Below are 230,686 nucleotides of genomic sequence, written 5' to 3' on the forward strand. Positions count from 1 at the left end.
CAAGGAGCCGATTTATGAACAAATTACCAATCAGATCAAATCTTCAATCTTAGCCGGTGACATGGATGAGGGTAAGGCTTTACCGTCCATTCGTCAGTTGGCCAAAGATTTACAGATTAGTGTAATTACGACAAAGCGTGCGTATGAAGAGTTGGAGAAGGCAGGTTTCATCTACTCCATCGTAGGTAAAGGATCATTTGTTGCCGAACAGAATTTAGACGTCATTAGAGAAAGAAAAATCAAGGCTCTGGAAGATCAGTTAAGTGCGGTCATAGCCAATAGTCGGGAATTAGGTCTCACACTTGATGATCTACAGCAATTGTTAACTACCTTATATGAGGAGTGAAATCATGGAGAATGTGGTGGAATTAAAAAACGCGACTAATAAGTTTGTGAGCTTATGCTTTTCAGGGTTTGTAGCTGAGAATGTGCACGGGGTGGATATAGAAACGCTCGAGGATCATCGGGGCAATAAATTAGGTCAGATAGCAGCTCATCGTTTCGTGAAAGAATGCGTAAGAAAAGGCATGATTCCATATTGGGACTGCGAGGAGACCAATAAACCATCGAATGCCATTGCTGAAAATATTGGATTGGAGAAATCCTTTGAATATATGGTCTACATCTCTCCTGTCGAATAGAGTGGAAGTGGCAAAATGAAAGCGCACGGTTTATATTCTAATGATGAATTGACTGAGTAGATACATAAGAAGCAGGATCCCAATTCCTAACAAGCTTTACCCCAAACGTTTTCGTTCCGATAAAGGCTCCCCTTTGATTGCCTTCCAATCAGGATAAAAAAAGCAGATCACTCGGACAGCTATGATTCCGAGGGCCACTAAAACAACAGCGAATACTTTCATGAGATGGACTCCTTTTTATAAAGGGCATTTCCTTCCACTCGCTAAATGAAACAAAAAGAATCATGATAGATGGATGAAACAGCAGGCAGAATTGAATAGAAAACATGAAAAGGAGAGGGAGAAATTGGATGCCAAAATTCAGGAAATCGTTAAGAAAGAAGGATTTTCAGGTTCAGTAATTGTGACACAAGGGGAGGATCTCGTTTACTCGAAAGGATTTGGGTACAGAAACCTCGCTGAAAGTCTTCCCAACCAAATGGACACCCGCTTCGGAATAGCCTCTGGAAGCAAATTGTTCACAGCGGTAGCGATCGCTCAGCTCGTGGAACAGAATCTATTTGATTACGACACACCCGTCCACCAGCTTCTGTATCAAAGTCTTGCTTGTATAGATGAACGTGTCACCATTCATCATTTGTTGACACACACATCCGGAATCCCTGATTACTTTGATGAATCGGTCATGGATGACTTTTCAGAACTGTGGGAAGAGAAACCGATGTACAAAATGGAGAAGCTTGAGGACTTTGTGCCGATGTTCAAAGATAAAGAGAAGGTGTTCGAGCCTGGAGAGAAATTTCACTACAACAATGCAGGGTTCATCGTTTTAGGGTTGGTGGTGGAAGCCGTTTCGAACACAACTTTTACAGACTATGTTGCAGAGAACATCTTCAAACCTGCAGGCATGTACAATAGCGGGTATGATCGTTTGGATCAGCTGCCTGGAAACACCGCTCTTGGATACGTAGAAAAGGCCGGGGCTCTAACGACGAATATGTATGCTGTTCCGGTGATTGGTGGAGCTGATGGGGGAGCGTTCGTGACCGGGCCGGATATGAATGGTTTTTGGGATGTATTTTTGGGTGGAAAGCTTGTGGGGGAAAGCCACGTAGAGCGATTAATAACGAAACACATAAAAGTGAAAGAAGGCATTTCCTACGGGTATGGGATTTGGCTGGACGATGTTAATGAAGAGATAGTTTACCATGCCATGGGCTATGACCCTGGTGTCAGTTTCCATTCATGTGTCTATCCAAAAGGTCATTGGAAAGTAACGGTACTTTCCAATCATGGTTCAGGTGCTTTTCCAATCGTCAAAGCTGTCGAGGAACTTTTCATGAAATAAATAAAAGGGGAGGGAGCCCTCCCTTTTATTCTTCTGTATTGAAGTTCTGGGTTCCGAAATCTGTGATTTCCGTCGTCACTTCCACGTTGAAGTTCATATCAGGAAATATCTCATTCCATTCTTTTTCGTGTTCTTTCCAATACTTCGGTTCGTGGATTTGGATCCATTTGGAGATGTCGAGAAAATCAATCCTATATTCTTGTTGGGCAATCTTTAATACTCGTTCTACTTTCCCTTGAATGACATTGTTCGATGCTTCTTCGATCTCTTTTTTCCACCCCGCTTTATAAACGTCTCTTCCTGTCCCCCAGTCTTCCGCTAATACAGTGGAAGTGGCGATCTGGAGCGTCATTTCCGGTTCATCTCCGGTCACTTTTGTCTGGAATTTCGTTTTTGACCCTTTGATTTCCAGGATGATCGGTCCTTCCTGAACCATTTCTTCATCCAGATAGATAAAACCGCCTTGTACCGTATTGTGTATATACCGCACGCCTTCCATATCCTCCACATCGATCCACCCTACATAATTTGAACTCTCCGCTTCGATGATCCCTGCACCAGAAGATTTGATGTTCCCTTCATTCAGCGTAATACCGGGAATGAGAAAGCTTTTGTCCTCAGAAATCAGCTGCGACATATCACCGATCGATAAATTTGTCGGGTTTTGGTTGTTTTTTTGGAAGTTTTCACTAAGAGATTTGATTTGAATAGACGGAAAAAGTTCCTTTGCCGGTTCCGTATTGAGTATGTCCAGAACGGGACCTCTCGTTAGATATACAGGCGTTGTCCTTCTGAACTCATGGTCACGGATAAATAAATCAATCACCTGGTCGGCTCGTTCTTTTTCAAACAATGCCGTAGAAGCCAGGATGGACTTCAGATGCGTGTAATTGGGTGGTCGGTTGCTTTCCAAAGAGTTGTTCCGGATAATCTCAAAAAATGTTTTTCCAGATTGGGAAATGTTTTGGTAAGGGTCACTTTGGTGCTGGGAACTGCTTTGTTGTGTGGGAATTCTCGCGGGAACCACATACTGGTTGATCATCGTCAGTTCATCCGTTTCTTCATTGAAATCCAGCCCCATGCCCGTGACAATTCCGACATCCTCAATTTCTTTAATATCCCAGCATCCGGTCAACACAAAGAGCAAGATCCAACTTGTGAAAAACACTTTACGTGGCATATGTGTTCCCCCTGACCAAGGATACAATCAATAGAAGAGCGGGTAAGATGACGATCGCAGCAACGGAAATCAACTGAATGTAAGTCGAGTAATGGAAAACTTCCGTCAGGCCTTCAGGATATAAGGTCAATGCCAAAATCAATATCCCTGCGACCGGTAGGAACCACCGGGTTGGTGTGAACATATTTTTGAGCCCCAAAGTCAATGTGTACATATAAGCGGTGAAGGATGTGAAGGCCGTCGTCAACCATCCGAATAAAAAGATCAACTCAAACCGCTCGAAAAAGAAGCCTTGAAATTCAATGCTTTTTGCCATTTCAATCGTCGGAAAAGTGATTTCCTTCAATTCTTCTACTCCAAGGACTCCTATAGAGATGATATGGAAGACGACATAGATGAGGGCGGTTAGACCGATACTTGTCCACATCGTAATCAGAAGATTTTTAGCTTTCTTCTTTTTGATCAACTTGGAGAAAATCAGTAAAAATTCCATGCCTAAAAAAGAGAAGAAGGTGATTTGTGCTCCGCTGATGGTCACCCATATATTATTTTGAAAAACAGGTCGGACGTTGTTGAAATCAAGGTTTTTAATGCTCAATAAACATAGCACAATAAACATCACCATCATAATCGGAAAATAAAGTTGGAAAAAACGGACGATGTCACCCGCTCCGTTATAGATTAAATACATGCTGACGAGCATAAAAGAACCGACGACGATATAAAGCGGTGTCGTATCAAGCAGGTAGTTTTTTATGATTCCTCCGGTCACCCTCAATATATAAGCAGCAACGATGAGGCTGTAAACAACGAAGAAGAAGTTGAAAAGAAAGCCGACAAACCTCCCCATGATCGCTGAAGTCATTTCAAAAAAAGTGAGGCCTGGATAACGCACAGCGAGCGCTACGTAAATACAGGAAACAACGCTGACGGCTAGCGCACCGAAAATGATACTCAGCCATAAGTCCTGAGAATCAACGGTATTAGCCAGATCCCGCGGCATGAGAATAATGCCGATCCCGATCATCGAAGATATGAATACGATGATCAGCTGAAGCATCGTCAGTTGTTTCAAGTCACTCAATGCGTCCGCCTCCTTTCTTCAATTTGAACCGGATTAAGGAATCTTTCCAGCGTTTCACGTAAAAAGGTGTGAATGGCTCTAAATAAGGAACTGAAAAACTTTGCAGGTGAACGAGGTGAATGCTGACAATAAAGACAGCCAGGATCAATCCATATATTCCCAGGAATGCGGCGGCAAAAAGCATGACGAAACTGATGGTCCTGAGCGCGAGACTTAATGCGTAATCAGCAATAGTGAAGGAACAAATCGCGGCAAACGAAACGACAATCACCATCAAAGGACTGACAATCCCAGCTGTTACCGCCGCTTCGCCAAGCACGATCGCGCCTACAATACTGACGGCCGGCCCGATCGGTTTTGGCAGCCGGATCCCAGCTTCCCTCAGTGTTTCAATGGTCAGTTGCATAATCAAGGCTTCCATGAACGATGGGATTGGAACGCCTTCACGAGTTTTTGCAATCGAAATGGCAAGATCGGTCGGGATCAACCCATGGTGATAAGAGATCAACGATATATAAACCGATGGAAGCATGACCGAAAAAAAAGCAGCCATGAACCGCATCAAGCGGATGAGAGAAGCCGGAATCCACTTGAAGTTGTAGTCATCCGCCTGTTGAAAAAGACTGTTCAACGTTGTCGGTGCAAGCAACACAGAAGGGGATCCTTCTACGAAGATCGCTACTTTCCCTTCAACAAGGGCGCTGGATACTTTCGTTGGTCTTTCTGTTTCCTGGATTTCAGGGAAAAGGGAATAGTTGTTTTTTTCGATCAATTGCTCCATCACCCCGCCATCTGGGATGTAATCTTCCTGGACGGCATTGATCCTGTCCCGAACGTCCTTCAACAGGTCCTCATTGACCGTCCGATCGATATAAGCAATGGAAACATTCGTGAAAGACCGGGTGCCGATAGTGAATTCTTCAAATTTCAAGTCCGTCGAACGCAGGTGCACACGCAAAAGGGCGACGTTTTGTTCGAGTGATTCGATAAAACCATCCCGGGAACCTCGCAGGGTCATCTCCGATACAGGCTCCTGGATGGAACGGTAGGCGAACTGCGCGGTGTCTATGGCGTAAACCGTATCTTGTTCGATCAACAGCGTGAAACCATCGAGGAGATAGCGATCGACATCGTTTTTCTTCTCTAATTGCAGCAAAGGTTCTGCAGAAAAGGCATGAGGAAGAGGACTTTCTTTGTGCTTCCATTCTTGTAGTGGAAGCAGGATCGCGTCCTGGACTTGTTTCGTATCCGTAATCGCAGGTATGTAGATGACATGGACGGGGTGGCTTTCAAGCTCCAGCTTCTTCATGGTCACATGGTGGTTTTTCTCTTTCTCACGAAGGATTTGTCCGATGTCCAACATTTGATCCATGTCCTCACCCCCGAATCCCAGCAGTTTTTTTTAGTATGTACCATTGGCTCTTTTTTACACAAACGTCAGATTGTTCATTCCATGCCTATGTGTTCTACTTCTGAGTGGGCTATTCGATCGGTTATTGTGGTTGTTATTTCATTACATGGATTTGCAGAAAACTTCACAAAATAGAGGAGAAGGGAGGTCTTCAGACATGGGTAAGAAAGCGAAAAACAAAAGCAAAAAAGACCTGAATGCACTTCGTCGTGAAAAAGGGGAGAAGAACGGCACAGGCAAACAGGATCCATATCGTTAACGCATGGAAAAACGCCTGCTTCCATTGGGAAGCAGGCGTTTCTTTTTACTATACCGTTTGTGGTGGTTGTTCAATGGTAGCGTTCAGTTTCCTGAACTTATTCTTCATCACGGACGTATCTGCGAATAGATCATGGATTCCCTGATGTCGCTTTGTGAAGGCCACAACCAGATAGGGGATTCCGAGGATCGCCATACTGATATAACGGCCGATACACTCACGGAAAATGATTTGACCGTTCGATAACGTTTCCCCTTTTAGTGAAACGACGGACAATCCTAAAATCATTTTTCCCAGCGTAGCCCGGAAAAATTTCGTCATCAGGATAAAATAAGCAAAAAAGATGATCGAAGTCGTAATGTTTGCCGCACTGAACATGGGGACCCAAGCTTGAGCGTCTTCCAGGTTCACAAGCCGCAGCAATGGACGGGTCACAATGGTATTGACGCTCCAAATGACGATCAAGTCGATGATGTAAGCTAGGAATCGCGAGCCGAATCCTGCATACAGCAGTTTTTGGAGGTCGTTTTTCTGATGATGGATCAACGAGGATAGCTGCCCATCGTTTTCGTTATGATTGGTGTAATCCATACCGTTCCCTCCTTAATCTGTGTACATATACATCATGCGTGGTCCTTGACGCTTGCTCATCAATTCTTCGATGTAGCGAAGTTCACTGTTCGGCATCAAGCTTTCGGCAAGCGGAAGGTTGAAGAAAGATCCCATGGTATTTTTGTACTGGAATACCTGCGGGTCGCCACCGATTTCTTTTTTCAATGCTTTCAACGTGTCTTCACGGAAGCCGATGTCGTCGACCAGTCCGTTTTCAACCGCCTGCTTCCCGGAGTAGATCCGTCCGTCGGCCAATTCTTTCACTCGGCTTTCCGGCATATCCCGACCTTCCACGATGACATCGACGAACTGCTGATAAGATTCATCGACAAGCGTTTGAAGAATCTCTCTGTCTGCTTCGGTCATTTCCTTCGTCGGGCTCATGATATCTTTGAACTCACCGCTCTTGATGGTATTGAATTTCACACCATATTCATTGGCCAGTTCCTGATAATTGATGCTTTCCATGATGACACCAAGGGAACCGGTGAACGTATCATTACTTGCAAAAATACGATCAGCAGGAGCGGAAACGTAATATCCGCCGGATGCGGCCATGTTGCCCATGGAGACATAGATCGTTTTTTCAGCTTCTTTAATTTCAAGTAGTTTGTCATGGATTTCAGCACTTTCATAAACGCCGCCACCTGGTGAATTGACATACAGGTGAACACCTTTGATGGAGGCATCTTCTTTGATCGCTTCTAATTTTTTCATAAAGCGATCGTGCTGATAGCCGCCGCCCCCGAAAGGATTCGGGTTCGTACTCGGGTTGTCGATGATGGCCCCTTCCAGGTTTAATTCTACAATCCGTTTGCTTCCACTTCCTCGGTCAACGACTTTTTCCTCTAAATTCTCACTGCCTGCGAAAAGTCCCATCGTTTCATTCTCTGCTTCTTCACCAGTGAAGACCGTTCCGATCAGCTGAACGACGAGAGCGAGAACCAAAATCGTGGCTGCAATGATACTGGCTGTTATTCTTTTGCTCATATGTAGACTCCTTTCCATCTGTTGTTCAGAATTCAACCATACCATAAGAATCAATCTAAATGATATGAAATGAACCTTCATGTATTTCTGAACACCTCTTCTACGAATGAAGGTTTGGAAGGTTTCATATTTGGTTGATTTTTTCTGTTCGCTTCCTTGTTTTGTGCTTGCCTGATGGGACCAGGGAAATCCCGGCTTAATGACCTAGTGAAACGGGTAGAGAAGGGGAGGAGGGATGGAACGTTGAGTCAAAATAAATTAAGAATCATCATCATTACAATCATCATTGTATTTTTAATTGGCCTTGTCGGGTTATCGATTCGAATGGCCCTGCAGCCGAAGGCACAAGAGGATAAAAGGACGGAAGAGATCTCCGTCCTTCAATCCGGGTTCACGTGCACCAGTTGGAATCTCTCGCAAACAAGATCCATGTCTTCGCTGTAATCATAACCGATCTCTTCCGATTCCTTCTTGAAGAACTTCTTATGGAACTCTAACCATTTGTGGTAGGAAAGGTCTCCTTCTCCTTCCGCACGAGCGAATTCTTCGGTTACTTCATTAAAGGGGACGACTTCCACTTCTGTTGTTCGGATAATAGCAGCAGGTTCATCTTCTCCATTTAATATGATGTTATATTCTCCGACTTCGGGAAGCGCTTCTTTCTCAACCTCATATGCTTGACGCGCTGAGCAGGTGGCTGTCTTGACCCCGTCCATGACTAGTCTTGCCATACGATCAGGGGCGGTGCCGAAAGACCACGCCTTCACGCTCTCCGGTTTTTCTTTTCCTTTCCAATAAGAATCCCAGTACGCTTTGGCCTGTTCGTTCATGTATAAACACTCCTTTTCCAAAAATGGGTGGATGTTTCATTTACTTACATTATGGGATGTTCTAATGGATTCCATGCACTTTTCCATATTCATAAGGGAGGATTTCCATGTATGAGGCGAGCTCACCGCGTTGGGTTGTAGCTTTCTTCGTCCCGTTTTTGATATCAGACCTGCTGGGGCAGGAAATCAGTATATTCACGTTTGGGACTTTTTTATTGTTGTGCTTGTCCTTGGTCTTTCGTATCAGTTAAAGGTCGACCAGATGATCGAGTACCGTGTATGCTTTTTCAATTTGAAAGAATCAGAACAAAGGTTACAACCTGCAGACATACATAAGATCGTTTTCAAGGATGCCGGCTGGGGCAGGCCTGCAGGATCGGTGATAAAAAAGAAAGGATTCCCTCTTCGTGTGGTGAAATTCGACTCGGTTAAAGCCTTAGCCGACCTTGAAAGCTTTGCTGAGCGTTACCATATCAAAATAGTGGAAAAGAAGTACTACCGAACGGTTTACGAGAGGAAAAAGAGTAAAGAAAAGAAACGCGCTTCATAATGAGTATAGAGGGGATGCTCATAAAGAAATCCCTGATAGCGGCATACGGAGGAGCTTAAGCTTACCTTGATTTTTTTGAGAGTGTAAAGCTGATTTCCATATTATTGCCGGGAATATTAAGATTCATTTACATCTCTTGGACAATCCCCCTCTACTCGTGTATTTTCCATTAAAATAGGGCATGCAACACGTAACACACATCAAAGGAGATACCGACGATGAACGTTGAACAGATCATAAAACTACTTAACCAACAAACGAAAAAGAATATAGAAGCTGATTCGCTCATCACCGGTGTCACAGACGACTCGCGGGATGTTGAGGAAGGATATGTCTTCGTAGCGGTAAGAGGCTACCAAGTTGACGGACATGATTTTATCGAAGAAGCCATCCAAAAAGGGGCCGCTGTCGTTGTCACCGAAGATGAGGTGGAGCACGAAGGAGCGGTATGCCTGCAAACGGAAAACAGCAGGAAAGCGCTGGGGCAGATTGCGGCTGCTTTTTATGGCCATCCTTCTGAAGATAAAATCGTGATTGGTGTGACAGGAACGAACGGGAAAACGACTACATCCCACATGATTAAACACTTATGTGAAAAGAATGGTTATTCCTGCGGGATGTTCGGGACCATCGATTATGTAGTGAATGACAAAGTCGTACCCGGCATTCAGACGACACCGAGTGCTCCTTTGCTGCAAAAGCTTCTCTATGAAAGCAAGGATGATGTGGTCGTGATGGAGGTCTCTTCTCATGGCCTGGCTCAGTACCGCCTTGAAGGAGTAACGTTCGACTATGCGGTATTTACCAATTTATATAAAGATCACCTGGATTATCATGACTCGATGGAATCGTATTTCGAAGCAAAATCAAAACTGTTCCATATGTTGAAACCCGGCGGCAAATCTGTCATAAACACAGATGATTCCTGGGGTGAAAAACTTGCACACCTTTTGGAAGAAAAGGGCACGTCCGTATGTAAGGTCGGCCACCATTTGGATCATGAGATCGTTCTGAAGGATATCGATACCGATGATTTTACTGCCTGTATTCATTACGACGGAGAAGACAGGAAAGTAACTTCCCCGCTCAAAGGTACTCACAACGTCTACAACACCTTGGAGGCGTTCGCTGTAGGTCTTCAGCTCGGAATTTCATTTTCTGACATGGAAAAGGCGATGACTTCCTTGCCTGGTATCCGCGGCCGTTTCGAGCTCATTGAATTTGAAGATGGACCTACCGTCGTCGTCGATTATGCTCATACCGCCGACAGCATTGAACATGTGCTGGATACAGCTAGACAACAAGGGGCCGCGTCCCTCACGCATGTCTTCGGTTTTCGCGGGGACAGGGATATTTCAAAAAGGGGAGAAATGATCGGCGCTTCCGCTATAAGAGCGGACCATTATATCCTCACGCTTGATGACTTGAATACGGCTACGTTTGATGGAATGGTATCTACGCTTGAAGACTTGCAGAAAGAATTCGGCGACTCCTCGGGGAGAATTATCCCGGACCGGACGCTCGCGATCGAAGAGGCGATCATGAACAGTGGAACAGAGGATTGGGTGGTCATCACTGGTAAAGGCCACGAGAGCTATCAGCAGAAGTACCATTATCCTGTGAATTCGGACAAGGAAATGGTAGAAGATATGAAACAGAAGTTGAAATCAGTGAAAAAAGACATGATGGCATGAACCTGCTTTTAAAGGCAGGTTCTTTTTTTGCTTTCCTGAAAGAACATGAACACTGAAATGGTCTGTCCTCAGTCATTGTTGAGACGAATGTTTATCATCCCTACATTCCATGCAGGAACTCTGGACTCTATTAGAGAAAGGTAGGAGAGACAATGAAAAAGGATGTGGGCGAATGGGGAAAGAAGTATTGATCGTCATTGATGTGCAAAAGGCTGTCATGGAAAACGCGTATCGGTGTGAAGAGAAGATCACCAATATGAATCGAGCGATCCACCGGGCGAGAGAAAAACAGATTCCAGTGGTCTACGTTCAACATGAATATCCGGAAGGTCCAATGAAACGAGGAGAAGATGGCTGGCAGCTGCACCCTGACCTGGAGAGGCCGTTGGAGCAGGATGCCGTCATTTTCAAAACGGTTCCCAATGCATTTGTGAATACTTTCCTTAAGAAGACCCTGGATAAAGTAGATGCGGATTATCTCTTCATCTGTGGGGCGCAGACGGATTATTGTGTCGACTCTACTTCCCGGGGGGCCTTTGATCATGGGTACCGTGTTACTCTGATATCGGATGCTCATACGACTTGTGCGAACGAGCATTTGACAGCGGCTCAGATCATTGAACACACGCAATATACGTTGACGAACTTTTGGAGTGAAACGGCAACGATTGATTTGAAGACTTCCCATGAGCTTGGGTGGGAGAAAGTGAAAGAAAGATGAAAAACAGTCATGATTTCCAACGATGACTGTTTTTTATCGCTTTGTGACGATAGGTGCAAAAGTGGTTCAAGGGTAGAATTCTACTTTGGAAAGGAGTTACATCCATGTGCAAGCGTCATTCAGTCTGTGATCAGCTGAACATTGATTACCCGGTCATTCCGGCCGGCATGGCCGGGGGAGTGACCACACCGGCGCTCGTCTCAGCGGTTTCGAATGCGGGAGGATTAGGGAATTTGGGGGCAGGTTATATGTCTCCCGAAGCTATGGTACATACAATCAAGGAAATCAAAAAATCCACAAGTCGAACGTTTGGTGTAAACGTTTTTGTCCCTCAATATCCTCAGGCGACAGACGAAGAAATAGCCTATGCCAACAAGTGGTTGGAACCTTACCGCTCCGAGCTAGGAATCGAATTAACACCCACACCGAAGCAGGACACTTCTATTTTTGACAAACAAGTCGAAGCACTGATGAGGGAACAAGTCCCCGTTATCAGTTTCACATTCGGGGTGCCTCCGCGTGAAATGATCAATGATTTGAAAAAAACTGGAGTGGTTGTGATCGGAACGGCTACCACGGTAGAAGAAGCGATCATCAATGAAGAACAAGGAATGGATATGGTTGTTGCACAAGGGAGTGAAGCGGGCGGTCATAGAGGAACATTTTCCGGTTCCTTCAATCAAGCTATGATCGGAACGATGTCGCTCGTGCCTCAGGTGACTGATCATGTGGATATCCCGGTCATCGCTGCCGGAGGTATTATGGATGGCCGAGGAGTTAAAGCGGCTCTCGCCTTAGGGGCTCAAGCCGCACAGTTGGGGACGGCCTTTGTCACTTGTCTGGAGAGTGGCGCGAAAGCTCAACATAAAGATGCGATTTTGAAAACAAAGGAAACGGACACCGTTGTTACCTCTGTTTTCAGCGGTAAACCAGCAAGAGGCATTCGGAATACTTTTATCGAGGAAATGGAAAAAGGGGCAGGACATAATCTTTTAGCTTATCCTCTACAAAATATGCTGACGAAAGAGATACGTAAGGAAGCAGCCAGCCAAAACCGCCCCGGATATATGTCACTTTGGTCAGGGCAAAGCCCCAGGTTGAGCACCAGGCAATCCGCTTCCTCTATTGTGGAGTCGATTGTTTCGTATGTAGATAGTAAATAGTAAAGCGTCTTGAAAATGACTCCATCCACATTCGTTTGAAACGTGAACGGTGTAGTAATAAGTAGAGGCAGCAATTGAATCTCCTTCATACATGAAAATCATGGAAAACTAGAAAGGGGAAATGGTTGGATAAGAATTCCGAATGGCGGAGGGACGACATGCTTGAAACATTTGACGTTTATATGACGGCGTTCAAAGAAAAGAGAAAGATAAGCGTTTACCTGCCAAAGCGATACAAACCTGATGATCAAAAACGCTACCCGGTCATCTATATGCATGATGGTCAGAACGTTTTTCGGGACTCTGAGGCGATCGGGGGCCATTCATTATCACTTGAAGAATATTTAGATAAGAATCATATAGAGGTGATTGTTGTTGCGATCGATCAGAACTCTGAAGAAAGAGTGAATGAATACTGTCCTTGGGTGAATGGGGATTACAGTGAACAGATGCTGGGCTATCCATGCGATTTAGGAGGCAGGGGTGACCTGTATATTGATTTTGTTACAAAAGAACTGAAACCTCAAATTGATCGTCGATACAAGACCATAAAAGAAAACACATCAATGGTTGGTATATCTTTAGGTGGGCTGATTTCTGTTTATGCCGCCTGCAAATATCCACATATTTATAAAAATGTCATAGGTTTATCTTCAGCTTTTTGGCGCAACCAAGAACAAATCGAAGAGCTTATCAGAGATTCTGACCTTTCATCGATTCATAACCTATATTTGGACTGGGGAGACCAAGAGGTAGAAGATGAAGAGATGAACAGGAAATTTCACCGTTCGAATGAGAGAGTCGTCCGTTTATTGAAAGAAAAGGTACCCTACATGACATGTTCAGTAATCGCAGGCGGTAGACACCATTATACGTCGTTTAAAAGCAGGGTACCTCAAATATTCTCTTGTATTAGCCTATAAAGAGTGATCGAATAGGAGTCTTCAGGAAGCGTAACGGTTGTTCAGTAGGAGCTATCGCTACTTATAAAACAGGGAAAATCAATCTTCCCGCTTTTTCCACTTCCACCCATTCGTAATGACTCCGACCAAGCCGGTAATCGTAAGTATGTAGGCTGCAAAAAGTGGTACATCCTGAAGTTCTGCCGTAAATAATCGGAATATGCCGACCATGAATATTAAAAAGCTGCTGATCAATGCAATCCCTATTTTCATCTCTTGATTCATGGATTTCCTCCCTTTCTTTCCATACTAGATTAACATATTTACTTGTCAGGGTTCATGCTATAGTAGAGGTGGTTGATTTTTCTGATAGAAAGGGGTGCTGGTTGATGAAAGAAGAAAGTCTATTTCAACAGATGCGTTTTGTAAGGAAAAGGAGTCTGGCATCGCTTGATGCGACGACAGAAGAGGTAGCGGATGCGAAACCGGAGGGTTTTCTGAATAACATCCGTTGGAACTTCGGTCATATTTTCGTTTCCCAGGAAAACCTGCTCGCCAGGTTTACAGGGGAAGAAGCCCATATGCCAGAAGGGTATATCCAACTATTCCATGGAGGTACCTCACCAGACGAATGGCCGGAAGAAGTCCCTCGTTTGGCTGACCTTCGAAAAGAACTGGAGTCTCAAACCGAGCGTTTGATCCAAACGTATGGGGGACGCTTATCAGAAGAAGGGGAAAAGCCATTCGACCTCGGCGGGGGAATCGTTTTTCGGACGTTGGATGAAGTGTTGAATTTCACAATCTGGCACGAAGGGCTGCATCAAGGGACGATATCCGCCTTAAAAAGGTCCCAAGGTGTCGAAAACTTATTTTAAATACATAACAAAAACATCCCCTGAAAAGCCGATGGAACCTTCCATCGGCTTTTCCTATCCCACCCTGCAGCCCGATCCACCTCATACAAACATCTCGAAACGGAGTACTCCACAATCCTGCCATATGGCTGAATCCGTTTACAATGAAAGTTTCCTATCTTTCTTAAAGGAATGAATAAAATGAGGTGGGCTCTAGTACCCTCTAATAGAAGGTTGAAGGGGGTACGTTATGTATAAATGGAAGAGTCGTTCACCACTTGGTCAACTGCCGGCATTCAAAAAAGATCCACTGGCATTCCTTATGGAAATGGAAGAGACACAGAAGCCGGTGACAAGATTCAGGTTTGCTCATCGATCGGTTTTCATGTTGATGCATCCCGCTCTGATTCAAGAAGTACTTGTGAGAAAAGCGGACTCCTTTTACAAATCCAAACCTTTTCAGGAGTTGGAACCACTCCTTGGAAAAGGTCTGTTGTTGAGTGAAGGCAAACTTCATAAACAACAGCGTCGCAAACTACAGCCTTTCTTTACTCCGAAACATATTCAGCGCTATTGTGACACGATGGGGAGAGTCGTTACGGATCATACCACTCTCTGGAAGGAAGGAGAACGCTTGATTTCTGAAGATATCAGAAGTCTTACGCTCCAGATCATCACAGAGACGATGTTCGGTACAGAAGTGAGAGCAGACCATGACCAAGTGGGACAACAACTCGATACCGCCATGGAAATCGCCACGGAGAGGATCCGTAGTGTGTTTAAATCGCCCCGCTCTTGGAAGACGGTTCGTAACAAGTTGTTCGATGATGCGGTCGAAAAACTGGATGAGGTGGTCTATGCCATCATTGATCAGGATCAGGGAAATCAAGAGCACCTTCTCGGGGTCTTAAAGGACGCTGAAGATGCTCATGGGAATAAAATGAATGCCAGGCAACTCCGTGATGAAGTGATGACTGTGTTTCTGGCCGGACATGAAACGACAGCGTCGGCGGTTACATGGACGTTCCACTTGCTCATGGAGCACCCCGATTGTTACAAAAAAGTGGAGAGTGAAATCGACCACATCCTTTCAAGCGATACTCCTTCCGTGGAGGAAACGGGAAATCTGTTGTACACAAAAAAAGTAATCCTCGAAAGCATGCGCTTGTATCCTCCGGCATGGATGTTTGGCAGACGTGCCAAAGAAGATGTGAATATTGGATCCACGTTCATTAAAAAAGGGGCCACGGTGATGATCAGTCCTTATTTGATGCATCGGCACCGGAGGTATATCGATTATCCAGAGGAATTCCTCCCTGAACGCTTTGAGGATGGACGTCTGCTTGGCGGCCCTGACTATTTGTATCTGCCATTCGGTGGTGGAGCCCGTGTGTGTATTGGTCAGCACTTTGCGATGCTTGAGATGCTCGTCATTCTCTCGTCCCTCATCAAGGCGTTCGAGTTCGCTCCTTCTTCTGAAGCTTTCCCTGTCAAGCCTGAGCCATTAGTCACGCTTAGAATGAAGCATGGCCTGAAACTTCACCTATCCAAAAAAGGGTGAAGGATGGCTGAGTCTTTATTTTCTGTACCCTGTCTCTTCGTTCATGTACAATAACAACAGATGAAATGACAGGGATTGAAGGTGTGACTATGAAAACAATCATTATTGGAGCAGGAATCGTAGGGGCGTCGACGGCGTACCATCTGGCGAAAAAAGGGGAAGAAGTGATCGTCATCGACCGGAACGATCCGGAACAGGCGACGCGTAATGCCGCTGGGATCGTGTGCCCATGGCTGACGAACCGAAGCAATAAAGTGTGGTATCCTCTCGTCACTGGCGGCGCTAAATATTACCCTGCTTTAATGGAGGAGCTTGCTGAAGCCGGCGAAACACAAACCGGATATAAACGAGTGGGAGCCATCAATATCTTCGATACGGAAGAAAAATTAGAGAAGAAACGTCGGGTAGCTCTCGAAAGAAAAGAGCAGGCTCCGGAAATGGGGGAGATCTCCTGCCTTTCCCCTGAAGAGACGAAGGAGATGTTCCCGCCTGTAGCAGAACATTACCGGGCCCTTCATATCTCAGGGGGAGCGCGAGTGAACGGGGCGGAAGTGACCTCATCCTTATTAAGGGCAGCGAAAAAAAGCGGAGCGACATTTATTAACGGAGATGCTTCTTTTTATTATGAAGACAAGCGAATAAAAGGTGTCTACGTAAATGGGGAGAACATCTTTTCTGATCGGGTTGTTGTTGCGAACGGGGCATGGACGAAGCCGTTGTTTGAACCGATCGGCATGAGACCGAATGTCACTTTTGAAAAAGCGCAAATCGTTCATGTAGATATGGAGGACTACGATACGGAAAATTGGCCTGTGATGCTGCCCCCGTTCAACCACTATATTCTCACTTTCGGAAAAGGCCGGATCGTCATCGGCGCAACGAAAGAGAAAACGGCGGACTCAAGAGTCACGGCAGGTTCTGTCCACCAGTTGATGGATAAAGCTCTTCGCGTAGCTCCTGGTCTTGTGGAGGCCACTTATGTCAAAACGAACGTCGGATTCCGGCCTTTCACCCCGGGATCAACACCCGTCATTGGAAAAGTACCTGGTCAAGAAAACGTCGTGGTCGCTAATGGTTTAGGTGCATCTGGACTGACAAGCGGTCCTTATATTGGATCTGAGCTTGCCAAGTATTTGTTGGATGAAGAGACCGAACTCGATTTTACCAACTATACGGCGGATCATTTATTCGAATAAACACAAAAAAGGTTCCCTCTTCGGATGAGGGAACCTTTTTTGTTCTGCTTCACGCGCACGACGTGCTAGTAGTTTTCTGCTTTTTGATCGTCGAATGTTGTTTCAGGTTCACTGACTTGCTCTTCATCAGGCGGATAGGTGCGCTTGACGAAGAGAGCGAGAACAAGACCGGCAAGGGACAATGCTGTGACGATGAAGAAGGCGATATTCACTCCATAAATCGAAGGGTGATCGATGGATGGATTGCTCTCGGCAGATTGAGCGGTTGTCGTCATTACCGTAACAAGAATCGCTGTTCCGACGGAGGCGGCTACCATCCGCATTGTATTGCTCATCGCAGCCCCGTGGGGGATGAGTTTCTTAGGCAATTGATTCAGTCCTGCCGTGGTCACTGGCATCATGACCATGGATAACCCAAACATGCGGATGGCATATAAAACAGTGATCGCCGTGAAGGTGGTCTCGATATTCAAAAATGAAAAGGCGAGGGATGCGCCTGTGATAATTGTGAGTCCGACAACAGCGAGCAGACGTGCTCCGATTTTATCAAATATACGGCCGGTGATCGGGGACATGAATGCTGTGATGACCGCTCCCGGGAGCAAGGCGAGACCGGACTCGAAAGCGGAAAAATCACGCATATCCTGCATGTATAAAGGAATCAACGTTTCTGCACCAATCAATCCTAAGAAGGTAATCATGGCGATGACGGTCGTGATCGCAAAGACCGGATACTTGAAGACACGAAACTCAAGCATCGGGTGGTGCATCCGTAACTGCCTTGTAATGAACAACGTCAAAGTTACGACACCAATGAGTAGGACGGTTACTGTGTCAATGCTTGTCCATCCCTGGTTTCCAGCAAGAGTGAAACCATATAAAAGCCCTCCGAAACCGATGGACGAAAGGATGATAGAAACCGGATCGACCTTAGGGTAGGATAGCTCGGTTACATTTTTCAGTATGAAGTAGGCGAGAATAATAATTAAAATGGCTAAGGGTAAAATCATCCAGAATAAATACCTCCACGTGTAGGCCGAGGTAATGTAACCGCTGAGCGCAGGTCCGATTGCTGGTGCAAATGAAATGACAAGTCCGATGTATCCCATGGCGGCCCCTCGTTTATGGACGGGGAAAATCATGAGAAAGACGGTTTGCATCAAAGGAAGCATCACACCTGCTCCAGCAGACTGGACGACTCTACCTAAAAGGAGGAGGGGAAAATTTAATGCCAGCCCGCCAAGGATCGTACCGAAAGCGAAGACACTCATAGCCGAGATGAAAAGCTGTCTCGTTGTAAATCGTTCAATAAGAAAAGCACTGACCGGGATCATCACACCGTTCACGAGCATGAAAACAGTGGTCAGCCACTGAGCTGAGTTCGCCGTCACATTCATCTCATCCATGATGGGAGGAATGGCTGTAATCATCAGGGTTTGATTTAATATCGTGATAAAGGAACCAGCGAGTAACAGGGCTGCCATCAGCACTTTATTGGTGCCTTTGGATGTTGTCATAATGTCGTCCTCCTATGAATCAACTAATATATCATTATACTCCTCGCTATGTTGGAAGGACAACTCATCCAACTCAGTTTACTAGTCCATTATTATGTAAACTATAATGCTGTTTTTCGAGAGGATATCACAGACAGGCTTACTTTTCTTGGAAAAAGCAAGTACGGTACAAACGAAAACTGGGGAACATCCATGACATGACACATTCATGGATGTTCCCCAGTTTTTGTTACGATGAACTACAAGCTTTTTTTCTATTCCAGTCCCTTATACGGCTTGCGTCCAATGGAATGGTACTCGATGTTTCTTCCTTGAAAGGCCTCCTGTGCATAACAATTACGTCCATCAAATAGGACAGGTTCTTTCATGGTATTCTCGTACACTTCTAAAGGTAAGTCACTGATGGACGGCCAATCTGTGCAGATCATGGCAAAGTCAGCACCTGTTAACACTTCATGGATGGTATCACTGACGGGACAGAGGGGGAGGGTTTTCACGACCGGGTCATAGCCAATTGGATCGGCCTCAAGCTCATGAAGTCGCTTGATCAGTGAAAGAGCAGGAGATTGACGGATATCGTCGGTATTCGGTTTGAAAGCAAGTCCAAGTACCGCTACTCGTTTCCCTCTCAAGCATCCAAAGCGTTTCAAGGCTTTCTCTATCAAAAGATTCTTTTGCCTTTCATTGACATCGATGACCGCTGACAAGAGTCTGAAGGGGTGACCCGCTTCCTTTGCCACCTCTATCAAAGCCTTCGTATCCTTCGGAAAACAAGATCCTCCAAATCCGATTCCTGCCCGTAGGAATTGTTCCCCTATGCGTCTGTCCATTCCCATTCCCTGAGCCACCTGTTCGATATCAGCGCCTAACTTTTCGGTAAGGGAAGAGATTTCATTGATGAAGCTGATCTTTGTCGCCAAAAAAGCATTGGAAGCATATTTGATCATTTCCGCACTTAATGGGTCCGTCTGCAATATGGGTGTTTTCATTTTGCTGTAGATCTCTACAAGAATTTGTCCTGCTTCCGCGTCTGAATGGCCAATGACAATACGGTCACCATAAAAGAAATCATGAAGAGCGGACCCTTCCCTAAGAAATTCCGGATTTGACACGACTTGGAATGTTCGTCCGGAAATGGCCTGCATCCATGAACGGACGGCTTGGTTGGTTCCTGGTGGGACTGTACTTTTGATGATGACTAACGTTCCATCGTTCATATAGGGGGATAGATTTTCAACAGCGTTCTTTACATAGGAAAGATCCGCCGACCCATCCTCGTTTTCCGGTGTTCCGACGGCGATGAAAATGGCTTCTGCCCGTTCAACGGCTTCTCGCAGGACGGTAGTGAAATGGAGTCGTTTTTCAAGAATGTTGGATTGCATCAATGGAGAGAGGCCAGGCTCATGGAGAGGACAATGTCCATCTTGTAAGGAAGATATTCTTTTTTCATCCTTATCCATGCAAGTGACTTCATGACCGAGACTTGCAAGACAGGTTCCAGTGACCAGACCGACGTAACCAGTACCGATGACCGCAATTTTTCTCATATTCATCTTCTCCTGTCCCTAGGCGAAGGAGGCGAGCTTAAGATCGCCGATCGCTTCTTTATAATCGTTGAGCAGTTGTTCGAAAATTTCATCCCATGATCTCCTGAGGGCCTCCTGCCGCGCCAGACCCTCCATGGAAGCCAGTTTATGCGGATCAGAAAGGAGATCTACAATTCCCTGAGTAAAAGAGAGAGGGTCATGCGGTGTACATAACAAGCCTGTCTTTTCATGGCTGACAATCTCTTTTACACCACCGGCGTTCGCCGCAACTACAGGTGTTCCTGAGGATAGGGATTCAAGGACGACGTTCCCGAATGTTTCTGTCGCTGAAGGAAAAACGAATAACGTAGAAGAGGCGTAAATACGAGCAAGCCTTTCTCCTTCCTGATAGCCTGTGAACGTCATGTTCTTCGGGGCTTTCGCTTGAAGATCATCCCGTAAAGGACCATCGCCTACGATGAGCCAGTGAATGTTTTTATTCATGTCCTCGGGGAGGGTTTTGGCCACGTTCATGAGGGTGTCAAGCCCCTTTTCCGGCGCTAGTCGTCCGACATAGGTTAATAGAATGGGGGCAACGATTTCAAAATGATTTCTCACGGTGTCATCATCATGTGCGGGGGAAAAAAGCTGATGGTCCACACCTCTCTGCCATAGGGTGATGTTAGGGAAACCGTGCTGCTCTAATTCACTTTTGGTATGAAGGGAAGGGACGAATGTTTTTTTGAAGGGCTGGTGAAACCATTGCATGTATTTCCAGACAAAAGGGGAGAGGAATGACAATTTATAATAGTCTAAATATTGATCGAAGTGCGTATGATAAGAACCCACGAGTGGAATGCCCATCTTCTTTCCGTAATGCAGCCCCGCGAGTCCGATGTTGAAAGGAGTGGCGATATGAATCAGGTCGGGCTGGAACGCGTCAAGGTCCCTTTTAATTTTCATTACATTCGGAAGGGCCAGCCGGCATTCCGGGTATAACCAGAAAGGGACGCTGTTAAATCTATGGATATGATTCACGTACTCCTCATTGCTCCGCACGTCAGGAGCATACACCCTGTAGGAGATGTGTTTCTTTTCGAGATATTCGGTCCACCGTTTCAACGTTCGAGCGACTCCATTGACCTGCGATACATACGTATCTGTGAAGATCGCCACTTTCATGTTCCATTCCCCCTTTTTAACCGAAGAGTGTTCCAGCCTTGTCCTTCGGTACTTATCTATTCGCTCAAAAAAGGGTTTATGCAGGAGGGAGACGAATGGAACACAACTTTACATAAAGTTGACAAAAGGAGGGAACGACAAAAAAACCTGCCTATGCAGGTTTTTGTCAGAAGAATATGGAGGCTGTTTCCGGGTTGGGTTTGAGAGTATGGCGATGGTTAGAAGAGAGATTCGTGGAAGGCTGTGTATAATTACGCTGATTTTTTTGTAAGAGAGTGTTGGCTTACGGCTTTTAAAAGGGTCATCTTGTCTTGGTTTGTCAACTTGTTCCAAATGCCCACTTTAATGTTCATCGTATGTTCCTCCTCAAAATTTAATGGGGCTAGCAAATGTTTGACGAACAGACCTCACCGCTTTGTTCATACTTAGCATATACCGTCATTTAATCAAGATTAAACAACAAAAATATCTACAAAATTCGAGTCTCTCAACGATTTGAAGAAGGTTCATTCATGAAAGTGTCGAATATGTATAAAGAGCCTGTAAAAAAACAAAGAAATCGGGCTCAAAATCTGAGAAATTGTAAAAAAGAAGAGGAGGAAGTTTTCATGATTTCTTATCAAGTTCAATCAGAAAAAGGTTTTTCTGAGAAAATCGGGGAACTCGTTTGTATGCTTGAACACGCACGTGCGGTGACGATCCAGGAAGTCGCGGATCTCACGCAGGATGAACTTGATGAGTGCGAAACCGGTGGAAACTCCATTGGTATGCTTCTCTCCCACATGGCAGCGATTGAGTTTGTCCATCAGATCATCAGTTTTGACGAGAGGGATTTAACGCCAGAGGAACAGGATGAATGGGGAGCGGCACTTGAACTGGGGGACAAGGCACGTGCGAAGTTCCGTGATATACCTGTGGACGACTATTTGGATCTTCTTGAGACGACGAGAGATACGACGCTTGAATACTTGAAAGAAAAGGACGATGATTGGCTGTTTGAGGAACGCTCCTGGCCGAACGGAGTAAAGTATAACCCTTACTACTTATGGTTCCACGTCATGGAAGATGAAATCAGCCACCGTGGACAGATCCGTGCCATGATCCGGTCGAAGAAACAGCGGAAAATCAGTAGTTTCTAACATAAAAAAGTAGTTTTATAAGAACATACTAAAATAGAACTTCCTTAACATAGGAAGTTCTATTTTTTAGGATGGAATCATGCATGTTCATACTCGTTCCCTCAATTCGAATCCTGCCCGATACCCTTTCCGCCTCTTGTTTGTAAGGTTTTTACTCTTTCCATTCCCGTTATGATTGGTTTTGCGCGACGAATTAACGTTTGGGTAGTTTCAAGAGTCAGAGAAGCTTGATGAGCCTCTTCGCTCTTCCACACTTCATAAACATAAACAGCATTTGGTTCACTTTCAGAAACATTGACGAGATAGATCTCGCATTCCTCAAGGTTTTTCATGGATTCAGCTGCTTCCAACAAAAGATTGACCATTGGATCACGTTCGCCTTCTTGAACAGTAAACTTACCGAACAAACTGAATTTGCTCATAATCGCCCTCCTTTTTTTATGACTTGTTCCATGTTCTACAACCGTACTCCAATCCCCTTTTATTTCCACAACTCTTACTAATAAAGGGACTACATACCATGAAAGAAAGAAACAGCCCCCTACCATTCGTAGCGGAGCCGCTTCTTTTTAACTCTCCAGTCTATTACGGGTAGAGTATTAGTTTTATGTTATATCGTTTTCTGTTCTCTTGAGGTAATCCTCAATGGCATCCTCCAAGGGGCGGAATGCCTCGTTCCAGAACGACTGCGTACTTAGGTCCTGACCGAGAAAAGCTGCGCACAGTTCATCCATCGGCAGATCTCCGGAACGACTCAACAAGTCATCGTACTTTTCAGGGAATGATGCAGGATGTTCTTTGTAGTGTGAGTACATGCCATTACTGAACAGATAACCGATGGTGTAAGGAATGTTATAAAAAGCTTTTTCGGTATCATAGAAATGAGGAATGCTCATCCAATTATAAGCATTCACCTGTTCCAGCTGGTTTCCGAACCAGTCCCGTTCTTTTGCTTCCATCAAATCGATCATCTCTGAAGAGGAGAGCTTTCCTTGTTTCCGTTTTTCATAAAAATCCTTTTCAAATTCAAATTTAGCTGGAATGAACGTAGTGTATTTCAGTCCGTTGATGATTTTCATTTCTAAGAGGGAGAGGGCGTCTTCTTCTGTTTTTGCATGATCAATCGCCGCGTCCAATACAAGGTTCTCTGCGAATGTGGATGCTGTTTCTGCAAGCCCTGTTCCTGCATGCTGGGCAAATCCGGGTTGTTCATGAAGCAACGTATTGTGATAAGCATGTCCAAGCTCGTGCGCCAAAGTCACGACATCCTGATACGTTCCGTGGAAAGAAAGGAGCACCCGGCTTTCTTTCGCATGCGGGAACGAGGCGCAAAAGGCACCGTGTCGCTTGTTTTCATATGGCTCCGCATCGATCCATCCGTCATGGAAAGCCTGCTTGGCAAAGTCTCCGAGTTTCTCACTATATCGAGAGAACTGTTTGATCACAATTTCCGTTGCCTCTTCATATGTAAGTGTTGTCTTAGCTGTGAAAGAAGGTGCATATAAATCATACCAGTCCGGTTTTGCAATGTGATCGATCTGGGCTTTTCTTTTCAGGAATTGATAGAAAAGATGCTTATGGTCGTGCAGTGCTTTCATCATGCTGTTGACAGAGGCTTCTGTAATTCTGTTCTGCTCATACATTTCTTTCAGGGGATTCGTCCAGCCTCTGAGCTCGTATAAATCATTTCTGAAACCGGCGAAGTGGTTAAAAATAAGAGCGAAACGGTCCTGATTTTGTTTGCAAACCTCAATGATGGACGCTGCAATGGAAGAGCGGACGGAACGATCCTCGGATAACATCGCCTTCATGAACGCCATATCAAACGACATTTCCGTTCGCTCACCATCTTCTTCCACAGGTACACGAAGGCGGGCGAATTCCTGCTCGTAAAGGTCTTCCCATCCTTCGAATCCATTCATGGACAATGTGTGGATGGCCTGTTCCAATTCGGGGGCTAATCGCTCTTTCATCTGTTTCCTCCGCTCCATTAAAGAAGTACGGATCCCGGCCAGTTCCTCTGCTTGGATCCATTCATGCCAGGAAGATTCATGGATGGCAGCGATATATTGGTCGAAGGTCAATAACAGAGTTTCCATTTTTGCTTTTAACCTTTGACTTTGATCCATAGAGTAGTGGCCGTTCCGATCCTGAACGTCTTCAGAGGATAGGCAGATGGCATATTCATCGATCGCAAAAACGTCAGAGTAAAGCTTTTGTACTTCTTCTACAATCAGTAGAAAATCCTTGAAGACTTCAGGGGTATTTGAGTTCTTTATCTGGTCATGTAGAGCTTCCATCTGTTCATTCTTCAGTTGCAGTTCATGCTCGAGTCCATCAGGAAAAAGACGCTCCAAGTCCCATTTTTTCATTACCGTATTCTTCATATCATTCCTCCTAAGGTTTTGATAGTATTAGTGTAATCGAATTTGGAAGAATCTTCATCATCCTCAAGACGGACTCCCGCTCCCATTCCTTATGCAGGAACGCTCTCAATGAATACTTGTCAAATCCATATATATTATTCGTAATTTAAGAGTAAGGCAGGATTGTGTAAGGGCTATATTGAGATAAACGAGGTTCGTTACCAATTATGTGAGTGTGGGGTGGTTGGAAAGCTGGTTATTCCCCGTAGCCCCCATCCACCCAGCAAAAGTTTCGGAATTGCGTCTTCCACAACCTTTATGGAGCAAAATGATGATTTTTAAGGAGGAGAAATAGATGAAAATGCCGTTCATAGATGGACATAATGATACGATGATGAACTATGAAAATGGGGTGAAGCCCTTTTTTACAGGAACGAAAGAAGGGCACATAGATTGGCCACGCGGCAACCGCTCGGGGCTTGCTGCGGGATTCTACGCCGTTTTCTGCCCGAACCCGGAAACCGATCCACTCCCTGTCGCCTACAAAACGGAAAAGGGTTATGAAAAACCGTTTCCACGAGAGTTGTCTTATGCCTATGCGTGTGCGTACACCTACAAGATGGTTGCACGCTTTTTAAAAATGGAAGCACAATCAGGTGGGAAATTCAAAGCAGCGCGGACAGTTGACGATCTAGAAAAGGCGATCGCGGGAGAATACATGGCAGGAATCCTACATATTGAAGGAGCCGAGGGCATTGATGAAGATTTGCATGCGCTTTCCGTCTTGTATGAAGCCGGATTGCGATCCGTTGGTCCCGTCTGGAGCAGGGCCAATGCATTCGGAGAGGGAGTTCCATACCGATTCCCTTCTTCTCCTGATACGGGACCAGGTCTTACAGAATATGGGAAAAATCTCGTGCGTGAGTGTAACCGATTAGGAATCATGATCGACCTTTCTCATTTGAATGAAAAAGGATTTTGGGATGTCGCCTCGATCAGTGATGCTCCGCTTGTAGCTACCCACTCCAATGCGCATCAAATCTGTCCGGTTACCAGAAACCTTACAGATCAACAAATCGATGCCATCGGAAAGTCGAACGGTCTGATCGGGGTCACCTACAGTATCAATCCCAATATGGTGACAGAAGATGGGGCGAATAACGAAGGGGCCTCTCTATCTGATATTACAAAACACATCCATTACATGATCGATCGTATTGGAATCGATCATGTCGCTTTAGGGTCGGATTTTGATGGCACCCGGGTACCGTCCGCTCTTAAAGATGTGACCGGTGTGCCGAAAGTACTTGAGCTGTTGAAAAAAGAAGGATTGGGCCGGGAAGATATCGAGAAGATCGCCTATAAAAATTGGCTTCGTGTACTAAAGGAAACATGGAAAGACGACCGTTGATCCCCGTTTCCTATAGAAAAAGACGAGAATGACCCTGGGGCAGGGAGTTCTCGTCTTTTGGTTTGTACTGCATGATTAGGCTCTATGTTTTTGATAGGTGATTCCTCTTGTTAAATCCTGCATTTTCTTGAAAGTCTGGTCCGTCAATGGAGGGGACTCAAGGTAGCGCAAGTTGTCGTTCAGCTGTTCCACAGAGCTTGCTCCGAAGACAGCGGTCGCGACGGCTGGATTTTGCAGGACATATTGAAGCGCGAGCGTTTCTGCTGTACTCTCGTTCGTGGTGAAGGATTGCCATTGCTTTGCGATTTCCAATACTTCATCCTGGCTGTACTCTAAAAATCCATTCTCTGCTTTTTCCCGGGCCTTTTCTTGACCTTTCGAAGATAACATCCCTTTTGCCAGCGGGCCCCTTGCCAGGACACTGATTTCATTGTCTGCAAGCAGATTGAGAATTTCCTCTTCCGGGCGGCGGTCAAGGGCATTGTACTGCATCATCACACTGACGATATTGGATTTTTCTACATACTCTTTGATGACATTCGGGCGGATGGAAGAGATGCCGTACTCTCTGATCAGTCCCTCTTGTTTAAGCTCTTCGAAAGCTTCAATGCTTTCCTCAATCGGGTCTTCAATGGTCCCGCCGTGCAGTTGATAAAGGTCGATATAATCGATACCCAGTCGTTTCAGGCTGTCTTTCACACCTTCTTTAATGTGTTCTTTGGAGGGGTCCCAGTGCCAGTCCTTTTCATCACGATTAAAGTTGTTGCCGACTTTCGTTCCGATTAATAATTCGTCCCTTTTTCCTTTGACCGCTTCTCCTACGATTTTTTCGTTTTCTCCAAAATCGTATAAATCGGCCGTATCTAAGTAATTGATGCCGGCATCGACGGCGCGGTCGATGATGTCTTTCGCTTTGTTATGATCCGTCCCGAGCGACATGCACCCAAGGCTGATTTCGGATACATATAAATCGGAAGATCCTAATTGACGTTTGTTCATGTCATCATCCTTTCCAAGTTAAGTGTAGCGGATTATTCCGGTTCCATGCCACTCCTGTGATAAAATAACGATAGGAACAAGAGAGGATGAATGTTTTGAAAAAATTCGAAGAAAAAACATATGAAACAGAAACGATTTATAAAGGGAAAATTGTTCAATTGGATATCGACAGTGTTACTTTACCCGATGGGAATACATCTAAACGGGAACTGATTCGTCATCCAGGTGCTGTCGCCGTCATTGCGATCACGGAAGAAGGAAAGCTCGTTTGTGTGGAACAGTACAGAAAACCGATGGAGAAAAGCATCATCGAAATCCCTGCAGGCAAGCTTGAGCCAGGAGAAGACCCGAAAACATGTGCGCTCAGGGAACTGGAAGAGGAAACAGGGTACACGTCCGATGACCTTGAATTCATTACTTCTTTCTACACCTCTCCTGGGTTCGCTGATGAGATCGTACATTTATACTTCACGGACCGGATTCAACCGATGGAGGAGCAGCCGGACGGAGATGAGGACGAGTTCGTCGAACAAATCGAACTGACAGTGGAGGAAGCAGAAGCTCTGGAAAAAGAAGAGCGGATCCATGATGCGAAAACCGCCTATGCCATCCTTTACATGAAATTGAGAAATGCGAGATGATGGATACGTTTTTCGTCGATCTACATATTCATATCGGGAGGGATTGGAACGGAAAGCCTGTCAAAATTACCGGATCCAAATCGCTGACACTCTCGAATATCCTTGAAGAAGCGACGAATCGAAAAGGGCTCGATATGGTTGGAGTCATTGATGCTCAGGCTCCTTCTGTACAGGAAGAAATGTTGGATCTTATTGATCGCGGGAAAGCAGTGGAATTAAAGGGAGGGGGTATCCGTTATCAAGATACGGTCCTCCTTTTAGGTTCTGAAATTGAAGTGTATGATGCGGCTTGTTCCGGTCCCATCCATGTGCTCTGTTATTTTCCGACGGTGAATCGGATGAGAGCGTTCACCGCCTGGCTTTCTCATAAGATGAAAAATGTGAATTTAAGCTCTCAGCGTTTTTATGGCACCGCTCGCGAGCTCCAGCAGTATGTGAAAGATCATGAGGGGATTTTCATTCCTGCTCATGTCTTCACACCTTTTAAAAGCCTTTATGGAAAAGGGGTGAAGGAGACATTAAGGGAGGTTCTTGATCCTGACAAAATTGATGCTGTGGAACTTGGCTTGAGCGCGGATACAGGGATGGCCGATCTGATTGGAGAGCTCGAACCGTACACCTATGTGACCAACTCTGATGCTCATTCCTTAGGGAAGCTTGCCCGGGAGTATCAGCAAATGACATTGAAGGCGCTGAATTTTGAGGAATTGCAGATGGCCCTTCATAACCAGCAGGGAAGGAAAGTCCTCACCAATTATGGGATGAGCCCTGCCATGGGGAAATACCATCAGACCGTTTGTGCGAAATGTCTCGCGCCAGCTGAACTTTCTGCTTCTCACTGCGAAGCCTGTGGATCGAGAAAGATCGTCAAAGGGGTAAACGACCGTGTGCAGGAGTTGAAATCTAGTACACAAAAGAAAGAAAGGCCACCGTATGTCTATCAAGTGCCTCTATCATCTCTCCCGGGAGTAGGAACGCGTACCTACGAGAAACTTATTAAAGCTTTTGGAACGGAGATGGCTGTCATCCATGAGGTTTCACGCGAACAATTGACAGCAGTCATTCCTGAACAGGTGGTTGAACGGATCATCGCGATGAGAAAAGGCACACTCACCATACAAGCGGGTGGAGGCGGACGGTATGGAAGAATTCAATAGAAACTGAGCTGGATTTGGTCTACTTTTTCCATCTCTCTCATAGATTGGTCATAGACCGGTGAAGAGAAAGGTGGATAAAAGATGCAGCAGGGAATGCGAATGGTTAAAAACGACGTTCAAACCCATATGAATATTTTTGTTTTCATTTTCGTTCTTTTTATCATGGGGATGATTTTCGGAGCAGTGATCGTAAACAGTATGAACTTTGTCCAAAAGCAGGATCTCTTCTTCTATCTGAAACAATTTTTCGAGCAGCAGACGATGATCGGAGGAACAGGAAAGGCTACGTTGTGGAAAGACAGTGTTCTTTACCATCTTAAATATATGCTTCTCTTATTTTTGTTAGGGATCTCTGTCATCGGGATGCCGATCATCACGGTTTTACTTTTCCTCAAAGGATTGGTGCTCGGGTTTTCCGTCGGTTTTCTAGTCAATCAGATGGGTTGGTATGGATTGTTGATTTCATCCGTTTCCATCGCCCCTCAAAATGTCATTATTATTCCTGTATATTTGATAGCAGGATCTCTTGCTTTGATTTTTTCACTGACTTTATGCAAACAGCTTTTCATTCGTCGCGTTCATCAGCCGATCATGAAGGGCTTTGTAAGATATAGTGCTCTGTTCGGTGCGTTGATTGCCATTCTGATGGTTTCTTCCGTTGTGGAAGTTTTTCTCAGCAACACTTTTTTGGAATATGTATTGAAATGGATTTACAAGTAAAATGTATTAGATAATAATGATTATCGTTAACAGATTAAAATAATTATAATTTGACACTCGTTCTGTCTCTGATTATAATGAAGTTGGTATTACGAGGGAGGGACGAACGATATGGAACATCGTATAGATAAAATAAAAAAGCAGCTGCATTCCCAGAGTTATAAGCTGACCCCGCAGCGTGAAGCTACAGTACGTGTACTTTTGGAAAATGAAGAAGACCACTTAAGTGCGGAAGATGTTTACCTCCTCGTAAAAGAGAAAGCACCAGAAATTGGTCTAGCAACCGTCTATCGAACATTGGAATTACTATCAGAACTAAAAGTTGTCGATAAAATCAATTTTGGAGATGGCGTCTCCCGATATGACTTGAGAAAAGAAGGTGCCGAACACTTTCACCATCACCTTGTATGCATAGAGTGTGGATCTGTGGAAGAAATCGATGAAGATCTTTTAGGGGATGTAGAAAAAATCGTTGAAACTCAGTGGGGTTTTGAAGTGAAAGATCACCGCTTGACGTTCCATGGCATATGCCGTGTGTGCCAGAAGCAGGCCGTGACGACATCATCTGCCAAATCAAATGAAGAATAAAAAAGACCGCCGCTATGAAGGACATAGTGGCTTTTATTTTGTCTTTCTACATAAGCTCGAGGGCAGTGAATGAACTTTCGTGTATCCGTTTTTTAAAATCTCTGACTCTTGTATTTTTATTTACAAATGAGTGAAAATCGTGTAGGTTAAAAGCTAGATGGGACTTATACTGTTCATAAGCGGATCCATTCTGTGATTCTCTCATCATTCTACGTATATTTGTAAGGAATTTAGGCATATCCTTTACAAAAAGGTACGGAAGTGAGGGGAGTATCATGACCCGTTTAAAGAGCAGTTTCAGAGATTTGGTTAAAGTCCTGATTGTATTTACTGTTTGTACTTGCGTTTTCTATATGGCTTTACGAATGGTGCATGAAGAATATGAGCGCCAACATCGATACGATCCACCAGGAGGTACAGCAGTCAAAGTCTATCAACCTGTGGACCAGCCATGGACGGATCGGCTGTCGATATTTTTTCGGTTAGGAGAGTAGATGGACGATGCAGCATGCGCTGGAAGATTTTTTTCATTATTTGACCGTAGAGCGCGGTTTATCACCTAACACGATTCAATCTTACAAGCGGGACCTGACACAGTACGATCGCTTTTTACAGCAGGAATTAGGAGTGAAAAGCTGGGATGAAATGACCCGCTCCCATATTATGAAGTATTTGCATCACCTCAACGACGAGGGGCGCTCGTCAGCAACCATCGCACGGTTGTTGTCATCCATTCGTCTTTTTCACCAGTTCCTGATCCGGGAGAAGGTGACAGAACAGGATCCGAGCTTACATATAGAGACACCGAAGAAAGAAAGGAAGCTTCCAAAAGTGCTCTCATCAGACGATGTGGACAAGCTCTTGAACATCCACGCGAAAGACCCGCTTTCAGCGAGGAATAAAGCGATGTTTGAAATGCTGTATGCCACTGGACTGAGGGTCACGGAGCTTGTTTCTCTTAAAGTGACGGATCTGCATTTGACGATGGGGTTTGTCCGTTGTCTTGGAAAGGGATCGAAAGAGAGGATTATTCCTCTCGGTGACATGGCCAAAGATGCAGTTGAAAATTATTTGCAAGTCGGTCGCGATGCACTCGTGAAGCATAAACAGACAGAAGAACTGTTTGTCAATCATCACGGGAACGCCTTATCCCGACAAGGGTTTTGGAAGATATTGAAAGCGGTTGCTAGGGATATGGGCGTCAATAAAGAATTGACCCCCCATACGCTGCGCCATTCATTTGCTACACACCTTCTGGAAAATGGCGCCGACCTTAGGGCCGTTCAGGAAATGCTTGGCCACGCAGACATCTCAACAACACAAATCTATACTCATGTCTCCAAGACAAGGTTAAAAGATGTTTATCGCTCGTATCATCCACGGGCATAAACTCTTTTGCATTTTTAGTTGTCTGACATCCTACATCTTAAGAATGTGGGTAGTTTTTCACGAATTTGGGAAATTAAACATTAGGAGGGATCTTTGATGAATTCATTCAAACGTGTATTTTTAGTAGTTATGGACTCTGTAGGGATAGGAGAAGCTCCGGACGCAGAAAAATTCGATGATAAAGGAGCTCACACCCTGGGGCATATCGCAGAACATATGAACGGGTTGGACATGCCGCATATGGGATCGCTCGGCCTCAGCAATATCAGACAGATCCAGGGAATAGACAAGGCAGATAAGCCGAAAGCGCATTACACAACGATGGTGGAAGCCTCGAACGGTAAAGATACGATGACGGGCCACTGGGAAATCATGGGGCTTTATATCGACCAGCCTTTCCGTACATTCCCGGACGGCTTTCCAGATGAGCTGCTCGATCAGATCAAAGAAAAAACCGGTCGTGGCATTGTTGGAAATAAACCGGCCTCAGGGACGGAGATCCTTAAGGAATTAGGGGAGCATCATATGGAAACGGGAGATTTGATCATTTACACGTCTGCCGATTCTGTCTTGCAGATTGCTGCCCATGAAGATGTCATTCCACCGGAAGAGCTTTATGAAATTTGTGAGTTCTGCCGTGAAATCACGAAAGATGAGAAATACATGGTCGGACGCGTCATCGCCCGCCCGTTCATCGGGGAACCAGGAGCCTTTGAACGTACATCCAATCGTCATGACTATGCCTTGAAGCCATTCGGACGCACAGTCATGAATGAGATGGCAGATGAAGGACTCGATGTTGTCGCTATCGGTAAAATCTCCGATATTTATGACGGAGAAGGTGTAACAGAAGCGATCCGCACGAAAGACAATATGGATGGGATGGATCAGCTGGTGAAGACACTGGATAAAGATTTCACCGGTATGAGCTTTTTGAATCTGGTCGATTTCGATGCCAAATATGGCCACCGTCGTGATCCTCAAGGGTACGGGGAAGCGCTGCAGGAATATGATGCGCGCCTGCCTGAAGTGCTGGAAAAAATGAACGATGATGATTTATTGATCATCACGGCAGACCACGGCAATGATCCTGTACATCATGGCACAGACCACACACGTGAACTTGTTCCATTGATTGTCTATCACAACGGCATCAAAGAAGGGCAAGAACTCGACCAGCGCCAAACGTTTGCGGATATTGGCGCCACCGTTTCTGAAAACTTCTCAATCCAAATGCCTGAACATGGCAAGAGCTTTTTGAAAGATATTTAATAAGGGAGGAGAAACAATATGAACCAAACACAAGTAAAAGAAGCAGCTCAATTTATCCAAGGGAAATTGACTCATGAACCAAGTGTCGGACTGATTCTAGGATCAGGCCTGGGTGTACTTGCCGAGGAAATTCAAAATCCGACCACCATTCCCTATACAGAAATCCCGCACTTTCCTGAATCCACGGTTTCCGGACATAAAGGGCAGCTGGTTGTTGGTGAATTAGAAGGGCGACAAGTGATCGCGATGCAGGGGCGTTTCCACTATTATGAAGGTTACGATATGAAACAGGTGACTTTCCCTGTCCGTGTCATGAAAGCACTTGGTGTGGAAACACTCTTCGTGACCAACGCTGCGGGCGGCATCAATGAAACGTTCAAACCGGGCAACTTGATGATCATTACCGACCATATAAACAATATGGGAGACAGCCCGCTGATCGGACCGAATGATGAAGATCTTGGCCCTCGTTTCCCAGATATGTCTGAAGCGTATGATCGTGCCTTGATCGATCACGCGAAGCAGTCAGCGGAGCGTTTGAACCTTCAGGTACAGCAAGGGGTTTATGTAGGAAACACAGGACCTGCTTATGAGACAGGTGCAGAAGTACGTATGCTGCGTACACTCGGCGGAGATGCTGTCGGAATGTCCACGGTGCCAGAAGTGATGGTGGCGAACCACGCAGGCATTCGGGTGCTAGGGATCTCTTGTATTTCCAATATGGCTGCCGGAATCTTAGATCAGCCGCTTACCCATGATGAAGTCATCGAAACGACGGCTCAAGTGCGTGAGGATTTCCTAGGATTCGTAAAAGAACTTTTAAAAACATTACCAGCATAAAAAAAGAAAGCGTCCCTAAGAGACGCTTTCTCACTTAAATTTTAAGTAAAGGGTGATCGAGATGAGAATGTACGACATTATTGTAAAAAAACGTGATGGCGGGGAATTGACAAAAGAAGAGATTGAATTCTTCGTTGAAGGTTATACCAAAGGTGAAATCCCTGATTATCAAGCTTCAGCCTTCACAATGGCGATTTACTTCCAAGGCATGACCGCCGAAGAAACAGCCACATTGACGCAAGCGATGGTAGACTCTGGAGAAACCATTGACCTTTCTGCGATTGAAGGGAAAAAAGTGGATAAGCACTCTACAGGTGGTGTAGGTGATAAAGTAACATTCATCGTAGGACCATTAGTCGCTTCTGTCGGCATCCCCGTTGCAAAAATGTCCGGGCGTGGACTTGGACATACAGGTGGAACGCTTGATAAATTAGAGTCCATCAAAGGCCTTGAAATCGAAATGACGAAAGAAAAATTCATCGAGAATGTGAATACCCACAAGCTTGCGGTTGCAGGTCAAACCGGAAACCTTGCCCCTGCAGACAAAAAGCTTTATGCACTGAGAGACGTGACAGGTACCGTAAACTCCTTGCCATTGATCGCTGGTTCCATCATGAGTAAAAAAATCGCATCAGGAGCAGACAGCATTGTGCTTGATGTGAAAACAGGTTCTGGAGCCTTCATGAAAACGCTTAAAGACTCTGAAGCCCTTGCTCGTGAGATGGTGAATATCGGAAATAACCTCGGACGTAACACGGTAGCTGTCATTAGTGATATGAATCAGCCCCTAGGGTATGAAGTAGGAAATGCGAACGAAATCAAAGAAGCAGCAGAAATTCTACAAGGGAAGAATGTAGAAGACTTGCGTTTGCTTTCCCTTGAAATCGCTTCCCATATGGCTGTGCTTGCTGAGAAATTCTCTACTTATGAAGAAGCTTACAAAGCAATCGAAGCCAATATCGAGAACGGGAAAGCCTTCCAGTCCCTGCGCACATTGATTGAAGCCCAAGGTGGAGACGTTTCTATGATTGATGATCTTGATCGTCTGCCTAGAGCGGCTCATGAAATCGAAGTCGCGGCAGATCAGGATGGCTACGTATCTGCTATTGATGCAGAATCGATCGGTATAGCTGCTATGTATCTCGGAGCCGGCCGTGCAACGAAAGAAGATGAAATCAATCACGGCGTCGGAATCAGCCTTAAGAAGAAAATCGGCGATCCAGTCAAAGCCGGCGAAGCGCTTGTCGTCTTGATCAGTGATGATGAGCAGCCGGATGATTCTATCCAGAAAGTGAAGGAAGCCTACACGATTTCTGGTGAAAAAGTCGAAAAACCGACTTTAATTCACAACATCATTAAATAAGTTCTCAAACTTAACCAGAAAGCGAACCGTCTACCCTCTTAGACTGGTTCGCTTTTTCTTTGCCTATCCAAGCCTGCTTTTTGTAGAGAATAATAATCGGAGGCGAAGAGATATTGGATATTCATAAACGGGGAGGTTCATGATATTATTCTTGTAGAAGGGGGAAAAGGATGTTCCGGATTTTAGAGGTGATGGTCGCGTCAGTTGCTCTTATCCTTTTATTGTCCCATTGGATTTTCTCTTTTAACGTTAGCATTGAACTCATAGCATTTGTATCGGCTTTTTTGTATGTATTCTTAGGCGTTCGTTATTTGAAGGAGGATCGCGTCATCAGAGGAACGATCATTCTTGTGATTTCCTCCATGATGGCTTTTATCCTCATTGAAAGTTTCATACCGATTACATAGGGAGGGGAAGACATGGATCCATGCATCTTATGCTCACTAGAGGCGGATGAAGAGCAGAAAATCATTTTCGAGAACGACTCCTGCTACTTTGTTCAAAAAGACCAACGGATTTTAAAAGGATCAGGCTTGATCGTTCCAAAATCACATCGAACCACGGTGTTCGACCTTTCCAGAGAGGAATGGATGGATACGCAGGAAATGATTCAACAGGTCAAAGAATGGCTGGATGAAACCCTTCAACCAGATGGCTACAACATTGGTTACAATTGTTACGAAACCGGTGGACAGCATATATTCCACGCTCACATGCACATCATCCCCCGCTTCCAAGACGAACCCCACGCAGGTAAAGGCATCCGTCACTGGCTCAAACAAGAAGAAAACAAACGCCACATCTAAAACGCGACCTACACAGGTCGTGTTTTTTTGTCGTATCTACAACATACTGATAAAAGCAGCAAAATCACTGATAAATGCAAAGATCCCTACCGATAAAATAATCGAACTCACCGATAAACGCCCTAAAGTCACTGATAAAATCCCGGATCCCACTGATAAGAATCTTCTTGCACACACACGACAACATTCCGACGAGCATCCGTCTCATGACCTTGAATTATGTATAGAAGAAGATGGTAAGGGAATGCTAGGGTCACTTAAAGCAATGGGAGGTTTTGGTTATGAAAAAAATGATGGGTGTGTGTCTCGCTCTTTGTTTAGTTGTCTCACTTTTTCCAGTAAACATGACTTTTGCAGAAGAAAGGGAGTCAACAGAAATCGTCAATTCGGCGAAGTCTGCGATATTGATGGAAAAGAACAGCGGGATGACGCTTTATGATAAGGATTCCAATAAAAAGCTGCCCCCTGCGAGTATGACGAAGGTCATGACGCTGTTGTTGATCATGGAAGAACTCGACAAAGGCGGCATTAAGCTGGATGAGAAGGTCCGCATCAGTGAACATGCGGCGTCCATGGGAGGATCTCAAATCTTCCTTGAGGCCGGTGAAGAGATGACGGTCGAAGATTTACTAAAAGGGATTGCGGTAGCTTCGGGCAATGATGCGAGTGTCGCTATGGCTGAACGTATCGCCGGGAGTGAAAAAGAGTTTGTCGCTCAGATGAACCAAAAGGCGAAAGACTTGGGTTTGAAAAATACACAATTCCAAAACCCGACCGGTCTTCCGGCTGAAGATCATTATAGTACGGCTCATGACATGGCTGTGATGGCAAGGGAGTTATTGCTCCATGATGAAGTGACGAACTATACAAAGATTTACGACGATTATTTGCGTAAGGGACAGGAAAATGAATTTTGGCTAGTCAACACAAACAAGCTGATCAAAAACTACCCCGGAATGGACGGATTGAAAACGGGTTATACGAACGAAGCAAAATATTGCCTTACCGCTTCAGCCAAGCGTGATGATATGCATATGATTGCCGTAGTCATGGGTGCAGAAAATCCGAAAATGAGGAATTCAGATGTGACGAGCTTACTGGATTACGGATTCAGTCAATATGAAGGGGTCAAACTTTATTCGAAGGACGACACGATGAAAACAATGAAAATCACAAGAGGGAAGCCTCTGGAGTTGAACCTTTCTCCGGAAAAAGATGTCGTTGTTTTGAAGAAGAAAAATGACAAGAAGAGCAAATATGAGACAGAACTGAAAGTAGCGGAAAAGTCAGACCTTCCATTGGAAAAAGGCGCTCATATGGGATGGGTGATCGTGAAGAATGGAGATCAGGAAGTAGCTAAAGTCCGTTTGGAAACATCCGAAAATGTGGAGAAAGCAGGATTCCCTGCTCTATGGCAGCGGTCTTGGAAGAATTTGACGAGCTTTCAGAGGTTTTAGCATTTTCCCACTAGTTATGTTTTCGAGCAGGAAATGACAGCGAAAAGTACGAAAAGACATAGTGACTCTTATAAAGTCAGAGGAGGTAATTCACTTGAGTCTTCAAGTTAATTTTGCTGTCAGAGAGAATGTTTTGCTCGTCCGATTAAATGGGGAGCTGGATCACCATGAAGCTACAACGCTTCGAGAAGCTTGGCAGAAGGAGCTCGCGAACAACGGTGTCGAACATGTGATTGTCAATTTACAAAAATTGTCCTTCATGGATAGTTCAGGCCTTGGTGTGATGCTCGGTCGTTATAAAGAGGTACAAGCAAAAGGAAATGAAATGGTGCTTTGTTCGATTTCGCCTGAGGTTCGGAGATTGTTTGATATGTCGGGAATGTTCAAAATCATGAAGCTCGTGGATGATGAGGCATCCGCGCTTGAGATGTTGGGGGTGGCATCATGCGAAATGAAATGACGCTGGAATTTACGAGTGTGAGTGAAAATGAATCACTGGCCCGTGTATCTGTTGCCGCTTTTGTCAGTCAAATCAATCCGACGATGGAGGAGTTGACGGATATTAAGACCGTCGTCTCTGAAGCCGTCACCAATGCCATCATTCATGGCTACGAAGAGAAAGACGATGAGAAAGTCATGCTTACTTGTGCCATTGATGACGGAGAAATCGAACTGATCATCCAGGATCGCGGTCAGGGGATTGAGAATATCGAGATTGCCAAAGAACCGCTCTACACGTCGAAACCGGAATGGGAACGCTCGGGAATGGGTTTTACCATCATGGAGAATTTCATGGATCGCGTAGATATTACTTCAGAGCCCGGGGTCGGAACGACAATCCGAATGACGAAGCAGTTGACGTCAACCCGCGCTTTGTGTAATTGAGGCGCCGCCTATGAGCGATACGACAAAAGAACGTCTGTCCGACAAAGATGTCAAAGAACTGATTAAAAAGAGTCAGGCGGGCGATCAAGAGGCGAGGGACTTTTTAGTAGAAAAAAATACCCGTCTCGTATGGTCGGTCGTCCAGCGATATCTCAGACGTGGATACGATCAGGATGATCTGTATCAAATCGGCTGTATCGGCCTGCTCAAATCGATCGATAAATTTGATTTGAGTTATGATGTACGCTTTTCTACGTATGCCGTACCCATGATCATTGGTGAAATCCAGCGTTTTATTCGTGATGATGGCAGTGTGAAAGTAAGCCGCAGCTTAAAAGAACTGAATCATAAGGTCCGTGCCAAGAAAGAAGAGCTGTTAAAGGAATATGGACGCTCGCCGACAGTTAATGAGCTGGCCGATGCGCTCGGGCTGACGAGGGAGGAAATCGTCCAGGCGGAGGAAGTTGGACGCACGCCTCAGTCCATATATGAAACGGTTTATGAGAACGAAGGCGACCCGATCACACTCGTTGACCAGATTGCCGAAGAAGAAAGTAATTGGTTCGATCACCTGACCCTCCAGGATGTCATGAGCAAACTGGACAAAAGGGAGCGGCTGATCATTTATCTGCGTTATTACAAAGATCAAACACAGACGGAAGTGGCCGAGCGTTTAGGCATTTCGCAAGTTCAAGTATCACGGTTGGAAAAGAAGATTCTCGCCGACATGAAGGAAACAATGAACGATACAAGCTGAGGGCTGTACCTAAAAGGGTACAGCTTTTTTTATTTTTCAAAAAGCCACTAAGATCATCAGCATTCACACTCAAGGACTCTTCGTATGATTTTTCTTTTCTCACACATAATAAGTCTAAGAAAAATTTACGCAGGGGAGGCGGTAGGATTGGCGACTCCTGTCTATATACGTACAAAACAATCGATCTATGTTCCACCCTTGGCGAAGATACGGCTGCAGGATGTGGCGCGTGTTACGGGGCAAAAGCGTCATAAACCTGTCTTGGAACAGATGGTCCTGCATCAAGTCACGGAAGAGGATCAAAACATTGTCGTCATCGACTCTTTCATGATCATTGAGCAAGTCATTGAGAAATTCCCAGAACTTGAAGTCGAGCTGATCGGTCCGAATCAATGTGTGGTTCATGTGGAGAAACACCAGAAACAGCCATCCCCCTTACTGATCAGTGCGATATGGGTCCTGCTTTTTATCGGAGCAGCGATGGCGATCATGAACTTCCATTATGATGTGAGCATGCAGGCCGTGCAACAGAAATTACACTTTATGTTGACCGGGGAGAAAGTAGAGCATCCATTATGGATTCAAGTGCCGTATTCTATTGGTCTTGGCATTGGGATGATTTTATTTTTTAACCACTGGTTCCAAAAACGTTTCAATGAAGAGCCGAGTCCGATGGAGGTTGAGATCTTCAACTATCAGGAAGACCTCGATCATTACGTGGCCATAAAAGAGAATAAGGTGGAAAAACAGGATGTGGATCGTTGAAGTACTCATTGGACTTGCTGCAGGCATTGCAGTCGGAACCGGCTTTGTCGCTTTTTTAACAGTCCTTGGCATCGTCCCGAGACTCATGCAGTTGAGCCACTCGGAATCAAAACTCCGCAGTTATGAAATGGCTGTGATTCTTGGAGTTTTTGCTGGGATTTACCTCTCCTTTGGCGATGGACCTGTGAAAATGACTGTGATCGGACTTGTCATATGGGGGCTGTTCCATGGGATTTTTGTCGGGATGCTGGCCGCTGCTCTCACAGAGGTCCTCAACGTCTTTCCTCTTTTATTCAAAAGAATCGGAGTGGATGGCTTCCTTTTCACTCTTTTAATGGCACTCGTTCTTGGGAAAATCGCGGGTTCTTTATTTCAATGGATTATTTTTGTCAGGTGAACGATTTGTGATGAGGAGGAAGCAGTGTGGATAAACAACCGCTGAATGAGAAAAATTTTGATAAGGCGAGAAAATCATACCAGCCAAAACCGCCTTATGTAATGAATTGTATCAAAGCTTTTATTGTAGGTGGATTGATATGCGTGTTTGGTGAACTCCTAACTCAAATGTATATCCACTGGTTCGATTATAGTGAAAAAAATGCCATCAATCCGACGGTAGCAACTCTGATTCTTTTGTCTGCTCTCGCTACAGGTTTTGGTGTGTACGATAAGCTCGGTCAGTTTGCTGGTGCTGGTTCAGCGGTTCCTGTCACTGGATTTGCGAACTCGATTACCTCAGCGGCACTGGAGCACAAATCCGAGGGCCTTGTACTAGGGGTGGCCACCAACTTATTCAAGTTAGCAGGCTCAGTCATTGTATTCGGTGTCGTTGCTGCTTATGTACTAGGAATCATTCGATACGTGTGGTCGCTTATTTTTTAGGAGGAAATGCATATGGCAAAAACGGGAACACAATCATGGACATTTACAGAACCTGTGTACTTACAATCCACGGGCACAGCTGTAGGACCGATGGAAGGAGAAGGTCCACTGAAAGATACGTTTGACGTCATACATGAAGAACTTCATTGCGGTGAATCCAACTGGGAGCTTGCCGAACGCAAATTGATGACCGATGCGGTCAACACATGCTTGCAAAAAGCAGGGGTGGACCAGTCCAATATTGATTTATTTTTAGCGGGGGATCTGTTGAACCAAAACGTCACAGGGAACTATGTGGCGAGACACCTAGGCATTCCCGTACTCGGCATGTTCGGGGCATGTTCGACGAGTATGGAAACCCTTGCGACAGGAGCGGCACTCGTCTCATCAGGATACGCTAAACAAGCATTAGTAGCCGTTAGCTCACACAACTGTACAGCTGAGCGTCAGTTCCGTTACCCGACAGAGTATGGAGGACAAAAGCCAAAAACCGCTACGTTCACTGTGACAGGAAGCGGGGCCGCCCTTCTTTCGAAAACCCCATCACAGATCAAGGTAGAAGCTGCAACCATCGGAAAAGTTATGGATTACAATGTCAAAGATCCGTTTGATATGGGTTCAGCGATGGCACCTGCTGCCTGGGATACGATTAAAACACACCTGCAGGATATGGGACGGGTTCCCGGTGATTATGATGTGATTGCGACAGGGGACTTGTCTGCTGTCGGGACCCCTATATTGAAGGACCTGATGAAACAGGACGGTTTTGATATCAGTGATGTTCACAAAGATTGTGGGCTGCTGGTCTTTCACAGCGATCAACCTGTGTTTGCCGGAGGAAGCGGATGTGCGTGCTCAGCTGTTGTCACCTACGGAAAAATTGTACAGGATCTGATCAGTGGAAAATACAACCGGGTGTTAATTGTAGCGACAGGTGCCCTCATGAGTCCAATGATGCTTCAGCAGAAAGAATCAATTCCAGGAATTGCTCATGCTGTCGTCCTCACAAGAGGGGAGGGGCAGTCATGACGTTTTTATGGGCGTTCATCGTCGGGGGGAGCATCTGCGTAATCGGACAGATTTTATTGGATGTATTTAAATTGACTCCTGCCCATGTGATGTCTTCCTTCGTTGTCGCTGGGGCGGTTCTGGATGCGTTCGATCTTTATGATAACCTTATTGAATTTGCCGGTGCAGGAGCGACTGTGCCGATCACAAGCTTCGGGCATTCTCTTTTGCATGGGGCCATGGAACAGGCGGATGAACATGGTTTTATCGGAGTTGCCGTCGGGATCTTCGAATTGACATCTGCAGGTATTGCATCTGCGATATTGTTTGGATTTATCGTTGCTGTCATTTTCAAGCCAAAAGGATAAATGAATTTCAAGGAGTGGAGGTTTATGCCTGAGAAGAAAAAAGAAACGCCCATCGTCATGAAGCTTGATCAAAACCGAAAGACGATGAATGAACGAATTGGCGTAGACCAATCATTTGATGCCGGTTTCCGTACATTGACCCTGCTCGGTGTTGAAGTGAATTTTTATTATGTCACCGGGTTAGTCGAGACTCCAATTGTTGTTGAAGTGATGCGTCAATTGATGGAAATGAATGATACGGAAGACCATGTCGACTCTGTATTTAAATCCATAAAAGAGGAAATCCCTCATCAGCAAGTAGAAACAACCTCAGACATCGATAAGTGTATCACGCAGATGCTTTCCGGTCTGATGGTCATTTTCGTCGATGGCGAAACAGAGGCGTTCATCGTCGATGTGCGGACATATCCGGGAAGGACTCCAGAGGAACCGGATACGGAGAAGGTCATCCGTGGTTCAAGAGACGGGTACACGGAAAACATCATAGAAAATACAGCTCTTACACGTCGTCGCATCAGAGATGAACGTTTGAGAAATGAAATCATGCAGGTCGGAAATCGTTCGAAAACAGATGTCTGTATCACATACATCAAAGACGTAGCCGATCCAGGTCTCGTGCAGTTATTAAAGGATGAAATTCAAAAAATCGATATCGACGGCTTGTCGATGGCTGATAAAAGTCTTGAAGAGTATATTGTGAACCAGGGAAGGAACCCGTTTCCGCTCGTAAGATATACGGAGCGTCCGGATGTCGTCGCCTCCCATTTGTTTGAAGGCCACGTGGTCATCATGACCGACACATCCCCAAGTACGATCATTACTCCCACCACGTACTTTCACCATGTGCAGCATGCAGAGGAATTCCGGCAGTCTCCTCCTGTAGGGACTTTTGTACGATGGGTGCGTTTCTTTGGGATCTTTGCCTCAGTATTTGTTCTGCCATTATGGATGCTGTTCGTCATGCAGCCGGATCTGCTTCCCGAACCGTTTGCTTTTATCGGCCCCAATGAGGAGAGCTCGATCCCTATCATCTATCAAATTTTAATTGCCGATTTAGGCTTGGAGATGTTAAGGATCGCGGCCATTCATACACCGACGCCTTTATCGACGGCTATGGGACTTATTGCCGCTGTTCTTATAGGACAAATCGCCATTGACGTAGGAATGTTTGTACCCGAAGTCATCCTTTACGTCGCCGTATCAGCCATCGGATCTTATTCAACGCCGAGTTATGAATTATCTGTAGCCAATAAAATGGCACGTATCCTATTTGTGATTTTAGTCGCTTTATTCGGAATCAAAGGGCTTATGTGTGGATTTTTGGCTTATGTTCTGCTTTTAGCAAATACAAAGTCATTGAACACTCCATATTTGTGGCCATTTCTACCGTTCAACGGAAAAGCGGCGGTCCAGATCATTCTCCGCCTCAGCATGCCATCGTTGAAAGTGAGGCCGAGTGTGGTTCACCCTCAGAACAATCATCGTCAAAAATAATCGTATTGCCCGTTCTTTAGCAATGTGATAAATTAAAATAAATCTTGATGTCCTTTGTTTTCAAGGGGCATTTTCTTTTTATCATTTCTCCGTAAGTAGAAAAGGTGGGTTACGATGAAGCATGATGTGAATGAAAAAGGGCAATTGTTGATCGGACAGGTCCCAGCTGCGGACCTTGCTGAACAATATGGCACCCCTCTTTATGTATATGATGTAGGTGAAATTAGAAAAAAGGCGCGGGCCTTCGTACAGACGTTCAAAGAAAATCAGGTAGCGGCGCAAGTCGCCTATGCGAGTAAAGCTTTTTCTTCTGTCGCTATGCTCCAGGTTGCGAACCAGGAAGGACTCAGTTTGGACGTCGTTTCTGAAGGAGAACTACATACGGCCCTTGAAGCAGGCTTCCCGGTAGAAAAGATCCACATGCACGGAAACAATAAGAGTATCCGTGAGTTGGAGATGGCGGTAGAACATGGGATCGGATGTATCGTCGTCGATAACTTTTATGAAATCGAACTCCTTCATTCCATCCTCGAAGAGCAGAACAAACAGATGGATGTCTTATTGAGGGTGACACCAGGGATCGAAGCCCATACCCATGATTATATTTTGACAGGGCAGGAAGACTCAAAATTCGGCTTCGATTTGAGTAGTGGCCAGGCTGAGGAGGCATTCATGAAAGTCAAGGAGAATGCCAATATCCGTTTAGTCGGACTTCACTGCCACATCGGTTCCCAAATCTTCGAGACTAGTGGTTTCGAAATGGCAACAAGAAAACTCTTCACTACCTTGAAAGAGTGGCGTGACCACTACGGATATGAAGCGACTGTACTGAATTTAGGTGGCGGCTTCGGTATTCAATATACGAAAGAGGACGAACCTCTGGAGCTGGATCAATATGCCCATGCTCTCATTCGCGAAGTGAAAAATCTCTCTTCCCAGTACGATTATCCTATGCCGGAAATCTGGATCGAGCCAGGGCGAGCAATCGTCGGGGAAGCGGGTACAACGATCTATACCGTCGGTTCCACGAAGGAAGTCCCTGAGGTGAGGACCTATGTTTCTGTCGACGGTGGAATGACTGATAATATTCGTCCAGCCCTTTACCAGGCGAAATATGAAGCGGCGCTTGTAGAAAAAATGGATCAAAAGCCGGAAAAAGAGTATTCCATAGCTGGGAAGTGCTGTGAATCTGGAGATATGCTAATATGGGATGTGGCGCTTCCGCCAGTTGAACATGGAGATAGACTTGCAGTTTTCAGCACGGGAGCGTATGGTTATGCTATGGCTAACAATTATAACCGCTTTCAAAAAGCGGCCGTCGTGTTTGTCGAAGACGGAAAGCATCAGCTTGTCGTCAGAAGAGAGAGCTATCAAGAGATGACACGACTCGATTTAAGTTATGAAAAATGAGAGGGGTATGAGAAATGAAACAAGCAACAATTGAATTTGAAAATGGAGAAAAAATGCAGATTGAACTATACGAGGAAGCAGCACCGAATACGGTTGCAAATTTTGAGAAGCTTGCCAATGATGAATTTTACGATGGATTGACTTTCCACCGTGTCATCCCTGACTTCGTCATTCAGGGTGGGTGCCCGAATGGGACAGGAACAGGTGGCCCAGGTTATACGATCAAATGCGAAACGGAAGGCAATCCTCACAAGCATGAGCGAGGAACCCTTTCCATGGCCCATGCTGGAAAAGATACAGGAGGAAGCCAATTCTTCGTCTGTCACTCTCCTCAGCCACATCTAGACGGACGTCATACAGTTTTCGGTAAAGTGGTCGAAGGCGTGGACACGGTCGATCGTGTTCGTGTCGGAGATGTGATGCAGAAGGTCCGTGTCGAGGACAAATAATCACCGAATGAGCCCTTCATGATTGTTACACTATTCTTATTGATTTTTATGGTGGCACCTTTAAGCCTGTTTATCCATGAGCTTGGTCACCTTTTCCCCGGCCTGTACTTTCGGGCAGACCAGAGTGTTCTTCACCTTGGTCGGGGAAAAGTGATTGGTCAATGGGAAAAAAACAGGATAAAGGTGTACATCCACCTTTTTTTCTTCCAGGGAGCTTACTCGGTGAATGAACGGAAGACTCCGTTCAAAGATTCCGAAAAAGCTTGGATCAGCATGGGTGGTCCATTATTTAATGCTATAACGGCTTTCGTATTATTTTTATGGTTTAAGGAAGAGGGGGGCGCGCTCCTTCGGATCTCTTTCCTTTTCAATACTTATCTTGCTCTGATGAATCTCATTCCATTTTCTGTAAAAGGGAAAGGTTCTGACGGGTATCGGCTCTGGTCGGTCGTGAAACGCCGGTTTTTGGACAGGCTTGAATAATTAGGGGCTATGCTATATTCTATGTACCGGGGCAAATCACAAAAAACCGGGGGAAACGTATAATGAAAATGAAAAATTGGATGCTGTTTACGTTTCTATCGTTGTTCAGCATCGGCTGGGGTTTATACTACTGGTTCGTCATCGTCATGTGAGCTTGACATATAGGAAGAATTAGACAATGATTGAAAGTAACCAATTTCTTAATTCGATCCATCGGTTGATCATCTGGAACTCTAGGAAAGTTATTTTCATAATTGAGGGGTTAATATGTTAATTCGATATAAAAAATCATTTGAAAAGATTGCGATGGGTTTGCTTTCTTTCATGCCTGAAGTTTCAGACGTAAAGACACTTCAGGAAATTATAAAGGAATACGATTCCAATCCTGATTGGAATCTATTTTTGTGGAAAGAGGAAGATATCCTCGGTGCGGTCGGCGTGCGTTTAGAAGATGGCAAAGCTGTCATTCAGCACGTATCCGTCAACCCTTCCCATCGTAACACTGGGATTGGAAGACAGATGATCCACCGTGTCCGTGATCACTTCAAAAATGAGTGTGACGTATGTGCTGATGTAGCTACAGAATCATTCATTGAGAAATGTGATGAAGAAAGTGCCTCGTCACAGCTATAAAGAACAAGGAGGTGTCGATTCACGACACCTCCTTTGTTTCGTTTCACTGATTTCTCATTTTATGCTTGTCCACAAGAAACTCATCGGTCATGTTACTTGGAGAGCCGTAGGCAGCGCCCCATTGTTGGCATAAAAGGTGTACGTCTTTTAGAAGCTTCATATCAATGATGGGCATATTCCAGCTGCGGTAGGGGACTTCTGCGTCTAAACGGGCTTTAAATTCTTGCAGCTGTTTTTCCAGGCGTTCCCCGTCCAGACCAAGGAGTGGGAGTTCCTTTTCGTGCTCTGGTTTCTTCCGTAAACACCGTTGCACCAGAGTCCTGGCACCTTTTTGGTTCCCTCTGCGATCATGGTACATGGCTACGGCAATTTGGATGAGCCAAACCCAGATGGAAGATTGATTCCTTGGATCTACTTCTTTCCAGTATTCTTCAAGGATTTCATGACACTCGAAATAATCTCTCGTACCGTGGAAATGAGCGAGGAATTCGATATAAGCTCTCGGATACATATCATTCATCCATTCCTTTGATCCAACCATTGGAAGTTTGGTTGTTGATTTAGCAGACATTGTAAGTATATCTATAGTATAACTCAACGGAAGACGTAAGACGAAAGACTTGCTTAGCCATGAAATACATACTGTCCCAGCAGGATATTTTTTGATACCATTAATAAAAAGAACCTTGGACCGTAAAGGAAGAATGATATGAAAAAAAGCTACCAAGTGAAAGTGGAAGGTTTTGAAGGACCTCTTGATCTTCTTTTACACCTGATCAATCGATACGAAATCGATATTTATAACATACCTGTTTCCAAAATTACCGATCAGTACATGAACTATATCCATACGATGCAGGAGCTTGAGTTGGATCTCGCGAGCGAATATCTCGTTATGGCTGCTACTTTACTGGCGATGAAAAGTCAGATGCTTCTTCCTAATCAGACCGTGGAAGATGAATTCGAAGAGGGGGAGCTTGAAGATGACCCTCGTGAAGATTTGATGCGGCGTTTGATTGAATACCGTAAATATAAACAAGCGGCAGAGGAACTGAAGGAAAAAGAACTCGATGCCAACCGCATCTATACCCGGCCTCCTTTGAATATGGAAGGTTGGGAAGAAGAGATGCCGGAAGTACGCCCTGGTGAAGCTTCTGTTTACGATATGATTCAGGCGATGGGTAATCTATTAAAGCGTGCCAAAACGGAAAAACCGCAGGAAGCGAAAGTTCGAAGAGATGAAATCCCCATTCAAATGAGAATGGAAGAAATTCTTGGGAAAATTGATGTTCAAGCAGGTGGCACTCCTTTTCATCAGTTATTTGAAAAACGAACACGACCGCATATCGTCGTTACCTTCATCGCTTTACTTGAATTGATGAAGAGCAACGATATCGTGTGTGTCCAACAACAACATTTTGATGAACTAATCGTATATAAGATGGAGGATGCACCATGGAGTTAGAAGACTACAAAGCGATCACCGAAGGTCTGCTCTTTGCGGCCGGAGAAGAAGGAATCACAAAAAAGAAATTGACCAATCTACTGGAATTGGATGCGAAGACGTTCAAATCATTATTGGAAGAAATGATGAAAGACTATCAATCAAAGAACAGGGGTCTTACCATCATGGACTCACAAGGGACGTTACATTTGACCACGAAGCCGGAGCATGCTTCGTACTACAAGCGTCTTTTGGATTCACCAGGATCGACAAGACTTTCTCAAGCGGCTCTTGAAACGCTCGCGATCATTGCCTATCAACAACCGATTACAAGAATCGAAGTCGATGACTTAAGAGGAGTCAAAAGTGACCGGGCCATCCAGACACTGGTCAATCGCAGTTTGATTGAAGAAAAAGGCAGGAAAGATGCGATAGGGCGCCCCATTCTATATGGAACGACAAAAGATTTTCTGATCTATTTCGGATTGACGTCTATTGAAGAGCTTCCGCCTCTTTCTGAACTCAAGCAAGGCGAAGGTGACGAAGAAGGCGACGCCGACCTGTTCTTCGAAAAATTCAGCGAAGACCCCTTCGCCGACGACTAAAAAGCTGTTCCTACCAGGAACAGCTTTTTTCTATATAAGCTTCCGATTGTGGGAGGCTATGTTTCGAGATAATGCGGACTTCGTTTACCATATTGGGCGACAAAGGTGATTGGAAGCGATTAGAAGCGAACCCCTTTCTTTCAATTTAGTGTCTTCCACCCTTCTTCCTACAATAAAGAGCTCTGTACCTGGTTTAATAGAGCACGTACATTCATTAGTATTGGTAAGCTGCGCTATTAATTAAAGTTGTTTCGATAACTTCTATGGCAAGGGGCGGCGGGGATGGGGAGACTCCTGTGGGAGAAAAGTGCTTGGTGAGACCCCGCAGGACGCAGTCCAAGGAGGCTCACCGCACGCCCACGGAAAGCGAGTGCATCCCCGCCGCCCCGAATCCGCTCACACAAACATTTCGAAACTTAATCTTCCGTAGTTCTTCTATGGATGGATTTTTCTATTAATCATAAGCTTGTACGCTTTTGCATAAGTTGAAGCAAATGATGTGAATAGGAGGAAGTCCTCTTGAGAAGGTTCTTTTATGTAGCTGTGGCAATGACTTTACTACTTCCAACCTTTATGGTGGATCAGGTACAAGCGAATCCTAATATATCGGTTTCTGCCGAGCGGGCCGTTTTGATGGATGCGGAATCGGGCCGGGTTTTATATGAAAAGAATGCCTATGATCCAACATTGATTGCCAGCACCACCAAAATCATGACCGCAATCATAGCCATTGAATCAGGAATGATGGAAGAAAAAGTGAAAGTAAGTAAAAGGGCCGTTTATACAGAAGGGTCCTCCATTTATTTGACAGAGAAAGAAAAAATCCCTTTGAAAGATCTAGTATATGGGCTGATGCTGAGGTCCGGAAATGATTCCGCTGTAGCGATTGCCGAACATGTGGGCGGGAGCGTCGAAGGTTTTGTGCAGATGATGAATGAAAAAGCGGCTTGGCTTGGAATGAATAACAGCCATTTTGAAAATCCGCATGGCCTGGATGGAGAAACCCATTATTCAAGTGCCTATGATTTGGGGCTGCTCATGGCCTATTCCATGAAGAATGATACGTTCCGTGAAGTGACGGGCAGCGAAATGTATCGTTCTGAAAATCGTGAATACTCATGGAAAAATAAAAATAAACTGCTGACCCAATATTATGAACCGACGAATGGTGGGAAAACAGGATTTACTAAAGCCGCTGGGCGAACGTTGGTGACAAGTGCCCAAAAGGATGGCATGGAACTGATCGCTGTAACTTTAAATGCTCCTGATGACTGGCAGGACCATACACGGATGTTCGAGTGGGGATTCGATCATTTTGAAACGGTCAAACTTCAAAGTGAAGGTACCGTGGAAGTGAACGGTCAATCTTTATATATCCCAAGGGACATCTATTACCCTCTTACTTTATCTGAGAAAGAGGATCTTCAAGCAACATTCTATCGATATGATCAGCAAGGGGATTCGAATTTAGCGGGTGTCACATACTTCATGATCGGACAGACCCCGATCGTTGAAGCGCCTGTGTGGAATGAACGCCCTTCTCAATCCTTCTTTTCAGAAGTGAAAAACTTCTTGAACAGGATGGTGGGGGTTGCGCCATGGTCAACTTAATTTGGGCATTCCTTGCGGTTACAGGTATTATCTATGCGGCTTTCAATGGTACGATGGAGGACGTGAATAAAGCAATTTTTTCGACATTGGATGAGGCAATCATGATTACGTTGAGCCTTGCAGGTGTTCTCATTTTTTGGCTGGGACTAATGAAAATTGCCGAAGAAGCAGGGCTCCTTGCCGGCCTGGCAAAAATCTTCCGTCCTCTTGTCACACGTCTTTTCCCTGAAATACCTAAAGACCATCCCGCGCTTGGCTACATCCTTTCCAATATGACAGCGAATATGTTCGGTCTTGGAAATGCGGCGACCCCGATGGGATTGAAAGCGATGAAGGAACTAAAAAAATTGTCAGGTTCGGATAAAGCGAGTCGGTCTATGATTACACTCCTTGCCATCAACACTTCTTCCCTGACGCTGGTTCCAACAACTGTTATTGCGATTCGGATGAAATATGATTCCCAGGATCCGACTTCCATCGTAGGGGCTACGATTTTGGCAACCATCATTTCCACCATTGCCGCTTTATTGATCGACCGTTATTTTCATTATAAAAGGGAGAGGGCGATGCGCTTATGATCAGCATATGGCTTATCCCATCCATTATTCTGCTTGTGCTGGTCACAGCTACCATCAAGAAGGTGCCGTCTTACGAGGTATTCGTGGAAGGAAGTAAAGAGGGGATCCAAATTGCCATCAGCTTACTTCCTTTTTTATTGGGGATGATGGTCTCGATCGCTGTGTTTCAGGCATCTGGTGCAATGGGAGCCATCGTAAAACTGTTCGAACCACTTATGTCTTTGGTCGGCGCGCCAGCTGAAATTCTCCCTTTGGCATTCATACGTCCTATATCAGGAACGGCCGCACTCAGTATGACGACGGAGCTGATCCGCACGTTTGGTCCTGACTCGTTCATCGGCCATCTCGCCTCTGTAATGCAGGGAAGTACCGATACGACTCTCTATATCATCACGGTTTATTTCGGTGCCGTTGGGATCAAAAGAATGGGAGATGCTTTGAAAGTTGGACTGATGGCCGATTTAGTTGGTATAATAGCATCAATTGTCATTGTAATCATCCTATTTGGTTAATAGGGTGATTTTTTGTTCAAAACTTTATAGAATGTGTATAATGTAGAGGAACGGACAAGCCGCGCTTTGTGAGCGTGGCTTCGTTTCATGAAAAAAAGTGATTTCAAAGAAGGTTGGTGACGGTCGTATGGCAGATATGGAACGACTACAAAAGGTGATCGCCCACGCAGGTGTCGCATCACGAAGAAAAGCAGAAAAGTTGATTGTTGACGGTAAGGTGACAGTCAATGGCAAAGTTGTAACAGAATTAGGAACCAAGGTTGGTAAAAACGACGATGTTGAAGTAGAAGGCGTACCGATTGATAAAGAAGAGCCTGTCTACTATTTGTTATATAAACCGCGCGGTGTGATTTCGAGTGTCAGTGATGATAAAGGACGTAAAGTAGTCACAGACTTTTTGCCGGAAGTTCAGGAGCGGATTTTCCCGATTGGCAGGCTCGATTACGATACGTCAGGATTGATTTTGTTAACGAACGATGGGGAATTTGCTAATTTACTTATGCACCCAAGTCATGAAGTGGACAAAGTGTATATCGCAAAAACCAAAGGCATTCCTACTAAAGAGCAACTGAAGCAGTTGAAGAAAGGAATGACTGTGGACGGGGAATATTTGAAAGCCGTCCATGCTAAAATTAACTCGACGGATTCGAAGAAGAATACGGCCATCGTGCAAATCATTCTTCATGAAGGGAAAAACCGTCAAGTTCGTCGGATGTTCGAATCACTAGGATATCCTCTCGACAAATTGAAGCGCGAACGGTATGGAACGCTGGACCTGCATGGGATGAACGCAGGAGATTACCGGCCATTAAAACCATTTGAAGTGAAGCAGCTTCGTGCACTGGCAGAAAAAACTGTTGAATAACGTTCAAATTTACAGCCTTCGATCAATGTTATAATGGTTTGGGAGTGAGTCATAATGAAGGAAGAAACCATTAGGAAAAAAAGAAAGCGCCTCATCTTTAGAACAGCTATGCTTGCCGTGATGGTCGGACTCGTCGTGTTCGCTCTCGTCGCGAACGGCAAGGATGAACAGTCAGTGATTGCCAAAGGGGAGAAAGCCCCTGATTTTCAATTGAAAAAATTCGGTACAGACGAGACGGTTCAATTAAGTGACCTTAGAGGAAAAGGCGTGATGGTCAACTTCTGGGCAACGTATTGTAAGCCATGTAAAGATGAAATGCCTTATATGGAAGAGTTGTATCCGGAGTACAAAGAGAAAGGTGTCGAAATTCTAGCTGTCAATCTCGATTCGACTGAACTTGTTGTGGAGAATTTTGTGAACGAATACAACCTGACCTTTCCTATTCTGCAAGACAAAAATGGAGAAGTGATGGATCTTTATAACATCGGTCCCATTCCTTCTACGCTATTCATCAATCCTGAAGGTGAAATTGAAGAGCAAGTCATCGGCCCACTGACGCTAGACAAACTTGAAGGCCACTTGCAAGATATTGCACCGGAGGAATAGAGTCTACTTGACATTGTGAGGTTTTACTATGAAAGAGATTACCTGTGAATGTGGTCATGTGAATCCTGAGGGCACGGTGCTTTGTGAAGCTTGCGGGAAACCTGTGGAGCAGAACCAGCACATCGACGGTAATGAAGACAAAAAGCTGCTTAACATGCGCTACGATGGAAGTGCCCGTCGTTCTCAAACCTATAATCGTACGATCATTGATAAAATATGGAACTTTTTCTCCTCCGTAAAGGTAGGGGTCACCCTGATTTTTATCACCGTTGTGGCATCTGCCATCGGAACGATATTTCCTCAATCTGTGTTTATAGGCGGGGCAGATCCTGCAACCCACTATAAGGATCAATACGGGATAGCCGGACAGATTTATTATCAACTCGGATTTCATGACCTTTTCAGCTCGTGGTGGTATATGCTTTTAATTGCCATGATCGGCATATCCATCGTCATTGCATCCATTGATCGTTTCTTCCCGCTTTATAAAACATTGAAAAAGCAGAAACCGAAGCGTCATGAACTTTTCATGAAAAAGCAGCGGGTATTCGGGGAGACGAAATCGGATTCTATCGATTATGAAACATTCAAAGCCAACTTGAAAAAAAGACGCTTCAAGGTTTATGAACAAGATGGGCATATCCTGGCAGAGAAGAACCGCTTTGCAAGGTGGGGGCCTTATGTCAATCATATCGGTCTTATTATTTTCCTATTAGGCGCAATACTCCGGTTCATTCCTGCTTTTTATGTCGATGAACATGTTTGGGTGAGAGAAGGGGAAACCACATTGATCCCTGGGACGCAAGGCGAGTACTATATTAAGAATGAGTCCTTTACTCTAGAAACCTATGATAAAGACAACCCGGATGATGCAAAATTTAAAGAAGCCATTGAAAATCAGGATGGACCGATTCCGAAAACGTTCCGGACAGACGCTGTTATTTATGAGCGGACGAATCAGGGAGTCGCTGGAGCTGATCCAGATCTTGACGTAATCAAAGAAGGTTCAGCCACGTTAAACAATCCATTGAAGTTTGATGACTTTGCCCTCTATCAGGCGAGTTATCAATTGGACGAGTTCAGTGAAATGTCTTTCAAAATCCATGATCAGGATGATGAAGATACCAACTATGGTGAGTTTACAGTCGATTTGACGGACCCTCAATCTACATATGAGCTGGACGGCGGGTTCCGAATAGAGGTCGTGAATTATTTCCCAGAGTATGAAATGCAGGATGGTCAGCCTGCTTCCGTATCCAAGTATCCGAAGAACCCAGCTTTCGTATTCAATTTGTACCCACCTGGTGAAGAAACACCGGAAACTAGTTTTCTAGGTATAGGAGCGAACATCGGCGCTGGAGAAAATAACCAATATAAACTTGGTCTTACAGGTTTCGATACGCGGGATGTCACAGGCTTAACCGTGAAAAAGGATCATACATTAGGAATCATTTCCCTGGGAGGCGCAATCTTCATGATCGGTGTGATCCAGGGGATGTATTGGAACCACCGCCGAATCTGGCTGCAGCCAAGGTTAGATGGAGCCTGGATTGCTGGACATACGAATAAAAACTGGTACGCCTTGAGAATGGAAATTGAAAAATCAATTGAAGGCACTCACATCGAGGCCCCTCAGGACCAGTATGAAATGAAATCATAGAGTCAGGAGGATGAAATAATGGGAGATTGGACAGCCATAAGCGGCAATCTGCTATACGCTGCTTTTTTCATCTATTTAATAGCGACTTTCTTCTTCGCGGGCACCATCCGTGACAAAAAGAAAGGAAAGAGCCGTATAGCCGGAAACATCGGAATTACGCTTGCGATCATCGGTTTTATCACACAAATCGGTTACTTTATTACTAGGTGGATTGCAAGTGGTCATGCCCCCATCAGTAACTTGTTTGAGTACACGACGTTTTTCGGAATGATGCTTGTATTTGCATTCATCGTTCTCTACTTTATTTACAGAGTGGATCTCTTAGGATTATTTGCTTTACCGATTGCCCTCTTACTGATTGCATTCGCAAGCATGTTCCCGACAGAGATTTCACCCCTGGTGCCATCGTTGCAGTCACACTGGTTATACATCCACGTAACAACGGCATCTCTTGGTCAAGGGATTTTATCCGTTAGTTTTGTGGCAGGTTTGATTTTCCTAATCAGCCAGGTGGACCAGAGCAAACGTTCCAAACATACGATTTGGCTCGAAGTTGTCATTTATATTATTGCCGTAACTCTTGCTTTCATTATCGTTTCATCTTCATTCAGTGCCACGAATTATGAAGCGACCTTTGAGGCGCCGATTGAAGGGCAGCAGGCAGAGATTACGTACAATATGCCAGCCATTACAGGGCCTTATAATGGAGAATTGATCAGTGAAGATGCTATGTCTCCGTTGTTCCAGGCGCCGGAATGGATGCGCGGAGAGGATGCGGCTAAGAAATTCAATACCTTCCTGTGGGCACTTCTTGGTGGAGTGGTCTTATACTGGGGGACGAGGCTGATCTTAAGAAAGCGGATCGCAGCAGCTATTCAACCACTCTTAAACAAAAAAGTGAATCCTGAACTTGTTGATGAAGTAAGCTACCGCGCCGTGGCTATCGGGTTCCCTGTATTTACACTGGGAGCACTCATCTTCGCCATGATATGGGCTCAACAAGCCTGGGATCGGTTCTGGGGATGGGACCCGAAAGAAGTCTGGGCCCTGATTACTTTCTTCTTCTATGCGGCCTACCTTCATTTGCGCCTGTCCAGAGGATGGCAGGGAATGAAGTCCGCATGGCTCGCAGTCGGTGGGTTTGGAATCATTATGTTCAATTTGATTGCGGTCAACCTAATTATTTCAGGCTTACATTCTTATGCATAAAACAAAAGGCAGGCGAGATTTTTATAAACTCCGCCTGCCCTTTGTGTAAAGGATAAAGATCATGGCACCATAGAAGTACCATTTCTACGATTTGGAGGTTTTTATATGGATCAAGAAGCGAAAGTGTTAGTAGTGGATGATGAAGAACGAATCCGACGTCTGATTCGCATGTACCTTGAAAGAGAAGATTATGTCATAGATGAAGCGGAAGACGGGGAAGAAGCCCTGCAAAAAGCCCTTCAGAATGAATATGATGTGATCTTGCTCGACTTGATGCTTCCTGGTAAAGATGGGATTGAAGTGTGTAAAGAGCTGCGTGAAAAGAAAGCGACTCCTGTCATCATGCTTACGGCAAAAGGAGAAGAGGCCAATCGCGTGCAAGGTTTTGAAGTCGGGACAGACGACTACATCGTTAAACCATTCAGTCCAAGAGAAGTCGTTCTACGAGTGAAGGCACTCCTGCGCCGTTCTTCTTCAACGAAGTTCTTAGAGACGGAAACATCCGCCCGCAATGTGCTTGTTTTCCCTCATATGACCATTGATAATGACGCCCATCGTGTGAAGGCTGATGGGAAGGAAGTGGCTTTGACACCGAAAGAGTACGAACTTCTTCACTACATGGCGCAGTCTCCGGATAAAGTTTTTGACAGGGAACAATTGCTGAAAGAAGTATGGCAGTATGAATTCTTCGGTGATCTTCGGACGGTGGATACACATGTCAAACGTCTCCGTGAAAAATTAAGCAAAGTCTCTGCAGAAGCAGCCGGGATGATTGTTACGGTTTGGGGAATCGGCTATAAGTTTGAGGTATCTGGTGACTGATGTTCTGGCGTAGTGTAGTCGGAAAATTATGGTTCACCATCTTACTGTTGGTTTGTTTTGTCTTATTCATTTTAACTGTTCTTCTCCTCGAGTTCTTTCAAAACTATCATGTTGTTGAAGCAGAAAGGCATTTGCTGCAAACGGCTGATCGAATTTCAGATGTGGTGGATCGCTATGAACAAGAGGAAGACCTCTTACTTTCAACAACCGCCCTAGTTAAAGACCCGGCGAGTCGTGCGGTTATTGTAACGGGAGAGGGGGAGCAGCTGGTTTCGGAAGGTGATTCCGATTCTCTTCCCGTGCTTGACTTTGCATGGTTTGAAAATGACGAAGACACAGCAACCGTTCTGAAAGAAGGCGCAGATGTAAAAAAAGTTGCGGATCTAGGAAATGGGGAAACGGGAGTCATGGTTGTCGGAACGCCGCTCAATAACAAGGATGGAGCTGTCTTTGTCTATCAATCCTTGGATACGATTGAAGAAACATCCGAGCAGACGACAAAAATCATATTCCTGGGTGCTGGCATTGCTATTGTATTAACGACCATCTTCGCTTTTTTCCTATCGACGCGTATCACAGCTCCTTTAATTAAAATGAGAGAAGGAGCACTCGAACTCGCTAAAGGCGAATTCAACACGAAAATCCCTATACGTACCCATGACGAGATCGGTGAATTAGCGATGGCCTTTAACCGGATGGGGCGGGAGTTGAAGTTTCATATCAATGCTTTAAATCAAGAAAAAGAACAGCTTTCAGGAATTTTGAGGTCGATGGCAGATGGCGTCATTACATTTAACCGTGAAGGGGATGTGCTCATTTCCAATCCTCCTGCGCAGCAATATTTAGAAGCCTACGAGTTCGAAAGGGACGCTGCATCGACCAACGCTGATCAAAAAACATCCCTTCCGGAACCATTGAGGGATTTGTTCAATGATGTCATTACAGATGAGAATGAATCCATGATCGAGATGACGTTACAGGGCAGGTCCTGGGTGATCATCATGACCCCATTGTATGACAAAGAAAAAGTACGTGGAGCTGTTGCGGTTCTTCGGGACATGACAGAAGAAAGACGACTGAACAAGCTCCGCAAAGACTTTATCGCAAATGTATCTCATGAATTGCGAACGCCGATATCCATGCTTCAAGGTTACAGTGAAGCCATCGTGGATGACATTGCGGAATCAAAAGAAGACAAAAATGAGCTCGCACAAATCATTCATGATGAATCGTTGAGAATCGGTCGTCTCGTAAACGAGCTCCTGGATATAGCGCGTATGGAAGCGGGGCATATTCAGTTGAATGAAGAATCCGTGGAAATCGAGCCTTTTCTCAACAAAATCATACGTAAATTCAGCGGAATCGCCAAAGAAAAAGCCGTAGACCTGCAGTTGAAGGTAGATGGAGACTTCGGGTTCCTCAATTTTGACCCTGATCGTATTGAACAAGTGTTCACAAACTTGATTGATAATGCGATCCGACATTCCGACCCAGGCAGTGAGGTCCAGGTGATTCTTGAAAAAGATGAGAATGAATGGGTTGCGAGTGTCAAAGACGCGGGGTACGGAATTGCGGAAGAAGATCTTCCATTTGTATTCGAGCGTTTCTATAAAGCAGATAAATCGAGAAAACGTGAAAATAAGAACTACAAAAAAGGCACGGGACTCGGGCTTGCCATTGCGAAAAACATTGTAGAAGCCCATGAAGGGACCATTAGTGTCCATAGTAAATTGAAAGAAGGGACAACCTTCACATTTAAGATTCCTTTTTACCATAAGGAAAAATAATGTTGCTATATTCGGAAAATTGTTGTAATCTTGTCTATGGAAACTTCATATGAAGAGGATTCAGGTGTCTGAAAAGACTTGATAGGGAATCTGGTGCAAAACCAGAACTGTCCTCGCAACTGTAAGTGTAGACGAAAAGGAATTTCCACTGTGCTGTCTGGCATGGGAAGGGTCCTGATTAGGATGACGCACAAGTCAGTAGACCTGCCTGATCCAATGTTTCAAAGCTTCGGGGATTGAGCATTTGAGACAACCGATCGGTATGACGTGTAACTTAGATCTTATCCTTTCGCTTGTCTTAAGCTTACCCTTGTAGAAGGGTAAGCTTTTTTTATGGAAGGAAAGCACTTTCCGCTTGCTACATACATGTCACTTGGTTGTCTTCACTCTTCTCTCCTCCTGGCCGTGAAATACAATTAAAAAGGGAGAGATTGTCATGAAAAAATGGAACACTGTTTTAACAGCCATGATTTTAGCTGTTGCCGTACTAGCTGGATGTGGAACACAAGAGGAAAAAGAAACATCCGCCACACAGGAAGAACAAGTACAGGAAGTTACGGTACAAGTTCAGCTATCTAAAAACGATGGCGAAGAAATGATGGCAGAAGATGAAATTACAGTAGAAGAAGGAACCACCCTTATGGAAGTCATGGAAGATAACTATGAAGTGGAACAATCCGAAGGGTTTATCAACAGCATCGAAGGGGTTGCTGGTAATCAAGAAGAAAAAATGGCTTGGATGTATACGATTAACGGTGAAGAAGCCATGGTTGGAGCTAATGAGTACGAAGTAGAGGATGGAGACGAAATCGTTTTTGATTATCAATCCTGGGAATGATGAATCATGAATACCTATAAACTCACATTGATTGCTATGCTCGCATCCTTAGCCATTGCAGGAAGGATGGCCTTAGCTCATTTGCCAAACATCCAGCCGGTGACCGCGATCATCATTATCGCTGGTTTCTGGCTCGGACCTAGTGCGGGAATCCTCATTGCTCTCCTTACGACCTTCGTATCCAATGTGTTGCTGGGCATGGGAATATGGACGATTTGGCAGATCATCGCCTGGTCGCTCATAGGAATCTTTGCTGGACTACTAGGGAAATATTGGTCGAAATTGCCGTCCTGGGGCCTTTCCATCTATGGCTTTATCAGCGGACTTTTCTATGGCGTTGTCCTTTCCCTGACGATGCGGGCAGCCGGGCAGCCATTTTGGGCGTATTATTTAGCCGGCCTCCCGATGGATCTCAATCATGCCATATCGAATACTGTATTCATATTGGCCTTATCCCCGATACTTGGAACACTCTTCCAACGCTATGAAAAAAGAAACGCCATATCGAAAGTATCTTAGCTACCCAAACAAGGGGTAGCTTTTTTGCTATCTTAACCCTGTCATTTATTATAGTTAATGGGAGGATTCTTGAAGACTCAGTTTTGAGATGTTTCCGGGGTTCGTTGCCTTGTCGGGCGTCAGGGGTGGCTGGTAAGCTACTCGCTTTCCTGCGGAGATGACGGCATGCCTCCTAATGCTTTCGCACTGTGGGGTCTTGCCAGTCGATCCATTCCCGCGGGAGTCTCGTAGCTTTCCAACCACCCCTTTCGATGGAAGTGAGAAACGAACCCCTGTACGAAGTTAGAGGCTCCCACTATCCAACTGTTAGAGGTGCAAAGCCTTTGAATCAAGCATTTAAGTACTGTGGGAGTGTTCTAATCATCCACTTCCCTCAAACATACGAGCCGATTTTTTAGAAGGGGTTTCGAGAATCCCCCATGGCAAAGGGGCGGAGGGAAACGGTGAGACTCCTATGGGACGTGTGGGACAGGTGAGACCCCGGAAGGCGTAGCCTGAGGAGGCTCACCGCCCGCCCCATGGAAAGCGAACTGTTTCCCGGACCCTCGAAACTCACACAACCATCTCGAAACTGAGTCCTCAAGTAAGGGAGCTATAGTTGAAGTTGGGATAGAGAGGGAGGCCGGTGATTTTCTTAGGGAAACGCGGTTCCTTTTTCTTTTTTTGCATATTAAGATAGATAGTGTAACTTTTTCATACATAAAACGACTACTAAAGTGACCCAGGAGGTACCACCATTGCGAACGTTCTTTGATGAACTATATGAAAACTACCACCATGACCTGTTTCAGTTTCTGATCTATATGGTCAAGGACAGAAGTCTTGCCGAGGACCTGGTTCAGGATGTTTATGTAAGGGTCATGAAATCATACGATTCATTTAATGGCAAGAGCTCTGAGAAAACATGGTTGTTTTCCATAGCCAGACACGTAGCCATAGATTATTTCCGTAAACAACAAAGAAAGAGGAACCGCTTCATGGAGTTCTTTGACTGGACGGAGAAAGGCGAGCAGATTAAAGATCAAAATAAAATTCCTGAAGAGATTGCTGTTCAAAATGATGAAATTCAACAAGTCTATCAAGCGCTGGACAAATGTACGGTCGATCAGCGAAGTGTGTTGATTTTTCGGTTCATTCAGGGCCTGTCCATAATGGAAACAGCAGAAATCTTAAGCTGGAGTGAGAGTAAAGTGAAGACGACTCAACATCGCGCCATGAAAGCTCTGAAGACAATACTAGAAGAAATGGAAGAAGGGAGGGGAGATCGTGAAGAAGCGTAGTGATGAAGATATAAAAGAAGCATTAGGTAACCTCCCTTCTATGGAAGACCGCCAATCGAAAGACTTGCTCTATCAAAAGGTTTCCTCACGCGTAAATAAGCCTAAAAGAAAGGCAGCTCCATGGCTGTTTCCAGGATTAGCTACCATTGCAGTTTTGCTGGTGCTCGCTGTATTCATTCCTGTCTTTTTCAGTAACAATGGAATGCTTACGGTAGAAGAGTCTGCTGATCGTACGAATGAAAATGCAGAATCTTCAACAGCAAATGAAGAAACGACTCCTTCTTTTGATTCTCCCCCTTCAGAAAATGGAGAAGAAAATGCTGAAATCAAGGAAACCGAACCTTCAAGTGAGGAAAAAAATCTCCCGTCCGAAAAAAATGATGAAAATCAGACCCAAGAGAACGCATCAAAACTTGAAGAAAAACAAGGAGAGCCTGACACAGAGCTTGACTCACTTGTTTTAAGTAAAGATGAAGATGGATATACTACACGTTCGTATCCAGGGAAAAATGGGGAAGTCATCCTTCCCATTCCTCAAAAGCAAGAGGCGTCATTTACACCAGAAAGGTACGGTTTAGCTGAGAGAGCTGTTGGAGAACTGGAATATCAGGTCGATGAAACAGAAGGTTCGGCTGTCGTTACGTTTCCTGATGGTTTTAACGTTAGTGGCTCTGCATGGGCGAGCGCGATCGTTGAAAGCATTCGTTGGGATTTGGAAAACTTCAATTTGGATGAAATCATCGTTCAAACCGAGTCTGGGAATCCTGTTTCACTAGGAAGTTACGGAGAAATATCTGAAGTTCCTGTCATTCAACAAGGAGAGTACATCTTTCAATTGTATCAATACGAAGATTCCCCTGAACGTTTGCTGGCTCCAATATCGGTGGATGGTTCTCCGACGTTTCAGGATGCTCTTTCTATGATGAAGGAAAGAGGAAGAGGTCTCTATGTAAGCCCGGCTGTCCCAGAGCATGTTCAGTTCAATACAGTGACAGCAGATGAAGGAGTAGTCAGTATTAATCTTCAACATGAATCATGGGCGGGTGAGCAGCAGCTCTTGACTATGGTTGAAGCCATCCTTGCAACAGCAGGACAATTCGGTTTTGAAAAAGTGAAGTTCAATGGGGTGAATGTAAGCAAGTTTTCCACCTATGATCTTGAGGAGCCCATCGATGTCCCGCAAGGAATCAACCCTGTTGCCGAATAAGGACCTGAAACCCTCTGCAGATTTTGTGGAGGGTTCTTTTTTACCCGCTTAGAAAATCATTACTTATTTCCTAGAGATATAAGCTATGGAAGGAAAAACCATTCCCATTAAATCTATAAAAGTCTCTATACCGATTCCAACGGTCAACGAGGCTTTGTTCTGGGAATGCCTCTCATGCTCATGTTAAAATAAAGGAACGTAGAAAAGGGGACGATAGGTTATGGATAAACACGTAGTGAGGAAACAGGTTTCCGAGAAGATTAAATTGATTCGTGTCGAACATGGATATACGCAGGACAGGATGGCAGAAATCCTTGGGTTATCAAAAAAAACCCTTGTTCAAATTGAGAAGCAAAGGACAATGGCAGGGTGGACAACCGTTGTCGCCGTTTGTGCGCTTTTTCAAGAGAGCGATGTATTAAAAGGTATATTAGGTGATGCCCCTGTAGAAATCGTGGAAACCATTGCTCATGAGCAAGTGGAACCACAGGGGAAGAAGACGCTTGGAGGGAAAGTATGGTGGCAGACGATTGCTGAAGGAGAGAACTATATTCTTCAGCAGAATTTGATCAGTCACCATTATAGAATCATTGATTCAGAAGATTTTCGTATGTTCTCTACGATTGACCGGACCGAAGCGGAAATCCGTTTTGAAGAATTAGTCAAATGAAAAAGCCCCTTACGAAAGGGGCTTTTAATAAACAAGTACATCACTCTTCGTATTTTAAAGGGTCCCCGTGAAATGGAGCAGAAGAAATTTTTATGGAATCTGTGGGACACCCTTCCAGTGCATCTTCCATATCCTCTTCGTACAGCTCAGGAACCTCTTCCGTTCCCTCATTATCATCAAGGACCACATAAGCGATTCCTTCATCATCGTAATCATATAGATCAGGGGCAGCAGCACCGCACGCCCCGCATGCAATGCAGGTTTCCTTATCTACGATTGTATATTTGGCCATAAAACGACCTCCTTCATGAGACATTCTGTATGATCGAGGCATTGATTACATAAGTACAACGTTTATTGTAAAGCGCTAGTGAATGGTTTTCAACTATACAAGGTTGGACAAGTTGGAAAAAAGGGGGGAGAATATGTTCGAGCATTTGGTTTTGACATGTGTGGATCGATTCAGAGGGGAGCGGACCGTCTCTGGGATTTTTCATTTATTGAACGGAAAACGGTCATCACAGACATTACAGGATGCCAAAGGGTATGAACTGGACAGACTTTTTGGGATCTATCCATCGCTAAAGCGCGAGCAATTGGAAAGTCACGTCCAATCACTGAAGGATGAGGGGCTTATCCAAATCAATGAACAATCCTTCCCATCTATGACACAAAAAGGGGTTCAGCGGCTGGCTTCTGTCCCGGTTCAAGAGATGAAATATTTTGATGGTATGGTCTGGCATGATGTGATTCCTACATTCGTCAAAAGAGTCCATCTTTTATTACAGATGATGGCGAACTCCAAGGCAGGCATTCACCATTATGTCCCCATTGTTGATGACTTTGGCACACAGCAATGGGTGCGGACGGTCTATCATCAATTCCAGGATAAACTACCGAAGATGGTGGGATCCATGTACGAAGAAATCCAACACCTATTAAAAAAGCATCCCTCGATTCAAGCGGATCTGTTCGTCTATCGTCTCACAGGGGGAGGCGTCATTGGAATGACAATGGATCAGCTTAAGCGGGAGTTCGAATTGAATGTAGAAGATGTCGAGGTTATGCTGCAGCACACTTACTATTATTTGTTCCTTGAATCGAAAAAGAGTAAAGAGCACTATCCTGTGCTGCACCTTTGTACAAAAGGTCTGGATGCCACCCACCTGATCACTAGGTCGGCAAGAAAGACGTATCAATATATTCAACAAGGGTTAAGCATGCAGGAAATCATAAAGAAAAGAAGATTGAAAAAAAGCACGATCCAAGACCACATTGTAGAATCAGCCTTAATCATTCCTGATTTTTCAATCACCTCTTTCTTGAATGAGGAAGACGTACGGGAGATAAATAAAATAGAGAGTCAATTGAATACAAAAAAGCTGAAGCAAATTTATGAAGCTCTCGATGGAAAGTATGATTATTTCGAATTGCGCCTCGCATTAGCGAAAGGACAGCACGCAATAAAGGAAGGTATGACGCAGGATGAGGCATGATCTGAGTACGATATTGAAAGAGAATTTCGGTTTTGACGAATTCCGGGAAGGACAGAGGGAAGTGATTACAGATGTCCTTGAAGGCAAAGATGTATTAGGCATCCTACCTACCGGAACAGGAAAATCACTATGCTATCAACTTCCTGCTAAGGTTCTTGGTGGAACAACGCTTGTCGTATCTCCACTCATATCCTTGATGGTGGATCAGGTGAAGCAATTGAAAGCATCCGGGTATAAGGCAGTCACAGCTGTAAACAGCTTTATGGATCAGCCTGAAAGAAATACTGTATTAAAAAACCTTCATAAATACTCTCTCGTATATATTTCTCCAGAAATGTTGCAGAACGACTGGCTGCAGCAACGGTTTAAGCGCATGCGCGTCAATCTCTTTGTTATAGACGAAGCCCATTGCATATCTCAATGGGGACATGAGTTCAGAACGGATTATCTTAAACTTCATCAGGTCATCGAATACCTGGGACATCCAACCGTGATGGCCTTGAGTGCAACAGCAACTCCTGATGTGCAGCAAGACATTATGGAAAAGTTGAAGATTCCCCACATGAAAAAGAGAATCTATCCGATGGATAAACAAAATATCAGTTTCGCTGTGGAAGAATGCAATAGTCCAGAAGAAAAAACAGATCGGATTGTTGAAATCCTCAAGAAAAACCAAGCCCCGACGATGATCTATTTTTCCAGCCGGCAGTGGGCAGAAAAAGTCAGTTTTGAACTGCGGGATCGGTTGAAGCAGAGAGTCGCTTTTTATCATGGGGGCATGGAACAAACGGACCGAATGCTAGTGCAGCAGCAATTCATGAACAATCAATTGGATGTCATCTGTTGTACAAGTGCCTTTGGGATGGGGGTAGACAAAAAAGACATAAGAATCGTTATACACTTTCATCTGCCCCCTCAACTGGAGTCATTTATTCAGGAGGTTGGCCGGGCGGGAAGAGACGGTGGAGCGGCTGTCAGTCTACTGCTCTTCACACGTCAGGATCATTATCTTCCCCAGCGGCTCATTCAGAGTGAATTACCAGAAAAAAATGACCTTCAACGCGTATTTTCCTTTTTAAAGAGAAAGGAGGGGAGGGAAGTACCGGAAGATGATGTCATGATCGAACAATTTGAATTATCGGAGTCACAATGGAATTTTATCAAGTTTCAATTAGAGGAAGAAGGGGCGTTACAAGAAGGGGAATTAGTAGGTGTGACGCCTGAACTCATTCAGGAAATTGATCGCTTCCTAGAGGAGCGATGGATGTATAAACACAACAAACTGAATGAAATGTTGAAGTGGATTCATGTATCTTCATGTCGTAGAGAGGCGTTGTATAAACCGTTTCAGGACATGGTAAGAAAGCCGACCGTCCCGTGTTGTGATGGATGTGATTTTCGAATGGAGGATTTATCTTTCCAAGAGGAGAGTCAAACCTATGATACATTCAGCTGGGAAGATCGGTTAAAGCTGATTTTTAAACAAGGAGACGGTGTATGAAACGAAAGAGTCAATCCGAATTGATCATGGAAATGAACGATAGGGAAATTACATTACAATTAATTCTTACTCAGTTAAGTATTCTGGTCCTCGCTCTCATTGGCAGCGCATTTTTATTTGATGCCTTTTGGGCCGATTGGAGCAGTCAATTTGATTTTCACACGACCGAACTGCTGGTTTATGGGATCATACCAGGACTTATGGTGCTTCTCATCGATCTTTTTCTCGTGTATCGTTTACCTCAAAGGATGTACGATGATGGCGGGATTAATGTTAAAGTATTTAAGAACCGTTCCAGTATAAGTATCATCGCAATTACTTTGTTGGTAGCGGTTAGTGAAGAAATGTTATTCCGGGGGGTCCTCCACGCAGAGTTTGGCTATGTCGTGGCAAGCGTGCTTTTTGCTGTCATGCACATTCGTTATTTAACGAAAATCGTGTTACTTGTTTCGGTATTATTCGTTAGTTTCTTTATTGGTTATATGTATGAGGTTACGGGTAATTTACTGGTGACCATAGTGGCACATTTCCTTATTGATGTTGTATTAGCCTTTTGGATACGTTTCGGAAAATGGGGGGAAGCCGATGAGTGAGCAGCATTCATCAGAAGATCAAACAGTAAATCTCAGGGAACATACAGAAGAGGGTGGATTTGAAAAAGAAGAATTGGACATCCTTGATCTGCCACCAAGAAAGGATGTCCACGAAGGCAAGAAAGAGAAGACGAGATGGAGGATCAATGCGTTATGGATGCGCTTCCTTTTAGTCATTCTTCTAGTCTTGATCATTGTGATTCTGTCCTATCCATACTGGGATGAATGGTTCGGACAACCATTTCCCGAACAGTCTATCATAGAAGAATCGCCCTACCATGAACGAATCACGGTAGAGCGGTAACGGTTAGAAAAACTGTTTTCGATCCTTTTCGAACTTAAGTATTTCGACTGCTTCTCTGAACCTTTGAGAATGAACCACTTCTCGTTCGCGTAAAAATTTCAAACTGTCATTCAAGCATGGGTCATCCGACATGTTGATGATCCACTGATAGGTAGCCCTGGCTTTCTCCTCAGCAGCAATATCTTCATAAAGGTCCGCAATTGGATCCCCTTTCGCCTGGATGTAAGTGGCTGTCCATGCGCTTCCTGCCGCGTTATTGTAATACAAGGCATGATCGTGGTTTGCATAATGGGCACCAAGACCAGCCGCTTTCATTTGTTCCGGTGTTGCATCTTTCGTAAGTTTATAGATCATCGTCGCAATCATTTCCAAATGGGCAAATTCCTCTGTCCCAATGTCTGTCAAAAGTCCAATCACTTTATCTGGTATACTATACCGCTGGTTCAAGTAACGAAGGGCTGCGGATAATTCGCCGTCCGCTCCTCCATACTGTTCGATTAAATATTTTGCAAGCCTCGGGTTGCATTCCGTTACTTTGACAGGATATTGCAACTTTTTTTCATAATACCACATATGCGCCCTCCTATTTCCTTCATAAATGAAGGGTTATAACTGCCATGGCCACGGGCTGTCTCCCCAGTTCCAAGGATATCCTGAAAAGCTGCCTCCATATTGTCTTAACGGGCCGAAACGCTGCTCATAGGCAGATTTAAGATCCCTGCTCTCTACGGCGAGCTGATTGAACTGCTGGATCGCCTGAGTGTCTTGTGGATGTGTGTCCAGGTAAAGAGTAAGTTCCACTAAAGCGAAATCCACCATCTGAATTTTTTCCATTAAAGCATACCGCTCTTTAGCAGGATCGGTCGCTTGTTTCATCTTTTTGCTCCCTTCTCTAAAGGTGTAGGGTATGGGTCGTACAATGCCGGCCAAAGTGTTCCTTTATACAAGGCTTCTTGAATTGGAAATTGCTGCAAATTTGGAGGTTGAAAACCCAGGTAAAGGTTAGGTGGTGTCTGGTAACAAACCGTCCCTCTTGATGGACAAGGATCAAAAGGGCCGTGGTATGGCTGATAGCATTTGATTGGTGTGTACATCCAAAATCACATCCTTTTCCTTGGAATTTTATGTGCTCCTTTCTTGTCCTATTCGACTTAGGGAGGATATTCCCACTCTCGTGGCGAAATGATTACCGTGCAAATCAAAAGAAGAGGTGAGTGTATGTTTGTTAAAGGAATTATGAAACCCGCCCACAAATCTGTCACGGCTGAATCATCCGCTTCACTTTCAGAGATTTTGAAAGTACTTGATGAGAAAGATATTGAGGCCATGCCTGTGTTGACATCTGGTCAATTTATAGGAATGATTTCTAAAGAAATTATTTTCCGGGCCTACTTTAATTCAGAAGATGGAATGGATCGCAGAACGTTTCTTAGTGAGACCACTGCAGGTGATGTTGCCATGCATGAAGATTATTATATTCACGATGAAGAGGTTTTTGAACGTACACTTCCTATGTTCAAAGGTTTTGCCGTACTGGCTGTCGTCACCCCATCTAAGAAGTTTCTCGGTCTCGTCACAAGGTTTGATGTCATCGAACAGTTCGAAAGCGCGTTCGGGGTCAATAAAAAAGGGGTAAGGATTGCCTTCACTTCCGAGGAATCATCAGGCAGGATCGAAAGACTCGGGGATATTATTAAAAGTTACCATGAAAACGTGATTTCACTTGCCACTTTTGATGAAACCGATAAGCTCGCCAGAAGAATTGTCTTAAAGATTGAAGATAATGATAATATTGATGCGTTTACGAGGAAACTGGAAAAGACAGGCTTTAGAATTTTGAGCGTGAAGAACGTATGAGTGAGTACGATTCTTACGTGGGAATTTTAAGCGAGACATAAGAATGGATCAAAACCGCTCTCGATGTGTCATGTGGAGCGGTTTTCTTATATCCAATATTCAGCCAGCATCCATACCTTACTTCTTGTTACAAAGGCATTTCTTGTAGGGGGGTGTAAGATATCTAATGTTTAGATTTTATTAGACTCTGTCGTTTATGATAATATAAAAGTTCTAAAACTATGGTGAGGGGGTGTCCCTATGCTGGAGGTGCTGTTTTTTGTCCTCATAGGTGGAGTCATACTTTTGGTTTATATGTATCTTTTGGCAGAACACGATCATTTGCGAGAAAATCGACTGCCCTGTAGAGGGTTGAGTGCTCACCAAAAGGTTCAACTATTATTCATTAGTGATATACATAACCGTAGATTATCAAAAGAGACATTCAAAAAAATACAATCCGTCGATCTCGTTATGATCGGGGGAGATTTTGTGGATAATAGGACATCTTACGAACGCTTTATGTACAACCTATCAATATTAAAGAAATGGGGGGCGCCTGTTTATTTCGTTCCTGGTAATAATGATCATGAGTGGAAGTTTGGATCATTTTTGGATGAATTAATGAAACAAGGTGTCGTTCCCCTCTCCAATGAGGATGAGCGTGTGGAGTTGTCAAATGGAACACCAGTGGTATTAAGTGCTCTGGATCCATACTTTATGAAACCGAATCGAAATGCTTCCTACTTAGAGGATGAAGAGTGCCTGCAGATCCTTTGTGTCCATGATCCGTATGTTTTCAAACGGATCCATCAGGACGCCAAGGGAAGGTTTGATCTTGTTTTAAGTGGACACACACATGGTGGACAAATCCGGCTGCTTGGTTTCGGACCTTATGAACGGGGCGGCTGGAAGGTCGATGAAGCCCAGCCTTTCCTTGTCAGTGAAGGATATGGAACATCATTGCTGCCTCTGCGTCTGGGGACGAGAGCGGAATGCCATTGGATCGAATTAACTCCCGAAAATTAGACCTACTTTCAAAGCATATAGGAGAATATTGAAATTTTACACACATTCTTGACTTCCTATATAATAGAAGAAAATGGACAGGTGGAGGCAGACTTATGGCGACAACAAAAGCAAAATATAATATCAAAGCTGTGTCACAGTTATTAGGAATTCAGCCGGGTACGCTCCGTGCCTGGGAAAGAAGATATAAAATGATCCGCCCATCAAGAAATGAGGCTGGCCATCGTCTGTACACCGATGATCATGTCCGAATTTTAAAATGGCTGATGGAAAAAGTGAACAAAGGGTTCACCATATCACAAGCCGTTTCCTTATTAGAAAGTAATGAAGAAGCGGTATCGAGTTCAAATCATCATTCTGAGCATAAATCAGAGTTGGATAAAATAGGGGACGAGCTGTTGAACAGCCTTCTCTCCTTTAATGAAAACGATGCACAGCGTCACCTGGATCATGCGTTTAGTTTATTTACGCCAGAAACGGTTGCCATCGATATCATCGGTCCTATTCTTGTGAAGGTCGGTGACTTGTGGGAAGAGAACCGGATTACGAGTGCTCATGAGCATTTCGCCAGCCAGTTCATCCGTTCAAGGGTGGGCATGATGCTTCTGTCTATTCCCGTAGATGGAATGCTGCCGAAAGCGCTGCTCGTGTGTGGTCCTAATGAACGTCATGAATTAGGGTTGCTCATCTTTGCCCTGTTCTTGAAACGAAAAGGATATGATGTCATCTATCTCGGTCAAAGTATTGCGGGCGGAGATATTGATATTGTCATTGATGAGATTGAACCCACATATATGTTCATGTCGTGTACCCTTAAAAAGAATATCCCTATCACAGTAAGGCTTGCAGAATCATTACAAAAACAATATCCAGATTTGAAAATTGGTCTTGGTGGATATGCTTATGACCGCCTTTCTGAGCTTGACAAAAAACGCATCCAGCCATTTATTGTAGGAAACTCCAAAAAGGCGTGGGAACGTTGGTTGCAGGCCACTTAACGCTTAAATTTACATTGAAAGTACATGGATCTTTGATAATGGAACGGAACCTTATTAAAAGAGGGACCGTTCCATTTTAAATTTGAAGAGTGTTCGCGCCTATAAGCCTATGTTAGGTGATCGGGCAGGAGTAGGGTGGTTGAATAGATGAGCTGTCCATCGATGATCAAAACATTTCTGAGAGAATGGTTCTTTTACATATCCCCTTCTGTGGGGTTGGAAAATGTTTGCCCCTGCCCAAATCGTTAGATATAATTTGAAAAAAGGTGCCATAATCGCATCAGTCATCATAAGATATAGATAACACATCGTGACAGGGGGGCGATCATGTGCGAGTGGAAAGAATGACAAACGAGAAATTTAAAATTTTCCTTACGTTTGATGATCTAATGGACAGAGGGTTGTCTCGTGAGGAGCTTTGGAGCGATTTACCTAGGGTGCATCGTATTTTCAGCGATATGATGTATGATGCAGGAATTGAACTAGGTGTCGAACTGTCAGGTGTCCTGTTGGTGCAGGTGTATCTCCTGCAAGCCCAGGGTATGTTAGTGGTCGTAACGAAAACAGAGCCCGCCGATATAGAAGACGATGAAGATTACATTGAAATGAAAGTCACTTTGGATGAAAGTAAAGAAATGATGTTCTCCTTTGAAGACTTCGAACATGTCATCCGGGCAGGGCAACAGCTGTATCAGCTTGATGTAACCGGAGGCAGTGTTTTCTTTTATCATGACTCCTATTATATGCTTCTTGAAGATGAGGAGATCTTCCATTTGGATCAGGATCAAGTGATCGCATTAATGTCTGAATATGCTTCCGCTACAGCAGCGACTTCGCACCGCTTGATTGAATATGGAAAACAAATCATGGACAAAGATGCATGCCGAACCATCTATAAACATTTTTCATAAACTGCAAGAGCGACGCTTCATAAGAGTCGTTCTTTTTTTATGACATAACAATGTAACGGGCACGTTTTTCCGCTATTGAAAGCCGAGACGTTTTCCAGGTTCGTTGCTAAAGTTAGCGGAAGGGATGATTGGGTAGCTACTCGCTTTCTTGTGGAGGGAATGCCGAGGAGGCTCAGCGCCCGCCCTATGGAAACTAGATCTATTGGAGCAAATGTTGGAGTTGGAGGTTTAGGAATATAAAATAGTGCAGTGCTTTATTTTTAAATAGATGCTTGAAAGGGAACATGTTAAGATAAGAGTTGGTGTAAGTTAATTATTATTTAGTGGTCTATGAAATGGAGTGTAACAAATGAAGATTGCGGTTTTATATGGTGGTACGTCAGGGGAACGAGAAGTTTCTCTCTCAACTGGAAAGGGAATCATAAAAGCATTGGAGAACAAGGGACACGGTGTTACGCCGATCGACTTTTCTCCTGAGAAAATGGAAGAAGTCCTGAATTTAGACGTGGACCTCGTTTTCATCGGGTTGCATGGACGGTTCGGGGAAGACGGAAAGATCCAAGGTCTTTTAGACATGCTCGGCATTCCTTATGTCGGCTCAGGCGTTTTAGCTTCAGCTCTGGCCATGGACAAAGCAAAATCCAAACAAATATTCTCCTTGAATGGTTTACACACAGCGAAAAGTGAAGTGTTTGATGTTACAGATCCACATGAATTCTCAAACATCGAGGATGAAATCAAGCGAACGTTCACTCTCCCATTCGTCATAAAACCGAATCAAGAAGGTTCTACTCTAGGTTTAACCATCGTGAAGAATGAAGAGGATATACAGCAAGCGATTGAAACGGCTGCACATTCGGATTCTATGATTCTAGTCGAAGATTATGTAAAAGGAAGAGAAGTGACCGTACCTGTTATGGGTTACAAAGGGAAAGAACAGGCACTTCCTGTGATTGAGATCATTCCTAAGAATGATTATTATGATTTTGATTCAAAATATAAACCTGGAGGCAGTGAACATATTGTACCTGCTAAAGTGAGTGACAATTTGACTGCAAGATTGCAGCAAGATGCGGTGCTGGCACATCAGCTGCTTGGGTGTGACGTTTACTCACGTGTCGACTTCATCATCAATGAAAAGGAAGAGCCGGTCATATTAGAAGTCAATACACTGCCAGGCATGACACCGACAAGCCTTTTCCCTGATTCTGCTCAGGCAATCGGGTTAAGCTATGACGACCTAATCCAAAAATTCGTAGAGCTATCGTAATAAAATAAAACCACACAAGTGTAAACGTTTACAATTTTTCTTTGAAAACGGTTAGAAAAAGCCGCATTCAGCTTTCCTAATTAGTAGTGAACGTGTATACTAATCACTGAAGAACGAGCCCTAATCGAATGGATTGATATAGGAGGTAAATGGATGGTAGCCGATAAGCCAACAGATTCTACAAACCAAAATAATGACAAACTCGATGTGTTGAAATCCACACAAACGGTGGTAAAAAAAGCACTTGATAAATTAGGTTATCCCAATGAAGTATATGAGTTGATGAAAGAACCTGTAAGAATGATGACGGTAAGAATTCCTGTCCGTATGGATAATGATCAGATCAAGATCTTCACAGGCTATCGTGCCCAGCATAATGACGCGGTTGGTCCAACAAAAGGGGGCGTCCGCTTTCACCCAAACGTATCTGAAAAAGAAGTCAAAGCACTTTCAATTTGGATGAGTTTGAAAGCAGGAATTGTTGACCTTCCTTACGGTGGAGGTAAAGGTGGAATCGTGTGTGATCCTCGCGAAATGTCCTTCCGTGAACTTGAAGGAGTCAGCCGTGGATACGTGCGTGCCATCAGTCAAATTGTAGGTCCTACAAAAGATATTCCTGCACCAGATGTATTTACGAATTCTCAAATCATGGCCTGGATGATGGATGAGTACAGCCGAATTGATGAATTTAATAATCCTGGATTTATTACAGGTAAGCCTCTGGTTCTTGGCGGTTCACATGGGCGTGAAACGGCTACGGCCAAGGGTGTGACCATATGTATTGAAGAAGCTGCGAAGAAAAAAGGGATCAATGTAGAAGGCGCCAGAGTCGTAGTCCAGGGCTTTGGTAATGCAGGAAGTTTCCTAGCGAAATTCATGCATGATCGCGGAGCGAAAGTAATTGGTATTTCAGACGCCTACGGTGGGCTTCACGATCCAGATGGACTCGATATTGACTACTTACTAGATCGCCGTGATAGTTTTGGTACAGTCACGAATTTATTCAAGAATACCATTACAAATGAGCAGTTATTGGAGCTTGATTGTGACATTCTTGTACCTGCAGCGATTGAGAATCAGATCACGGAAGATAATGCCCATAACATAAAAGCAAGCATCGTTGTTGAAGCAGCCAATGGACCGACGACATTGGATGCTACAAGAATCCTATCTGAACGTGGAATTCTGCTTGTACCAGATGTTTTAGCTTCCTCAGGTGGAGTGACCGTATCCTACTTTGAATGGGTACAAAACAACCAAGGTTATTATTGGACGGAAGAAGAAGTGGAAGAAAAGCTTCACAAAGTCATTGTCAAAGGCTTTGATAACGTCTATCGGACGGCTGAGACGCGTCGCGTAGATATGCGACTCGCCGCTTATATGGTCGGGGTTAGAAAAATGGCGGAAGCATCCAGGTTCCGTGGATGGATCTAACTTGATTCTAAGAATGCAATCTCCTATCATGGTTATGATAGGAGATTCATTTTTTATAAAAACTGTTAATAATGTCTTTCCTCTATGAGATGATCACTCGTGGGGGCGAAAACACTAGTTTGGAATGAGAAAGGATCATAGATGGAGTCCTTGTCTTATGGAAACCATCCCAGATCTGAAGTGGATTGAATTAAAGGATTGACCTGTAGCGGAATGAAAGAGGAGTGTTTGTCGTGCAAGAAGAAAAAGTCATCATTATCGGTGGTGGACCATGCGGAATGAGTGCAGCCATCGAATTGCAAAAAGAAGGAATAGAACCACTGATTATAGAAAAAGGAAACATTGTCAATTCGATTTATCATTATCCGACCCATCAGACATTTTTCAGTTCGAGTGAAAAACTTGAAATCGGGAATATCCCCTTCATAACAGAACGTCAAAAGCCGGTCCGTAATGAGGCATTGGCTTATTACAGAGCCGTCGCTGGAAGAGAAGACCTTCGAGTGAACACGTACGAAAAAGTAACTCAAGTGGAACAGGACGATCATGGTTTTGTGATCCATTCTGAAATAGCAGGCGGTGAAACAAAGAGTTATCACGCGAACCAAATCGTCATCGCTACCGGATATTATGATCAACCGAATTATATGAATGTCAAAGGTGAAGAGCTGCCAAAAGTCATGCACTATTTCAAAGAGGGCCATCCGTATTATAAGAAGAACATCGTCATTGTAGGTGGTAAAAATTCCGCAGCCGATGCTGCCCTGGAATTAGAGAAGTCAGGAGCTCACATTACCGTTCTTTACCGTGGTGAGGATTACTCGAAAAGTATTAAACCATGGATTCTTCCTCAATTCGAAGCATTGGTGAGAAAAGGCATCATCGATATGGAGTTTTGTGCAAACGTTAAAGAAATCACGAAGGATGAAGTTGTCTATGAATGTCATGGCGAAGAAAAACGAATCAAAAATGATTTCGTATTTGCTATGACGGGTTACAGACCTGATCATGCGTTTCTCACAAAAATGGGAGTAGAAATGGATGAGGAAACGGGAAGGCCAACGTTTGATGAGGATACGATGGAGACAAATATTCAGGGAATTTATATTGCTGGTGTCATAGCAGCAGGTTATAACAACAATGAAATCTTCATTGAAAATGGTCGTCATCATGGAGGAAAAATAGCAAAAGCGATCACTACAAAATAAAGTCAAAAAAAGCCTGAAGTTTATGAACTTCAGGCTTTTTCATATCCTATTTTCATCGAACTCTTCAGCTGAACATATGTTCCAATTCGGTCATATTTGTGGTCATTTCAAGTGCGACCATCAGTTTAATGCGAGCTTTTGGTCCAGTAAGACCGTTGGCAAAGATGATTCCCATTTCCTTCAGTTGACGCCCGCCGCCTGGATAACCGTATGTATCCTGAACAATGCCTTGATAACAGCGAGAGACTAAGACAATGGGGATGCCATCCTCGAGGGTGCGTTTTAAAGCATCTACCGTTTCTGGTGGGAGGTTTCCTTGCCCTAAAGCCTCAATAACAAGACCATCCACATGGCTTTTGCGAACGGCGTCGATCAAGGTCCCATCCATGCCTGCGTAAGCTTTAACAAGGGCCACTTGCTTGCCTATGTCCTGTATCGGGTAGGAATCACGGCGCGTCATTTTGTGATGGAAGAACACTTCCGATTTTGTAGTAATTCCAATCGGCCCATATTGAGGACTTTGGAACGTCGCTACATTACTCGTACTCGTTTTAGTCACGTTCTTAGCTGTATGAATTTCATCGTTCATGACAACAAGTACACCTTTGTCCTGCGCCTCATCACAATTGGCTACCCTGATCGCACTTAATAAGTTATATAACCCATCTGACCCGATTTCATTACTTGACCGCATAGCACCGGTGACGACGACGGGTTTTCTCGTCTGCAAAAACAAATCCAGAAAATAAGCGGTCTCTTCTAATGTATCAGTACCATGAGTGATGACAATGCCGTCATAACTTTTTCTGGACATTTTCTCATGGATGGACCGGCCCAGTTTCAACATATGGTCGGGCCGGATATGTGGAGAAGGGAGGTAAAACAAAATCTCATCTTCAATGACCGTGTTCCCTTTAAGCATGGTTGAGATCTCATCCAGAGGGTGCTTGGATGAAGTGTTCACTTCACCTGTTTCTTTGTTTTCCTTCATAGATATTGTGCCACCCGTGTGAATGACTAGTATTCGCTTCATATTTACACCATCTTCCATTCAAATGTTCCTTTTCTCATACCTTCATGATACGATGAAACGTAGGTGAATGAAAGAGAGAGGGTTGAGAAACATGGCCATATTGACTGCCGCTATATCTCCTGCCGTGGCCATCATGACATTTATATACTTAAGTAAACGGATCGAATTAGAGCCCCTTCCTCTGATTATCCGTATGTTTATCATAGGCGTAATCATGGTTTTTCCTATCATGTTCATTCAATATGCTTTTGAAACTGAAAACGTATTTCATTCCTCATTCTTGAAATCCTTTTTCCTCGTTGGATTACTTGAAGAATTCTTTAAATGGTTCTTTTTGTTATTCGTGGCCTATCGCCACTCTGATTTTGATCATCATTATGATGGAATTATATACGGGGTGGCTGTCAGTTTAGGATTTGCAACGATTGAGAACATTATTTATATCTTCCAAAACGGAATTGAAATCGCCATATTACGTGCTGTTTTTCCAGTTTCATCCCACGCCCTTTTTGGTATTATCATGGGGTTTTATATGGGGAAAGCAAAGTTCAGAACGAACCGGTCGAACTGGTGCTTAGCGTTAGGGCTGTCGATCCCCGTAGGATTGCACGTCATTTATGATTATATTATTACCGTAAAAGAAATGACATGGATGTATTGGATTACACCTTTTATGATCATCTTATGGCTGATCGGTCTTCGTAAAATCAAAATAGCAAATCAGCATCATGAAAAATTATTAAAACCATGAAGAACAGCAACCGAGCTGTTCTTTTTTTATTTGAAAGTATGATCCTTTGCAGATTCTGACACAAATGAATGTTTAAACAATAGGGTCCAAACCCGCCACTGACACTAAACTTAGCAACGAACTCCGAAAACATCTTAAAACGGAGTCTTCCATACTCGGGAGTTTATATAGAAGTTACGGATGATCATGTGCCTTTCATAGTTGTTTAGTGTAGAAATGAAAATATGCATAATCTTTTGGTTCTGTTAAAAACTACCCTTATAACAAAACTTTTGGGTCAGGGGTGGATATTGGATGGTATGGAAGAAGACGATGGTCGTTTTTTTGGGTCTAGCCTTGTTGCTTTTCCCTTTATCAGAGTTGACCTATGTCAAATCTGTCCTAGGTTTCTCAAATCAGGTCATTCAGCAAGGGGCCACGGGTGATGATGTTATTGAACTTCAATCCAGGCTGCAGTACTTAGGTTTTTACAATGGAGAAATTGATGGAGTTTTTGGATGGGGAACCTACTGGGCTGTCCGTAATTTCCAGTACGAATTCGGCCTGGAGATCGATGGACTTGTAGGGCAGGAAGTGAAAAATAAGCTCAACAAAGCAAGTAACTATGATGAGGGTTACGTGAAAGAACAAATCAGAAAAGGAAATGACTTCACACATTATGGAGGCACTCCTAAATCACAACAAACCAAACAAGGAAATCAACAGCAGCAAAATCAGCAAAGTCAGCAAAATCAGCAACAACAACAAAACCAGCAGCAACAACAGCCGGAGGAACCTACAGCCGTCAATGTTCCAAGTGGTTATTCACAAAATGATATTCAATTGATGGCGAATGCTGTCTACGGTGAAGCGCGCGGTGAGCCTTATGTAGGTCAAGTGGCAGTAGCAGCTGTTATCTTAAACAGAATTAAGAGTGCTTCATTTCCTAATAATGCTTCTGGTGTCATTTTTGAACCACGTGCATTTACAGCTGTAGCTGATGGTCAAATTTGGCTTGAGCCGAATGATCAAGCGAAAGAAGCAGTTATGGATGCGATTAATGGTTGGGACCCTTCTGGTCAGGCTCTTTACTATTTCAATCCGGCCACAGCTACCTCGGACTGGATCTGGTCCAGACCGCAAATCAAGCAAATCGGTAAACATATTTTCTGTAAATAGGAGGTGGGCGTATGGGTAAATGGATCGCCATCATATTACTAAGTATAACTACGGTCGGTGCAGGTATTTGGGGCTATAAAGAAAATCAGGACAAAAATGCTGTCTTGATCCAGGCTGAAAACAGTTATCAAAGGGCATTTCATGAACTGACTTACAATGTCGATCTTCTCCATGACAAAATCGGTTCAAGCTTAGCGATGAACTCCCGAGACCGGTTATCACCCCAACTCGCTGAAATATGGAAGATTTCTTCTGATGCAAGTTCAGATGTAGGCCAACTGCCTCTGACGCTTCTCCCTTTTAATAAAACGGAAGAATTCTTACACGACATCGGTGAGTTTACTTATCGGACAGCTGTGCGAGACCTGGAAAAGAAACCCCTCAGTGAAGAGGAGATTCAAATGCTGGAAGATCTTCACAAAAAGTCGGGTGAAATTGAAGGGGAACTTAGAAAAGTACAAAATGTCGTCATGAAGGATAATCTAAGGTGGATGGACGTTGAACTTGCGTTAGCTACCAATGATGAGGTCGGAGATAATACCATCGTCAACGGTTTCAAGACAGTAGAAAAATCCGTGGATGGATTTGAAGGATCCGTGACTCAAACCAGTCTTGGTTCCTCCGGCCCGGAGAAAAGCTTCCGACACCTTGAAGGTGATAAAATTGATAAAAAGCAAGCGACGAAAATCGCCAGTCAATGGCTGGAGAAAGTATCCACGGATAAGCTCACAGTCACAAAATCAGGGAAAGGCGCCGATGTACCTATGTACACCGCTTCTTTCCAAAACGGCGATAAGAATGGATACATCGACTTGACGGAAAAAGGTGGACATCCTTTGACCATTATGATTAGCCGAAAAGTGGGAGAGCCGAAGATTTCACTTTACGAAGCTTCTGAAAAGGCGAAAGAGTATGCCAAAGGTTTGGAAATATCAAATCTAGAGCTCGTGGAAAGCAATCAATACGACAATATGGGTGTGTTTCGTTTTCTTTACACTCAAAATGATGTCAGGTTTTTCCCTGATTCCGTTGTGGTAAAAGTAGCGCTTGATAATGGCGAAGTACTGGGAATGAGTGCGCGTGAGTATTATAATTTCCATAGTGAGCGAGAACTGAATGAACCTGAAATTTCACTGGAAGAAGCAAGAGGAAAAGTAAACCCGAATGTTGAGATTCAGGAGAATCACCTTTCTGTGATTGAAAATGATATCAACGAACAAGTCCTTTGCTATGAATTTCTTGCTACGATGGAAAATACGACCTATCGCATTTTCATAAATGCCACCAATGGACAAGAAGAAAAAGTAGAAACGTTGAAAAAAGCAGAGATGAAATTTAATCAGGAAGTCTAAAAAAGAACCCTCTTAAGAGGGTTCTTTTTCTCTGTCTTTAGACCTATTATCTTCCTTTTTCAAATGAGACATGAGATAATAGAATCATGTTCATAGAGGAGGAGCATGATGGAGAATCTAAAGGTGGGGACACCTCTGACACTAGAGTTAAAAAAGCCAGAGGTGGATGAAGTCGATCATTACAAGTGCAAATTGGTGGATTTTGAAGGTAGTAATATTTACATTGATTATCCAGTACATACCAAAACTGGCCGGACTGGCTTTTTTTTGAATGGGACACAATTCCAAGCAAGTTTCGTCGGTCAAGACCAATCCGTTTATTGGTTTAAAACCGAGGTGATGGTAAGGGAGAAAAGGAATATCCCTGTGATCGGATTATTTTTTCCAGGGTTAGAAGAGTTACATAGGGTCCAAAGACGCAAATATGTCCGCGTTGAAGCCTCTGTAGATGCAGCGGTAGAAAGGAATTCTGGTTCTTTCCCTACCATAACGAATGATATCAGCGGCGGAGGCGTGATGTTGAAACAATCGCCTTTTGAAAAACTGACAGAAGAGGAAGAGATCGGCTTAACTCTTGTCCTGCCTATGAATACAGGAGAAACCCATTATGTCTTTGCGGAGGGTCAAGTGATCCGCGTCATTCCTGCAAAAGATTCTCAACCTGAAAGGGTTTCTGTGGAATTTATAGATATTCATGAAAAGGATAGGCAAATGATCATAAAATATTGTTTTGAACGACAAATGCAGTCAAGAATGAGAACACGTAATTAAAATAGATTTTCATCACAGATTTGTGTTATTCTTGACTGTGATCATTAAGCAAAAATTTTAGAGGAAACGCGCTGTGCCAGTGCGTTTTCTCTTTGATAAGACAGATGGAGGATACGAATCGTATGAACACTATGACAATTGCCATTGACGGCCCAGCGGCAGCCGGAAAAAGTACTGTAGCAAAAAAAGTCGCAGAAAAACTCTCTTTTATTTATGTGGATACAGGGGCTATGTATCGAGCTCTGACCTGGAAGGCTCTAAAACAAGGCGTTTCCCTTGAAGATGAGGCTGGTCTTTCTCATCTTCTGAGTCAATCAGATTTGAACCTTGTTCAAAGTGACGCTGGACAAAGGGTCATCCTCGACCAGCGCGATGTATCAGAGGAAATCAGAACAGCGGAGGTAACCAATCAAGTTTCAATCGTGGCTAAACACAAAAATGTACGCGAAGAAATGGTGCAGAGACAACAGGAACTCGTCAAGGACAAAGGTGTTGTCATGGATGGCCGTGATATTGGAACCCATGTGCTTCCAGACGCGGAAGTGAAGATCTTTATGATTGCTTCCGTGGAAGAAAGAGCAGAGAGGCGCCATAAAGAAAACCTGGAGAAGGGTTACCCTTCCGATTTGAATCAATTGAAAGAAGAAATCCGAAAGCGTGATGAAATTGACTCCAATCGAGAAATTGCTCCTTTAGTAAAAGCAGAGGATGCGGTCGAGATCGATACAACATCCATGAATATTGACGAAGTAGTCAGTGAAATTCTAAATATTGTAAAAGAGAATTGGGAGAAAGGAGAGCAGGGATGAATTTATACAAAATAGGGAAAGCCTTGTGCAGCATCATCTTATATCCGATGTACAGAATAAAAATTGTCGGAAAAAAGAACATACCTGCAGAAGGTCCAGTCATTATATGCTCCAACCATATCTCTAATCTGGACCCGCCCGTTGTAGGTATAACGAGCAGTCGCAATATTTACTTCCTTGCGAAAGAAGAGTTGTTTAAAAACCCAGTCATCGGGGGTATATTGAAAAAAGTCCATGCTTTTCCGATCAAACGTGGCATGAGGGATAGGAACGCCTTGAGAAAAGGGCTGGATATATTGAAGGATGGCCATGCTCTTGGGCTGTTCCCTGAAGGGACGAGGCAGAAAAGTGGCGAAATCGGCAAAGGCCTTGCCGGTGCTGGATTCTTTGCGTTGAGATCCGAAGCTGCCATCGTTCCTTGCGCGATCATCGGTCCATATCAAAAGTTCAAGAAACTGAAAGTGGTATATGGGGAACCGATTGATATGACGGAATATCGTGAACAGAAGGCTTCTGCCCAGGTTGTTACCGATCGGATCATGGAAGAAATCAGACAATTGCATAAAATTCACCAATGATGAGGCGTAATCACTTGACAAAATGCTCTAAATATTAGAAGTTAGACAAAAGGGCATTTCTGTATTATTAGGTTGTGTCGGAATTTGAAGGAGGTAGCTTGGTATGGATGAAATGAATCAAGAAGTATCTGGAATGAAAGAATTCTCTGCAGGGGACATCGTGACTGGTAAAGTCGTGAAGATTGAAGAAAAACAGGTCCTCGTAGATGTTGGATATAAAGTCGAAGGTATTGTACCTATCAGTGAATTATCCAGCCTTCATGTAGAAAAAGCTTCAGATGCAGTGAGCGAAGGAGACGAGCTTACTCTGCAAGTCAAGAAAGTGGAAGATGATGAAATCGTACTTTCTAAGCGTGCCGTTGATGCAGATCAGGCATGGGAAGATTTAGAAGCTAAGTTCGAAAGCGGAGAAATCTTTGAAGCTGAAGTTAAAGATGTTGTAAAAGGTGGGCTTGTCGTAGACATCGGCCTGCGTGGATTCATTCCAGCTTCTTTGGTTGAAACGTATTACGTTGAAGATTTTGAAGACTACAAAGGAAAAACACTTTCCCTTAAAGTCGTGGAATTGGATCGTGAGCAAAATCGTGTAATCCTTTCCCACCGTGCAGTCGTTGAACAAGAAGAATCAGCGAAAAAGCATGAAGTGCTACAATCCCTGGAAGAAGGACAAGTCATCGAGGGTACTGTACAACGTTTGACAGACTTTGGTGCTTTTGTAAACCTTGGAGGTATTGACGGACTTGTACATATCTCCCAGCTATCCCATCAGCATGTGGAAAAAGCATCGGATGTTGTAGAAGAAGGCCAGGAAGTTAAAGTCAAAGTGCTTTCCGTCGATCGTGACAATGAAAGAATTTCTCTGTCACTGAAAGCTACGCAGCCAGGACCATGGCATGACATCACTTCAAAAGTGAACCCTGGTGAAACTCTTGAAGGGACTGTCCGCCGTCTCGTAAGTTTCGGGGCTTTCGTTGAAGTGTTCCCGGGAGTGGAAGGTCTTGTCCACATTTCTCAAATTTCCAACCGCCACATCGGTACACCTGATGAAGTGCTAGAAGAAGGACAAACGGTTGAAGTGAAAGTTCTGGATGTTGACGAAGACGCTAAACGTCTTTCATTAAGCATGAAAGAGTTGGAGCGTGACGAAACTCGTGCTGAAATTCAACAGTATGAAAAAGAAGATGACAATTCCGGTTTCTCTTTAAGTGATATGATCGGGGACAAACTCGACAAATATAAAAAATAAGCTCTAGAACGATGAAAAACTGGTCACTGAATCGGAATCGTTCGAAAGAGTTGAAAAGAAGTAGGGATGGATATGAGTAGATCTGAAAGGAAGATTGACCATATCCGCCATGCTATCAGTCACGAACGGGAGATTCATAATCATTTTGATGATATCGAGATTGTTCATCAAAGTCTAGCCCGTCTCAATTTCGAGGATATACAGATGAATATACAAGTAGGGGAACTTTATTTAAGTTCCCCTCTTTTTGTTAATGCGATGACTGGCGGTGGCGGAGAAGAGACTATGGCAATTAATCGTAATTTGGCAATAGCTGCCAAAGAGACTGGTATTGGAATGGCTGTCGGTTCTCAAATGTCAGCCTTGAAAAATGCCGAAGAACGAAAGACTTATGAAATCGTACGAGAAATGAATCCTGAAGGAATCATCTTTGCCAATGTTGGAAGTGAAGCTACTTTAGAACAGGCAAAAGAAGCGGTTCGTATGCTCCATGCTGATGCGCTGCAAATTCATATCAACACCCTTCAGGAAATGATTATGCCTGAAGGGGATCGTGATTTTTCCCAACGGATGCATAGAATCCAAGACATGATTGATCATGCTGATGTTCCAGTTATTGTGAAAGAAGTGGGCTATGGAATGTCTAAAGAAACCGCTGATACACTTTATCAAATGGGAATTCGCCACCTTGACGTAGGAGGAAGAGGGGGGACGAATTTCTCTAAAGTGGAAAACATGAGGCGTGAGCGTGCATTCACTTCGTTTAACAATTGGGGCATCCCCACTCCGGTTTCTGTGCTTGAAGCTTCTATGAACAATGATTTGCATGTTTTTGCATCAGGGGGTGTACGCAACGGCCTTGATGGGGCAAAAGCCATGGTACTCGGTGCAAAGGGTTTCGGTATGGCGGGATCACTACTAAAGGTACTAGTCAATGTGGGAAGAGAAGCGTTGGTCGAAGAAATCCATCATGTTCTGCATGAATTCAAAATAGCTATGATGCTTCAAAACGCTGTCCAGCCTAGAGAATTAAATGGAAAAGCACACGTTATGTTAGGTTATACGAAACAATGGTATGACCAAAGGATGATTTAAGTCTATGACCAGCTGGTCATAGGCTTTTTTATGTAGAATTCCCTACTATACTCATCAAGCACTTCTTCAGGGATCTTTGGGACGTGCTCTATCCTCTCTATCGGTAAGCTTCCCATCATTGAACCCCACCCACACCTCAAACGTCACGTAACCGAGTCTCTCACAGTCGGGACGTTTCCTGGACCCTTTTTCCGGAGACCATAAACTTCCACAAAAGTCTCGGAATTAAGCCTCACGCAATCCTTCTATTTTCTTCGTCACAACCGCTAGTTAACAGACTATTTCTTTTTATAAGATGTTTAAAGCTTTCCTGAACCACACATAATAAATGGTGAAGCTTGGGAGGTGTGGGGTCTTGGAGGCAACGTTTTATTGGTTTGCTTGGTCATTAACGGTTATAGCCGTCTTTTTTATTCAACGTAGGAGATTGAAACGCGATTTATTATTGGTATTGGGTGTTTTTATGTGTACATATGATTGGCTTTCTTGGAGCCCGAATGGACAATTTTATTTTCACATTGGTATCCTCCTCGTTTTCGGAACTTATCTTTTTATATCGATCAGAAGGTCAATGTTTGATTATTTTTGGCCTTTCATTTTTAGCGTGGGTTACGCAGCGGTTTGGATGTTTCTTATTGTCCATCCAGTGTGGGTGAAGTTCCCTGGAGTTTCTCTGTTTCTCCTTGTGATTGTGGGTCTCCTTCGGATGTTTGTTAAGGATGTAAGCGGCCAGATGGGGCTGTGGGTGTTAGCAAACGCCGGGGGCACCCTGTTCGCTTTCCTTATCTTCGCCCTTTATCAAAAGGAAGGGCTGATTGATACACATGCGATGCTCTCTCTTTCGATAAAAGGGATGTTTGTGCTGCTTTTTTTCCACGGGGTGGATCAATTGAAGAGATCGATACGTAAAAAAAGAAAATCCATATCAAAAGGAGCTGCTTTTGTGTGAATGAATACACCTATCCAATTATATTAGGAATCCTTGTCGGTACAGCTCTTCGCGTCTTCATGCTGCGTACGGATTACAGGCAGTATCCGACTTATCTTCACGGGAAAATCATCCACTTATCTTTAGGGTTTATTGCCGCGGCGCTTGGAACGATCGCCATCCCCTCTATTATGGAAAAAGAATTCACCGCTGTCACGTTCCTGACGTTAGCGGCTTCCCAATTTCGGGAAGTACGCAATATGGAAAGGAACACATTGACGGAAATGGACTCCTATGAACTTGTCCCGCGAGGCAATACGTATATTGAAGGGATAGCTGTCGCTTTTGAGAGCAGGAATTACCTCGTCATTTTTACTTCTTTCGTAGTCACCCTCTGTTATTTAGCGCTCAATGTTTGGGTCGCTTTAGGGGCAGCTGTCGTATGCTTTCTTCTCTCAAGGGTGTTAATGAGCGGTTCGAAGCTTTCGGATATCGTAACAGTAGAAGAGAAAACCATTTCTTTCGACGGAGCTGGTTTATATGTCGATAACATTTATATTATGAACATCGGTTTACCTGAGCGCCAGGAAGAGATTTTAAAATATGGAATGGGCTTCGTATTAACTCCTAAGGAATTCAGCGTCCGTTCTACGATTGCAAACCTCGGGCAACGGCAGGCCATCCTGCATGATGTATCCGTCACCCTGGGAGTTTTCAGGGATTCCGGCACGCCTGCTCTTGTGCCATTGATCAAGAGAGATTTGAATGATGGAAGGATTGGAGTGTTTATTCTTCCTCAAGAAAAGGATTCAAAACGAGCGAAAGAGATTATTGAACACGTACCTGTACTGGAAAACGCAATTCAAATGCCTTCGAGAAAGGGTAGGAGGAATCATTCATGAAAATGGAGAAGGCCATATTGGCGGCCGTGACTACGGAGGATGATCGGGTCCATGGCAGTGCAGCTGTGTTTAAATGCGACACGAAGGAAGAGATGGAAGCTGTTGCGGCAAACCTAGAAGCCATTTTAGATGGAATCGCTCATGCATTAAGCGATCAACTATATATTATTGTCAAGCATTGAGAAAGAATTGTTTCTTTTTCTAAAGTTTGCTAAGATAATAAAGTTAATGGCTTCCTGCTGTTCTTCGGAAGATGGGCTGTTAAACCATCGCCCGGGGGAGAGCAGTATTTTTTTGCTTTTCACTACTGAGGAAACATGGAATAATGAAAATAGAAATAAAGAAAGGATGATCCTTTCATGAGAAAATCAGTAATTGCTATTGTAGGACGACCGAATGTTGGGAAATCAACCATATTCAACCGACTGGTCGGAGAAAGAATCTCCATTGTAGAAGATACGCCCGGTGTCACTAGAGACCGGATTTATGCAGAAGCCGAATGGCTGACCACCCGTTTTAATGTCATTGATACCGGTGGAATTGAACTTGGGGACGAGCCGTTGCTCGTACAGATGAGAGCCCAGGCCCAAGTAGCGATTGATGAAGCGGATGTTATTGTTTTCATGGTGAACGGCCGTGATGGAATTACAGGGGCTGACGAAGAAGTTGCCAAACTTCTATTTAAATCGAATAAACCGGTAGTCCTTGCGGTGAACAAGGTAGATAATCCTGAAATGAGAGAAAACATTTATGAATTTTACTCTCTTGGTTTCGGAGAACCTTTCCCGATCTCGGGTACGCACGGGCTTGGACTTGGAGATATGCTTGATGAAGTAGTCAAACACTTCCCTGAAAAAATTCAGGAAGAGATCGATGATGATACCATTCGTTTCAGCTTAATTGGCCGACCGAATGTAGGGAAATCGTCGCTCGTTAACAGTCTCCTCGGTCAGGAGCGCGTCATTGTCAGTGATATCGCTGGTACGACAAGGGATGCTATCGATACTCCGTTTTCAAAAGATGAACGGGATTATGTAATCATCGATACAGCTGGCATGAGAAAACGAGGCAAAGTTTATGAAACGACTGAAAAATACAGCATCATGAGAGCACTGAAGGCGATTGAGCGTTCTGATGTTGTCCTGACGTTAATTGATGCAGATGCAGGCATTCATGAACAGGACAAAAAGATCGCTGGCTATGCCCATGAAGCCGGAAAAGCTGTTATTATCGTCGTCAACAAATGGGATACCGTAGAGAAAGAAGAAAAGACGATGAAAGAGTTTGAAGACAAGGTGCGGGATCAATTCCGTTTCCTCGACTACGCTCCGATTGTCTTTTTATCTGCCAAAACAAAAAAACGGATCCATACATTGATTCCTAAAGTTCTGGAAGCAAGTGAGAACCATGCGAAGCGTGTGCAGACGAATTTGCTGAACGAAGTGATCATGGACGCCCTTGCTATGAATCCTTCTCCATCCATCAAGGGGCAAAAGCTGAAGATCTTTTATGCCACTCAGGTATCTGTCAAACCGCCAAGTTTCGTCGTATTCGTTAATGAACCTGAATTGATGCACTTCACCTATGAGCGATTCTTGGAAAATAGGATCCGCGAAGCTTTTGGTTTTGAAGGAACGCCAATCAAGATCTTTGCAAGAAAACGTAGCTGATTCATTCAGGAAGGGAGTAGGTAGCATGGAGAAAGTAGCTGTACTTGGTGCGGGGAGCTGGGGCACAGCTCTTGCCCTCGTTCTTGCTGATAACGGGCACGAGGTCCGTCTTTGGACACACAGGGAGAATCTAGCTGAAGAAATCAACAGAACGCATCGAAATGAAAAATATTTGAATGATATCGATCTTCCTCATTCGATTAAGGCAAGCCATGATTTAGGAGCGGTTGTAGAAGATGCTAAACATGTCATATTAGTCGTTCCTACGAAGGCCATGAGAGAAGTATGCGGTCAATTGAAGCAAGTACTCAACGAAAGAGTAATTCTTACACACGCCTCAAAAGGGATAGAGCCTGGCTCTTATAAGCGTGTTTCAGAAGTGATTTCCGAAGAGATCCCTGAAGAGAAATATGAGGATATCGTTGTCCTTTCCGGTCCGAGTCATGCGGAAGAAGTGAGTCTCAGACAGCCGACAACCGTAACGGTTTCTTCAGATGAATTAGAAGTTGCGGAGAAAGTACAGGACCTCTTCATTAACCGCCAATTCCGTGTCTACACATCTCCAGACCTCGTCGGTGTGGAACTCGGAGGCGCGTTGAAAAATATCATCGCTCTTGGTGCTGGTATTTCTGACGGTCTTGGGTACGGGGATAACGCCAAAGCGGCTCTTATCACAAGAGGACTTGCTGAAATTGCCCGCCTTGGAACTTCGATGGGAGCAAACCCGCTTACCTTTTCCGGTTTGACAGGAATCGGTGACCTTATTGTAACTTGTACGAGCTCCCACAGCCGAAACTGGAGAGCAGGGAATAAACTAGGACAAGGGTACCCATTGGATGATGTTTTAGATCAAATGGGAATGGTCGTAGAAGGTGTAAGGACGACAAAAGCCGCTTTTCAACTTGCTCAGGAGCAAGGGGTGGAAATGCCGATTACTTCAGGGATCTATAGAATTCTATTTGAATCGGCTGACCCGAGAGATGTCGTGGACGAACTGATGACAAGGATTCGTCGTCATGAAATGGAGGATCTGACAAATATTCTTGATGAAAAGATGAATGACTGACACATATCGACTCTCGTGCATATACTACACAGAACCTAACGCACGAGGAGGTCAATTGTTCATGAATGATTTTCAAAAGAATATTTTTGATCATCTGAAGAAAAAGGCAAACATCGACCCAGAAGATGTTTTCAAAGTGGCGAATTCTGTACAGAATGCTGATTTCAGTGATGAGAAGACGGTCAGACGTCTTGTTCGCCAGCTCGCAAAGGTTGCTAATAAGAATGTGTCAAAATCGAAGGAAGATAAAATCGTTGAAGCAATCACCAAACAAAACATGCCACTGGATATGAATACCTTAGGCAAGTTTTTAAAATGATTACGAACCAATAGGCGCCTGAGGAGGCGGTCCTTCATTCGTATGCATAAGATATTACGCAGCAATCATTACACATGAGCTGGTCAGGGAATTGTTTAGTCACCCGGGGCAAACCATTTTGCCTCGGTTTTTTTTTGATCATTTTCAGTGAAATGGCTCCCTTTTCCGCGGAAACTCGCCACTCCCCCCGCAGGAAAGTGTTTAAATCCAGAATCGCGCTGGTAGCCACGAGTGTCTGGGCGATGGAGCAAGAAGAGTATCTTCCCAAACACTCCTGAAGCTCAACAAGGAAACGGACCCCGGAAACATCTCATAATAGAGTCCTCAACAATCCTGACTTATACTTGAATCATTAATCATCGATACAGTGTTAAACAGATATTAAAAATAGTAAGAAAGGGATTAAAAGACTGATAGACTCTGTTTTCTCATCTGTCCGTTTATGGATACTTGTGGTATAATACCATCAGCAAAGTGTGTTTAGAGGAGGAAGAGCTGTGTCAGAATCCATGCTCAAAATGTACATATCCTTCGCAGGGATTATTTCGTTGTTCCTGGCTGTTGGTCTAATTTACTTAAGCAGGTATAAATTAAAGGGTTTTCTATCAATAATGATCGCTGTTTTCGCTTATTTATTTATGATTTTCGGAGGAATCATCATTCTTTATATCGTCCTGAGCGGACCGACAGCATAACAGGAGGGAGAAACAACATGAAACGCTTTCTATTCATAATAATGCCCTTTACGGCACTGCTGCTTTCCGGATGTCTCTATCCCCAGAGTAACTTGGCTAAGAATCAGGTGCCGAATGATCAGCAGCTTGAGATGGTTCAAAATGCTGTGGACACCTATCAGGAGAAGAAAAACGGTCTCCTGCCAATTAAAACAAAAGATCAAGATACGCCCATTTTTCAAAAGTATCCCATTGAATTCAGTAAGTTGAAGGAAATGAACCTTCTTAGCGATTTACCGGGTACGTCCTTTGAGAACGGCGGTCATTATCAATACGTCATCATCCATCCTGAAACAGATCCAACCGTGAAAGTGCTGGACCTCCGCACGACAGAGGAGGTTCGTTCACTGCAGGTCAAAGTGAAGTTTTACAGAGATAACAATAAATATCCTCCGTTCGGGGACTTCGTAGCTCCAGGGGTGTATGAATTGGATCATGAGAAAATTGGAATGGACGAGCCTCCGATGGTCAACAGCCCATATTCCGATCAGAAGCTTCCCGTGTACCTTGATGAACAGGGGAGAGTATATATTGATTATCGAAAAGACTTATACACGTATTTAAGAGAAGAAGAGCATAGTTACGAGCAAGGGGAAGATATCCGTTACTTACTGACAGATCATACCCCAATTGTCCCTGCTTATTCGACGACTTATACAGTGGAAAATGGAGAGCCCGTATTTTCTAAAGCACAGCCATCGACATGATTGTGAACCGTTCCTGCATAGAGGGACGGTTTTTTTCATAGATTTTTAGTGAGCATAAACTACACTTGATTACACCATACCTATCCAGCGTTTCTCTTCTCCTGTTTATGCGAATCATCTATGATTGTTCGTCCATTATGAGTTCCGGTACTTATAATTTCTTGCATATTTCACTAGGACAACGTCATAGAATTAAATTGTCTAGGCTTGTATGAAGGTGAAATTTTATTTGGGAGGGGATCCTTTGGAAAAGGTTGATATCTTCAGTGATATTTCCAAACGGACAAATGGAGATATTTATTTAGGAGTCGTGGGGGCTGTTCGTACTGGAAAATCTACTTTTATAAAAAAATTCATGGAGCTCGTTGTTTTACCTAATATGGAGGAAGAATCAGAGCGTGAGCGTGCGTTAGATGAACTGCCTCAGAGCGCGGCTGGAAAGACGATTATGACAACTGAACCTAAGTTTGTCCCTAATCAAGCGGCAAACATCAATATTGATGACCACCTCGACATCCGCGTCCGAATGGTCGATTGTGTGGGCTATGCTGTGAATGGCGCGGTCGGGTATGAAGATGAGCACGGACCAAGAATGATTCATACACCTTGGTATGAAGAGGCAATCCCTTTTCATGAAGCAGCGGAAATCGGTACGCAGAAAGTCATCCAGGAGCATTCGACCATTGGAATCGTCGTGACTACAGACGGGACCATTGGTGAAATCGCCCGGGCGGATTATGTGGAAGCCGAAGAGAAAATCGTAGAAGAGTTGAGAGAAGTGGGAAAACCTTTCATCATGATTGTGAACTCCGCACAGCCTCATCATCCGAATACGGAAAAACTGAGAGCGAACCTGTCTGAGAAGTACGATATACCCGTCCTTGCACTTTCCGTTGAAAGCATGCGGGAAAATGATGTACAGAATGTTTTACGAGAAGCATTATTCGAATTCCCTGTGCTGGAAGTGAATGTGAATTTACCGAGCTGGGTGATGGTTCTTGATTCCCGCCATTGGTTAAGAAACAACCTTCAAGAGGCCATTGAAGATACGGTTAAGGACATCAAACGATTACGAGATGTGGATACCGTCGTAGGGAACTTCGATCAATATGAATACATTACAGGTGCTCATATTTCAGGGATGGACCTTGGGGAAGGAATTGCTGAAATCGATCTTCAAGCCCCGGAGCATTTATATGATCATGTGTTAAAAGAAATTGTCGGAGAAGAAATCCGTGGGAAAGATCATTTACTTGAGATCATGCAGGATTTCTCACATGCCAAGAGAGAGTATGACCAAGTGGCGGATGCGTTACAGATGGTCAAACAAACAGGGTATGGAATCGCTGCACCGACCTTAGAGGATATGACTCTTGACGAACCTGAAATCATCAGACAAGGCTCAAGGTTCGGTGTAAGGTTGAAAGCTGTCGCACCGTCGATCCACATGGTCAAAGTGGATGTCCAATCAGAATTTTCACCGATCATCGGGACAGAGAAACAAAGCGAAGAACTGGTGAGGTACCTCATGCAGGACTTTGAGGAAGACCCACTATCCATTTGGAATTCAGATATCTTTGGCAGATCTTTGAGTTCGATCGTCCGTGAAGGCATCCAGGCTAAACTGGCACTCATGCCGGAAAATGCAAGATACAAATTACAGGAAACGCTCGAGCGTATCATCAATGAAGGATCTGGTGGTATGATCGCAATCATTTTATAACGGCTCCGTGTGAGCCGTTTTTAATTTGTTTTTTTTTGACCAAAGCACATCCGCAGGTTTCCGTAGGTTTTTTTGACACTTGATGGGTGTGATGGAGAAAAAATATGGGTGATATTTTCACATGAGAAAACGGCGTGATCCTTTTGATTTCATTCTCAAAAACACCAGAAATGCTTATATTTCAGTGTTTTTAAGAAAAAAATTGCGAAGTTTAAAGGATTTTTCAAGGTGGATGTCGTAATTACCTATGTGGAGATCAATAAAGTTGTGAAAACCCCGTCATATCAAGGTTTTAGAGGGTTTGCCACTGGAAGAAGATTATGGCAGGCTACACCTGAAATGAAGCGGAATTCAGCCCGTAAGTCGCGTTGTTACGCGTTTTTAACACGATTGTCTATTGAATTTCGCTTTAAACTCGTTTATTATAAGGCTTGTCATCAAAAGATGGCACCTAAATAAACATTTGAAGTGGATGAAACCACTTGAATGAGTTAAACCTTCTTGGGAGGAGGTGAATGGCATGAATAAAACAGATCTAATCAACGCTGTATCTGAAAAAGCTGATCTTTCTAAGAAAGATGCTACACAAGCTGTGGATTCTGTATTCGAATCTATCATGGATTCACTTAAAGACGGTGATAAAGTCCAACTCATTGGATTCGGTAACTTCGAAGTACGTGAGCGCGCGGCACGTAAAGGCCGTAACCCACAAACTGGAGAAGAAATCGAAATCTCCGCGAGCAAAGTACCAGCTTTCAAACCTGGTAAAGCCCTTAAAGATGCGGTTAAATAATAGCTACATAGGGCTTCGAAAAAGGGTGCATGTGCACCCTTTTTCTTTTTATTTTTATTAAAAAACCTGGAATGAGGCCATAATGATGGAAAGGCCGTTTATTTTCAGTTTTCAACAAGGTGGATGCTTTGACAAAAGTCCCCTTTGTAAGAGATAGTAATGATACTAGAAGGAGGCGATCCTTATGACTACATCCAACAATGATTTCTTCGTCATAAAAGCCCTTGAAGATGGCGTAAATGTCATCGGTTTGACCCGCGGTACGGATACGCGTTTCCACCACTCCGAAAAGCTTGACAGTGGAGAAGTAATGATCGCTCAGTTTACCGAGCATACTTCGGCCGTTAAAGTACGTGGGAAAGCTGTCATCCAAACGAGCCACGGGGAAATGACGAACGATGCAGAGTGACTATTCGCTCTGCGAACGTATACATAGTAAACAGTAGTAGGTCAATTATGCTATAATAGGAATGGTTTAATAGTGTTCAGGAAGGGACAAGGTGATCAAGTTGAATTCTTCAGATAATGACATCAAACAACTCAAACGAAAAATTGCATCGAAAGTTCGCCACCCTTATTTGGTACGTTTTATCCCTGAGCCGACGATAGATGAAGACAAGCTCGTGATTCTGTCTTCAATCATGGATCACACGAATTTGTCTGCCGTGAAAAAAGAACAATACATCATTACAACAATGCTGGTCCAGATTGCCCTTGATACACATGATCTCGTTACTTTATCGGATGAAGACGATGATCGCGAAATCGTCCGCAGCCGTCAATTGACGGTCCTTGCCGGAGATTATTATAGCGGTCTATATTATTATCTGCTTTCCCAGCTAGACGACATTCCTATGATTCATACGCTTGCGGGAGCGATTAAAGAAATCAATGAATTGAAAATGGAACTTTATTATAAAGATGTGGAGTCATTCCAAGAATTTTTAGAAGGTTTGAAAAAGATCGAATCCCTTCTTATTCAAAGGGTCGCTTCATATGTCCAAAAAACAGCCATCAACGATATGGCAGGTGAATGGTTATTAGCGAAAAAATTATTGGAAGAAAAACGCAGCTATCAGGAAGGGAATTTCTCACCACTTATTGATGCCCTCATCAAGCGCCCGGCTCTGCTTGGAAATAGTGGACAAATATTGGTGAACATTGAGCAAATGCTTCAGTCCCATATGCACCGGTTGGAAATGACCATTACTCAGCTTCCCGTCCACTTCAACTGGCTCAAATCTTATATGCATGCGGCCATTCATCATCAATTCAACCATAGAAAGATAGCGGAAGAAGGGTGAACATGGAACCACAATCAAAAGAAGAACGAGTACATCACGTATTTGAAAAGATTTATGAACGATATGACAGTATGAATTCAATCATTTCCTTCCAACAACATCGTTTATGGCGGAAAGACGTTATGAAACGAATGAATGTTAAAAAGGGTGACCATGCGCTTGATGTCTGTTGTGGGACGGGTGACTGGACGATGGCATTAGCAAATGCAGTTGGTGCAGACGGAAAAGTGATCGGTCTTGACTTCAGTGAAAATATGTTATCGGTCGGAATTAAGAAAAAACTTGCCGGTGGTGTAAAGCAAGTGGAATTCCAGCACGGGAATGCCATGAGCTTGCCCTACGAAGATCACCAGTTCGACTTTGTGACGATCGGCTTTGGTTTAAGGAATGTACCTGATTACCACCAAGTACTAAAAGAATTGCATCGGGTAGTAAAACCTGGCGGCAGAGTGGTCTGTTTAGAAACATCACAACCGACCAATCCAGTCTTCAAGAAGCTCTATTATTTTTATTTCGGGAAGGTTATGCCAGTATTTGGTAAGCTATTTGCCAAGAGTTATCAAGAATACAGCTGGCTCCACGAATCAGCGAAAGACTTTCCTGGAAAAACGGAACTGAAAGCGATGTTTGAAGAAGTTGGATTTAAGAATGTAACAGTGAAATCCTATACGGGCGGCGTTGCAGCCATGCATATGGGGGAAAAGCAATAACTAAGGATGAAATGCCATGAAACTAGCTATGATTTACTCTTTTCTTAAAAATGACCTGGCGGTAATCGAAGAGGCTGTAAACGATACCATTCAATCGGATAATCCGGTACTCAGAGAAGCATCCAGCCAATTGTTACAAGCAGGAGGGAAAAGGATCCGTCCTGTCTTTGTGTTGCTTGGAGGTAAATTTGGAAACTATGATATCGAACGGATGAAGGCAGTAGCTGTTTCTTTAGAGCTCATACATACCGCATCCCTTGTTCATGATGATGTCATCGACGAAGCAGAATTGAGACGCGGGGAACCTACGATCAAATCACGGTGGGATAACCGGATCGCTATGTACACAGGGGACTATATTTTTGCCAGATCTCTTGAAAACTTGTCTGTGCTTGAAAACCCTCGTGCTCACCAGATTCTTGCTGGTACAATGGTTGAATTATGTTTAGGGGAAATTGAACAAATCAGGGATAAGTATAATATTGAACAAAATCTCCGGACTTACTTACGTAGAATCAAAAGGAAAACCGCACTGCTTATTGCTGCGAGCTGCAGACTTGGGGCCATAGCCGCGAATGCTGAGCCAGCTCAGGAGCGTGCGCTCTATCAGTACGGGTACTATGTCGGAATGTCCTACCAAATCATTGATGATGTGCTTGATTTTACGGCATCTGAGAAAGAATTAGGAAAACCTGCCGGCAGTGATCTGTTTCAAGGGAATATTACTTTACCTGTACTCTTTTCTATGGAAAATCATGAGTTCAAAAGGGAGTTGGACTTAGTGTTCCAACAGAAAGAAGATTTGACAGCGGATCAACTTCAACCCTTGATTGAGAACGTCCAATCCAATGGTTCAATTGAACGCTCCCTGCAGCTGAGTGATCGTTATCTGAAAAAAGCTTATGAAGCTTTGGACAAATTACCGGCAAACCGTGCCAAACAGACACTCAAAGGAATTGCGAAGTATATTGGTAAAAGAAGGGCATAAATCTATTGCCTTTCTTCCCTTTGTTTGATAGACTTTTTTATGGCACTTATTAAAAGCGCTTTCACACTATACATAAGATGAGGTGTTTGTCATGGAAAAGACATTTTTGATGGTTAAGCCAGATGGTGTACAACGCAATTTGATCGGTGACATTACAGCAAGATTTGAACGCAAAGGGTTTAAACTGGCAGGGGCCAAGTTGATGGCCATTCCTACAGAACTTGCAGAGGAGCATTATGGTGAACATAAGGAAAAACCATTCTTCGGTGAGCTCGTAGACTTCATCACATCAGGTCCTGTCTTCGCTATGGTTTGGGAAGGCGAAGATGTAATCGCAACGGCTCGTACAATGATGGGAGCTACAAAGCCTGCTGAGGCTGCTCCAGGAACCATCCGTGGTGATTATGGTGTAACAGTAGGAAAAAACGTCATCCATGGCTCTGATTCGAAAGAAAGTGCTGAAAGAGAAATTGGGTTGTTCTTTAGTGAAAAAGAACTTGTCGATTACGAAAAAGATTCACTAAGCTGGATCTACTAATGAAAAAAGCCACCTACCAAAGGTGGCTTTTTTTCATTTTATAAACATAATAATTGCTATCACAATACGATGGGTTGAGTAAGACTTAATTTCGAGATGTCTGTGTGAGTGATTCGGGGCTCGGGGGATGACTCGCTTTCCGGAGCCACCATTTCCTCTCATGGAAGTCTAGAAACGGAGTTTTCAATACCGGGAGCTTTTGTTACATAATCGTGGTTGTTCGTTTACAACCTGACGAAGCTGGAGTACGCTTATATGGAATAAGCAGAAGGAGTTTTGGGCATGAGTCACGATTACATACAATTCATAGAGAAAGTCCATCGTAAGACAGGAATCGATTTATCACAGTACAAGGAAGCACAAATGAAACGGCGGTTGACTTCGTTAAGAGAGAAACGCGGTCATCATGATTTCAATAGTTATTATGATGCTTTAGAAAACGATTCATGGTTGTTGGAGGAATTATTAGACCGTATGACCATCAATGTGTCAGAATTTTACCGGAACAGGAAGAGGTTCGAAGTACTCGAACATAAAGTCCTTCCGTATCTATTAGATAAAAAGAAGAAGTTACGGATTTGGAGTGCCGCATGCTCGACGGGCGAAGAACCGTACACGTTGGCCATGATCCTGCAGCCCTATATCCCCCTCCATCAAGTGGAGATCCTTGCGACAGATCTCGACGTAAATGCGTTGAGGAAGGCTGAGGAAGCCTTGTACCACGAAAGATCATTGAAGGAAGTATCACCTGATATACTTAGCAAATACTTCAGAAAAGAAGGAAGCTCTTATCGAGTGATTGATGATATAAGAAAAAGTGTCACTTTCAAAAAGCACAACCTTTTATCTGATCGATATCAAAGGGATTTTGATCTCATCGTCTGTCGTAATGTGATGATTTATTTTACAGAAGATGCGAAGAAGACCATCTATAAAAACTTCAACCATTCTCTAGTAGATGGGGGAATCTTTTTCGTTGGAAGTACAGAGCAGATCTTTTCACCACAAAAACACGGGTTTGAAGTTTATGATTCATTTTTTTATCAAAAAGGGCAAAAACAAGCCACAGGAAACGCTTTCTGATCTTATTTTATAAAAATTCCGATATTTTAACGACACAAACCTACATCCATATGATATAGTAGTATCTAAAATTTAGAACACCCCCTTCAAGGGGATGAATACATAGGAGGTACGTTTATGCGCTACTTAACCGCTGGTGAATCACATGGAAAGCAATTGACGACAATTATCGAAGGAATCCCCTCTCATCTACCTTTATTGAGAGAGCAAATAAATGAATCACTGATCAGACGCCAAGGCGGATATGGGCGTGGGAAACGTATGCAAATCGAAAAAGACTTAGTAGAAATAACAAGCGGGGTTCGTCATGGATACACCCTTGGCTCACCCATTACTCTCGTCGTAAGCAATGATGACTTCAAACATTGGACAGACATTATGGGTGAAGATCCTTTACCTGAGGATACGCAAAAAATTCGTCGAACAGTGACGAAACCTCGCCCGGGTCATGCGGATTTAAATGGTGGAATGAAATATGGTCACCGAGATATGAGGAACGTCCTTGAACGTTCTTCAGCAAGGGAAACGGCCGCTCGTGTTGGGGCAGGTGCCGTTGCCAAAGTGCTCTTGAAAGAACTTGGAATCGAAGTGACAGGTTACGTACGTGAAATCGCAGGCATTGTGTCAGATGTTGATGAAAACCTGACTTTACAGCAGCGAAGAGAAATTTCAGAGGCATCGCCTGTCCGTACTTTTGATGAAGAAGCAGCAGAGAAAATGATGCATGCCATCGATGAAGCGAAGAAAGAAGGAGATTCGATCGGCGGGGTGACAGAGGTATATGTAGAAGGGATGCCGCCTGGAATCGGTTCTTATGTTCAATATGATCGAAAGCTGGATGCGAAAATCGCAGGCTCTGTTATGAGTATCAACGCCTATAAAGGGGTTGAATTCGGAATCGGTTTTGAAGCGGCTCGTAGAAACGGAAGTGAAGTCCATGATGAGATTTTATGGAGCGAGGAACGAGGCTATTACCGTCGTACGAATCGCCTTGGTGGATTTGAAGGCGGAATGACAACGGGGATGCCGATCGTCGTTAAAGGGGTCATGAAGCCAATCCCTACGTTGTACAAACCGTTGCAAAGTGTAGATATCGAAACCAAAGAGCCGTTTAATGCAAGTATTGAACGCTCCGATTCATGCGCTGTTCCGGCAGCTTCTGTTGTGATGGAGCACATTGTAGCTTTTGAGCTGGCTAAAGCCATTACTGATGAATTTCCAGCTGACTATTTCCCTCGCCTAAAACGTGCTGTTGATGATTACCGCAAGGAAGTACGTGAATTTTAATGAACTCTGTTACAGTCCAATCCAGTAGTCATGACTATGAAGTTTTGATTGGAAAAGGTCTACGACGTAATTTGGGTGAAGTGATCTCAACCGGTTACACATCTATATTAGTCATTACAGACAGTACGGTTCAGGATTATTACTTGCAAGATGTGCAAGAGAGCTTATCAGAGGCAGCTCCTGTATTTTCAGCAGTTGTCCCTGCGGGAGAGTCTTCAAAAAGCATGGGCAGGTATGAAGAACTTCTTGACCGATGTGTAGAACTGAAATTGGATCGCAAGTCCCTGATCATCGCCCTAGGGGGAGGGATGATCGGGGATTTGGCCGGATTTGTGGCATCGACCTATTTACGTGGAATTGATTACATTCAAATGCCTACAACCATCTTAGCCCATGACAGTAGTGTAGGTGGGAAAGTCGCGATCAATCATCCTAAAGGGAAAAACTTAATTGGTTCCTTTTATCATCCAGTAAAAGTCATCTATGACATGGAAACGATTGAAACGCTGCCGGAGAGTGAAATCCGCTCAGGGTATGGAGAAGTAATGAAACATGCTTTTCTCAGTGATGCAAAATGGGCGCACCGCTTGTTGAAAGGGAAGCTTTCTGAACTCTCAGTTGATCAGTTAGAGAGCGATTTAATGAGAGGAATCCAAGTGAAAGCTTCGATTGTAGAGAAGGATGAAAGAGAAGCCGGGATCCGGAAATATTTAAATTTAGGTCACACCCTTGCCCACGCGATTGAAGCGGAGCTCGGTTACGGTGAAATCACCCATGGGGAAGCTGTCGCTGTAGGGCTGCTATTGATGATGAAGTTGAGTAACGACCTGAAAGGTGCCGAGCTTCCTCTACAAGACTATAAGGAGTGGCTGGAAAGAAATAATTATCCCATTTCTGTCTTAAACAGAATCCGCCCTGAACAAATGGTAGAAAAAATGAAGTTGGATAAGAAAACCGTTCGGCAGAAGATAAATTTTGTCCTTCTTCATGAACTGAGTGATCCTTATGTTGTGGAAATCGAGGAGAACCAGCTTGTAGAACATATGTCTCTTTTAATGGATGAGGTGAGTGGAGAATGATGATTCGAGGAGTAAGGGGAGCGACAACGGTCGAACGAAATGAGCATGATGAAATTGTAGAACAATCCTATCAACTGCTTCGAGATGTCATAGATTCCAATCATATTGAAGCAACAGACGTTGTTTCCGTTTATTTTACAGTGACAGAGGATTTGAATGATGCTTTTCCTGCAAAGTCACTAAGAAAATTAGATGGATGGACATATGTTCCAGTCATGTGTATGCGTGAAATTCCGGTTCCTGGTAGTCTTGAGAAGTGTATAAGGGTTATGGTGACTGTACAGACAGAAATCGCACAAAAAGATATCCATCATATCTATCATAATCACGCAAAACAATTGAGACCAGATTTAAAGAGTTGAGAGGAGTATCCCAATGAAAGCCAAAGACATTCTAAAAAATATGAAACCATACAAGCCAGGGAAAGGGATTGAGGAAGTAAAGAAGGAATTCGGTCTGGATCGAATCGTGAAACTTGCTTCTAATGAAAACCCATTCGGTTTTTCTCCCGTGGTAGAAAAAGAATTACCGAAGCTTATTTCAAATTTAGAAATCTACCCTGATGGATATGGTGCAGAAATTAGAAAAAAAGTCGCCCATTTCATCGGCGTAGAAGAGAACCAGTTGATTTTCGGAAATGGTTCAGATGAAGTGGTCCAGATCATTTGCCGCACATTCTTAGAACCGGGTGCTAATACCGTCATGGCGACACCGACTTTTCCGCAATACCGCCACAATGCTTTGATTGAAGGTGCTGAAGTCAGGGAAGTCCCACTGGTCGATGGTCACCACGATTTAGAAGGCATGCTTCAAAATATCGATGAACAGACACGTGTCTTATGGATTTGTACACCAAATAATCCGACGGGTGTCCATATTGATCAGGCGACACTCCAGTCAGTCCTGGAACGTACTCCTGATCACGTTCTAGTTGTCATTGATGAAGCGTATTACGAATATTTGGAAGCGGATGATGCTTTTGATTCTATAGAAGCATTGGATCATTATCCTAACCTGATGGTACTCCGTACTTTCTCTAAAGCGTACGGTTTAGCAGGTTTAAGAATCGGCTATGGTGTCGGCCATCCAGAGGTCATTCAAATTCTTGAACCATCGCGTGAGCCATTCAACACTTCAACGGTTGCACAAGCGGCTGCTCTCTTAGCCTTGGATGACCAAAAATTCATTGAAGAAACCGTTCAAGAAAACCAAAAAAATAAAAAAGCTTTGATGCAATTTTGTGAGGATCAAGGATTGAGTTATTTTGATACCCAGGCCAATTTCTTATTGATTCATTTGCCTTGCAGTGGTGATGAGATGTTTGAATACTTGTTGACCAAAGGGTTCATCGTCCGCTCAGGGGAAGCGTTAGGTTTACCGAATACCATCCGGTTGACGATTGGGAAAAAAGAAGACATGCAGGACATCCAGGAAGCAATGAAACAAAAGCTTGCTTCGGTCGGTGAACAATGAAGCAGAAAATTCTGATCGTTGGTTTAGGACTCATCGGTGGTTCCATAGCTATGAACGTCTCTAAGAAAGAGGATGTTTTTATCATCGGAATGGACGGGGATGACGAAACCCTCAACATGGCTTTGAAGCAAGGGGTCATCGATCAGGCCTCTTTTAACTTTGAAGAATCTGCTCAAGAAGCAGATATCTGCATTTTAGCCACGCCTATTACCATTACCATCGACTACATTCACAAACTAGAGTCGATGGATTTAAAAAAATCGTTGCTAGTGTCAGATGTCTCGTCTGTGAAAAACCAAGTGCTTGAAGCGGCGAACAGACTCTCACACCCTCTTCTCTCTTTCGTAGGGGGACACCCGATGGCTGGTTCGCATAAACATGGCTATACAGCTGCCAAACCCCACCTGTTCGAGAATGCGATTTATGTTTTGACTCCGTCCGTTCATGCAGATGAAAAGGAAGCGGAAGTGATTAAGGATTTGTTATCAGAAACGAAGGCTCGTTTCGTTACTTTTACGACTCAAGAACATGATGAGATGACCGCGGTCATCTCTCATTTTCCGCATCTGATCGCTTCTTCTCTCGTCCATCAAGCGAAAGAGTGGGAAGTTACACACCCATATATTAAACAGATGGCGGCCGGGGGATTCAAAGACATTACAAGAATCGCCTCCAGCAATCCAAAATTGTGGCAGGATATTTTCTTTCAAAATAAAAAACTCCTCATTTCCATGCTGGATGACTGGATTGGGGAGATGGAGAGGATAAGGACCTACCTTTCCGAAGGGGAGAAAGAGAAGACATACAAGTATCTATCTGATGCTAAATTGTATAGAGACGGACTTCCAACGAAAGACAAAGGCGCTATTCCTTCTTTCTATGATATCTACGTTGATATCCATGACCAACCAGGTGCGATCCGTGATGTGATAGGAATCTTAGCAGAAGAAGCCATCAGCATTAAGAATATTCAAATCCTCGAAATTCGAGAAGGGATTACTGGTGTGCTGAGAATCAGCTTTGCTACAAGTGAAGAACAATGGAAGAGTAAAGAAATTTTAGATCACTACCAATATGAGGTGATGATCCAACAGTAAAGGAGGATTCCTATGTCTAGCATTGAGTTAAAACCAACAGATAAACGACTGAAAGGGGACTTATCTGTTCCAGGAGACAAATCCATCTCCCACCGATCCGTGATATTCTCAGCCTTAGCCCAAGGCACGTCTGTCATTACGAATTTTCTTACGGGTGAAGATTGCTTGAGAACCGTCGAAGCCTTCCGTCTTATGGGAGTAAATATCGAGCAGTCAGGAAATAAGATTACGGTTCATGGAAAGGGCATTTCACATTTAAGAGAAGCTTCACAACCGATCAATTTTGGAAATTCAGGGACAACGGCACGATTGATGAGCGGAGTGCTTGCTGGACTTCCTTTATTTACGACCGCATTTGGTGACGAATCATTGTCCAAGCGACCCATGGACCGGGTTATCCAGCCACTTACTGTCATGGGAGCGGATATCCAGGGTCGTGAAAATGACTCTTTGCTGCCACTTGCCTTCCGAGGTAAAAAGCTTGAGGGGACACGGCACGAATTGACAGTGAAAAGTGCTCAAGTGAAGTCTGCTTTACTTTTAGCCGGGATGCTTGCAGAAGGTGAAACAGAAGTAATAGAGCTTGGGGAAACAAGAAACCACACGGAAATGCTTCTACCTGAATTCGGAGTAGATGTAGATGTGGAAGGCAGATCTATCAAAATCAAGGGCGGACAAGAACCTAGTGCTTCCGATATTAAGGTTCCTGGTGATATCTCTTCGGCAGCCTTTTTCCTAGTGGCCGCATCAATCGTTCCTGATAGTGAATTAGTGATTCGGGATGTCGGGCTCAACCCGACCCGTGATGGGATCGTAAAAGCTTTGAAAGGTATGGGAGCGAATATAGAAGTCCAGGTACATACGCATATTGGTAGTGAGCCTGTCGGTGACATTGTTGTTCGTCACAGTCCTCTAAAAGGAATGACATTAGAAGGTGATCTTATACCGAATGTGATTGATGAAATCCCAATCCTCGCTTTGGCAGCGACGCAAGCTGAAGGGAAAACAATCATTAAAGATGCGGAGGAACTCCGTTACAAAGAGACGGATCGAATTGAAGCTGTGGTGGATACACTCTCTTCATTAGGAGCTGATATCGAAGCTCAAGAAGATGGGATGATTATCCAGGGAGGCACCCCTTTAAATGGTGGAACCATCGATTCTTATGGAGATCACCGTATAGGGATGATGGGGGCAATTGCTTCCTTAATTTGTGAAAGAGAAGTGACCGTTCATAACAAGGAATGCATTAACATTTCTTATCCTTCGTTTTTCACCGACTTAAATCAAGTCTTGAATTAAATTAACTTCATAGTTTATGTAAAGCTCTCATACGATATAAAAAGCCTACTTGGAGGTTTCGTCGTATGGGAGCTTATTGGTTTCAAGGGTATGTTGAAAATGACAGTGGTCCCTGTTTTAGCGAATGCACAGTTAAGGAAGAGAAGTTCGTCAGAGATCGAACCGGAAAAGCACCCTATACGTTGATGGTGGTGGATGGATTTCACGTCAGTCCTGGCCATGTGATGATGGATATGAAAGAACCGCTTGCTATTTCACCCTCTGTGACCGAGACAGGAAATCATTACATAAAAAGAGGGTGTACCTTGTTACTCACACAACACCTAGTGACTAGTTTACGTCACTACCGAAGTCAATATGACCAATTTTTAAATCGATGTGAATCACTGCCTCTCGATTATATGGTCATACCTGTTGTGCCGGTAAAAATCCTACGGCCTGAAATGGTCCGTTTTTTTGCCAGAAAAGGAAGCCCCTTTTTATGTGTGGAAGTGCAGTCCGTAGAAGACCTTACCGAGGTTTGTTGGGAATGGGTAGCTCAGGCGCAGGCTTATAAACGAATGCCGTTGACGATGTTCGTCAAAGATACAGAGAATACGTCGAACAACTACGTAGAATTGTGGTCTTCACTTTGCGAACAGTATGGTATCATAAAGCTAACAGATGTACAGGATGATGAAATGCTCTCTCTGAAAAATTTAAAAGACAGCGGGATCTATCCTCACAAAGGTGGAATTATCCCTGGAGGGCATGCAGATTATAACCTCTATCGCCTTTCAGAAGACCGAACGTTTGAAGAGGCAGACGATTTTAGATATCATGATTCTGTTCCGAATGTAACGGTTATGAATGGACAGGTGAAACAGGTGAACCAGAAGGTCATCGATGAGAAGCCTGGATCCCACATACAAGTGAAGATTCACAAGCATTTTGTTTAAACGGAAAGGATGTCATCATGGAGGAAATACAAAAAGCCATCCGTCAAATGGAAGCCCACAAGACGGAAGATGCTATAAAAACTCTAACACAATATTTACCAGAGGCTGACGAAGAAGAGAGATTCACGATTGCTGAACTATACATGCAATGGGGGATGCTCGAGGAAGCCAAAATGGTGTTGCACGAACTCATTCAACGCTATCCTAAAGAACAGGAACTGAAAGTCATGATGGCAGAGATCCACATTGACCTTGATGAAGACGACGAAGCGATTGAACTGCTTGATCAATTTGGGCCGGAGGATGAAGACTACTTGCAAGCGCTTGTGCAGCTTGCCGATCTTTATCAAGCCCAGGGACTTTATGAAGTAGCTGAACAGAAGTTACTGATGGCTAAACAAGTGGAGCCGAATTCAGCGATCATTGACTTTGCTTTAGGTGAGCTTGCATTCTCCAATGGGGAATATTCGAAGAGTATCCCTTATTATGAAAATGCGATGCATCATCAACCGGTCATTGGTGATATTGAAGTGGCTACAAGACTTGCCGAAGCTTATGCGGCAAATGGTGAATTTGAACAAGCGCTTGAGTATTTCCAAAAAGTCGAAGAAGATAATCCAGATGTGATGTTTCGCTATGGTTTCGTAGCTTACCAGGCAAACCGTAACGACATTGCGATACATGTCTGGGAAGAGTTGATTGAAAAGGACCCTTACTTCCAGTCTGTTTACCCACATTTAGCGCAGGCTTATGATTCAGAAGGGATGCCGAAGGAAGCATTGGATATGGCTAAACAAGGCCTTACCAAAGATGAATTCAATAAGGAACTCTATCACCTCGCCGGTACCTTGTCTCATAGACAGGGAAACAAAGAAGAGGGATACAAGTGGATGAGAGAAGCGGTTGCTTTGGACCCAGGTTATAAAGAAGCGATACTTTTCCTTATTGAAAATTACAAGTCTGATGATATGAATGACAAGATCATTGATTTGATCAACGAGTTGATCTCTCTTGGAGAGGAAGACCCGAATTACTTGTGGGAACTTGCTCAAGCTTATGAAGAGGAAGAGAAATTCAAGGAGGCTTATGAGCAGTATCAGCAAGCGTACCCTTCCTTGAAGGAAGATACAGATTTCTTGAAATCTTACGGTTATTTCCTTGTAGAAGAAGGAAGGATGTCTGAAGCACGACAGATCTTTGAAGAATACTTGGCTATTGACCCTACAGATACAGAAATTGAGGACTTCGTTGAGCGGCTGAAAGAACAATGAGCTGATTAAAAAAGCGCAGGAGGGGCGCCCATATGCAAACACCAATCTCTGTGGATGAGAAAAAAGACTTTGTCCGCTGGTTTTTAAATCACTTTCAGTTGAAAAAGCGAGAGAGTGTGTGGATTCTGAATTATTTAATGAACCATGAATCTCTTTTGTCTAGTGTCCATTTTGTCCAGGAAGTGAAGTTTTGTCCGCGTGGTATGGAAATCAGTGCACAGGGTGTTTCTGACCCACCTTTCCGTTTTTATAAAGGCCAGGTTATGACAAATGATGCCGAGAAATCGTTTCATGACTTAAGGATGAATCAGGGAGAACCTGTCTATATCCAAATGAACTTTGAGAATGCACAGCAATGCTCAAAATATGCTCTGGTACTTGAAGAAAACCCGTATCTTCCAAAAGACTATTACTTAAATGACAGAGATAAAAATGAAGCGGAACGCCTTTTATCTGTCAGTCTTTTACAGCACAGACAGAAAAGTATTGAAAATCGGATCGACGAAGCTCTGATTAATGGGGAACGGGATGAATTCAAAGTACTATGTGGAAAGCTACAAAAGGTCAAACAGGATTTGAATGCATTTTTATAAAATAAGAAAGCCGGGACCCTTAAAAAGAAAAGGTCCCGGCTTTCATTTTTGTTTAAATATAGTAAAATAAAGAGAAAATGATACATAGATAAAGGATGAAATGAATTATGAGATGGACGAAAGCAGATACTACGCAATACATACCAGAAAAACAGTATATTGATACCGTAATCATTCCTTTGATTCCATTCGATCCAGGTAATGACCAACAGATGGTGAAACAAGCGTTTCAGCGTGAATTGAATCAAGTGTTTACGAACCTGATCGAGAAAGAATACAAGGGAAGGATATTCTTAGCGCCGGATTATCATTATCTTGAAGGATCACAAGCTAACGAAACAGAAAGGATCAATCGTTGGATTCATAAGTTTAAAGAGCAGCCTTTCCATCATATATTCCTTTTTACTTTCGACAGCAAATGGAAAAAATACGAAGCAGAGCTTGAGGGACACGTACTCTGGGTGCCTGGTATGGGTTCTGGTGATATTCAGTCTACCGAAACACAATCATTTGTTAAGGAGCAAGCTCACCAAATCAGTGAATTGATCCAGGCCTATTGGTAACTGGATAAAAGTTCCGACAAGGTTTGATAATTTATTGACCGCGCCTTGAGATTGCGCTATCATGGTAATGTCCTAGTAAACTGTGTGTAATCAATCCATGTCGCATGGATTACAGCATAGAGGGGGGAAAAGAATGAGCGATAAAAAACGAGTATCCCGACGTCAATTTCTAAACTACACGCTCACTGGTGTAGGCGGTTTCATGGCAGCGGGAATGCTTGCACCGATGGTTCGTTTCGCAATCGATCCTGTATTGAAAACGAAAGAGGGTGGAGATTTCGTCTCCGTAGCTTCCGTTGATGAACTTACGAATGAACCGCAGCGTTTTGAATGGACGATCGATCAAGTGGATGCTTGGTATGAATCAGAAGTTCAAAAAACAGCATGGGTGTACAGAAACGAGAATGATGAAATTGTAGCACTATCACCGATTTGTACTCACTTGGGTTGTACGGTTGACTGGGCTTCCAATGAGGAGTACCCGAACCAATTCTTCTGTCCTTGTCACGCTGGTCGTTATACGAAAGACGGAACCAACGTGCCAGGAACTCCACCGACGGCGCCACTGCCTCGATTTGAGTTTAAGGTAGAAGAAGGTATGCTTTACTTAGGTGAAACGAAAGATTCAGGAGGGGGGGCATAATACATGCTTCAGAAAATTTACGACTGGGTGGACGAGCGTGTAGATATTACCCCGCTGTGGCGTGATATCGCGGATCACGAAGTTCCTGAACACGTAAACCCAGCACACCATTTTTCAGCATTCGTGTATTGTTTTGGTGGATTGACTTTCTTTATTACGGTCATTCAAATCCTGTCCGGGATGTTCCTGACCATGTATTATGTGCCGGACATTGAAAACGCTTGGAAATCTGTGTATTACTTGCAGCGAGAGGTTGCTTACGGTCAAATCGTCCGTGGTATGCACCACTGGGGAGCGAGTCTCGTCATCGTCATGTTATTCTTACATACGCTACGGGTATTCTTCCAGGGAGCTTATAAAAAACCACGTGAGTTGAACTGGGTTATTGGTGTACTTTTGTTCTTCGTCATGTTGGGGTTAGGCTTCACAGGATACCTGTTACCTTGGGATAACAAAGCTTACTTCGCGACTCAGGTTGGTCTTGAAATAGCAGCAGCCACACCATTTATCGGTGATCAGATTCGGACATTACTGGCCGGGGACCCATCGATTGTAGGTGCTCAAACGCTTACACGTTTCTTTGCTATTCACGTATTCTTCTTGCCGGCTGCACTGTTCGGGTTAATGGCGTTCCACTTCATTTTAATCCGTAAACAAGGAATTTCCGGACCACTATAAAATGTAACGTTAAAAAGGAGGGAAAGCTGTGCATAGGGGAAAAGGGATGAAGTTCGTCGGTGATTCACGAATCACGGCAGAACGAAAAGCCAACTTACCAAAAGACTATTCGGAATACCCAGGCCGTACAGAAGCCTTCTGGCCTAACTTCCTGTTGAAGGAATGGCTCGTAGGATCTGTCTTCTTAATCGGATTTCTTATTTTGACTGCTGCTCACCCATCACCACTTGAGCAACAGGCGGATCCAAACAACGCCGGTTATATTCCATTGCCGGACTGGTATTTCTTATTCTTGTATCAATTTCTAAAATATCAATTCGCAGGTGGAGATTACATTGTTCTTGGTGCCATCGTTATGCCAGGACTAGCTTTCGGTGCTTTGCTGCTTGCGCCATTCCTAGATCGTGGTCCAGAACGTCGCCCTCAAAAGCGTCCGATTGCTGTTGGATTGATGATTTTAGGCTTTATCGCAACCTTCTGGTTGACATATGAGTCTGTTTCTCATGCTGATTATGAAATGCGTGCGGAAAAGTACGGAGTCAACGTGGAAGCGGTTGAATCAACGATCGATAAAGAGCATCCTGGTTATGCGGTTTATGAAGCGAACTGCTTAAGCTGTCACGGGGATGCTCTCCAAGGACAAGGAAACTATCCATCCTTGATTGAAGCAGATGTTACTGTAGAAGAAGTCAAAGATATTGCTGTTAACGGTGTCGGAGAGATGCCTGCCGGTATTTTTGGCGGAAGTGATGAAGAACTCCAGCAACTGGCTGAATTCGTCGTTCAAGCTGGCGGCGGTGAAGCTGGTGGCGAAGGTGGAGAGTCTTCTGGTGAAGGTTCCGAAGGCGGATCTGAAGAAGGCTCCTCTGGCGAAGGGTCTGAAGGAGACTCAGAAGAGGGATCTTCTGACGAAGGTTCCGAAGGTGGATCTGAGGAGGGCTCTTCTGAAGAAGGGTCTGAAGAGGGTTCATCTGAAGAAGGCTCCAGTGATTCAGAAGGTTCTGGATCTGAAGAGTAATTAGATACTTAATTCAATGTAGCCGCGCTTATAAAAGCGCGGCTACATTTGTATTGGAGGTACAAGGTAACATGAAACAACTGATTACCTATCTACTGACGAACCGAACATTTTTAGTTTTACTTTTCTTCATAAATTTGTTTGGAACTATTTACGGATACATATGGTATGAGCCTCAGCTATCTGTGACTGAGCCCATCTTTCTGCTGTTTGTTCCTGACAGCCCTACAGCCAGTTTGTTCTTTACTATATTCCTTGGATTTTATATCTTTGGTAAAAATGTTCCTTACATAGAAGCACTCGCCATCATAACACTACTTAAATATGGAGTATGGGCAGTTGTTATGAATGGTTTGACTTTATTAGAGTATGGATCGCTTCCATGGACCGGTTATATGTTAGTTTTTTCCCATGGAGCTATGGCTGTACAAGGCCTTTTGTATGCTCCCTTTTATAAAATAAAAATGAAACATATCGTCGTTGCTGCCATATGGACGCTTCACAATGATGTGATTGATTATGTTTTCGGTCAAATGCCTGTATATCCAGCCATTGTTGAGTATATGGATGAAATCGGGTATTTCACATTTTGGCTTAGTATCGCATGTATCCTTTGTACTTATCTCCTAACTGTTAAAAGAAACTCCCGGGTCTAAAATTCTGGTCCTTCTCATAAGATGAAATAATACTTGTGAGAGGGGAGAAGTGAAATGGGACGTGCCATGTTATTGATCATTTGTTCCCTTATTTTCACACTCGTACCATCTGGCCTTGTGCATTCTTGGTCGGAGGGATCTCCTGATTGGGAATCATTTGCATCACAATACCGCCGGTTGGCTGTTGATGGAAAGTTTGACCTTGCTGATCGGCTTTGGAATAGTAAATATGCGGAGATGGAACAATATGTTCAAACCCTACCGGATGAACATAAAGATGCTTGGGCAAGCCTGGAGGTCCATGGTTCAACAGATAAGCTTACAGAAACTAGATGGGAAGAGGGTCTCCTCACTTTTCTCATCGTTACTTCATCTGATGATCCGTACACCGTTTTAGAAGAAAAATTTGAATCCTTCTCAGATCGTTCAGTTTCTTCATTTTCACTCGAAGATATTGAGGAGGAGTGGAATATGATACGTCCTGTTGTGATGAATTATTCAGACAGATTAAAAGTAAACGAAGCCGATCAAGCGCTGCAGGAATTATCAATCAAGGATACAATTACTGGTCGTGAACATTTTTCTGGGAAAATCACAGAACTTGTCAAAGGGAACTCCCAGCAGGACTGGAATGCTTTCTTATCGACCGCCATTTTTGTTGGTGGGGCGATTATCATGACATTGCTTTACGTTGGAGCGGTCAATTATAGAGAAAGTTCAAAAAATAGACACACAATGAGAAGCGGTCATAGTTGATTTTTCATTATTTTTTGACTAAAATTGACCTATATACTCACATCCAAGATGGAGGAATGAAAGATGAGTTTTATTATTTACTTTGCGCTGATATTGATTATTCCACTGTGGGCGCAATCAAAGGTGAAAAGCACCTACAAAAAGTATTCAAAAGTTCCGACATCCTCAGCCATGTCAGGCGCAGAAGTAGCTAGAAAAATTCTTGATGATAATGGATTATACAATGTTGCTGTTGAAGAAGTCCGTGGACACTTAACGGATCATTATGACCCTCGATCGAAAGTCATTCGTCTTTCAACAGATATCTATCATGGCCGTTCAACTGCAGGAGCTGCTGTTGCTGCACACGAAGTCGGTCACGCGATTCAGGACGCACAGGATTATGCATTCTTACGCTTCCGAAGTGCCCTTGTTCCCGTCGCGAGTTTTGGTTCTAACATTTCCATCTTTCTTATTATCGGTGGATTTCTACTCGGGATGACCGGTCTTGCTTTAGCAGGAATTGTATTCTTCGCGGCTGCTGTCTTGTTCCAGTTGATTACTCTACCTGTTGAGTTTGATGCGTCAAACCGCGCCATGAGTCAATTGGTGTCAACTGGAGTCATTCGAAATGATGAAGAGCGCAAAACGAAGAAAGTGTTGAACGCTGCGGCGATGACTTACGTTGCCGGTGCTCTCGTGGCACTTGCAGAATTGCTGCGTTTCGTATTCATGTTTGTAGGCATGAACGAAGAATAAATAGAAAAACCGATCCTTGGAAAAGGGTCGGTTTTTTGTTTTGCTTGAAAATGCTTATTCAATCTAGTCGATAGGGTTTTTATTCTCATCCAAAGTGAAACCTTCGCCCATGACATCGTGTACATGACTAACAGCGACAAACGCATGAGGATCAATATGATCAATGATAGACTTTAGTCTAACAATTTCATTTTTACCGATGACGCAATAAAGCACATCCCTTTTCGAACCGGAAAAGGACCCTCTTCCTTCGAGCACGGTTACGCCTCGATCCATTTCTTCCATCACACGTTGTGAGATTTCCTCACTTTTCTCAGAGATAATCGTTGTCCCTCTCGCTGCGTACGCCCCTTCTTGTATAAAGTCTATGACTCTTGCGCCGACAAAAACAGCTACTAATGTGTACATCCCTCTTGTGTATTCGAGGTAAGTAATAATGGATACAAAAATGACTAGGGCATCAAAAAGGAACATGGCTCTTCCCATACTCCAACCAAGGTATTTATTGACAAGGCGTGCAATAATATCGACTCCGCCTGTCGTCCCACCGTACCGAAATATTATGCCCAGCCCAACCCCTATGAACACACCTGCGAACAAGGCAGCCAAGGTAAGATCATCGGAGAGGTTGAATTCAATCATATAGTTTTGAGAAACTGAAATGAAAACGGAAACGGCAAGAATGCCGATTAGGGAATAAAAGAACGTGATCCGGCCAAGAATCTTCCATCCTATGATGAGGACTGGAATATTGAGCACAATATTCATAAGCGCAGGATCCCAATCGAACAGGTATAAAAGTAGTAAGGTAATACCAGTAAATCCGCCTTCTCCTAATTCGTTCTGAATGTTGAAATGAACAAGTCCAAAAGAAAAGATAGCGGATCCGATTAAGATCCATATGATATTCTTCACACGTAGTCCAAAGATTTTCATATGTACACCTCCAATAGTTGTTTCACACGACTTCAATTATAGATAATTCAACGGATGGCGGCAATATCTTCCGGTTTTTAATTTTGGCTATGTAACTTTGGGATTGATTATTCATAAGGAAGTTTTTAATGGCATGAGGGTGGAAGGGTCAGTTTCGAGATGTTTTTCGAGTGGATAAGGGTTCGTTACTCACTTATATGGAGTGGGTGGTTGAGAAGATGCCAGTCTCCCGTGGGTGAAGGAGATAGGCGAGATCTCGCAGGACGCAGGCCAAAGAAGCTCGTCGCACGCAGATAAGCGAGTAGTTTCCCGACCACCCCTGACTCCATATGTTGCAGACGAACCCCTGTTATCCCGTAACTAAGTCTTTAATTAAAGGGAGCTCCTATATAATAAAAATATTTACAGGCTCAAACTAAAAAATTTGTCAAATGCCGGCCTTTTGGCTAACATTTAGAGAGAGTCCTTAAAGAAGCGAGGGTTTAGCATGAACTATACGACAAAAGATATCCAAAAAAGAGTAGATGATTACATATCACAATTCAAGGAAGGTTACTTTTCTCCTCTCAGTCTTCAGGCGCGCTTGACCGAAGAAGTCGGAGAGATGGCAAGAGAAATAAACCACCGGTATGGGGAGAAACCAAAAAAGAGTACCGAAGTAGATAAAGCTCTTGAAGAGGAGCTTGGCGATGTTATTTTCGTACTTACATGTTTTGCAAATTCACTGGACATCGACCTCTCTGATGCTTTTGAACAATCCATGAGTAAAATTGAGACGAGGGATAAAGATCGCTGGACACGGAAAGAAGGAGGAATGAAAGGTGAGTAATATTAAAGTGATTGTCGCAGGCCCGCGTGGTAAAATGGGCAAAGAAGCATTAAAAATGATTCATAACCAGTCCACTCTTTCACTGGTGGCTTGTATAGATCGGAATCACGAAGGAATGACTGTGAGAGAACTGGATGGCTTTCCTGATATGGAAGCGGTCATTTATACGGATGCTGCAAAATGTCTCAGTGAAGTGGAAGCTGATGTTCTTATTGATTTGACAACGCCTGAGAATGGATACAAACATACAAAGCTAGCTATTGAAAACGGAGTCAGACCTGTCGTTGGGACAACGGGATTCTCTGAAGAGGAATTATCCGAGTTAACTAATCTCGCATCTGAAAGAGGGATAGGGACCATCATTGCTCCTAATTTCGCGATTGGGGCTGTGCTCATGATGCAATTTTCAAAATGGGCGGCTAAGCATTTCCCAGACGTGGAAATCATCGAAAAGCACCACGACCAAAAGCTTGATGCACCTTCAGGGACAGCACTTAAGACTGCTGAATTAATTAAAGAGGTGCGCGATCCTCACAAACAGGGACATGAATCAGAAACAGAAACGCTTGAGGGCGCTCGCGGGGCTGATGTTGATGGAATGAGAATTCACAGTATGAGGCTTCCAGGTCTTGTGGCTCACCAGGAAGTTATCTTCGGCGGGCATGGAGAGACCTTGACCGTAAAACATGACTCCATTCATCGTGAATCATTTATGAGCGGTGTGAAACTTGCTGCCGAGCGTGTGATGGAACTTGACGTCCTCGTATATGGTCTTGAACACATACTTGACTAACAAGGAGAGGTTTACCATGAATATTGCATTGATTGCACACGATAAAAAGAAAGAAGACATCATTCATTTTGCGAAAAAATATCATTCCATCTTATCGAAGCACCAATTGTTTGCTACAGGTACGACAGGAATGAGGATCACAGACGAAGCAGATTTGAAGGTGACGAGGTTTCAATCCGGGCCGCTCGGTGGGGATCAACAAATCGGAGCAAAAATAGCAAGTGAAGAGATGCATATGGTTGTCTTTTTCCGTGATCCGCTAACAGCACAACCTCATGAACCAGATATTAGTGCATTGCTGAGGTTATGTGATGTTCATCAAATCCCGGTAGCGACAAATCAAGCGATGGCAGATATCATGATTCAAGCTTTGGATCATGAAGATTTCGATTGGAAAGGCATCATTGAAATGAACAGATAACAGGAGTGATCGATTATGGCTAAAATAGGTATCACTTGTTACCCCACCGTAGGGGGATCAGGTGTCATTGCTACAGAGCTAGGGAAATTGCTGGCAGAGAAAGGGCATGAGATCCATTTCGTTGCCTCTCAAGTGCCCTTTCGTCTGAACCGTGTATATCCGAATATTTATTATCATGAAGTGGAAGTCAGCAACTATCCAGTCTTCCAGCATCCTCCCTATGACTTAGCTCTAGCAGCGAAGATGGCCGATGTAATCAATAGAGAGGAATTGGATATTCTTCATGTCCACTATGCCATGCCGCATGCCATTTGTGCGATTTTAGCCAAGCAAATGTGTGAACGTGACGTAAAAATTATTACGACCCTTCACGGTACAGATATTACCGTCCTTGGTATTGATTCAAGCCTTAAACAAATGATTCGGTTTGGAATTGAACAGTCAGACAGAGTTACAGCTGTATCGCAAAGTCTTGTGGACCAGACGAAAGAGATGTTACATACAGACCGGTCTATTGACGTCATCTATAACTTTGTAGATGAACGGGAGTATTATCGAAGAGAAGATCAACGTCTGAAAGAACATTATGGGATTCAGGAGGAAGATGCGGTACTCATCCATATATCTAACTTTCGAAGAGTGAAAAGAGTGACCGATGTCATTAAAACCTTTGCAGCTGTGGCAGAGCAAATGCCTGCAAAACTGCTACTTGTCGGTGATGGTCCGGAGTATTCAGAGTGCCATCAACTTGTCCAACAGTTGGGATTAGAAGACCGTGTCCTCTTCTTAGGTAAGCAGGAAAATGTAAGTGAACTGCTTTCCATTTCAGATTTAAAATTATTGTTATCTGAAAAAGAGAGCTTTGGACTTGTCCTTCTTGAAGCTATGGCTTGCGGTGTTCCTTGTATCGGAACAAATATCGGAGGAATCCCAGAGGTCATTGATCATGGGGAGACCGGTTTTATCGCAGAACTTGGAAATGTTGAACAGATTTCTTACTTCGCCACAAAGTTATTAGAGGATAAGGAACTGCATCAAACGATGGCTGAACAGTCGAAAAGAGTCGTCCATGACAAGTTTGCAACGAATACAATCCTTAGGCAGTATGAAACTTTATATGAACAGGTCTTGAACCATGAGTAGTCACGATGTATTTAAACCTGCTTTTGAAGTGATCCAAAAGATTGAAGAAGCGGGTGGGGAAGCCTACATCGTCGGTGGTGCTGTGCGTGACTATTTGAGCGGCAGGCCTGTCAATGATATCGATATTGCTACATCGGAAACGCCTGAGCGGATTCAGGAAATATTTGAAAAAGTTATCCCTGTAGGAATCGAACACGGGACGGTAATCGTGCGCCATCGTTCTGTTTCTTACGAAGTGACAACGTATCGGGTAGAAGAAGGCTATGAAGATTATCGCCACCCAGATGAGGTGACATTCGTACGGGATATCACTCTTGATCTGGCTCGGAGAGATTTTACGACCAATGCAATCGCCATGAGCAGGGACGGGAGGCTTATTGATCCTTACCACGGACATGATGCCATTCGGAATAAGAAGATCGAAGCTGTTGGGGAGCCGTCTGAGCGTTTTCACGAGGATCCATTGCGAATGATGAGAGCTGTCAGGTTTGCCAGTCAACTTTCATTTAAGATTGAAAAGAGGACCGAAGAAGCCCTGACTCACTTGTCCCCTTTGCTTCAGCACATTTCCATTGAAAGGATTGCAGTGGAAGTGGAGAAAATTTTCGGAGGTTCGGATTATGCTTTAGGATTGCAGCTTCTGCAATCAACAGGGTTAAAGAATCATTTGCCCATTCTCAAAGATTTGGACATTCACAGAAATGTGCCGTATTCACCTCTCTTTGGGTGGCACGAGATCATTGCTTTTTATGCTTTGCAGTATCCACATCTATCTCCAGAAAATTTCATGAAGTCATGGAAACTCTCAAAGGATACAAAGAAGAAAACAGAACAGTTGTTGCACGCTTACAAAACTTACGAAAGAAAGAAGAATGTGACATCATGGCTGGTTTATCAATTAGATGATGAATTGTTCGCATCATTCTCTAGATTATTTTCTGCTCTCCATGAAGGAAATATGAATTTAGACAAGGATTTGACTGATAGGAAAGAGCAGCTGCCTATTCAAAATAAAAAAGAGCTGTCTTTCCAGGCTAGAGATCTTCTGCAATTGTACACACATCTACCGAAAGGTCCATGGATCTCAGAGTGGATGGACACGATTGAACACCATGTGGTCACAGGGGAAATAGAAAACGATTATGAAAAAATAAAGGAGTGGGTGAGGGGATGGAATCCACCCGCAAGCAATTAATCGAGTTACTGAGGAACATAGATGGTCATATTTCAGGCCAGGAACTTTCCGACCAATTAGGAATATCGAGGACAGCCGTTTGGAAACACATGAATGAATTGAAAAAGGACGGATATGAAATAGAAGCCGTTCAACGTAAAGGGTATAAAATTATGTCTTCCCCCGATAAAATTAGTGAGAATACGCTCAGATGGGGATTAGATACAAAATGGATTGGCCATGAGTTGTATCATTACGACCAGGTAGAATCGACCCAGGAAATTGTGCATCAGCTAGCCAAGCAGGGAAAACCCCATGGAACGGTGGTCATTGCAGATGAACAAGTGAAAGGGAAAGGACGAATGTCTAGAAATTGGGATTCACCGAAAGGGAAGGGGATATGGATGAGTGTCCTCTTACGCCCGAATCTACCTCCGGTCCAAGCACCTCAAATTACCCTCCTGGCAGCGACTGTATTAGCAAGGATGGTTGCAGAAAGGTCTTCGTTGGTTCCGCAGATTAAATGGCCGAATGATCTATTGATCAATCACAAAAAAGTATCAGGAATTCTTACAGAAATGCAAGCAGAGCAAGATACGATTCAATATATTGTGCTCGGTATGGGAATGAACGTTAATCAAGAAGACCGCGAAATACCTGAAGATATTAAATATAAAGCATCTTCCCTTAAAGTCGAATCCGGCCAGCATTGGAATATTCAACAAACGGTTCAACACATCTTACGTCTTTTTGAAGAAACCTATGAACAGTTTGAATCCCATGGGTTTGCGTCCATAAAACAGGATTGGGAACACTTCGGTTACAAAATCGGCGAAGAGGTGACAATCTCTACCATGAGAAAAACCTGGCAGGCGACTCTCATAGGGATCGAGCCTGATGGTGCTTTGCGTGCAAGAAGCAAAGGCGGCGAGGAAGAGAAACTGTATTCAGCGGAAATTCATTGGGGAGAGGGAGGATATCATGCGTAATAAGGCACAATTCCTGCGTATGAAGCATGACGAAGAAAAAATAGTCATGATCACAAGTTATGACTATCCATCAGCGAAAATGTCAGAAGAAGCGGATGTCGATATGATTTTGATCGGCGACAGCTTGGGAATGACGGTGCTGGGTTATGACTCAACGATTCCGGTGACTATGGAGGATATGATTCACCATGGGAAAGCGGTTTACCGTGGTGCCCCTGACACTTTCAAAGTCATTGACATGCCCTTCATGTCCTATCACATATCCACAGAGGACACGTTAAAGAACGCTCGCAGACTCTATCAGGAAACAGGAGCCCAAGCATTGAAGCTTGAAGGAAGTGGAGAGGTCTCTGAAGTAATTAAAAAGCTGGTTCATGCCGGAATTCCTGTGGTTGGACATATAGGTCTAACTCCGCAATCCGTCAATGTTCTTGGAGGCTATAAGGTTCAGGGGAAAGACCAGCAATCCGCAGAACGACTGATCGAAGAAGCGCTGGAAATCGAAGCGGCCGGGGCAATGGCGCTCGTCCTTGAGTGTGTGCCCAGACAGTTAGCAGAAAAGATTACAAACCGGCTATCTATCCCCACCATTGGAATTGGTGCCGGGGCAGCGTGCGATGGTCAGGTCCTCGTCTACCACGATATCTTAAAGTACGGGGTTGATCGATTACCGAAGTTTGTAAAACCTTATATCGATAGCAACCACCTTTTAGGAGAAGCAGTACAATCTTATGTGAAGGATGTAAAGATGAAAGCTTTTCCGGAAGAATCCCATACATTTACTATGGACCTTAATGATTTGCCAGAGGAGTAGGGAGATAAATGAAAGTACTAAGAGAAATTGATCATGTGAACACATGCATTTCCGAATGGAGGAAGAATGGGGAGACCATTGGATTCGTTCCTACAATGGGCTATCTTCATGAAGGCCACATCCGCCTTATTCAGGAAGCGAAGAAGGAAAATGACAAAGTAATTCTCAGCATTTTTGTAAACCCGCTTCAGTTTGGGGAAGGAGAAGATTTGGATACATATCCTCGTGATGAGGAACATGATCGTAAAGCAGCAGAAGAAAACGGCGTCGACCTTGTTTTTCTTCCGACAAATGAAACGATGTATCCACAGCCATTATCCGTGAATATGACGGTTTCTAAACGGACGAATGTCTTGTGTGGAAAGAGTCGTCCAGGGCATTTTGATGGCGTTGTTACTGTCCTCACGAAACTTTTTAATATCACGAGACCTGACAATGTCTACTTCGGAATGAAAGATGCACAGCAAGTAGCTGTCGTAGATGCCTTAATCAAAGACTATAATATGCCTGTTAACCTCATCCCTGTCCCTACGGTACGTGAAGGAGACGGTCTTGCGAAAAGCAGTAGAAACGTCCGTCTCTCCGATGAAGAACGAAAAGAGGCTCCTTTTATACAGGAAGCACTGCAGTATGGCAGGAAACTTGTTTTGGAAGGACAGAAGTCAAAAGAATTGATTGTTGAAGCCACAGAGAAGTTTCTTGAAAAGAAAACTCGTGGTAAGATAGATTATATTGAATTATTATCTTATCCTGAGTTAGAATTTATAGAGAAGATGGATCGTCCTGTGATTCTCGCTGCGGCTGTATTCTATGACAATGTGAGATTGATTGATAATGTCGTGTTCGATCAAGAAGGACATGTCATTTATGGGTGATCTTCAAGGAGGCCATTTCATATGTTACGTACAATGATGAAAGCGAAAATACACCGTGCACGCGTAACGGAAGCGAATTTGAACTACGTGGGTAGTGTGACGATCGATCAGGATTTGCTTGATCAAGTCGGTATACTTCCCCATGAAAAAGTGCAGATTGTGAACAATAATAATGGCGAACGGCTTGAGACCTACGTGATTGCTGGTGAACGTGGGAGTGGGGTCATCTGCCTGAATGGTGCAGCTGCCCGCCGTGTCCAGCCGGATGATATTGTTATTATTGTTTCCTATGCGATGCTTGATGAAGAAGAGCTGGAAGAATTCCGCCCGAAGATCGCTCTCATGGATGAGAACAACAGGGTCGAGCAAATCATCGAGGAAGAACCACCTTTACAAGCATTGCCATTATAAGAAATGACTAGCGAGTGAAGAAAGGATCTATGCCACGGTCTTAGGCAAGGTCCTTCCTTTTTGTTGTGAAAGTAGGGATGAACATGAAGAGATTTGCAATTGTGGATTTAGAGACAACAGGAAATGCGGCATCAAAAGGGGATCGGATCATAGAAATCGGTGTGGTTGTTATGGAGGAAAATGGGACAATCGTGGAAGAGTTTTCTTCTCTTGTTTATCCTGAAAAAGAAATTCCCCCATTTATACGATCATTAACTGGAATCGAAAATGACGATGTTTTGGATGCACCGCTCTTCTCTGAAATCGTCGAGGATGTCTATCCTCTGTTTCAACATGCTTTCATCGTGGCGCATAATATCGAATTCGATCTTGGATTTTTAAATGATGAATTGACCCGATGCGGTTATCAACCGTTACATAATCCGATCATTGATACCGTTGAGTTCGCACGCATATTGATGCCGACTTCTCCTACTTTCAAATTAGGGCAGCTGGCAGAACGTCTGGAGATGGGGCATGATCGACCACACCGAGCATTGTCAGATGCTCAGGTGACCGCCGATCTACTTCTTTATTTGTTGAAAGAACTTCAGCGTCTCCCTGAACGCACCATTCATCATTTGCTAAAGATTGAAGGGAAATTGAAAAGTGATTTCAGGGAGTTCTTTCTCAAATATTTAGAAGAAAAAAGGTATGGTACGAACCCTGAATCTGATGTGATGCTGAAGCACGGAATTGCCGTCAGGAAGCAAGTGCAGGAGCGTGAATCTAAAACTGTTCAACTTCCAGCGTTCGACACATGGAAAACGCAAGTGTTTGAGGGAGAAAATGGCCTCGAAAGCCTGCTTCCTGATTATGAAGTCCGAAAAGGGCAGCAGGAAATGACTTCAAGTGTCAAACAAGCTCTAGAAGAAAATAAGCACGCGATCATAGAAGCAGGTGCTGGAACGGGCAAATCAGTCGCTTATCTACTATCCGCTGCTTTCCAAGCTATGCAAAGTGGTAAACGTGTCGTCATCTCCACACACACAACAAGTCTTCAGAAACAATTGCTAGAGGAAGAAATACCAAAAGTTGAACGGATGTTTCCCCGTCCGATTAAAGCTGTGCTTTATAAAGGAAAAGCTCATTACATTAGTTTGATACACTTTCATTATGAACTTGAACGATCGTACCAGGATAACTACGATATTGCACTGACAAAGGCTATGATCCTCGTTTGGTTGACCAAAACGCGGACAGGCGATGTAGATGAAATTCAACTCCCTTCAAATGGAAGACAGTTTTGGCATAAAGTGTCTTCGGAACAATCAAGCAAAACCGTCAGACTTGGTTTCACGGATGATAGTTTTTTCCAGTGGGCTCAAGAGAAAGCGGCTCAAGCCGACCTTGTCATTACCAATCATGCCCTTCTGTGTATGGATATAATGAAAGAGGAATCGGCGTTGCCTGATTATGAGCATGTGATTATTGATGAAGCTCATCATTTGGAAGCTGTAGCTAGTCGGTACTTTGGTGTGCGAATGAATTATCGTGAACTTCAACGGCATTTGACCCAATTTGGAGAGATCCTCCATAAGAGTCTTTATAAGGGTTGGTCTTTGCAGGAAGACTTTTACACCAATCTAATCAAAGGTCAACAATCCATTGATGAGGCGAAGGAAGAGCTGAGCCATCTTTCACGTTATATTTATCAAAGCGTCAAAAAGCAGAAGCGGTTAGGGAAAGGGAAGAGTGATATTGGACGGACCCAGCTTCTTTTAAAGCCCGGAGAAATGCCGGCATTTATTGACACAGCCAAAGAAATGTCCCATCGTTTCTTGGCTATGATTAAAAAGTTGATTGTCTATATGGGAAGAATGGAAGAACAGTTGAGAATGCAGCTTGCCGTCAAAGAGGACTACAGTATCCCGATCCTGCTCTCACGATTGAACAATCAAATCGATGTCTGTCACCAAATTCGCTCCCAGCTCATTCATTACTTTGATTTTACAAGAGAAGAAGAAGTAAAATGGGTGGAAATTGAAGGAGAAGGTGCCGTTAACGCGATCTACTTATTCAGTGAACCGTATGATGTCGCTCATCTGCTCGAACAACGACTTTTCAAAAGGAAGAGCAGTGTAATTTTAACGAGTGCCACCTTAACCACAGATGGTTCTTTCGATTACATTCGGAAATCCTTAGGGATGAAAGGTCTTGTCAACACAATGGAAGCTGCGATTCCGTCTCCTTATCAGTTTAAGGAGCAGGTCCAGGTTATGGTGCCGAATGATTTTCCAAATATAAAAAGTGAGCCTGACGCGTTTGTTGAAGCACTCAGTGAAGCGATTTATTCTGTTGCAGAAGTGACGAAAGGAAGAATGCTCGTTTTATTTACTTCCTATGAAATGCTTCGTCAAACCTACTCACTTTTAAAAGAGTTTATTGACCCAGAAGAGTTCATGGTTTTTGCACAAGGTGTTTCCAGTGGAAGCAGGGATCGTTTGAAAAAAAACTTTCAAGCGTTTGATCAGGCTATTCTTCTCGGGACTAGTTCTTTCTGGGAAGGGGTGGACATCCCCGGAGAGGATCTTTCCTGTTTGATGATGGTCCGTTTACCTTTTCAACCACCAGATCAGCCTATACAATCGATTAGGAATGAGCGAATGCAAAAAGAAGGAAAAAATTCCTTTATGGAAAAATCGCTTCCTCATGCCATTATTCGATTCAAGCAAGGTTTTGGAAGGTTGATCCGAAGCAGCTCGGATCGAGGAATCGTCTTTATTTGCGATCAGCGGTTGATGGAGGCTCGATACGGTAAATATTTCTTGAACTCCTTGCCAGAAGTTCCTGTTTCTTATGAGTCCACCCGCCAATTGATCAATAAAATTGATAAGTGGCTCTGACTTCAGCGCATGGGACTGGACGTACCTGTTATAATAATAAGCGGACCCCGCACAATGGAGGTTTTTTAACGATGGAAAATAAGATTGAAACATTATCGACAGTCCGGATCCAAAAGTCTGACGATCTTTATAAAATTGTCGATACATTGAACCGCACACTTAAAGAAGATAATCTGATGTTTGGGTTGGCACTGGATGATGACGATGCTGAGACCGCAGTCTTCACCATTTACCGCACCTAGTTGGTTGAAGTGGAGCCTTGCGATAGCAGGAACCCTCTTTCTTTTGGCTTTTATCCTTTTCCTATGGGTATATATAGATGTGAACCAGGACCGCAAAGAAGGTCATCCTGAAGCAGAGGCGATTGCGAAAGAACAAGGCGACCTTACTACGATCGACCATGTATCTACATACCATGGGAAAAGAGAGTTCCATATCGTCCAAGGAATGAACGAGTCCAAAGAAGCATCCATTTTATTCATAGACATAAAGGAAAATAAGATCCTTGATGAGGTTTCTGGAAAAGTAGCGCTTAGTTTGGAAGAGATGCGCTCCCGGTGGGAGAAAATGTGCTCAAGTTGTACTTTCAAAGATATTCAATATGGTTTTGAGGAAAATGAACCTGTCTTTCAATTGACCTATATCGATGATCAGAACCGTTATGTATTGGATTATTTCACATTGCAGGGTGAAGCGTTTGATCAGCGTTTTGCTTTCAGACAGAATGAGTAAAAGGAGTGAACGTTTATGGAATTAGCACAACGAGTGAAAGCTTTAACACCATCAACAACACTGGCAATCACAGCCAAAGCGAAAGCATTGAAGGCTGAAGGTCATGATGTGATTGGATTGGGAGCAGGAGAACCTGACTTCAATACTCCGTCGTACATCTTGGATGCCGCTAAACGTGCGATGGATGAAGGAATGACAAAATATACACCAGCTGGTGGAGTTCCTGAGCTGAAAAACAGCATTACAGCAAAACTGAAGCGTGATCAAGGTTTAACGTACACAAATGAGCAAATCATTGTTACTACAGGTGCGAAGCATGCTTTGTTCACTCTGTTCCAGGTCCTTCTGAACGAGGGAGATGAAGTGATCGTCCCTGCTCCTTACTGGGTCAGTTATCCAGAACAGATTAAGCTCGCTGAAGGTAAGCCCGTCATTGTTTCAGCTGATGAATCCAATGATTTTAAACTGACACCACAGCAACTGAAAGAAGCGATTACACCTAAAACAAAAGCGGTTATCATTAATTCTCCAAGTAACCCGACAGGTATGATGTATTCGGAATCAGAATTAAAGGCGCTCGGAGAAGTGTGCCTTGAGCATGACATCCTGATCGTGTCAGATGAAATCTACGAAAAATTGATCTATACAGATGAAAAACATGTTTCAGTTGCTCAGCTGTCTAAAGAACTGTATGATCAAACGATCATTATTAATGGGGTTTCCAAATCTCATTCGATGACAGGTTGGAGAATCGGTTTCGCTGCTGGAAATAAAACCGTTATTAAAGCGATGTCCAATATGGCTTCCCATTCCACATCAAATCCGACCACCATTGCCCAGTATGCAGCACTCGCTGCTTATACGGCTTCCGAAGAGAAAGTAGACGAAATGAAAGAGGCATTTAAGGAACGTTTGGATGTCCTTCACAAGCGCCTGGTTCAAATTCCTGGAGTGCATTGTGCGAAACCATCTGGCGCTTTTTACCTTTTCCCTAACGTGAAAGAAGCGGTGGAGCACGGAGGCTTTGAGGATGTGGATGCATGGGTGAAAGCTTTATTGGATGAAGAAAAAGTGGCCCTTGTCCCAGGTTCAGGGTTTGGAAGCCCGGATAATGTGCGCCTGTCCTACGCGACATCCTTGGATCAGCTCGAAAAAGCAGCTCATCGAATCGAACGTTTTGTAAACAAACATCAATCTTAAGCTTTTGGAGGTTTTAGTGTGAAAACAACGATATCTGAAGTATCAAAATATGTAGGGGAAGAAGTAACGTTAGGAGCTTGGCTTAGCAACAAACGCTCCAGTGGTAAGATTGCGTTCCTTCAACTTCGTGATGGAACAGGCTTTATGCAAGGGATCGTCGTAAAAGCAGAAATTGGAGAAGAAAAGTTTCAAGATGCGAAAGCTTTAACGCAGGAGTCTTCCCTTTATGTAACAGGTGTGATCGTGGAAGATACGCGTTCTCCACTTGGCTACGAAATGCAAGTGAAAGATTTTGAAGTAATTCATGAAGCGGTCGATTATCCGATCACACCTAAGGAGCACGGTCCTGAGTTCCTTATGGATCACCGCCATTTGTGGCTCCGTTCAAAACGTCAGCATGCTGTCATGAAAGTACGAAATGAAATCATTCGCTCCACTTATGAATTTTTCAATGACAATGGATACGTCAAAATCGATCCTCCTATTCTTACAGGATCTTCAGCAGAAGGAACGACAGAACTTTTCCATACGAAATATTTTGATGAAGATGCTTACTTGTCTCAAAGTGGTCAACTTTACATGGAAGCTGCTGCAATGGCTTTCGGTCGAGTATTCAGTTTCGGACCGACTTTCCGTGCTGAGAAATCCAAAACCCGCCGCCACTTGATTGAATTTTGGATGATTGAGCCTGAAATGGCATTCATGGACCATGAAGACAGCCTACAAGTCCAGGAACAGTATGTTTCTCATGTCGTACAATCGGTGCTTAAGAATTGTAAGATCGAACTTGATGCACTCGGAAGGGACACAGAGAAACTTGAAAAAATCCAGGCTCCATTCCCGCGCATTAGTTATGACGATGCCATCCAACTTTTGAAAGATAAAGGGTTTGATGATATCGAATGGGGAGAAGATTTTGGAGCTCCGCATGAAACAGCGATTGCAGAAAGTTATGACAAACCAGTTTTCATTACCAATTATCCTGCTGATATTAAAGCATTCTATATGAAGCCGGATCCGGAACGCCCTGAAGTAGTTCTATGTGCAGACTTGATTGCTCCTGAAGGGTATGGTGAAATCATCGGTGGGTCGCAACGAATCGATGATTTGGAGTTAATGCAGCAGAGATATGAAGAACATGATCTCACTGGAGATGCGTACAAATGGTATTTGCAATTACGTGAATACGGAAGTGTCCCACACTCCGGCTTTGGATTAGGACTTGAACGTACCGTTGCTTGGATCTCAGGAGTCGAGCACGTTCGCGAGACGATTCCATTCCCTCGTCTATTGAATCGACTGTACCCGTGATCACTAATCATGCGGATGAACGAACACCGATTTAACGCTGCGGCGTATCGGTGTTTTTCATTCTATGAAGATTAAGAATGGAGGGATTGATTTGGCTAAATACCAAAGCTTTCAGAACATCATGGATAACCAAATGGTCGTTCCAACGAAACTACTTGAAAATTTTCATCAATTAAAATTGAATGAAACAGAACTGGTCGTTCTCTTACAAATCCACCGTTTTCGCACAGAAGGGAATGGATTTCCGACACCTGAACAACTGGCGACTCATCTAACCATTACGTCCCAGGAATGTTCACAGGTACTTAGGAGCTTGATCCAAAAAAGGATGATGACCATTGAGCAAAATCAAAATGAGCATCGAGTCCTTAATGAATATTATTCACTAGAACCATTATGGGAAAAAATATTTACCGTATCCCCGAAGCCTCAAACAAGTGACAGAACTTATGATGAAAATATATTTCCACTGTTTGAACAGGAATTCGGGAGACCCTTGTCTCCATTTGAAATTGAGACCATCAATATATGGCTTGATGAGGAAGAGCAATCTCCAGCATTGATCAAGGCTGCGTTAAGAGAAGCGGTATTAATGAGCAAACTGAACTTCAAGTACATTGACCGTATCCTGAGGGAGTGGAAGCGTAAAGGTGTTAAAACGGTGGAACAAGCCCGGGAACAGGGCAAACAGTTCCGTCAAGGACAACAGGCACCGAAAACTCAAAAGCAGGAGAATAAGAAGCGTGATATCTCCCTTTACTATAACTGGTTGGAGGAGGATTCTTAAAACACACGATGTTGAATAAACAGCAGATCCGTCATTGTCTAGATACGTTTGAAGAAATGTTTCCTGAGGCCGAGTGTGAATTGACGCACAGCAATCCTTTTGAACTCCTCGTTGCTGTCGTTCTGTCAGCTCAGGCGACTGATGCGTTAGTGAACAAAGTGACTCCTCAACTTTTTGAGAAATATAAAAAGCCTGAGGACTATATCGCTGTTCCATTAGAAGAGCTACAGAATGACATCAAACGGATTGGTTTATACAGGAACAAGGCAAAGAACATAAAGAAGCTTTCCCAAACCCTTGTTGAAAAGTTTAATGGGGAGGTCCCCCCGACAAAAAAAGAGTTGGAGAGCTTAGCGGGAGTAGGTAGAAAAACGGCTAACGTCGTAGCTTCCGTCGCTTTTGATGAACCTGCTATTGCGGTGGATACTCACGTAGAGCGTGTTTCCAAACGTCTAGCTTTTTGCAGGTGGAAAGACTCTGTCTTGGAAGTCGAAAAGACATTAATGAGGAAAATCCCGGTGGAAGAGTGGAGTGTAACCCATCACCGAATGATATTTTTCGGACGCTATCACTGTAAAGCCCAGCGCCCGAATTGTGAAGAGTGTCCTTTGTTATTCTTGTGTAGGGAAGGGCAAAAACGAATGAAAAAGAAAGAAAAATCACAATAAAAATACCCTCTCGAATTTATTTCGAGAGGGTATTTTTGATTAAGCTGCATCTTGCTGTTCCTGGTCCTCCTCAGGTGGAGGTTGTTCTTCGTCAGAACCACCGTTCCCGCCTGAACCAGAATCATCACTTTGGTTTTGATCATCGCTTTCACCGTCATCATTAGTGCCGGATCCATCATCTTGGCCATTGCCTTGACCATTCCCTTGACCTTCTCCATTATTGTTTCCGTTGTTATTTCCTTCTCCGTCTCCTTCATTATTCTCTTCAGGAGGCCCTTCACCTTCCGTGTCCTCTTCTTGATCTTCCTGATTTTCTCCTTCTTCGGATTCTTCAGGATTTTCCTGTTCAAGAGAACCCGGGGCTTGAACCGTGACGGTAGCAGGGTCACTATTTGCTGTATTGTCGTCATCACTAACAACGACTACAGCAAATTCGTAGGAGGCGCCTGGGTCGACGTTCGTAATTTCGACACTCGTTTCTTTCGTTGTTGTCAATTCTCTCATTTCTCCACCATCAATGGAGGCAGCAATACGGAAACTGATGTTATCTGTATTCCCGTAAGACCAAGAAAGATCAATACTGGATGTTTCTTCATTAAATTGTCCAGCCAGGGATTGGACAGGATCCAATTTCTGATACGTTTCTGATACTTTAGATGGCTGATTGTCTACGTGGAATAATTCCGTAACAATGCGGTCCGATGGTGTATATTCACTAGGTAAACGTGCAGGTCTGGAACCTTTCTCGACATCTACCCATGCAACGGAATCCGGTTTAGTAAAGTCTGCTGTTTCGATTCCCTGCGATAGCTGAGTCATCAACGGCTTGTAAATCTGTTTTGGTATATCTTTCGCCGCTTGGGACATCGGATCTTCTCCATCGTAACCTGACCAAATGGAAATGGAATAGTTCGTTGTGTAACCATTAAACCAGGAGTCTGATGCATAGTCCCCACGGTTCGTGGTTCCGGTTTTTCCTGCATCAGGTACACCAGGTACGTTGGCAGCTGTCCCGGTGCCTTCGCTCATAGTGGTTTGCAGCATATTCGAAATCATAAAGGCCGTGTAACTGTTCATGGCAGACTTTGGCTCTGGCGTAAGTTCAACGGTTCCTTCTCCAGGAACTTCGACTTTGGTAACCGTATGTGGTTCATTATATACGCCTTCATTACCAAAGGCAGCGTAAGCGGCAGCCATTTCTTTAGGATTCGTTCCGGAACCTCCGCCGATGGCATCCATTTGATAAATGGTGTCGCCTCGGAAAGTAAAACCTAGCCCCTCTGCGAATTCTTGCGCTTTATCCAGTCCAACTTCATTGATCGTTTTCAATGCTGGGATGTTCAAGGATCGACTAAGCGCATATCTAGCGGATACCCAGCCTCTGAAGTTGTTATCAAAGTTATTGACTGATTTACCATTAACCTCGTAAGGCTCATCTTTAATTTGGTGATAAGTGGACATTTTATTATATTGAATGGCCGGACCATATGCAGTGATCGGTTTGAATGTTGAACCTGGTTGACGGTTAATTTGAGTGGCCGTATTGAACTGACCTTTTTGGTAGTTCCGGCCTCCGCCAATTGCTCGAATGGCACCTGTCTGAGTATCTGTGACAGCAACACCAGCCATTAATTTTTCATCCGGCCATGGGGTAGGCCCCTCATTGCTTAAGAGCTGTTGAACTTGTTCCTGCGCTTTAGGATCTAAAGTTGTATAAATTTTCAACCCATCTTTATAGATATCTGAGCCATCCATTTTCTCTTTGATCTCACGTTCCACTTCATCGAGGAACGCTTGGAATGGTGCTTCTTTTTCAGGCTGTCTTTCAATCAACATGTCTTCGACCTTCACTTGGCGTGCTTCTTCAGCTTCTGCTTCTGTAATTTTTCCGTGTTGTACCATCAAGCTAAGCACCGTGTTCATTCGATCCTTTGCTAAATCCGGATTTTCAAACGGCATGTAGCCACTTGGTCTTTGCGGAAGTCCTGCCAATAAGGCGGCTTCAGGTAATGTAAGCTCACTGAGGTCTTTTTTGCCAAAATAAGTTTCTGCAGCTTCAGCAACCCCGTAAGCCCCAGCACCATAGTAAATTTTGTTCAAGTACATTTCTAAAATCTTTTCTTTGGAATATTCCTGATCTAACTTAATTGCCATGTACTGCTCTTGCACTTTACGTTTTATGGTTTTATCTTTGGTTAAGAATGATTCTTTGACGACTTGCTGAGTAATTGTACTGGCTCCTTCAGCACCGAACCCCCCAGTAATGTTAGCGAGGACGGCCCCTCCAATTCTTCGGAAATCAATTCCGATATGATTGAAGAAGCGAACATCTTCGGTCGCTAGTACAGCGTCTTCAAGAACGGGAGGGATATCGTTGTACGTGATTTTCGTCCGTCGCTCGTCTCCGGCTAAATCAGCATACAAGTCTCCGTTTTTATCATAAACTTTGGAAGAGAATGGATCGGATAATTTCGATTCATCTAAACTTGGAGCCGTAGCAACATAATAGGCAAATAATGCTCCAACCCCTAACATCAGAACGACTCCGATGGTTAAGAGGGTCATGAAAATTCTTTTGAATTTTGATGTGCTTTTTCCTTTTTTCGATGATTTCATCTGTTTTCTTCTTGCTGTGCGTGACTGGCTATCATTGGCCATTTACATTTCCTCCATTTCAGAAATAAAGCTTATCGATGGCCGTGGCATAATGAACCCTGGCCTGATAATGAAAAGGGATTTTGATTCCTTCTTTAGCGATGTGGTCATAAGGAATCGATTTCCTCCCGCCCTTCCACTGATTTTCCCAGAACGGAAAAATTGATGATGTTGGAAGGAGGTACGTCTCATCTAAAGGTGTGAACTTTATGATCATAAAGCTGATCCCACCGTGCGCTTGAGCAGCTCTCATATGGTCAATCTGGTGTTGGTGAACATTACTCAGTGGAAAAGAAGTTTTATTTTTTGTTTCTTTTGCCTCAAAATCAATGTATTTTCCACGATAAACTCCATTAAAGTCGGTCGTAGAGGCTTGTTTGAAATACGCCTCTTTAATGACAGCGGCACTCCTTTTCGGGTAATCCACTTGTACGATTTGAACCGGCGTAGGCTTTTTATGGACTACCGCCACCCCTGCCTGCAAGTAATACTCGTTCGTTACATTAATGTCTTCTTCCAGTGACATTCCCCGATTACTGAAATCCGGTTTTGTTTTTCCTTTAGGAGCTAAATTTGCCTTGGAACTACGTCTCCCATTGGGATAATTCACAACCAATCCCTCCCTATAGCCATGAGAGTATCATACCAAATTTTCGAGTCCAAGAATATATACATGCGACTCATTTTATTTAGACGTATTAAAGGCAGGAAAGTTTCACCTGTTCACAAGATTGACACAAACAACAAAACCGCCAGGATTGTTTTCCCTTCTATATTCCATCCAAAACCCTAATCATACTCTTTCGATATTGAACGATGTTTTTTGACTCCCGTTGGTATGGGTGGCATCCTCTATGAACGAATGGATCATATGGAAGGATATGAATAAGGATTCGGCATAGGGCCGTTTCTAAACAGTTTATAAAAAAAGCTGCTGCTATAAAAAATAGCAACAGCTTCTGTCCAATCACGTAGAAGGGCGGTTCTCACCAGATAATTTAGGATTGTCCGTTTTTGCCGGTGTTGGTTTTTTATTTTTCTGTTCTTTTTTCTTAGCCATATGGTTTTCTCCTTTTATGTCGAAGATTAAAGTCTGGTTTGACTTGTTTTGTTGCTTTAGTTCTAGTCTTGTCATCCGTAGAGGAGTTATGCATGCAATAGAGAATTTGTTAAACACCAATAAAAGGGGGAGTAGTGTATGAAGAAAAATAGTGTCATCACACCGTATGAATTTGAGGAGCAGCTCTCGCACTTACAGGAGAAATTCTCCTTACTTGAGCGCAGGTTGTCCATCAAAGCAGATGAAATCGTGTTTAATATGGCCGTCTCCCACCGTAAAGAAATTGATGAATTGAAGAATGAAGTGTTTGGGCTTCGAGATGAATTGAGAAAGATCAAAAAAGAACGCCGTTATGAATATATGGAGAAAGTTGCTCAACAAGCCCGACGTCGTTCTGTAGGTTGATTTTGATACCCTTTGTTCCCTCATGCTATTATGAAGGAGGAAAGGTGTGGATGTAATGAGTTTAAAAGCCGATACAAATAAATTGAAGCGTCTAATTGATGAACGTCATCAACGCTTTTTAAATACGGAAGGTCCTGTAGATAAAAAGAGCTATGACTTTTTTAATCAAGTCAAAAAGGAAACGGATCCGATGTTCCGATTGACGAATGAATGGGTAAAGGAAGCAGAGGCTTTCGTTAAAGACCGGAAGACGAATGTGCACCCGAACCAAGTGAAATCAACCCATGAAAATATTGAAATGATCATCCTGCATAGTTATTATCTGGATGTGCATCGAAAAAGGTTCAAAGAATTATATCAGTCCTCCCATTATGTTTTGGATATGGTCCTTGACGATTTAGAACATAATGAAAAAAGCTCCCTATGACGGGAGCTTTTTTCATTTGAAAAGAAGGTAGCAGAAAATTCTGTTTCCACACTGTAGTTGACTACACATACCTTCCGGGATACACCTCGTATGTCAATAGGGGCCGGTAAACCCACTCGAACTTGACTCGAACAGACGAACGATGAGCAACGCGTAAGAACTTTGATTCAGATGCCCAAACCATGAGGTGCTCCGGGAAGCAAACTTTTCTCGGATCAACAGTACTTCCAAACCACTCAAAAGTTTCAACGACTTTTCTTAGCTTGTTATGAATGAAATAACAAGTGAAATGGATTATTTTTTGGAAAGTATTAAATAAAACGATGGAACGAGCAAAAGTGTCAATACTGTTGAAAAAGCAAGTCCGGATACGATCGATACGGCCAATGGTTTGAACAACACATCTCCTGTATAAATGATAGGAGCAAGAGCTGCAATCGATGTTAACGAGGTCAGGACAATTGGACGGATTCTTGCCCTGCCTGCTTCAATAACAGCTTCAACATTACTGCTGTATCGTTCACGGTTTTGTTCAATAAACTCGACGAGGATCACAGAGTTCCTTACCACAATACCTGAAAGAGAGACGATGCCCAATACAGCTAAGAAACTGAGAGGTTCACCTGATACAAATAGCCCCACAATAGCACCTGTCACTGCTAAAAATACGGTTCCAGTAATAAGTAGAGGCATGAGCAGGGAATTGAACTGGATGGCAATCGTCAAGTAAATTAAGAACAATACGATGACGAAAAGTTTCGTTACCTCTACAAAAAATTCGGAACGTGCATCGGATTCGCCACTTTCAACCAGCGTATAACCTTCCGGAAGGTTGTTTTTTATCTCACTTACGACTTCAGTTGATTGTTGATTGAATGTGCTTTCCATTCCTTCTTCAGGATAGGCTTCCACAGTAATGGTCCTCTCTCCATCCAAGTGTGGAATGACACCGATCCGTTCGGTTGATTCTGTTGTGATAATTTCGTCAAGAGACAGCGTTTCTGGCGGCCCGCTTTGATTCGTCTGCTGACTGACTACATTCAGCTCAGAAAGGGCTACTCCGTTCTCAACACCATCGTCAACGATTACCTCAATGGGTAAGCAATTCACACCATTATCAAAGGTCCCTAAAGGTACTCCGATATTTGCCAGTTGGAGTTGAGAAGTGATCTGATTGATTGGAATATTATTTTCTGCAAGCAATGAACGATCCGCATTGTATTCTGTGAAAGGCTGCGTCTCGGCATTTAGTGTAGCGATTTCAGCACCTTCCAGCTCACTTAATCGATCTTTTGCTTCCTTTGCCTCAGCAATTAACGTTTCAATTTCAGGGCCTTGGATTTGGATCTGGACAGGTGGTGAAGGTGGTGGACCAGAAACAATGGTTTCGAGGAATATTTCACTATCTGGAAATTCTTTCCTTAAAGGCTCTTCCCATTCCTCTATAAAATCACTTGCACTCGTCTGGTCTCTGTCCACTCGGACAAGAACCTGACCTGTGTTTTCACCTGAACGCTGTAATCCTGAACTGAACAGATTGGGAAGTCCACTTCCTGAATAAACCGCTGTTTCAGTGATGGTATCATCAGAATCCTCCAGATAGTCGGTCAACTCTTGTAACTTTTCTTCTGTTTCCTCAATAGTAGTCCCTTGAGGATTTTCAACAGTAATGGTGACTTCAGGACGATCAGCAGCTGGGAAGAACTCAAATGGAATCCTTATGGCCAATGTGGCTAAAAGAGCACATATAACAAGGCCGATCAAGGAAGTGATTAAAGGTTTCTTCGTAGTCTTAGGAAGAACCTTGTCAGCGTAAGTACGTTCTAACCGGTCAAACATACCCCCAAGAAGTCCAGACTTTGCCTTTTGGGATTTTTTCTTGCGTTTTTTTCTAGCATATTGAACGGTGGGAATGAACGTCAGTGCAATAATCGTGGATGCCAGCACCGTAAAAATTAAGACAGATGGTAAGGCTCTGATGAAATCCCCATTGGTCCCGGATAAAAACGTTAAAGGCAAGAAACTGAAAATGATCATGAGTGTTGAAGTTATAATTGACTTGCCGACCTCTTTCACGCCTCGAATGGTGCCTTCCATCGGTCCATCTCCAAGTTGGAATCTTCTTTGAATGTTGTCATTGACAACAATAGCATCATCAACCAATATCCCAATGGCTATAATCATTCCAATGACTGATATTTGGTTTAAATCGACTCCAACATATGGAAGAGGAATCAAACCGATGAGAATGGATATGGGAATGGATAAGGCAACGAGAATCGCTGACGATAAAGGAAGTCCAAGTACCATGATGATGATGACAGCTAGAAACGAAATGGCAAAGGAGGTAATCAGGTTCGAAAAGACCTCATCAATGATTGTACTTTGTGTATAAAATTGATCGACCTGAATTTCTTCCGGCAACTCTTCTGACAAAACGTTAATCTTGTCTGTCAATTCTTCTTGCAGAGCACTAATGTTTACTCCTTCTTCTGTAAGCACGGTGACCGATAAAGCAGCCTGGTCTTTATAAGTAATAAGATCTTCAACTTCTTGGTTTGTTATTTCAATGGATCCGATGTCAGCGAGGGTGACAGGTTCTCCTTCTGAATTGTTTCCGACAAATAAATTCTCCAACTCTTCAATGTCTGAGTATTTCTCGAAAATGAGTTGATGAATGGTGCCGTCTCTTTGTTCTGTGCCAATTGGTGAAGGTCCTAACTCTTCACTCAACGAACGAATGACAGAAGATGGAGAAATCTGCAGCTCATTCAATTGGTCATTATCCAAACTGACAGCTACTTTTTGATCAGGTAGACCTTTAATTAAAACGGAATCGACACCAGAAGTCTTTGTCAATTCTGCCTTCCATTCTTCTAATTCTTGCCGTAAGTCATACAAATCTGTTCGCTCATTACTGTATAAGTGATAAGAGGCAACAGCTGACATAGTCATATCAGTGTTTACATTGGGGGCTTGAACTTCTTCGGGAAAAGACCGGGATACATCCGATACAGCTTGCCGGATTTTGGCATTCGTTGTATCTGTATTCTCACCCCCGGATAGAGTAGCGGTCACTGTACCGAACCCGGTAGTCGACGCAGAGGTAATACTATCAATCCCTTCTGTATTCAACAGCTCTTCTTCAAGAGGGTTGATGATTGTACGTTCCACCTCTTGAGGAGTTGCTCCAGGATATACTGTAGAAATGGAAGAGACGTTCACATTAATTTCAGGAATTTCCCTTTTCGGGAGTTGCAAATAGGTGAAGATCCCTGTGAAAATCAATAACAAAATAAAAATCCAAATGATTTTGTTGTAATTTAAAATTGCCTTCATTTTGTTCCTCCTAAGCCATATGATTTTAATGCTCTTTCAGTATAAACTTTTTTCCGACACATGTGTCAATTAAATGCTCTCCTGATGTGCTTTGGGAAATTGAGTGTGAAACCGCTTTACATTTTACATATATTCATATATAATAACCTTCCCATGAGTAGGGAGGAATGAAGATGGAATCAAAACAACTAATCAATGAAGCTAAAAAGATAAGGGAAAAAGCTTATGTACCTTATTCAAAATTCCCTGTGGGTGCTGCTCTTGTCACAGAAGACGGAACCCTCTATACAGGATGTAATATTGAAAATGCTGCCTATCCTGTAACCTGTTGTGCAGAAAGAGTGGCAATTTTCAAAGCCGTTTCCGACGGACATGATCATTTCAAGGAACTGGCTGTTGTTGCAGACACCAAAAGACCAGTGCCTCCATGTGGATCTTGTCGTCAAGTTATGAGTGAATTTTTCCAGTCGGACGTTAAAATTCATACAACAAATCTTCATGGGGATACGAGAACATTTACAATGGAAGAAATTCTTCCATTTTCATTTTCTTCGGCTGATCTTACAGAAGAAGAAGCATAATAGGCAAAAAAAGGATGAGACTCTCATCCTTTTTTATTTTGTGGATCAAAGACCTTTATAATTCAACCCTAATGAAAGCTTGTTTTTATTGTTTCCTTTTAGAATGCATGTTTGTAAAAATAGGTACCTGTTCATAAGAAAGTAGTGGATATGATGATATCGCCTAGTACATTCACGCTCTTTGTGACATACGCTGATAAGGAATAAAAAGAACAAGGAGTGAAAGCACAATGCATCAACATTCTATGCAGGACTCTTGCGGCTGTGGACCTATGTCCCCAATGTCGTCTCCAGCCGGAAACCGTAGACCGATCGTTTGTCCTGTCCAAAATTGTGTAGTGGATAACTACTTCTGTGAAAACCAAGATTACATTCATCCTACGCACATTCTCGTGCGAAACAATCACACGTTGAATAACAACCATTATTTCCCATACATGGTTTCTGAGCAAAATAACTTCCGAACTCAAGATTTCGCTTTTCCTCAAGGATCTTCACCAGATTATAACTGGATGGATTATATGAATCCTCAAGATATGGGGCAAATGCCTATGGACCAGGGGCAAGGACAAATGCCAATGATGAACGATGAGGATATGGAAGAGATGGAAGGTATGATGGGCCAGGGTGGCCAAATGCCAATGATGGGTAACGGTCAGATGCCAATGATGGGCCAAGGCGGCCAGATGCCAATGATGGGTCAAGGACAAATGCCAATGATGGGTCAGGGCGGCCAGATGCCGATGATGGGTAACGGTCAGATGCCAATGATGGGCCAAGGCGGCCAGATGCCGATGATGGGTCAAGGACAAATGCCAATGATGGGCTCAGGTTCTAATAGCTGAGATAGATAAGCCACTACCCTGTGGCTTATTTTCTTTTTTTTAGGAAACATATTAAAATGAATGAAGAAAAAGGAGGTAGAACATTGAAAACCATTGTTGTTACAGGTTATAAACCGATGGAAATGGGCATTTTCAAACACAATGATCCAAAAATAGATTACGTAAAAGAGACCATAAAAAGAAGATTACGTTCTTACATAGAAGAAGGTTTGCAATGGGTGCTCATTTCTGGACAAATGGGCGTTGAGTTATGGACAGCTGAAGTCGTTCTCGATTTAAAAGAAGAGTTCGATGTGAAATTAGGTGTTCTTCCTCCGTTTGAAAACCAGGAAGAGCGCTGGCCTGAAGATCTTAAACTTGTTTATGAGGAAATAACAATGACAGCTGATTTTTACAAGCCGATCTATAATAAAGGATACGAGGGTCCTTATCAATTCAAAGCAAAAGACCAATTTCTCATCGACCATTCGGAAGGGTGCCTCGTTCTGTTTGATGAAGATACAGAAGGTAGCCCGCAATACTTCCTGAGATTAGCAAAAAAGGTTCAAGATCAAGGGCGTTATGAGATCGTTTATATTACCCCTTTGGACCTTGAAGAGACGGTAGAAGAGCTTCGTATGGCTGATCCGGATTTCTGGAGTCAGTAAATGTTCTAGATTTGAAATTGACATTTTCGTGACCTTTTGAAAAAATGGATGTAATGTGTGAAACAGAGGTGAGAAAAATGAACTTAGAAGAGTATCATTTAAGCGGAAAGGATATACTTGAGAAAGACTTTAAAACGTCTATGAGAGGGTATAACCAGGAAGAAGTAGATGAGTATCTGGACTTGATCATTCAGGATTATGACCGTTTTCAGCAGGAAATTGAACGTCTGCAGCAGGAAAATGACCGGTTGAAGAAAATGTCATCACGGGAATCTGCACAAAGACAAAGGCAACCATCTACGAATAATCATCAAGTGAATTATGACATCTTAAAGCGTGTTTCAAATTTAGAGAAAGCTGTTTTTGGGAATAAATACGCTGACTAGTATTTAATTTTTTCCAATGACAAGCGAGTAAGTGTCTGTTATAATGGTTTAGCACGTCTTAAGAGACGCAATGACAAATGATAATGCTCATTTGAATACTCGGGTAATCGCTGTATAGGTTTCTATGCAGAGGAAAGTCCATGCTCGCACAAGCTGCGATGCTTGTAGTGTTCGTGCTTGACGAAACCATAAGTCAAGGGAGTTCTTTAGAACTTACGGCAGGGAAAATTCCTAAGTCTATGATAGGGAATGACTACCTTGAAAGTGCCACAGTGACGGAGCCGGAGTAGAAATATTTCGGGTGGAACGAGGTAAACCCCACGAGCGAGCAACCCAAATATAGGTAGGGGCACTTTTCAATGGGAAATGAACCAGAGAAGAGGCCGTTTGACGGCAGATAGATGATTGCCACCGGAGTACGAGGTTGACCACCGTTTGCAGTACAATGGCACAGAACATGGCTTACAGAGTATTCAAAGGTCGCTAATGATACAGATGACACCCTTCTGGAAAGCCTTATGCTTTTTAGAAGGGTTTTTTCTTTTTATTGCCCCCGTAAGAAGGAAATCGTTTTAATTTGTCCATGCTACATATGAAGGAGGTTCATCATGTCGAAAAAAGTGACGTTGATTGCAACGGCAGCTATGGGACTTGAAGCCATAGTAGGGAAAGAAGTCAAAGCATTAGGGTATGAAGATATACAGATTGAAAATGGAAGAGTCGTATTTGAAGCAGACGTGTCAGCGATACCGCGCGCCAATCTCTGGCTTCGAACGGCTGATCGTGTCAAATTGCTGGTTGGAAAGTTCAAGGCCACATCATTCGATGAACTTTTTGAAAACACGAAAGCATTGCCATGGGAAACTTTTATAGAAGAAGATGGAGAGTTTCCAGTAGTTGGTAAATCCGTGAAATCCAAGCTGTATAGTGTTCCTGATTGTCAATCCATTGTTAAAAAAGCCATCGTAGAACGATTAAAAGTCAAACATGGCATAGATTCGTGGTTGAAAGAAACGGGATCCTTTTACAGAGTGGAAGTAGCGATTCATAAGGATGAAGCGTTACTGACGATCGATACATCAGGAACTGGATTGCATAAACGAGGATACCGCGTGGGCCAAGGCGAAGCACCATTGAAAGAGACCATGGCTGCTGCACTTGTCCAGATTACAAATTGGACCCCTGACCAGCCGTTTGTGGATCCGTTTTGTGGATCCGGTACGATCGCTATTGAAGCCGCATTGATTGGTCAGAACATTGCACCTGGTTTTAACAGAGAATTCGCTTCAGAAGATTGGAGTTTTATTCCACAAAAAGCTTGGGATGATGCCTTCCAGGAAGCGGAAGATTCCGCAAATTATGATCAACCGCTTCAAATATTCGGTTCGGATATTGATCCTGGTTTAATTGAAATCGCGAAAAAAAATGCGATGGAAGCAGGGCTCGGTGATTTGATCACTTGGAAGCAAATGCAGATGAGTGATTTCAAACCGAAGCAGGAAAATGGGTACGTCGTGTCTAATCCTCCTTATGGAGAGCGAATGGGTGAACGTGAAGAAGTGGAACAGATGTACCGCAACCTTGGTACGATCATGCGTGATCATCCAACTTGGAGTGTGTACATTCTTACTTCTCATGAAGGGTTTGAGAAACTATACGGAAAACCTGCCACAAAAAAACGTAAGCTCTTCAATGGCTTTATCAAAACGGATTATTATCAATATTTCGGAAGGAAGCCAAAATCGAAGCCGGATAATGGCAAAGGATTCGGCTTTTAATTCGTTTGACATAGTTATCCATTCAGATGAAGGGGAGAGGTAGTTTTGAGTAAAACAACCGAACAGAAATTTATGGAGTTATTAAAGGAACAATCGGCTTATGGGGAAGCGATTGGACTGATGGCTTGGGACATGCGTACAAAAGCTCCGCGAAAAGGAATGGAAGGTCGTTCTGAAGTCATCGGCGTGATGTCGCAAAAAGTCCATGAAATTCAAACATCAGAAGAAATGCGTGGATACATCGATGAATTAAAAGGAAAAACTCAAGATCCCATATTGAAAAGAGCCGTGGAAGAAGCGGAAGAGACGTACGACAAAACGGCTAAAATTCCTGCTGAAGAGTATAGAGCTTACGTGACGCTGCAAACCCAGGCAGAATCCATGTGGGGGGAAGCGAAAAGTAACAATGACTTCGAAAGTTTCCGACCATATTTAGAGAAGCTGGTTGAATACAACCGTAAATTTGCGGATTACTGGGGTTATGAAAACCACCGCTATGATGCATTGTTGAATAATTACGAGCCGGGTGTAACTGTGGAAGTACTGGATAAAGTGTTTCCGAAAGTGAGGGAAGCTTTAACGGATCTTCTTAAACAAATCCAAGAAGCTCCTAATCAACCGGACCCGTCAGTCCTGCAGGGCCATTTCCCTAAAGATCGCCAGGCCGAGTTCAGTGAAGTGATCTTGGAGCGGATGGGTTATGATTTTGAGGCCGGACGATTAGATGAGACCGTTCATCCTTTTGCAATTGGACTGAATACCAATGATGTCCGAGTGACCACAAAATACGACGAAAAAGATTTCCGGACAGCTGTTTTTGGGACAATTCACGAAGGTGGACATGCCCTATATGAGCAAAATATAGATCCAAAGCTTGCTTTCACACCGCTTGCTGATGGTACAAGCATGGGCATTCATGAATCACAATCACTTTTTTGGGAAAATTTCATAGCTCGCAGTGAAGGTTTTTGGCGAAATCATTATGAATTGTTTAAATCCTATGCACCTGAGCACTTTCAAGATCTGCCTTTGGAAAAGTTTTATCCGGCTGTCAATGAAGTGAAACCATCACTGATTCGAATTGAAGCGGACGAGTTGACGTACTGTTTGCATATTATGGTTCGTTATGAGTTGGAAAAAGCGTTGATTGCAGGTGAGATTGAAGTGAAGGATCTTCCTGATTTGTGGAATCAAAAGATGAACGATTATCTAGGAATCACTCCTGACAATGATTCTGAAGGAGTACTTCAAGACATTCACTGGTCCGGCGGGGACTTCGGCTATTTCCCTTCTTATGCCTTAGGATACATGTATGCGGCCCAGCTGAACTCAAAAATGAGGGAAGAGATCGATGTAGATCATTATATTGAAAAAGGCGATTTCTACAAGGTCAAGGAATGGCTGACGGAAAACGTCCATCAGTATGGAAAAATGAAAAAACCGCTGCAAATCTTAAATGACATTACTGGTGAAGGACTCAATCCTGATTTTCTCATTGATTATCTGACAAATAAATACAAAAAAATCTATCATTTTTAGTATAAAAAGAGCCCGGCTGAATAAGCCGGGCTTTGTGTCTTTTAAGACATTTCTTCCATCAGATTCGGTGTAGCTGGGAAACCAGCTTCTTTAAGGATTTCGTTGAACTGATCGTTGAATTCTGTGAATTTCTCTTCAGCTGCTGTAAAGTCAGCATTTTCCATGTTTTCATTCAATGCTTTCTCTACACCTTCATAATAGGCTTGAAGAGAAGGCAGTGTTTCTTCTAGTTTCGTCATGACATCTTCAGGTAGATCGGCTTCAATTGTATAGTCATCGACCATGGTAGATGCTTCGCTTGCTGCTGTCTTCGCTTCTTCTGCTGCCGTTTGGATGGCTTCTGCATCAGGTTCTTCTGCTGAGACGGCTGATTGGTAAGCAGAAATTTTCTGTTGATACGGTTTGAAAGTGTTCGTCAAAGCCATTTGTGCACTGAGCAATTCTTTCTTCACCTTTTGTTCATCGTTTTCTTGATTTTCTGTCGTGTCTTCTGTCTGATTTTCCGTGTCTGCGTCTGTGCCTTCTTCCGTGTCACCATTACATCCAGCTAAAACGAGTGCTCCGGTAAGACCTAAAGCTAACAACCATTTCTTCATACAGACAACCCCCTTTAATCTATTCACGATTCTCATTCTATGCCAGGCTTTCCGGTATGTAAAGAAATTGCAAAAATGTTATACTATACTGAAAATTCAACACTATCGATGGGGGCTAAGCCATGTACTTACCAGACTTTAGATTAGAAAGAAAACTTGCTGTGATTACGGGAGGAACGAAAGGAATTGGAAAAGCCATCACTCTTGCTTTTGCAGAATCTGGTGCGGATGTGATTGTAATTGCCAGAAACTTGAAAGACCTGGAACAGACGAAAAAAGAGGTGGAAGAGCTTGGGCAACAAGCATCGATAATATGTCACGACATTAATGATTATAAGGAGATTATTAAGGAAGTTGAACGCGTTCGTGAAGGGCGGAAGCTTGATATATGGGTTAATAATGCGGGAATGAATATTAGAAGTGAAGCAGAAAGTGTGACAGAGGAAGAATGGGACCAAATCATATCGACGAATATGCGAAGTGCTTTCTTCCTTTCTCAATATGCAGGTCAAGTGATGAAATCCTCGAAGAAGGGGAAGATCATCAACATTTCTTCCGTCGGAGGCCACACCGCTTTACGGACAGGCGTCGTCTATGCGATGACTAAAAGCGCGCTTATTCAAATGACAAAAAATCTGGCCCTTGAATGGGGAAAGTACAATATCAATGTCAATGCGATTGGCCCTTGGTATTTTCCGACTTCACTTACGGAAAGACTCCTTCAAGATGAGTCCTATGTCCAAGAGATTCTTGAACGAACACCGCTGAACAGGATAGGAAAATTAGAAGAATTAAGCGGGGCCGCTGTGTTCTTAGCTTCTGAGGCCGGAAATTACATGACAGGCCAGACATTGTTTGTTGATGGAGGTATGACTATATACGGCTTTTAGTCGAACTTGCCAATCATATGAGTTGAATTTCCCGCAGGATGACATAGCAAAAGCGCCATAAGATTATGGCGCTTTTGCTATGTTCTTTCAATCAATAAAATCAGGGAGAGCTGATGCTCCTTTTCAATACTTAAAGGGACATGGAACCCTTCCCGGGACTTTTCCAGCTTTTTGTTCCCTCCAACGAGTGTCGGGGTCGTGATATCGATCGTCACTTCATGTTCTAAGAGATGGGTAGCGAGATTTCCTGCAATCATATTACCGAGTTCAGCAGTAAAAGAGGAAAGCATTTCACCTTCCATTGGCAATCCGTACATCCTTTCTCCTATTAAACTGAAGCTCGCTTCACTTCCCTCGATCAAAAGCTGACAGGCAAGGTCACCAGTCATTCCGATCAACACGCCGAGATCCCCATTCATATAGGTTTGATCTAGAAGGGATGGCTCTTCGTTTTTTATTTCTAGAGGAATCATGCGGTGTACTGTATGTACACTCCCATTTAGAACAGCGGTAATGGATGGATTGAAAGACATGCGGCTCCCTCCAGAATAGCTTCATTTGACATAGGTCTATCATACCACAAAAAACTCCATTTACAGACATAATTTCCGCTAATTTGCACATAGTAAAAAAAAAGGAGGATGAAAATGCCATACATATTATCTTCGGGCGTTCAATGTGCTGACTATTCCTGCGATCAATCAGATGTTCAAGAACTGGTTTATGAATTGTTTCCTTTGAAAGATCACGAGAAAAAGAGGTTGATGCCGATCTTTGAACACGCCAATATTGAAAAAAGGCAGTTCGCGGCTCCCTTAGAGTGGTTTAAAGAAAATCATGGATTAGAAGAGAGGAACCATTTATATCATACAAAAGCATTAGCCTACAGTTTACAAGCGATCGCTTCTTGTTTATCCAATTTATCTGGAGATGATGAATTTTCAACAGAGGACATTGATCATCTCATTTTTGTGTCTTCTACAGGTATTTCCACCCCGACCCTCGATGCTTATATTATGAATGAACTTGGTTTTAGGGAGGATACGAAACGGACGCCATTGTTTGGGTTAGGATGTGCTGGAGGAACGAGCGGTGTCGCTAAAGCTTATGAATGGCTTCTCGGTCATCCGGATCAGAATGTCCTTGTCATTTGTGCAGAACTATGCAGCTTGACCTTTCAGGCGGAGGATGCAAGAGTGAGCAATTTTGTAGGTACCGCGTTATTTGGTGATGGAGCTTCAGCTGTCTTAGTGGCGGGGGATCATTCTTCCCTTTTAAAGAAAATCAAACACCCGCTTCCGAAAATCCTTAATTCCCATTCCAAAACAAAAGCTCACAGTACTGATGTCATGGGGTGGAGGGTTGTAGATACAGGCTTTGAAGTGATTTTCAATAAAAGTATTCCCCGATTAGTCAAGGAATTTTGGAGTGTCCATGCCAAAGAAGTCGTACGAAGCAATGATTGGCAGATTGAAGAACTGCCTTTCATTGTAGCTCATCCCGGAGGTAGAAAAGTGCTGGAAGCTTACGAGGAAGTATTCAATTTGAAGGAGGGCGCTTTAAGTATTCCTAGAAAGGTATTGTCTTCTCATGGGAATATGTCTTCCCCAACTGTGCATTTCGTCCTGCATGAAGTTTTAAAAACGCAACATGAAAAAGGAACGAAATCGATTATGACTTCCCTCGGACCTGGGTTTAGTTCAGAAATTGTCAGTTTGGAGTGGGTATAGAATGGAAATCTTTTTATGGATGATCTTAGCTTTTTTGATTTTTCAGAGGCTGGGGGAACTCGCTCTAGCCAACCGTAATCGTAAGTGGATGGTGGAAAGGGGGGCGAAAGAGTGGGGACAGGGTCACTATTTCCTGTTTATTCTTTTGCATAGTGCTTTTTTTGTATGTATCATTGCAGAGTTCGTTTGGACTCCATATGTTCAGCAGCCATTTTTCTATTACGCACTCACTGGATTCTTTGGGTTACAGATTCTTAGAATCGCTTGCATTCGAACTTTAGGCAAACGGTGGAATACGAGAATACTCGTATTACCCGATGAAGAGCCGATTCGGAAGGGCATTTATCGGTTTGTGAAACATCCAAACTATGTAATTGTTTTCTTTGAATTGATGGTTATTCCTGTACTGTTTCATGCCTATTTAACAGCACTGATTTTCCCTTTCCTCCACTTGCTCGTCCTTACAGTGAGAATTCCTGCGGAGGAAAGGGCGTTACAAGAACGTATTTGATTAATCAAAAAACATTGCCCAACACTTGAATGTCTGGTAAGATTCTAATTAGAAATGAAATTCATTTTCAATTAGAAGGGTGAGAACGATAATGGTGGTTTTCATATTGTTAACGGTCGCCGTTTACAGTGGTTTAATGATATTTGTATTAGCTAAGCTGGGAAGTGTTCCTGCTCAGACGGTCATGAATGTACTCAGGATGAAAAACCAAAGTTCTCATTTCTATGATAAAAAAAGATATGAACGGACCCTTTCGGCCAGGTGAATACACCTGGCTTTTCTCATGTTTGGAACCTGTGAAGAGAGAATAAAAATTTGGTGAAAAATTAAGGACTTACTGTCGATCACTTCAAAATTTTTGTTATGATATAGAAAAATGTCGAAAATACATACCGATGACGGATCAGGTTAGGAGAGTATTATGGATAGAGACACGTTAGCTTACTTCTTGGAAGATCTTTGGAGTAAGGGATTCAAATTGAGTGATGAGGATGTGCAATTTATATATTTCGGAAATAACTCTTCTCATGCTCCGGAATGGAAAACCATTGTAGCAGTTAACATGACTTTAAAACTTCAACAGTCCTTTGATCCAAGTTTTTTTATTAGTATTTTAGAACTTATTTCAAATGCATCCATCACAAGTAAAAGAATGGCCTATGAATCCATTGAAGAACAACTTTCCATTGCAAGGACGACACAAAAATAAAAACCCAGATCATTGCTGATCTGGGTTTTGTTTTGTCTGTAGGCACTCTCTGGCCAGGCGGTCTGCATTTTTATTTTGTTTGTCAGGAATCCATTTATAAAACACATAGGAAAAGTTTTCTTCAAGGTTCATAATTTTTTCAAACAAGGGAAGGAATTTCTGATTTTTTGTGTATCGCTTATCCATTGTATCCACGGCGATTTTTGAATCAGACCTGATCGAGATGATTTCTCCTGAATATTTCTCCCTGCATACCTGCAAAGCATGGATGATGGCGAGGAACTCTGCTTCATGATTGGTCCAAGTCCCTAAATAAAATTGATACTCTTCCGTTTTTTGGTTTTGTTTAATGACCACTCCTGCAGCACTCGGGCCTGGCTCTCCACTGCAAGCAGCGTCTGTGTACACTTCCAACATGGCTCATGACCTCCTCATTCAGAATGCGGCATTTTTTTAGCCAAATAAAAGAATGGTGTATCCAAAGCTGCCACGACGAACTTGATGATATACGTTGTGATGAAAATCTCAAGCCAAATCTCGAAAGGATACAAACCGAAAAAAGCGATGAAACAGAAGATGCTCGTATCTAACAATTGACTGATCATTGTACTCCCATTGTTCCTGATCCAAAGCGCACGATCAGAGGGGAACTGATCTTTCAGTTTAGCATATAACCATACGTCAAAATATTGGCTTGCAATATAAGCAAGCATGCTGCCAAGTGCAATTCTCGGGACGAGACCAAATAAAGACTGCAAGGCTGGTTGAGCGATGTCGTTTTCACCTGGGTTGAAAAGAATGGCGAACTGCATGATGATTGTCATAATGATTAATGTGGAAAAACCTAACCACACTGCTTTTCTCGCCTCTTTTTTTCCGTATTTCTCATTGAGAATATCGGTAGCTAGAAAGGCGGTTCCATAGACAATATTCCCAAGAGTCGCATTGAGGCCAAACATCTCTATTGTTTTGACCACTTGGATATTCGCAAGGACGGTGGACATTCCGATCCATACAAACAAACCGGGTTTTCCGAACAACCGGTAAATTCCAATTAATAATCCGAAGTTAATGAATGCAAATAATATCCATAAGATTTCGTTACTCATCGTATTTCCTCCTTAGTTTTGGTATCGCGGGAGTTTACGAACCGCGGGTAAATAGAACCAACAGCGATCCATTATACGATGGTACGAGCTATTTGACAAGAATGATTACTCTTATTCAATAATATGGCAGGATTGTTGAGGTCAGTTCACTTCAGCGTCCTGTGGGGTCTCCCCCTGCTTGGATATCCGGTTCCAGCCCTATCGGCTGATGAGACTTCCCTCGCTTCTGTACGATAAGTCAACATCGAATCACTCCGTTCTTCGTGTTTCCTTTATCACCGCCAGCTCAGTCCATACGCCGCTGACCGAGGGTTGGTCTCCATACTAAATATAGGAGTCTCCCCATTCCCATCCGCCCCTTTGCCAAGGAAGATTCTTGAAACCACTTCTAGAAAATCAGCTTGTATGGTTGTGAGAAGTGAAATCCACATACAGTCTAGAAAAACTTCCAAAATCGCTGCTCTCTAGTTAAAAAGCTCTCTATATTAAAATATCACGATCAAGATGCTAGCTTGACAAGTATATATTCCGACAGCTCCCTTAATATGAAAACATAAGTGGTTTCGAGTCACTTATTTGATAGAGGGGAGGAGGGGAAAGGTGAGACTCCTATGGGACGTGTGAGACAGATGAGACCCCGGAAGGCATAGCCTGAGGAGGCTCAGCGCCCGCCCTATGGAAAGCGAACCTTTTCCCGGAGCCCCTAGAACTACACAATCGTCTCGAAACTGAGTCTTCAAGAAAAGGAAGCTAATCTTGAATATTGAGTGGGGATATATATGGTTAGTCTTTAGAGAGAAAAGAAAAAAGAAAAAGCAATCTCCGGGGAGATTGCTTTTTGATGATCCATCTATTCTTTCACAACGTTCGCAGCTTGTGGACCGCGGTCGCCTTCTACGATTTCGAAACTTACAGCTTGACCTTCTTCTAGAGATTTGAAGCCTTCTTCCTGGATAGCAGAGAAGTGTACGAATACGTCGTTTCCACCCTCAACTTGAATGAAACCGTAACCTTTTTCTGCGTTGAACCATTTGACTGTACCATTTTGCATGATTTGTTCCTCCTAAATCTTGCACGTAAAACGTGGAAATTACAAATATCAGACCGAAAAAAACCTCATAGTAGGTCCGGAACAATAAAATCCGAAGCACTTCTATGAGGAGTTACCTGTCATTTACGTTTCCGATCGTGTTATTTGCTTACCTCAAATATATCGTATGAAAAAAGGAGCGTCAACATTCTGACTATAATAAATTTCAGCAGTTTGTAATCGTTTGCTCGGATGGGATACTATATCTCATAAGGAGAGTCAGGTACAATGATAAAAGATACATAAGGAAAGGAAAGATTTACAATGAAATCCGATATAGAAATTGCTTTAGAAGCTAATATGAAACCCATCCAACAGATTGCTGAACAGTTGAACTTATCCGAGGAAGATTGGGAACCTTATGGACACTATAAGGCTAAATTGTCGGATCATCTGTTGAATAAACTCTCTGATCGAAAAAAAGGGAAAATTATCTTAACGACATCCATCAACCCCACACCGGCCGGAGAAGGGAAGTCCACAGTAACGGTCGGATTGGGACAAGCCTTAAACAGGTTGAATCAACGCGCAGTGATCGCACTGAGAGAGCCTTCCCTCGGACCTACGATGGGAATAAAAGGCGGAGCAGCAGGGGGAGGGTATTCCCAGGTTGTACCGATGCAGGAGATTAATCTGCACTTTACCGGAGATATCCATGCCATTACATCAGCGAACAATGCGCTTTCTGCATTCATAGACAATCATATTCATCAAGGTAATGAACTTAACATCGATCCGCGAAGAGTTACCTGGAAGCGTGTGATGGATTTAAATGACCGAGCTTTACGAGAAGTAATTGTCGGTCTTGGAGGCCCTGTGAAAGGAGTTCCGAGAGAAGATGGCTTTAACATTACCGTTGCATCTGAAATTATGGCGATCCTTTGTTTAGCGAAAGATCTTCCTGATATGAAACAGAGACTAGCGGAAATAGTGATTGGGTACACCTATGACAAAAAACCCGTTCAAGTCCACCAGCTAGGAGTGGAAGGGGCTTTAACACTTCTTTTAAAGGATGCGATCAAACCGAACCTTGTGCAAACCCTTGAGAACACGCCAGCGATTATTCATGGAGGACCATTTGCGAATATTGCCCATGGATGTAACAGTGTGATGGCCACAAACTTAGCGGCAAAATTAGGAGATTATGTGGTGACAGAGGCTGGCTTCGGAGCTGATCTTGGAGCTGAGAAATTTTTGGATATTAAAACAAGAGCAGGCGACCTTGAACCTGATGCAGTGGTCATAGTAGCTACAATAAGAGCTCTTAAAATGCATGGGGGTATGGAAAAAGGTTTGCTGGAAAGTGAAAGCGTGGAAGCATTAAAGGATGGGATCGGAAATTTGAAAAAGCATATGGAAACCATCCAGCAGTATGGTCTTCCTTTTGTTGTAGCGATCAACCAATTCCCTTCCGATACCGATCGGGAAATTGAATTCCTCACTCAATGGTGTGAAGAGCAGGGGGTTGAGGTATCTCTTACAAATGTCTTCGCCGAAGGTGGCAAAGGCGGGGAGGACCTGGCAGAAAAAGTGATGGGTGCTTGCGAAAAGAAAAACGCTCCCATGAAGTATATTTACGAATTAGAAGATTCAATAGAAGAAAAGATCGGTAAAATTGTGACGCATGTATATGGAGCAGATGGAGCTGATTTTTCTTCGAAAGCTGAAAAACAAATTCGACAACTGAAAGAACTCGGTTTTGGTGATCTACCTATTTGTATGGCTAAAACTCAATATTCCTTATCTGATGATCCTAAAAAGCTGGGCCGTCCGCAAGACTTCAGGGTGACCGTAAGAGAGGTCTATCCATCGATAGGAGCCGGTTTCCTCGTCGCTTTAACAGGGGAAGTTATGACTATGCCAGGATTGCCGAAGCAACCTGCCGCTTTGAAGATGGATGTAGACGACAAGGGCATCATCCATGGTTTATTTTAATACAAGGCTTGATTAAGATCTGCTATAATCACAAGTCGGCCATTTATTTTTAGGTTTGAAAGTGAATGAAGAGAAGGAACCGTTAAACGATGGTGGGGGGACTTAGTATGACGATACGCATTGGTTTGACAGGTTGGGGAGACCATCCTGCTCTTTATTCGGATCGGACGAGATCTGAAGAGAAATTATCTGCTTATGCTTCTCATTTTCCTGTCGTTGAAGTAGATACAGCCTTTTATGCAATTCAACCCGTTTCCCGTTATGAAAAGTGGCTGAAGGAAACGCCCGAGTCCTTTTCATTTGTCATTAAGGCATTTCAACAATTGACAGGTCATGACAGAGAATCAAGGACTGTACAGGAAGCGAAGGATTTGATGAAGCGTTACGAAGAATCCATCCAGCCCGTATGGGAAAGTGGTCAGGTAAACGCTCTGTTGTTCCAATTTCCTCCTTGGTTTGATGTACGTAAAGAGAACATAAGAAAACTCCGTTATATCCGGGAGTGGATGGAAGATTATCCATTGGCGCTGGAGTTTAGGAACCGTACATGGTTCGAGCCTGCCTACTATGAACAAACGTTATCTTTTATGAAAGATCAACAATGGATTCACAGCATTTGTGATGAACCACAAGCAGGAGAGGGCTCTGTACCTCGTATTCTTGTACCCACCCATCCTGAAAAGACATTGGTCCGTTTTCATGGGCGCAATATACATGGTTGGAACAAAAATGGACGAAAAGACTGGCGTAAAGTCCGCTTTTTGTATCGGTATAACGAGGAGGAGTTACAGGAGTGGAAAGAGCAGGCGTTAAAGCTCGAAGAAGAGACACCAGAGGTCACTCTTTTGTTTAACAATAATTCTGGGGGCGATGCAGCAGACAATGCTAAACAGATGCAAGAACTCCTGGATATCAAGTATGACGACCTTAATCCACGCCAAATGGACCTGTTTAACTTTTAGGAGGGAAGCATGGACAGAAGAAAAGCACTCGAACAAATAAAGGATTATATACAAGATCTATTCAAAGACGAACCGAGTGGACACGATGACGTCCACATGACCAGAGTGGCCTCATGGGCTAAATACATCGCGGTGAAGGAAGATGAAGATCCATTTTTATGTGAAGTGACAGCCCTCCTTCATGATGTAGGGGATCGAAAACTGTTCTCTGAACCAGAACAGGCAGTTCACGAAAGGGATAAACTCCTTGTAGATCTCGGTTTTACAGAAGAGGAGGTCGATAGTATCGCTGAAGCGATTCGTACGGTTTCTTTTTCAAAAGGTATGGTTCCCAATTCGAGACTCGGAGAGATCATTCAAGATGCTGACCGATTAGATGCCATAGGAGCCATAGGCATTGCAAGAGCTTTTGCTTATGGCGGGACGATTAATCAACCGATTTATAAAAAAGACAGAAAGGATGCCATCGATCATTTTTATGAAAAACTTTTAAAATTAAAAGGATTGATGATTACCGAGAGTGGAAAGCAAGAAGCTGAAAAGCGCCATCAATTCATGCTTCAATACTTAGAAGAGTTCCACCGTGAACAAGCATGCAGGGAGGAGACGAGACATGTCACAGAATGAAAAAGCTTATTTGAATATGTGTGAATACGTATTAAAAGAAGGAAATACAAAGGGCGATCGAACAGGGACCGGTACTCTTTCTGTTTTTGGACATCAGATGCGGTTTGATCTTCAAGAAGGGTTTCCGCTTATGACCACAAAGCGTGTTCCTTTCAAGTTGATTGCTAGTGAACTGTTATGGTTCATAAAAGGAGATACGAATATCCGCTATTTATTGAAGCATAAGAATAACATTTGGAATGAGTGGGCTTTTCAAAAATGGGTGGAGAGCGAAGACTATCAAGGCCCAGATATGTCTGATTTTGGGCGCCGGAGCCAGGTGGATGATGAATTCAACAATCAGTACAAAGAGCAGATGGAAAAGTTCAAGGAAAAGATCCTCTATGACGATGCGTTTGCAAAAGAGTTCGGTGATCTCGGAGCGGTTTACGGAAAGCAATGGAGGGAATGGAAGACAAGCAGAGGGCAAACCATCGATCAGCTTCAAAATGTTGTCGAAAGCATAAAGAATAACCCTGATTCACGAAGACATATTGTTACTGCCTGGAATCCAGAGGATGTCCCGTCGAATATGGCTTTGCCCCCATGTCATGCTCTTTTTCAGTTTTATGTCGCGGATGGAAAATTATCCTGTCAGTTGTATCAAAGGAGCGGCGACATTTTCTTAGGTGTCCCGTTCAATATTGCTAGTTATGCGTTGCTTACCCATCTGATCGCACATGAGTGCGGGTTGGAAGTCGGTGAATTTATTCATACGCTTGGAGATGCTCATATTTACAGCAACCATACGAAGCAGATCACTGAACAATTATCTAGAGAACCTAGATCCTTACCGTCGATATCCTTGAATAAGGAAAAAGAAAGCATTTTTGATTTTGAATTGGAGGATATCACCATCGAAGGTTATGATCCTCATCCGAGCATTAAAGCTCCGGTAGCTGTATAACTCAAAGTTAATGTTTTTCGAACTGATGACTCCACTTCGAGATAACCAGAGTTTGTTTGCCTGATTAAGTGGGTGAGGTGGTTGGGAAACGGCCTCTCTCACCAACCAGGGCGGTCTTCCATTGTTCCTTAGCTGCACGCAGGAAGCGCTCTGTATCTAGCATTAGCAATGGATATATATAATCCGGGTAGATTAAACTACTCACCTCCTTCAAGTTGGGAATAAGTGGTATCAAGACACTGTTATAGCAAGGGGGGAGTCATTCCCCGCGCACCATCTACTCTATAAACATCTCGAAAATGGGTCTTAAAGAATCCTGCAATATACTTTAATAACTGAAAATAAAAAAAGAGGTGTTAAGGATGATTTCATTCATATTTGCAATGGATAAAAACAGACTGATTGGAAAAGACAATGATTTACCATGGCATATTCCGAACGACTTTAAATTTTTCAAGGACACCACATGGGGAAAAACTATCATCATGGGTAGGAAAACATTCGAGTCTTTTCCTCAACCTCTTCCTGAGCGGGAGCACATCGTAATTACAAGCAATAAAAATTACGACAGGGAAGGATGTACAGTGATCCATTCCATAGATGAAATTCTACAAATGGATAAAAACAACCCTGATAAAGAATGGTTTGTGATCGGAGGAAGTGTTCTTTTTGAAAAAATGCTCCCATATGCAGACCGGATGTATTTGACTTATATTGATGCAAGCTTTGAAGGGGATACTTATTTTCCGGAGTATGACGAATCCGATTGGACACTAGTTTCCGAGACAAAGGGTCTGAAAGATGAAAACAACCCGTACGACTATTATTTCCGTACCTACGACCGGAAGAAATCTTGATGGATCAAAAGGATTTGTGTGCAGTAATTCTCAATGGGGGTGGATCGACAAGAATGGGGACCGCTAAGTCTTCATTGAATTTCGGTTCTATGACCTCATTGGAGTTGATTGCTCACTCTCTGTCACAAGTGACCGACACGATCATAGTAAATCAAAAAGAACGAAAAAATGAGCCTTATCATGTCGTCCGAGATCTATATGAAGATGCAGGACCACTCGCTGGTTTGCATGCGGTGATGAAAGAAAAGCCGGCCACCTGGATTGTTATGGCTGCCTGTGATACTCCTTTCGTTAGTGAAAAGGTTTACCGTCATCTAATTCAGGAGGCGGATGAAACGTTTGATGCCGTGATTCCCATCTATGAGGGGCGTTTTCACCCCATCTCCGGCGTGTATAATAGCCGGATTCTAGACAAATTAGAAACCTATCTTGCTCAAGGCGGCCGGAAAGTCAGAGGGCTTTTCGATGGTATTAAAGTCAAAGAACTGGACACTTATCCAGGCGTCGATCAGGAAGAACTATCCATGCACTTCTTTAATATGAATACGCCGGAGGATTATGCTTTAGCCTGTGACTTGTTTAAAAAGAGGAAGAAATAGAGACAATAGAATACAGCGCATGATATGATAGGTACGACAAAGATGGGAAGAAATTTTTCGTGAAGTTGTTTCTTTTCTTTGTTCACTCTTGTAAAATGGATATAAAGTACGTGTTGAAGGCGGTGAATGGACATGCTGTCAAGTATCGGAATACCAGGTCTGATTTTGATTTTGACGATTGCGTTAGTCATCTTCGGTCCGAAAAAGTTACCTGAAATCGGTAAGGCTGCTGGAGAAACGTTAAAAGAATTTAAAAATTCTGCTCGCGATCTTACAAGTGACTCTAGTGAAGAAAAGACGAATAAATAACATAAGCACAAATTCCCTAAGACATAACTAATGGAGTGATTGACCATGTTATCAAGCATTGGTGTACCAGGTCTCATTCTGATCTTAATCATCGCACTTGTCGTTTTCGGCCCTTCCAAACTTCCTGAAATAGGGAAAGCATTTGGGAGTTCTCTTAAAGAGTTCAAGAAAGCTACAGGGGACATCATGTCTGATGATGAAAGCAGTAAGACAGAAAAGAAAACCAAAGAATAAAATGAATAAAGAAGGTGTAAGGGTCTTTCCCTTACATCTTCTTTTTGTCAGGCTCCTATCAGCCTGGAGGTGAATGTAGTGTCAGAACAGAAAATAACTCAGGATATTGAAATGAATGTGACCGATCACTTGAGTGAACTTCGTAAACGCATTTTATGGACGTTAGCTTTTTTTATCACATTCTTCATCGTAGGTTTTATCTATGTTGAAAAAATACAGACCTTCTTTATTAAAGATTTACCATTTGAACTGAATATGACAAGTCCAGGTGAGATCATTTGGATTATTTTCACAATTGCAAGCCTTGTAGCAATCGTAGGGACACTGCCTATCTTGTCACTGCAAATATGGTTGTTCGTTAAACCTGCCTTAACACCAAAGGAACGGAGGGTATCGCTTTCCTACGTACCGGCGATTTTTTTATTGTTCCTTGCGGGGCTGACGTTTGGCTACATCGTATTTGTCCAGCTGATTCTGCCGTTTCTGTTATCACTCAATAATGGTATGTTCAATGAAATATACACCGTGGAGCGGTATTTCCGGTTTCTCTTCAGGGTGACGATTCCTTTTGCAGTTTTATTTGAGATACCGATCATCATTATGTTCTTAACAAGTCTCGGCATCGTCAATCCCGTCTTTTTAGTGAAGGTACGTAAATATGCGTATTTTATTTTGATCATCATAGGAACCATCATTTCTCCACCGGATTTCATCTTGCAGTTGGTGGTTGCGGTACCTTTGATTTTCTTATATGAGGTAAGCATTATCCTATCAAGGATCGTCTACCGTAAGAAACTTAAAAATCACCGTGAATTCATGGAATCTGAAGATTAGATCTGTAAATCATTGAATATGAAGGCACTTGAAGTGGCCCAGAGATGCACATCTCTGGGCTTTTTATTGATTGATTTCTTTAATACTAAAAAGGTCAAGTTTTCGTTTTACAATATTATCTTTTGCTGTGCAGCCCGGAACGTGATAAAAATAATGTAGGAATATGCGAGGAGGAACAAATGAATGAGATCTTTTTATCACTACATGATGAGATACAGAGGGAACAAGAAAAATAATGAGGAAAAACAACTCGCTGAATGGATGTTCGATGACCACAGCTTCCCAAAGCAGGCGAAATCTTATGACGAAATCAGTTCCTACTTAGAATGGAATGCACCTTTTCCTTCTGCTTTATCTGTTTTTGATCAATTATATGAGAAATACCAAATAGAAGAAGAATAAAAGGGAGGTGGACCCATGAAAATTTTACACACGGCTGACTGGCATTTGGGGAAAATCGTGAACTATGTACATATGACGGAAGACCAGCGCCATATCCTTCAAAAGTTCGTTGAAATTGTAGACAGAGAAAAGCCGGATGTCATTATTATTGCCGGGGACCTCTACGATCGCTCTATTCCACCCAAACAAGCGGTGGAATTGCTGAATGAAACGTTAACGACCCTCATTAATGATTACCAAGTTCCTGTACTGGCCATTTCGGGTAACCATGATAGTCCAGATCGGTTAAACTTTGGGAGTCAAATGTTTAGGAAACAAGGGCTCTTTTTAGATACAAAAATAATAAAAGATAGAGAGCCTGTGACATTGTACGATCAAGACGGACCTGTTCATTTTCACCTGATTCCTTACGTAGAACCAGCTGAAGTGGCCTATGCGTTTGAAGATGAAAGTATTAAAACCCATCAACAGGCAGCAGAAGTTTTGATCAATGATATCGAGCAGCGCTTTAACATGGCCGATCGTCATGTATGGATCGGCCACTCCTTTTTGGCTGGGGGAATGGAGTCGGAATCTGAAGAGAGGCTCTCTATGATTGGTGGGAGTCCATACGTGGACGCCCGCTTATTCAAAGCTTTTTCTTATGTCGCCCTTGGCCACCTTCATCAGCCTCAGAGAGTAACAGAAGATTATATAAGGTACAGCGGCTCCATTTTGAAATATTCCTTTTCTGAAGTTAATCATGAAAAAACTGTGACGATGGTTCACATGGATCAAGAAGGATCCTGCGAGTGGGAAAAGATTCCACTCACTCCAATCAGAGACTTTCAAGTCATTGAAGGTTACTTTGAAGACCTGCTTGTCGGAGAGGCCACCGACAACCCCGAAAACTACCTGCACGTCCGCCTCTTAGATGATGGACAGCTTGTGGATCCTATGGGCAAATTACGTAAAGTTTACCCGAATATCCTACATTTGGAAAGGCGAAGGTCAAAGACAAACCTTCAGATGGAAGAACTGCAGGAAGTCAAAAAGCGCCAGAAGCTATCACATGCCGATCTTTTCGCTTCTTTCTATGAAGATATTAAAGGGGAATCCATACCTTCAGAACGGAAAGAATTGATTGAACGAGCCATAGATAAGTTAAGGAAAGAAGAGAGGGGGAAATAAGATGAAAGCACTCACTCTTACGATGGCGGCTTTCGGTCCTTATCGACATAAACAAGTTGTTGATTTTACAACTTTAGGAGAAGAATCGATTTTCCTCATCACCGGTCCTACAGGAGCAGGAAAAACAACAATCTTTGATGCGATGTGCTTTGCCCTCTATGGAAGGGCAAGTGGAAGTGATCGGGATCAGGACTCTATGCGTAGTCATTTCGCAGATTCAGAAGAGCCGACCTATGTAGAATTTACTTTCGAATTGCGGGGCAAGACGTATCGAATTGTACGTATGCCGAAGCAGATGAAAAAAAAGGAGCGCGGGGAAGGGTGGAAAGAAGACCCTGCCCGGGCCGATTTTTATATCCAACAAGGTGAAGAAGAGAAACTGGTAGCATCAAAGATTAAAGAAGTGAACGAATATATTGAAGACATTCTGGGTCTTGATTATGAACAATTCCGAAAAATGATTATGATTCCCCAAGGGGAATTCCGTAAGCTGATTTCTGAGAATAGTAAAGAGAGAGAGGAAATCCTGCAACGCATCTTCAAAACGGAGTTTTTCGCAGAAGTGACCGATTACTTCAAGAAACAGTCGAAGGAACTGGAAACAGAGATCAACCAATTCGAATGGAAAATTTCCCAGGAGAAAGAGAGGATCGTTTGGGGAGAAGAGAATGATGTTGAACTAGAAAATGAAGAACTCTCGAAGGTTCGGGAACGACTTAATCACCGGATCAATCGTCAAAAACAACTCATTTCTGATGAAAAAAGCTATGTGAATCAACTCCAGCAAACGACAGAGCACCTGCAAAACCAATACTATGAATCAAAGCAACTCCTGGATTTATATGAAGAAAGGGACAAGTTGTCCACGGAAAATCAGAAACTTAAGGAACATTCCCCTGTCATCAAAGGTCTGGAGGAAGAGCATGCCGAGGCTAAACAGGCTGCTGAGGTTCGTCCTTATGAGAAGCAGTATGAAGAACGAAAAACAGAGCTTGATCAGCTCCGCGAGAGTCAAAAAAAGAGAGAAGAAACATACAACCGTGTAAAATCAGAGTTTGATAGGATTCAGGAAGAGTATGTTAAGAAAGCAGATCAACAAGAAGAACGCGACAGGTTGAAAGAATCCTGGCAACAGAAATTAAAAGAAAAAGAACATTTGGAAGACTTCCTGAAAAAGAATCAGGGACTGGAAAATCTCGAAAAGGAAATGGCCAATAATCGTCGTTCCTTCTCAGATTTAAAGGAGACGGAACAAAAGATTCATGAAAACACGAAATGGATGAAAGAAAAAATAAAAGGCGAAAGGCCTTTAAGAGAAGCGGCTTATGAGAAAAAGCAGGCTTATCAAACATTGAAAACCAGAAAGGAAACCATTGAACGTTTATCCAAAGAGTGGTTGCAGTTGGCCAAGCTACGCACACAATATCAGTCAGTTTCTAAACACTATCTGGAGAAGAAACAAACGTTACAGTCAACAAAAGAGTCTTACGAAAAAGCGTTGGATGAGATTAGAAAACATCATGCCTACACCCTATCCTTACATTTAAGTGATGGCAAACCGTGCCCGGTCTGCGGATCATCTGAACATCCAGAAACGGCCGGGAAGCCGGATGGTGTGATGAGTGAAGAACAGGTCGACCGGCTTAGAGAGCGCTATAAAGAAGTGGAACGATCTTTCGAAAAGGCTCAGGATGAATTGATTCAGGTGAAATCCGAAGGGGAAGCGCAAAGGCAATTGACGGAGAGCATCTGGAGCGATCTAGATATGAAACAGGATCTTTCTGAAGATGCAATTGAAAAAGAAAGACAGACCTGCGCGGGTGAGATGGAAAAAATACTGCAAGAATATAACGATCTTAAAGAAAAAATCGAAGACATACAAGCGATCGAAAAGAAAATGGACGAGATGGATCAACAATTGGAATCCCTGCAAGGAAAAAAAGACGTGCTTCAGCAAACAATTAATGAACAGCAGCAGGAGCAAACCAAACGAAAAACAGAATTGGAATCACTGGAAGAAAACTTACCTTCGTTGACGGTTCGCCCTGAAAAATTGGTTGAAGAAGCGGCAAAGCTTGAACGTGCATATAAAGATGCAGATAAGAATTGGAAAGATATCCAAAACTTATATCAAAGAAAACGGGACGAATGGCAGAAGATCCAAACCTCTGTAGAAGAAGGACAAAACTACTTGGAGCAAGGGAAAAAGGCTTTAGAACAACGGAAAACAGAATTTGATCAAACGCTTGTTCAATTTTCATTTGGTTCAGTCGAGGAATATCAATCGGCCATTAGATCTCCTCAAAAGATGGAACAAATGATAAATGAAATCCAACAGTATCGCCAACGAGTAAATGTCGTCCATGAGCGGTTGGAGGAGTTAAATGAAAAGCTACATGATCAAGAAAGGCCAGAATTATCCAATACACAGGAGAAATTGGAAGAAATGCAGGAAAAATTGAATGAGCAGCGGGGAATTGTCAATCAACTTAATATTTCGCTGCAACAAAATGAAGCCATACGAGAAAATATCCGGAAACTGGTAGAAGAACAAGGAGAGCTCGCAGCGAAATATTATGATATTGCTGAATTGGCTCAAATCGCAAACGGGGACAACCACTTACGCCTCTCTTTGGAAAGGTATGTACTGGCTTCTTACTTGGATGAAATTCTTATTCAGGCCAATTTGCGCTTGGATCAAATGACGGACCACCGTTATCAACTTATCCGGAGCGATTCCATTGCAAAGCGAGGGGCACAAAGTGGGCTCGATCTTGAAGTCATTGACCATCATACAGGACAACAGCGTTCAGTGAGAACATTATCTGGTGGGGAAGGCTTTAAAACATCCCTAAGCTTAGCTCTCGGGATGGCCGATGTTGTTCAGGCCCATGCTGGTGGTGTTCAGTTGGACACATTGTTCATCGATGAAGGTTTCGGAACACTGGATGATCTTTCTTTGGAACAAGCGATTGGCTGTCTTAGAGGTCTCCAGGACGGCAACCGGATGCTCGGGATTATTTCCCATGTGCAGCAATTGAAAGAGGAAATACCTGCGAAATTGCAAATAGAATCAGGACCGGAAGGATCAAAAGTTAAATTTGTCTTTCAATAATGAAAGGAATATTTCCCGCATTAGGTAAGAATTTTTGTGAAGAAACGCCATCGTTCAACAGCAGTCTCCAAATTCTATGTTTCTATAATGGAAATAAAGAAAAACTTGTGTCATATTATGCGCTTGCCCGGGAAATATCTGAAACATTATCAGAGATTATTCATAGAGGAGGTGTTCGTATGTTCCTGCCAACGAATGATTGGGAAATTCGTTTGCACGATGAGTTTACAAAAGATTATTTCAAAGAATTACAAAGTGTTTTAGAGAGGGAATATAAAGACAACTCTATCCATCCTGCTTGGGAAGATGTATTCGCAGCCCTCCAGTACACATCATATGAGTCAACGAAAGTTGTGATTCTAGGGCAGGATCCTTATCACGGAAAGAACCAGGCTCATGGTCTCAGTTTTTCAGTTCTACCCGGCAACCGCATCCCGCCGTCCCTTCGTAATATCTACAAAGAACTAGAAGCGGATCTAGGTGTGCAACCCCCGAATCATGGCTTCCTTCGTTCTTGGGCAGAACAGGGAGTGCTTCTCTTAAATGATGTCTTAACAGTAAGGGAAGGGGATGCAAATTCTCACAGAGGGCTAGGATGGGAAACGTTCACCGATGCCGTCATCCAATCATTGAATGAAAGAAAGAAGCCGGTGGTATTCTTTTTATGGGGGAAACATGCACAAAAGAAGGGGGCGTTCATCGATCGTGAAAAACATCTGGTCGTGACTTCTTCCCATCCCAGTCCTTTTGCAGCACATAGAGGCTTTTTCGGAAGTCGGCCCTTTTCGCAGGCGAATATGTTTTTATCCGGTAACGGAATGGATCCGGTGGATTGGTCGCTCCCCCATATGAGCACAGAGACAGGAGCCCAAACCAGTTCATAAAAAAGGCATATGCTAGAGTATTCTAATGTTTCGGAGGGGTTTTTATGTTTCCGACAGGTCAACCGCCTTTCCCTCCTATGGGCCAGTTTCCAGGGTTTCAGCAAGCTGCACCGCAAATGATGCGGTCGATGGCTCCGTATATAAATGCAGGAACTCGGGGGTTCGGAGGCTTTAGTGGCTATGGTGCTCCAGGCTTTTTAGGAAATACAGGTTTCGGTTCTGGATTCCCGGGGGTTCTTGGTGGAGGTGGAGGTACTGGTTTTGGTGCACAGGCTCTTGGTGCTGCAGGTACAGCTGCAAAGTCAGGAGGAGTTGGGTGGCTCGGTCATATGCAGACGGCCCTCAAAGCCATGCAATCGGCAGCACCTATGATGCAGCAATACGGACCGATGCTCAAAAACATCCCAGCCATGATTAATATGATGAAAATCATGAATGAACCAGACGACGATGATGATGAGAGTCTCGTCTCATTGGATGAAAGCAGTGAAAAGACTTCTGTTTCTCAAGATTGGGAATCCACCAGTGTGCTTGAAAAGAAAAAAGTAAAAAAACGATCTCAAGGTGCATCACAGCCTAAATTATTCATTTAGGCTGTGCGTGTAGCTTGATTTTTTTTGTGGAGTTAGCAAGAATAAGAACATACCCACAAATAGAATTCAGAGCCTATGCCTTTAGGAGGTTTTATATTGAGTACACGATTAGAAAAAGCGACATTCGCAGGAGGATGCTTCTGGTGTATGGTCGAACCTTTCGATGAACGCCCTGGAATCGAATCCATCGTTTCAGGCTATACAGGGGGACATACAGAAAACCCGACATATATGCAGGTGGTCACAGAGACGACAGGGCACAGGGAAGCAGTGCAGATCACTTTCGACCCAACCATTTTCCCTTATGAGCGGCTGGTTGAGCTTTTTTGGCAGCAAATCGATCCTACAGATGCTGGTGGTCAATTCGCTGACCGAGGTCACTCTTACACGACAGCCATCTATTATCATAACGAAAGACAAAAGCAAGTGGCGGAAGAGAGTAAAAATGAAATTGCAGCATCTGGAAAATTCAAAGACCCGATTGTAACAGAAATTCTGCCGGCCGAAACATTTTATCCAGCTGAAGATAAGCACCAGGATTATTATAAGAAGAATCGTTTTCATTACAAACGGTACAAAAAAGGGTCTGGACGAGCTGATTTTATAAAAGATCGATGGAGTTATGAAAAAGACGAGAAAGAATTAAAGCATCGCCTAACCGATATTCAGTATAAAGTTACGCAGGAGAATGCGACCGAACGCCCTTTTCAAAATGAATTTTATGATCACGAAGACGAAGGCATTTATGTTGATATTGTTTCAGGAGAACCGCTGTTCAGTTCGAAAGATAAATATGATGCGGGCTGTGGCTGGCCCAGCTTTACAAAGCCGATTGAAAAGCAACAGGTGAAAGAAGAAGTCGATCGGTCTCATGGCATGTTCCGTACGGAAGTCCGGAGTGACAGGGCGGACTCCCATCTCGGCCATGTGTTCGAAGATGGACCGAAAGCTCAAGGCGGATTGCGCTATTGTATCAATTCTGCTGCTTTGCAATTCATTCCTAAAGAAGAAATGGAAGAAAAAGGATATGGATATTTGATGTACCTTTTTCAGTAAAGCCCAACGGGTGCCCTTCTCACCTTTGATGATGATATAATGAAGGTAGTTTGAGGAGGTACCGAATTGGGAAGGAAACGAATTCTTACAAAAGAAGAAATTTTACATGAAACAGGTGCTTTGCTCAGGAGAGAGGGAATCCACGGGGTTCATTTTAAAAAACTGGCGGAGGAGCTCCAGGTGAGCAGAAGCACCCTTTACGAATATTTTAAAAATAAAGAAGATCTCATTCTCTCCTATATGAGAACTATGATGGAAGACATGACGGCTCAAATTGATGCAATTCCTGAAGAGGATGCCCCCAATCAGAAGCTATACCATTTACTATTCATCTTTCTCGACCATGCAGAAACTCACCATATCGATCAAATGATCCGGGAGCTTCAGAGCAGTGACCATACCCTTGCTCTATTCTATCGCACAAAAATTCATGAAGATCTAATGGGAACGTATGACCAAATGCTGAAATGGATTGAAGATGCAAAGAGAACAGGTATCTGGAAGAATGATATAGAGAGTGAAATGGTGGCCGATCTCATTTTCCATTCCATATTATTTCCCACCAGACACAAATATGGAGTAAAAGAAATGACGGATCAACTTTTTAGAATGATTGAATATGGTTTGAAAAAAGAATAAATGTACCGCTTCCCGAATGGGGAGCGGTTTCTTGTATTTCTCATTTTCTCAATCCTTTTAGATCATCCGAAAGGAGCGCTCGCTCCATGAGAGCTTCAAACAAAATGAAGACCTACATAATTGCAGGGCCGGGCGGGCTTTTGTTCGATCTTTTGAACCTGCCGATCCCATGGATATTAGGGCCGTTCGTGTTCATCGTACTTGCTAAATCCCTCACGTCATTGGAATCGGAAGCAGGCCCCTCGACAAAAAATACGGCTTTCGTTTTACTAGGAATCCAGATTGGTCTTACATTCAGTGCGGAAACCTTTCGTTCCATCGGTCCTTATTTGATTCCTTATACCATTCTAACATCAGCGATGATTGCGATCAGTTTACTAGCTGGTTGGTACATTTCCAAATATGGGGCCATAGATAAAACGACAGCGCTTGTAGGGAGCTCTCCAGGCGGACTGTCGGCCATGATTGCTGTGAGTGATTCAATGGAAGGGAATAGCGCACTTGTGACCATTTTCCATACATTACGTTTGATGAGCGTCCTGTTTATCATTCCTTTTTACGTCACACATGGGAATTTCGATCACTCAGCAACAGTCGGAGCTGGTGTATCCGGAGCGGTGTATAAAGGTTCTATTTATACCATCCCTTTATATTTGGCAGCTGGTTGGACAGGTTGGAAATTGAGAAAGTGGATTCCAGCTTCACTCGTCATCATTCCCATGCTTTTTGTAGGTTCTCTCCAAACCACTGGTGTCCCTTTCTATCCTTTACCGGAGCTGTTTTTCACGCTTGCTCAATTTCTTATAGGGGCATACTTAGGACATACAGTGTCTATAAAAGAGATTATTACAGCTGGGAAGACTTGCATAGCTTTCTTGGTTTTAGCTGTTTCCATGATAGGGGTAGGAATTGGAATGGCTTTTTTATTGAGTTGGTGGACAACCATGGAACCTAAAACAGCTGTTTTGGCTCTTGCGCCTGGGGGTCTGGTAGAAATGTCCATCACCGCTGAACAAACGGGCGGTGAACCTGCAATCGTCAGCTCCTTGCAGACGATACGATTATTGATCATCGTCCTATTGCTTCCCTGGTTGTTCAAAAAGTTAAGAACTTGAGTTTTGACATTATCTCGAATTAAAGATAAAATGTAGGAAGAATAGATTAGGTATCAATAAAAATATTATGTAAACTAATGAAAGAAGGGATGAAGCACAATGAATATGAAACACATTTTCCAAAGAGGAAATTCAGAACGGACTTTGCTGCTTCTTCATGGTACAGGAGGGACAGAACAAGATTTGCTCCCGATTGCAAAGATGATTGATCCAGATGCCTCTGTCCTTTCTGTAAGAGGGAATGTATCAGAAAATGGAATGCCGCGTTTTTTCAAACGTCTAAGAGAAGGAGTCTTCGATGAAGAGGACTTGATTGCCAGAACGGATGAATTGAATACTTTCCTGGAAGAGGCCAGTAAGGAATATGGATTTGATCGTAACCAGGTCATTGCTGCCGGATATTCCAATGGAGCGAATATCGCAGGAAGCCTACTGTTTCATTATAAAGAGAGCTTACGTGGGGCTTTGCTTTTTCATCCAATGGTTCCACGGAGGGGAATTGAACTCCCTGATCAAGCAGGTCTTCCTGTATTTATCGGTGCTGGTGAAAATGACCCGATCTGTCCAGCTCAAGAAACCAAAGACTTAGAGGAGCTATTGACAGAGGCCGGAGCGGATGTAACTGTCCATTGGGAGCGTATGGGGCATCAATTGACTGAAAATGAAGTGAAAACAGCGGCAGATTGGTATAAAGGTCAATTTTAATCTTCTAATATATTGAGTCCTTCTTTTGTTCATTGTATGATAGGAACACGAAGAGCAAGGAGGATGTTCTATGATTCATAAGAATTGGGAAAACAACGATACTATTAAACAAATCGAATGTGTTCATAACGATGCAAAAAAATTCGTCGTGAACAATGTGCTTACTCCAGGCAAAGTGTATGATGTGAAAAACGAAAGTGAAGAATTCTACTTTGTCATTGATAATTCGGGCCGCATGGGCGGTTTTTATAAGGAGTATTTCAAAGAAGTGTGAATGACTAAGAAAGCCAGGGACTTAAGTCCCTGGCTTTTTCTGTATATGTAAATTCTCTTTCAAGATTGGTATAGGGATTTGTTCTCATGTTTATACAAAAGATTAAGTAGGGTAAGGGTAACTAAAAAGTTATTGAAAGGAAGAGTATGCCATGATTTTGGATAACGTACGAATCTATCAACCCGATCCAACTTATAAAAGTGACCGGACTTATGCGGTTAAAGTAGAAGGAGAGAAGATTGAGGCCATCTATGAATCGCCTTATGATGGAGAGGAAGATGTCATAGACGGGAGAGGACGAGTCCTTTCTCCTTCCTTCAACGATAGCCATATGCACCTGCTCCGTTACGGGCTGTTAAAGAAAGAATTAGACCTTACCCAAGTAACGAGCTGGGAAGAAATGAAAGCTGTGATTGAGAATCATTACGATGAACTTCAACAATACGACTGGATTTTTGGAAAAGGTTTCAACGATGGAAACTTTGATGATATCGATCACCTCTTAACCTCTGAAGATTTAAATGAAATTCAAGTGAATGCGTATATGTACTTCATGCATCAGGATGGTCATGAATGTGTCATTAGTGAACAGGCGATGGAACTGTTGAAAGAAGAAGAGGATTTCAAGAAAGAACCGGATGAATTTAAAGAAAAAGATGAACATGGGAACTGGAATGGCCGCTTTAAAGATACAGCGGTTCATTATATCAAGCATCATTTTTGGGGACGTTCTGCAGAGGATGCAAAAGAAGCAATAAAGAAAGCAGTGCCTAACCTTAGTGAACACGGCCTAACCTCTGTGCATACGGATGATATTAACTTCATCGGCTCGTATGAACGATTGTGGCAGGCCTACACAGAACTAGAACAAGAAGAAAGATTACCGATCGATGTACAACTTCATCATTATGTCTTCAATATTGAGGACATGAAATCCTATTGTAAGGAAAACGAGCTTCGCACAGGTCAAGGAACACCTCAAGTGAGAGTGGGATCTTTCAAGATATTCCTAGACGGTACCCAAAGGCTTTATACGGCAGCCATGAGGAACCCTTATCCTGTAGAACCAAGTGCAGACGGCCGTTTGATTTATACCCAAGAACAACTGGATGAAATGGTCAAATATGCGAGTGATAATGATATGCAAGTCGCTATGCATGCGATCGGCGATCGTGCTGTCGAACAGGCAATTACGGCTCTTGAGAAATCCAAGGAAGCTACGAAACGTTTACGCCACCGAATTATTCATGCCCAGACATTAGCTCCCGATCTGATTGCCAGGTTAAGAGAGCTGAAGCCTTACATTGAAACACAGCCTTCCTTCCTTCTTGATGAGTGGAGTGAAAAAGGGAAATGGACACCAGAGAGTCTTCTTCCTTACTGTGATGCCTATCAAAGTCTTGTGAAAGAGCACATTCCCTTGACGTTAAGTTCTGATCTCCCTATTGGTGCACTGAATCCTTTCACAACCATATTTACGGCTGTTAATCGCACAGACCTCGATGGAAACCCTGAAGGCGGCTGGATGCCACAGGAAAAATTAAGCATAAAGGATTCCTTTCTTGGTTTTACAAAAACTCCAGCTGAACTTGAATACAGGGAAGAAGAAAAGGGTAAAATAGAACCTGGTTATCAAGCCGATTTTCTAATCCTTGACAAACATCCCGAAGATACAAAGTCTGAAAGGGTAAAGGATATAAAAGTATTGGAAACATGGCATAGAGGAAAGTGCGTTTATCGGAAGTGATGTCTTCTGCAACTTTCCTTGTCAACACTCGTTCCATCAGCCATAATGGACATAAGTGAAGGAAAGGGGAGGATGGGTAGCAATGGAGAAATTATTTTTAGTGCGTCACAGTGAAACAGAAGGTCAGCATGAAGATTCCCCGCTAACAAAGACGGGCATCAGGCAGGCGCAAATGCTCGCGACTTTTTTAGAGAATTACGGTCACAGCATTGACCGTATCATATCAAGCCCTTATTTGCGGGCGATTGAAACGATCAAGCCTTTTGCCAGAAAAAACAATGTGACCATCGAAATGGATGATCGTTTAGAGGAGCGTGTCCTAAGCCGTGAACCACTAGATGACTGGGAAGAAGTCCTTCATGATACGTTCGTCGACCCAGAATTGAAATTTACCGGAGGAGAATCTTCCACTGAAGCAAAAAAACGTGTCCTTTCTCTGATTGACGAACTTGAAAATGAGGATTGTGGAAACGTTCTCCTTGTTACTCACGGGAATCTGCTCGCCTTATTGCTACAAAAATATAACCGTGAAATCGGTTTTTATGAATGGAAGCGTCTCTCCCGTCCAGATGTGTTTCTTGTTCAAAAACAAGGGGGAGAATATACAGTCGAACGCATTTGGGAAGACTGAGAGCCTACTTCCCATTTCTTTTTCAGTTCGATGCGAAAATGGTCGAACATCTACGGGAATTGCGATTTTTTATCAAAATCGTTATAGTATATTGTGGTGTTTATTCTAGCCATTATGGGTGAATAGTATTTTATAAGCACACGAAATTTTATAAAAGGAGGAGAAATAGATATGGCATTTGTAATCACATCCCCTTGTAAAGATGAGAAAGCTGGAGAATGCGTGGATGTGTGCCCAGTTGATTGTATCGAAGAAGGGAAAGATATGTTCTATATCGACCCTGCGATTTGCATAGATTGTGGTGCGTGTGAAGCGGTGTGTCCAGTTGAAGCTATTTATATCGAAGACGAGGTACCAGAAGAAGAAACTCCATACATCGAGATTAACCGTAAGTTCTTTGAAGAACAATAAGTATCATAACCAGACCGTCTCTTATCTAAAGAGACGGTCTTTTTCATACCCTATTTTCCTTTCCCTTCTTCCACTATAGCTGCCTACTGTGGAAAACTTAGTCTTGAGAATCTCCCTGGCCATATTCACTCCATAAACATCTCGAAGTTAATTATTCTAGAGCCTTCTATAAAGCTGAATTGTGATGCAGCTTTTTTGTTCCGGTTGGTTATTGCGTGAATAAATTTTCATTAGGCAGGGTAGATAGAAAAAGAATGATTACAAGGGAGGACATAAAACATGACAAAACTAAAAAACCAGACAGCCATCATAACCGGGGCGAGTAGTGGAATCGGTAAAGCAATTGCCCATCATTTAGCAAATGAAGGGGCGAATGTCGTACTCGCAGCTAGACGAGCAGAAAAGTTGAATGAACTGGCAGAAGAAATTACTGAACAATACAATGTAGAAGCGAAAGTGGTAGAAACAGATGTGACCAAAAGAGAAGATGTCGAGAGACTAGTATCTGAAACCAAATCAGCGTTCAATACGGTGGACGTTTTCATTAATAATGCAGGGGTCATGTTGCTCTCCTTCTTAAAGAATGACCACGTGGATGAATGGGAGCAGATGGTCGATGTCAATATTAAAGGGGTTCTGTACGGGATCCATGCAAGCTTACCTACAATGATTGAACAGGAGTCCGGTCATATTGTTAATGTTTCTTCTGTTGCAGGACATGAAGTCTTTCCATCCAGTACTGTTTACAGCGCGACAAAATATGCTGTGAAAGCTCTTTCGATGGGGATGGAGAAAGAACTTTCTAAATCTGGGGTGCGGGTGACGAACGTTTCACCTGGGGCTGTAGATACAGAGCTTACCGATCATATAACCGATGGAGATGTCATTGAAATGTTCAAGAACCGTAGTATGGATCCGCTAGAAGCGGATGATATCGCACGTGCGGTCTCTTATGCTGTGACTCAGCCGTCTTATGTGAATGTAAATGAAGTCATCGTCCGTCCGATGCACCAAAAATAAAGAAAAAAAAGATGGCCGCAGGGGTGCGGTCATCTTCATTGTACGACTTTGAATTTTTTATAATTGTTCATTTCACTCTTATTTTTAACGTCAAGAGCTTCCACTTTACTAAATGGTGTCGGACCCTCGTCGATTTTTTTTATGAATTTTTGTAATTTCCCATGCTCACCTTCCGCTTCGATTAGAACGGTACCATCAGGCTGGTTTTTGACCCATCCTGTAACACCGATTTGTTCAGCGATTTGTTTGGTAGCAGCACGGAATCCGACCCCTTGAACACGGCCATGAACAGTTATTTGATTATTTTCCATTCTTCCACCTCCTCATCTATCCTCTTGTTTCCCCATAAATAGAATTCGGCAAACCTTAAAAGGAGTGAACTTATATGAGAGAAATTGACATAACAAAAGTTGAGGGTTTCTTTTTTGGTCAGAAAGAAAGTGAAGATCATCACACAGGGTGTACAGTCATCCTAAGTCAAGATGGCGCAACCGCAGGCGTGGATGTCCGGGGTGGAGCACCTGGTACAAGAGAGACCGATGCGTTAAAATCCGAAAATCTTGTGCAGCACATTCATGGACTGTTTTTATCTGGAGGCAGTGCTTTTGGACTGGAAGTCGGGTCAGGTGTGATGCGATATTTGGAAGAGAAAGGAATCGGATTTGATGCAGGGGTGACTCGTGTCCCAATTGTCCCCGGGGCAATTTTATTTGATTTAAGGGAAAATGACCGAGGGATGCGCCCGGATGCTGCCATGGGGTATGAAGCTGCCTCTTCCGCTTTCCAAAACTCCCACTTGAAACAAGGCAATTATGGCGCTGGTGCTGGTGCGACTGTCGGCAAAGGGAAAGGACCATCTTACAGCATGAAAGGCGGATTGGGGCACTATGCCATCCAGGTCGGAGACGTGAAAGTGGGAGCTGTAGTCGCGGTTAATTGTTTTGGAGACGTCATTGAACCTGAGACTGGCCGGATTATCGCTGGTCTCCAGAGGAATGGAAAGTTATTAAATAGCGAAGAAGTGATAATGAGTGAAATCATGGGAGGTCACACGAATCGCTTTCGTGGGAATACGACCATCGGAGCTGTCGTTACGAATGCGAGTGTGGATAAACCAGCAGCAAATAAACTGGCGTCCATGGCGCATGCGGGGCTCTCTCGTACCATCCGTCCCTCGCATACATTCGTTGATGGAGATACGATATTTTTTATGGGGTCAGGAAAAATTTCCTGTGACTACAACAGTCTCGGAGTCATGGCTGTGAAAGCAATCGAAAGAGCAGTTCAAAATGCAGTGACTCATGCACAATCAACAAACAGTTTTTTATCAGCTAACGATATTCAGCGGGAGGAATCTTGAAATGAAGGTATTTGTTTACGGTTCTCTTTGTAAGAATCTTGAGAATCATCATTATATGAAAAAAGCGACATGTCTGTCAGAACAGGCTTTTGTGAAAGGGAGGTTATATAGTGGCCACTCTTATTACCCCCTCCTCATGAAGGGCGAACAGGATGTCACCTATGGAGAACTGTACGACATTCCATCGTCTTTATTAGAGGAATTGGATGAATTAGAAGGCTATTCTGAAGAAATAGAAGAACCTTATTTCGTGCGAGAGGTATGTGAAGTTTTCACCCCTCATGGAGTGACGGAGGCCTTTGTCTACTATTGGCCGCGAAAAGCCCAAGGTGTAATGGTTCACAATAACGATTGGAAAGTCCATCGATATATCCAAAATGAGCGTCTCCATTATTTTGCCTATGGGTCATGTATGGATAATTCCAGATTGTGTGCCCATGAAGTAGACCACCTATTTACTACAATTAAAGGGGTGGGGAAGCTCAGCGATTACAGGCTCACTTTTTCTACTCATTTTGAAGACGGTTCGAGAGCCGATATCACTGAAAACTTCGGGTCTTATGTGGAGGGGGTTGTTTATGATGTCGGAAAGGAAGCGCGCGAGTATTTATACTTAAGGGAAGGGGTGGAAGCAAAAGTCTACCGTCCAACGGTTGTACATGTGACGGGAGACGACGGGGTTGCTTTCCAGGCTCTTTCGTTCACTGTCATTGAAAAGAAAACTGAAATTGCACCTCCTTTTCATTACGCAGAAGAAATTCACCGCGGAGGATCGAAATACCTCTCTGAAAGTTATATGAAATCCATAGAACATAAGTTTTTGGAAGGATGGAAGATACCCGAATTTAGAGCTTATTTAGAGAGGAAGGGACGGGAAAAATGACAGAAGTCAAGTGGTCCAATTATATAGCCAGGGATTTTACTCGTTTGCAATATACCGTACTTAAGGAAAGAGCATCAGCGAAAGAAGCCATTATTATCATACATGGTATAACAGCTGAATTTCATCATCATGAAGCATTTGCGGATGAATGTACACGTGATGCGGATATTTATTTTTCAGTGTTGAGAGGTTATGATCAGAGCCTTAAGAGAGGTGACATTGACTATATCGGGCAATATGATGATGATCTGTTTGATTTCCTCCATTTTATTGAGAAGAAAGGATATGAAAAAGTGACGCTGGTCGGTCACTCGATGGGGTGTGCCAATTTATTAAGACTCATTCAAAAAAACAAGTCGGCTGCCAGTGAGTATCTTTTTGTCGCTCCCTTTTTTCACCCTACTCTTCCTGTCTATCATGAGGATGCAACTGAACAATCTTCAGACCGAACCGATGTGGATTATACGGTATTTGACAAAAGAGTCATGCTTCTCATGACTTTATATAAGATGAATATCGATCGATTCAATGATCGGACAGTTGCGGAAATTCCAGATGAATTTAATAAAAGTGAAAAACTAACCTTGAGTTTCCGCCTTCTAGTCTCAAGGTTTCTCGAAAAAATCCCTCCAGAATTGCTGAATGATGTAAGGGATCGAATATCCATCTATGTTGGGAGTAAGGATGAAGTTTTATTACATGAAGAGTTCAAGCGTTATGCAAGAGAGCACTGGAATGTTCCGGTCCGCGTCATTCAGGGAACCGATCATAACCATATTCTTCACCATCCTCAGCTACATAAGGAATGGGCGGGAAAATGAAACCTTTTCACTCTCAATTGATATCTTTTCGAGGACGTCATGATGATTTCGGGTACGAACAAGGAAAACGTTTAAAACATACGCTTTTGTATAAACACCATGAGCTAAGACGGAAACGATCGAGGCTTCGGTATGATGTGGATGTTCAAGTTGTAAAAGAACAAATGGACCTTTATTGCAAAGGTCTCTTCGATGAGCTTAGAGGCCTTGCTGAAGGGTTACAATGGTCGTTGGAAGAAGTCATTCATGAATACAGCGGCTATCAACAGGACTGGGAAGGTTCAGGCTGCTCGATTTTGACGGGAAACGGATACTTTGCAAGAAATTACGATTATTATCCGAAAACGTATGAGGGGCGTTTGATTTTGTTTCAGCCCAAGGATGGGTATGCAAGCATCGGACCCTCTCAACGCATCATCGGACGGACAGACGGCATGAACGAACATGGACTTTGTATCGGGTATAATTTCGTCAACAGAATCCATCCGGAAGACGGCTTCATTTGTTGCCTGCTGACAAGGATGGTCTTAGAAACATGCAAAACAACGAGCGAAGCGGTTCTCCTATTGAAAAAAATCCCTCATAGACATTCCTTTAACTATGTCGTATTTGATCTTGAAGGCACATCAAAGATCATTGAAGGGTCTCCGCGCGGGGTTTTTGTAAAAGAGGGGATTGCTTGCACCAATCACTTTACAGAAATTTCCGAAGAAAACCGCAGGCATTTGTCGGATTCACAAGAAAGGTTGGATGACCTGAAAAGTCACCAGGCTTATATTCTTGATGAACTAGAAGCTTTTCATTTATTGAATGATTCCTATGGACCGATTTTTTCTCATGGGTATAAACAATGGACGGGTACGATCCATACAGCGTGCTATAGTCCTGAACGATTAACCCTCCATTTTGGACTCGGGGGAGATACGGCACCATGCGTGATTTCTTTTCGTGATTGGCTGAAAGAAGAAGCCACTCTCCCAAATAAGATCTATGGAGAATTGGACACGGATGTAGACATTCCTTATGTGGACCCCCCTTCGATTTAAATAACTTCCCCTTGAGGAATCACAGCTCATAAGAGTAGAATGAGGGAGGACATTGTACGGCAAAGGAGACGAGACATGAGTCATTTGACAGAAGTAAACATAGATAAAATTCAGAATTTATACGCTTTTTTAAAAGATCAAGGGGAAGAAGAACAAAAAGAAAAGGTATTGGATTTATATGAAAAGTTGATCCATGAAGAATTGATTATCGGCTTTGCTGGTCATTTTTCCGCTGGTAAGTCGACACTGATCAATACGTTATTAGAAAATGACCTTCTTCCTTCAAGCCCGATCCCCACGAGTGCGAATATTGTTCGGTTGAGGACAGGTGATCCCTATACCCTGGTCCATTTCCAGGACGGGACGGTCGTTCAATATGATGAGGATATCGACCTGGAAACGATTAAAGCTCTTTGTAAAGATGGAGAGAAAATTACCGGACTTGAAATCTCACAACCAGGACAGTCTTTGCCTTCCCATGTATCGATCGTCGATACACCTGGAGTAGACTCAACGAATGATGCAGACCGGTTGATTACTGAATCTTCCCTCCATTTAATGGACTACATGTATTATGTCATGGACTATAATCATGTCCAGTCTGAAGTGAACCTTATGTTCCTATTGGAAATGCAAAGGCGGAAGACACCTTTTTCAGTAGTCATCAACCAGGTGGATAAACACGTAGAAAGAGAGCTTTCTTTTGAGGCTTATCAAAAGTCGGTAAGAAACGCTTTTGAAAAGTGGGGCATTCATCCGGAAGAAGTCTACTTTACATCCTTAAGAGATTATTCCCTTCCTTTTAACCAGCTTCCATCATTAAAGGAAAACTTCCACTCTCTTTTTTCAACATTCCAACTTGAGAAACATGCGGAAACACAACTGGAGTGGATGGCTGAAGAAGCGGTGATGAATTATTCGGATCACGTTGAAGACGAGATGGCAGAGCTTCGGGAAGAAAAAGAAGGATGGGAGAAAAAAATTGATCAAAGTCCCTTCCATGTCACAGAGCTCGAAAATCAGCAAATTCTCCACGAAAAAGCAGAAGCAGACTTTCAGGAAAGGGTCAGTCAATTCATATTCAACGCCTACCTTATGCCGAGCGCGCTTCGGGAATATGCGGAGGCTTATTTAGAGTCTGTGCAGCCAGACTTCAAGGTAGGATTTCTTTTCACGCAAAAGAAAACAGAGGAGGAACGGTTGGCGCGTGAACAAGCGTTTTACACAAAGCTGAGAGAATCTGTGGAGAAAAACCTGTCCTGGCCCCTTCGTGAACGCATGATTCAGCTGATGGAACATTATTCAGTGAGTGATGAAAAGCTTCTTGAAAAGGTGCAAAAGGAGACTTTCCAATATCCGAGGGAACGGTTATATGCTCTTGTCGAACGTGGAGCATCTGTTACAGGGGCTTATGTATTACGCTACACGGATGATCTATCCAAAGATATCCAAAAGGAAACACGGCGCTTTATTCAGGAGTGGAAGCAGTTGTTCCTTCAGTCGATTGCAGCGAACCAACAGCAAATGGTCGAAAACCACAAAGAAGTTTTTGAGGCGGCTGAAAAAAAACAAGAATTAGATAACCAATTAGAGGTTTTAAATGAAAAAATCAATGAATACCGGTCCAACCTTGAAGAATACCTAAAAAGAGAAAACTCAAAAGAAAATACTATATGGATCAAGGATGCATGGGAGAAGCGAAAAGAGAAGGTGGTGTGCAGGAGTGCTGATGAAATCCCTTCCTTGAATTCGGTCGTTGAAGAAGAAGAGCTTGATTCTCGTCCCGATTCTTCTCAAGGGAGTGGATCATCCATTGAACAGGCGCTTCAAAGGGCAGATGAAACACTGAAAAACATTCAATCCTTAGAAGGTACGAAACGGCTTTATTCCCAATTAAAGAAAAAACGGAACCGTCTGGATGGCAGACACTTTACAATCGCCTTATTCGGGGCATTCAGTGCAGGGAAATCCAGCTTTGCCAATGCTTTGCTCGGAGATCTTGTGCTGCCTGTTTCACCCAATCCGACCACAGCTACAATCAATAAAATTTCTCCACCTACGGATGAAAGACCAGACCGCACGATAGACGCTTATATAAAAACGGAATCGGAGATGCTTGAAGATCTGTCATCGATCCTTGGTGACCTTAATCTCAGCGCACCAACACTGGAAGACGTACACGCGAAAACTAAAAAACTGCAAGAAAAGGATTGGCAGCTGCTTGGTCATAAGCAACATTCTTTTTTACGAGCCTTCATAGATGGTTATCCGAGTATGAAACTGAATCTAGGAAAACGCATCGATGTTTCTTGGGAGGATTTTTCTTTGTATGTTTCCAAAGAAGAAAAATCCTGCTTCATCGAGTCTATGGAACTTTTCTATGATTGTCCCTGGACAAATGCAGGAGTCACGCTCGTTGATACACCTGGAGCAGATTCTGTCAACGCTCGGCATACAGATGTGAGTTTTGAGTACATCAAGGATTCGGATGCCGTCCTATTTGTCACCTATTATAACCACCCATTCTCACATGCAGATCAGACGTTCTTAAAGCAACTAGGACGTGTGAAAGATAGTTTCAGTCTGGATAAAATGTTCTTCCTCGTTAATGCAGCAGATTTGGCATCATCTGATGAGGAACGAAAACAGGTGGAAAGCTATGTGAGAGGACAATTGAATGAATTCCAGATTCGTCACCCGAAACTATTCTCTCTTTCAAGTTTACAAGCTCTGGATGAAAAAATGGACGGAACGGACCTGGAATCAGGGATGCAACCTTTTGAAGAAAGCTTTCGTTCTTTCCTTCACGAGGATCTCGCGCAGATGATGATTCATGCAATTGATGAGGATATTAAGAGCATCAGGCAAGTTCTTGAGAACTTTATTGCTGCAAGTCAGCTCAGTGAACAAGAGCGTCGGGAAGAAATAGAAAAGAGTAAACAGGAACAACATCACATATCTGAAAACCTTGAAAAGAGCTTTGACCAGGGGACAGAAGGTGCTATTCATAACAAAGCCGATAAACAAATCCACTTCGTCCATGAACGAATGATGCTGAATTTCAACGATTTGTTCAAGCGGCATTTCAACCCAGCGACCATTCAAAACCAGGGGGATACAAAAGAAGCATTGAAGGTTGCTCAGAAGGAGCTTCTCGATGAATTGAGTTTTGAAATGCTTCAGGAAGTCAAAGCGGTTTGTGTGCGTATGGAGCGGTTCTTGGATCAGTTAGTGAGTCAGACGAAAGAGCGCATCGAAAGCGATCTGTATAAAATCCGACCGACTCTTCAACTGTCAAGAATCGAAGAAGGAACCTACCCTCTTCCGATCTTAAGTGGAAAGGTTAATATTGGAGAAAAAGAAAAAGCAAGCCTGCTCAAGCTGTTCAGAAACCCTAAAGCTTTCTTTGAAAGAAATGAGAAAGAAGAGATGAGGGATTCCATGTCAGCGATCATTTCTCCGGAACTGAAAGCCGAACTGGAAACACTAGAATCACTGATTATCGAACATTATACAAAATTATGGCAAAGAAGGTATGCGGAATGTATGAACATATGGAGGGAAGATGCGTCGGATCATTTTACTCAGCTTCAATCTCACCTTGAACGACCAGAAAACACGCAGGATCTTGAGGAGATCCTATCTCGAATTCCTAAGTTCTAATTCTCTGAACCAAAACATAAAGTAATACATCAGCACTCCCCCTTTCTAAGGATTTCTTCCTCCTCCTCGGAAAAGGGGAGTTGTTCTTTTGCGGAATCCGACTTGGTCTAAGGGGGAAGCGGGTGTCATAAGCTTAGACTGAAAGGTGGGTGTTGTTCAGTGTATATCCAAAATGGCCCTTATAGACAAACGTATGCTTCTGAAACAGCGCAAGCTAAATTTTTGAGTAGTCCCCTTGCTCCTAACTTGAAAGGAACCATCCAATTTTACCAAATGCCGTATGGTGTAGAAGTCTTTGTCCAGGTGGAAGGACTGCCTGATTTCAAGAAGACAAAAAACGGAAAGCAGGTCGGACCTCATGGGTTTCACATCCATGAAAAAGGAGTTTGTGAAATCGGGGACGGTAAAGATCCGTTCGCCACTGCCGGGGGACACTGGAATCCAGATGATCAGCCGCACGGGAATCATGCGGGAGACTTCCCCGTGTTGTTTTCTAATCAAGGAAGAGCACGAATGATTTTTTTCACTGACCGTTTTAAGGTGCGGGACATCATGGGCAAATCGGTGATCATCCATGAAGGACCAGATGATTATCAGTCCCAGCCCAGCGGCAATGCAGGGAAGAGAATCGCTTGTGCCATCATAGAAAGTTCTTAACGGAATGGAATAATTCACCTTCTCACTGTATATACTAGTCGTGTAACGTTAAAAGAACGCTCTGCTTGACTTCACCGGTGAGTCATAGTATAGTGTACAAAAGGATAAAATTTACCAATATTCTGAAGTTCGCACTTCCAATCACCTATTATAAAGAGTGATCAATCCTTATTGGTACTTTTTATAATATGTGATTTTTTCTTTATTGCAAAACGCATATTAATTTTTGAAACATTGGAGGATCCATCCCTATGAAAACAGGTACAGTGAAGTGGTTTAACGCGGAAAAAGGTTTTGGTTTTATCGAGGTTGAAGGTGAAGATGATGTATTTGTACACTTCAGCGCGATCAACGAAGAAGGCTTCAAGTCTCTAGAGGAAGGTCAAGCTGTAGAGTTTGAAGTAACAGAAGGCAATCGCGGACCACAAGCTGCAAACGTCACGAAACTATAATAAAATTAGAAAGAGACTGGCTTTTGAAGGTCAGTCTCTTTTATATCATGACATTCTAAAGGGGGGGCTACGCCGATGGCTTTCGGAAAGAAAAATCAAGCAGAGATTAAAGAAGAAGATACAAAGATTTGGGTTTGTACATCTGATGACTGCAACTGTTGGATGAGAGACAACTTCAGAACCAATGACAATAAGAAGTGTCCAATGTGCGGAAGTGATATGGAAGAAGAAAACAAAGTGCTTCAAGTTGTGGAAAACAATAGTTTATACTATAAATCAGAGTCTTAATGAATCAAGCGGTTGCTCCCTGGGCAATCGCTTTTTCTTATATTTCAAGGGAGGGGAAATGATGGATCATAAAATTAAACAGATGCGCGAAACCAAACAACTCTTGAGAAAACATTCGCTTTCTACGGTTTTAGATAAATTTGATGGGGATTTAATGGCATTAACCGAAAAAGAGCGAAAGAAGAAATATAACAAAATGAGTGCCGATCCTTACAGCTTTTTTAGAGGAAGTGCCTACTTGTTCTTTCATGATACGACAGAGCTTCCCTTTACCTTTCATACAGCCAGTGACAAACCGACTTGGATTATGGGGGATTTACATTTCAACAATTTCAGTGTCTTCCAAAACGAAAACAAACAGATTGTCTTCGATGTGGACGACTTTGATGAAGGATACCTTGGATCATATCTATACGATGTCTTGCGCATGGTCGTAAGTATACGTTTAATGATGCATTCACTTTCGTATGATGATGAGTCTAAGGATGAGATGGTTCATCGATACTTGAAAACGTACGTGAAACAAATAAAGGCTTACCACGAACGGGAATTGAACCCTCAGACCGTCCAATTTACGAAAGAGGCCACGAAAGGTCCTGTCAAAAAGGCGATAAATAAAGCGGAAAAGAGAAGTTTGTCACACGAACTGGAAAAACAGACCATCATTAATCACGATTCAATACGGTCTTTCGATATTGGGAAGGACAAGTTGTCTTCTGTTCCTAAACACGAAAAACAACGGCTTGAAAAAGCGTGGGAGGATTATTATCATTCTCTGGACGCAAAGAAAAGGAAGTCGAAGGACTATTACCGGATCAAAGATGTCGTCAAAAAGACAGGAGCGGGGATCGGGTCGACAGGTTTGAAAAGATACTACATTCTTATTGAAGGTGAATGTGATGAAAATCATGAAGATGACATTATCCTTGAAGCGAAAGAAGCACGTACGCCTATCCCTGCTTACTTCTTTCCTTATGATGAGACATTCTGGAACAATCATAAACACCAGGGAAGAAGAGTCATTCATACACAACAGGCGATGCACCACCTTTCTGAACCATTTCTCGGATATTTCACAATGGAAGGAAAAGATTTTTACGTTAGAGAACGCTCGCCTTTTTCCAAAGATGTAAAGGAAAAGCACTTACATGATCTGAAGTCTGTTAAACAGACGGTAAAGACGATGGCGAAAGTGAGTGCGAAAATCCATGCAAGGGCGGATGTGGACATCGATGAGGGAGTGCTTGACCATCATAGTGAGGACAGCATTATGGAAGCGATCGGGACGGAGAAAAAGAGGTTCCGTCATCAACTCAGTTTATGGGCAGCTCATTACGAAAGTAAGGTATATGAAGATTATGAATTGTTTGTAGAGTGGGGTACAGAGCGTGGATATTTTTAATATCTCAGGTGGCTATCATACAACGCTCAAGAATGATATAATTTCTATGTTATAGAAACGAGAGTACTGGAGGATTATCACATGTTAACAGTAAACAATGTAAGTCTTCGATTCGGCGATCAAAAGTTGTTTGAAGACGTAAATATAAAATTCACACCAGGTAATTGCTATGGTCTGATTGGTGCGAACGGTGCAGGAAAATCCACATTCCTAAAGATTTTGAGTGGGGAGATTGAAGCCCAAACTGGTGATGTAAGTCTTAAAAAAGATCAGCGTTTGGCTGTGTTGAAACAGAACCATTTTGAGTACGACGAATATCAAGTCCTTGAAACCGTCATTATGGGTCACACCCGTCTCTATGAAGTAATGAAGGAAAAAGACGCGATCTATATGAAAGGCGACTTTTCTGAAGAAGACGGTATGCGTGCAGCGGAACTTGAAGGAGAGTTCGCCGAAATGAATGGATGGGAAGCGGACTCTGATGCAGCCCGTCTATTGAAAGGATTGGGCATCGGCGAAGAACTTCATGATAAGAAGATGAGTGAACTTCAAGGATCTGAAAAAGTGAAGGTTCTTCTTGCGCAGGCGCTCTTCGGCAATCCTGATGTTCTTCTTCTCGATGAGCCGACCAACCACCTGGATATTAAAGCGATCCAATGGCTGGAAGACTTTTTGATCGATTTTGAGAATACTGTAATTGTGGTTTCCCACGACCGTCACTTCTTGAACAATGTCTGTACACATATTGCTGACCTTGACTTTGGGAAAATCCAGATTTATGTCGGAAACTATGACTTCTGGTATGAGTCCAGTCAATTGGCTCAGAAAATGGCTGCAGAACAAAATAAGAAAAAAGAAGAGAAGATCAAGGATTTGAAAGAGTTCATCGCGCGTTTCAGTGCCAATGCTTCCAAATCCAAACAAGCGACTTCACGTAAAAAACTGTTGGACAAGATCACGCTGGATGATATTCAACCTTCTTCCAGGAAGTATCCTTACATTGCTTTCAATGCGGACCGTGAAATCGGAAATGACTTGCTGACCGTTGAAAACCTTTCGAAGACGGTTGATGGTGAGAAGGTATTGGATAATGTAAGCTTTAGTCTTAACAAGGATGATAAAGTCGCCCTTGTAGGATCAAACGAAGTCGCAAAAACAACGCTTTTCCAAATTCTAATGGGAGAGATTGAACCGGATGAAGGAACGTATAAGTGGGGTGTAACGACTTCACAAAGTTACTTCCCTAAAGATAACTCAGAATTCTTCGAAGGTTCGAATCTGAACCTTGTCGAGTGGCTGCGTCAGTATTCTCCAGAAGATGAAACAGAGACGTTTTTACGCAGCTTCCTTGGACGCATGCTTTTCTCTGGCGAAGAGGCGCTTAAGAAAGCGAATGTCCTTTCAGGTGGCGAGAAAGTGCGCTGTATGCTTTCTAAAATGATGCTCTCTGGTGCGAACGTTCTTCTTCTAGATGAACCGACCAACCACCTTGACCTTGAATCCATCACTTCCTTAAACAAAGGACTGATTAATTTCAAAGGTTCCGTCATTTTTGCCTCCCACGACCATGAGTTCATTCAGACCATTGCTAATCGGATTATTGAAATTACGCCTAATGGTAAGATTGTCAATAAAGAAATGACGTATGATGAGTTCTTGAATGACCCAGAAGTCCAAAAGCAAGTAGCAGCTAAATAAAGATGATTTAAAAGCACAGTCCATCTTGGATCTGTGCTTTTTTTCGCTAGAATATGTTTTTTTCTATCATTTTCGGGTAAAAAAATGCATAAATAGGTAGCCACTCCCATTGTAGAATAATGACGAAATACCGAAAAATAAAGGCATTGCTGGCAGATACACGGTGCAAATGCTCCTTTTGTAATGGCTATGAAATATGGATGTTATGTTTGAAAACAAACTGTTGCTTGTTTGTTCTTAATTTATTCTGAGATTCTGTTAATCTTGTAATTGTGAACGGATCACCTAAATACATAGGGATCGACCAATCAAGAGGAGGCAGAATTTCATGAAAAAAACTGTATTTTCTGTTGTAGCTACTGTCGCATTAACGGGAGCATTCGCCACTACGGTAAGTGCCCACGAAACGGAATATAAAATTAATCAAGGAGATACTCTTTGGGGAATTTCACAAAAATATGACGTAAGTGTTCAAGACTTGAAGACATGGAATGGGTTAAATTCAAACCTGATTTATCCAAACCAAACATTGAAAGTATCAAGCGAGTCTAAATCCAGCACACCTTCATCTACTAAGTCTTCCAACGCATCCACTTATACAGTGAAGTCTGGAGACACGTTGTTCGCCATTTCTCAAAAATTCAATACTTCAGTCGATCAGCTGATGGCGTGGAACAACCTGACTTCCACCCTCATTTATCCTGGCGACCAGTTCAAAGTTGATGGACAGGCGGTACAAGCTTCTGCTCCAAGTTCCAACAGCAGCAATAGCTCTAGCAGCAATTCCAGCAACAGCACATCAACAGCAACGCAAACAAGCACTAGTCAAGATACAAGTAATGATGTAATTAAAGAGTTTACAGCTGAAGCTACGGCTTATACGGCTTATTGCACAGGATGCAGCGGTGTGACTGCTACGGGAATCGACCTGCGTGCAAACCCAGACCAAAAAGTCATTGCCGTAGACCCGAACGTTATTCCACTTGGATCTAAAGTATATGTCGAAGGTTACGGAACAGCCATTGCTGGAGACACCGGCGGCGCCATTAATGGCAACCGTATCGATGTTTTCATGCCTTCCCGTGAAGATGCGCTTGCCTTTGGTAGAAAATCTGTTAAAGTTCAAGTACTGGTCGACTAATTCTATAAAAAAACTCCTTTCTGAATCTACAGAAAGGAGTTTTTTTATGCGGTTTATTTTGAGTTCCAATTACTTATTGATAGACTAAAGACAATTGTAATAGGAAGGGAGCAGGTATAAATGAGAGCAATTGTACATGAAGGAAAAGATGGACTTGAGGGTTTAAAACTAAAAGAGATGCAGAACAGCCAGCTCAATGACAACGAAGTAAGAGTGAAAGTACATACAGCAGGAATGAACCGAAGGGATCTGGCTGTTGTAACGAAGCGGCATAAAGCGGAAGATCCTGCTTTAATTCCTGGTTCGGATGCTTCCGGTACTGTAGAAACCGTGGGGAAATGTGTCACAAAGTTCAAAGAAGGTGACGAAGTTATTGTCAACCCTGGACTTGGCTGGCAGAAAAACAGTGATGCTCCTCCGGAAGGGTTTGAAATTGTCGGCCTTCCGGATCACGGAACCTTCGCTGAATATTACACGTGTACAGAAGACCATCTTGAAAGGAAACCTGAGCATTTGACTTTTGAAGAAGCAGGCGTACTTCCATTAGCAGCTTTGACTGCCTATCGCGCCTTGTTTACAAGAGGAAATCTTGAAGCGGGTCAAACCGTCATGTTGCCGGGAATTGGAAGCGGAGTTCTCACTTTCTGCCTGAAATTTGCGAAAGCAATTGGAGCAAGAGTTATTGTAACTTCTCGAACAGAAAGCAAACAAAAAGAAGCTTTGAAGCTCAGTGCGGATGTAGCCATTTCTACAGAAGAAAACTGGCAGGAGGCGCTGGCTTCTGAACAAGTAGATTTACTTATTGAAACCATCGGGAACGCCACTTTTAATAAATCCCTGGATATTGTTCGTAAGGGAGGAACGATTGTGACATTCGGTTCCACGACGGATGATGAAGTGACCATTAATATCCGGCAATTCTTTTACGGGCAATACAACTTACTCGGATCTACGATGGGAAGTGCCGAAGAATTCAGGGAAATGCTCGGTTTTATTAGTGAACACAAAATAAAACCTCAACTGGATAAGGTTTTTTCAATGGAACAGTACAAGGAAGCTTTCGAATACATTCAAGAATCCAAAAACTTTGGTAAAATTGGTTTTCAGGTGCGTTAGATGTTCTACTTTAAACTTAGTAGTAACTCCGAATAAAAATATAAAAACATAACAATTAAGCGAACGAATGTGCGTATAATTGGACAATTCATCCATCTTTTGTAGTAGAATGATAGAAAGACCATTTTATGACAAGGGGTGGATGATTTTGTCACATAAAAACAATCCGAAAAGATTCGCTTTAAACATGAGTGCCGCGCAATTTACGAAGTTTTATATCATGCACCTGTTGCAAGTTCGTCAGCCGATGATCAGTGAGCACTTCAAAGCAGAGTTCAAAAAACTGACGAAGAACTGGATTCCAGCACCTTCCACATTACTTGATACCCTACATGAAATGACAGAGCAAGGATTATTATACCGTAAAGATGATTACAAATCACATGATAAAAAGAGACAAAAAGTGTACTGGTATTACCTGACGGATGAAGGAAAAGAAGAATTTGATGTGTTAAAAAAACGTTATAAGCTGTTATTTGAAGAGCAAATGCAAATACTGAAACAAATAATGGATGATGTTTATAGATAAAAGAAAGGTGAGCTTGCAGTGAAATTAAGTGTTCTGGACCAAAGCCCCATATCCGAGGGGGAGTCTGCTCAAGATGCATTACAGAAATCATTAGATTTAGCCAAATACACGGAGAAATTAGGCTTTCACAGATACTGGGTCGCAGAACATCACAATACGAATGGTCTTGCGAATACGTCTCCTGAAATCCTTATAGCCATGATTGCCCAATCCACAACTTCCATTCGGGTCGGATCTGGTGGGGTCTTACTTCCACAGTACAGTCCATTGAAAGTAGCAGAGAATTTCCGTATGCTTGAGGCTTTGTTTCCAGGACGCATGGATCTTGGGGTAGGGCGTTCCCCTGGAGGTGGACCAAAAACAAGACTTGCTCTTACAGATGGAATTGAAAAGCCCCTCAGTTCTTTTTCTAGACAAGTGAAGGAGCTTAAGCAGTTCTTACAAGATTCCATTCCTAAAGGAGATCGATTTTATGGTGTGAAAGCACGGCCAGAAACCCCTCATCAGCCTGAACTCTGGGTCCTCGGTTTGACGGAGCGCGGAGCCAAACATGCAGCAGTGAACGGGGCAGGGTTCACTTTTGGTCATTTCATTAATCCTGATCATGGAAAGGCATCTATTGATACGTATAGGGAGCGATTTAAAGACCCTTATAAGAAAGAACCATGCGTCAATGTTTGTGTGTTTGTTGTTTGTGGAGAAACAGAAGAGCAGGCAGAGGAGCTGGCAAAAAGTCAGGATCTCTGGTTGCTTCGGGTGGAAAAAGGCTTGGATACCCGAGTACCTTCTTTAGACGAAGCCAAAAATTACCCATATACAAAGGTAGAGAAGGATAAAATCAGGAGCAATCGAAGACGCTGCATTATCGGAAACCCAGATCAAGTAAAAAGTCAATTGGAAGAACTGTCTGAATACTACGGTACGGACGAGTTTCTGATCATTACAAATATATTCGACTTTGAAGAAAAGAAAAAATCCTATAGTCGAATTGCGCAGTCGTTCAATCATTAATCAAATCTCATGAGAGATAGATTCCCTTTTGCAGAAGGCTTAGTTTCCACACGTTTTCCGAAGGGGCTGCGATCCCCCTTGTATTATGAGAGTTCCGAAACTAACCCTTATACCACTATATAATAAAGAATTTATACCTCAAGTGCTGAAATGACTCTTTTTAAGTTTGTCAACATTTATGCTCGGCAGGTCACGATGAAGGAAAACCGAGACTTTCATAAGCTAGAGGAGAACGGGTGACTCCTATGTGGTGTTAGGACGACTGAGACCCCACAGGACGTGGTTTAAAGAGGCTTCGAGAAAACCCCTTTCCTCATGCAAACATCTCTAATTTGAGTCCTCCACTACCCTGTCATACCCTTTAGTAAATACTATTTCTCATTAATCATATATCCGCCTAATCATCAGGGAGCTCAGTCTTTTACCCATACCGATTCTTATCCAACCTCATATATAGAAGTAAAGGGGGGAATTGGAATGAGTAAAGGATATGGTGGAGGCTTTGCGCTAATCGTTGTTTTGTTTATTCTCCTAATTATTGTAGGAGCTTCTTGGTGGTATTAATCACTACAAAGCGTGGCAGATGCCACGCTTTTTCAATTATCATAAATCACCGTTTTAAAATGGATCGATGTAAGCTATAATAAGTACCATTACGTTACGAAAAAGGATGAAATTACATGAAAGATGTCAATATATTGGGAACTATCCAACAAGCAAAGATAAAAAAGAAAATCACAGAAGGCTTTATTGTTCAGATCCAAAATGAAGAATTTGTACTCCAGGACGAAGATGTAACAGAAGAGATTGAATTGGATGAAAGCAGAGACATGTTTATTTATGAAAACAAAAAAGGACAAGCTTCTGCGACGATGGAGATTCCGGAAGTTACAAAAGATACTTATGGATGGGCTGAAGTCGTAGAAGTTGTTCCCAATATGGGGGTCTTCGTTGATATTGGGTTAAATAATAAGGATATTCTTGTCTCCTCTGACCATCTCCCTTTGTTGAAATCTGTATGGCCTAAAGAAGGGGATCATTTATTTGTTAGTCTAGAACTCGATAAAAAGAGTCGTCTTTTGGCAGAACCTATTTCTGAACAAGAAGTCATGGATGATCTGGAACCTGCGCCTAAAGAAGTTCTTGGACAAGAGGTGACCGCGCGTGTGTACCGAGCAACAAAAGCAGGCTCAACAGTTTTGTCTGGAGAAGGATACCGCGGATTCATCCATCCAAGTGAAAGAAAAGAAGAACCAAGACTTGGAGAGACGATTACAGCTAGAGTCATTGATGTAAAAGACGATGGAACAATTAACTTATCTCTTCGTCCACTAAAACAAGAGGGGATGAAGGAAGATGCAGAGGTAATCTATGAGTATTTACAAGAAAACGACGGTGTGATGTTCCTTCATGATAAAAGTGATCCAGAAGATATCCGGAAAACCTTCAAAATCAGTAAGGCAGCATTTAAGCGCGCCATTGGGCAATTAATGAAAGAACGAAAAGTTGTCCAAGAGAATGGTAAGACAGTAATCAATCACGATCGCACTTAAAACTTAGTAGCAACTCCGAAACTAATTAAAAAAATTAAAAACAAGCATCTAAGTCATAGAACAAAGGTGCTTGTTTTCTTTTCCATTATTTAATCTTCGTATTCTGCCTCTAACCCGTTGCTATATACAACTCTTAACTTAAATTCCTTGTAGGTTTCATCAAGTCCAAAAACCTGTAAAACATCCTCGATCACTTCTTGTTCAGAAGAATCTTCATCAAAACTGAGTTCCATGAAATGTGGAGTCAGTTGATCTAGCGCCTTTTCTCCTGAGATTTTCTCTTCGCCAATTTCGTTGATAACTGCTCTGGTTTGAGCTTCATTAGATACATATTTGATTTGATATGAAAGTGTATCTACGTAATCAATCTCCAAATCAAATTGTTGAAATGGAAGAGCTTTTCTTGCTTTATCCACCTTCTCATTCGTTTCATAATTCATATCATTAAGTGAATCGGTGGTGGGGGCAGTAGATAATGGCTGCTGTTCATAATCCATCATTTGCTCTCCATTGTTGTCAGCCGTACATCCGCTCATGACGATGAGACTTATGGCCATTATTGAGGTTACAGTTTTCATTCATGATCCCTCCATTCATATCCTTTACTTAGGATGGACGAAAATTACTGATTTCATAACTTCGTTTATGTATGATGAGCATTGGAATTTATTGAATATGAGGTCCCATGGTAAGATGAAATTAGGAATTCTTTTATTTAGGGAGGAGAAGGAATGAGAAAAATGACCACTTTTGCAATCACCCTTGTATTACTATTGAGTGTCGGTGTCCTTTTCTTTTTCAATAAAAATTCTGGAGCTTCTACAAGCGGCGATCCTGAAGATTCGAAGAGAGTAGAGTTATATAACGGGGATGTTGTAGAATATTCTCAACAGGAATTAAAAAATAAACTTTCGGATATTCAGTATGAAGTAACGCAGAAAGACGGAACAGAAAAAGCTTTTGATAATGCATACTGGGATCATAAGAAAGAAGGCATTTATGTAGATGTTCTCTCTGGTGAGCCATTATTCAGTTCTACAGATAAATATAAATCGGGTACAGGTTGGCCGAGTTTCACGAAACCCATTCTCGAGAAATACATCACGACAAAGGATGATCCAGGGATTTTCGGAATGAGGACAGAAGTAAGAAGTAAGCGAGGGGATAATCATCTTGGTCACGTATTTGAAGACGGACCAGAACCGACGGGCTTGAGGTACTGCATGAATAGTGCAGCCATGGAGTTTATTCCTAAGCATCAGATGAAGAACGAGGGTTACGGTGAATTCTTATATTTGTTTCAAGAAGAAGGGTGAGTTTCCCTTCTTCTTCTTTATATTGGAATTTCATTAGACAATTGTCGTTAAAAGTGGTTTTATGTAGAGTCTATGCTGTCCTGACATATACGCCACCTGAATTCCCAGATAACGAAGGGAAGACATGGGGGGAACCCATGCCGACCCTATTTGGGTAATATAATTCGTTGAAAAACTGATTTACACTGGAATAAATGGTGTAAGAAACTCCCTCGACACAGCTAGCTATTACCTACAAGTATGCATGGACTAATTCTCTAGAATCTCGCATTTAAAGGAATACGCCTTGACAAAACCAATGAGAACGATTATCATTACCGTAAATAAAACTTTAGATACGTAGGTGAGAGGTATGGAACAAACAAAAACAGAACTAGCAAGAATCATTCGTGAACGTCGCTCTGTAAAGAGTGGATATTTAGATAAAGAGGTCCCAACAGAACTTGTTACTGAACTGTTAGATGACGCAAGATGGGCACCAACTCACGGTTTACGTGAACCATGGAGATTCATTTTCATTCCTTCTCACGAAAAAGAAGATTTCGTGGAATCCCTTGTCCAAACATTCCCTCGAGACATGCAGGAAAACCGCAGAAACTACTTTAGTCAGCCGGCAGCTTTTCTTATAGCAATTATGGATGAAGACCCTCGTCAAAAACAGTGGGAGGAAAACTTCGGAGCGATCAGCAGCATGCTTCAAAACTTCCAACTGCTGGCTTGGGAACGTGAGTTAGGTGTATGTTGGAAGACAAACCCACAAATTCATGAGCCGAAAGTGCGTGAACTTTTAGGTGTTCAACCTGGGGAAAAAATTGTAGGTTTTATCCATATGGGCTTTTTCGAGCAACAGCCAAAGCAGAAAAAACGCACGCCAATAGAAGAGAAATTAACCATCTATAAAAAATAATGTTTGAACCAATTCAAAAGACGCCGATCATCGGCGTCTTTTATTTAATCTTTATACTTAGAATCGTAGGCGATTAAAACAACATTGAGTTGATTTTCAAGCTCTTTTACCTTAACAAGCTTTTCTTTCGGCAGCTCTGCATAATCAAAAGCCATCATCATTCGCCTCCTTAAGTTCTATCCTTTGCTTTTAAACAAGGAGTATTCCGATATCAACACAATTTGAATGGCAAGGCTTAACAATAGACGAACCTATGCTCGCCCATTTATGATAAAGATAAGACTATAAATAAAGGAGATCGACATGAACTTTGTAGCCCTTGATTTTGAAACAGCTAATTCTTCAAGAGGTTCTGTTTGTTCCATTGGTATGGTGGAATACGAACAGGGCTCCATAAAAAGAGAATACTACAGGTTAGTGAAACCACAGAAAAACTATTTTGCTCCCATCAATATACGTGTGCATGGAATAACTAAAAGCGATGTTGAAGATGCCGAAGAGTTTGATGTGTTATGGGAACGTGAGATCAGGTCATGGCTGGAAGGTAAGTTTGTCGTAGCTCATAATGCGCAGTTTGATATGGGGGTTTTACGTGCTGTATTGGATCTATACAACCTTAGCTACCCGATGCTTGCGTACAACTGTACCGTCAATATATCTAAGAAAACGTGGCATTTTCCAAAGTATAACTTGAATGTTGTCTCTGACTATCTCGGATTTTCATTCAGCCACCACCATGCATTAGAAGATGCTAAGGCTTCTGCACATATCCTGATGTCAGCAAAAGAGGAGCTTGGCGCAACAGATACTAAAGACCTTGTAGACAAATCAGGAACGACAAACGGAATGATGTTTGATCGTGGTTATGAACCGGCACGCATAAACAAAAAGAAACGTGCTAAAAAAGCACATCCATCGTCGTATATAGCAGCAACCAACCAATTCGATCCTTCCCATCCATTTTATGACGCTGCAGTTGTGTTTACAGGAAAGTTAAGTAAAATGAAGAGAGATGAAGCCAGTCAAAAAGTCGTTGATTTAGGTGGCCACCTTCACAACACAATTGAATCCAATACAAGCTTTGTAGTTGTTGGCGAACAAACGTTCGAGGCTTATAAAAACGGCACAAAAACCAGTAAACTGGAAAGAGCAGAGACGCTGCTAAGCCAGGGATATCCAATCGAAATCATTTCAGAGTCAGAGTTTCACCAATATTTAAAACGCTCATCCCATAAATAGGGATGAGCGTTTTTATTTCCTGGATAGATACCTGCGATTTTTTAACCGCTCTGGGTGGACTGATTTAGCATGAGGAGAAATTTTTCCTAAATTGACACCTGCACCAAAATAATAAGATTGCCACACGATTTTCGTGCAATACTGTTGTCCGTTCATCCTGCTTATAGGCGTCCATATCTTATAGTTGGCATGAGGATGTTCTCGTTGCAGTTTTACCGCCCAATCAGCAGCCGCGTCTCCTGATTTCCTATCCTTAGCTGAGTAAATGCGCATATTACTGAATTTGTTAAAATAAGCCTCCATGTGATCTTGCACGACTCCTGAAGGAACCGAATGAATCACTTTATTATCTTTCGTTACAATCCCTACATGGCCTATATAACGCGATTCTTTTTTGCCGATAGGAGAAAACAGCAAATCTCCAGGTTCGATGGGTAGGTTTGTTCCTGGATATAGATGTTCATGTTTTTGAATCACTGGTGCAACAATTTTCTTAGGCTTTATGATGAATGCAAAAAATACAGTACTTAGGAAGAAGAGCAGCTTTTTCATAAACACCTTCCTTAGTCTTCTTATATCATTATCCTAGCGGATTATATGCCAAATAACAAAGTAAAAGTGCTAAAAAGCACCCCTAAGAACGTATGTTCGATAAATGTGAAATGAACGAACATTTGGGAGGGAACCATAAATGATTAGACCATTGAGAAAAAGAACAATGTCTAAAGTAGAAATTGCTCAACTGTATAAGGCCGGCGAGAGTACAATCGTCGTTGCTGAAAAGCGAATGTTTCACCCGATTATATCCGTATCGTGTTAAAAGAATGAAGGGTTCCATTAAGACCTAGAGAGAGCTGGAAAAGGAAGTTTAAGGTCACCGAAGACTATTTTAAAACGTGGTCTAACAACATGGCTCATATTTTAGGATTTATTGCAGCAGGTGGAATGATTTCAGGTCATGCGCAGTTAATTAGCATAGCACAAAAAGAAAAAGATATACTGCTGTATATTAAGCGCGAAATGGATTCCAGCCATCCAATAACAAAAAATGAACGGACAGGTGTACATATGCATAATATCCGAAGTGAAATTCTCAAGGAGGATCTCATTCGCATACATGGAATAATACCTAAGAAATCAATGACTTTATCATATCCAAATGTACCAAGGGAATATCAATCACATTTTGTAAGAGGGTATTTGGATGGTGAAGGCTGTATATACAAGGATAAATATTTTATCAATATCGTAGGTGGATCCAAGTCATTTATGATGGAATTAATGGATGTACTTAGAGCAAATGATATGGAATCGAGATTAAATACGAATCCAGGATGACTTAATAGTAAGAGTTTATGTTAGCGGTAAAAAAGATGTAGAAAATTTCTTCCATTGGATATACGCTCAAGAAGATAAATGCTTGGAAAGAAAATATTCAACGTTTTTAAAATTGTTGAAGTAGAAAGAAGGAGAGGAAATCCCCCTTACTTTTTTGTTTCCATCTAGTTTACATAATATTTATTATACTTACTCATTTCAGAAACGATTATTTTGTCTCACTAAAAAAGTATACTCATGATATTGAGATAAAATAGAAATAAATAAGCTGATTTTAACACCGATTTTATTAATGTTTACCAATCATTCATTCTCCGTAAGTTTTATGCATGATGGTCTCAATAAAAATTCTAACTTTGGATTGTTGTTTATCTTCAGTTAGCTTCATTTCCTTTTTTATCTTCCATAATCATTATAGAAATTCAGAACGTTTGCTTTATGATCTCCAGCATATTTTTATATCATGTCTACACAATTTATCTTTCCATTTCAACATGGTTAATCTAAACTATATCTCATTCAGTTTTCATACGCTTTTCCAATCTCCTTTACTTGTTCATAAATAAAATAATGTCATTACATCTATATCGGGACTTTTGCCACACATTTTTATATTTATAATCTCGAGCTATCATTTGATTGACTCTCGGATTACGATCAAACACTATATACTCACGGTTAAGCTTTACTATTGCCTTCATTCGCAAGATGCTTTTCTTAAATGGACTCATTGTAATCTGCATGCCTACCTTCTTTCCTGCTCACAACATGTCATTTTATTTGCTCTCAGTTGCTATCATACTGAGAATCGGTTTATTGATTGTTTTTTCTGAATATTTCGGAGTTACTACTAAGTATAAATTGGTAATTATGTAATAGGTGCTCATTTCACGGGGGTTAGAACATACGTTCTGTTGTTGAGGGTGATTTTATGTATTTGGAGTTACTACTAAGTTCTTGTTATATAAACAAACAAAAAAGAAAAGCCACAGAGCGCTTACTCTGTGACTTTAACCTTTGATTTTTTTGACGTTGTTGCTGCCTGCTCTTCATATACCTTTAACGTCTTATAGTAATACTCAAGGATCTGCTCCGAAGGTTTTTGCCAGCTATACTTTTCAGCTTCTTGTCGTGCATTTTTACAAAGTGTCTGATATAACTCCTCATCTTCCAGTCTTTCGATCGCCTGAATCATGCTCTCGGTGTTCTCATTTTCAAATAATAGACCTGTTTTTCCATCTTCTACTTGCTCCATGGTCGGCCCACTTTTTGCAGCAATCACAGGCAGACCAGAAGCCATAGATTCGAGGATGACAAGGCCAAGCGTTTCAGTAACCGATGGGAAAATCAGAGCATCAGAAGAAGCGAAAGCCTGAGCAAGCTCCTCTCCGTGCATAAGCCCTGTAAACACTGTATTGGTATCCTTGAAAGTTTCCTCTAATTCATCTTTCACAGGGCCATCTCCAACAATAGCAAGAGAAATATCGTCTCTCTTTTCCAATAACGGCTTGATTTTATGAATTTCTTTTTCTGGAGCCAATCTACCCACAAAGACAAGCAGTTTGTTATCTTTCTTGCCTGCAGACAATCGCTCCCTCATCTCTTCACTTTTATGCCGAGGATGGTAATGATCGACAGCGACTCCCCGGTCCCACACACTCACATTATGGAAGTTCTTCTCATCCAGTTCCTTTTTAATAGCTCTTGAGGTACACAAATTAACGTCTGCATAGTTGTGTAACTTTCTGAAATACCACCAAACAAGAGGCTTGAAAGGATATAACCGGTAATAATCCAAGTATTTAGGAACGTGAGTATGATAAGAAGCAATTAATGGATAGTCCAGTTTATCCGCGTAATAAACGCCGGAGACCCCTACAAGAGCGGGGTTGACCACATGGACGAGGTCAGGATTATGTTTTTGAAGCAAGTCCTTCACTCGTCGCTGTGGTAAACTGAATTCTCGATACCTGTAGAAAGGCATTTTTGTCGTTTTGACCCCTTCGACGATCGCCCCTTCATATTCCGTCACACCAAAGTCTGGAGCAATGACGACGACCTCATGTTCTTGATTTCGCAAGTATTTGATGGACTCTTTTAATCGTGTGACGACTCCATCTGTTGATGGTAGGAATGTTTCTGTAATGATGGCGATTTTCAAAGCGGAAAACTCCTTACTTCCAAGTGATTGACGGCAATACGTTTTCTTCAATGATTCGGTTTTTATTTTCGACAGCTGTTCGGAGAATGTCACGAATGACATCGTCTGTCAACAAGTGAGGTTCTAGACCAAGGTCACGCAGTTTTGTATTCACAGCGTTGTAATAGTGGTCTTCATTCTCGATACGAGGATTCTCGATCTTTTTCACTTGTGTATCAAGGCCTTCTTCTTTGGCGATTTTTTGTACGCGTTCAGCAAGATCCTGAACAGAGAACCATTCAGTAAATTGGTTGAACACGCGAAATTCACCTTTGTCTGCTGGATTCTCAGCCGCGATCTCTACACATCTTACTGTGTCTTCAATATTTAGGAACGCACGTGTCTGCCCTCCTGAACCATAAACCGTGATATCATGGCCGATAGCTGCCTGGTTAACGAAACGGTTCAGAGCCGTCCCGAATACACCATCGTAGTCTACACGGTTTACGAGCATCGGATCCAGACGCGTTTCGGCTGTATGTAAACCGTATACAATTCCCTGATTCAAGTCAGTGGCGCGGATGCCCCAGATTTTACATGCAAACATAATATTATGGCTGTCATGTACTTTAGACAGGTGATAGAAGGAACCTGGTTGTTTTGGATATGGAAGGGTATCCTTCCGTCCTTTATGTTCAATTTCAATATATCCTTCTTCAATATCAATGTTAGGAGTACCATATTCGCCCATTGTGCCCAGTTTGATGAGGTGACATTCCGGTGCGAATTCTTTAATGGCGTAAAGAACGTTCAAGTTCCCCATGACATTGTTTGTTTGTGTATAAACCGCATGCTCGCGATCGATCATTGAATATGGAGCTGAACGCTGTTCAGCGAAGTGAACGAATGCTTCAGGTTCCGTTTGTCGGAAAACTTCGCTAAGGAAATCATAATGGTTCAGATCCCCAATGAATGTTTTGATTTCTTTTCCTGAAACTTCTTTCCATTTAGCTACCCGATCTTCTAGTGATGCAATCGGTGTAACTGAATTCGAGCGTAGTTCATCATCATACTTTCTGCGCACTAAATTATCTACGATGGTTACATCATGTCCTTGTTTGGATAGGTATAGTGCCGTTGGCCAACCGCAAAAACCGTCTCCCCCTGCTACAATAATTCTCATAATCTACCTCCTAGTTACGTCTTGCATACTCGTATTCCATTATAGAATGACTCCTATGACTCTTCTATCTTCTCCCAATCGTCTTAGTTCGAAGAAGTACAAAAGTCAAGGTCTCTACGTTTTTGACTTTACCATTAATTTAATTTTGAAACAATTAATTCTTTGTTAAACCGTCGATTCTATGTAGAGATATGCTTGTGAGACCTCAAACCTATTTACCCCAAAAGAAGAATACTTCAAACCTACTTTACAATAAAAGCCTGCAGAACAACAAGTTCTGCAGGCTGACCGGTTATTTTTCTTCTTCCTGGCCTTCTGGTAAGGATGTTTCTTCTTCCTTATTCTCATCCTCTTCCTTCGTAGCAGCCGCTTCCTTCAGTTCATCATCAGAAGATGCTCCAAATTCATGGACTGCTCCTCTTGATACATAGCTCTCTAGCATCGCTTTTAAATCCATGCCTGTTGTCTCTTTTAAAGATTCCTGAATGCCAAGCATGGTAGAAGTGACACTGTTCGCTACTTTCGCAGAACCCCCGCGGGAATCGCTTCCTCCCATATCAATGACCTTCATATCTTTAATTTGACTGATCGGTGCGGATACTTTTTCTGCATATTCCGGCAATACTTTAATGAGCATTTCCATAATAGCCGCTTCGCCATAATGTTCCATCGCTTTCGCCATACGTTCTTTCGATTCCGCTTCCGCGATTCCTCGCTGACGAATGACTTCCGCTTCTGATTCCCCTTTGATTCGTTCATTATCGGCTTCTGCCTGTGCGCGTTTTGTCACTTCATAAGCCTCCGCATCAGCGATCGAGCGACGTCGTTTGTTTTCTTCTTCTTCCAATTCGACTGCTCTTTGTTTCTCAATATATTGAACTTTCAACTCTTCTTCCTTGATCTGCTGAGCAAGTTTCTGCCTTTCCAATTCCCCTGCCTGGTCTGCATTCGCTTTGGCTCGGTTCGTCTCTTTCTGGAATTCCGCTTCTTTAATGTCTTTTTCCTTCGTCGATGCCGCAACCGCAGTCAAACGGCGGTTTTCTTCATCTTGTGCTTCCTGATCGTTTTTCGCCTGATAGATGCGAGTCTCTTTCGTGGCATCGGACTCTGCCATGTTCGCTTTCTTCTGCACCTCAGCGATATGAGGACGACCAAGCGCATCGATGTATCCATTTTCAACATCCACATCCTCCACATCATTCAATGCAAAAGAAGTGATCTCAAACCCCATGCCTTTTAAGTCAGCTTCAGCGATTTTCTTAACCTGGGTGTTGACTTCCTTGAAATCATTATAGATTTTTTCAATCGGAAGCGATGCAATGATTGAACGTAGATGACCATTCAGCACATCTTTCAACTCTGATTCTCTTTCTTTCTGCTTTTTCCCAAGGAATTTCTCCGCAAAGTTCGCCATAATCTCAAGCTCACTGCCAATACTGATGACGGCTGTACTAGCAACTCTGACGGGTATCCCCTCTTTTGTATAAGCCTTGTCTGAATTGACTTGAAGTTGGAAAGATGTCAAATCAATCGGTGTCGCTGTCTGGAACATTCTCAGGCGGTACCCACCACCACGAATGATTTTTACCGAACGTCCATTATCATCTTCAAATACATTCTTTTCTTTTTCCGGATCACCAAGTTTTGGACCTGTAACAATCAACGCCTCATTCGAACTGGCCGTCTTATAGCGCATTCGGAAGACGATAAAAGTTATGATTCCCCCAACGAGAACAACCGCTCCAATAACACCTAGAATTAACAAAAATAAAGCACCTTCAAACAAATAACCACTCCTTTTCCTTTCTCCCTATTTATGTAACAAAAGGGGTTATATTACATAACGATTACAACTCTATTAAAGTTTCAGGAAATTTTCAATATCCGCCAAATTTTCTTTGAGGAACATAGACCTATGAATTCTATCAAGGAGAGAATTCAGGTATAATAGTTATGAGAAGATTCTGAAAAGGAGGAACATTCATGAGTACATATATCAATGCATGGACCCCTACCGCAGAATATAAAGAAGCGACCCGATTATTCCGATGGATGAAGAAGTTTGGCTGCAACTGCTATGATGACTTTCACGCTAAATCTATCCATGATCTTGAATGGTTTTGGGAAGAAGCAGTAAAAGAGCTCGCCGTAGAATGGTATACCCCTTACAAACGGGTATTGGATTCATCCCATGGCCCTATGTATCCTCAATGGTTTGAAGGCGGAGAGCTGAATGTCGCTCACTTAGCCCTTGATCGTTGGGCAAATGATCCGTCTAAAAAGAATGATATCGCTCTTTACTGGGAGGGAGATAACGGACAAACCTCCTCCTACTCCTTTATAGACTTACAAAAAGAAGTGAATGCTGTCGCTAATGGTCTAGAGAGCTATGGAATATCTGAGGGCAATATCGTTACATTATATCTGCCAATGCTTCCTGAGACCCTCATTGCCATGCTAGCCATTTCAAAAATAGGAGCCATCTTTTCACCTGCCTTCTCTGGTTACAAAGCAGATGCCGTCACGTCAAGAATTCATGCAAGCAAATCGAAAGCGTTAATAACAGCTGATGGTTTTTATCGCAGAGGAAAAACGATACTAATGAAACAGGAAGCAGATCTCGTTGCGGATCAATGCCCATCTCTAGAGCATGTTTTCATCGTTGAACGTACTGGAATGCAAGTGAACCTAGAAGAACCTCGTGATGTTCTCTGGAGTAATTTAAGAAAGAAAGAATCCGAGTACAAGACGAAGGTGAAAAGAGCGAACGATCCATTTATGCTCATTTACACATCAGGAACAACAGGTACGCCAAAGGGAGCGGTCCATACACATGCAGGATTCCCCATCAAGGCTGCCTTTGATGCTGGCATATGCATGGATGTCACGAAAGAAGATACGTTATTCTGGTACACAGATATGGGATGGATGATGGGGCCTTTCCTCGTTTACGGAGGATTGGTCAATGGAGCATCCATTGTCATGTTTGAAGGCACCCCTGACTATCCAAAACCCGACCGCTTATGGGAACTTGTAGAGAAGTATCACGTCACCCATTTAGGACTCTCTCCCACCCTTGTCCGCTCCATGATGAAACACGGGAAAGATTGGATCGAAAAACATGATCTCAGTTTTTTAAAACTTATCGGCTCAACAGGAGAACCGTGGAATTCGGAGCCGTGGCATTGGCTATTCAAACATGCAGGAGGTTCGCGAATACCGATTTTCAACTATTCAGGTGGAACAGAAATTTCAGGGGGGATTCTCGGTAATGTACTCGTCAAACCGATTCAACCGGTCACCTTCAATGCGGCTCTTCCTGGGATGGATGTCGATGTCTATAATGAGAATGGTCAATCTATCGTTAATGAAGTTGGCGAACTGGTTATCAAAGCCCCTTGGGTCGGGATGACAAAGAGCTTTTTTGAAGATGATGAGCGTTATGAAAAGACCTATTGGAGCCGCTTCAAAGATACGTGGGTTCATGGCGATTGGGTGATGAAAGATAAAGAAGGGTACTTTACGATTACCGGACGATCGGATGATGTTTTAAATGTAGCTGGAAAACGATTAGGTCCTACGGAGGTAGAGTCTGTTCTCCTTAAACATACCGCAGTATTAGAAGCTGGAGTTATTGGAGTCCCTCATGAGGTAAAAGGAGAAGAAGCTGTCGCATTTGTGGTCCTTAAGGAAATTCACCCTCCAGATAATCTAACGGAAGAATTGACCATTCTCCTTCATCAAAAATTAGGCAAAGCCCTCGCACCTAAAAAGATATTCGTTGTCGATGACCTTCCTAAGACAAGAAATGCCAAAGTGATGAGGCGAGCGATCAAATCTGCTTATTTAAATAAGCCAGCCGGGGACTTGAGTGCGCTCGTCAATCCTCAAAGCATCAATCAGATCCGGAGCATTGGACAGAATGCTTCATCAATATGAAAAGTACGTTTGGAGCATGTTTTTTGTATCGCTTCATAAATTCAAAGCTTAGAATCTTATTGATCACGATTCAACAAAAAAGCCCCTGGACACATCAAAGGTCCAGGAGCTTTTTTTATACCGGATATACGCCGTGTTTTCTTTCTGTAAATAGAACATCTTTGGTCTCGTAAGCATCATATCGAGTGGAAAGCTCTTCTCGCAGTTTATTCGGCTGAACGATGTCATCGATCACCATCTCAGAAGCCAAACGATAAATATCAATGTTCTCTTTGTATTCTTCATGCTTTTCTTTAATAAATGCTGGTCGTTCTTCTTCAGGCAGTGCGGCGATCTTATTAGCATAAACAGCGTTTACAGCCGCTTCTGGCCCCATGACAGCAATCTGTGCGGTAGGCAGAGCAAGACATGCATCCGGCTCAAACGCAGGTCCTGCCATGGCATAGAGTCCTGCTCCGTAAGCTTTACGAACAACAACAGAAATTTTAGGTACGGTCGCCTCGCTCATCGCAGAAAGCATTTTCGCCCCGTGACGGATAATCCCTGCCCGCTCAACTTTAGTTCCAATCATGAACCCTGGAATATCGGCAAGGAAAAGCAGTGGAATATTAAAGGCATCACAGAGCTGGATAAATTTCGCTGCTTTATCTGCAGAATCAGGGAAAAGGACGCCTCCTTTTGCTCTAGGCTGGTTGGCGATAATCCCTACTGGCCGACCTTCAATTCTTGATAGACCAGTAATGAGCTCCGGAGCAAATTTTTTCTTAATCTCACAGAATGAATGATCATCAATGAGACGATCGATCAACTGATACATATCAAAAGGGGCATTTTGGTTTTTAGGAATCAGTTCTTCCACGCTTTTCTCAAACGGAGCAGGCTCTCTTGATTCTGCCTTTTTCGGTAATTCCCTGTAGGACTGTGGGAAATAGCTTAAATATTTTCTGGCGAATGCAATCGCATCACTTTCATCTTTTGCAAGTACATCGCCGCATCCAGAGACGGAACAATGCATATTCGCGCCACCCATTTCCTCGAGCGTCACTTTTTCCCCGATCACTTTCTCAGCCATTCGCGGAGATCCTAAATACATGGAGGCGTTGCCATCGACCATGACGACGATATCACAAAAGGCAGGTATGTACGCCCCGCCCGCTGCGGATGGTCCGAATAATAAACAGACTTGTGGCACACGGCCGGATAGTTTGATTTGATTATGGAAAATACGTCCTGCTCCTCGGCGGTTAGGGAACATTTCAACCTGATCGGTAATCCTTGCCCCCGCAGAGTCGACGAGGTAGAGCATCGGCACATTCAGTTTTAATGCGGTTTCCTGAATCCGTATGATTTTTTCAACGGTCCTCGCTCCCCATGAACCCGCTTTTACGGTGGAATCGTTGGCCATTACACATACTTTTTCCCCGTTGATTTTCCCTATGCCTGTGACGACACCATCAGCAGGGAGGGAGTCATCTTGACAATTGGCGAAAAAAGCGTCTTCGATATCGATGTTGTCATCAAACAAAAGCTGTAGACGTTCACGTACGAACATTTTCCCTTTTTCAGCGTTCTTGCTATGATACTTTTCAGCACCACCAGAAGCTATTCTCTTCGCTCGTTCTTCTAATGTTTCATTTGTAGGCATCGTTTTTTCCACCTTTTATTCTCCTTTGTATTCCGGTTTCCTTTTTTCCTTAAATGCTTGAAGTCCTTCTACCCGATCATCCGTTGGAATCGTCTTTTCATAACAGGCACGCTCAATCTCAAGACCTGATTTCAAATCCGTATCATACCCTTGATTGATCGCTTTTTTCGCCTGTTTCATAGCGACGGGACCGTTTCGCGCGATGCATGCCGCCAGGTCTTTCGCTTCTTCCATAAGGAACTGAGGTTCATGGATATACTCGACAAGACCAAGGGTATACGCTCGCTTTGCTTCCACCGGCTTCGCAGAATAAATCATTGCTTTCGCCTGACCGATTCCAATCAGTCTGGATAAACGCTGCGTTCCACCAGCGCCTGGGATGATGGCAAGCGATGTTTCCGTCAGTCCCACTTTTGTGGATGTACTCATCATACGTAAATCGCAGGCAAGCGCAAGTTCCAGTCCACCACCAAACGCGACTCCGTTAATAACAGCAATCGTCGGTACATGAATGTCCTCAATCATTCGAACGGTATCTCCGATTTTGGTTACGGTCTGGACGACTTCCTCGTCACTCATTCCCCTTCGTTCTTTCAGGTCAGCACCTGCACAAAACGCTTTGTTTCCTTCCCCAGTCACAAGAACAACCCTGATCTCCTGACGCCGGTTGATTTCGTGTGCTTTTTCCTGCAGTTGATCGAGCAACTCTGAAGACAATGCATTCGCTGCATCGGATCGATTCAATTTCAGTACATACACGTGAGGGGAAAGCTCTTCTAATGTGACTAGTTCCTCCATCCGTTACACCCTTTCTTTGTTTACCACTTGCATTTGATGACTCGGCAATGACTTATTCAGGACGCGCTGGATATAGACTGCCGCTTCCTTCAGTTTTTCTTCATCAATCCCTGTTTCAATCCCCATTTGATGGAGCATATGCACAAGGTCGTCTGTTGCTAAGTTTCCGGATGCTCCTTTAGCATAAGGGCAGCCACCGAGTCCTCCTAGGGCCGCATCAAAAGTGGTGATGTTATGCTGCATGGAGACAAGGACGTTGGATAAAGCCATCCCTCTGGTATTGTGAAAATGCATAGCAAGCTTATCGAAAGGCAGCCATTGTTTCCATTCGGAAAGCGCTTGATCGATTTGTCTAGGATTTGCTACACCAATCGTATCTCCTAATGAGAGTTCATCAATGCCCATCTCCAGTAGACGCTCACTTACCCGTGCGACCTGATCTGTGGCAATGGTTCCTTCATAAGGACATCCAAAAACCGTAGAGACATAACCTCTAACGCTCTTACCTTCTAATTTTGCTTCTTGGACAACTTCTTTCAGAACCGGATATGTTTCTTCAATAGACTTGTTGATGTTTTTTTTGTTATGCGTATCGGAAGCGGACATGAATACTGAAACTTCATCCACGTCCGTATCGATCGCTGCTTCAAGTCCTTTCCGGTTCGGAACAAGGGCGGCATAAGTGATCCCTTCTTTTCTTGAAATCATTGCTGCCACTTCTTTGGCATCTTTCAATTGTGGAATCCACTTGGGATGGACGAATGAACTGAATTCGATGTACGGGTATCCCGCTTCAGATAAAAGGTCGATCCAGGCAACCTTATCTTGAAGCGGTACTTCCACAGGTTCATTTTGAAGGCCATCTCGCGGACCGACTTCTTTGATTGTCACTTTTGCAGGCCATTCCATCATAAGAACCTCCTGTTTATTCAATGATTGCGATGACGTCCCCTTCGTTGACGAAATCCCCTTCACTCACTTTCAACTCTTTGACCGTTCCAGATGTTTCTGCAGGGATAGGGATCTCCATTTTCATAGATTCCAGGATGGCGATATCCTCCCCATCGTTCACTTGGTCCCCTTGGTTTGCAACAATTTTCCATACACTTCCTGCCATGGATGCTTTGATTTCTGTCATGATTGTTCCTCCTTAATGATTCGTCAATGTTGGTAAATAATAGTTTTCTACGAATGTGGTTTTTGTTTCGCCTTCTTTGAACTTCTCATGGGTGATGACGCGCTTCAGCATCGTCAGGTTACATTTAATCCCTTCAATTTCGTATTCATGAAGGGCTTTTGTTAGTCGTTCTATGGCGTCCTCGCGATTCTCTCCATGAACGACGAGTTTAGCTATCATAGGATCATAGAACGGCGTCACTTGTGAATCCCCTTCTACCGCTAATTCATGCCGGACTCCTGGGCCTTCTGGCAGCACCATTTTTGTCAATTTTCCTGGAGAAGGGTAAAAAGTGTTCGGATCTTCCGCATAGATTCTTACTTCAATTGCGTGTCCGTCGATCAACAGATCCTTTTGTTGAATCGATAAAAGTTCTCCATCCGCTACCCTCAGCTGTTGTTCAACAAGGTCGATCCCTGTAATTTGTTCTGTAACGGGGTGCTCGACTTGTAAGCGTGTATTCATTTCCAGGAAATAAAAATTCTCATCATCATCAACTAGAAACTCAATCGTACCGGCATTGGAATAGCCAAGGGAAGATACTGCTTTGAGCGCGCTTTCTCCCATTTTCTCTCGTGTAGCTTCAGATAGAACCGGTGATGGAGCCTCTTCGACGACCTTTTGGTGCCTCCGTTGTATGGAGCACTCTCTTTCAAATAAATGAACAGCATTTCCGTGACGATCCGCTAACACTTGAATTTCGATATGACGCGGATGCTCAATTAATTTTTCTATGAACATCTTCCCATCTCCGAAAAAGGCCTGCGCGCGTTTGGAATTCCCTTCAAACGCCTTTTCAAGTTCTTCATCGTTATAGACCGCCTGCATGCCGATGCCACCGCCACCTGCGGCTGCTTTCAACATGACCGGATATCCGAATTCAGCAGCAATCTTCTTAGCATCCTCTGTGTTCGCCACAGCATCTTCCGTTCCAGGGATGATTGGGACGCCAGCCGCTTTCATTTCTGCTCTTGCCGCAATCTTATCTCCCATTTTCGCAATGACATCCGCATTCGGCCCGATAAACGTTAGGCCTGCTTCTTCGGTTCTTCTCGCAAACTCAGCATTTTCGCTCAAAAGACCGTATCCTGGGTGAATCGCTTCCGCTCCAGAATTTTTGGCTACTTGCAAAATTTTATCGATGTTCAAGTACGATTCATTGACACGAGGCTTACCAATGAGATGACTCTCATCCGCCATTTGTACGTAAGGGGCAGTTTGATCCGCTTCCGAATAAACAGCGACCGTTTGGATGTTCAGCCTTTGACACGTCCGAATAATACGGGAGGCAATTTCTCCACGGTTAGCAATTAGGATTTTTTTGAACAACAGTGATCACCTCTTTATTAGGATTTTAAGTTCATCATTTCAAGCGCATGTTCTCTCAGTCTGAACTTCTGAATTTTCCCGCTCGCAGTCATCGGGTATTCGTCTGTGAAGCTTATATACCGAGGGATTTTATGTTTCGATATTTTCCCTTCGCTGAAATCCCTGATATCGCTTTCATTTAATTGTTTGCCTTCTTTCGGAATAATCCATGCCATGATCTCTTCCCCATACTTCTCATCAGGGACTCCGACCACTTGCACATCGAGAATGTCCGGGTGTTGATACAAAAATTCTTCAATTTCTCTCGGATAGACGTTTTCGCCTCCGCGAATGATCATATCCTTGATTCTACCAGTAATTTCGACATATCCATTCTCATCCATAACAGCAATGTCCCCCGTATGAAGCCAGCCATCGGGATCGATCGCAGTCATCGTCGCTTCCTCGTTTTTGTAGTAACCTTCCATGACGAGGTATCCACGGGTACAAAGTTCACCAGGAACCCCTGTCTCGACTTCTTCACCTGTAGCAGGCTCGATAATCTTCACTTCGACATTCGGATGGGCCCGGCCGACACTGCTCACTCTTAAATCAATGGGATCATCCGCTTTTGTCTGTGTAATGACAGGGGACGATTCCGTCTGGCCATAGGCGATCGTGATTTCCTCCGCTCCCATATCTTCAATTACACTCTTCATGACTTCCATCGGACACGTGGATCCCGCCATGATGCCTGTTCGTAAGGTCGTCGGCTTCAAGCCTTCATACTCTGGATGGTTCAACTCGGCAATGAACATCGTAGGCACTCCATGAAGCGCTGTACAGTTTTCCTCTTTCACAGCCTGGAGAACTTTTTTCGGATCAAATTGTTCCAGAATCACCATCGTTGTCCCTTTGGAAACAGCAGCCATCGTTCCTAACACACATCCGAAACAGTGGAAAAATGGCACGGGGATACAAAGACGGTCTTCTTCTGTGAGACGCATGCAATCCGCAACCTGGTTTCCGTTGTTCACGATATTGTAGTGACTTAACATGACTCCTTTAGGAAAACCTGTCGTTCCTGACGTGTACTGCATGTTGATCACATCGCGATGATGAAGGGTTTCTTTTCGTTCTTTTAATTCATCGTCAGTCACGGTCATCGCCATATCAAGAATATCCTGCCATGAATAACAGCCGCGATAGGACTTGTCACTCAAAACGACCACGTTCTTTAAAAATGGCAGTCGATCACTCTGGAGATCTCCTTTTTCAGAAGTTTCAAGCTCTGGACAGATTTCTTTCAGGATATCAATGTAAGAAGTGCCCTTGAAATCCTCTGCAAGAATCAATGTGGACGCATCCGATTGTTTTAATAAGTATTCGAGCTCCTGAGCACGATAGTTCGTGTTGACGGTGACGAGTACACCACCCATTTTTCCAGAAGCGAATTGGGACTGTAGCCATTCCGGCTTGTTATCAGACCAGATGGCGACATGCTCACCTTTTTCTATTCCAAGAGCCATAAATCCCTTCGCTACTTCATCCGTCATATCGTTGAATTCAGCATAGGTTTTTCTAAGACCTTGCTCAGGGTAAACGAACGCCTCATGGTCGGGATGGGCCTTTGCCTGCTGTTCTAACAATTCACCAACCGTCTGTTCTAGTAGGGACATACCATTTCCTCCTTTGAAATTTTTAACAACCTAACTGACGGGCAATGACCAAGCGCTGGATTTCCGATGTTCCCTCTCCAATTTCGAGGAGTTTCGCATCACGTAGAAAACGCTCGACTTCGTATTCTCTCATATATCCGTAACCACCATGGATTTGGATAGCCTGATTGGCAGAGCGGAACGCCGTTTCTGATGCAAAGAGTTTGGCATAAGCCGATTCTTTCGTGAAATTCCTTCCCTGATCTTTCAACCACGCTGCTTTCAGAACCATGTTACGCGCAAGCTCCACTTCCATAGCCATGTCAGCCAACTTAAACTGAATGGCCTGGAATTTTGTGATCGGCTGACCAAATTGCTTCCGTTCTTTCGCATAGGCGAGGGCGCGGTCCAACGACGCTTGCGCAATTCCTACTGCCAGTGCAGCAATAGAAATCCTTCCGCCATCCAGCGTGTAAAGGAATTGCTTGAACCCTTTTTCCGGATCGCCGAGAATGTTTTCTTTTGGTACTTTAACATCTTCCAAAATGATTTCAGACGTGTTCGAACCACGAACGCCCATTTTGTCATAAGGACTCGTAATCTTCATGCCTGGTGTATCTTTTGGAACAATAAAAGCGGATATGATGTTTTTTCCGTCGTCGCGTTTTCCTGAAACTGCAGTGACCGTGATGGATCTCGCATATTCAGCATTTGTTATCCAGCACTTTTCTCCATTGATAATATAGTGGTCACCTTTCAATTCGGCACGCGTCTTCGTTCCTCCTGCATCAGAGCCCGCATTCGGTTCGGTCAATCCAAAAGAAGCCAACCCTTCACCTTTAGCAAGCGGGGTAAGAAATTCTTGCTTTTGCTCTTCTGTCCCAAAATAATAAATAGGACTCGCTCCTAGAGAAACAGCCGCTGCGTAACTGAGGCCCGTAGATCCACAAACACGACCGATCTCTTCTACAGCAAGAGCATAACTGACCGTATCTCCGCCTGATCCGCCATACTCTTCAGGGAACGGGATGCCAAGAAGTCCAAGCTTGCCCATTTCATCAAAGATATCTTTTGGAAATTCACTGTTGATGTCGATATCCACGGCTCGTGGAGCGATCACATCCTCTGAAAAATCACGAACCATCTTCCTCGTCATTTCCTGTTCTTTCGTTAAATCGAAATTCATATGATTCCTCCTTAGGGAAATAAAGACCGACTGGTTGGTCTGTTGTAATGATAAATATAATGAAAGCGTTTACTCGCTTTCATAAAAAAAAGGAACTTTTAACATATGACGGAAGTATTCACTGTCTTCTTTACCTGGAAGCAAAAAGTGAAGCACCAGGTCAGTAAAAACTTCTGCAATTTGATCGATGGTGTACGTTCCATCCCTCCGGTACCATTTATAGATCCAGTTGACCATACCCAAGATCGCCATGCCGGTGATCTCAAGCGGAAGTTCTCTCCGGAAGTGGCCAGACTCTTGGCCTTCCGCAATGACATTGAATACCATGCGTTTGAATTCATCGCGCTTTCCTTTGATCTCTTCCTCATACGCTGGTTTCAAATACAGGCTTTCCTGATAAAACACCGAAATATGTGGTTTGTACAAGTCAAACACTTGAACAAAAGATTGAATGATCGCCTGGACTTTTGGTATAGGGGAAGAATGAATTACATTAGCGGCCTGTGCTTCCTTCAATACATATGTAATAAACGTGTCGTGAATGACGAATAGAAGTTCATCCTTTGACTGAAAGTGATGATAAAAGCCGCCTTTAGATGTATTTGTTTGCTGGACTATTTGTTTTACTGTAACGCCGTGAAACCCGTAGCGGTCGAACAGTTCTAGAGACGTCTGGATAATCTTTTCACGCAAATCGCTCATACATCAACTCCCATCTGCTGAATATACACTCATTTTATCACATTTTTCTGAAAATACAACGGTCTAAAGAATGACTTCAAATGTACATCGATACCTACAGCTATACCTATCTATAATCGGTTCGGTTCGAGAGGGTGCATGAACAGATTCGAGCAAGGTAGAGGAAGAGACACCTTTACTACCATAAAAAAAGCCCTCTGAACGCAGAGGGCTTTACTTATTATTGGGTATCGGATTCTGTTTCAAACGGAACACGGTAGACCGGTTTGATCCATGCTTCTTCCGCTTGTCCTTTTTCTTCGGTATCCAGCACATAAGAACCGTTGCTGTATCGATCATTTGCTTTAAAGTCCATCGTATTGACGACGATGGTCTCTTGTTTTTCTGTCATAATCATCACTTGATCATCTCTAGTCACAAGGTGCACATCCACTAATTGATGCGGATTTTTTTTCAACTCTCTTAACATGAGCACCCCGCGTTTTGCCCGGGTGGTTCGTTCAAACTCTTTCAAGCGCATCCGCTTCACCGCCGCACGATGAGTGGTCAGAAGGATGGATGGGTCTTCAGAAGCTCTGAACAACTGCCCAGACACAACTTCATCATCTTCTTTCAGATTGATCGCTTTGACACCTGCCGCTCGTTGACCGACAGTGTTTACTTCTTCTTCATGATACCAAAGGCCATAAGCCTTCTTCGTTGCAATGAACAACTCGGAATGGCCATCCGTTTTATGAACATCCACTACTTCATCATCATTTTTGAGATTGATGGCAACGAGAGCTTTGGAATGACGCTGGGCTTGATAAAGCTGTAGATCGCTCTTCTTCACCATTCCGTTCTTCGTAAAGAAAATGAGGTATTCCTCTTTTGTAAAGTCGCGAACGGGGATAGCTTCAACGATATATTCTTCTTTGTCTACCTGGACAATGTTTGAAATGTACTGCCCGAGATCCTTCCACCGGATATCCGGCAGTTTATGAACAGGTAAGAATAAATATTTACCAAGGTTCGTAAAGAGTAAAATGGTATCCGTTGTATTGATTTCGAATAGACCTAACAGGTGATCCCCGTCTTTCAAAGCGAAATCTTCCCCGTTTGATGCCGCATAGGAACGGAGGCTTGTCCGCTTAATATATCCATCTTTCGTTACAGATACGAGGACATCTTCACTTGCAACAGTCACCTCAAGGTCAACTTTCAACTCTTCCACTTTTTCCTCAATCTTCGTCATTCGATCATCGTTGTATTGCTTTTTCATAGAACGGAGATCGGCTTTAATGACCTTCAGCATCTCACGTTCACTGGATAAAAGTTTTTCTAAGTACTCAATTTGCTTTTGAAGTTCATCCGCTTCTTTTTGCAAGGCTGTAATATCTGTATTTGTCAGGCGGTAAAGCTGCAACGTAACGATCGCTTCTGATTGTTCTTCTGAGAAATCATAACTTGCGATGAGCTGTTTCTTTGCATCCGCTTTATCTTTTGAGCCACGAATGGTTGCGATGACATCATCCAAGATGGAAATCGCTTTGATCAGACCTTCCACAATATGAGCACGAGACTTCGCCTTATTCAAATCATAGATGGACTGTCTTGTGACCACTTCTTTCTGGTGCTTGATATAAGCATCAAGCATCATCGGAAGACTCATGAGGCTGGGCGTGCGTTCGTGGATGGCGACCATATTGAAATTGTAAGAGATTTGAAGGTCTGTATGCTTGTAAAGGTAATTCAGAACCCCTTCACTATTTGCATCTTTTTTCAGGTCAATGACAACCCGCAGCCCAGTACGATCAGTTTCATCGCGGACTTCAGCGATTCCTTCAACTTTCTTATCGATTCTCAGTTCATCCATCCGCTTGACCATGCTTGCCTTATTCACTTCAAAAGGAATCTCATCGATAACGATTTGTTCTCGTCCCCCGCGCTGCTCTTGTATTTCTGCACGGCCGCGCAAGACAATTTTTCCTTTTCCCGTTTCATAAGCTTTCTGAATGCCATCAATCCCTTGAATGATTCCACCAGTAGGAAAATCAGGCCCTTTTAATTTGGTCATCAGTTCAGGTACAGTCGCCTGAGGTTTATCAATCTTCATGATTACCGCATCGATCACTTCTCCGAGGTTATGAGAAGGGATTTCTGTCGCATAACCTGCGGATATCCCGGTAGAACCGTTGACGAGAAGATTCGGGAACTTGGCCGGAAGAACGGTTGGTTCATCAATCGTATCATCGAAGTTTGGAATAAACTCCACTGTCTGTTTTTCAATATCCCTGAGCAATTCAGATGAAATAGCGGAAAGCCTTGCTTCCGTATAACGCATGGCAGCGGGTGGATCGCCGTCAACACTTCCGTTATTTCCGTGCATTTCTACCAGGGATTTTCTCACTTTCCATGTTTGGCTTAAACGGACCATTGCATCGTAAACGGAGGTGTCCCCGTGAGGGTGGTAATTACCAATGACGGTACCAACCGTTTTCGCGGATTTCCGGTAAGCTTTGTCATGGGTGTTTTTTTCCTGATGCATCGCATAAAGGATACGCCTCTGTACAGGCTTTAGCCCATCCCTGGCATCAGGGAGGGCACGTTCCTGGATGATGTATTTACTATATCTCCCGAAGCGATCTCCGAGAACTTCTTCTAATGGTAAATCTAAAAACTTCTCTGCCTCTGCCAACAGAAGGTCCCCCTTTTACGTCTGTATTTTGTCGTTTTCTAGTATGCTCGCTTCATCTTCAAGACCAAAAGCGACATGGGATTCAATCCATTTACGGCGAGGTTCAACCTTATCTCCCATCAACGTTGTAACCCTGCGTTCAGCACGGGCAATATCGTCAATCGTAACACGGATCAATGTGCGTGATTCGGGGTTCATCGTCGTTTCCCAAAGCTGATCAGCATTCATTTCACCTAAACCTTTGTATCGTTGGATCGTATACCCGTTTTTAAATTCCTTCAATATCTTCTGCATGCCTTCTTCATCCCACGCATATTCGACTTTTTCTTTCTTCCCTTTCCCTTTGGAAACTTTATAAAGGGGAGGAAGGGCGATAAATACTTTCCCCGCTTCTACAAGCGGTCGCATGTATCGATAAAAGAAGGTTAGCAAAAGCACCTGAATGTGTGCTCCATCGGTGTCGGCATCGGTCATGATGACGATTTTATCATAGTTACAGTCTTCGAGCGTGAAGTCCCCACCAACTCCCGCACCGATGGTATGGATGATTGTGGAGATCTCTTCATTTTTAAAGATATCCGCAATTTTTGCTTTCTCTGTATTGATTACTTTTCCCCGCAAAGGAAGAACGGCCTGGAATTTTCGGTCACGCCCCTGCTTTGCCGATCCGCCGGCTGAGTCTCCCTCCACGAGGTACAACTCGTTTTTCTTGGCATTTTTCGATTGAGCTGGAGTGAGCTTCCCGCTTAAAAGCGTATCCTTCCGTTTCTTTTTCTTCCCTGAACGAGCATCTTCCCTCGCTTTTCGGGCGGCTTCTCTCGCTTCTTTTGCTTTGATCGCTTTTTTAATGAGCATAGAAGCAACATCCGGATTCTCTTCAAGGAAGTAAGACAACTGTTCCGCGACAATGCCGTCGACAGCGGAACGGGCTTCAGATGTACCAAGTTTGCTCTTGGTTTGTCCTTCAAATTGAAGGAGTTCTTCTGGAATTCTTACCGATATAACGGCAGTGAACCCTTCTCTGATATCGTTTCCTTCTAAATTCTTGTCTTTATCTTTCAGAAGTTGCGCTCGTCTTGCATAGTCATTGAAGACCCTGGTGATGGCCGTTTTGGCTCCGGATTCATGAGTTCCTCCATCTTTTGTCCGTACATTATTGACAAAGGATAAAATGTTCTCTGCAAACCCGTCATTGAATTGAAAAGCAAAATCCGCCTCAATTCCACTATGACTTCCCTCGAAAGAGACAACGGGATGCAAAGTATCTTTTTCTTCATTTAAATACTCGACGAATGAGACCAGTCCGTCATCATATTGATATTCTTCTCTGACCGTTTCTTTGCGTTCATCCACAAGGACAATACGGAATCCTTTCAACAAGAAAGCCGCTTCTCGTAACCGTTCGGATAAAGTTTCAAAATTAAACTTGGTTACCGAAAAAATAGAAGCATCCGGTTTGAAACGGATCGTCGTCCCGGTTTTACGTGTCGCCCCTTTATTTTCTAAGGAAGTGACAGGGACGCCTCCGTTCTCGAATCTTTGATAAAATTTCTCGCCATCTCTGCAGATGTGTACTTCCAGCCACTCGGAAAGAGCATTGACCACAGAGGCTCCGACACCGTGTAAACCACCTGAGGATTTATAGCCTCCTTGTCCGAACTTTCCTCCTGCATGAAGGACGGTCAAAATGACCTCTGGTGTAGGCTTTCCTGTTTTATGCATCCCTGTAGGCATTCCCCGCGCTTCATCCTGAACCGATACACTACCATCTTTATGGAGCGTGACAGTCATTTTTTCGCCGAATCCAGATAACGCCTCATCGATCGCGTTATCTACAATTTCGTGAACGAGATGGTGTAGACCTCTATGATCCGTGGATCCAATATACATCCCCGGTCGTTTCCGAACGGCCTCCAATCCCTCCAGCACTTGAATAGAATCATCTGAATACGTTTGATTTTGACTCGACAATTTACCATCGGCTCCTTTCTCTAACACACACTGCTACTTCAATAATAGAACAAACGTTCGATTGTGTAAACGATGAGTGCATCTCCAGGTACTTCAACACTCATGACATAAGTCAATCAACGGTGTGGAGTCTCGCTCTTCCACTCCATTGATTGGCTTATGATCTAGATAAAGCTGAAGAACCTTGCACAAGTGAAGGGGTCGTAAAAGGACCCCGTCTGATTTCGCTTACATTTCTTATTGTTTCTTAGACAACCGCTCTGTTAAACATTAGCTCTCCAAATAAGAAAGGTCTTTCTAAGAAAGGGACCTTTTCTGTTTTATAGAGCTGATCAATGTATCAAACAAAAAACGTCGCTTGTTATATTGTAGCGATTTTATAAGGTTTCGCAAACATAAATCTTCCAAAAAACATGAAAAAACCCCTGAGTGAACAGGGATTTTTTCATTTTCACTGTTATTCTTTTACCGATAAATCGCATGGGCGACTTTAATGCAAGAGTCCATGATGACAAGCTTTGAATCGTCTTTCAGGATGCGAGCCGCTCCTTCGGAATACACCCCTTGCTGAGCCCAAAAAGCTTTAGCTTCAATATTTTTCGATTCCTTAGCAATTTGCGTCAGATGTTCGGAGCGTCGAAAGACATTGATAATATCTATAGGTTCCTGGATATCATGAAGGCTAGCCACGGCCTTTTCCCCAAGAGACTCCGTAATTTGAGGGTTCACCGGGATAATCTTATACCCGGCATTCTGCATCGCCTCACTCACTTGATAGGATGTGCGGTGAGGTTTATCGGAAAGTCCTACAACGGCAATCGTCTTCGATTGGGCCAATAGGTCACGAATCTCTGCATTGGACGGATTTTCAAAAGTCATCCTTAAACCTCCTATTCGTCGATTAATCCTTCATTGACTAAATACTCTCTGGCCACTTCTTCAGGATCGCGGTCTTCAAAATCTACCTGGTAGTTCATTTCCCTCATTTTATCGCCGGTAATCTTTCCTCCTAATTGATTCAGGATCTCCTCAAGTTCTGGGTATTGATCTAGGGTTTCCTGCCTCATCAATGGTGCGCCCTGGTATGGTGGAAATAGATTTTCCGGATCTTCTAATACTTTCAAATTAAGGTCCACCATATAACTATCAGTCGCGTAAGCATCAATGATATCAACTTCACCGCTCTCAATAGCTCCCTGTCGCAAACCAGGGTCCATTGTACGAACTTCACCAAGGTCTAAATTGTATATTTCTTTCATGCCTTGATAACCGTCCTGACGATCGTTGAATTCAAGTGTAAACCCAGCTGTAATTTGATCCTCAACTGGTTTCAAATCACCGATCGTTTCCAGATCGTACTGCTCTGCAAGCTCCTGAGTAGTTGCTACAGCGTAAGTATTGTTGAATTGCATCGGTTGTAAAAAGGCCATATCATAGGTTTCTGCCATGCCTTCTTTTGCCTGTTCATAGACTTCCTGTGGTTCATTACTGTTCGCTTCCTCTCCTAAAAGAGAAACGATTGCGGTTCCTGTAAACTCTGGATAAATATCGATACTGCCTTCTTCCAACGCACTAAAAACCAGGTCCGTTTTTCCTAAGTTCGGTTGAAGACCTACGTTCAAATCTGTTTCTTCTTCTATTAATAGCTTATACATGTTAATGAGAATGGCAGGTTCTGATCCAAGCTTAGCTCCCAAAGTTAAGTCATTCTTCACTTTTCCACCGAACGCTAATGGCCCAACAGCGATCAATGCTGAAATCACTAATAAACTGACAAGTGAACGGAAGCCGGATTTGGCTGATGTTCGTTCAAATAGGCGAAGAATAAGATCCAAAATAATGGCTAGCAACGCAGCCGGAATAGCACCCAGCAAAATAAGATTGGCATCTCCTCCTCGATCCAAACCGAGTAGGATCAAGTCCCCGAGACCGCCTGCACCTATAAGAGCAGCGATGGTTGTCGTTCCTACGATCAGTACCATGGATGTGCGTATTCCAGCCATAATGACCGGCATGGCGATCGGTAGTTCAATCTTAGAAAGACGTCTGAATGATTTCATCCCCATCCCTGTCGCAGCTTCCTTTAAAGCTGGATCAACTTCCTTGATTCCTGTGTACGTGTTTCGAAGGATAGGAAGAAGCCCATAAGCAGCAAGAGCGATGATGGCTGGTGTTTGTCCAATACCGAAAAATGGAATGAGGAAAGCCAGCACAGCAAGGCTAGGAATCGTCTGCAAAACGGCTGTCATGCCGATAATTGGTTCCGCAATTCTCTGCTTTCTTGTAAGCCATAAGCCGAGAGGTACGGAAATCAAAGTAGCAATGACTAATGCAATAATGGATATTTGCAGGTGTTCCCATATTTTCTCTAATAGAATGCCCTGCCTTTGGTTAAAAACATCTAAAAACTCACTCATTTATTTTCTACCTCCTCTTCCTTCTTACGAGACTGTTCTTTAAGGTAGAGGACAATATCTCTGTAGGATAAGGTACCGATCAATTGGTCACCTTTAACGACTGGTAGAATAGAGGAGTGGCCTTCTTCGAAAATTCGAACCGCATCTCTTAAAATCATATCATTGGATAACGGAGACACTTGCACCTGCTTTTCGTCCTCAATTAACCCCTGATACGTCCCATTTTGATCTTTAAGGGCAAAAGGCCCATCCAGAAGGACATGGCCTTCCTTGTATTCTTTTACTGAGACCACACGCTTTTCCGAATGATTCATGATGACATCCACAGCTGTCTGCCAGGGAGTTTTTCTTCCTCCAATGAAATCTTCAACAAACTTATTGGATGGATTCAATATGAGGTTCTGTGGCGTATCCAACTGGATGATTTCCCCTGCTTTCATAAGGCAGACTCGATCGCCTAGTGCGAGAGCTTCGTCCATGTCGTGGGTGACGAAGACGATGGTTTTCTTGATTTCTTTCTGCAACTGACGGATGTCGTTTTGCAACTGTTCCCTGCTGATTGGATCGAGGGCACTAAATGGTTCATCCATTAAGATAATGTCAGGGTCTGCCGCCAACGCCCGTATGACTCCGACCCGCTGCTGCTGTCCTCCAGAGAGTTCACTTGGTTTTCTTTTACGGTGCTTTTCCGGATCCAGTCCAACCATATTCATCAATTCATCAATACGTTTTGATAAATCCTTTTTCTTCCACTTCTTCATTTCCGGTACAACGGATATATTCTCTTCTACCGTCATATGAGGGAAGAGAGCAATCTCCTGTAACACATAACCGATATTCCAACGCAGTTCGTGAATGTTGTATTCTCTAATATCTTTATTATGTATGGTAATGGTCCCTTCCGTCGGCTTAATCAGACGGTTAATCATTTTCATCGTTGTTGTTTTCCCGCAGCCACTTGGACCGATCAGTGCGAGTAATTCTCCTTCTTGCACTTCCAGGTTGATTTTTTTCAACGCTGTCGTTCCATCCGGGTAAGTCTTCGTTACATCAGTGAACGTGATCATCGTTTTCCCCCTAGACAAAAAATAAAAGACCTAATTCTATAACCACATTTCCACAGTTCGAAACATTTTGCAATCATAATGCCTATTAATCATGTGCGAGATTATTGAACACAAAGCCACCATCTCCTCCAAAGGTATGACAAAACAACTTGATACCTGGTACTAAATTGATATAATAGAGAAGCTGCCTTTATGAAATTAGAGTTCTTTAACTATGAAGCCCATGATAAAATAGTAGAAAGTGCAGAAGGAGTTGAACTTATTGGAATATGTACTCTATATCCTCATCGCCTATCTCCTTGGGTCCATCCCTTCAGGGTTAATTGTAGGTAAAATCGGTTACGATACGGATATACGCGAACATGGAAGCGGAAACCTTGGAGGCACGAATACATTCCGGGTTTTAGGAATTAAAGCAGGATTAATCGTTACCATCGCTGACATTCTGAAAGGGACTGCAGCCGCCGCTCTCCCTTATTTTATGGGCGCTGAGGTCATCCCTCTCGTTATTGGTATTTTTGCTGTTGTCGGACACATGTACCCTGTATTTGCAGGCTTTAAAGGTGGAAAAGCTGTCGCCACATCCGGGGGCGTCATTCTCGGTGTTAATCCAATCATCTTTGGCGTGTTATTATTGTCTTTTTTCATCGTTCTCTACTTAAGTAAATATGTGTCCTTATCTTCCATGATAAGCGGAATCGTCGGCATTATAGCCACTTTGGTCGTACAGGATTATGGGTTGACCATCATTATTTCCCTATTTACCATCTTTGTGATCTATCGTCACCGCGCTAACATCAAGAGAATCGTCAATAAAACAGAGCCTAAAATCACATGGATGTAGGATCTATGCAAACTTAAAAAGGGTAACGTTTGCGAAGATAGTCTATCCCATAGAAGGATAGGCTTTCTTTTATGGTGTATTCTATAAATGCACACTCATCAAGCAATCCATTGTATATTCAGAAATACATATTGTATACTTTGACATAGAAAGAAGGCCTGAAAGGAGTCTTTGTTATGAATAAGACTGAATTGAACCAAAACAAACAATTACCATCAAAAAAAGAACGTCATAAATTATTTGGCTCAGTGGAGCCGGGTCCACGGACAAAGCCTATGGAAAAAGATCAGATGGCTGATCTTCAAAACTCGAAAAAGGACTTTTTATTCGATATTGATATGGTGGGGGTCTCCAACGTCAAACACCCTATTCGTATTCCCAGCACGATGACACCTGAGATCCAAACAACGATCGGGAGCTTTTCATTCGGGTCCTCGATTACTCAAGGGAGTAAAGGGACGAATATGAGCCGGTTCACCGAGCAGCTCGATAAATACCACAATGAAGGATTTGCCGTCGACATCGCCACTCTAAAACAATTCACCGAGGAACTGGCCGGCCGCCTCAAGCAGTCGGATGCGGAAGTGGAAGTATCCTTTCCTTGGTTCTTTGAACGAAAAGGTCCATACTCTGGTCTTGCAGGGATGAACCACGCGGATGCAACGATCCGCGTCGAGTATGACGAAGATACGGGACATGATGTGACGGTTTCTCTCACCGGAAAAATTACGACCCTTTGCCCTTGCTCTAAGGAAATCAGTGAATATAGTGCGCACAACCAGCGCGGAAACGTGACTATGAGTGTAAAACTGACAGATGACTTTAAAGAGCAGGAAATCGATTGGAAAGCAGCACTCTTAGAAGCGGCAGAAAGCAATGCAAGTGCCCGCATCCATCCTGTATTGAAACGTCCGGACGAAAAGATGGTTACGGAACAAGCTTATGAAAACCCTCGATTTGTTGAAGATATCGTACGACTTGTAGCCGCCGATCTTTATGAATATTCATTTGTAGAAGCATTCACAGTGAAGTGCCGTAACGAAGAATCCATTCACCTGCATGATGCGGTGGCTACTCTTAGCTATGATAAGAAAAAAGAAGCTGAGTAAAAAATACGATGAAGCAAATCATGATCGCTTTGATTCAATTTTATCGCAAAGGCATCAGTCCTTTTTTTCCACCGTCTTGCAGGTTTCAGCCGACGTGTTCAGAATACGGATTGGAGGCTTTTCGCCGTTTCGGTTTTTTCAAAGGCAGCTATTTGACTGTCAAAAGAATTCTAAAGTGTCACCCTTTCCATCCGGGAGGATTCGACCCTGTACCTATGAAGCAAACGAATCATAACTCTGATGCGTCTTCTCCTGAAAAATAGGTTTATGAAACGACGCCAGAGGAAAGAGACAAACACGGAACCCATTACAGGAGTTGATCTAATGAACTTAACAGTAACAGAAGAAGCAGCAAAATGGTATGAAGAGGAACTTGATATCGATGGAAACGTCGACTTAAGATTTTACGTCCGTTATGGTGGCGTCGGTGGTCTTCAACCTGGTTTTTCTCTAGCGATTAAACTGGAGGATCCTGAAGAACCAATTGCAGAAACGACAACCGGCCCAATTCATTTCTTCATTGAGGCGGACGATGAGTGGTATTTCGATGAACATTCATTGGAAGTTACGTTGGACGAAAAATGGAATGAGCCATCATTTGAATACAAAAAATAAGACGCCGATACGGCGTCTTATTTTTTTTGTAATTGGAAACGGTGAATATGGTCCCAATACCCTTCTTCTTTCAATATACGCAACTGACGATCACCAAATAAATCAAAATGAGGAAATCGCGGATCGTTATGGATCCAGCCCGGTTCTAAACCATATTGTTTCCCCCATGCCTTTAATTTGTTGAGATCAGAACAGCCGACTTTTGTGACTGTATCACAACCAGGAAAGCGGTCATCCAGCCAGAAATGAGTCAAAAAAGCAATTTCCCCTTGTTTTACTTTTGCTTTCCAATCCTTCAGTTCAGCCTTTTTCACACCGAAAGCCATTAGGATTCAGACTCCATGGCAGCCAAATAAGCTTCGTGCCACTTGGGAAAGCTCCGCCTGATGGATACAGGTTTGAAGTTATCTTTTTTCACAATCACATGTTTCGTTACACCAGTAACTGCTACATCTCCGTTTTTGAACGCCACTTCATACCCGTAGGAAACGCGAAGACCATCATAACTATCCACCCATGTCCTAACATGGACAGGGTCCCCGTACTTCACAGGTTTTTTAAAACTCACCTGAGCATCAATAACAGGTGAAACGACACCCTGCTTTTCAATTTCAGAGTACATAAACCCAAGATCTTCGATGAAGGATGTTCGCCCAATTTCAAACCAGACTAAATAGTTGGCATGGTAAACGACCCCCATCATATCTGTTTCCTGGTACCTTACTTGAATCGGTGTTTCGACCACTTTCATTATGAAGACTCCCTTCGCACCGTATGCCATGCTTTTTCTAAGTCGACGAGCTCAAGTTCATTCATATCTTCCGCTTCATTCTCCATTATTCGAATGGCCTGGAATTGAATCGCTTCGTTCACAAGATTATTAATGAAGCGTCCATTCCCTCTGACTTTGTGATCCGTGTACTTTTCTAAGAGGAATGACTCCGCCCATTCATTAAAATGATACCCGTATTGTTGTGCCTGATAGTGAGTCATGGCAATCAACTCGTCCTCGGTATAATCCGGAAAGTGGAAGTACTTTTTGAACCTTGAAGACAAACCTGGGTTGCTCTCTACCAACTGCTCCATCTCGCGTTGATAACCAGCAAGGACAACGACAAGGTTTTCGTTGTGTTTGGTCATTTCGTCGACGAGGGTTTCAATGGCTTCTTTGCCAAAATCATCTCTCCCTCCGTTGTACAACGCATAAGCTTCATCAATGAACAAGACACCACCGAGCGCTTCTCTGATTTTCCGTTTTGTTTTTATGGCTGTCTGACCTACATAACCGGCCACAAGATCGCTTCTCGAGACGACCACAGTATGACCTCTCTTCAACAACCCGCATTCTTTCAAAACGTCTGCATAGATTTCTGCCACCGTTGTCTTTCCGGTTCCTGGGTTTCCTGAAAATACGGAATGCAGTTGGATAGGGACGACAGGATATCCTTTTTCTTTCCTCTTTTGCTGGGCTTGAACGAAAGATGAAAGTTTTTTTACTTCTTCTTTTACATTGGACAACCCGATCAGTTCATCCAGTCGTTGTATTGGAGAACGTTCGTCTTCATCTGTTTTCAAATCCCATGCAAGGTCTTCTGAGGATATCCTCATATGATCGAGCCAATGGTGTTTATCCTGTTCGGCTTCTTTCGCTCCTTTTTGGAATACGGTCTTCAAAACCAAGTTTTTGACCGTACGAGCATTTCCGAATGAGTCATCCACACGCTCTCGATCAATAAGCGAGGTGAATTCGTTTAATGCAGCAGTTGTGAAAAAGAAATCGTTGTCAGTCGCCGTCTGCTCAGCGATCGTCAACAGTTCATCCATGTGATAATCAGGGAGTTCGATATGGTTTTGTTCAGGGAAACGACTGCGGAGGCCTGGATTCGACCATAAAAACTGACGCATTTCTTCTGGATAACCAGCAAGAATCACCGCGAATCTGCCTCCGTATTCTTTGCTCGTCATCGCAGAAACAAGGGTGTCAATGACCGCCTGACCATAATCATTTCCTGTTTGACCTTCCCTTTTCAAGCTGTATGCTTCGTCGATGAACAACACACCACCGATCGCTTGTTTCACGTAATTCATCGTATTCTCTTCACTTTGCCCGACATAAGATCCGACAAGGTGAGACCGATTCACTTCCACGACTTCTTTCGTATCTAAAATTCCAAGCTCATGATAAATATTAGCAAGCAGCCGAGCAATCGTTGTTTTTCCAGTCCCTGGGTTTCCAGTAATAATCATATGTAATCCAGGTTCATCTACCATGGAAAAACCATAGCTCTTTCTCTGCTGCTGGTATCTTAAAAAGTGATAATACCGGCGAATATACGTTTTCACATCACGCAATCCTACCATCTGATCGAATGCTTCCAAAGGATTTTGAATGGATTGATCTGTCAGGAAGCTTGGCAATCTTTTGTATATCTCATCCTGATTATCCGAGAGGCGTCTTGTTCGTTCATTGATTTCCTTGACGGGAACTCGAATACGCCTATTTTCAATGGAATTAATGGCTTCTTCCAACATTTGTTCCAAATCAGACAATTCCTCATATACGTCCTGATAAAGGCTCAAACGGCTGGAAGCGTCTATGATTGTTTTTTTGGCTAGGTCTTGGTCCCACTGCTCCTTCAAATCACAAACATCAGAATAAATGGCTTTTGCTTTTTTAGCTTTTGCTGAATCATGATCCGTTTCATGAAGGATCCACTGATCAAGAGGTGTTTTTTTCAATAATGTATAGGCCTGCATCAACTGTTGAGACTCATATAACTCCGCTACTAAGGGATGTGAAGGATTGAGAACCCGTGCCTCATCAATGAACTGCTCAGCTAGAGCATCATCTCCAGGGTGTCTTTTAATCCGATGGTAAGCAAGCGTCACATAGAGCAATGCTTTAGCTTCTTTCTCCTGTTCCCCATCCGTTTGGTCCATATATCGTAAAGCTTCCACTTCGGAAATAGGAGGCTGTTGTTCTAAACTGTCCCACTGTTTCAGTTGTTCTAACATCTTCATCACTTCCTTTTCTATCGCCGATATCCATTTTATCATAGTCGAGATTTAATGTAGATGAAGATGCATTAGAGCTTAGATAAGGTAAAACAACCGCTCCTCAATAGAGAAGCGGTTGTTGAGTACGTTAATATTGTTGATGACGGGCTTCGTCCTTAATTTCATCACGCATAGCTTCTAACGATTGGTTTCTTCGTTTATTTTTCTTTTCGATATTTCTCTTTTCTTCTTCCGTTGCAAACCGCAAGGCATCGTGGGAAGCTTCAATGTTCTCAATCGTATTCGTCACTTTTTCTTGGAGACGATCCACGTTGTCTGCGCGATTGTCAGGATTTGGTTTTTGGTTCGCCATGTGCTGTTGTTTATGGGACATGTTCGTACCCCTCCTGTAAGTTTCAATAGACCCTTGATGAGTCATTCTTTACTTTTCCCAGGAAGGAGACGAATTATCAAAAGAAAAAGGAAGGAGCATGCTCCTTCCTTTTTTGATTACCTAGTTTATGTACAGAAACAAACCCCGTTTACGATGGGATCTGTTTCATGCGCTCATTATGACGCTTCTCAATCCGTTCATCAATTTGATCCAACAATTTTTGATCAGCTTTGATGGAGCGGATATTTTCTTTTACACGTTCTTCAAAAGATATGCTCTTGTGTTTTCTCATGGATATCTCTCCTTTTATAGGTAGGATTTCCATGATTTGATAAAAGTATTCCTATTCCAGCGCATTTTTCTTCTCTTCCATCATTTCGTAGGTCATCGGCCCAACAATTCTTGGCTCTTGAATAATGCCATCTATACCGATGAAGTAAGTGGTAGGAATAGAGAGGATTTGGTATGTCTGATTAATTTCAAGTTCCTTGTCCAACAGGATAGGGAATGTGTAATTTCCGTCTTTAACAAACCGATCAACATCTTCCGTTTTTTTCTCAGTACCGGTACCGTTAACAGCCAAAATGACCACTTCTTCTCCATATTTTTCATGAAACTTCTGCATTTCAGGCATTTCTTCTCGGCAAGGTGGACACCATGTGGCCCAGTAATTTAAGAAAACTTTTTTCCCGCGGTAATCAGAAAGGTTAACGGTCTCCCCGTTCAGTGTTTCTAAGCTGAAATCCGGAGCTTTCTCCCCTACTTGTAATCCGTCGGGGGCGTTAGGCGCAACCATCCCTGTTTCCTGAGTTGCAGAAGGTTTTTGTTGTTCCACCTCATCTTTTTCAGAAAAGGTTGTAAAAATAACTAAACCTAAAAGTATAAGTAAGAAAACCGTTGCCAACCACTGTTTCATGATGATAGCCTCCGTCCATGATTCCAAACGTATGTGTATTATGTATAAGAATATAGAAAACCATTTATGCTTGTAAAGCTTTAACGGAAAATGCAACAATATTGTATTGATGTTTTTTTATATACTTTTCGGAGTTGCTACTAAGTATAAAGAAAGATCATAAGGGTTCCTGTAGGGACTTGAACTTTCTTCTTTCATCAGTGATCGTGTCCTATTGTGATGATCGAACACATGGTTTACGAAGAATAAAAAGATCGCCCTTTAGAAAGGGCGATCTTCAGAAAGAAATTTAGTTCAATTTGTTACGTAGAACCATTTGTAGAATACCACCATGACGGTAGTAATCGACTTCCACTTCACTGTCGAAGCGGGCAATGACTTCAAATTCTTTCTTATTGCCATCTTCATCTGTTGCTGTCACTTTGACATGATCACGAGGTTTAACATCTTCGCCGACTTCGATATCGAATGTTTCACGACCCGTCAAACCAAGAGACTCGATGCTGTCTTCCGGCTTGAATTGCAATGGAAGAACACCCATCATGACAAGGTTTGAACGGTGGATACGCTCGAAGCTTTCAGCGATGACTGTCTTAATTCCAAGTAGATCTGTCCCCTTGGCAGCCCAGTCACGTGAGCTTCCCATTCCGTAATCATTACCTGCAATAACCATCAATGGAGTTTGGTCTTGCTGGTACTTCATAGCCGCTGTATAGATTGGCATTACTTCTTCTGTCGGCCAGTAAGTAGTGAAACCACCTTCTGTGCCAGGAGCTAATTGGTTACGGATACGGATATTTGCAAACGTACCGCGCATCATAACTTCATGGTTACCACGACGAGAGCCGTAAGAGTTGAAGTTACGAGGACTTACACCATTGTCTTGCAAGTACTCACCTGCAGGCATATCTTTTGGAATCGCTCCCGCTGGAGAGATATGGTCTGTGGTTACAGAATCACCGAATTGACCGATGACACGCATCCCTTCCAATGGTTTAACGGTTTCAGGTTCACTGGAAAGCCCTTCAAAGAACGGAGGGTTCTGAATGTATGTGGATTTATCGTTCCAATCATACAATGGCTCATCCGTTGTTTCGATTTCGTTCCATTTTTCATTCGAGTTGAATACATTCTCATACTCTTTACGGAAGATTTCTGGAGTAACAACACGGGAAATTTCTGATTTAATTTCTTCCTGAGAAGGCCATATGTCATTGAAATAAACATCGTTTCCTTCACTGTCTGTTCCGATCGGTTCATTCTTCAGATCGATATCCACCGTACCCGCAAGTGCATAAGCAACCACTAATGGCGGTGAAGCCAGGTAGTTGGCTTTTACTAGAGGATGAATACGACCTTCGAAGTTCCGGTTACCGGACAAGACAGAAGATGCTGTCAAATCACTGTCAGCAATCGCTTTCTCGATCTCTGGCAGTAACGGGCCGGAGTTACCGATACATGTCGTACATCCATATCCAACAAGGTTGAATCCTAGATCGTTCAAATAAGTCATCAGCCCTGAATCTTCAAGGTAGCGAGTAACAACCTTGGACCCTGGTGCTAATGATGTTTTCACGTAGTCTGGAACCTGCAAGCCTTTTTCGATCGCTTTCTTAGCGACGAGACCTGCGCCAAGCATAACGTGTGGGTTGGACGTGTTCGTACAAGAAGTGATGGCAGCAATCGCAAGAGCACCAGTCTTCATGACGGACTTATCTCCATTATCGAACTTCACTTCTACTTCTTTGTCGAACTCAGATTTGTCCAAGCCAAAGCCGTGGTTCCCAGCCGGCCCCGTGATCGCTTTTTCAAAGGACTCTTTCATTTGAGAAAGAGGGATCAAATCTTGAGGGCGTTTTGGTCCGGATAAGTTCGGCTCTAATTCACCGAGATCGATTTCAACTAGTGATGTGAATTCCGGATCCTCGAAGGAAGGATCATACCACAAGCTGTTTTTCTTGCAGTATTCTTCTACAAGCTTGATTTGCTCTTCGCTGCGGCCTGTAAGACGAAGGTACTCAAGAGACTCTCCATCAACCGGGAAGAAACCACATGTCGCACCGTATTCAGGAGCCATGTTGGAAATCGTTGCACGATCAGCCAGTGGCATTTCCTGCAACCCTGGTCCGAAGAATTCAACGAATTTACCGACTACGTTTTGTTCACGTAGCTTTTGAGTGACTTTCAGTGCTAAGTCTGTAGCTGTTGTTCCTTGTGGGAAGCTTCCATTCAGCTTCACTCCAATGACTTCTGGAGCTGGGAAGTAAGACGGCTGACCGAGCATTCCAGCTTCGGCTTCAATACCACCAACACCCCAACCTAGGACACCAAGACCATTGATCATCGTTGTATGTGAGTCGGTTCCGACAAGTGTATCAGGATAAGTATCATAAGAGCCGTTCTCGTTTTCTTTCGCGTGAACGACATTTGCGATGTATTCAAGGTTTACCTGGTGAACAATACCTGTTGCAGGTGGAACTGCACGATAGTTATCGAACGCTTTTTGAGCCCAGTGCAGGAATTCATAACGCTCTTCATTTCGTTCGAATTCAAGTTCCATGTTCACATTCAAGGCATCAGGAGTACCGTACTTGTCTACTTGTACAGAGTGGTCAATGACAAGATCAACAGGAACTTCCGGGTTAATTTTGTCAGGGCTTCCTCCCATATCCACCATCGCTTTTCTAAGAGATGCCAGATCGACCACGGCAGGTACGCCGGTAAAGTCTTGCAGAATAACGCGGGAAGGTTTAAATGGAACATCTTCCCCTTTTGATTTTTCAGTTCCCCAGTTTGCTAGACTCTCGACATGATCATCGTTGATGACGCGTCCGTCGTGTTGACGTAATAGAGATTCTAGTAGGATACGGATGGAGAAAGGTAGACGGGAAATCTTACCATGTCCCGCATCTTCTAAGGCTTTCAAATCGTAATAGTTGTACGTTTGGCCATTGAGTTCAAATTGTTTGCGAGCATTAAAAGCATTGCTAGCCATATTCCTTTTACCCCCTCATCAATATTCAATAGTGAACCTTTTTAAGGTTTCACCATTCCCCAAATTTTCATATTTGTTCTCCTTGTATAGAACAAGTTCACAAATCTGCAATCCTTATTGTAAATGAAAACGATTTATAAGTAAAATGAATGACCACAAATTTTTCTGAATTCGATAAATTTTATACAAAAACCTACAAAAACGCATGCTTGTATTTAAAGTGTCAACCTTTTATAATGAATTTAGATAAGTCCAAGATAATGAAACAGGTGATAATATGTCAGGTGGATTTGCCCTATTTATCGTTGGGTGGATTGTCATCATGGTTGGTCTGATGAGCATTGGCGGCTTCTTTATGTTCCGCAAATTCCTGAAGCGTCTTCCGAAAGAAGACGGAAAATCAATCATTGACTGGGAAGAGTATTATGTGGACAAGACAAAGCACATGTGGTCTGCAGAACAAAAAGACTTATTGGAAGAGTTGATTTCTCCCGTTCCAGAGCTCTTCCGGGATGTAGCAAGGCAGAAGATCGCTGGACGTATAGGAGAAATCGCGCTGCAGAAAAAGAAAAAGAAAATCACACAGGAGATTTTAATCGAGGGCTACATACGTGCCACCCCGAAACGGGATCACAAGTTTCTTGTCAAAAAGTTAGAAGAGAAAAAAATAGACATGAGCCCTTACGACCCACTAATTGAACGCTAAAAAGGACCCGGCTTAAGCCAGGTCCTTTTTTAATTCCAACTTTTTTTCCAAATGTAAGTATTGCTTCAACATGGCCATCCGCCATGTCATGATCATCCCGAAAGCGAGTAGAAAGAACATTCCACTCGTTTCCCCAAGGGAGACATGCTGTCCTATAATGAGCTTGAAAACAATTCGTAAAATCAGCAGACCAAAAAGGATAAATACAAAAGCCCTTGATGGTTTCAAATAAATATCTCCATCCCTCACTTCAAATTTTGAAGTGCGAATGAGGAAAATGGAAAAAATAACTCCAATGAGAATGGCTTCCATTACTTGGGTCCATTCAACTCGGAACACCGGAAACACGAACATGAGAGCTCCTGTGCTCATCATGAAAGGTGGTAGAATGATCTTTTTTACACTTGCCGGTTTTTTTGCCGCCCGCAATCGGACGAAAATCATAGCCGTAGCCATGCCGGCCGCAACAATAGTGCTTGCAATTAACCAAAACATAACGATTCACTCTTTCTACTCTGTCCTTAATATCAGTTTAACGCAAATTCGATGGCATTCAGGACCTGAGCTTCAATAAGGGTTTACAATGAGGGGGTTTCCATCATTCGCTTATTTAGACATTTGATGATGTCCTCTTTCCAATAGTTTCTATAAATAAGGTGGATGAGACTCGTATCATTAATCAAACGCCGGCACTGTTGGTATTTTTATTCCCTATCGTAGGCAATGGTCAAAATGATCGTCATGGTTACCCCTACAACAGCTAGATACACACCAAGGTCAAACAAAAGGGCCGTAGCAAGTTCGGTCTTACCTAAGATCGGCAGTTGAAAATAAGCAAACGTTTGCGTGAGGAAAGGCGCGTCAAAAACCATTCCACCAATTCCGGTTGCTGCCGCCACCATCAATCCTACAGGAATCAAAAAACGGAAATTAATCGGCAAAATTTTCTCCATCGCCTTACTTCCATAAGCCATATACATGAGGATGATTGCTGCAGCAGTCATTAAACCACCGATAAACCCTCCACCTGGAGCATTATGGCCAGCAAAAAATAAATAAACGGAAAACCCTAGCAGGATAAAGGCAATAAGTGTGGTTGTAGTTCTTAATATTATGTCGTTGGTCTGGGTCATAAAAAAAGCTCCTTTATTTTTTTCTCTAGTATCATCTTAATACAAATGCTCACTAAAATCCACGTCTTAGAACCCCTGGAAATTAAAGAGTCCAGCAAGGTAGGAAGTAAGCATCGTCATCCAGTCAAAATACAAGGCAATTCCCACTACAATCATGATATACCCACCTACTTTTACGATTCCCGCGCTGTGTCTTTTAATCCAGTTCAATTTGCCAATGAAAAAGGACAGGACTAAGAAGGGAATAGAAAAGCCAAGAGAATAAGATAACATCATGACCAAGAAAAGTTCAGGAGAATCAGCCGCCAACGAAAGCACAGACGCTAATATGGGACCTGTACAAGGCGTCCATCCGAGTGAAAACGTAAGTCCGATAAGGAATGTACCTATGTAACCAGATGGTCTATTCTTAAAAGTTATCTTTCGGTCTTTCATCAGAAAATCAAAGTTGAATACGCCAATAATAACAAACCCAAAGAAAATAATCAGGATGGACCCTAAACGACGGATCACAGGTTCATATTGTATGAAAAACTGCGCAAAAAACGACCCTGAAAAGCCTAGTATCAAAAAGATTGTCGTAAATCCTAATAAGAACATAACAGTATGGATCAGACTTGCTCTTTTCAACATCCCATTGTCCTCTTTTAATTCATTCACACTCATCCCTGTAATATAGGAGAGGAATGCAGGATACAGAGGAAAAACACATGGGGATATAAATGATAAAAAACCTGCTCCGAAAGCAAGGAAAAGATTTACCTCCATTTAATCATCACACCTTCATTCATTGTCGATTCCTATTGTAACAGAGCTATAGGCCTGACACGATGTTTATCTTGTGAACATCTATAGAAGTTGTCATAGAGAAAGCCTTCTTTCAAGTATGAAAGAAGGCTTTAGTGTCATTATTTCATTTGATTGTTCATTGAACGCATCATCTGATTGATTTTCTTCTGAGAAGGCTTTTGGCCCATCTGCATCATCAGTGTACGTAACATTTGTTCGTTAATTGGTGGGTTCTTTTTCAAATAATTCATCATGTACTTTCTAGCGATGAAGAAGCCTAGAGCTGCACCACCGACAAGAGTCAATAAAGCAATGATGATGACCCATACGATTCCCAATGTCATGACTTCGTCTTCCTCCTTCGTGTTGTCTCCCATAACAGTATAGTAAAACGTTCTCTAGAATACAATAGTCGTTTCTATATGAGCGCAATCCAGACGGTGCTATACGAATGAAATGTCAAATAGTAACCTCATAAAAAAGAAAACGATCTAGTGCGAACACTGATTCTAATAGAGACAACAAGCATTCTTATGCTTATTATATCACATGTAGGGGGGAAATCGGAAATGGTTGCCCCTACTATTTCCCCCGTTTTTGAGAGGAGAATGAAGCTCCCGGCATAAAAAGAAGCTGCCTAGAAAAAGGCAGCTTCTCCCTTGATTATTTCATCAAGTTTTCCGCATGCTTCACTACGTTCTCTACCGTGAAACCATAATTCTCGATCACAGTATTGCCTGGAGCAGAAGCACCGAACTTGTCGATTCCAATGACTGAGCCATCCAAACCTACGTAACGGTCCCATCCGAACGATGCGCCCATTTCGACTGCCAAACGTTTGCGGACAGAAGAAGGCAGGACTTGTTCTTTGTACTCTTTAGGCTGAGCTTCAAAACGATCGAAAGAAGGTACACTGACGACGCGTACATCATAACCATTCTTTTTCAATTCCGCTTGTGCTTCAACAATTAATTGTACTTCAGAACCTGAAGCAAGTAGGATCGCATCCGGCTCTTCTTTGTCTGAATCGCTAAGGATGTATGCCCCTTTCTTCATCCCTTCGTACGCAAGTTCCTCTGTACCTTGAAGAGTCGGTAACCCTTGGCGTGTGAGAACGAGTGCAGTTGGAGTCGATTCAGACTCTAAAGCAAGTCTCCACGCTGCATTGGTTTCGTTCCCATCCGCAGGACGAAGCACAGAAAGATTAGGCATTGCGCGAAGAGAAGCCAATTGTTCCACAGGTTCGTGGGTCGGACCGTCCTCTCCAACGGCAACAGAATCATGAGTGAAGACATAGTTCACTGGAAGGTTCTGCAGGGCAGAAAGACGGACAGCTGGGCGCAGGTAGTCACTGAAGACAAAGAATGTACCCGCATAAACTTTAAGTCCACCATGAAGGCCCATTCCGTTCATAGCAGCCGCCATGGCAAATTCACGAACACCGAACCAGATGTTTCGACCAGCGTAGTTGTTACGTGAAAAGTCTTCTTCATCTTTAACGGCCGTTTTGTTTGAACCTGCAAGGTCGGCACTACCACCAAAGAAATTAGGGATAGCTTTAGAAAGAGCATTGATTGCATCTCCAGAAGCCGCACGTGTTGCCGGGCTGTCCTCCCCTACCTGGTAGGTTGGAAGGCTTTGATCCCAACCTTCAGGAAGTTCTCCACGAATCGCGCGCTCGAACTCTTCCGCAAGTTCAGGATATGCATCTTTGTATTGAGCCATCAGGTTGTTCCAAGAATCTTCTTTATCCTGACCATTTTGCTGAACTTTTTCTTTGAAATCCTGATAAACCTCTTCCGGTACGTGGAAAGGCTCGTGTTCCCACTCGTAGAACTGTTTCGCAGCTGTTACTTCCTCATCACCTAGAGGAGCACCGTGAGAAGCCGACTTACCAGATTTGTTAGGAGAACCGTACCCGATGACGGTCTTCACTTCGATCATTGTAGGTTGATCTGTGTTCGCTTTTGCTTTCTCTAGTGCTTTTGCAACTTCTTCTGTATTCGTACCATCCTCAACACGGATCACTTGCCATCCGTACGCTTCATAGCGCTTTTCAACACTTTCGCTGAAGGAACGATCAAGATCACCATCAAGGGAAATGTCGTTGGAATCATAAAGAACGATCAATTTACCAAGGCCTAGGTGACCGGCAAGAGAAGCTGATTCCTGTGATACTCCCTCCATCAAGTCACCATCACCACAAATCGTATATGTGTAATGGTCTACAACATTGTACCCTTCGCGATTATATTTTGCGGAAAGATGAGCTTCAGCCATCGCCATTCCGGTCGCCATTGCAATACCTTGTCCTAGGGGACCTGTAGTTGCTTCTACACCGTCTGTATGACCAAACTCTGGGTGCCCAGGAGTTTTTGAATCCCATTGACGGAAGGACTTAAGGTCGTCCATCGTCACGTTATAACCGGATAAGTGGAGCAAGCTGTAAAGAAGCATAGATCCGTGTCCAGCTGATAGGACGAAACGGTCGCGGTCGAACCAGTTCGAGTTATTCGGATTGTGATCCATGAACTGAGTCCATAGCGTATAGGCCATCGGTGCTGCACCCATTGGCATTCCAGGGTGTCCGGAGTTTGCTTTTTCTACTGCATCGATTGTTAAAGTTCTTATCGTATTGATTGATGTTTGTTCAAGGCTGTTTGCCATGTTCAACATTCCCCTTTCTTTTCAGGTATATGTACCATGTATTATCCTATAATGAAATTCCTTTCGAAACAAGCTTTGTGCAAAATTTCGCACAGCCTCAAACCTAATTTCCCCCTTATTCAGGGAATTAAACAAGAAAAAATCCGCATTCGAAAATTATCGAATACGGATGATTTGGTATTAATTCTTTTTTTCGTTCTTTTGCATTTGACGAAGCTTCTCTGGAGTTACGTCATTCCCTTTCGGATCAATGACGG

244 protein-coding genes, 1 other RNA gene and 1 riboswitch (2 of these 246 only partly in view) are annotated in these 230,686 nt (G+C 43.1%); of the genes, 184 read left to right on the forward strand and 61 right to left on the reverse strand.

Annotated features, from left to right (window positions below):
- Nucleotides 1–346: the 3' portion of a GntR family transcriptional regulator gene (locus K2225_RS00285; RefSeq protein WP_220582992.1), read on the forward strand. It extends 26 nt beyond the left edge of the window; only the last 346 of its 372 coding nucleotides appear in the window; the start codon falls outside the window, past its left edge; the stop codon is at nucleotides 344–346.
- 4 nt (nucleotides 347–350) lie between these two features.
- Complete coding sequence (locus tag K2225_RS00290; RefSeq protein WP_370632670.1) at nucleotides 351–641, forward strand: GNAT family N-acetyltransferase; 291 nt, start codon at nucleotides 351–353, stop codon at nucleotides 639–641.
- 96 nt (nucleotides 642–737) lie between these two features.
- Here the strand turns inward: K2225_RS00290 and K2225_RS19945 are convergent, their stop codons facing one another.
- The gene (locus tag K2225_RS19945; protein ID WP_255574057.1) at nucleotides 738–863 is read right to left on the reverse strand and encodes a hypothetical protein; all 126 of its coding nucleotides are present in this window, start codon (nucleotides 861–863) and stop codon (nucleotides 738–740) included.
- A 124-nt stretch (nucleotides 864–987) separates the two neighbouring features.
- Between K2225_RS19945 and K2225_RS00295 the strand changes: the two genes are divergently transcribed.
- Nucleotides 988–1,989, forward strand: a complete 1,002-nt coding sequence (locus K2225_RS00295; protein ID WP_255574058.1) for a serine hydrolase domain-containing protein — start codon at nucleotides 988–990, stop codon at nucleotides 1,987–1,989.
- Nucleotides 1,990–2,014: 25 nt separating this feature from the next.
- On the opposite strand, the gene K2225_RS00300 is transcribed toward K2225_RS00295, so the two are convergent.
- The 6 genes from K2225_RS00300 to K2225_RS00325 all read right to left on the reverse strand — a co-directional run bounded on the left by K2225_RS00300 (nucleotide 2,015) and on the right by K2225_RS00325 (nucleotide 8,355).
- Entirely contained in the window at nucleotides 2,015–3,169 is a 1,155-nt protein-coding gene (locus tag K2225_RS00300) for a Ger(x)C family spore germination protein (protein WP_220582995.1), read from the reverse strand.
- Nucleotides 3,159–4,253: a GerAB/ArcD/ProY family transporter gene (locus K2225_RS00305; RefSeq protein WP_220582996.1), complete on the reverse strand. Its 1,095-nt coding sequence runs from the start codon at nucleotides 4,251–4,253 to the stop codon at nucleotides 3,159–3,161. The genes K2225_RS00300 and K2225_RS00305 overlap by 11 nt, the downstream gene beginning before the upstream one ends.
- Nucleotides 4,246–5,625, reverse strand: a complete 1,380-nt coding sequence (locus K2225_RS00310; RefSeq protein ID WP_220582997.1) for a spore germination protein — start codon at nucleotides 5,623–5,625, stop codon at nucleotides 4,246–4,248. The genes K2225_RS00305 and K2225_RS00310 overlap by 8 nt, the downstream gene beginning before the upstream one ends.
- Nucleotides 5,626–5,971: 346 nt before the next feature.
- Complete coding sequence (locus K2225_RS00315) at nucleotides 5,972–6,514, reverse strand: RDD family protein (protein ID WP_220582998.1); 543 nt, start codon at nucleotides 6,512–6,514, stop codon at nucleotides 5,972–5,974.
- A 12-nt stretch (nucleotides 6,515–6,526) separates the two neighbouring features.
- Entirely contained in the window at nucleotides 6,527–7,525 is a 999-nt protein-coding gene (sppA, locus tag K2225_RS00320; protein WP_220582999.1) for a signal peptide peptidase SppA, read from the reverse strand.
- 380 nt (nucleotides 7,526–7,905) lie between these two features.
- Nucleotides 7,906–8,355, reverse strand: a complete 450-nt coding sequence (locus K2225_RS00325; protein ID WP_220583000.1) for an ASCH domain-containing protein — start codon at nucleotides 8,353–8,355, stop codon at nucleotides 7,906–7,908.
- 130 nt (nucleotides 8,356–8,485) lie between these two features.
- Here K2225_RS00325 and K2225_RS00330 point away from each other — a divergent pair, with 130 nt between their 5' ends.
- The 5 genes from K2225_RS00330 (at nucleotide 8,486) to K2225_RS00350 (ending at nucleotide 13,406) form a co-directional block, all read left to right on the forward strand.
- A complete protein-coding gene (locus tag K2225_RS00330) occupies nucleotides 8,486–8,905 on the forward strand; it encodes a hypothetical protein (RefSeq protein ID WP_220583001.1) in 420 nt (139 codons plus the stop codon).
- A gap of 218 nt (nucleotides 8,906–9,123) precedes the next feature.
- Nucleotides 9,124–10,599 (forward strand): UDP-N-acetylmuramoyl-L-alanyl-D-glutamate--2,6-diaminopimelate ligase, encoded by a 1,476-nt coding sequence (locus K2225_RS00335; protein WP_220583002.1) that lies wholly within the window; start codon nucleotides 9,124–9,126, stop codon nucleotides 10,597–10,599.
- A 172-nt stretch (nucleotides 10,600–10,771) separates the two neighbouring features.
- Nucleotides 10,772–11,320: a cysteine hydrolase family protein gene (locus tag K2225_RS00340; protein ID WP_220583003.1), complete on the forward strand. Its 549-nt coding sequence runs from the start codon at nucleotides 10,772–10,774 to the stop codon at nucleotides 11,318–11,320.
- 104 nt (nucleotides 11,321–11,424) lie between these two features.
- Entirely contained in the window at nucleotides 11,425–12,483 is a 1,059-nt protein-coding gene (locus K2225_RS00345) for an NAD(P)H-dependent flavin oxidoreductase (RefSeq protein ID WP_220583004.1), read from the forward strand.
- Between the two features lie 158 nt (nucleotides 12,484–12,641).
- Complete coding sequence (locus K2225_RS00350) at nucleotides 12,642–13,406, forward strand: alpha/beta hydrolase (protein ID WP_220583005.1); 765 nt, start codon at nucleotides 12,642–12,644, stop codon at nucleotides 13,404–13,406.
- Between the two features lie 78 nt (nucleotides 13,407–13,484).
- On the opposite strand, the gene K2225_RS00355 is transcribed toward K2225_RS00350, so the two are convergent.
- A complete protein-coding gene (locus K2225_RS00355; protein WP_220583006.1) occupies nucleotides 13,485–13,670 on the reverse strand; it encodes a hypothetical protein in 186 nt (61 codons plus the stop codon).
- A gap of 104 nt (nucleotides 13,671–13,774) precedes the next feature.
- Between K2225_RS00355 and K2225_RS00360 the strand changes: the two genes are divergently transcribed.
- From K2225_RS00360 to K2225_RS00370, 3 genes are all read left to right on the forward strand, one after another.
- Nucleotides 13,775–14,260 (forward strand): DinB family protein, encoded by a 486-nt coding sequence (locus tag K2225_RS00360; RefSeq protein ID WP_220583007.1) that lies wholly within the window; start codon nucleotides 13,775–13,777, stop codon nucleotides 14,258–14,260.
- A gap of 229 nt (nucleotides 14,261–14,489) precedes the next feature.
- Nucleotides 14,490–15,800, forward strand: a complete 1,311-nt coding sequence (locus tag K2225_RS00365; protein WP_220583008.1) for a cytochrome P450 — start codon at nucleotides 14,490–14,492, stop codon at nucleotides 15,798–15,800.
- A gap of 89 nt (nucleotides 15,801–15,889) precedes the next feature.
- Nucleotides 15,890–16,996: an NAD(P)/FAD-dependent oxidoreductase gene (locus K2225_RS00370; protein WP_220583009.1), complete on the forward strand. Its 1,107-nt coding sequence runs from the start codon at nucleotides 15,890–15,892 to the stop codon at nucleotides 16,994–16,996.
- 65 nt (nucleotides 16,997–17,061) lie between these two features.
- Here the strand turns inward: K2225_RS00370 and K2225_RS00375 are convergent, their stop codons facing one another.
- The 3 genes from K2225_RS00375 to K2225_RS00385 form a co-directional block, all read right to left on the reverse strand.
- Nucleotides 17,062–18,513 carry an MDR family MFS transporter gene (locus K2225_RS00375; protein ID WP_220583010.1) on the reverse strand — a complete coding sequence of 484 codons (1,452 nt, stop codon included), beginning with the start codon at nucleotides 18,511–18,513 and terminating at the stop codon, nucleotides 17,062–17,064.
- A 254-nt stretch (nucleotides 18,514–18,767) separates the two neighbouring features.
- Nucleotides 18,768–20,060 carry a UDP-glucose dehydrogenase family protein gene (locus tag K2225_RS00380; RefSeq protein ID WP_220583011.1) on the reverse strand — a complete coding sequence of 431 codons (1,293 nt, stop codon included), beginning with the start codon at nucleotides 20,058–20,060 and terminating at the stop codon, nucleotides 18,768–18,770.
- An 18-nt stretch (nucleotides 20,061–20,078) separates the two neighbouring features.
- Nucleotides 20,079–21,221: a glycosyltransferase family 4 protein gene (locus K2225_RS00385; RefSeq protein WP_220583012.1), complete on the reverse strand. Its 1,143-nt coding sequence runs from the start codon at nucleotides 21,219–21,221 to the stop codon at nucleotides 20,079–20,081.
- A gap of 608 nt (nucleotides 21,222–21,829) precedes the next feature.
- On the opposite strand from K2225_RS00385, the gene K2225_RS00390 reads away from it, so the two are divergent.
- Nucleotides 21,830–22,360, forward strand: coding sequence for a DinB family protein (locus K2225_RS00390; protein ID WP_220583013.1), 531 nt, complete (start codon nucleotides 21,830–21,832; stop codon nucleotides 22,358–22,360).
- Nucleotides 22,361–22,461: 101 nt separating this feature from the next.
- Here K2225_RS00390 and K2225_RS00395 read toward each other — a convergent pair whose 3' ends face one another.
- On the reverse strand, nucleotides 22,462–22,782 hold the full coding sequence (locus K2225_RS00395) for a putative quinol monooxygenase (protein WP_220583014.1): 321 nt from the start codon (nucleotides 22,780–22,782) through the stop codon (nucleotides 22,462–22,464).
- A 183-nt stretch (nucleotides 22,783–22,965) separates the two neighbouring features.
- Nucleotides 22,966–24,747 carry a M3 family oligoendopeptidase gene (locus tag K2225_RS00400; RefSeq protein ID WP_220583015.1) on the reverse strand — a complete coding sequence of 594 codons (1,782 nt, stop codon included), beginning with the start codon at nucleotides 24,745–24,747 and terminating at the stop codon, nucleotides 22,966–22,968.
- Between the two features lie 334 nt (nucleotides 24,748–25,081).
- On the opposite strand from K2225_RS00400, the gene K2225_RS00405 reads away from it, so the two are divergent.
- Complete coding sequence (locus K2225_RS00405) at nucleotides 25,082–26,137, forward strand: dipeptidase (protein WP_220583016.1); 1,056 nt, start codon at nucleotides 25,082–25,084, stop codon at nucleotides 26,135–26,137.
- Nucleotides 26,138–26,212: 75 nt separating this feature from the next.
- Here K2225_RS00405 and K2225_RS00410 read toward each other — a convergent pair whose 3' ends face one another.
- On the reverse strand, nucleotides 26,213–27,136 hold the full coding sequence (locus K2225_RS00410; protein WP_220583017.1) for an aldo/keto reductase: 924 nt from the start codon (nucleotides 27,134–27,136) through the stop codon (nucleotides 26,213–26,215).
- Between the two features lie 95 nt (nucleotides 27,137–27,231).
- On the opposite strand from K2225_RS00410, the gene K2225_RS00415 reads away from it, so the two are divergent.
- The 25 genes from K2225_RS00415 (at nucleotide 27,232) to K2225_RS00535 (ending at nucleotide 46,503) form a co-directional block, all read left to right on the forward strand.
- Nucleotides 27,232–27,777 (forward strand): NUDIX hydrolase, encoded by a 546-nt coding sequence (locus tag K2225_RS00415; protein ID WP_220583018.1) that lies wholly within the window; start codon nucleotides 27,232–27,234, stop codon nucleotides 27,775–27,777.
- Nucleotides 27,777–28,934 carry an endonuclease Q family protein gene (locus tag K2225_RS00420; RefSeq protein WP_220583976.1) on the forward strand — a complete coding sequence of 386 codons (1,158 nt, stop codon included), beginning with the start codon at nucleotides 27,777–27,779 and terminating at the stop codon, nucleotides 28,932–28,934. Before K2225_RS00415 ends, K2225_RS00420 begins: the two co-directional genes overlap by 1 nt.
- Nucleotides 28,935–29,015: 81 nt before the next feature.
- Entirely contained in the window at nucleotides 29,016–29,654 is a 639-nt protein-coding gene (gene spoIIM, locus K2225_RS00425; RefSeq protein ID WP_146817851.1) for a stage II sporulation protein M, read from the forward strand.
- 111 nt (nucleotides 29,655–29,765) lie between these two features.
- Nucleotides 29,766–30,242, forward strand: a complete 477-nt coding sequence (gene fur / locus K2225_RS00430) for a ferric iron uptake transcriptional regulator (RefSeq protein WP_146817849.1) — start codon at nucleotides 29,766–29,768, stop codon at nucleotides 30,240–30,242.
- Between the two features lie 275 nt (nucleotides 30,243–30,517).
- Entirely contained in the window at nucleotides 30,518–30,736 is a 219-nt protein-coding gene (locus K2225_RS00435) for a DUF4227 family protein (RefSeq protein WP_146817846.1), read from the forward strand.
- Nucleotides 30,737–30,743: 7 nt separating this feature from the next.
- Entirely contained in the window at nucleotides 30,744–31,631 is an 888-nt protein-coding gene (xerD, locus tag K2225_RS00440; RefSeq protein ID WP_146817844.1) for a site-specific tyrosine recombinase XerD, read from the forward strand.
- Nucleotides 31,632–31,727: 96 nt separating this feature from the next.
- A complete protein-coding gene (deoB, locus tag K2225_RS00445) occupies nucleotides 31,728–32,903 on the forward strand; it encodes a phosphopentomutase (RefSeq protein ID WP_220583019.1) in 1,176 nt (391 codons plus the stop codon).
- Nucleotides 32,904–32,921: 18 nt separating this feature from the next.
- Entirely contained in the window at nucleotides 32,922–33,743 is an 822-nt protein-coding gene (locus K2225_RS00450; protein WP_220583020.1) for a purine-nucleoside phosphorylase, read from the forward strand.
- A 61-nt stretch (nucleotides 33,744–33,804) separates the two neighbouring features.
- Nucleotides 33,805–35,106 carry a pyrimidine-nucleoside phosphorylase gene (locus tag K2225_RS00455; protein WP_220583021.1) on the forward strand — a complete coding sequence of 434 codons (1,302 nt, stop codon included), beginning with the start codon at nucleotides 33,805–33,807 and terminating at the stop codon, nucleotides 35,104–35,106.
- A gap of 170 nt (nucleotides 35,107–35,276) precedes the next feature.
- The gene (locus K2225_RS00460) at nucleotides 35,277–35,513 is read left to right on the forward strand and encodes a hypothetical protein (RefSeq protein ID WP_220583022.1); all 237 of its coding nucleotides are present in this window, start codon (nucleotides 35,277–35,279) and stop codon (nucleotides 35,511–35,513) included.
- A gap of 12 nt (nucleotides 35,514–35,525) precedes the next feature.
- Nucleotides 35,526–35,912, forward strand: coding sequence for an HIT family protein (locus K2225_RS00465; protein ID WP_220583023.1), 387 nt, complete (start codon nucleotides 35,526–35,528; stop codon nucleotides 35,910–35,912).
- 281 nt (nucleotides 35,913–36,193) lie between these two features.
- Nucleotides 36,194–37,369, forward strand: coding sequence for a D-alanyl-D-alanine carboxypeptidase family protein (locus K2225_RS00470; protein ID WP_220583024.1), 1,176 nt, complete (start codon nucleotides 36,194–36,196; stop codon nucleotides 37,367–37,369).
- Between the two features lie 94 nt (nucleotides 37,370–37,463).
- Nucleotides 37,464–37,829: an anti-sigma F factor antagonist gene (spoIIAA, locus tag K2225_RS00475; protein ID WP_089654062.1), complete on the forward strand. Its 366-nt coding sequence runs from the start codon at nucleotides 37,464–37,466 to the stop codon at nucleotides 37,827–37,829.
- Nucleotides 37,814–38,254, forward strand: a complete 441-nt coding sequence (gene spoIIAB, locus K2225_RS00480) for an anti-sigma F factor (protein WP_220583025.1) — start codon at nucleotides 37,814–37,816, stop codon at nucleotides 38,252–38,254. Before spoIIAA ends, spoIIAB begins: the two co-directional genes overlap by 16 nt.
- A gap of 10 nt (nucleotides 38,255–38,264) precedes the next feature.
- Nucleotides 38,265–39,011, forward strand: coding sequence for an RNA polymerase sporulation sigma factor SigF (sigF, locus tag K2225_RS00485; protein ID WP_146817825.1), 747 nt, complete (start codon nucleotides 38,265–38,267; stop codon nucleotides 39,009–39,011).
- Nucleotides 39,012–39,158: 147 nt separating this feature from the next.
- Entirely contained in the window at nucleotides 39,159–39,776 is a 618-nt protein-coding gene (locus tag K2225_RS00490; protein ID WP_255574061.1) for a stage V sporulation protein AA, read from the forward strand.
- On the forward strand, nucleotides 39,763–40,173 hold the full coding sequence (locus K2225_RS00495; RefSeq protein WP_146817819.1) for a stage V sporulation protein AB: 411 nt from the start codon (nucleotides 39,763–39,765) through the stop codon (nucleotides 40,171–40,173). The genes K2225_RS00490 and K2225_RS00495 overlap by 14 nt, the downstream gene beginning before the upstream one ends.
- Nucleotides 40,174–40,214: 41 nt before the next feature.
- Nucleotides 40,215–40,658, forward strand: coding sequence for a stage V sporulation protein AC (gene spoVAC, locus K2225_RS00500; protein ID WP_242517721.1), 444 nt, complete (start codon nucleotides 40,215–40,217; stop codon nucleotides 40,656–40,658).
- A 12-nt stretch (nucleotides 40,659–40,670) separates the two neighbouring features.
- Nucleotides 40,671–41,687: a stage V sporulation protein AD gene (gene spoVAD, locus K2225_RS00505; RefSeq protein ID WP_220583027.1), complete on the forward strand. Its 1,017-nt coding sequence runs from the start codon at nucleotides 40,671–40,673 to the stop codon at nucleotides 41,685–41,687.
- Entirely contained in the window at nucleotides 41,684–42,034 is a 351-nt protein-coding gene (gene spoVAE, locus K2225_RS00510; RefSeq protein WP_206945248.1) for a stage V sporulation protein AE, read from the forward strand. Before spoVAD ends, spoVAE begins: the two co-directional genes overlap by 4 nt.
- Before the next feature lie 24 nt (nucleotides 42,035–42,058).
- Nucleotides 42,059–43,528, forward strand: coding sequence for a spore germination protein (locus K2225_RS00515; RefSeq protein WP_220583028.1), 1,470 nt, complete (start codon nucleotides 42,059–42,061; stop codon nucleotides 43,526–43,528).
- 114 nt (nucleotides 43,529–43,642) lie between these two features.
- Entirely contained in the window at nucleotides 43,643–44,938 is a 1,296-nt protein-coding gene (gene lysA, locus K2225_RS00520) for a diaminopimelate decarboxylase (protein ID WP_220583029.1), read from the forward strand.
- Nucleotides 44,939–44,952: 14 nt separating this feature from the next.
- Entirely contained in the window at nucleotides 44,953–45,387 is a 435-nt protein-coding gene (locus K2225_RS00525) for a peptidylprolyl isomerase (protein ID WP_220583030.1), read from the forward strand.
- Between the two features lie 48 nt (nucleotides 45,388–45,435).
- Entirely contained in the window at nucleotides 45,436–45,870 is a 435-nt protein-coding gene (locus K2225_RS00530; protein WP_255574249.1) for a M50 family metallopeptidase, read from the forward strand.
- Nucleotides 45,871–46,137: 267 nt separating this feature from the next.
- Nucleotides 46,138–46,503 carry a GNAT family N-acetyltransferase gene (locus K2225_RS00535; RefSeq protein ID WP_146817799.1) on the forward strand — a complete coding sequence of 122 codons (366 nt, stop codon included), beginning with the start codon at nucleotides 46,138–46,140 and terminating at the stop codon, nucleotides 46,501–46,503.
- 43 nt (nucleotides 46,504–46,546) lie between these two features.
- Here K2225_RS00535 and K2225_RS00540 read toward each other — a convergent pair whose 3' ends face one another.
- Nucleotides 46,547–47,074 carry a DUF309 domain-containing protein gene (locus tag K2225_RS00540; RefSeq protein ID WP_255574062.1) on the reverse strand — a complete coding sequence of 176 codons (528 nt, stop codon included), beginning with the start codon at nucleotides 47,072–47,074 and terminating at the stop codon, nucleotides 46,547–46,549.
- A gap of 138 nt (nucleotides 47,075–47,212) precedes the next feature.
- Here K2225_RS00540 and K2225_RS00545 point away from each other — a divergent pair, with 138 nt between their 5' ends.
- The 16 genes from K2225_RS00545 (at nucleotide 47,213) to K2225_RS00620 (ending at nucleotide 62,716) form a co-directional block, all read left to right on the forward strand.
- Nucleotides 47,213–47,968: a segregation/condensation protein A gene (locus tag K2225_RS00545; protein WP_220583032.1), complete on the forward strand. Its 756-nt coding sequence runs from the start codon at nucleotides 47,213–47,215 to the stop codon at nucleotides 47,966–47,968.
- A complete protein-coding gene (scpB, locus tag K2225_RS00550; RefSeq protein ID WP_220583033.1) occupies nucleotides 47,959–48,552 on the forward strand; it encodes an SMC-Scp complex subunit ScpB in 594 nt (197 codons plus the stop codon). The genes K2225_RS00545 and scpB overlap by 10 nt, the downstream gene beginning before the upstream one ends.
- Nucleotides 48,553–49,101: 549 nt before the next feature.
- Nucleotides 49,102–50,163: a D-alanyl-D-alanine carboxypeptidase family protein gene (locus K2225_RS00555; RefSeq protein WP_220583978.1), complete on the forward strand. Its 1,062-nt coding sequence runs from the start codon at nucleotides 49,102–49,104 to the stop codon at nucleotides 50,161–50,163.
- Complete coding sequence (locus K2225_RS00560; RefSeq protein WP_220583034.1) at nucleotides 50,151–50,741, forward strand: nucleoside recognition domain-containing protein; 591 nt, start codon at nucleotides 50,151–50,153, stop codon at nucleotides 50,739–50,741. Before K2225_RS00555 ends, K2225_RS00560 begins: the two co-directional genes overlap by 13 nt.
- Nucleotides 50,738–51,253, forward strand: a complete 516-nt coding sequence (locus K2225_RS00565) for a spore maturation protein (RefSeq protein ID WP_146815955.1) — start codon at nucleotides 50,738–50,740, stop codon at nucleotides 51,251–51,253. The genes K2225_RS00560 and K2225_RS00565 overlap by 4 nt, the downstream gene beginning before the upstream one ends.
- Before the next feature lie 136 nt (nucleotides 51,254–51,389).
- Complete coding sequence (locus K2225_RS00570) at nucleotides 51,390–52,118, forward strand: pseudouridine synthase (protein WP_220583979.1); 729 nt, start codon at nucleotides 51,390–51,392, stop codon at nucleotides 52,116–52,118.
- 54 nt (nucleotides 52,119–52,172) lie between these two features.
- Entirely contained in the window at nucleotides 52,173–52,724 is a 552-nt protein-coding gene (resA, locus tag K2225_RS00575) for a thiol-disulfide oxidoreductase ResA (protein ID WP_220583035.1), read from the forward strand.
- A 28-nt stretch (nucleotides 52,725–52,752) separates the two neighbouring features.
- Nucleotides 52,753–54,384 carry a cytochrome c biogenesis protein ResB gene (gene resB / locus K2225_RS00580; RefSeq protein ID WP_220583036.1) on the forward strand — a complete coding sequence of 544 codons (1,632 nt, stop codon included), beginning with the start codon at nucleotides 52,753–52,755 and terminating at the stop codon, nucleotides 54,382–54,384.
- 18 nt (nucleotides 54,385–54,402) lie between these two features.
- Nucleotides 54,403–55,593 carry a c-type cytochrome biogenesis protein CcsB gene (gene ccsB / locus K2225_RS00585; protein WP_220583037.1) on the forward strand — a complete coding sequence of 397 codons (1,191 nt, stop codon included), beginning with the start codon at nucleotides 54,403–54,405 and terminating at the stop codon, nucleotides 55,591–55,593.
- Between the two features lie 105 nt (nucleotides 55,594–55,698).
- On the forward strand, nucleotides 55,699–56,415 hold the full coding sequence (locus K2225_RS00590) for a response regulator transcription factor (protein WP_220583038.1): 717 nt from the start codon (nucleotides 55,699–55,701) through the stop codon (nucleotides 56,413–56,415).
- Nucleotides 56,415–58,202: an ATP-binding protein gene (locus K2225_RS00595; protein WP_220583039.1), complete on the forward strand. Its 1,788-nt coding sequence runs from the start codon at nucleotides 56,415–56,417 to the stop codon at nucleotides 58,200–58,202. The genes K2225_RS00590 and K2225_RS00595 overlap by 1 nt, the downstream gene beginning before the upstream one ends.
- 45 nt (nucleotides 58,203–58,247) lie before the next feature.
- A riboswitch (cobalamin riboswitch) is annotated at nucleotides 58,248–58,428 on the forward strand.
- A 210-nt stretch (nucleotides 58,429–58,638) separates the two neighbouring features.
- Nucleotides 58,639–59,040, forward strand: a complete 402-nt coding sequence (locus tag K2225_RS00600; protein WP_220583040.1) for a DUF4430 domain-containing protein — start codon at nucleotides 58,639–58,641, stop codon at nucleotides 59,038–59,040.
- Nucleotides 59,041–59,046: 6 nt separating this feature from the next.
- Nucleotides 59,047–59,559, forward strand: a complete 513-nt coding sequence (locus K2225_RS00605; protein WP_220583041.1) for an ECF transporter S component — start codon at nucleotides 59,047–59,049, stop codon at nucleotides 59,557–59,559.
- A gap of 737 nt (nucleotides 59,560–60,296) precedes the next feature.
- Nucleotides 60,297–60,839: an RNA polymerase sigma factor SigX gene (gene sigX, locus K2225_RS00610; protein ID WP_220583042.1), complete on the forward strand. Its 543-nt coding sequence runs from the start codon at nucleotides 60,297–60,299 to the stop codon at nucleotides 60,837–60,839.
- Nucleotides 60,826–62,046: a hypothetical protein gene (locus tag K2225_RS00615; RefSeq protein ID WP_220583043.1), complete on the forward strand. Its 1,221-nt coding sequence runs from the start codon at nucleotides 60,826–60,828 to the stop codon at nucleotides 62,044–62,046. The genes sigX and K2225_RS00615 overlap by 14 nt, the downstream gene beginning before the upstream one ends.
- Nucleotides 62,047–62,266: 220 nt before the next feature.
- Nucleotides 62,267–62,716, forward strand: a complete 450-nt coding sequence (locus tag K2225_RS00620; RefSeq protein WP_220583044.1) for a helix-turn-helix transcriptional regulator — start codon at nucleotides 62,267–62,269, stop codon at nucleotides 62,714–62,716.
- Nucleotides 62,717–62,756: 40 nt separating this feature from the next.
- Here the strand turns inward: K2225_RS00620 and K2225_RS00625 are convergent, their stop codons facing one another.
- Nucleotides 62,757–63,008, reverse strand: a complete 252-nt coding sequence (locus K2225_RS00625; RefSeq protein ID WP_160911949.1) for a ferredoxin — start codon at nucleotides 63,006–63,008, stop codon at nucleotides 62,757–62,759.
- Between the two features lie 133 nt (nucleotides 63,009–63,141).
- On the opposite strand from K2225_RS00625, the gene K2225_RS00630 reads away from it, so the two are divergent.
- Genes K2225_RS00630 through K2225_RS00645 form a run of 4 tightly spaced genes read left to right on the forward strand, consistent with a single transcriptional unit; the run spans nucleotide 63,142 to nucleotide 66,610 of the window.
- Nucleotides 63,142–64,212 (forward strand): YpbB family protein, encoded by a 1,071-nt coding sequence (locus K2225_RS00630; RefSeq protein ID WP_220583045.1) that lies wholly within the window; start codon nucleotides 63,142–63,144, stop codon nucleotides 64,210–64,212.
- Nucleotides 64,202–65,713 (forward strand): RecQ family ATP-dependent DNA helicase, encoded by a 1,512-nt coding sequence (locus K2225_RS00635; protein ID WP_220583046.1) that lies wholly within the window; start codon nucleotides 64,202–64,204, stop codon nucleotides 65,711–65,713. Before K2225_RS00630 ends, K2225_RS00635 begins: the two co-directional genes overlap by 11 nt.
- Nucleotides 65,710–66,306 (forward strand): CPBP family intramembrane glutamic endopeptidase, encoded by a 597-nt coding sequence (locus K2225_RS00640; RefSeq protein ID WP_220583047.1) that lies wholly within the window; start codon nucleotides 65,710–65,712, stop codon nucleotides 66,304–66,306. The genes K2225_RS00635 and K2225_RS00640 overlap by 4 nt, the downstream gene beginning before the upstream one ends.
- Nucleotides 66,299–66,610 carry a hypothetical protein gene (locus K2225_RS00645; RefSeq protein WP_220583048.1) on the forward strand — a complete coding sequence of 104 codons (312 nt, stop codon included), beginning with the start codon at nucleotides 66,299–66,301 and terminating at the stop codon, nucleotides 66,608–66,610. Before K2225_RS00640 ends, K2225_RS00645 begins: the two co-directional genes overlap by 8 nt.
- Nucleotides 66,611–66,613: 3 nt before the next feature.
- Here the strand turns inward: K2225_RS00645 and K2225_RS00650 are convergent, their stop codons facing one another.
- Genes K2225_RS00650 through K2225_RS00660 form a run of 3 tightly spaced genes read right to left on the reverse strand, consistent with a single transcriptional unit; the run spans nucleotide 66,614 to nucleotide 67,704 of the window.
- Nucleotides 66,614–67,183, reverse strand: a complete 570-nt coding sequence (locus K2225_RS00650) for a manganese catalase family protein (protein WP_220583049.1) — start codon at nucleotides 67,181–67,183, stop codon at nucleotides 66,614–66,616.
- Nucleotides 67,184–67,216: 33 nt separating this feature from the next.
- Nucleotides 67,217–67,486 (reverse strand): spore coat protein CotJB, encoded by a 270-nt coding sequence (locus K2225_RS00655; RefSeq protein ID WP_146815986.1) that lies wholly within the window; start codon nucleotides 67,484–67,486, stop codon nucleotides 67,217–67,219.
- Nucleotides 67,483–67,704, reverse strand: coding sequence for a spore coat associated protein CotJA (locus tag K2225_RS00660; protein ID WP_220583050.1), 222 nt, complete (start codon nucleotides 67,702–67,704; stop codon nucleotides 67,483–67,485). Before K2225_RS00660 ends, K2225_RS00655 begins: the two co-directional genes overlap by 4 nt.
- Nucleotides 67,705–67,828: 124 nt before the next feature.
- On the opposite strand from K2225_RS00660, the gene K2225_RS00665 reads away from it, so the two are divergent.
- From K2225_RS00665 to K2225_RS00695, 7 genes are all read left to right on the forward strand, one after another.
- On the forward strand, nucleotides 67,829–68,467 hold the full coding sequence (locus K2225_RS00665) for a CBS domain-containing protein (protein ID WP_220583051.1): 639 nt from the start codon (nucleotides 67,829–67,831) through the stop codon (nucleotides 68,465–68,467).
- A gap of 240 nt (nucleotides 68,468–68,707) precedes the next feature.
- Complete coding sequence (locus K2225_RS00670; RefSeq protein WP_220583052.1) at nucleotides 68,708–69,475, forward strand: metallophosphoesterase; 768 nt, start codon at nucleotides 68,708–68,710, stop codon at nucleotides 69,473–69,475.
- Nucleotides 69,476–69,570: 95 nt separating this feature from the next.
- Nucleotides 69,571–70,473 carry a MerR family transcriptional regulator gene (locus tag K2225_RS00675; RefSeq protein WP_220583053.1) on the forward strand — a complete coding sequence of 301 codons (903 nt, stop codon included), beginning with the start codon at nucleotides 69,571–69,573 and terminating at the stop codon, nucleotides 70,471–70,473.
- A gap of 329 nt (nucleotides 70,474–70,802) precedes the next feature.
- Nucleotides 70,803–71,384 carry a genetic competence negative regulator gene (locus K2225_RS00680; RefSeq protein WP_220583054.1) on the forward strand — a complete coding sequence of 194 codons (582 nt, stop codon included), beginning with the start codon at nucleotides 70,803–70,805 and terminating at the stop codon, nucleotides 71,382–71,384.
- Between the two features lie 349 nt (nucleotides 71,385–71,733).
- Complete coding sequence (locus K2225_RS00685) at nucleotides 71,734–72,654, forward strand: D-alanine--D-alanine ligase (protein ID WP_220583055.1); 921 nt, start codon at nucleotides 71,734–71,736, stop codon at nucleotides 72,652–72,654.
- 153 nt (nucleotides 72,655–72,807) lie between these two features.
- Complete coding sequence (locus K2225_RS00690) at nucleotides 72,808–74,088, forward strand: Glu/Leu/Phe/Val family dehydrogenase (protein ID WP_220583056.1); 1,281 nt, start codon at nucleotides 72,808–72,810, stop codon at nucleotides 74,086–74,088.
- Nucleotides 74,089–74,321: 233 nt separating this feature from the next.
- The gene (locus K2225_RS00695; RefSeq protein ID WP_220583057.1) at nucleotides 74,322–75,296 is read left to right on the forward strand and encodes a YpdA family putative bacillithiol disulfide reductase; all 975 of its coding nucleotides are present in this window, start codon (nucleotides 74,322–74,324) and stop codon (nucleotides 75,294–75,296) included.
- Nucleotides 75,297–75,360: 64 nt separating this feature from the next.
- On the opposite strand, the gene K2225_RS00700 is transcribed toward K2225_RS00695, so the two are convergent.
- Nucleotides 75,361–76,329, reverse strand: a complete 969-nt coding sequence (locus tag K2225_RS00700; protein WP_220583058.1) for an asparaginase — start codon at nucleotides 76,327–76,329, stop codon at nucleotides 75,361–75,363.
- Between the two features lie 91 nt (nucleotides 76,330–76,420).
- On the opposite strand from K2225_RS00700, the gene prsW reads away from it, so the two are divergent.
- The 40 genes from prsW to K2225_RS00900 all read left to right on the forward strand — a co-directional run bounded on the left by prsW (nucleotide 76,421) and on the right by K2225_RS00900 (nucleotide 111,646).
- On the forward strand, nucleotides 76,421–77,080 hold the full coding sequence (gene prsW, locus K2225_RS00705; RefSeq protein ID WP_220583059.1) for a glutamic-type intramembrane protease PrsW: 660 nt from the start codon (nucleotides 76,421–76,423) through the stop codon (nucleotides 77,078–77,080).
- A 294-nt stretch (nucleotides 77,081–77,374) separates the two neighbouring features.
- Complete coding sequence (gene sleB, locus K2225_RS00710; protein ID WP_220583060.1) at nucleotides 77,375–78,238, forward strand: spore cortex-lytic enzyme; 864 nt, start codon at nucleotides 77,375–77,377, stop codon at nucleotides 78,236–78,238.
- 11 nt (nucleotides 78,239–78,249) lie between these two features.
- A complete protein-coding gene (ypeB, locus tag K2225_RS00715; protein ID WP_220583061.1) occupies nucleotides 78,250–79,590 on the forward strand; it encodes a germination protein YpeB in 1,341 nt (446 codons plus the stop codon).
- Between the two features lie 108 nt (nucleotides 79,591–79,698).
- Entirely contained in the window at nucleotides 79,699–80,361 is a 663-nt protein-coding gene (locus K2225_RS00720; protein ID WP_220583062.1) for a flagellar brake protein, read from the forward strand.
- 122 nt (nucleotides 80,362–80,483) lie between these two features.
- Entirely contained in the window at nucleotides 80,484–81,170 is a 687-nt protein-coding gene (gene cmk / locus K2225_RS00725) for a (d)CMP kinase (RefSeq protein ID WP_220583063.1), read from the forward strand.
- The gene (locus K2225_RS00730; RefSeq protein WP_220583064.1) at nucleotides 81,167–81,748 is read left to right on the forward strand and encodes a lysophospholipid acyltransferase family protein; all 582 of its coding nucleotides are present in this window, start codon (nucleotides 81,167–81,169) and stop codon (nucleotides 81,746–81,748) included. The genes cmk and K2225_RS00730 overlap by 4 nt, the downstream gene beginning before the upstream one ends.
- Nucleotides 81,749–81,851: 103 nt before the next feature.
- Entirely contained in the window at nucleotides 81,852–82,994 is a 1,143-nt protein-coding gene (rpsA, locus tag K2225_RS00735; RefSeq protein WP_089652592.1) for a 30S ribosomal protein S1, read from the forward strand.
- 72 nt (nucleotides 82,995–83,066) lie between these two features.
- A complete protein-coding gene (gene fni, locus K2225_RS00740) occupies nucleotides 83,067–84,089 on the forward strand; it encodes a type 2 isopentenyl-diphosphate Delta-isomerase (RefSeq protein WP_220583065.1) in 1,023 nt (340 codons plus the stop codon).
- A 355-nt stretch (nucleotides 84,090–84,444) separates the two neighbouring features.
- On the forward strand, nucleotides 84,445–85,038 hold the full coding sequence (locus K2225_RS00745; RefSeq protein WP_220583066.1) for a YphA family membrane protein: 594 nt from the start codon (nucleotides 84,445–84,447) through the stop codon (nucleotides 85,036–85,038).
- Entirely contained in the window at nucleotides 85,035–85,919 is an 885-nt protein-coding gene (locus K2225_RS00750; RefSeq protein ID WP_220583067.1) for a YIEGIA family protein, read from the forward strand. Before K2225_RS00745 ends, K2225_RS00750 begins: the two co-directional genes overlap by 4 nt.
- Nucleotides 85,916–86,101 (forward strand): capping complex subunit for YIEGIA, encoded by a 186-nt coding sequence (locus tag K2225_RS00755; protein WP_206945209.1) that lies wholly within the window; start codon nucleotides 85,916–85,918, stop codon nucleotides 86,099–86,101. The genes K2225_RS00750 and K2225_RS00755 overlap by 4 nt, the downstream gene beginning before the upstream one ends.
- 177 nt (nucleotides 86,102–86,278) lie before the next feature.
- Nucleotides 86,279–87,589 carry a ribosome biogenesis GTPase Der gene (gene der, locus K2225_RS00760; protein ID WP_220583068.1) on the forward strand — a complete coding sequence of 437 codons (1,311 nt, stop codon included), beginning with the start codon at nucleotides 86,279–86,281 and terminating at the stop codon, nucleotides 87,587–87,589.
- Nucleotides 87,590–87,614: 25 nt separating this feature from the next.
- Nucleotides 87,615–88,655, forward strand: a complete 1,041-nt coding sequence (locus tag K2225_RS00765) for an NAD(P)H-dependent glycerol-3-phosphate dehydrogenase (protein ID WP_220583069.1) — start codon at nucleotides 87,615–87,617, stop codon at nucleotides 88,653–88,655.
- Nucleotides 88,656–88,716: 61 nt separating this feature from the next.
- Nucleotides 88,717–88,974, forward strand: coding sequence for a stage VI sporulation protein F (locus K2225_RS00770; RefSeq protein ID WP_089652586.1), 258 nt, complete (start codon nucleotides 88,717–88,719; stop codon nucleotides 88,972–88,974).
- 497 nt (nucleotides 88,975–89,471) lie between these two features.
- On the forward strand, nucleotides 89,472–89,669 hold the full coding sequence (locus K2225_RS00775) for a DUF2768 domain-containing protein (protein ID WP_089652585.1): 198 nt from the start codon (nucleotides 89,472–89,474) through the stop codon (nucleotides 89,667–89,669).
- 17 nt (nucleotides 89,670–89,686) lie between these two features.
- Complete coding sequence (locus K2225_RS00780) at nucleotides 89,687–90,415, forward strand: hypothetical protein (protein WP_220583070.1); 729 nt, start codon at nucleotides 89,687–89,689, stop codon at nucleotides 90,413–90,415.
- 244 nt (nucleotides 90,416–90,659) lie between these two features.
- Complete coding sequence (gene spoIVA, locus K2225_RS00785) at nucleotides 90,660–92,138, forward strand: stage IV sporulation protein A (RefSeq protein WP_220583071.1); 1,479 nt, start codon at nucleotides 90,660–90,662, stop codon at nucleotides 92,136–92,138.
- A gap of 520 nt (nucleotides 92,139–92,658) precedes the next feature.
- Nucleotides 92,659–92,931, forward strand: coding sequence for an HU family DNA-binding protein (locus tag K2225_RS00790; RefSeq protein ID WP_008638574.1), 273 nt, complete (start codon nucleotides 92,659–92,661; stop codon nucleotides 92,929–92,931).
- A gap of 184 nt (nucleotides 92,932–93,115) precedes the next feature.
- On the forward strand, nucleotides 93,116–93,340 hold the full coding sequence (gene mtrB, locus K2225_RS00795; RefSeq protein WP_089652583.1) for a trp RNA-binding attenuation protein MtrB: 225 nt from the start codon (nucleotides 93,116–93,118) through the stop codon (nucleotides 93,338–93,340).
- 91 nt (nucleotides 93,341–93,431) lie between these two features.
- Nucleotides 93,432–94,235 (forward strand): heptaprenyl diphosphate synthase component 1, encoded by an 804-nt coding sequence (locus K2225_RS00800; protein WP_146816043.1) that lies wholly within the window; start codon nucleotides 93,432–93,434, stop codon nucleotides 94,233–94,235.
- Between the two features lie 2 nt (nucleotides 94,236–94,237).
- Nucleotides 94,238–94,945, forward strand: a complete 708-nt coding sequence (locus K2225_RS00805) for a demethylmenaquinone methyltransferase (RefSeq protein WP_220583072.1) — start codon at nucleotides 94,238–94,240, stop codon at nucleotides 94,943–94,945.
- A 16-nt stretch (nucleotides 94,946–94,961) separates the two neighbouring features.
- Nucleotides 94,962–95,933, forward strand: coding sequence for a heptaprenyl diphosphate synthase component II (gene hepT, locus K2225_RS00810; RefSeq protein ID WP_220583073.1), 972 nt, complete (start codon nucleotides 94,962–94,964; stop codon nucleotides 95,931–95,933).
- Nucleotides 95,934–96,024: 91 nt separating this feature from the next.
- Entirely contained in the window at nucleotides 96,025–96,471 is a 447-nt protein-coding gene (gene ndk, locus K2225_RS00815) for a nucleoside-diphosphate kinase (protein WP_220583074.1), read from the forward strand.
- Nucleotides 96,472–96,753: 282 nt separating this feature from the next.
- Nucleotides 96,754–97,554 carry a CheR family methyltransferase gene (locus K2225_RS00820; RefSeq protein WP_220583075.1) on the forward strand — a complete coding sequence of 267 codons (801 nt, stop codon included), beginning with the start codon at nucleotides 96,754–96,756 and terminating at the stop codon, nucleotides 97,552–97,554.
- Nucleotides 97,555–97,671: 117 nt separating this feature from the next.
- The gene (gene aroC, locus K2225_RS00825) at nucleotides 97,672–98,841 is read left to right on the forward strand and encodes a chorismate synthase (protein WP_220583076.1); all 1,170 of its coding nucleotides are present in this window, start codon (nucleotides 97,672–97,674) and stop codon (nucleotides 98,839–98,841) included.
- Nucleotides 98,841–99,920 carry a 3-dehydroquinate synthase gene (gene aroB, locus K2225_RS00830; RefSeq protein ID WP_220583077.1) on the forward strand — a complete coding sequence of 360 codons (1,080 nt, stop codon included), beginning with the start codon at nucleotides 98,841–98,843 and terminating at the stop codon, nucleotides 99,918–99,920. The genes aroC and aroB overlap by 1 nt, the downstream gene beginning before the upstream one ends.
- Nucleotides 99,920–100,282, forward strand: a complete 363-nt coding sequence (gene aroH / locus K2225_RS00835) for a chorismate mutase (protein ID WP_146816151.1) — start codon at nucleotides 99,920–99,922, stop codon at nucleotides 100,280–100,282. Before aroB ends, aroH begins: the two co-directional genes overlap by 1 nt.
- 13 nt (nucleotides 100,283–100,295) lie before the next feature.
- Nucleotides 100,296–101,393, forward strand: a complete 1,098-nt coding sequence (gene hisC / locus K2225_RS00840; RefSeq protein WP_220583078.1) for a histidinol-phosphate transaminase — start codon at nucleotides 100,296–100,298, stop codon at nucleotides 101,391–101,393.
- Entirely contained in the window at nucleotides 101,390–102,490 is a 1,101-nt protein-coding gene (locus tag K2225_RS00845) for a prephenate dehydrogenase (protein ID WP_220583079.1), read from the forward strand. Before hisC ends, K2225_RS00845 begins: the two co-directional genes overlap by 4 nt.
- A 12-nt stretch (nucleotides 102,491–102,502) precedes the next feature.
- Nucleotides 102,503–103,792, forward strand: coding sequence for a 3-phosphoshikimate 1-carboxyvinyltransferase (aroA, locus tag K2225_RS00850; RefSeq protein WP_220583080.1), 1,290 nt, complete (start codon nucleotides 102,503–102,505; stop codon nucleotides 103,790–103,792).
- 65 nt (nucleotides 103,793–103,857) lie between these two features.
- Complete coding sequence (locus tag K2225_RS00855) at nucleotides 103,858–104,730, forward strand: hypothetical protein (protein ID WP_220583081.1); 873 nt, start codon at nucleotides 103,858–103,860, stop codon at nucleotides 104,728–104,730.
- A gap of 17 nt (nucleotides 104,731–104,747) precedes the next feature.
- Nucleotides 104,748–106,001, forward strand: coding sequence for a tetratricopeptide repeat protein (locus K2225_RS00860; RefSeq protein WP_220583082.1), 1,254 nt, complete (start codon nucleotides 104,748–104,750; stop codon nucleotides 105,999–106,001).
- Nucleotides 106,002–106,033: 32 nt separating this feature from the next.
- On the forward strand, nucleotides 106,034–106,594 hold the full coding sequence (locus K2225_RS00865; protein WP_220583083.1) for a ReoY family proteolytic degradation factor: 561 nt from the start codon (nucleotides 106,034–106,036) through the stop codon (nucleotides 106,592–106,594).
- 107 nt (nucleotides 106,595–106,701) lie between these two features.
- Nucleotides 106,702–107,157, forward strand: a complete 456-nt coding sequence (locus K2225_RS00870; protein WP_220583084.1) for a YpiF family protein — start codon at nucleotides 106,702–106,704, stop codon at nucleotides 107,155–107,157.
- A gap of 133 nt (nucleotides 107,158–107,290) precedes the next feature.
- Nucleotides 107,291–107,800, forward strand: a complete 510-nt coding sequence (locus K2225_RS00875) for a QcrA and Rieske domain-containing protein (RefSeq protein ID WP_220583085.1) — start codon at nucleotides 107,291–107,293, stop codon at nucleotides 107,798–107,800.
- Between the two features lie 3 nt (nucleotides 107,801–107,803).
- Nucleotides 107,804–108,478, forward strand: a complete 675-nt coding sequence (qcrB, locus tag K2225_RS00880; RefSeq protein ID WP_160913544.1) for a menaquinol-cytochrome c reductase cytochrome b subunit — start codon at nucleotides 107,804–107,806, stop codon at nucleotides 108,476–108,478.
- 28 nt (nucleotides 108,479–108,506) lie between these two features.
- The gene (locus tag K2225_RS00885; RefSeq protein WP_220583086.1) at nucleotides 108,507–109,496 is read left to right on the forward strand and encodes a menaquinol-cytochrome c reductase cytochrome b/c subunit; all 990 of its coding nucleotides are present in this window, start codon (nucleotides 108,507–108,509) and stop codon (nucleotides 109,494–109,496) included.
- Nucleotides 109,497–109,576: 80 nt separating this feature from the next.
- The gene (gene lhaT / locus K2225_RS00890) at nucleotides 109,577–110,152 is read left to right on the forward strand and encodes a lipoprotein heptaprenylglyceryl N-acetyltransferase LhaT (RefSeq protein WP_483306103.1); all 576 of its coding nucleotides are present in this window, start codon (nucleotides 109,577–109,579) and stop codon (nucleotides 110,150–110,152) included.
- A 54-nt stretch (nucleotides 110,153–110,206) separates the two neighbouring features.
- Nucleotides 110,207–110,908 carry a hypothetical protein gene (locus K2225_RS00895; protein ID WP_220583088.1) on the forward strand — a complete coding sequence of 234 codons (702 nt, stop codon included), beginning with the start codon at nucleotides 110,207–110,209 and terminating at the stop codon, nucleotides 110,906–110,908.
- 63 nt (nucleotides 110,909–110,971) lie between these two features.
- Nucleotides 110,972–111,646 (forward strand): zinc metallopeptidase, encoded by a 675-nt coding sequence (locus K2225_RS00900; protein ID WP_115895308.1) that lies wholly within the window; start codon nucleotides 110,972–110,974, stop codon nucleotides 111,644–111,646.
- Nucleotides 111,647–111,709: 63 nt separating this feature from the next.
- Here K2225_RS00900 and K2225_RS00905 read toward each other — a convergent pair whose 3' ends face one another.
- Nucleotides 111,710–112,582, reverse strand: coding sequence for a YitT family protein (locus K2225_RS00905; RefSeq protein ID WP_220583089.1), 873 nt, complete (start codon nucleotides 112,580–112,582; stop codon nucleotides 111,710–111,712).
- Between the two features lie 487 nt (nucleotides 112,583–113,069).
- On the opposite strand from K2225_RS00905, the gene K2225_RS00910 reads away from it, so the two are divergent.
- From K2225_RS00910 to nth, 16 genes are all read left to right on the forward strand, one after another.
- Nucleotides 113,070–113,411, forward strand: a complete 342-nt coding sequence (locus K2225_RS00910) for a nucleotide pyrophosphohydrolase (protein WP_220583090.1) — start codon at nucleotides 113,070–113,072, stop codon at nucleotides 113,409–113,411.
- Nucleotides 113,404–114,204 carry a 4-hydroxy-tetrahydrodipicolinate reductase gene (dapB, locus tag K2225_RS00915; RefSeq protein ID WP_220583091.1) on the forward strand — a complete coding sequence of 267 codons (801 nt, stop codon included), beginning with the start codon at nucleotides 113,404–113,406 and terminating at the stop codon, nucleotides 114,202–114,204. Before K2225_RS00910 ends, dapB begins: the two co-directional genes overlap by 8 nt.
- Nucleotides 114,205–114,220: 16 nt before the next feature.
- Complete coding sequence (mgsA, locus tag K2225_RS00920) at nucleotides 114,221–114,625, forward strand: methylglyoxal synthase (RefSeq protein WP_220583092.1); 405 nt, start codon at nucleotides 114,221–114,223, stop codon at nucleotides 114,623–114,625.
- 15 nt (nucleotides 114,626–114,640) lie between these two features.
- Nucleotides 114,641–115,768 carry an N-acetyl-alpha-D-glucosaminyl L-malate synthase BshA gene (gene bshA / locus K2225_RS00925; RefSeq protein WP_220583093.1) on the forward strand — a complete coding sequence of 376 codons (1,128 nt, stop codon included), beginning with the start codon at nucleotides 114,641–114,643 and terminating at the stop codon, nucleotides 115,766–115,768.
- Nucleotides 115,761–116,963: a CCA tRNA nucleotidyltransferase gene (locus K2225_RS00930; RefSeq protein WP_220583094.1), complete on the forward strand. Its 1,203-nt coding sequence runs from the start codon at nucleotides 115,761–115,763 to the stop codon at nucleotides 116,961–116,963. The genes bshA and K2225_RS00930 overlap by 8 nt, the downstream gene beginning before the upstream one ends.
- Complete coding sequence (locus K2225_RS00935) at nucleotides 116,939–117,931, forward strand: biotin--[acetyl-CoA-carboxylase] ligase (protein ID WP_220583095.1); 993 nt, start codon at nucleotides 116,939–116,941, stop codon at nucleotides 117,929–117,931. The genes K2225_RS00930 and K2225_RS00935 overlap by 25 nt, the downstream gene beginning before the upstream one ends.
- Nucleotides 117,924–118,745, forward strand: a complete 822-nt coding sequence (panB, locus tag K2225_RS00940; RefSeq protein WP_220583096.1) for a 3-methyl-2-oxobutanoate hydroxymethyltransferase — start codon at nucleotides 117,924–117,926, stop codon at nucleotides 118,743–118,745. The genes K2225_RS00935 and panB overlap by 8 nt, the downstream gene beginning before the upstream one ends.
- Nucleotides 118,746–118,753: 8 nt before the next feature.
- Nucleotides 118,754–119,620, forward strand: coding sequence for a pantoate--beta-alanine ligase (panC, locus tag K2225_RS00945; RefSeq protein ID WP_220583097.1), 867 nt, complete (start codon nucleotides 118,754–118,756; stop codon nucleotides 119,618–119,620).
- Between the two features lie 21 nt (nucleotides 119,621–119,641).
- Nucleotides 119,642–120,031 (forward strand): aspartate 1-decarboxylase, encoded by a 390-nt coding sequence (gene panD, locus K2225_RS00950; protein ID WP_220583098.1) that lies wholly within the window; start codon nucleotides 119,642–119,644, stop codon nucleotides 120,029–120,031.
- Between the two features lie 83 nt (nucleotides 120,032–120,114).
- Entirely contained in the window at nucleotides 120,115–122,916 is a 2,802-nt protein-coding gene (gene dinG / locus K2225_RS00955) for an ATP-dependent DNA helicase DinG (RefSeq protein ID WP_220583099.1), read from the forward strand.
- 71 nt (nucleotides 122,917–122,987) lie between these two features.
- On the forward strand, nucleotides 122,988–123,158 hold the full coding sequence (locus K2225_RS00960) for a YpmA family protein (RefSeq protein WP_220583100.1): 171 nt from the start codon (nucleotides 122,988–122,990) through the stop codon (nucleotides 123,156–123,158).
- Nucleotides 123,121–123,648, forward strand: coding sequence for a cell wall elongation regulator TseB-like domain-containing protein (locus K2225_RS00965; RefSeq protein WP_220583101.1), 528 nt, complete (start codon nucleotides 123,121–123,123; stop codon nucleotides 123,646–123,648). Before K2225_RS00960 ends, K2225_RS00965 begins: the two co-directional genes overlap by 38 nt.
- A 15-nt stretch (nucleotides 123,649–123,663) precedes the next feature.
- Nucleotides 123,664–124,848, forward strand: a complete 1,185-nt coding sequence (locus tag K2225_RS00970; protein ID WP_220583102.1) for a pyridoxal phosphate-dependent aminotransferase — start codon at nucleotides 123,664–123,666, stop codon at nucleotides 124,846–124,848.
- 18 nt (nucleotides 124,849–124,866) lie between these two features.
- Nucleotides 124,867–126,159, forward strand: a complete 1,293-nt coding sequence (gene asnS / locus K2225_RS00975; RefSeq protein WP_146816102.1) for an asparagine--tRNA ligase — start codon at nucleotides 124,867–124,869, stop codon at nucleotides 126,157–126,159.
- 91 nt (nucleotides 126,160–126,250) lie between these two features.
- The gene (locus K2225_RS00980; protein ID WP_220583103.1) at nucleotides 126,251–126,946 is read left to right on the forward strand and encodes a DnaD domain-containing protein; all 696 of its coding nucleotides are present in this window, start codon (nucleotides 126,251–126,253) and stop codon (nucleotides 126,944–126,946) included.
- A gap of 8 nt (nucleotides 126,947–126,954) precedes the next feature.
- The gene (nth, locus tag K2225_RS00985) at nucleotides 126,955–127,614 is read left to right on the forward strand and encodes an endonuclease III (RefSeq protein ID WP_220583104.1); all 660 of its coding nucleotides are present in this window, start codon (nucleotides 126,955–126,957) and stop codon (nucleotides 127,612–127,614) included.
- Between the two features lie 39 nt (nucleotides 127,615–127,653).
- Here nth and K2225_RS00990 read toward each other — a convergent pair whose 3' ends face one another.
- The gene (locus K2225_RS00990) at nucleotides 127,654–130,272 is read right to left on the reverse strand and encodes a penicillin-binding protein 1A (protein ID WP_220583105.1); all 2,619 of its coding nucleotides are present in this window, start codon (nucleotides 130,270–130,272) and stop codon (nucleotides 127,654–127,656) included.
- 16 nt (nucleotides 130,273–130,288) lie between these two features.
- Complete coding sequence (recU, locus tag K2225_RS00995) at nucleotides 130,289–130,879, reverse strand: Holliday junction resolvase RecU (RefSeq protein WP_370632676.1); 591 nt, start codon at nucleotides 130,877–130,879, stop codon at nucleotides 130,289–130,291.
- Between the two features lie 588 nt (nucleotides 130,880–131,467).
- Between recU and K2225_RS01000 the strand changes: the two genes are divergently transcribed.
- Nucleotides 131,468–131,734, forward strand: a complete 267-nt coding sequence (locus K2225_RS01000; protein WP_220583107.1) for a hypothetical protein — start codon at nucleotides 131,468–131,470, stop codon at nucleotides 131,732–131,734.
- Between the two features lie 55 nt (nucleotides 131,735–131,789).
- Nucleotides 131,790–132,161 (forward strand): YppE family protein, encoded by a 372-nt coding sequence (locus tag K2225_RS01005; protein WP_220583980.1) that lies wholly within the window; start codon nucleotides 131,790–131,792, stop codon nucleotides 132,159–132,161.
- Nucleotides 132,162–132,455: 294 nt separating this feature from the next.
- Here K2225_RS01005 and K2225_RS01010 read toward each other — a convergent pair whose 3' ends face one another.
- On the reverse strand, nucleotides 132,456–135,500 hold the full coding sequence (locus K2225_RS01010) for an efflux RND transporter permease subunit (protein WP_220583108.1): 3,045 nt from the start codon (nucleotides 135,498–135,500) through the stop codon (nucleotides 132,456–132,458).
- Between the two features lie 173 nt (nucleotides 135,501–135,673).
- Here K2225_RS01010 and K2225_RS01015 point away from each other — a divergent pair, with 173 nt between their 5' ends.
- The 7 genes from K2225_RS01015 (at nucleotide 135,674) to K2225_RS01045 (ending at nucleotide 141,276) form a co-directional block, all read left to right on the forward strand.
- Nucleotides 135,674–136,081 carry a cytidine deaminase gene (locus tag K2225_RS01015; RefSeq protein WP_220583109.1) on the forward strand — a complete coding sequence of 136 codons (408 nt, stop codon included), beginning with the start codon at nucleotides 135,674–135,676 and terminating at the stop codon, nucleotides 136,079–136,081.
- A 230-nt stretch (nucleotides 136,082–136,311) separates the two neighbouring features.
- Entirely contained in the window at nucleotides 136,312–136,926 is a 615-nt protein-coding gene (locus tag K2225_RS01020) for a CotD family spore coat protein (RefSeq protein WP_220583110.1), read from the forward strand.
- A gap of 83 nt (nucleotides 136,927–137,009) precedes the next feature.
- Nucleotides 137,010–137,573, forward strand: coding sequence for an SLOG family protein (locus K2225_RS01025; protein WP_220583111.1), 564 nt, complete (start codon nucleotides 137,010–137,012; stop codon nucleotides 137,571–137,573).
- Between the two features lie 77 nt (nucleotides 137,574–137,650).
- The gene (gene gpsB, locus K2225_RS01030) at nucleotides 137,651–137,959 is read left to right on the forward strand and encodes a cell division regulator GpsB (RefSeq protein WP_146816123.1); all 309 of its coding nucleotides are present in this window, start codon (nucleotides 137,651–137,653) and stop codon (nucleotides 137,957–137,959) included.
- 95 nt (nucleotides 137,960–138,054) lie between these two features.
- Nucleotides 138,055–138,429, forward strand: an RNA gene (gene rnpB, locus K2225_RS01035) — RNase P RNA component class B.
- 138 nt (nucleotides 138,430–138,567) lie between these two features.
- Nucleotides 138,568–139,737, forward strand: a complete 1,170-nt coding sequence (locus K2225_RS01040) for a THUMP domain-containing class I SAM-dependent RNA methyltransferase (RefSeq protein WP_220583112.1) — start codon at nucleotides 138,568–138,570, stop codon at nucleotides 139,735–139,737.
- Nucleotides 139,738–139,809: 72 nt separating this feature from the next.
- A complete protein-coding gene (locus tag K2225_RS01045; RefSeq protein WP_220583981.1) occupies nucleotides 139,810–141,276 on the forward strand; it encodes a carboxypeptidase M32 in 1,467 nt (488 codons plus the stop codon).
- A 41-nt stretch (nucleotides 141,277–141,317) separates the two neighbouring features.
- Here the strand turns inward: K2225_RS01045 and K2225_RS01050 are convergent, their stop codons facing one another.
- Nucleotides 141,318–141,872: a hypothetical protein gene (locus tag K2225_RS01050; protein WP_220583113.1), complete on the reverse strand. Its 555-nt coding sequence runs from the start codon at nucleotides 141,870–141,872 to the stop codon at nucleotides 141,318–141,320.
- 122 nt (nucleotides 141,873–141,994) lie between these two features.
- On the opposite strand from K2225_RS01050, the gene K2225_RS01055 reads away from it, so the two are divergent.
- The gene (locus K2225_RS01055) at nucleotides 141,995–142,762 is read left to right on the forward strand and encodes an SDR family NAD(P)-dependent oxidoreductase (protein WP_220583114.1); all 768 of its coding nucleotides are present in this window, start codon (nucleotides 141,995–141,997) and stop codon (nucleotides 142,760–142,762) included.
- Between the two features lie 77 nt (nucleotides 142,763–142,839).
- Here K2225_RS01055 and K2225_RS01060 read toward each other — a convergent pair whose 3' ends face one another.
- Nucleotides 142,840–143,295, reverse strand: a complete 456-nt coding sequence (locus tag K2225_RS01060) for a chemotaxis protein CheX (RefSeq protein ID WP_220583115.1) — start codon at nucleotides 143,293–143,295, stop codon at nucleotides 142,840–142,842.
- 114 nt (nucleotides 143,296–143,409) lie between these two features.
- Between K2225_RS01060 and K2225_RS01065 the strand changes: the two genes are divergently transcribed.
- The 3 genes from K2225_RS01065 to K2225_RS01075 all read left to right on the forward strand — a co-directional run bounded on the left by K2225_RS01065 (nucleotide 143,410) and on the right by K2225_RS01075 (nucleotide 145,712).
- Complete coding sequence (locus K2225_RS01065) at nucleotides 143,410–144,492, forward strand: type III polyketide synthase (RefSeq protein ID WP_220583116.1); 1,083 nt, start codon at nucleotides 143,410–143,412, stop codon at nucleotides 144,490–144,492.
- A gap of 1 nt (nucleotide 144,493) precedes the next feature.
- Entirely contained in the window at nucleotides 144,494–145,003 is a 510-nt protein-coding gene (locus K2225_RS01070; protein ID WP_220583117.1) for an isoprenylcysteine carboxyl methyltransferase family protein, read from the forward strand.
- A 421-nt stretch (nucleotides 145,004–145,424) separates the two neighbouring features.
- Complete coding sequence (locus K2225_RS01075; RefSeq protein ID WP_220583118.1) at nucleotides 145,425–145,712, forward strand: DUF6123 family protein; 288 nt, start codon at nucleotides 145,425–145,427, stop codon at nucleotides 145,710–145,712.
- A 9-nt stretch (nucleotides 145,713–145,721) separates the two neighbouring features.
- Here the strand turns inward: K2225_RS01075 and K2225_RS01080 are convergent, their stop codons facing one another.
- From K2225_RS01080 to cspD, 3 genes are all read right to left on the reverse strand, one after another.
- Complete coding sequence (locus K2225_RS01080; RefSeq protein ID WP_220583119.1) at nucleotides 145,722–146,129, reverse strand: ribonuclease HI family protein; 408 nt, start codon at nucleotides 146,127–146,129, stop codon at nucleotides 145,722–145,724.
- A 14-nt stretch (nucleotides 146,130–146,143) separates the two neighbouring features.
- A complete protein-coding gene (locus K2225_RS01085) occupies nucleotides 146,144–146,821 on the reverse strand; it encodes a queuosine precursor transporter (RefSeq protein ID WP_220583120.1) in 678 nt (225 codons plus the stop codon).
- Between the two features lie 850 nt (nucleotides 146,822–147,671).
- Entirely contained in the window at nucleotides 147,672–147,872 is a 201-nt protein-coding gene (cspD, locus tag K2225_RS01090; protein ID WP_146816158.1) for a cold-shock protein CspD, read from the reverse strand.
- A 303-nt stretch (nucleotides 147,873–148,175) separates the two neighbouring features.
- On the opposite strand from cspD, the gene K2225_RS01095 reads away from it, so the two are divergent.
- The 23 genes from K2225_RS01095 to K2225_RS01205 all read left to right on the forward strand — a co-directional run bounded on the left by K2225_RS01095 (nucleotide 148,176) and on the right by K2225_RS01205 (nucleotide 168,976).
- The gene (locus K2225_RS01095; protein ID WP_220583121.1) at nucleotides 148,176–149,846 is read left to right on the forward strand and encodes a formate--tetrahydrofolate ligase; all 1,671 of its coding nucleotides are present in this window, start codon (nucleotides 148,176–148,178) and stop codon (nucleotides 149,844–149,846) included.
- Between the two features lie 107 nt (nucleotides 149,847–149,953).
- Entirely contained in the window at nucleotides 149,954–150,808 is an 855-nt protein-coding gene (locus K2225_RS01100) for a DUF72 domain-containing protein (RefSeq protein WP_220583122.1), read from the forward strand.
- Nucleotides 150,809–150,817: 9 nt separating this feature from the next.
- Nucleotides 150,818–151,435: an HD domain-containing protein gene (locus K2225_RS01105; RefSeq protein ID WP_220583123.1), complete on the forward strand. Its 618-nt coding sequence runs from the start codon at nucleotides 150,818–150,820 to the stop codon at nucleotides 151,433–151,435.
- A complete protein-coding gene (locus K2225_RS01110) occupies nucleotides 151,422–152,381 on the forward strand; it encodes a thymidylate synthase (protein WP_220583124.1) in 960 nt (319 codons plus the stop codon). The genes K2225_RS01105 and K2225_RS01110 overlap by 14 nt, the downstream gene beginning before the upstream one ends.
- Nucleotides 152,382–152,743: 362 nt before the next feature.
- A complete protein-coding gene (locus K2225_RS01115; protein ID WP_220583125.1) occupies nucleotides 152,744–153,238 on the forward strand; it encodes a dihydrofolate reductase in 495 nt (164 codons plus the stop codon).
- Nucleotides 153,238–153,837: a molybdenum cofactor guanylyltransferase gene (gene mobA / locus K2225_RS01120; protein ID WP_220583126.1), complete on the forward strand. Its 600-nt coding sequence runs from the start codon at nucleotides 153,238–153,240 to the stop codon at nucleotides 153,835–153,837. The genes K2225_RS01115 and mobA overlap by 1 nt, the downstream gene beginning before the upstream one ends.
- Before the next feature lie 132 nt (nucleotides 153,838–153,969).
- Nucleotides 153,970–154,146 carry a twin-arginine translocase TatA/TatE family subunit gene (locus tag K2225_RS01125; protein WP_089652603.1) on the forward strand — a complete coding sequence of 59 codons (177 nt, stop codon included), beginning with the start codon at nucleotides 153,970–153,972 and terminating at the stop codon, nucleotides 154,144–154,146.
- Nucleotides 154,147–154,191: 45 nt separating this feature from the next.
- Nucleotides 154,192–154,380 carry a twin-arginine translocase TatA/TatE family subunit gene (gene tatA / locus K2225_RS01130; RefSeq protein WP_089652525.1) on the forward strand — a complete coding sequence of 63 codons (189 nt, stop codon included), beginning with the start codon at nucleotides 154,192–154,194 and terminating at the stop codon, nucleotides 154,378–154,380.
- A gap of 111 nt (nucleotides 154,381–154,491) precedes the next feature.
- Nucleotides 154,492–155,214, forward strand: a complete 723-nt coding sequence (gene tatC, locus K2225_RS01135) for a twin-arginine translocase subunit TatC (protein ID WP_220583982.1) — start codon at nucleotides 154,492–154,494, stop codon at nucleotides 155,212–155,214.
- Nucleotides 155,215–155,397: 183 nt separating this feature from the next.
- Nucleotides 155,398–155,616, forward strand: a complete 219-nt coding sequence (locus K2225_RS01140; RefSeq protein WP_146816174.1) for a YozE family protein — start codon at nucleotides 155,398–155,400, stop codon at nucleotides 155,614–155,616.
- A gap of 15 nt (nucleotides 155,617–155,631) precedes the next feature.
- Nucleotides 155,632–156,786, forward strand: a complete 1,155-nt coding sequence (locus tag K2225_RS01145) for an exonuclease SbcCD subunit D (RefSeq protein ID WP_220583127.1) — start codon at nucleotides 155,632–155,634, stop codon at nucleotides 156,784–156,786.
- Nucleotide 156,787: 1 nt separating this feature from the next.
- On the forward strand, nucleotides 156,788–159,901 hold the full coding sequence (locus K2225_RS01150; protein WP_220583128.1) for an AAA family ATPase: 3,114 nt from the start codon (nucleotides 156,788–156,790) through the stop codon (nucleotides 159,899–159,901).
- Nucleotides 159,902–160,080: 179 nt separating this feature from the next.
- On the forward strand, nucleotides 160,081–160,785 hold the full coding sequence (locus tag K2225_RS01155; RefSeq protein ID WP_220583129.1) for a uracil-DNA glycosylase: 705 nt from the start codon (nucleotides 160,081–160,083) through the stop codon (nucleotides 160,783–160,785).
- A gap of 44 nt (nucleotides 160,786–160,829) precedes the next feature.
- Nucleotides 160,830–161,378, forward strand: coding sequence for a YqfQ family protein (locus tag K2225_RS01160; protein ID WP_255574081.1), 549 nt, complete (start codon nucleotides 160,830–160,832; stop codon nucleotides 161,376–161,378).
- A gap of 96 nt (nucleotides 161,379–161,474) precedes the next feature.
- The gene (gene msrB, locus K2225_RS01165) at nucleotides 161,475–162,434 is read left to right on the forward strand and encodes a peptide-methionine (R)-S-oxide reductase MsrB (protein WP_255574083.1); all 960 of its coding nucleotides are present in this window, start codon (nucleotides 161,475–161,477) and stop codon (nucleotides 162,432–162,434) included.
- A 66-nt stretch (nucleotides 162,435–162,500) separates the two neighbouring features.
- Entirely contained in the window at nucleotides 162,501–163,073 is a 573-nt protein-coding gene (locus tag K2225_RS01170; RefSeq protein ID WP_220583131.1) for a TetR/AcrR family transcriptional regulator, read from the forward strand.
- Nucleotides 163,074–163,159: 86 nt separating this feature from the next.
- Nucleotides 163,160–164,188 carry an AbrB family transcriptional regulator gene (locus K2225_RS01175; protein ID WP_220583132.1) on the forward strand — a complete coding sequence of 343 codons (1,029 nt, stop codon included), beginning with the start codon at nucleotides 163,160–163,162 and terminating at the stop codon, nucleotides 164,186–164,188.
- A gap of 105 nt (nucleotides 164,189–164,293) precedes the next feature.
- Nucleotides 164,294–164,893: an alpha/beta hydrolase gene (locus K2225_RS01180; protein ID WP_220583984.1), complete on the forward strand. Its 600-nt coding sequence runs from the start codon at nucleotides 164,294–164,296 to the stop codon at nucleotides 164,891–164,893.
- 70 nt (nucleotides 164,894–164,963) lie between these two features.
- Nucleotides 164,964–165,167, forward strand: coding sequence for a DUF6501 family protein (locus tag K2225_RS01185; protein ID WP_146816189.1), 204 nt, complete (start codon nucleotides 164,964–164,966; stop codon nucleotides 165,165–165,167).
- Nucleotides 165,168–165,318: 151 nt separating this feature from the next.
- Nucleotides 165,319–166,914, forward strand: coding sequence for an amidohydrolase (locus K2225_RS01190; protein ID WP_220583133.1), 1,596 nt, complete (start codon nucleotides 165,319–165,321; stop codon nucleotides 166,912–166,914).
- An 82-nt stretch (nucleotides 166,915–166,996) separates the two neighbouring features.
- Complete coding sequence (locus K2225_RS01195; protein WP_220583134.1) at nucleotides 166,997–167,545, forward strand: histidine phosphatase family protein; 549 nt, start codon at nucleotides 166,997–166,999, stop codon at nucleotides 167,543–167,545.
- A 171-nt stretch (nucleotides 167,546–167,716) separates the two neighbouring features.
- The gene (locus K2225_RS01200) at nucleotides 167,717–167,956 is read left to right on the forward strand and encodes a ferredoxin family protein (protein WP_089652514.1); all 240 of its coding nucleotides are present in this window, start codon (nucleotides 167,717–167,719) and stop codon (nucleotides 167,954–167,956) included.
- Between the two features lie 279 nt (nucleotides 167,957–168,235).
- The gene (locus tag K2225_RS01205) at nucleotides 168,236–168,976 is read left to right on the forward strand and encodes an SDR family oxidoreductase (protein WP_220583135.1); all 741 of its coding nucleotides are present in this window, start codon (nucleotides 168,236–168,238) and stop codon (nucleotides 168,974–168,976) included.
- 35 nt (nucleotides 168,977–169,011) lie between these two features.
- Here K2225_RS01205 and K2225_RS01210 read toward each other — a convergent pair whose 3' ends face one another.
- Complete coding sequence (locus tag K2225_RS01210; RefSeq protein WP_220583136.1) at nucleotides 169,012–169,287, reverse strand: acylphosphatase; 276 nt, start codon at nucleotides 169,285–169,287, stop codon at nucleotides 169,012–169,014.
- Nucleotides 169,288–169,361: 74 nt separating this feature from the next.
- Between K2225_RS01210 and K2225_RS01215 the strand changes: the two genes are divergently transcribed.
- From K2225_RS01215 to K2225_RS01290, 16 genes are all read left to right on the forward strand, one after another.
- On the forward strand, nucleotides 169,362–170,336 hold the full coding sequence (locus K2225_RS01215) for a P1 family peptidase (RefSeq protein WP_220583137.1): 975 nt from the start codon (nucleotides 169,362–169,364) through the stop codon (nucleotides 170,334–170,336).
- A gap of 1 nt (nucleotide 170,337) precedes the next feature.
- Nucleotides 170,338–171,219 carry a gamma-glutamylcyclotransferase family protein gene (locus K2225_RS01220; RefSeq protein WP_220583138.1) on the forward strand — a complete coding sequence of 294 codons (882 nt, stop codon included), beginning with the start codon at nucleotides 170,338–170,340 and terminating at the stop codon, nucleotides 171,217–171,219.
- Nucleotides 171,216–172,040, forward strand: a complete 825-nt coding sequence (locus K2225_RS01225; protein WP_220583139.1) for an alpha/beta hydrolase — start codon at nucleotides 171,216–171,218, stop codon at nucleotides 172,038–172,040. Before K2225_RS01220 ends, K2225_RS01225 begins: the two co-directional genes overlap by 4 nt.
- Nucleotides 172,037–173,086 carry a C45 family autoproteolytic acyltransferase/hydrolase gene (locus K2225_RS01230; RefSeq protein WP_220583140.1) on the forward strand — a complete coding sequence of 350 codons (1,050 nt, stop codon included), beginning with the start codon at nucleotides 172,037–172,039 and terminating at the stop codon, nucleotides 173,084–173,086. Before K2225_RS01225 ends, K2225_RS01230 begins: the two co-directional genes overlap by 4 nt.
- A 75-nt stretch (nucleotides 173,087–173,161) precedes the next feature.
- Nucleotides 173,162–176,749 carry a dynamin family protein gene (locus K2225_RS01235; protein ID WP_220583141.1) on the forward strand — a complete coding sequence of 1,196 codons (3,588 nt, stop codon included), beginning with the start codon at nucleotides 173,162–173,164 and terminating at the stop codon, nucleotides 176,747–176,749.
- Nucleotides 176,750–176,908: 159 nt separating this feature from the next.
- A complete protein-coding gene (locus K2225_RS01240) occupies nucleotides 176,909–177,406 on the forward strand; it encodes a superoxide dismutase family protein (protein WP_220583142.1) in 498 nt (165 codons plus the stop codon).
- A gap of 251 nt (nucleotides 177,407–177,657) precedes the next feature.
- On the forward strand, nucleotides 177,658–177,858 hold the full coding sequence (locus tag K2225_RS01245) for a cold-shock protein (RefSeq protein ID WP_027954344.1): 201 nt from the start codon (nucleotides 177,658–177,660) through the stop codon (nucleotides 177,856–177,858).
- Nucleotides 177,859–177,933: 75 nt separating this feature from the next.
- Nucleotides 177,934–178,146 carry a cold-shock protein gene (locus tag K2225_RS01250; protein WP_220583143.1) on the forward strand — a complete coding sequence of 71 codons (213 nt, stop codon included), beginning with the start codon at nucleotides 177,934–177,936 and terminating at the stop codon, nucleotides 178,144–178,146.
- 61 nt (nucleotides 178,147–178,207) lie between these two features.
- Entirely contained in the window at nucleotides 178,208–179,548 is a 1,341-nt protein-coding gene (locus K2225_RS01255; protein WP_220583144.1) for a DUF2252 domain-containing protein, read from the forward strand.
- An 81-nt stretch (nucleotides 179,549–179,629) separates the two neighbouring features.
- Nucleotides 179,630–181,246, forward strand: a complete 1,617-nt coding sequence (locus K2225_RS01260; RefSeq protein WP_220583145.1) for an ABC-F family ATP-binding cassette domain-containing protein — start codon at nucleotides 179,630–179,632, stop codon at nucleotides 181,244–181,246.
- 328 nt (nucleotides 181,247–181,574) lie between these two features.
- Entirely contained in the window at nucleotides 181,575–182,387 is an 813-nt protein-coding gene (locus K2225_RS01265) for a 3D domain-containing protein (protein WP_220583146.1), read from the forward strand.
- Between the two features lie 120 nt (nucleotides 182,388–182,507).
- Nucleotides 182,508–183,503 (forward strand): zinc-dependent alcohol dehydrogenase family protein, encoded by a 996-nt coding sequence (locus K2225_RS01270; protein ID WP_220583147.1) that lies wholly within the window; start codon nucleotides 182,508–182,510, stop codon nucleotides 183,501–183,503.
- 142 nt (nucleotides 183,504–183,645) lie between these two features.
- On the forward strand, nucleotides 183,646–184,032 hold the full coding sequence (locus K2225_RS01275) for a helix-turn-helix transcriptional regulator (RefSeq protein ID WP_255574086.1): 387 nt from the start codon (nucleotides 183,646–183,648) through the stop codon (nucleotides 184,030–184,032).
- 18 nt (nucleotides 184,033–184,050) lie between these two features.
- Nucleotides 184,051–185,043 carry an LLM class flavin-dependent oxidoreductase gene (locus tag K2225_RS01280; protein WP_220583149.1) on the forward strand — a complete coding sequence of 331 codons (993 nt, stop codon included), beginning with the start codon at nucleotides 184,051–184,053 and terminating at the stop codon, nucleotides 185,041–185,043.
- Between the two features lie 477 nt (nucleotides 185,044–185,520).
- Nucleotides 185,521–185,607: a YjcZ family sporulation protein gene (locus K2225_RS01285; protein ID WP_008640034.1), complete on the forward strand. Its 87-nt coding sequence runs from the start codon at nucleotides 185,521–185,523 to the stop codon at nucleotides 185,605–185,607.
- Between the two features lie 116 nt (nucleotides 185,608–185,723).
- Nucleotides 185,724–186,596, forward strand: coding sequence for a CvfB family protein (locus K2225_RS01290; RefSeq protein WP_220583150.1), 873 nt, complete (start codon nucleotides 185,724–185,726; stop codon nucleotides 186,594–186,596).
- Nucleotides 186,597–186,685: 89 nt separating this feature from the next.
- Here K2225_RS01290 and K2225_RS01295 read toward each other — a convergent pair whose 3' ends face one another.
- Entirely contained in the window at nucleotides 186,686–187,174 is a 489-nt protein-coding gene (locus K2225_RS01295; protein WP_220583151.1) for a YusW family protein, read from the reverse strand.
- A 153-nt stretch (nucleotides 187,175–187,327) separates the two neighbouring features.
- Here K2225_RS01295 and msrB (K2225_RS01300) point away from each other — a divergent pair, with 153 nt between their 5' ends.
- The 3 genes from msrB (K2225_RS01300) (at nucleotide 187,328) to K2225_RS01310 (ending at nucleotide 190,058) form a co-directional block, all read left to right on the forward strand.
- The gene (gene msrB, locus K2225_RS01300; RefSeq protein ID WP_220583152.1) at nucleotides 187,328–187,912 is read left to right on the forward strand and encodes a peptide-methionine (R)-S-oxide reductase MsrB; all 585 of its coding nucleotides are present in this window, start codon (nucleotides 187,328–187,330) and stop codon (nucleotides 187,910–187,912) included.
- A 352-nt stretch (nucleotides 187,913–188,264) separates the two neighbouring features.
- Nucleotides 188,265–188,819, forward strand: coding sequence for a nitroreductase family protein (locus K2225_RS01305; RefSeq protein ID WP_220583153.1), 555 nt, complete (start codon nucleotides 188,265–188,267; stop codon nucleotides 188,817–188,819).
- Nucleotides 188,820–189,122: 303 nt separating this feature from the next.
- Nucleotides 189,123–190,058, forward strand: a complete 936-nt coding sequence (locus tag K2225_RS01310; protein WP_220583154.1) for an exonuclease domain-containing protein — start codon at nucleotides 189,123–189,125, stop codon at nucleotides 190,056–190,058.
- A 12-nt stretch (nucleotides 190,059–190,070) separates the two neighbouring features.
- Here the strand turns inward: K2225_RS01310 and K2225_RS01315 are convergent, their stop codons facing one another.
- Nucleotides 190,071–190,610, reverse strand: coding sequence for a YiiX/YebB-like N1pC/P60 family cysteine hydrolase (locus K2225_RS01315; protein WP_220583155.1), 540 nt, complete (start codon nucleotides 190,608–190,610; stop codon nucleotides 190,071–190,073).
- Nucleotides 190,611–190,749: 139 nt separating this feature from the next.
- On the opposite strand from K2225_RS01315, the gene K2225_RS19950 reads away from it, so the two are divergent.
- Entirely contained in the window at nucleotides 190,750–190,878 is a 129-nt protein-coding gene (locus K2225_RS19950; RefSeq protein ID WP_255574089.1) for a hypothetical protein, read from the forward strand.
- 89 nt (nucleotides 190,879–190,967) lie between these two features.
- A complete protein-coding gene (locus K2225_RS19955; RefSeq protein ID WP_255574091.1) occupies nucleotides 190,968–191,396 on the forward strand; it encodes an LAGLIDADG family homing endonuclease in 429 nt (142 codons plus the stop codon).
- A gap of 997 nt (nucleotides 191,397–192,393) precedes the next feature.
- Here the strand turns inward: K2225_RS19955 and K2225_RS01325 are convergent.
- From K2225_RS01325 to K2225_RS01335, 3 genes are all read right to left on the reverse strand, one after another.
- Nucleotides 192,394–193,557, reverse strand: a complete 1,164-nt coding sequence (locus tag K2225_RS01325) for a glycosyltransferase family 4 protein (RefSeq protein WP_220583156.1) — start codon at nucleotides 193,555–193,557, stop codon at nucleotides 192,394–192,396.
- A gap of 13 nt (nucleotides 193,558–193,570) precedes the next feature.
- Nucleotides 193,571–194,719, reverse strand: coding sequence for an NAD-dependent epimerase/dehydratase family protein (locus tag K2225_RS01330; RefSeq protein WP_220583157.1), 1,149 nt, complete (start codon nucleotides 194,717–194,719; stop codon nucleotides 193,571–193,573).
- Nucleotides 194,720–195,011: 292 nt separating this feature from the next.
- Nucleotides 195,012–196,505: a flotillin family protein gene (locus tag K2225_RS01335; protein WP_220583158.1), complete on the reverse strand. Its 1,494-nt coding sequence runs from the start codon at nucleotides 196,503–196,505 to the stop codon at nucleotides 195,012–195,014.
- A gap of 197 nt (nucleotides 196,506–196,702) precedes the next feature.
- Here K2225_RS01335 and K2225_RS01340 point away from each other — a divergent pair, with 197 nt between their 5' ends.
- On the forward strand, nucleotides 196,703–198,658 hold the full coding sequence (locus K2225_RS01340) for an AMP-binding protein (protein WP_220583159.1): 1,956 nt from the start codon (nucleotides 196,703–196,705) through the stop codon (nucleotides 198,656–198,658).
- A gap of 115 nt (nucleotides 198,659–198,773) precedes the next feature.
- Here the strand turns inward: K2225_RS01340 and K2225_RS01345 are convergent, their stop codons facing one another.
- From K2225_RS01345 to K2225_RS01405, 13 genes are all read right to left on the reverse strand, one after another.
- The gene (locus tag K2225_RS01345) at nucleotides 198,774–200,303 is read right to left on the reverse strand and encodes an acyl-CoA carboxylase subunit beta (protein ID WP_220583985.1); all 1,530 of its coding nucleotides are present in this window, start codon (nucleotides 200,301–200,303) and stop codon (nucleotides 198,774–198,776) included.
- 15 nt (nucleotides 200,304–200,318) lie between these two features.
- The gene (locus K2225_RS01350) at nucleotides 200,319–201,101 is read right to left on the reverse strand and encodes an enoyl-CoA hydratase (protein WP_220583160.1); all 783 of its coding nucleotides are present in this window, start codon (nucleotides 201,099–201,101) and stop codon (nucleotides 200,319–200,321) included.
- A 3-nt stretch (nucleotides 201,102–201,104) separates the two neighbouring features.
- Complete coding sequence (locus tag K2225_RS01355) at nucleotides 201,105–202,013, reverse strand: hydroxymethylglutaryl-CoA lyase (protein WP_305038430.1); 909 nt, start codon at nucleotides 202,011–202,013, stop codon at nucleotides 201,105–201,107.
- A 13-nt stretch (nucleotides 202,014–202,026) separates the two neighbouring features.
- Nucleotides 202,027–202,239, reverse strand: a complete 213-nt coding sequence (locus tag K2225_RS01360) for an acetyl-CoA carboxylase biotin carboxyl carrier protein subunit (RefSeq protein ID WP_146816252.1) — start codon at nucleotides 202,237–202,239, stop codon at nucleotides 202,027–202,029.
- Between the two features lie 12 nt (nucleotides 202,240–202,251).
- The gene (locus K2225_RS01365; RefSeq protein WP_220583162.1) at nucleotides 202,252–203,607 is read right to left on the reverse strand and encodes an acetyl-CoA carboxylase biotin carboxylase subunit; all 1,356 of its coding nucleotides are present in this window, start codon (nucleotides 203,605–203,607) and stop codon (nucleotides 202,252–202,254) included.
- 17 nt (nucleotides 203,608–203,624) lie between these two features.
- Entirely contained in the window at nucleotides 203,625–205,265 is a 1,641-nt protein-coding gene (locus K2225_RS01370; protein ID WP_220583163.1) for an AMP-binding protein, read from the reverse strand.
- 22 nt (nucleotides 205,266–205,287) lie between these two features.
- Nucleotides 205,288–206,430: an acyl-CoA dehydrogenase gene (locus K2225_RS01375; protein WP_146816258.1), complete on the reverse strand. Its 1,143-nt coding sequence runs from the start codon at nucleotides 206,428–206,430 to the stop codon at nucleotides 205,288–205,290.
- A gap of 69 nt (nucleotides 206,431–206,499) precedes the next feature.
- Nucleotides 206,500–207,132, reverse strand: coding sequence for a TetR/AcrR family transcriptional regulator (locus tag K2225_RS01380; RefSeq protein WP_220583164.1), 633 nt, complete (start codon nucleotides 207,130–207,132; stop codon nucleotides 206,500–206,502).
- A 220-nt stretch (nucleotides 207,133–207,352) separates the two neighbouring features.
- Nucleotides 207,353–209,809, reverse strand: a complete 2,457-nt coding sequence (gene parC, locus K2225_RS01385; RefSeq protein WP_220583165.1) for a DNA topoisomerase IV subunit A — start codon at nucleotides 209,807–209,809, stop codon at nucleotides 207,353–207,355.
- A gap of 15 nt (nucleotides 209,810–209,824) precedes the next feature.
- A complete protein-coding gene (gene parE, locus K2225_RS01390) occupies nucleotides 209,825–211,780 on the reverse strand; it encodes a DNA topoisomerase IV subunit B (RefSeq protein ID WP_220583166.1) in 1,956 nt (651 codons plus the stop codon).
- A gap of 465 nt (nucleotides 211,781–212,245) precedes the next feature.
- Nucleotides 212,246–212,659: a CoA-binding protein gene (locus K2225_RS01395; protein ID WP_220583167.1), complete on the reverse strand. Its 414-nt coding sequence runs from the start codon at nucleotides 212,657–212,659 to the stop codon at nucleotides 212,246–212,248.
- A gap of 11 nt (nucleotides 212,660–212,670) precedes the next feature.
- Nucleotides 212,671–214,197, reverse strand: a complete 1,527-nt coding sequence (locus tag K2225_RS01400; RefSeq protein ID WP_220583168.1) for an ABC transporter permease/substrate-binding protein — start codon at nucleotides 214,195–214,197, stop codon at nucleotides 212,671–212,673.
- Entirely contained in the window at nucleotides 214,194–215,264 is a 1,071-nt protein-coding gene (locus K2225_RS01405) for an ABC transporter ATP-binding protein (protein WP_220583169.1), read from the reverse strand. Before K2225_RS01405 ends, K2225_RS01400 begins: the two co-directional genes overlap by 4 nt.
- 262 nt (nucleotides 215,265–215,526) lie before the next feature.
- Here K2225_RS01405 and plsY point away from each other — a divergent pair, with 262 nt between their 5' ends.
- From plsY to K2225_RS01425, 4 genes are all read left to right on the forward strand, one after another.
- Nucleotides 215,527–216,108: a glycerol-3-phosphate 1-O-acyltransferase PlsY gene (gene plsY / locus K2225_RS01410; protein WP_220583170.1), complete on the forward strand. Its 582-nt coding sequence runs from the start codon at nucleotides 215,527–215,529 to the stop codon at nucleotides 216,106–216,108.
- 176 nt (nucleotides 216,109–216,284) lie between these two features.
- A complete protein-coding gene (folE2, locus tag K2225_RS01415) occupies nucleotides 216,285–217,217 on the forward strand; it encodes a GTP cyclohydrolase FolE2 (protein WP_220583171.1) in 933 nt (310 codons plus the stop codon).
- Nucleotides 217,218–217,225: 8 nt separating this feature from the next.
- The gene (gene yidD / locus K2225_RS01420; RefSeq protein WP_146816276.1) at nucleotides 217,226–217,480 is read left to right on the forward strand and encodes a membrane protein insertion efficiency factor YidD; all 255 of its coding nucleotides are present in this window, start codon (nucleotides 217,226–217,228) and stop codon (nucleotides 217,478–217,480) included.
- Between the two features lie 61 nt (nucleotides 217,481–217,541).
- Nucleotides 217,542–217,832: a HesB/YadR/YfhF family protein gene (locus K2225_RS01425; protein WP_146816278.1), complete on the forward strand. Its 291-nt coding sequence runs from the start codon at nucleotides 217,542–217,544 to the stop codon at nucleotides 217,830–217,832.
- 17 nt (nucleotides 217,833–217,849) lie between these two features.
- On the opposite strand, the gene K2225_RS01430 is transcribed toward K2225_RS01425, so the two are convergent.
- From K2225_RS01430 to acnA, 7 genes are all read right to left on the reverse strand, one after another.
- On the reverse strand, nucleotides 217,850–218,158 hold the full coding sequence (locus tag K2225_RS01430; RefSeq protein WP_220583172.1) for a hypothetical protein: 309 nt from the start codon (nucleotides 218,156–218,158) through the stop codon (nucleotides 217,850–217,852).
- Nucleotides 218,158–218,583 carry an acyl-CoA thioesterase gene (locus K2225_RS01435; protein ID WP_220583173.1) on the reverse strand — a complete coding sequence of 142 codons (426 nt, stop codon included), beginning with the start codon at nucleotides 218,581–218,583 and terminating at the stop codon, nucleotides 218,158–218,160. Before K2225_RS01435 ends, K2225_RS01430 begins: the two co-directional genes overlap by 1 nt.
- On the reverse strand, nucleotides 218,583–220,847 hold the full coding sequence (locus K2225_RS01440; RefSeq protein ID WP_220583174.1) for an AAA family ATPase: 2,265 nt from the start codon (nucleotides 220,845–220,847) through the stop codon (nucleotides 218,583–218,585). Before K2225_RS01440 ends, K2225_RS01435 begins: the two co-directional genes overlap by 1 nt.
- Before the next feature lie 130 nt (nucleotides 220,848–220,977).
- Entirely contained in the window at nucleotides 220,978–221,223 is a 246-nt protein-coding gene (gene tlp / locus K2225_RS01445; RefSeq protein WP_370632678.1) for a small acid-soluble spore protein Tlp, read from the reverse strand.
- Nucleotides 221,224–221,371: 148 nt separating this feature from the next.
- Entirely contained in the window at nucleotides 221,372–221,515 is a 144-nt protein-coding gene (locus K2225_RS01450; protein ID WP_160912244.1) for an FbpB family small basic protein, read from the reverse strand.
- A 51-nt stretch (nucleotides 221,516–221,566) separates the two neighbouring features.
- The gene (locus K2225_RS01455) at nucleotides 221,567–222,139 is read right to left on the reverse strand and encodes a redoxin domain-containing protein (protein WP_220583175.1); all 573 of its coding nucleotides are present in this window, start codon (nucleotides 222,137–222,139) and stop codon (nucleotides 221,567–221,569) included.
- 289 nt (nucleotides 222,140–222,428) lie between these two features.
- Nucleotides 222,429–225,134, reverse strand: a complete 2,706-nt coding sequence (gene acnA, locus K2225_RS01460; RefSeq protein WP_220583176.1) for an aconitate hydratase AcnA — start codon at nucleotides 225,132–225,134, stop codon at nucleotides 222,429–222,431.
- A gap of 277 nt (nucleotides 225,135–225,411) precedes the next feature.
- Between acnA and K2225_RS01465 the strand changes: the two genes are divergently transcribed.
- The gene (locus tag K2225_RS01465) at nucleotides 225,412–225,840 is read left to right on the forward strand and encodes a DUF2621 family protein (RefSeq protein WP_146816290.1); all 429 of its coding nucleotides are present in this window, start codon (nucleotides 225,412–225,414) and stop codon (nucleotides 225,838–225,840) included.
- 12 nt (nucleotides 225,841–225,852) lie between these two features.
- Here the strand turns inward: K2225_RS01465 and K2225_RS01470 are convergent, their stop codons facing one another.
- From K2225_RS01470 to K2225_RS01495, 6 genes are all read right to left on the reverse strand, one after another.
- Nucleotides 225,853–226,335: a CcdC family protein gene (locus K2225_RS01470; protein WP_220583177.1), complete on the reverse strand. Its 483-nt coding sequence runs from the start codon at nucleotides 226,333–226,335 to the stop codon at nucleotides 225,853–225,855.
- 209 nt (nucleotides 226,336–226,544) lie between these two features.
- Nucleotides 226,545–226,973, reverse strand: coding sequence for a Na(+)/H(+) antiporter subunit B (locus K2225_RS01475; protein ID WP_089654991.1), 429 nt, complete (start codon nucleotides 226,971–226,973; stop codon nucleotides 226,545–226,547).
- 66 nt (nucleotides 226,974–227,039) lie between these two features.
- Nucleotides 227,040–227,741 (reverse strand): cytochrome c biogenesis CcdA family protein, encoded by a 702-nt coding sequence (locus tag K2225_RS01480; RefSeq protein WP_146816294.1) that lies wholly within the window; start codon nucleotides 227,739–227,741, stop codon nucleotides 227,040–227,042.
- Between the two features lie 140 nt (nucleotides 227,742–227,881).
- Nucleotides 227,882–228,106, reverse strand: a complete 225-nt coding sequence (locus K2225_RS01485; RefSeq protein WP_035505139.1) for a YneF family protein — start codon at nucleotides 228,104–228,106, stop codon at nucleotides 227,882–227,884.
- Nucleotides 228,107–228,425: 319 nt separating this feature from the next.
- A complete protein-coding gene (gene tkt, locus K2225_RS01490; RefSeq protein WP_220583178.1) occupies nucleotides 228,426–230,429 on the reverse strand; it encodes a transketolase in 2,004 nt (667 codons plus the stop codon).
- 180 nt (nucleotides 230,430–230,609) lie between these two features.
- A protein-coding gene (locus tag K2225_RS01495; protein WP_220583179.1) for a DUF896 domain-containing protein crosses the window boundary here: on the reverse strand, nucleotides 230,610–230,686 show its end. The gene runs 157 nt beyond the window's last position; 77 of the gene's 234 nt are visible here — the last part of the coding sequence; its start codon lies off the right edge, out of view; its stop codon occupies nucleotides 230,610–230,612.

This window comes from Halobacillus sp. Nhm2S1 (assembly GCF_019599545.1).
In the GTDB taxonomy this organism is placed as follows: Bacteria; Bacillota; Bacilli; order Bacillales; family Halobacillaceae; genus Halobacillus.

Bases quoted from the DNA above. Each gene is read 5' to 3' on its own strand.
- spoIIM (WP_146817851.1), top strand. From the start codon at position 29,016: ATGCAGCAGGGAATGCGAATGGTTAAAAACGACGTTCAAACCCATATG.
- K2225_RS01440 (WP_220583174.1), bottom strand. From the start codon at position 220,847: ATGTTAGAACAACTGAAACAGTGGGACAGTTTAGAACAACAGCCTCCT.
- K2225_RS00390 (WP_220583013.1), top strand. From the start codon at position 21,830: ATGATTTCTTATCAAGTTCAATCAGAAAAAGGTTTTTCTGAGAAAATC.
- K2225_RS00620 (WP_220583044.1), top strand. From the start codon at position 62,267: ATGGATAAACACGTAGTGAGGAAACAGGTTTCCGAGAAGATTAAATTG.
- K2225_RS01005 (WP_220583980.1), top strand. From the start codon at position 131,790: ATGAGTTTAAAAGCCGATACAAATAAATTGAAGCGTCTAATTGATGAA.
- K2225_RS00365 (WP_220583008.1), top strand. From the start codon at position 14,490: ATGTATAAATGGAAGAGTCGTTCACCACTTGGTCAACTGCCGGCATTC.
- K2225_RS01310 (WP_220583154.1), top strand. From the start codon at position 189,123: ATGAACTTTGTAGCCCTTGATTTTGAAACAGCTAATTCTTCAAGAGGT.
- K2225_RS00790 (WP_008638574.1), top strand. From the start codon at position 92,659: ATGAATAAAACAGATCTAATCAACGCTGTATCTGAAAAAGCTGATCTT.
- K2225_RS00360 (WP_220583007.1), top strand. From the start codon at position 13,775: ATGAAAGAAGAAAGTCTATTTCAACAGATGCGTTTTGTAAGGAAAAGG.
- K2225_RS01485 (WP_035505139.1), bottom strand. From the start codon at position 228,106: ATGACATTGGGAATCGTATGGGTCATCATCATTGCTTTATTGACTCTT.
- K2225_RS19955 (WP_255574091.1), top strand. From the start codon at position 190,968: ATGGCTCATATTTTAGGATTTATTGCAGCAGGTGGAATGATTTCAGGT.
- K2225_RS01055 (WP_220583114.1), top strand. From the start codon at position 141,995: ATGTACTTACCAGACTTTAGATTAGAAAGAAAACTTGCTGTGATTACG.
- K2225_RS00590 (WP_220583038.1), top strand. From the start codon at position 55,699: ATGGATCAAGAAGCGAAAGTGTTAGTAGTGGATGATGAAGAACGAATC.
- K2225_RS01395 (WP_220583167.1), bottom strand. From the start codon at position 212,659: ATGACTTTTGAAAATCCGTCCAATGCAGAGATTCGTGACCTATTGGCC.
- K2225_RS01095 (WP_220583121.1), top strand. From the start codon at position 148,176: ATGAAATCCGATATAGAAATTGCTTTAGAAGCTAATATGAAACCCATC.
- K2225_RS00300 (WP_220582995.1), bottom strand. From the start codon at position 3,169: ATGCCACGTAAAGTGTTTTTCACAAGTTGGATCTTGCTCTTTGTGTTG.
- K2225_RS01260 (WP_220583145.1), top strand. From the start codon at position 179,630: ATGTTAACAGTAAACAATGTAAGTCTTCGATTCGGCGATCAAAAGTTG.
- aroB (WP_220583077.1), top strand. From the start codon at position 98,841: ATGAACTCTGTTACAGTCCAATCCAGTAGTCATGACTATGAAGTTTTG.
- mgsA (WP_220583092.1), top strand. From the start codon at position 114,221: ATGAATATTGCATTGATTGCACACGATAAAAAGAAAGAAGACATCATT.
- K2225_RS00720 (WP_220583062.1), top strand. From the start codon at position 79,699: ATGGAGAATCTAAAGGTGGGGACACCTCTGACACTAGAGTTAAAAAAG.
- K2225_RS01370 (WP_220583163.1), bottom strand. From the start codon at position 205,265: ATGTCCCTACTAGAACAGACGGTTGGTGAATTGTTAGAACAGCAGGCA.
- K2225_RS01290 (WP_220583150.1), top strand. From the start codon at position 185,724: ATGAAAGATGTCAATATATTGGGAACTATCCAACAAGCAAAGATAAAA.
- K2225_RS00290 (WP_370632670.1), top strand. From the start codon at position 351: ATGGAGAATGTGGTGGAATTAAAAAACGCGACTAATAAGTTTGTGAGC.
- K2225_RS00400 (WP_220583015.1), bottom strand. From the start codon at position 24,747: ATGAAGAATACGGTAATGAAAAAATGGGACTTGGAGCGTCTTTTTCCT.
- spoVAE (WP_206945248.1), top strand. From the start codon at position 41,684: ATGACGTTTTTATGGGCGTTCATCGTCGGGGGGAGCATCTGCGTAATC.
- K2225_RS00990 (WP_220583105.1), bottom strand. From the start codon at position 130,272: ATGGCCAATGATAGCCAGTCACGCACAGCAAGAAGAAAACAGATGAAA.
- der (WP_220583068.1), top strand. From the start codon at position 86,279: ATGAGAAAATCAGTAATTGCTATTGTAGGACGACCGAATGTTGGGAAA.
- K2225_RS01305 (WP_220583153.1), top strand. From the start codon at position 188,265: ATGGAACAAACAAAAACAGAACTAGCAAGAATCATTCGTGAACGTCGC.
- K2225_RS01015 (WP_220583109.1), top strand. From the start codon at position 135,674: ATGGAATCAAAACAACTAATCAATGAAGCTAAAAAGATAAGGGAAAAA.
- K2225_RS00525 (WP_220583030.1), top strand. From the start codon at position 44,953: ATGAAACAAGCAACAATTGAATTTGAAAATGGAGAAAAAATGCAGATT.
- K2225_RS00325 (WP_220583000.1), bottom strand. From the start codon at position 8,355: ATGAACGAACAGGCCAAAGCGTACTGGGATTCTTATTGGAAAGGAAAA.
- K2225_RS01375 (WP_146816258.1), bottom strand. From the start codon at position 206,430: ATGAATTTCGATTTAACGAAAGAACAGGAAATGACGAGGAAGATGGTT.
- K2225_RS00535 (WP_146817799.1), top strand. From the start codon at position 46,138: ATGTTAATTCGATATAAAAAATCATTTGAAAAGATTGCGATGGGTTTG.
- K2225_RS01020 (WP_220583110.1), top strand. From the start codon at position 136,312: ATGCATCAACATTCTATGCAGGACTCTTGCGGCTGTGGACCTATGTCC.
- cmk (WP_220583063.1), top strand. From the start codon at position 80,484: ATGAACACTATGACAATTGCCATTGACGGCCCAGCGGCAGCCGGAAAA.
- K2225_RS01060 (WP_220583115.1), bottom strand. From the start codon at position 143,295: ATGTCTTTCAATCCATCCATTACCGCTGTTCTAAATGGGAGTGTACAT.
- K2225_RS00470 (WP_220583024.1), top strand. From the start codon at position 36,194: ATGAAAAAAATGATGGGTGTGTGTCTCGCTCTTTGTTTAGTTGTCTCA.
- K2225_RS00495 (WP_146817819.1), top strand. From the start codon at position 39,763: ATGTGGATCGTTGAAGTACTCATTGGACTTGCTGCAGGCATTGCAGTC.
- K2225_RS01070 (WP_220583117.1), top strand. From the start codon at position 144,494: ATGGAAATCTTTTTATGGATGATCTTAGCTTTTTTGATTTTTCAGAGG.
- resB (WP_220583036.1), top strand. From the start codon at position 52,753: ATGAAAGAGATTACCTGTGAATGTGGTCATGTGAATCCTGAGGGCACG.
- K2225_RS00820 (WP_220583075.1), top strand. From the start codon at position 96,754: ATGAGTCACGATTACATACAATTCATAGAGAAAGTCCATCGTAAGACA.
- fur (WP_146817849.1), top strand. From the start codon at position 29,766: ATGGAACATCGTATAGATAAAATAAAAAAGCAGCTGCATTCCCAGAGT.
- K2225_RS00540 (WP_255574062.1), bottom strand. From the start codon at position 47,074: ATGTCTGCTAAATCAACAACCAAACTTCCAATGGTTGGATCAAAGGAA.
- K2225_RS00665 (WP_220583051.1), top strand. From the start codon at position 67,829: ATGTTTGTTAAAGGAATTATGAAACCCGCCCACAAATCTGTCACGGCT.
- K2225_RS00450 (WP_220583020.1), top strand. From the start codon at position 32,922: ATGAACCAAACACAAGTAAAAGAAGCAGCTCAATTTATCCAAGGGAAA.
- deoB (WP_220583019.1), top strand. From the start codon at position 31,728: ATGAATTCATTCAAACGTGTATTTTTAGTAGTTATGGACTCTGTAGGG.
- hepT (WP_220583073.1), top strand. From the start codon at position 94,962: ATGAAACTAGCTATGATTTACTCTTTTCTTAAAAATGACCTGGCGGTA.
- K2225_RS00860 (WP_220583082.1), top strand. From the start codon at position 104,748: ATGGAGGAAATACAAAAAGCCATCCGTCAAATGGAAGCCCACAAGACG.
- K2225_RS01430 (WP_220583172.1), bottom strand. From the start codon at position 218,158: ATGGCTTTCGGTGTGAAAAAGGCTGAACTGAAGGATTGGAAAGCAAAA.
- K2225_RS01215 (WP_220583137.1), top strand. From the start codon at position 169,362: ATGAGAGAAATTGACATAACAAAAGTTGAGGGTTTCTTTTTTGGTCAG.
- K2225_RS00530 (WP_255574249.1), top strand. From the start codon at position 45,436: ATGGTGGCACCTTTAAGCCTGTTTATCCATGAGCTTGGTCACCTTTTC.
- K2225_RS19950 (WP_255574089.1), top strand. From the start codon at position 190,750: ATGATTAGACCATTGAGAAAAAGAACAATGTCTAAAGTAGAAATTGCT.
- xerD (WP_146817844.1), top strand. From the start codon at position 30,744: ATGCAGCATGCGCTGGAAGATTTTTTTCATTATTTGACCGTAGAGCGC.
- K2225_RS00405 (WP_220583016.1), top strand. From the start codon at position 25,082: ATGAAAATGCCGTTCATAGATGGACATAATGATACGATGATGAACTAT.
- K2225_RS00310 (WP_220582997.1), bottom strand. From the start codon at position 5,625: ATGGATCAAATGTTGGACATCGGACAAATCCTTCGTGAGAAAGAGAAA.
- K2225_RS01235 (WP_220583141.1), top strand. From the start codon at position 173,162: ATGAGTCATTTGACAGAAGTAAACATAGATAAAATTCAGAATTTATAC.
- K2225_RS01225 (WP_220583139.1), top strand. From the start codon at position 171,216: ATGACAGAAGTCAAGTGGTCCAATTATATAGCCAGGGATTTTACTCGT.
- K2225_RS01475 (WP_089654991.1), bottom strand. From the start codon at position 226,973: ATGACCCAGACCAACGACATAATATTAAGAACTACAACCACACTTATT.
- K2225_RS00315 (WP_220582998.1), bottom strand. From the start codon at position 6,514: ATGGATTACACCAATCATAACGAAAACGATGGGCAGCTATCCTCGTTG.
- K2225_RS00350 (WP_220583005.1), top strand. From the start codon at position 12,642: ATGCTTGAAACATTTGACGTTTATATGACGGCGTTCAAAGAAAAGAGA.
- K2225_RS00690 (WP_220583056.1), top strand. From the start codon at position 72,808: ATGGTAGCCGATAAGCCAACAGATTCTACAAACCAAAATAATGACAAA.
- K2225_RS01250 (WP_220583143.1), top strand. From the start codon at position 177,934: ATGGCTTTCGGAAAGAAAAATCAAGCAGAGATTAAAGAAGAAGATACA.
- K2225_RS00865 (WP_220583083.1), top strand. From the start codon at position 106,034: ATGCAAACACCAATCTCTGTGGATGAGAAAAAAGACTTTGTCCGCTGG.
- dinG (WP_220583099.1), top strand. From the start codon at position 120,115: ATGAAGAGATTTGCAATTGTGGATTTAGAGACAACAGGAAATGCGGCA.
- msrB (WP_220583152.1), top strand. From the start codon at position 187,328: ATGAGAAAAATGACCACTTTTGCAATCACCCTTGTATTACTATTGAGT.
- K2225_RS01425 (WP_146816278.1), top strand. From the start codon at position 217,542: ATGAACTTAACAGTAACAGAAGAAGCAGCAAAATGGTATGAAGAGGAA.
- scpB (WP_220583033.1), top strand. From the start codon at position 47,959: ATGGAGTTAGAAGACTACAAAGCGATCACCGAAGGTCTGCTCTTTGCG.
- K2225_RS00565 (WP_146815955.1), top strand. From the start codon at position 50,738: ATGATCAGCATATGGCTTATCCCATCCATTATTCTGCTTGTGCTGGTC.
- K2225_RS01125 (WP_089652603.1), top strand. From the start codon at position 153,970: ATGCTGTCAAGTATCGGAATACCAGGTCTGATTTTGATTTTGACGATT.
- K2225_RS00765 (WP_220583069.1), top strand. From the start codon at position 87,615: ATGGAGAAAGTAGCTGTACTTGGTGCGGGGAGCTGGGGCACAGCTCTT.
- K2225_RS01355 (WP_305038430.1), bottom strand. From the start codon at position 202,013: ATGATGGAATGGCCTGCAAAAGTGACAATCAAAGAAGTCGGTCCGCGA.
- K2225_RS01360 (WP_146816252.1), bottom strand. From the start codon at position 202,239: ATGACAGAAATCAAAGCATCCATGGCAGGAAGTGTATGGAAAATTGTT.
- yidD (WP_146816276.1), top strand. From the start codon at position 217,226: ATGAAGCAAATCATGATCGCTTTGATTCAATTTTATCGCAAAGGCATC.
- K2225_RS00770 (WP_089652586.1), top strand. From the start codon at position 88,717: ATGAATGATTTTCAAAAGAATATTTTTGATCATCTGAAGAAAAAGGCA.
- spoVAD (WP_220583027.1), top strand. From the start codon at position 40,671: ATGGCAAAAACGGGAACACAATCATGGACATTTACAGAACCTGTGTAC.
- K2225_RS00555 (WP_220583978.1), top strand. From the start codon at position 49,102: ATGACTTTACTACTTCCAACCTTTATGGTGGATCAGGTACAAGCGAAT.
- K2225_RS01105 (WP_220583123.1), top strand. From the start codon at position 150,818: ATGGACAGAAGAAAAGCACTCGAACAAATAAAGGATTATATACAAGAT.
- K2225_RS01185 (WP_146816189.1), top strand. From the start codon at position 164,964: ATGATTCATAAGAATTGGGAAAACAACGATACTATTAAACAAATCGAA.
- K2225_RS01045 (WP_220583981.1), top strand. From the start codon at position 139,810: ATGGAGTTATTAAAGGAACAATCGGCTTATGGGGAAGCGATTGGACTG.
- K2225_RS01230 (WP_220583140.1), top strand. From the start codon at position 172,037: ATGAAACCTTTTCACTCTCAATTGATATCTTTTCGAGGACGTCATGAT.
- K2225_RS01175 (WP_220583132.1), top strand. From the start codon at position 163,160: ATGAGAGCTTCAAACAAAATGAAGACCTACATAATTGCAGGGCCGGGC.
- ypeB (WP_220583061.1), top strand. From the start codon at position 78,250: ATGGGTAAATGGATCGCCATCATATTACTAAGTATAACTACGGTCGGT.
- K2225_RS01450 (WP_160912244.1), bottom strand. From the start codon at position 221,515: ATGAGAAAACACAAGAGCATATCTTTTGAAGAACGTGTAAAAGAAAAT.
- spoIIAB (WP_220583025.1), top strand. From the start codon at position 37,814: ATGCGAAATGAAATGACGCTGGAATTTACGAGTGTGAGTGAAAATGAA.
- sleB (WP_220583060.1), top strand. From the start codon at position 77,375: ATGGTATGGAAGAAGACGATGGTCGTTTTTTTGGGTCTAGCCTTGTTG.
- aroC (WP_220583076.1), top strand. From the start codon at position 97,672: ATGCGCTACTTAACCGCTGGTGAATCACATGGAAAGCAATTGACGACA.
- K2225_RS01065 (WP_220583116.1), top strand. From the start codon at position 143,410: ATGCCATACATATTATCTTCGGGCGTTCAATGTGCTGACTATTCCTGC.
- K2225_RS00655 (WP_146815986.1), bottom strand. From the start codon at position 67,486: ATGAAACAAGCGACCGATCCTGCTAAAGAGCGGTATGCTTTAATGGAA.
- K2225_RS00355 (WP_220583006.1), bottom strand. From the start codon at position 13,670: ATGAATCAAGAGATGAAAATAGGGATTGCATTGATCAGCAGCTTTTTA.
- K2225_RS00570 (WP_220583979.1), top strand. From the start codon at position 51,390: ATGGAACGACTACAAAAGGTGATCGCCCACGCAGGTGTCGCATCACGA.
- cspD (WP_146816158.1), bottom strand. From the start codon at position 147,872: ATGCAAAATGGTACAGTCAAATGGTTCAACGCAGAAAAAGGTTACGGT.
- K2225_RS00640 (WP_220583047.1), top strand. From the start codon at position 65,710: ATGAAACGAAAGAGTCAATCCGAATTGATCATGGAAATGAACGATAGG.
- K2225_RS01115 (WP_220583125.1), top strand. From the start codon at position 152,744: ATGATTTCATTCATATTTGCAATGGATAAAAACAGACTGATTGGAAAA.
- K2225_RS01075 (WP_220583118.1), top strand. From the start codon at position 145,425: ATGGATAGAGACACGTTAGCTTACTTCTTGGAAGATCTTTGGAGTAAG.
- K2225_RS00515 (WP_220583028.1), top strand. From the start codon at position 42,059: ATGCCTGAGAAGAAAAAAGAAACGCCCATCGTCATGAAGCTTGATCAA.
- K2225_RS00435 (WP_146817846.1), top strand. From the start codon at position 30,518: ATGACCCGTTTAAAGAGCAGTTTCAGAGATTTGGTTAAAGTCCTGATT.
- K2225_RS01255 (WP_220583144.1), top strand. From the start codon at position 178,208: ATGGATCATAAAATTAAACAGATGCGCGAAACCAAACAACTCTTGAGA.
- K2225_RS01190 (WP_220583133.1), top strand. From the start codon at position 165,319: ATGATTTTGGATAACGTACGAATCTATCAACCCGATCCAACTTATAAA.
- K2225_RS01000 (WP_220583107.1), top strand. From the start codon at position 131,468: ATGAAGAAAAATAGTGTCATCACACCGTATGAATTTGAGGAGCAGCTC.
- K2225_RS00670 (WP_220583052.1), top strand. From the start codon at position 68,708: ATGCTGGAGGTGCTGTTTTTTGTCCTCATAGGTGGAGTCATACTTTTG.
- K2225_RS01195 (WP_220583134.1), top strand. From the start codon at position 166,997: ATGGAGAAATTATTTTTAGTGCGTCACAGTGAAACAGAAGGTCAGCAT.
- K2225_RS00685 (WP_220583055.1), top strand. From the start codon at position 71,734: ATGAAGATTGCGGTTTTATATGGTGGTACGTCAGGGGAACGAGAAGTT.
- gpsB (WP_146816123.1), top strand. From the start codon at position 137,651: ATGAACTTAGAAGAGTATCATTTAAGCGGAAAGGATATACTTGAGAAA.
- K2225_RS01145 (WP_220583127.1), top strand. From the start codon at position 155,632: ATGAAAATTTTACACACGGCTGACTGGCATTTGGGGAAAATCGTGAAC.
- K2225_RS19945 (WP_255574057.1), bottom strand. From the start codon at position 863: ATGAAAGTATTCGCTGTTGTTTTAGTGGCCCTCGGAATCATAGCTGTC.
- K2225_RS01085 (WP_220583120.1), bottom strand. From the start codon at position 146,821: ATGAGTAACGAAATCTTATGGATATTATTTGCATTCATTAACTTCGGA.
- K2225_RS00970 (WP_220583102.1), top strand. From the start codon at position 123,664: ATGGAATTAGCACAACGAGTGAAAGCTTTAACACCATCAACAACACTG.
- K2225_RS00965 (WP_220583101.1), top strand. From the start codon at position 123,121: ATGCTGAGACCGCAGTCTTCACCATTTACCGCACCTAGTTGGTTGAAG.
- ccsB (WP_220583037.1), top strand. From the start codon at position 54,403: ATGGGAGATTGGACAGCCATAAGCGGCAATCTGCTATACGCTGCTTTT.
- K2225_RS00910 (WP_220583090.1), top strand. From the start codon at position 113,070: ATGAACTATACGACAAAAGATATCCAAAAAAGAGTAGATGATTACATA.
- K2225_RS00755 (WP_206945209.1), top strand. From the start codon at position 85,916: ATGAAAATGGAGAAGGCCATATTGGCGGCCGTGACTACGGAGGATGAT.
- sppA (WP_220582999.1), bottom strand. From the start codon at position 7,525: ATGAGCAAAAGAATAACAGCCAGTATCATTGCAGCCACGATTTTGGTT.
- K2225_RS00340 (WP_220583003.1), top strand. From the start codon at position 10,772: ATGGGGAAAGAAGTATTGATCGTCATTGATGTGCAAAAGGCTGTCATG.
- panD (WP_220583098.1), top strand. From the start codon at position 119,642: ATGTTACGTACAATGATGAAAGCGAAAATACACCGTGCACGCGTAACG.
- K2225_RS00370 (WP_220583009.1), top strand. From the start codon at position 15,890: ATGAAAACAATCATTATTGGAGCAGGAATCGTAGGGGCGTCGACGGCG.
- K2225_RS01245 (WP_027954344.1), top strand. From the start codon at position 177,658: ATGAAAACAGGTACAGTGAAGTGGTTTAACGCGGAAAAAGGTTTTGGT.
- K2225_RS01295 (WP_220583151.1), bottom strand. From the start codon at position 187,174: ATGAAAACTGTAACCTCAATAATGGCCATAAGTCTCATCGTCATGAGC.
- aroA (WP_220583080.1), top strand. From the start codon at position 102,503: ATGTCTAGCATTGAGTTAAAACCAACAGATAAACGACTGAAAGGGGAC.
- K2225_RS01270 (WP_220583147.1), top strand. From the start codon at position 182,508: ATGAGAGCAATTGTACATGAAGGAAAAGATGGACTTGAGGGTTTAAAA.
- K2225_RS01380 (WP_220583164.1), bottom strand. From the start codon at position 207,132: ATGAGCGATTTGCGTGAAAAGATTATCCAGACGTCTCTAGAACTGTTC.
- K2225_RS00375 (WP_220583010.1), bottom strand. From the start codon at position 18,513: ATGACAACATCCAAAGGCACCAATAAAGTGCTGATGGCAGCCCTGTTA.
- K2225_RS00660 (WP_220583050.1), bottom strand. From the start codon at position 67,704: ATGTACACACCAATCAAATGCTATCAGCCATACCACGGCCCTTTTGAT.
- K2225_RS01470 (WP_220583177.1), bottom strand. From the start codon at position 226,335: ATGTTTTGGTTAATTGCAAGCACTATTGTTGCGGCCGGCATGGCTACG.
- K2225_RS01330 (WP_220583157.1), bottom strand. From the start codon at position 194,719: ATGAGAATTATTGTAGCAGGGGGAGACGGTTTTTGCGGTTGGCCAACG.
- K2225_RS00845 (WP_220583079.1), top strand. From the start codon at position 101,390: ATGAAGCAGAAAATTCTGATCGTTGGTTTAGGACTCATCGGTGGTTCC.
- K2225_RS00605 (WP_220583041.1), top strand. From the start codon at position 59,047: ATGAATACCTATAAACTCACATTGATTGCTATGCTCGCATCCTTAGCC.
- tlp (WP_370632678.1), bottom strand. From the start codon at position 221,223: ATGTCCCATAAACAACAGCACATGGCGAACCAAAAACCAAATCCTGAC.
- tkt (WP_220583178.1), bottom strand. From the start codon at position 230,429: ATGGCAAACAGCCTTGAACAAACATCAATCAATACGATAAGAACTTTA.
- K2225_RS00335 (WP_220583002.1), top strand. From the start codon at position 9,124: ATGAACGTTGAACAGATCATAAAACTACTTAACCAACAAACGAAAAAG.
- K2225_RS00465 (WP_220583023.1), top strand. From the start codon at position 35,526: ATGGATCCATGCATCTTATGCTCACTAGAGGCGGATGAAGAGCAGAAA.
- K2225_RS01100 (WP_220583122.1), top strand. From the start codon at position 149,954: ATGACGATACGCATTGGTTTGACAGGTTGGGGAGACCATCCTGCTCTT.
- K2225_RS00855 (WP_220583081.1), top strand. From the start codon at position 103,858: ATGGGAGCTTATTGGTTTCAAGGGTATGTTGAAAATGACAGTGGTCCC.
- K2225_RS01340 (WP_220583159.1), top strand. From the start codon at position 196,703: ATGAGTACATATATCAATGCATGGACCCCTACCGCAGAATATAAAGAA.
- K2225_RS00385 (WP_220583012.1), bottom strand. From the start codon at position 21,221: ATGAAAGTGGCGATCTTCACAGATACGTATGTATCGCAGGTCAATGGA.
- K2225_RS00805 (WP_220583072.1), top strand. From the start codon at position 94,238: ATGGAACCACAATCAAAAGAAGAACGAGTACATCACGTATTTGAAAAG.
- K2225_RS00700 (WP_220583058.1), bottom strand. From the start codon at position 76,329: ATGAAGCGAATACTAGTCATTCACACGGGTGGCACAATATCTATGAAG.
- K2225_RS00870 (WP_220583084.1), top strand. From the start codon at position 106,702: ATGAGATGGACGAAAGCAGATACTACGCAATACATACCAGAAAAACAG.
- K2225_RS00630 (WP_220583045.1), top strand. From the start codon at position 63,142: ATGTTCGAGCATTTGGTTTTGACATGTGTGGATCGATTCAGAGGGGAG.
- lysA (WP_220583029.1), top strand. From the start codon at position 43,643: ATGAAGCATGATGTGAATGAAAAAGGGCAATTGTTGATCGGACAGGTC.
- K2225_RS01455 (WP_220583175.1), bottom strand. From the start codon at position 222,139: ATGAAACAGTGGTTGGCAACGGTTTTCTTACTTATACTTTTAGGTTTA.
- K2225_RS01150 (WP_220583128.1), top strand. From the start codon at position 156,788: ATGAAAGCACTCACTCTTACGATGGCGGCTTTCGGTCCTTATCGACAT.
- K2225_RS00460 (WP_220583022.1), top strand. From the start codon at position 35,277: ATGTTCCGGATTTTAGAGGTGATGGTCGCGTCAGTTGCTCTTATCCTT.
- nth (WP_220583104.1), top strand. From the start codon at position 126,955: ATGTTGAATAAACAGCAGATCCGTCATTGTCTAGATACGTTTGAAGAA.
- K2225_RS01140 (WP_146816174.1), top strand. From the start codon at position 155,398: ATGAGATCTTTTTATCACTACATGATGAGATACAGAGGGAACAAGAAA.
- K2225_RS00380 (WP_220583011.1), bottom strand. From the start codon at position 20,060: ATGAGAAAAATTGCGGTCATCGGTACTGGTTACGTCGGTCTGGTCACT.
- mtrB (WP_089652583.1), top strand. From the start codon at position 93,116: ATGACTACATCCAACAATGATTTCTTCGTCATAAAAGCCCTTGAAGAT.
- qcrB (WP_160913544.1), top strand. From the start codon at position 107,804: ATGCTTCAGAAAATTTACGACTGGGTGGACGAGCGTGTAGATATTACC.
- mobA (WP_220583126.1), top strand. From the start codon at position 153,238: ATGGATCAAAAGGATTTGTGTGCAGTAATTCTCAATGGGGGTGGATCG.
- K2225_RS01435 (WP_220583173.1), bottom strand. From the start codon at position 218,583: ATGAAAGTGGTCGAAACACCGATTCAAGTAAGGTACCAGGAAACAGAT.
- K2225_RS01400 (WP_220583168.1), bottom strand. From the start codon at position 214,197: ATGAGTGAGTTTTTAGATGTTTTTAACCAAAGGCAGGGCATTCTATTA.
- K2225_RS00780 (WP_220583070.1), top strand. From the start codon at position 89,687: ATGAAACGCTTTCTATTCATAATAATGCCCTTTACGGCACTGCTGCTT.
- K2225_RS01110 (WP_220583124.1), top strand. From the start codon at position 151,422: ATGTCACAGAATGAAAAAGCTTATTTGAATATGTGTGAATACGTATTA.
- K2225_RS01345 (WP_220583985.1), bottom strand. From the start codon at position 200,303: ATGCCTACAAATGAAACATTAGAAGAACGAGCGAAGAGAATAGCTTCT.
- K2225_RS00455 (WP_220583021.1), top strand. From the start codon at position 33,805: ATGAGAATGTACGACATTATTGTAAAAAAACGTGATGGCGGGGAATTG.
- K2225_RS00560 (WP_220583034.1), top strand. From the start codon at position 50,151: ATGGTCAACTTAATTTGGGCATTCCTTGCGGTTACAGGTATTATCTAT.
- K2225_RS01200 (WP_089652514.1), top strand. From the start codon at position 167,717: ATGGCATTTGTAATCACATCCCCTTGTAAAGATGAGAAAGCTGGAGAA.
- K2225_RS01080 (WP_220583119.1), bottom strand. From the start codon at position 146,129: ATGTTGGAAGTGTACACAGACGCTGCTTGCAGTGGAGAGCCAGGCCCG.
- K2225_RS01180 (WP_220583984.1), top strand. From the start codon at position 164,294: ATGAAACACATTTTCCAAAGAGGAAATTCAGAACGGACTTTGCTGCTT.
- rpsA (WP_089652592.1), top strand. From the start codon at position 81,852: ATGGATGAAATGAATCAAGAAGTATCTGGAATGAAAGAATTCTCTGCA.
- K2225_RS00650 (WP_220583049.1), bottom strand. From the start codon at position 67,183: ATGTGGTATTATGAAAAAAAGTTGCAATATCCTGTCAAAGTAACGGAA.
- K2225_RS01285 (WP_008640034.1), top strand. From the start codon at position 185,521: ATGAGTAAAGGATATGGTGGAGGCTTTGCGCTAATCGTTGTTTTGTTT.
- K2225_RS01315 (WP_220583155.1), bottom strand. From the start codon at position 190,610: ATGAAAAAGCTGCTCTTCTTCCTAAGTACTGTATTTTTTGCATTCATC.
- K2225_RS00635 (WP_220583046.1), top strand. From the start codon at position 64,202: ATGAGGCATGATCTGAGTACGATATTGAAAGAGAATTTCGGTTTTGAC.
- aroH (WP_146816151.1), top strand. From the start codon at position 99,920: ATGATTCGAGGAGTAAGGGGAGCGACAACGGTCGAACGAAATGAGCAT.
- K2225_RS00730 (WP_220583064.1), top strand. From the start codon at position 81,167: ATGAATTTATACAAAATAGGGAAAGCCTTGTGCAGCATCATCTTATAT.
- K2225_RS01160 (WP_255574081.1), top strand. From the start codon at position 160,830: ATGTTTCCGACAGGTCAACCGCCTTTCCCTCCTATGGGCCAGTTTCCA.
- K2225_RS00675 (WP_220583053.1), top strand. From the start codon at position 69,571: ATGGCGACAACAAAAGCAAAATATAATATCAAAGCTGTGTCACAGTTA.
- K2225_RS00625 (WP_160911949.1), bottom strand. From the start codon at position 63,008: ATGGCCAAATATACAATCGTAGATAAGGAAACCTGCATTGCATGCGGG.
- tatA (WP_089652525.1), top strand. From the start codon at position 154,192: ATGTTATCAAGCATTGGTGTACCAGGTCTCATTCTGATCTTAATCATC.
- ndk (WP_220583074.1), top strand. From the start codon at position 96,025: ATGGAAAAGACATTTTTGATGGTTAAGCCAGATGGTGTACAACGCAAT.
- K2225_RS01205 (WP_220583135.1), top strand. From the start codon at position 168,236: ATGACAAAACTAAAAAACCAGACAGCCATCATAACCGGGGCGAGTAGT.
- K2225_RS01010 (WP_220583108.1), bottom strand. From the start codon at position 135,500: ATGAAGGCAATTTTAAATTACAACAAAATCATTTGGATTTTTATTTTG.
- K2225_RS00420 (WP_220583976.1), top strand. From the start codon at position 27,777: ATGGATACGTTTTTCGTCGATCTACATATTCATATCGGGAGGGATTGG.
- K2225_RS01275 (WP_255574086.1), top strand. From the start codon at position 183,646: ATGATTTTGTCACATAAAAACAATCCGAAAAGATTCGCTTTAAACATG.
- fni (WP_220583065.1), top strand. From the start codon at position 83,067: ATGAGTAGATCTGAAAGGAAGATTGACCATATCCGCCATGCTATCAGT.
- K2225_RS00935 (WP_220583095.1), top strand. From the start codon at position 116,939: ATGGAATCCACCCGCAAGCAATTAATCGAGTTACTGAGGAACATAGAT.
- K2225_RS00410 (WP_220583017.1), bottom strand. From the start codon at position 27,136: ATGAACAAACGTCAATTAGGATCTTCCGATTTATATGTATCCGAAATC.
- hisC (WP_220583078.1), top strand. From the start codon at position 100,296: ATGAAAGCCAAAGACATTCTAAAAAATATGAAACCATACAAGCCAGGG.
- K2225_RS01040 (WP_220583112.1), top strand. From the start codon at position 138,568: ATGTCGAAAAAAGTGACGTTGATTGCAACGGCAGCTATGGGACTTGAA.
- panC (WP_220583097.1), top strand. From the start codon at position 118,754: ATGAAAGTACTAAGAGAAATTGATCATGTGAACACATGCATTTCCGAA.
- panB (WP_220583096.1), top strand. From the start codon at position 117,924: ATGCGTAATAAGGCACAATTCCTGCGTATGAAGCATGACGAAGAAAAA.
- folE2 (WP_220583171.1), top strand. From the start codon at position 216,285: ATGAATAAGACTGAATTGAACCAAAACAAACAATTACCATCAAAAAAA.
- K2225_RS01265 (WP_220583146.1), top strand. From the start codon at position 181,575: ATGAAAAAAACTGTATTTTCTGTTGTAGCTACTGTCGCATTAACGGGA.
- K2225_RS00600 (WP_220583040.1), top strand. From the start codon at position 58,639: ATGAAAAAATGGAACACTGTTTTAACAGCCATGATTTTAGCTGTTGCC.
- K2225_RS01220 (WP_220583138.1), top strand. From the start codon at position 170,338: ATGAAGGTATTTGTTTACGGTTCTCTTTGTAAGAATCTTGAGAATCAT.
- K2225_RS00395 (WP_220583014.1), bottom strand. From the start codon at position 22,782: ATGAGCAAATTCAGTTTGTTCGGTAAGTTTACTGTTCAAGAAGGCGAA.
- K2225_RS00960 (WP_220583100.1), top strand. From the start codon at position 122,988: ATGGAAAATAAGATTGAAACATTATCGACAGTCCGGATCCAAAAGTCT.
- K2225_RS01210 (WP_220583136.1), bottom strand. From the start codon at position 169,287: ATGGAAAATAATCAAATAACTGTTCATGGCCGTGTTCAAGGGGTCGGA.
- K2225_RS01405 (WP_220583169.1), bottom strand. From the start codon at position 215,264: ATGATCACGTTCACTGATGTAACGAAGACTTACCCGGATGGAACGACA.
- K2225_RS00595 (WP_220583039.1), top strand. From the start codon at position 56,415: ATGTTCTGGCGTAGTGTAGTCGGAAAATTATGGTTCACCATCTTACTG.
- K2225_RS00900 (WP_115895308.1), top strand. From the start codon at position 110,972: ATGAGTTTTATTATTTACTTTGCGCTGATATTGATTATTCCACTGTGG.
- K2225_RS00345 (WP_220583004.1), top strand. From the start codon at position 11,425: ATGTGCAAGCGTCATTCAGTCTGTGATCAGCTGAACATTGATTACCCG.
- tatC (WP_220583982.1), top strand. From the start codon at position 154,492: ATGAATGTGACCGATCACTTGAGTGAACTTCGTAAACGCATTTTATGG.
- K2225_RS01465 (WP_146816290.1), top strand. From the start codon at position 225,412: ATGTCAGGTGGATTTGCCCTATTTATCGTTGGGTGGATTGTCATCATG.
- K2225_RS00875 (WP_220583085.1), top strand. From the start codon at position 107,291: ATGAGCGATAAAAAACGAGTATCCCGACGTCAATTTCTAAACTACACG.
- acnA (WP_220583176.1), bottom strand. From the start codon at position 225,134: ATGGCTAGCAATGCTTTTAATGCTCGCAAACAATTTGAACTCAATGGC.
- K2225_RS01350 (WP_220583160.1), bottom strand. From the start codon at position 201,101: ATGGAGGAACTAGTCACATTAGAAGAGCTTTCCCCTCACGTGTATGTA.
- resA (WP_220583035.1), top strand. From the start codon at position 52,173: ATGAAGGAAGAAACCATTAGGAAAAAAAGAAAGCGCCTCATCTTTAGA.
- prsW (WP_220583059.1), top strand. From the start codon at position 76,421: ATGGCCATATTGACTGCCGCTATATCTCCTGCCGTGGCCATCATGACA.
- K2225_RS00930 (WP_220583094.1), top strand. From the start codon at position 115,761: ATGAGTAGTCACGATGTATTTAAACCTGCTTTTGAAGTGATCCAAAAG.
- K2225_RS00545 (WP_220583032.1), top strand. From the start codon at position 47,213: ATGAAAAAAAGCTACCAAGTGAAAGTGGAAGGTTTTGAAGGACCTCTT.
- K2225_RS01050 (WP_220583113.1), bottom strand. From the start codon at position 141,872: ATGAAGAAATGGTTGTTAGCTTTAGGTCTTACCGGAGCACTCGTTTTA.
- K2225_RS01155 (WP_220583129.1), top strand. From the start codon at position 160,081: ATGTTCCTGCCAACGAATGATTGGGAAATTCGTTTGCACGATGAGTTT.
- K2225_RS01480 (WP_146816294.1), bottom strand. From the start codon at position 227,741: ATGGAGGTAAATCTTTTCCTTGCTTTCGGAGCAGGTTTTTTATCATTT.
- sigF (WP_146817825.1), top strand. From the start codon at position 38,265: ATGAGCGATACGACAAAAGAACGTCTGTCCGACAAAGATGTCAAAGAA.
- K2225_RS00645 (WP_220583048.1), top strand. From the start codon at position 66,299: ATGAGTGAGCAGCATTCATCAGAAGATCAAACAGTAAATCTCAGGGAA.
- bshA (WP_220583093.1), top strand. From the start codon at position 114,641: ATGGCTAAAATAGGTATCACTTGTTACCCCACCGTAGGGGGATCAGGT.
- K2225_RS00905 (WP_220583089.1), bottom strand. From the start codon at position 112,582: ATGAAAATCTTTGGACTACGTGTGAAGAATATCATATGGATCTTAATC.
- K2225_RS00895 (WP_220583088.1), top strand. From the start codon at position 110,207: ATGGGACGTGCCATGTTATTGATCATTTGTTCCCTTATTTTCACACTC.